At 69.8% G+C, this 219,006-nt stretch carries 229 protein-coding genes, 7 tRNA genes and 1 pseudogene (1 of these 237 cut by a window edge); 111 read left to right on the plus strand and 126 right to left on the minus strand.

From position 1 onward, the window contains the following. The 3 genes from BUE16_RS16545 to BUE16_RS01020 form a co-directional block, all read right to left on the minus strand. On the minus strand, nt 1-2,837 hold a 2,837-nt coding region (locus BUE16_RS16545; protein ID WP_159435690.1), incomplete at its 3' end, for a hypothetical protein. 89 nt (nt 2,838-2,926) lie between these two features. Beyond that, a complete protein-coding gene (gene ncsA, locus BUE16_RS01015; RefSeq protein ID WP_073306561.1) occupies nt 2,927-3,898 on the minus strand; it encodes a tRNA 2-thiolation protein NcsA in 972 nt (323 codons plus the stop codon). Nucleotides 3,899-3,966: 68 nt separating this feature from the next. Beyond that, on the minus strand, nt 3,967-6,102 hold the full coding sequence (locus tag BUE16_RS01020) for a cupredoxin domain-containing protein (protein WP_073306562.1): 2,136 nt from the start codon (nt 6,100-6,102) through the stop codon (nt 3,967-3,969). Nucleotides 6,103-6,402: 300 nt separating this feature from the next. Here BUE16_RS01020 and BUE16_RS01025 point away from each other — a divergent pair, with 300 nt between their 5' ends. After that, the gene (locus BUE16_RS01025) at nt 6,403-7,050 is read left to right on the plus strand and encodes a DUF7095 family protein (RefSeq protein WP_073306563.1); all 648 of its coding nucleotides are present in this window, start codon (nt 6,403-6,405) and stop codon (nt 7,048-7,050) included. 34 nt (nt 7,051-7,084) lie between these two features. On the opposite strand, the gene BUE16_RS01030 is transcribed toward BUE16_RS01025, so the two are convergent. Beyond that, entirely contained in the window at nt 7,085-7,909 is an 825-nt protein-coding gene (locus tag BUE16_RS01030; RefSeq protein ID WP_073306564.1) for a class I SAM-dependent methyltransferase, read from the minus strand. Nucleotides 7,910-8,011: 102 nt separating this feature from the next. Between BUE16_RS01030 and BUE16_RS01035 the strand changes: the two genes are divergently transcribed. Then, nucleotides 8,012-8,908 carry an isocitrate lyase/PEP mutase family protein gene (locus BUE16_RS01035; protein WP_079991436.1) on the plus strand — a complete coding sequence of 299 codons (897 nt, stop codon included), beginning with the start codon at nt 8,012-8,014 and terminating at the stop codon, nt 8,906-8,908. Between the two features lie 70 nt (nt 8,909-8,978). Here BUE16_RS01035 and BUE16_RS01040 read toward each other — a convergent pair whose 3' ends face one another. Continuing rightward, nucleotides 8,979-10,508, minus strand: coding sequence for a carboxypeptidase M32 (locus BUE16_RS01040; RefSeq protein ID WP_073306565.1), 1,530 nt, complete (start codon nt 10,506-10,508; stop codon nt 8,979-8,981). 59 nt (nt 10,509-10,567) lie between these two features. Continuing rightward, the gene (locus BUE16_RS01045; protein ID WP_079991437.1) at nt 10,568-11,725 is read right to left on the minus strand and encodes a M20 family metallopeptidase; all 1,158 of its coding nucleotides are present in this window, start codon (nt 11,723-11,725) and stop codon (nt 10,568-10,570) included. 154 nt (nt 11,726-11,879) lie between these two features. Here BUE16_RS01045 and BUE16_RS01050 point away from each other — a divergent pair, with 154 nt between their 5' ends. Next, complete coding sequence (locus tag BUE16_RS01050; RefSeq protein WP_073306566.1) at nt 11,880-13,763, plus strand: PINc/VapC family ATPase; 1,884 nt, start codon at nt 11,880-11,882, stop codon at nt 13,761-13,763. A 218-nt stretch (nt 13,764-13,981) separates the two neighbouring features. Here the strand turns inward: BUE16_RS01050 and BUE16_RS01055 are convergent, their stop codons facing one another. After that, nucleotides 13,982-14,260 (minus strand): MarR family transcriptional regulator, encoded by a 279-nt coding sequence (locus BUE16_RS01055; RefSeq protein ID WP_073307030.1) that lies wholly within the window; start codon nt 14,258-14,260, stop codon nt 13,982-13,984. 116 nt (nt 14,261-14,376) lie between these two features. Here BUE16_RS01055 and BUE16_RS01060 point away from each other — a divergent pair, with 116 nt between their 5' ends. Both BUE16_RS01060 and BUE16_RS01065 read left to right on the plus strand, forming a co-directional pair. Continuing rightward, nucleotides 14,377-14,688: an EMC6-like membrane protein gene (locus BUE16_RS01060; protein WP_073306567.1), complete on the plus strand. Its 312-nt coding sequence runs from the start codon at nt 14,377-14,379 to the stop codon at nt 14,686-14,688. Beyond that, a complete protein-coding gene (locus BUE16_RS01065) occupies nt 14,689-16,518 on the plus strand; it encodes a ribosome biogenesis/translation initiation ATPase RLI (RefSeq protein WP_073306568.1) in 1,830 nt (609 codons plus the stop codon). A gap of 36 nt (nt 16,519-16,554) precedes the next feature. Here BUE16_RS01065 and BUE16_RS01070 read toward each other — a convergent pair whose 3' ends face one another. Together BUE16_RS01070 and BUE16_RS01075 are read right to left on the minus strand one after the other, a co-directional pair. Next, the gene (locus tag BUE16_RS01070; RefSeq protein ID WP_073306569.1) at nt 16,555-17,007 is read right to left on the minus strand and encodes a ferritin-like domain-containing protein; all 453 of its coding nucleotides are present in this window, start codon (nt 17,005-17,007) and stop codon (nt 16,555-16,557) included. Between the two features lie 142 nt (nt 17,008-17,149). Beyond that, nucleotides 17,150-17,671 carry an archaemetzincin family Zn-dependent metalloprotease gene (locus BUE16_RS01075; protein WP_073306570.1) on the minus strand — a complete coding sequence of 174 codons (522 nt, stop codon included), beginning with the start codon at nt 17,669-17,671 and terminating at the stop codon, nt 17,150-17,152. A 40-nt stretch (nt 17,672-17,711) separates the two neighbouring features. Here BUE16_RS01075 and BUE16_RS01080 point away from each other — a divergent pair, with 40 nt between their 5' ends. From BUE16_RS01080 to npdG, 4 genes are all read left to right on the plus strand, one after another. After that, nucleotides 17,712-18,182 (plus strand): UPF0146 family protein, encoded by a 471-nt coding sequence (locus BUE16_RS01080; RefSeq protein WP_073306571.1) that lies wholly within the window; start codon nt 17,712-17,714, stop codon nt 18,180-18,182. A gap of 106 nt (nt 18,183-18,288) precedes the next feature. Beyond that, nucleotides 18,289-19,155 (plus strand): TIGR01548 family HAD-type hydrolase, encoded by an 867-nt coding sequence (locus BUE16_RS01085; protein ID WP_073306572.1) that lies wholly within the window; start codon nt 18,289-18,291, stop codon nt 19,153-19,155. A 7-nt stretch (nt 19,156-19,162) separates the two neighbouring features. Next, nucleotides 19,163-19,435: a DUF7534 family protein gene (locus tag BUE16_RS01090; RefSeq protein WP_073306573.1), complete on the plus strand. Its 273-nt coding sequence runs from the start codon at nt 19,163-19,165 to the stop codon at nt 19,433-19,435. Nucleotides 19,436-19,513: 78 nt separating this feature from the next. Further along, the gene (gene npdG / locus BUE16_RS01095) at nt 19,514-20,182 is read left to right on the plus strand and encodes an NADPH-dependent F420 reductase (RefSeq protein WP_073306574.1); all 669 of its coding nucleotides are present in this window, start codon (nt 19,514-19,516) and stop codon (nt 20,180-20,182) included. A 51-nt stretch (nt 20,183-20,233) separates the two neighbouring features. Here the strand turns inward: npdG and BUE16_RS01100 are convergent, their stop codons facing one another. Next, entirely contained in the window at nt 20,234-21,247 is a 1,014-nt protein-coding gene (locus BUE16_RS01100; RefSeq protein ID WP_073306575.1) for an NADP-dependent oxidoreductase, read from the minus strand. 78 nt (nt 21,248-21,325) lie between these two features. Continuing rightward, on the minus strand, nt 21,326-21,673 hold the full coding sequence (locus BUE16_RS01105; RefSeq protein ID WP_073306576.1) for a hypothetical protein: 348 nt from the start codon (nt 21,671-21,673) through the stop codon (nt 21,326-21,328). 139 nt (nt 21,674-21,812) lie between these two features. Between BUE16_RS01105 and ubaA the strand changes: the two genes are divergently transcribed. The 4 genes from ubaA to BUE16_RS01125 all read left to right on the plus strand — a co-directional run bounded on the left by ubaA (nt 21,813) and on the right by BUE16_RS01125 (nt 25,059). After that, complete coding sequence (gene ubaA, locus BUE16_RS01110) at nt 21,813-22,628, plus strand: SAMP-activating enzyme E1 (RefSeq protein ID WP_073306577.1); 816 nt, start codon at nt 21,813-21,815, stop codon at nt 22,626-22,628. A gap of 156 nt (nt 22,629-22,784) precedes the next feature. Further along, nucleotides 22,785-23,225 (plus strand): PaaI family thioesterase, encoded by a 441-nt coding sequence (locus BUE16_RS01115; RefSeq protein WP_073306578.1) that lies wholly within the window; start codon nt 22,785-22,787, stop codon nt 23,223-23,225. Between the two features lie 87 nt (nt 23,226-23,312). Beyond that, nucleotides 23,313-24,449 (plus strand): citrate synthase, encoded by a 1,137-nt coding sequence (gene citZ / locus BUE16_RS01120; protein ID WP_073306579.1) that lies wholly within the window; start codon nt 23,313-23,315, stop codon nt 24,447-24,449. A gap of 340 nt (nt 24,450-24,789) precedes the next feature. Further along, entirely contained in the window at nt 24,790-25,059 is a 270-nt protein-coding gene (locus BUE16_RS01125; protein ID WP_073306580.1) for a hypothetical protein, read from the plus strand. A gap of 60 nt (nt 25,060-25,119) precedes the next feature. On the opposite strand, the gene BUE16_RS01130 is transcribed toward BUE16_RS01125, so the two are convergent. Both BUE16_RS01130 and BUE16_RS01135 read right to left on the minus strand, forming a co-directional pair. Then, complete coding sequence (locus tag BUE16_RS01130) at nt 25,120-26,622, minus strand: MATE family efflux transporter (RefSeq protein WP_079991438.1); 1,503 nt, start codon at nt 26,620-26,622, stop codon at nt 25,120-25,122. Nucleotides 26,623-26,738: 116 nt separating this feature from the next. Then, a complete protein-coding gene (locus tag BUE16_RS01135) occupies nt 26,739-28,124 on the minus strand; it encodes an MATE family efflux transporter (RefSeq protein ID WP_073306581.1) in 1,386 nt (461 codons plus the stop codon). 149 nt (nt 28,125-28,273) lie between these two features. Between BUE16_RS01135 and BUE16_RS01140 the strand changes: the two genes are divergently transcribed. Both BUE16_RS01140 and ilvA read left to right on the plus strand, forming a co-directional pair. After that, nucleotides 28,274-28,765: a gamma-glutamylcyclotransferase family protein gene (locus BUE16_RS01140; protein WP_073306582.1), complete on the plus strand. Its 492-nt coding sequence runs from the start codon at nt 28,274-28,276 to the stop codon at nt 28,763-28,765. Nucleotides 28,766-29,035: 270 nt separating this feature from the next. Next, nucleotides 29,036-30,247, plus strand: a complete 1,212-nt coding sequence (ilvA, locus tag BUE16_RS01145; protein WP_073306583.1) for a threonine ammonia-lyase — start codon at nt 29,036-29,038, stop codon at nt 30,245-30,247. A gap of 7 nt (nt 30,248-30,254) precedes the next feature. On the opposite strand, the gene BUE16_RS16180 is transcribed toward ilvA, so the two are convergent. Beyond that, nucleotides 30,255-30,689: a hypothetical protein gene (locus BUE16_RS16180; RefSeq protein ID WP_143165337.1), complete on the minus strand. Its 435-nt coding sequence runs from the start codon at nt 30,687-30,689 to the stop codon at nt 30,255-30,257. A gap of 87 nt (nt 30,690-30,776) precedes the next feature. Between BUE16_RS16180 and BUE16_RS01155 the strand changes: the two genes are divergently transcribed. From BUE16_RS01155 to BUE16_RS01165, 3 genes are all read left to right on the plus strand, one after another. Then, nucleotides 30,777-31,157 (plus strand): Rid family detoxifying hydrolase, encoded by a 381-nt coding sequence (locus BUE16_RS01155; protein WP_073306585.1) that lies wholly within the window; start codon nt 30,777-30,779, stop codon nt 31,155-31,157. A gap of 4 nt (nt 31,158-31,161) precedes the next feature. Beyond that, nucleotides 31,162-31,365: a hypothetical protein gene (locus BUE16_RS01160; RefSeq protein ID WP_073306586.1), complete on the plus strand. Its 204-nt coding sequence runs from the start codon at nt 31,162-31,164 to the stop codon at nt 31,363-31,365. Nucleotides 31,366-31,393: 28 nt separating this feature from the next. Further along, nucleotides 31,394-31,475 (plus strand) — tRNA-Ser (locus tag BUE16_RS01165). 775 nt (nt 31,476-32,250) lie between these two features. Here BUE16_RS01165 and BUE16_RS01170 read toward each other — a convergent pair. After that, nucleotides 32,251-32,943: a riboflavin synthase gene (locus tag BUE16_RS01170; RefSeq protein WP_073306587.1), complete on the minus strand. Its 693-nt coding sequence runs from the start codon at nt 32,941-32,943 to the stop codon at nt 32,251-32,253. A gap of 95 nt (nt 32,944-33,038) precedes the next feature. On the opposite strand from BUE16_RS01170, the gene BUE16_RS01175 reads away from it, so the two are divergent. Beyond that, nucleotides 33,039-33,704, plus strand: a complete 666-nt coding sequence (locus tag BUE16_RS01175; RefSeq protein WP_073306588.1) for a DUF502 domain-containing protein — start codon at nt 33,039-33,041, stop codon at nt 33,702-33,704. A gap of 44 nt (nt 33,705-33,748) precedes the next feature. Continuing rightward, complete coding sequence (locus BUE16_RS01180; protein WP_073306589.1) at nt 33,749-34,015, plus strand: DUF7533 family protein; 267 nt, start codon at nt 33,749-33,751, stop codon at nt 34,013-34,015. A 19-nt stretch (nt 34,016-34,034) separates the two neighbouring features. On the opposite strand, the gene BUE16_RS01185 is transcribed toward BUE16_RS01180, so the two are convergent. From BUE16_RS01185 to BUE16_RS01205, 5 genes are all read right to left on the minus strand, one after another. Beyond that, nucleotides 34,035-35,288: a M24 family metallopeptidase gene (locus BUE16_RS01185; protein WP_073306590.1), complete on the minus strand. Its 1,254-nt coding sequence runs from the start codon at nt 35,286-35,288 to the stop codon at nt 34,035-34,037. Then, complete coding sequence (locus BUE16_RS01190) at nt 35,289-37,148, minus strand: UvrD-helicase domain-containing protein (protein WP_073306591.1); 1,860 nt, start codon at nt 37,146-37,148, stop codon at nt 35,289-35,291. Nucleotides 37,149-37,260: 112 nt separating this feature from the next. Further along, a complete protein-coding gene (locus BUE16_RS01195; protein ID WP_073306592.1) occupies nt 37,261-37,449 on the minus strand; it encodes an HVO_0416 family zinc finger protein in 189 nt (62 codons plus the stop codon). 167 nt (nt 37,450-37,616) lie between these two features. Continuing rightward, a complete protein-coding gene (locus tag BUE16_RS01200; protein WP_073306593.1) occupies nt 37,617-39,152 on the minus strand; it encodes a carboxypeptidase M32 in 1,536 nt (511 codons plus the stop codon). A gap of 81 nt (nt 39,153-39,233) precedes the next feature. Next, nucleotides 39,234-40,082 carry a deoxyribonuclease IV gene (locus BUE16_RS01205; RefSeq protein WP_073306594.1) on the minus strand — a complete coding sequence of 283 codons (849 nt, stop codon included), beginning with the start codon at nt 40,080-40,082 and terminating at the stop codon, nt 39,234-39,236. A 162-nt stretch (nt 40,083-40,244) separates the two neighbouring features. On the opposite strand from BUE16_RS01205, the gene BUE16_RS01210 reads away from it, so the two are divergent. Both BUE16_RS01210 and BUE16_RS01215 read left to right on the plus strand, forming a co-directional pair. Then, nucleotides 40,245-40,946, plus strand: a complete 702-nt coding sequence (locus BUE16_RS01210; protein ID WP_073306595.1) for a DUF4396 domain-containing protein — start codon at nt 40,245-40,247, stop codon at nt 40,944-40,946. Nucleotides 40,947-41,055: 109 nt separating this feature from the next. After that, a complete protein-coding gene (locus BUE16_RS01215) occupies nt 41,056-41,604 on the plus strand; it encodes a peroxiredoxin family protein (protein ID WP_073306596.1) in 549 nt (182 codons plus the stop codon). Nucleotides 41,605-41,635: 31 nt separating this feature from the next. Here the strand turns inward: BUE16_RS01215 and BUE16_RS01220 are convergent, their stop codons facing one another. Further along, entirely contained in the window at nt 41,636-42,514 is an 879-nt protein-coding gene (locus BUE16_RS01220) for a lipoate--protein ligase family protein (RefSeq protein WP_079991439.1), read from the minus strand. Nucleotides 42,515-42,650: 136 nt separating this feature from the next. Here BUE16_RS01220 and BUE16_RS01225 point away from each other — a divergent pair, with 136 nt between their 5' ends. The 4 genes from BUE16_RS01225 (at nt 42,651) to BUE16_RS01240 (ending at nt 45,530) form a co-directional block, all read left to right on the plus strand. Beyond that, entirely contained in the window at nt 42,651-43,568 is a 918-nt protein-coding gene (locus BUE16_RS01225) for a serine/threonine-protein kinase RIO2 (RefSeq protein ID WP_073306597.1), read from the plus strand. A 46-nt stretch (nt 43,569-43,614) separates the two neighbouring features. Further along, nucleotides 43,615-43,944 (plus strand): hypothetical protein, encoded by a 330-nt coding sequence (locus BUE16_RS01230; protein WP_073306598.1) that lies wholly within the window; start codon nt 43,615-43,617, stop codon nt 43,942-43,944. Between the two features lie 133 nt (nt 43,945-44,077). Beyond that, a complete protein-coding gene (locus BUE16_RS01235; protein ID WP_073306599.1) occupies nt 44,078-44,668 on the plus strand; it encodes a 50S ribosomal protein L15e in 591 nt (196 codons plus the stop codon). A 175-nt stretch (nt 44,669-44,843) separates the two neighbouring features. Next, nucleotides 44,844-45,530 (plus strand): rhomboid family intramembrane serine protease, encoded by a 687-nt coding sequence (locus BUE16_RS01240; RefSeq protein WP_073306600.1) that lies wholly within the window; start codon nt 44,844-44,846, stop codon nt 45,528-45,530. Between the two features lie 57 nt (nt 45,531-45,587). Here BUE16_RS01240 and BUE16_RS01245 read toward each other — a convergent pair whose 3' ends face one another. Genes BUE16_RS01245 through BUE16_RS01255 form a run of 3 tightly spaced genes read right to left on the minus strand, consistent with a single transcriptional unit; the run spans nt 45,588 to nt 47,118 of the window. Beyond that, complete coding sequence (locus BUE16_RS01245; RefSeq protein ID WP_073306601.1) at nt 45,588-46,196, minus strand: uracil-DNA glycosylase; 609 nt, start codon at nt 46,194-46,196, stop codon at nt 45,588-45,590. 30 nt (nt 46,197-46,226) lie between these two features. Beyond that, entirely contained in the window at nt 46,227-46,898 is a 672-nt protein-coding gene (locus tag BUE16_RS01250; RefSeq protein ID WP_073306602.1) for an endonuclease dU, read from the minus strand. Nucleotides 46,899-46,947: 49 nt separating this feature from the next. Then, the gene (locus tag BUE16_RS01255) at nt 46,948-47,118 is read right to left on the minus strand and encodes a DUF5786 family protein (protein ID WP_073306603.1); all 171 of its coding nucleotides are present in this window, start codon (nt 47,116-47,118) and stop codon (nt 46,948-46,950) included. Nucleotides 47,119-47,248: 130 nt separating this feature from the next. Between BUE16_RS01255 and BUE16_RS01260 the strand changes: the two genes are divergently transcribed. Beyond that, on the plus strand, nt 47,249-47,875 hold the full coding sequence (locus tag BUE16_RS01260; RefSeq protein ID WP_073306604.1) for an MBL fold metallo-hydrolase: 627 nt from the start codon (nt 47,249-47,251) through the stop codon (nt 47,873-47,875). Between the two features lie 102 nt (nt 47,876-47,977). On the opposite strand, the gene BUE16_RS01265 is transcribed toward BUE16_RS01260, so the two are convergent. Together BUE16_RS01265 and BUE16_RS01270 are read right to left on the minus strand one after the other, a co-directional pair. Beyond that, nucleotides 47,978-48,127 (minus strand): 50S ribosomal protein L40e, encoded by a 150-nt coding sequence (locus BUE16_RS01265; protein ID WP_073306605.1) that lies wholly within the window; start codon nt 48,125-48,127, stop codon nt 47,978-47,980. A gap of 137 nt (nt 48,128-48,264) precedes the next feature. Further along, nucleotides 48,265-48,531: a thioredoxin family protein gene (locus tag BUE16_RS01270; protein WP_073306606.1), complete on the minus strand. Its 267-nt coding sequence runs from the start codon at nt 48,529-48,531 to the stop codon at nt 48,265-48,267. Between the two features lie 132 nt (nt 48,532-48,663). Here BUE16_RS01270 and BUE16_RS01275 point away from each other — a divergent pair, with 132 nt between their 5' ends. From BUE16_RS01275 to pheA, 4 genes are all read left to right on the plus strand, one after another. Beyond that, a complete protein-coding gene (locus BUE16_RS01275; RefSeq protein WP_073306607.1) occupies nt 48,664-48,825 on the plus strand; it encodes a preprotein translocase subunit Sec61beta in 162 nt (53 codons plus the stop codon). A 78-nt stretch (nt 48,826-48,903) separates the two neighbouring features. Further along, nucleotides 48,904-49,521 carry a pyridoxal 5'-phosphate synthase glutaminase subunit PdxT gene (gene pdxT, locus BUE16_RS01280; RefSeq protein WP_073306608.1) on the plus strand — a complete coding sequence of 206 codons (618 nt, stop codon included), beginning with the start codon at nt 48,904-48,906 and terminating at the stop codon, nt 49,519-49,521. After that, nucleotides 49,518-49,841 carry a phosphoribosyl-ATP diphosphatase gene (hisE, locus tag BUE16_RS01285; protein ID WP_073306609.1) on the plus strand — a complete coding sequence of 108 codons (324 nt, stop codon included), beginning with the start codon at nt 49,518-49,520 and terminating at the stop codon, nt 49,839-49,841. The genes pdxT and hisE overlap by 4 nt, the downstream gene beginning before the upstream one ends. A gap of 109 nt (nt 49,842-49,950) precedes the next feature. Then, nucleotides 49,951-50,772, plus strand: a complete 822-nt coding sequence (gene pheA, locus BUE16_RS01290; RefSeq protein ID WP_073306610.1) for a prephenate dehydratase — start codon at nt 49,951-49,953, stop codon at nt 50,770-50,772. 229 nt (nt 50,773-51,001) lie between these two features. On the opposite strand, the gene hisH is transcribed toward pheA, so the two are convergent. Then, nucleotides 51,002-51,646: an imidazole glycerol phosphate synthase subunit HisH gene (hisH, locus tag BUE16_RS01295; protein WP_073306611.1), complete on the minus strand. Its 645-nt coding sequence runs from the start codon at nt 51,644-51,646 to the stop codon at nt 51,002-51,004. A gap of 175 nt (nt 51,647-51,821) precedes the next feature. On the opposite strand from hisH, the gene BUE16_RS01300 reads away from it, so the two are divergent. Further along, the gene (locus BUE16_RS01300; protein WP_073306612.1) at nt 51,822-52,262 is read left to right on the plus strand and encodes an Hsp20/alpha crystallin family protein; all 441 of its coding nucleotides are present in this window, start codon (nt 51,822-51,824) and stop codon (nt 52,260-52,262) included. Nucleotides 52,263-52,325: 63 nt separating this feature from the next. Here BUE16_RS01300 and BUE16_RS01305 read toward each other — a convergent pair whose 3' ends face one another. Next, nucleotides 52,326-52,805: a hypothetical protein gene (locus BUE16_RS01305; RefSeq protein WP_073306613.1), complete on the minus strand. Its 480-nt coding sequence runs from the start codon at nt 52,803-52,805 to the stop codon at nt 52,326-52,328. Between the two features lie 130 nt (nt 52,806-52,935). Between BUE16_RS01305 and BUE16_RS01310 the strand changes: the two genes are divergently transcribed. Beyond that, nucleotides 52,936-53,427: a hypothetical protein gene (locus BUE16_RS01310; RefSeq protein ID WP_073306614.1), complete on the plus strand. Its 492-nt coding sequence runs from the start codon at nt 52,936-52,938 to the stop codon at nt 53,425-53,427. A 25-nt stretch (nt 53,428-53,452) separates the two neighbouring features. On the opposite strand, the gene leuS is transcribed toward BUE16_RS01310, so the two are convergent. After that, the gene (gene leuS, locus BUE16_RS01315) at nt 53,453-56,143 is read right to left on the minus strand and encodes a leucine--tRNA ligase (protein ID WP_073306615.1); all 2,691 of its coding nucleotides are present in this window, start codon (nt 56,141-56,143) and stop codon (nt 53,453-53,455) included. Nucleotides 56,144-56,282: 139 nt separating this feature from the next. On the opposite strand from leuS, the gene BUE16_RS01320 reads away from it, so the two are divergent. Continuing rightward, nucleotides 56,283-56,522 (plus strand): DUF7535 family protein, encoded by a 240-nt coding sequence (locus BUE16_RS01320; protein ID WP_073306616.1) that lies wholly within the window; start codon nt 56,283-56,285, stop codon nt 56,520-56,522. 44 nt (nt 56,523-56,566) lie between these two features. On the opposite strand, the gene BUE16_RS01325 is transcribed toward BUE16_RS01320, so the two are convergent. Beyond that, complete coding sequence (locus BUE16_RS01325; RefSeq protein ID WP_073306617.1) at nt 56,567-57,562, minus strand: ornithine cyclodeaminase family protein; 996 nt, start codon at nt 57,560-57,562, stop codon at nt 56,567-56,569. 237 nt (nt 57,563-57,799) lie between these two features. On the opposite strand from BUE16_RS01325, the gene BUE16_RS01330 reads away from it, so the two are divergent. After that, nucleotides 57,800-58,114 carry a hypothetical protein gene (locus BUE16_RS01330; protein WP_073306618.1) on the plus strand — a complete coding sequence of 105 codons (315 nt, stop codon included), beginning with the start codon at nt 57,800-57,802 and terminating at the stop codon, nt 58,112-58,114. A gap of 208 nt (nt 58,115-58,322) precedes the next feature. On the opposite strand, the gene thsB is transcribed toward BUE16_RS01330, so the two are convergent. The 3 genes from thsB to BUE16_RS01345 all read right to left on the minus strand — a co-directional run bounded on the left by thsB (nt 58,323) and on the right by BUE16_RS01345 (nt 60,843). Further along, nucleotides 58,323-59,957, minus strand: a complete 1,635-nt coding sequence (gene thsB / locus BUE16_RS01335; RefSeq protein WP_073307033.1) for a thermosome subunit beta — start codon at nt 59,955-59,957, stop codon at nt 58,323-58,325. 234 nt (nt 59,958-60,191) lie between these two features. Continuing rightward, nucleotides 60,192-60,611, minus strand: coding sequence for a DUF7383 domain-containing protein (locus tag BUE16_RS01340; protein WP_073306619.1), 420 nt, complete (start codon nt 60,609-60,611; stop codon nt 60,192-60,194). A 55-nt stretch (nt 60,612-60,666) separates the two neighbouring features. Beyond that, nucleotides 60,667-60,843, minus strand: a complete 177-nt coding sequence (locus BUE16_RS01345; protein ID WP_234972305.1) for a hypothetical protein — start codon at nt 60,841-60,843, stop codon at nt 60,667-60,669. A 273-nt stretch (nt 60,844-61,116) separates the two neighbouring features. Between BUE16_RS01345 and uvrA the strand changes: the two genes are divergently transcribed. From uvrA to BUE16_RS01360, 3 genes are all read left to right on the plus strand, one after another. Continuing rightward, nucleotides 61,117-64,155 carry an excinuclease ABC subunit UvrA gene (gene uvrA / locus BUE16_RS01350; protein ID WP_079991440.1) on the plus strand — a complete coding sequence of 1,013 codons (3,039 nt, stop codon included), beginning with the start codon at nt 61,117-61,119 and terminating at the stop codon, nt 64,153-64,155. A gap of 51 nt (nt 64,156-64,206) precedes the next feature. Next, a complete protein-coding gene (locus tag BUE16_RS01355) occupies nt 64,207-65,208 on the plus strand; it encodes a WD40/YVTN/BNR-like repeat-containing protein (RefSeq protein WP_073306621.1) in 1,002 nt (333 codons plus the stop codon). A gap of 197 nt (nt 65,209-65,405) precedes the next feature. Further along, on the plus strand, nt 65,406-66,485 hold the full coding sequence (locus tag BUE16_RS01360; RefSeq protein ID WP_073306622.1) for a geranylgeranyl reductase family protein: 1,080 nt from the start codon (nt 65,406-65,408) through the stop codon (nt 66,483-66,485). An 88-nt stretch (nt 66,486-66,573) separates the two neighbouring features. Here BUE16_RS01360 and ygfZ read toward each other — a convergent pair whose 3' ends face one another. Beyond that, nucleotides 66,574-67,671 (minus strand): CAF17-like 4Fe-4S cluster assembly/insertion protein YgfZ, encoded by a 1,098-nt coding sequence (gene ygfZ, locus BUE16_RS01365; protein ID WP_073306623.1) that lies wholly within the window; start codon nt 67,669-67,671, stop codon nt 66,574-66,576. 93 nt (nt 67,672-67,764) lie between these two features. After that, nucleotides 67,765-68,064: a DUF6432 family protein gene (locus BUE16_RS01370; RefSeq protein WP_073306624.1), complete on the minus strand. Its 300-nt coding sequence runs from the start codon at nt 68,062-68,064 to the stop codon at nt 67,765-67,767. A 147-nt stretch (nt 68,065-68,211) separates the two neighbouring features. On the opposite strand from BUE16_RS01370, the gene BUE16_RS16550 reads away from it, so the two are divergent. The 8 genes from BUE16_RS16550 to BUE16_RS01410 all read left to right on the plus strand — a co-directional run bounded on the left by BUE16_RS16550 (nt 68,212) and on the right by BUE16_RS01410 (nt 75,172). Beyond that, a complete protein-coding gene (locus BUE16_RS16550; protein WP_159435692.1) occupies nt 68,212-69,579 on the plus strand; it encodes a DUF7093 family protein in 1,368 nt (455 codons plus the stop codon). Between the two features lie 267 nt (nt 69,580-69,846). Then, the gene (locus tag BUE16_RS01380; RefSeq protein WP_073306625.1) at nt 69,847-70,230 is read left to right on the plus strand and encodes a DUF5611 family protein; all 384 of its coding nucleotides are present in this window, start codon (nt 69,847-69,849) and stop codon (nt 70,228-70,230) included. 264 nt (nt 70,231-70,494) lie between these two features. After that, nucleotides 70,495-70,938, plus strand: coding sequence for a universal stress protein (locus BUE16_RS01385; RefSeq protein ID WP_073306626.1), 444 nt, complete (start codon nt 70,495-70,497; stop codon nt 70,936-70,938). An 80-nt stretch (nt 70,939-71,018) separates the two neighbouring features. Next, complete coding sequence (locus tag BUE16_RS01390; protein ID WP_073306627.1) at nt 71,019-71,984, plus strand: ROK family protein; 966 nt, start codon at nt 71,019-71,021, stop codon at nt 71,982-71,984. An 88-nt stretch (nt 71,985-72,072) separates the two neighbouring features. After that, the gene (locus BUE16_RS01395) at nt 72,073-73,653 is read left to right on the plus strand and encodes an LVIVD repeat-containing protein (protein ID WP_073306628.1); all 1,581 of its coding nucleotides are present in this window, start codon (nt 72,073-72,075) and stop codon (nt 73,651-73,653) included. A 129-nt stretch (nt 73,654-73,782) separates the two neighbouring features. Continuing rightward, a complete protein-coding gene (locus tag BUE16_RS01400; RefSeq protein WP_073306629.1) occupies nt 73,783-74,103 on the plus strand; it encodes a NifU family protein in 321 nt (106 codons plus the stop codon). 48 nt (nt 74,104-74,151) lie between these two features. Further along, nucleotides 74,152-74,706, plus strand: a complete 555-nt coding sequence (locus BUE16_RS01405) for a sugar O-acetyltransferase (protein ID WP_073306630.1) — start codon at nt 74,152-74,154, stop codon at nt 74,704-74,706. Between the two features lie 73 nt (nt 74,707-74,779). Further along, entirely contained in the window at nt 74,780-75,172 is a 393-nt protein-coding gene (locus BUE16_RS01410; protein WP_073306631.1) for a winged helix-turn-helix domain-containing protein, read from the plus strand. A 16-nt stretch (nt 75,173-75,188) separates the two neighbouring features. Here BUE16_RS01410 and BUE16_RS01415 read toward each other — a convergent pair whose 3' ends face one another. Both BUE16_RS01415 and BUE16_RS01420 read right to left on the minus strand, forming a co-directional pair. After that, the gene (locus tag BUE16_RS01415; protein ID WP_079991441.1) at nt 75,189-76,697 is read right to left on the minus strand and encodes a DUF402 domain-containing protein; all 1,509 of its coding nucleotides are present in this window, start codon (nt 76,695-76,697) and stop codon (nt 75,189-75,191) included. Beyond that, a complete protein-coding gene (locus BUE16_RS01420; RefSeq protein ID WP_073306632.1) occupies nt 76,694-77,068 on the minus strand; it encodes a DUF7532 family protein in 375 nt (124 codons plus the stop codon). The genes BUE16_RS01415 and BUE16_RS01420 overlap by 4 nt, the downstream gene beginning before the upstream one ends. Nucleotides 77,069-77,243: 175 nt before the next feature. Between BUE16_RS01420 and BUE16_RS01425 the strand changes: the two genes are divergently transcribed. Then, entirely contained in the window at nt 77,244-78,260 is a 1,017-nt protein-coding gene (locus BUE16_RS01425) for a PrsW family intramembrane metalloprotease (RefSeq protein ID WP_073306633.1), read from the plus strand. Nucleotides 78,261-78,352: 92 nt separating this feature from the next. Here the strand turns inward: BUE16_RS01425 and BUE16_RS01430 are convergent, their stop codons facing one another. Then, the gene (locus BUE16_RS01430; protein ID WP_073306634.1) at nt 78,353-78,709 is read right to left on the minus strand and encodes a cell division protein SepF; all 357 of its coding nucleotides are present in this window, start codon (nt 78,707-78,709) and stop codon (nt 78,353-78,355) included. A 224-nt stretch (nt 78,710-78,933) separates the two neighbouring features. Here BUE16_RS01430 and BUE16_RS01435 point away from each other — a divergent pair, with 224 nt between their 5' ends. Continuing rightward, complete coding sequence (locus BUE16_RS01435; RefSeq protein ID WP_073306635.1) at nt 78,934-79,692, plus strand: DUF1028 domain-containing protein; 759 nt, start codon at nt 78,934-78,936, stop codon at nt 79,690-79,692. 50 nt (nt 79,693-79,742) lie between these two features. Then, complete coding sequence (locus BUE16_RS01440) at nt 79,743-80,081, plus strand: hypothetical protein (protein WP_073306636.1); 339 nt, start codon at nt 79,743-79,745, stop codon at nt 80,079-80,081. 66 nt (nt 80,082-80,147) lie between these two features. Here BUE16_RS01440 and BUE16_RS01445 read toward each other — a convergent pair whose 3' ends face one another. Continuing rightward, nucleotides 80,148-80,642, minus strand: a complete 495-nt coding sequence (locus BUE16_RS01445) for an RNA-binding protein (RefSeq protein ID WP_073306637.1) — start codon at nt 80,640-80,642, stop codon at nt 80,148-80,150. A 140-nt stretch (nt 80,643-80,782) separates the two neighbouring features. Between BUE16_RS01445 and BUE16_RS01450 the strand changes: the two genes are divergently transcribed. Both BUE16_RS01450 and BUE16_RS01455 read left to right on the plus strand, forming a co-directional pair. Further along, nucleotides 80,783-81,112, plus strand: coding sequence for a DUF7562 family protein (locus tag BUE16_RS01450; protein WP_073306638.1), 330 nt, complete (start codon nt 80,783-80,785; stop codon nt 81,110-81,112). Between the two features lie 263 nt (nt 81,113-81,375). Then, nucleotides 81,376-82,707 (plus strand): RNB domain-containing ribonuclease, encoded by a 1,332-nt coding sequence (locus tag BUE16_RS01455; RefSeq protein WP_073306639.1) that lies wholly within the window; start codon nt 81,376-81,378, stop codon nt 82,705-82,707. 73 nt (nt 82,708-82,780) lie between these two features. Here the strand turns inward: BUE16_RS01455 and BUE16_RS01460 are convergent, their stop codons facing one another. Next, nucleotides 82,781-82,966, minus strand: a complete 186-nt coding sequence (locus BUE16_RS01460) for a hypothetical protein (protein ID WP_073306640.1) — start codon at nt 82,964-82,966, stop codon at nt 82,781-82,783. A 303-nt stretch (nt 82,967-83,269) separates the two neighbouring features. On the opposite strand from BUE16_RS01460, the gene BUE16_RS01465 reads away from it, so the two are divergent. Beyond that, a complete protein-coding gene (locus BUE16_RS01465; RefSeq protein WP_073306641.1) occupies nt 83,270-83,938 on the plus strand; it encodes an HAD family hydrolase in 669 nt (222 codons plus the stop codon). Between the two features lie 66 nt (nt 83,939-84,004). Here BUE16_RS01465 and BUE16_RS01470 read toward each other — a convergent pair. The 6 genes from BUE16_RS01470 to BUE16_RS01495 all read right to left on the minus strand — a co-directional run bounded on the left by BUE16_RS01470 (nt 84,005) and on the right by BUE16_RS01495 (nt 90,525). Beyond that, nucleotides 84,005-84,076 (minus strand) — tRNA-Ala (locus BUE16_RS01470). A gap of 323 nt (nt 84,077-84,399) precedes the next feature. After that, nucleotides 84,400-84,714, minus strand: a complete 315-nt coding sequence (gene rpsJ, locus BUE16_RS01475; protein WP_073306642.1) for a 30S ribosomal protein S10 — start codon at nt 84,712-84,714, stop codon at nt 84,400-84,402. Then, nucleotides 84,715-85,980 (minus strand): translation elongation factor EF-1 subunit alpha, encoded by a 1,266-nt coding sequence (tuf, locus tag BUE16_RS01480; protein ID WP_073306643.1) that lies wholly within the window; start codon nt 85,978-85,980, stop codon nt 84,715-84,717. It lies immediately after the preceding gene. Between the two features lie 334 nt (nt 85,981-86,314). Next, nucleotides 86,315-87,289: a homoserine dehydrogenase gene (locus BUE16_RS01485; protein WP_073306644.1), complete on the minus strand. Its 975-nt coding sequence runs from the start codon at nt 87,287-87,289 to the stop codon at nt 86,315-86,317. After that, nucleotides 87,286-87,906 carry an amino acid-binding protein gene (locus BUE16_RS01490; protein WP_073306645.1) on the minus strand — a complete coding sequence of 207 codons (621 nt, stop codon included), beginning with the start codon at nt 87,904-87,906 and terminating at the stop codon, nt 87,286-87,288. The genes BUE16_RS01485 and BUE16_RS01490 overlap by 4 nt, the downstream gene beginning before the upstream one ends. 426 nt (nt 87,907-88,332) lie before the next feature. Next, nucleotides 88,333-90,525: an elongation factor EF-2 gene (locus BUE16_RS01495; protein WP_073306646.1), complete on the minus strand. Its 2,193-nt coding sequence runs from the start codon at nt 90,523-90,525 to the stop codon at nt 88,333-88,335. A gap of 164 nt (nt 90,526-90,689) precedes the next feature. Between BUE16_RS01495 and BUE16_RS01500 the strand changes: the two genes are divergently transcribed. Continuing rightward, nucleotides 90,690-91,457 carry a DUF5781 family protein gene (locus tag BUE16_RS01500; protein WP_073306647.1) on the plus strand — a complete coding sequence of 256 codons (768 nt, stop codon included), beginning with the start codon at nt 90,690-90,692 and terminating at the stop codon, nt 91,455-91,457. 404 nt (nt 91,458-91,861) lie between these two features. Here BUE16_RS01500 and BUE16_RS01505 read toward each other — a convergent pair whose 3' ends face one another. Together BUE16_RS01505 and BUE16_RS01510 are read right to left on the minus strand one after the other, a co-directional pair. Beyond that, nucleotides 91,862-92,281: a hypothetical protein gene (locus BUE16_RS01505; protein ID WP_073306648.1), complete on the minus strand. Its 420-nt coding sequence runs from the start codon at nt 92,279-92,281 to the stop codon at nt 91,862-91,864. Between the two features lie 129 nt (nt 92,282-92,410). Beyond that, entirely contained in the window at nt 92,411-93,055 is a 645-nt protein-coding gene (locus BUE16_RS01510) for a GNAT family N-acetyltransferase (RefSeq protein WP_073306649.1), read from the minus strand. 115 nt (nt 93,056-93,170) lie between these two features. On the opposite strand from BUE16_RS01510, the gene BUE16_RS01515 reads away from it, so the two are divergent. The 3 genes from BUE16_RS01515 to BUE16_RS16790 are packed head-to-tail and all read left to right on the plus strand — an operon-like array spanning nt 93,171 to nt 94,759. Then, nucleotides 93,171-93,893 (plus strand): HAD family hydrolase, encoded by a 723-nt coding sequence (locus BUE16_RS01515; protein WP_073306650.1) that lies wholly within the window; start codon nt 93,171-93,173, stop codon nt 93,891-93,893. Then, the gene (locus tag BUE16_RS01520; RefSeq protein ID WP_073306651.1) at nt 93,890-94,552 is read left to right on the plus strand and encodes a class II aldolase/adducin family protein; all 663 of its coding nucleotides are present in this window, start codon (nt 93,890-93,892) and stop codon (nt 94,550-94,552) included. Before BUE16_RS01515 ends, BUE16_RS01520 begins: the two co-directional genes overlap by 4 nt. Before the next feature lie 57 nt (nt 94,553-94,609). Continuing rightward, nucleotides 94,610-94,759 (plus strand): hypothetical protein, encoded by a 150-nt coding sequence (locus BUE16_RS16790; RefSeq protein ID WP_200778341.1) that lies wholly within the window; start codon nt 94,610-94,612, stop codon nt 94,757-94,759. Between the two features lie 123 nt (nt 94,760-94,882). Here the strand turns inward: BUE16_RS16790 and BUE16_RS01525 are convergent, their stop codons facing one another. The 8 genes from BUE16_RS01525 to BUE16_RS01560 form a co-directional block, all read right to left on the minus strand. After that, nucleotides 94,883-95,521 (minus strand): 30S ribosomal protein S7, encoded by a 639-nt coding sequence (locus BUE16_RS01525; RefSeq protein WP_073306652.1) that lies wholly within the window; start codon nt 95,519-95,521, stop codon nt 94,883-94,885. After that, entirely contained in the window at nt 95,521-95,949 is a 429-nt protein-coding gene (locus BUE16_RS01530; protein ID WP_073306653.1) for a 30S ribosomal protein S12, read from the minus strand. Before BUE16_RS01530 ends, BUE16_RS01525 begins: the two co-directional genes overlap by 1 nt. A gap of 442 nt (nt 95,950-96,391) precedes the next feature. Further along, entirely contained in the window at nt 96,392-96,817 is a 426-nt protein-coding gene (locus BUE16_RS01535; RefSeq protein WP_073306654.1) for a NusA-like transcription termination signal-binding factor, read from the minus strand. A gap of 2 nt (nt 96,818-96,819) precedes the next feature. Then, on the minus strand, nt 96,820-99,549 hold the full coding sequence (locus BUE16_RS01540; protein ID WP_073306655.1) for a DNA-directed RNA polymerase subunit A'': 2,730 nt from the start codon (nt 99,547-99,549) through the stop codon (nt 96,820-96,822). Beyond that, nucleotides 99,542-102,508, minus strand: coding sequence for a DNA-directed RNA polymerase subunit A' (locus BUE16_RS01545; protein ID WP_073306656.1), 2,967 nt, complete (start codon nt 102,506-102,508; stop codon nt 99,542-99,544). The genes BUE16_RS01540 and BUE16_RS01545 overlap by 8 nt, the downstream gene beginning before the upstream one ends. Nucleotides 102,509-102,510: 2 nt before the next feature. Continuing rightward, the gene (rpoB, locus tag BUE16_RS01550) at nt 102,511-104,340 is read right to left on the minus strand and encodes a DNA-directed RNA polymerase subunit B (RefSeq protein WP_073306657.1); all 1,830 of its coding nucleotides are present in this window, start codon (nt 104,338-104,340) and stop codon (nt 102,511-102,513) included. 7 nt (nt 104,341-104,347) lie between these two features. Beyond that, complete coding sequence (locus BUE16_RS01555; RefSeq protein WP_073306658.1) at nt 104,348-105,913, minus strand: DNA-directed RNA polymerase subunit B''; 1,566 nt, start codon at nt 105,911-105,913, stop codon at nt 104,348-104,350. Continuing rightward, nucleotides 105,910-106,140: a DNA-directed RNA polymerase subunit H gene (locus BUE16_RS01560; protein ID WP_073306659.1), complete on the minus strand. Its 231-nt coding sequence runs from the start codon at nt 106,138-106,140 to the stop codon at nt 105,910-105,912. The genes BUE16_RS01555 and BUE16_RS01560 overlap by 4 nt, the downstream gene beginning before the upstream one ends. A 290-nt stretch (nt 106,141-106,430) precedes the next feature. Between BUE16_RS01560 and BUE16_RS01565 the strand changes: the two genes are divergently transcribed. Together BUE16_RS01565 and BUE16_RS01570 are read left to right on the plus strand one after the other, a co-directional pair. Then, nucleotides 106,431-106,503: transfer RNA gene (locus BUE16_RS01565), tRNA-Asp, on the plus strand. Between the two features lie 252 nt (nt 106,504-106,755). After that, nucleotides 106,756-107,700, plus strand: coding sequence for a GAF domain-containing protein (locus tag BUE16_RS01570; protein ID WP_073306660.1), 945 nt, complete (start codon nt 106,756-106,758; stop codon nt 107,698-107,700). Between the two features lie 85 nt (nt 107,701-107,785). Here BUE16_RS01570 and BUE16_RS16555 read toward each other — a convergent pair whose 3' ends face one another. Together BUE16_RS16555 and BUE16_RS01575 are read right to left on the minus strand one after the other, a co-directional pair. Continuing rightward, on the minus strand, nt 107,786-107,923 hold the full coding sequence (locus BUE16_RS16555; RefSeq protein WP_159435694.1) for a hypothetical protein: 138 nt from the start codon (nt 107,921-107,923) through the stop codon (nt 107,786-107,788). A gap of 49 nt (nt 107,924-107,972) precedes the next feature. Next, the gene (locus tag BUE16_RS01575) at nt 107,973-109,109 is read right to left on the minus strand and encodes an ATP-binding protein (RefSeq protein WP_143165338.1); all 1,137 of its coding nucleotides are present in this window, start codon (nt 109,107-109,109) and stop codon (nt 107,973-107,975) included. Between the two features lie 122 nt (nt 109,110-109,231). Between BUE16_RS01575 and BUE16_RS01580 the strand changes: the two genes are divergently transcribed. Together BUE16_RS01580 and BUE16_RS01585 are read left to right on the plus strand one after the other, a co-directional pair. Continuing rightward, nucleotides 109,232-109,705 carry an Ig-like domain-containing protein gene (locus BUE16_RS01580; protein WP_073307036.1) on the plus strand — a complete coding sequence of 158 codons (474 nt, stop codon included), beginning with the start codon at nt 109,232-109,234 and terminating at the stop codon, nt 109,703-109,705. Nucleotides 109,706-109,983: 278 nt separating this feature from the next. Beyond that, a complete protein-coding gene (locus tag BUE16_RS01585) occupies nt 109,984-110,646 on the plus strand; it encodes a hypothetical protein (protein WP_073306661.1) in 663 nt (220 codons plus the stop codon). A 33-nt stretch (nt 110,647-110,679) separates the two neighbouring features. Here the strand turns inward: BUE16_RS01585 and BUE16_RS01590 are convergent, their stop codons facing one another. Beyond that, nucleotides 110,680-110,955 carry a HalOD1 output domain-containing protein gene (locus tag BUE16_RS01590; RefSeq protein WP_079991442.1) on the minus strand — a complete coding sequence of 92 codons (276 nt, stop codon included), beginning with the start codon at nt 110,953-110,955 and terminating at the stop codon, nt 110,680-110,682. A gap of 333 nt (nt 110,956-111,288) precedes the next feature. Here BUE16_RS01590 and BUE16_RS01595 point away from each other — a divergent pair, with 333 nt between their 5' ends. Both BUE16_RS01595 and BUE16_RS01600 read left to right on the plus strand, forming a co-directional pair. Beyond that, the gene (locus BUE16_RS01595; protein ID WP_073306663.1) at nt 111,289-112,290 is read left to right on the plus strand and encodes a VOC family protein; all 1,002 of its coding nucleotides are present in this window, start codon (nt 111,289-111,291) and stop codon (nt 112,288-112,290) included. Further along, nucleotides 112,290-112,961 carry an alpha/beta hydrolase gene (locus tag BUE16_RS01600; RefSeq protein ID WP_073306664.1) on the plus strand — a complete coding sequence of 224 codons (672 nt, stop codon included), beginning with the start codon at nt 112,290-112,292 and terminating at the stop codon, nt 112,959-112,961. Before BUE16_RS01595 ends, BUE16_RS01600 begins: the two co-directional genes overlap by 1 nt. Before the next feature lie 36 nt (nt 112,962-112,997). On the opposite strand, the gene BUE16_RS16795 is transcribed toward BUE16_RS01600, so the two are convergent. Together BUE16_RS16795 and BUE16_RS01605 are read right to left on the minus strand one after the other, a co-directional pair. Next, a complete protein-coding gene (locus BUE16_RS16795; protein ID WP_200778342.1) occupies nt 112,998-113,174 on the minus strand; it encodes a hypothetical protein in 177 nt (58 codons plus the stop codon). A 145-nt stretch (nt 113,175-113,319) separates the two neighbouring features. Next, entirely contained in the window at nt 113,320-113,961 is a 642-nt protein-coding gene (locus BUE16_RS01605) for a helix-turn-helix domain-containing protein (RefSeq protein WP_073306665.1), read from the minus strand. A 105-nt stretch (nt 113,962-114,066) separates the two neighbouring features. Here BUE16_RS01605 and BUE16_RS01610 point away from each other — a divergent pair, with 105 nt between their 5' ends. Genes BUE16_RS01610 through BUE16_RS01630 form a run of 5 tightly spaced genes read left to right on the plus strand, consistent with a single transcriptional unit; the run spans nt 114,067 to nt 116,856 of the window. Then, nucleotides 114,067-115,005, plus strand: a complete 939-nt coding sequence (locus BUE16_RS01610; RefSeq protein ID WP_073306666.1) for a Phenylacetic acid catabolic protein — start codon at nt 114,067-114,069, stop codon at nt 115,003-115,005. A gap of 2 nt (nt 115,006-115,007) precedes the next feature. Then, the gene (gene paaB, locus BUE16_RS01615) at nt 115,008-115,349 is read left to right on the plus strand and encodes a 1,2-phenylacetyl-CoA epoxidase subunit PaaB (protein WP_073306667.1); all 342 of its coding nucleotides are present in this window, start codon (nt 115,008-115,010) and stop codon (nt 115,347-115,349) included. Further along, nucleotides 115,346-116,188 carry a 1,2-phenylacetyl-CoA epoxidase subunit PaaC gene (gene paaC / locus BUE16_RS01620; protein ID WP_073306668.1) on the plus strand — a complete coding sequence of 281 codons (843 nt, stop codon included), beginning with the start codon at nt 115,346-115,348 and terminating at the stop codon, nt 116,186-116,188. The genes paaB and paaC overlap by 4 nt, the downstream gene beginning before the upstream one ends. After that, nucleotides 116,189-116,665: a 1,2-phenylacetyl-CoA epoxidase subunit PaaD gene (paaD, locus tag BUE16_RS01625; protein ID WP_079991443.1), complete on the plus strand. Its 477-nt coding sequence runs from the start codon at nt 116,189-116,191 to the stop codon at nt 116,663-116,665. 2 nt (nt 116,666-116,667) lie between these two features. Next, entirely contained in the window at nt 116,668-116,856 is a 189-nt protein-coding gene (locus tag BUE16_RS01630) for a PaaD-like zinc ribbon domain-containing protein (RefSeq protein WP_073307038.1), read from the plus strand. Between the two features lie 37 nt (nt 116,857-116,893). Here BUE16_RS01630 and BUE16_RS01635 read toward each other — a convergent pair whose 3' ends face one another. Continuing rightward, nucleotides 116,894-117,376 (minus strand): MaoC family dehydratase, encoded by a 483-nt coding sequence (locus tag BUE16_RS01635; protein ID WP_073306669.1) that lies wholly within the window; start codon nt 117,374-117,376, stop codon nt 116,894-116,896. A 96-nt stretch (nt 117,377-117,472) separates the two neighbouring features. Then, nucleotides 117,473-117,940 carry a VOC family protein gene (locus tag BUE16_RS01640; RefSeq protein ID WP_073306670.1) on the minus strand — a complete coding sequence of 156 codons (468 nt, stop codon included), beginning with the start codon at nt 117,938-117,940 and terminating at the stop codon, nt 117,473-117,475. Between the two features lie 108 nt (nt 117,941-118,048). On the opposite strand from BUE16_RS01640, the gene BUE16_RS01645 reads away from it, so the two are divergent. From BUE16_RS01645 to BUE16_RS01655, 3 genes are all read left to right on the plus strand, one after another. Then, nucleotides 118,049-119,113, plus strand: coding sequence for a Gfo/Idh/MocA family protein (locus BUE16_RS01645; protein ID WP_073306671.1), 1,065 nt, complete (start codon nt 118,049-118,051; stop codon nt 119,111-119,113). A gap of 119 nt (nt 119,114-119,232) precedes the next feature. Then, nucleotides 119,233-120,669 carry an ATPase domain-containing protein gene (locus BUE16_RS01650; RefSeq protein WP_073306672.1) on the plus strand — a complete coding sequence of 479 codons (1,437 nt, stop codon included), beginning with the start codon at nt 119,233-119,235 and terminating at the stop codon, nt 120,667-120,669. Then, nucleotides 120,662-122,704 (plus strand): PAS domain-containing sensor histidine kinase, encoded by a 2,043-nt coding sequence (locus tag BUE16_RS01655; RefSeq protein WP_073306673.1) that lies wholly within the window; start codon nt 120,662-120,664, stop codon nt 122,702-122,704. Before BUE16_RS01650 ends, BUE16_RS01655 begins: the two co-directional genes overlap by 8 nt. On the opposite strand, the gene BUE16_RS01660 is transcribed toward BUE16_RS01655, so the two are convergent. Both BUE16_RS01660 and BUE16_RS01665 read right to left on the minus strand, forming a co-directional pair. Then, nucleotides 122,705-124,438, minus strand: a complete 1,734-nt coding sequence (locus BUE16_RS01660) for an alpha-amylase family glycosyl hydrolase (RefSeq protein ID WP_079991444.1) — start codon at nt 124,436-124,438, stop codon at nt 122,705-122,707. A gap of 149 nt (nt 124,439-124,587) precedes the next feature. Beyond that, the gene (locus tag BUE16_RS01665; protein ID WP_073306674.1) at nt 124,588-125,388 is read right to left on the minus strand and encodes a protein-L-isoaspartate O-methyltransferase family protein; all 801 of its coding nucleotides are present in this window, start codon (nt 125,386-125,388) and stop codon (nt 124,588-124,590) included. A gap of 185 nt (nt 125,389-125,573) precedes the next feature. Between BUE16_RS01665 and BUE16_RS01670 the strand changes: the two genes are divergently transcribed. Continuing rightward, nucleotides 125,574-125,867, plus strand: coding sequence for a MarR family transcriptional regulator (locus BUE16_RS01670; protein WP_073306675.1), 294 nt, complete (start codon nt 125,574-125,576; stop codon nt 125,865-125,867). 131 nt (nt 125,868-125,998) lie between these two features. Here the strand turns inward: BUE16_RS01670 and BUE16_RS01675 are convergent, their stop codons facing one another. From BUE16_RS01675 to BUE16_RS01690, 4 genes are all read right to left on the minus strand, one after another. Continuing rightward, complete coding sequence (locus BUE16_RS01675; protein WP_073306676.1) at nt 125,999-126,922, minus strand: class I SAM-dependent methyltransferase; 924 nt, start codon at nt 126,920-126,922, stop codon at nt 125,999-126,001. A gap of 76 nt (nt 126,923-126,998) precedes the next feature. Beyond that, nucleotides 126,999-127,652, minus strand: coding sequence for a protein-L-isoaspartate O-methyltransferase (pcm, locus tag BUE16_RS01680; RefSeq protein ID WP_073306677.1), 654 nt, complete (start codon nt 127,650-127,652; stop codon nt 126,999-127,001). A 61-nt stretch (nt 127,653-127,713) separates the two neighbouring features. After that, on the minus strand, nt 127,714-128,841 hold the full coding sequence (locus BUE16_RS01685) for a hypothetical protein (RefSeq protein WP_073306678.1): 1,128 nt from the start codon (nt 128,839-128,841) through the stop codon (nt 127,714-127,716). 149 nt (nt 128,842-128,990) lie between these two features. Continuing rightward, a complete protein-coding gene (locus tag BUE16_RS01690) occupies nt 128,991-129,644 on the minus strand; it encodes an HVO_0476 family zinc finger protein (protein ID WP_073306679.1) in 654 nt (217 codons plus the stop codon). Nucleotides 129,645-129,801: 157 nt separating this feature from the next. Here BUE16_RS01690 and BUE16_RS01695 point away from each other — a divergent pair, with 157 nt between their 5' ends. After that, nucleotides 129,802-130,728 (plus strand): ATP-grasp domain-containing protein, encoded by a 927-nt coding sequence (locus BUE16_RS01695; protein ID WP_073306680.1) that lies wholly within the window; start codon nt 129,802-129,804, stop codon nt 130,726-130,728. 44 nt (nt 130,729-130,772) lie between these two features. Here BUE16_RS01695 and BUE16_RS01700 read toward each other — a convergent pair whose 3' ends face one another. Beyond that, entirely contained in the window at nt 130,773-131,156 is a 384-nt protein-coding gene (locus BUE16_RS01700; protein WP_073306681.1) for an Hsp20/alpha crystallin family protein, read from the minus strand. Between the two features lie 196 nt (nt 131,157-131,352). Here BUE16_RS01700 and gap point away from each other — a divergent pair, with 196 nt between their 5' ends. Continuing rightward, nucleotides 131,353-132,411, plus strand: a complete 1,059-nt coding sequence (gap, locus tag BUE16_RS01705) for a type I glyceraldehyde-3-phosphate dehydrogenase (RefSeq protein ID WP_073306682.1) — start codon at nt 131,353-131,355, stop codon at nt 132,409-132,411. A 19-nt stretch (nt 132,412-132,430) separates the two neighbouring features. Here gap and BUE16_RS01710 read toward each other — a convergent pair whose 3' ends face one another. Beyond that, nucleotides 132,431-133,531: a histidine kinase N-terminal 7TM domain-containing protein gene (locus tag BUE16_RS01710; RefSeq protein WP_073306683.1), complete on the minus strand. Its 1,101-nt coding sequence runs from the start codon at nt 133,529-133,531 to the stop codon at nt 132,431-132,433. A 144-nt stretch (nt 133,532-133,675) separates the two neighbouring features. Between BUE16_RS01710 and BUE16_RS01715 the strand changes: the two genes are divergently transcribed. The 4 genes from BUE16_RS01715 to BUE16_RS01730 all read left to right on the plus strand — a co-directional run bounded on the left by BUE16_RS01715 (nt 133,676) and on the right by BUE16_RS01730 (nt 138,785). After that, nucleotides 133,676-134,848 carry a glycine cleavage system aminomethyltransferase GcvT gene (locus tag BUE16_RS01715; protein WP_073306684.1) on the plus strand — a complete coding sequence of 391 codons (1,173 nt, stop codon included), beginning with the start codon at nt 133,676-133,678 and terminating at the stop codon, nt 134,846-134,848. 78 nt (nt 134,849-134,926) lie between these two features. Next, the gene (locus tag BUE16_RS01720; RefSeq protein WP_073306685.1) at nt 134,927-137,185 is read left to right on the plus strand and encodes a beta-glucosidase; all 2,259 of its coding nucleotides are present in this window, start codon (nt 134,927-134,929) and stop codon (nt 137,183-137,185) included. Between the two features lie 77 nt (nt 137,186-137,262). Continuing rightward, complete coding sequence (gene gcvH / locus BUE16_RS01725; protein WP_073306686.1) at nt 137,263-137,637, plus strand: glycine cleavage system protein GcvH; 375 nt, start codon at nt 137,263-137,265, stop codon at nt 137,635-137,637. A 128-nt stretch (nt 137,638-137,765) separates the two neighbouring features. Beyond that, nucleotides 137,766-138,785 carry a hypothetical protein gene (locus BUE16_RS01730; RefSeq protein WP_073306687.1) on the plus strand — a complete coding sequence of 340 codons (1,020 nt, stop codon included), beginning with the start codon at nt 137,766-137,768 and terminating at the stop codon, nt 138,783-138,785. Between the two features lie 95 nt (nt 138,786-138,880). On the opposite strand, the gene BUE16_RS01735 is transcribed toward BUE16_RS01730, so the two are convergent. After that, nucleotides 138,881-139,078 carry a hypothetical protein gene (locus BUE16_RS01735; RefSeq protein WP_073306688.1) on the minus strand — a complete coding sequence of 66 codons (198 nt, stop codon included), beginning with the start codon at nt 139,076-139,078 and terminating at the stop codon, nt 138,881-138,883. Nucleotides 139,079-139,277: 199 nt separating this feature from the next. Here BUE16_RS01735 and gcvPA point away from each other — a divergent pair, with 199 nt between their 5' ends. Further along, nucleotides 139,278-140,618 carry an aminomethyl-transferring glycine dehydrogenase subunit GcvPA gene (gcvPA, locus tag BUE16_RS01740; protein ID WP_073306689.1) on the plus strand — a complete coding sequence of 447 codons (1,341 nt, stop codon included), beginning with the start codon at nt 139,278-139,280 and terminating at the stop codon, nt 140,616-140,618. Beyond that, nucleotides 140,618-142,168, plus strand: a complete 1,551-nt coding sequence (gene gcvPB / locus BUE16_RS01745; RefSeq protein ID WP_073306690.1) for an aminomethyl-transferring glycine dehydrogenase subunit GcvPB — start codon at nt 140,618-140,620, stop codon at nt 142,166-142,168. The genes gcvPA and gcvPB overlap by 1 nt, the downstream gene beginning before the upstream one ends. 193 nt (nt 142,169-142,361) lie before the next feature. Here gcvPB and BUE16_RS01750 read toward each other — a convergent pair whose 3' ends face one another. The 4 genes from BUE16_RS01750 to BUE16_RS01765 all read right to left on the minus strand — a co-directional run bounded on the left by BUE16_RS01750 (nt 142,362) and on the right by BUE16_RS01765 (nt 144,045). Further along, on the minus strand, nt 142,362-142,556 hold the full coding sequence (locus tag BUE16_RS01750; protein ID WP_073306691.1) for a cold-shock protein: 195 nt from the start codon (nt 142,554-142,556) through the stop codon (nt 142,362-142,364). Between the two features lie 98 nt (nt 142,557-142,654). Beyond that, nucleotides 142,655-143,095, minus strand: coding sequence for a universal stress protein (locus tag BUE16_RS01755; protein WP_073306692.1), 441 nt, complete (start codon nt 143,093-143,095; stop codon nt 142,655-142,657). Between the two features lie 120 nt (nt 143,096-143,215). Next, the gene (locus BUE16_RS01760) at nt 143,216-143,653 is read right to left on the minus strand and encodes a fluoride efflux transporter FluC (protein ID WP_073307040.1); all 438 of its coding nucleotides are present in this window, start codon (nt 143,651-143,653) and stop codon (nt 143,216-143,218) included. Beyond that, complete coding sequence (locus BUE16_RS01765; RefSeq protein WP_073306693.1) at nt 143,653-144,045, minus strand: fluoride efflux transporter FluC; 393 nt, start codon at nt 144,043-144,045, stop codon at nt 143,653-143,655. The genes BUE16_RS01760 and BUE16_RS01765 overlap by 1 nt, the downstream gene beginning before the upstream one ends. Nucleotides 144,046-144,405: 360 nt before the next feature. On the opposite strand from BUE16_RS01765, the gene BUE16_RS01770 reads away from it, so the two are divergent. The 3 genes from BUE16_RS01770 to BUE16_RS01780 all read left to right on the plus strand — a co-directional run bounded on the left by BUE16_RS01770 (nt 144,406) and on the right by BUE16_RS01780 (nt 146,406). After that, nucleotides 144,406-144,621 (plus strand): hypothetical protein, encoded by a 216-nt coding sequence (locus BUE16_RS01770; protein WP_073306694.1) that lies wholly within the window; start codon nt 144,406-144,408, stop codon nt 144,619-144,621. Continuing rightward, nucleotides 144,621-145,658, plus strand: coding sequence for an isocitrate lyase (gene aceA / locus BUE16_RS01775; RefSeq protein WP_073306695.1), 1,038 nt, complete (start codon nt 144,621-144,623; stop codon nt 145,656-145,658). The genes BUE16_RS01770 and aceA overlap by 1 nt, the downstream gene beginning before the upstream one ends. A 109-nt stretch (nt 145,659-145,767) precedes the next feature. After that, on the plus strand, nt 145,768-146,406 hold the full coding sequence (locus BUE16_RS01780) for a DUF2391 family protein (protein WP_079991445.1): 639 nt from the start codon (nt 145,768-145,770) through the stop codon (nt 146,404-146,406). Nucleotides 146,407-146,496: 90 nt separating this feature from the next. On the opposite strand, the gene BUE16_RS16800 is transcribed toward BUE16_RS01780, so the two are convergent. Continuing rightward, complete coding sequence (locus tag BUE16_RS16800) at nt 146,497-146,667, minus strand: DUF7838 family putative zinc beta-ribbon protein (protein ID WP_200778343.1); 171 nt, start codon at nt 146,665-146,667, stop codon at nt 146,497-146,499. Between the two features lie 128 nt (nt 146,668-146,795). Between BUE16_RS16800 and BUE16_RS01785 the strand changes: the two genes are divergently transcribed. Genes BUE16_RS01785 through BUE16_RS01795 form a run of 3 tightly spaced genes read left to right on the plus strand, consistent with a single transcriptional unit; the run spans nt 146,796 to nt 148,940 of the window. Beyond that, on the plus strand, nt 146,796-147,314 hold the full coding sequence (locus tag BUE16_RS01785; RefSeq protein ID WP_200778344.1) for an HPP family protein: 519 nt from the start codon (nt 146,796-146,798) through the stop codon (nt 147,312-147,314). A 37-nt stretch (nt 147,315-147,351) separates the two neighbouring features. Then, the gene (locus BUE16_RS01790; RefSeq protein ID WP_073307043.1) at nt 147,352-147,738 is read left to right on the plus strand and encodes an acyl-CoA thioesterase; all 387 of its coding nucleotides are present in this window, start codon (nt 147,352-147,354) and stop codon (nt 147,736-147,738) included. After that, nucleotides 147,735-148,940, plus strand: a complete 1,206-nt coding sequence (locus BUE16_RS01795) for an MFS transporter (protein ID WP_079991448.1) — start codon at nt 147,735-147,737, stop codon at nt 148,938-148,940. Before BUE16_RS01790 ends, BUE16_RS01795 begins: the two co-directional genes overlap by 4 nt. A 60-nt stretch (nt 148,941-149,000) precedes the next feature. Here BUE16_RS01795 and mobA read toward each other — a convergent pair whose 3' ends face one another. From mobA to BUE16_RS01820, 7 genes are all read right to left on the minus strand, one after another. Continuing rightward, the gene (gene mobA, locus BUE16_RS01800; protein WP_159435696.1) at nt 149,001-149,603 is read right to left on the minus strand and encodes a molybdenum cofactor guanylyltransferase; all 603 of its coding nucleotides are present in this window, start codon (nt 149,601-149,603) and stop codon (nt 149,001-149,003) included. After that, nucleotides 149,600-149,728, minus strand: coding sequence for a hypothetical protein (locus BUE16_RS17295; protein WP_268762469.1), 129 nt, complete (start codon nt 149,726-149,728; stop codon nt 149,600-149,602). Before BUE16_RS17295 ends, mobA begins: the two co-directional genes overlap by 4 nt. Beyond that, complete coding sequence (locus BUE16_RS01805; protein WP_073306696.1) at nt 149,728-151,083, minus strand: MFS transporter; 1,356 nt, start codon at nt 151,081-151,083, stop codon at nt 149,728-149,730. The genes BUE16_RS17295 and BUE16_RS01805 overlap by 1 nt, the downstream gene beginning before the upstream one ends. Next, nucleotides 151,076-153,253 carry an assimilatory nitrate reductase NasA gene (gene nasA, locus BUE16_RS01810; protein ID WP_268762470.1) on the minus strand — a complete coding sequence of 726 codons (2,178 nt, stop codon included), beginning with the start codon at nt 153,251-153,253 and terminating at the stop codon, nt 151,076-151,078. The genes BUE16_RS01805 and nasA overlap by 8 nt, the downstream gene beginning before the upstream one ends. Further along, nucleotides 153,250-153,426 (minus strand): hypothetical protein, encoded by a 177-nt coding sequence (locus tag BUE16_RS16560; RefSeq protein ID WP_159435698.1) that lies wholly within the window; start codon nt 153,424-153,426, stop codon nt 153,250-153,252. Before BUE16_RS16560 ends, nasA begins: the two co-directional genes overlap by 4 nt. Further along, nucleotides 153,419-155,242, minus strand: coding sequence for a nitrite/sulfite reductase (locus tag BUE16_RS01815; protein WP_073306698.1), 1,824 nt, complete (start codon nt 155,240-155,242; stop codon nt 153,419-153,421). The genes BUE16_RS16560 and BUE16_RS01815 overlap by 8 nt, the downstream gene beginning before the upstream one ends. 414 nt (nt 155,243-155,656) lie before the next feature. Then, nucleotides 155,657-157,852, minus strand: coding sequence for a S9 family peptidase (locus BUE16_RS01820; RefSeq protein ID WP_073306699.1), 2,196 nt, complete (start codon nt 157,850-157,852; stop codon nt 155,657-155,659). 173 nt (nt 157,853-158,025) lie between these two features. Between BUE16_RS01820 and BUE16_RS01825 the strand changes: the two genes are divergently transcribed. The 4 genes from BUE16_RS01825 to BUE16_RS01840 all read left to right on the plus strand — a co-directional run bounded on the left by BUE16_RS01825 (nt 158,026) and on the right by BUE16_RS01840 (nt 160,109). Then, nucleotides 158,026-158,934, plus strand: a complete 909-nt coding sequence (locus tag BUE16_RS01825; RefSeq protein ID WP_159435699.1) for a substrate-binding domain-containing protein — start codon at nt 158,026-158,028, stop codon at nt 158,932-158,934. 35 nt (nt 158,935-158,969) lie between these two features. After that, complete coding sequence (locus BUE16_RS01830; RefSeq protein WP_073306701.1) at nt 158,970-159,209, plus strand: glutaredoxin family protein; 240 nt, start codon at nt 158,970-158,972, stop codon at nt 159,207-159,209. 6 nt (nt 159,210-159,215) lie between these two features. After that, a complete protein-coding gene (locus BUE16_RS01835) occupies nt 159,216-159,758 on the plus strand; it encodes a cob(I)yrinic acid a,c-diamide adenosyltransferase (protein WP_073306702.1) in 543 nt (180 codons plus the stop codon). Nucleotides 159,759-159,842: 84 nt separating this feature from the next. Continuing rightward, a complete protein-coding gene (locus tag BUE16_RS01840; RefSeq protein ID WP_073306703.1) occupies nt 159,843-160,109 on the plus strand; it encodes a DUF7553 family protein in 267 nt (88 codons plus the stop codon). A 45-nt stretch (nt 160,110-160,154) separates the two neighbouring features. On the opposite strand, the gene BUE16_RS01845 is transcribed toward BUE16_RS01840, so the two are convergent. After that, a complete protein-coding gene (locus tag BUE16_RS01845) occupies nt 160,155-160,406 on the minus strand; it encodes a DUF7120 family protein (protein ID WP_073306704.1) in 252 nt (83 codons plus the stop codon). Nucleotides 160,407-160,509: 103 nt separating this feature from the next. Here BUE16_RS01845 and BUE16_RS01850 point away from each other — a divergent pair. Then, nucleotides 160,510-160,584 (plus strand) — tRNA-Val (locus BUE16_RS01850). Nucleotides 160,585-160,811: 227 nt separating this feature from the next. On the opposite strand, the gene BUE16_RS01855 is transcribed toward BUE16_RS01850, so the two are convergent. The 4 genes from BUE16_RS01855 to BUE16_RS01870 form a co-directional block, all read right to left on the minus strand. After that, nucleotides 160,812-161,336, minus strand: coding sequence for a hypothetical protein (locus tag BUE16_RS01855; protein ID WP_234972308.1), 525 nt, complete (start codon nt 161,334-161,336; stop codon nt 160,812-160,814). Between the two features lie 8 nt (nt 161,337-161,344). Further along, nucleotides 161,345-162,100: a hypothetical protein gene (locus tag BUE16_RS01860; protein ID WP_073306705.1), complete on the minus strand. Its 756-nt coding sequence runs from the start codon at nt 162,098-162,100 to the stop codon at nt 161,345-161,347. Between the two features lie 110 nt (nt 162,101-162,210). After that, the gene (locus BUE16_RS01865; RefSeq protein ID WP_073306706.1) at nt 162,211-164,898 is read right to left on the minus strand and encodes an alkaline phosphatase PhoX; all 2,688 of its coding nucleotides are present in this window, start codon (nt 164,896-164,898) and stop codon (nt 162,211-162,213) included. Nucleotides 164,899-165,068: 170 nt separating this feature from the next. Continuing rightward, nucleotides 165,069-165,431: a response regulator gene (locus BUE16_RS01870; protein WP_073306707.1), complete on the minus strand. Its 363-nt coding sequence runs from the start codon at nt 165,429-165,431 to the stop codon at nt 165,069-165,071. Nucleotides 165,432-165,533: 102 nt separating this feature from the next. On the opposite strand from BUE16_RS01870, the gene BUE16_RS01875 reads away from it, so the two are divergent. The 3 genes from BUE16_RS01875 to BUE16_RS01885 all read left to right on the plus strand — a co-directional run bounded on the left by BUE16_RS01875 (nt 165,534) and on the right by BUE16_RS01885 (nt 169,007). After that, the gene (locus tag BUE16_RS01875; RefSeq protein WP_079991451.1) at nt 165,534-167,144 is read left to right on the plus strand and encodes a globin-coupled sensor protein; all 1,611 of its coding nucleotides are present in this window, start codon (nt 165,534-165,536) and stop codon (nt 167,142-167,144) included. Nucleotides 167,145-167,183: 39 nt separating this feature from the next. After that, nucleotides 167,184-167,603 (plus strand): nickel-responsive transcriptional regulator NikR, encoded by a 420-nt coding sequence (nikR, locus tag BUE16_RS01880; protein WP_073306708.1) that lies wholly within the window; start codon nt 167,184-167,186, stop codon nt 167,601-167,603. Between the two features lie 261 nt (nt 167,604-167,864). Beyond that, complete coding sequence (locus BUE16_RS01885) at nt 167,865-169,007, plus strand: CBS domain-containing protein (RefSeq protein ID WP_073306709.1); 1,143 nt, start codon at nt 167,865-167,867, stop codon at nt 169,005-169,007. Nucleotides 169,008-169,108: 101 nt separating this feature from the next. Here BUE16_RS01885 and BUE16_RS01890 read toward each other — a convergent pair whose 3' ends face one another. From BUE16_RS01890 to BUE16_RS01905, 4 genes are all read right to left on the minus strand, one after another. Next, a complete protein-coding gene (locus BUE16_RS01890; RefSeq protein ID WP_079991452.1) occupies nt 169,109-169,930 on the minus strand; it encodes a hypothetical protein in 822 nt (273 codons plus the stop codon). A gap of 7 nt (nt 169,931-169,937) precedes the next feature. Then, nucleotides 169,938-171,011 carry a rod shape-determining protein gene (locus tag BUE16_RS01895; protein WP_073306710.1) on the minus strand — a complete coding sequence of 358 codons (1,074 nt, stop codon included), beginning with the start codon at nt 171,009-171,011 and terminating at the stop codon, nt 169,938-169,940. Between the two features lie 2 nt (nt 171,012-171,013). After that, nucleotides 171,014-171,472: a FlaD/FlaE family flagellar protein gene (locus tag BUE16_RS01900; protein ID WP_143165339.1), complete on the minus strand. Its 459-nt coding sequence runs from the start codon at nt 171,470-171,472 to the stop codon at nt 171,014-171,016. Between the two features lie 131 nt (nt 171,473-171,603). Continuing rightward, nucleotides 171,604-172,395 (minus strand): alanyl-tRNA editing protein, encoded by a 792-nt coding sequence (locus BUE16_RS01905; RefSeq protein ID WP_073306712.1) that lies wholly within the window; start codon nt 172,393-172,395, stop codon nt 171,604-171,606. 219 nt (nt 172,396-172,614) lie between these two features. On the opposite strand from BUE16_RS01905, the gene BUE16_RS01910 reads away from it, so the two are divergent. Next, a complete protein-coding gene (locus BUE16_RS01910; protein WP_073307049.1) occupies nt 172,615-173,310 on the plus strand; it encodes an HD domain-containing protein in 696 nt (231 codons plus the stop codon). Between the two features lie 118 nt (nt 173,311-173,428). Here the strand turns inward: BUE16_RS01910 and BUE16_RS01915 are convergent, their stop codons facing one another. The 6 genes from BUE16_RS01915 to BUE16_RS01940 form a co-directional block, all read right to left on the minus strand. Further along, a complete protein-coding gene (locus BUE16_RS01915; protein WP_073306713.1) occupies nt 173,429-174,421 on the minus strand; it encodes an NAD-dependent epimerase/dehydratase family protein in 993 nt (330 codons plus the stop codon). A 103-nt stretch (nt 174,422-174,524) separates the two neighbouring features. After that, nucleotides 174,525-175,520 (minus strand): NAD-dependent epimerase/dehydratase family protein, encoded by a 996-nt coding sequence (locus BUE16_RS01920; protein WP_073306714.1) that lies wholly within the window; start codon nt 175,518-175,520, stop codon nt 174,525-174,527. A gap of 240 nt (nt 175,521-175,760) precedes the next feature. Next, entirely contained in the window at nt 175,761-176,210 is a 450-nt protein-coding gene (locus BUE16_RS01925) for a DUF7313 family protein (protein WP_073306715.1), read from the minus strand. A gap of 99 nt (nt 176,211-176,309) precedes the next feature. Then, a complete protein-coding gene (locus BUE16_RS01930) occupies nt 176,310-177,035 on the minus strand; it encodes an NAD(+)/NADH kinase (RefSeq protein ID WP_073306716.1) in 726 nt (241 codons plus the stop codon). 104 nt (nt 177,036-177,139) lie between these two features. Then, a complete protein-coding gene (locus BUE16_RS01935; protein ID WP_073306717.1) occupies nt 177,140-178,486 on the minus strand; it encodes a M28 family peptidase in 1,347 nt (448 codons plus the stop codon). A gap of 113 nt (nt 178,487-178,599) precedes the next feature. Beyond that, complete coding sequence (locus BUE16_RS01940) at nt 178,600-179,241, minus strand: DUF420 domain-containing protein (protein WP_073306718.1); 642 nt, start codon at nt 179,239-179,241, stop codon at nt 178,600-178,602. 104 nt (nt 179,242-179,345) lie between these two features. On the opposite strand from BUE16_RS01940, the gene BUE16_RS01945 reads away from it, so the two are divergent. Further along, nucleotides 179,346-180,125: a M48 family metalloprotease gene (locus tag BUE16_RS01945; protein WP_159435701.1), complete on the plus strand. Its 780-nt coding sequence runs from the start codon at nt 179,346-179,348 to the stop codon at nt 180,123-180,125. A gap of 16 nt (nt 180,126-180,141) precedes the next feature. Here BUE16_RS01945 and BUE16_RS01950 read toward each other — a convergent pair whose 3' ends face one another. From BUE16_RS01950 to BUE16_RS01970, 5 genes are all read right to left on the minus strand, one after another. Then, nucleotides 180,142-181,188, minus strand: a complete 1,047-nt coding sequence (locus BUE16_RS01950; RefSeq protein WP_073306720.1) for an NAD(P)-dependent glycerol-1-phosphate dehydrogenase — start codon at nt 181,186-181,188, stop codon at nt 180,142-180,144. A 226-nt stretch (nt 181,189-181,414) separates the two neighbouring features. After that, a complete protein-coding gene (locus tag BUE16_RS01955) occupies nt 181,415-182,068 on the minus strand; it encodes a LysE family transporter (RefSeq protein WP_073307050.1) in 654 nt (217 codons plus the stop codon). A 105-nt stretch (nt 182,069-182,173) separates the two neighbouring features. Next, a complete protein-coding gene (locus BUE16_RS01960; RefSeq protein ID WP_073306721.1) occupies nt 182,174-182,875 on the minus strand; it encodes a TMEM165/GDT1 family protein in 702 nt (233 codons plus the stop codon). Further along, complete coding sequence (locus BUE16_RS01965; protein WP_073306722.1) at nt 182,872-183,621, minus strand: metal-dependent transcriptional regulator; 750 nt, start codon at nt 183,619-183,621, stop codon at nt 182,872-182,874. The genes BUE16_RS01960 and BUE16_RS01965 overlap by 4 nt, the downstream gene beginning before the upstream one ends. 99 nt (nt 183,622-183,720) lie before the next feature. Then, the gene (locus BUE16_RS01970) at nt 183,721-184,899 is read right to left on the minus strand and encodes a threonine synthase (protein WP_073306723.1); all 1,179 of its coding nucleotides are present in this window, start codon (nt 184,897-184,899) and stop codon (nt 183,721-183,723) included. A gap of 117 nt (nt 184,900-185,016) precedes the next feature. Here BUE16_RS01970 and BUE16_RS01975 point away from each other — a divergent pair, with 117 nt between their 5' ends. Continuing rightward, nucleotides 185,017-186,342 carry an NAD(P)/FAD-dependent oxidoreductase gene (locus BUE16_RS01975; RefSeq protein WP_073306724.1) on the plus strand — a complete coding sequence of 442 codons (1,326 nt, stop codon included), beginning with the start codon at nt 185,017-185,019 and terminating at the stop codon, nt 186,340-186,342. A gap of 22 nt (nt 186,343-186,364) precedes the next feature. On the opposite strand, the gene BUE16_RS01980 is transcribed toward BUE16_RS01975, so the two are convergent. The 3 genes from BUE16_RS01980 to BUE16_RS01990 form a co-directional block, all read right to left on the minus strand. Beyond that, on the minus strand, nt 186,365-188,062 hold the full coding sequence (locus tag BUE16_RS01980) for a potassium channel family protein (RefSeq protein WP_234972310.1): 1,698 nt from the start codon (nt 188,060-188,062) through the stop codon (nt 186,365-186,367). Between the two features lie 131 nt (nt 188,063-188,193). Then, nucleotides 188,194-189,399 (minus strand): thiamine pyrophosphate-dependent enzyme, encoded by a 1,206-nt coding sequence (locus tag BUE16_RS01985; protein WP_073306726.1) that lies wholly within the window; start codon nt 189,397-189,399, stop codon nt 188,194-188,196. A gap of 155 nt (nt 189,400-189,554) precedes the next feature. Continuing rightward, entirely contained in the window at nt 189,555-190,595 is a 1,041-nt protein-coding gene (locus BUE16_RS01990) for an NAD(P)-dependent alcohol dehydrogenase (protein ID WP_073306727.1), read from the minus strand. Between the two features lie 168 nt (nt 190,596-190,763). Here BUE16_RS01990 and BUE16_RS01995 point away from each other — a divergent pair, with 168 nt between their 5' ends. The 3 genes from BUE16_RS01995 to BUE16_RS02005 all read left to right on the plus strand — a co-directional run bounded on the left by BUE16_RS01995 (nt 190,764) and on the right by BUE16_RS02005 (nt 193,734). After that, nucleotides 190,764-191,606, plus strand: a complete 843-nt coding sequence (locus tag BUE16_RS01995; protein WP_073306728.1) for an alpha/beta fold hydrolase — start codon at nt 190,764-190,766, stop codon at nt 191,604-191,606. A gap of 170 nt (nt 191,607-191,776) precedes the next feature. Next, a complete protein-coding gene (locus BUE16_RS02000; RefSeq protein ID WP_073306729.1) occupies nt 191,777-192,853 on the plus strand; it encodes an amidohydrolase family protein in 1,077 nt (358 codons plus the stop codon). Further along, on the plus strand, nt 192,853-193,734 hold the full coding sequence (locus BUE16_RS02005) for an iron-sulfur cluster assembly protein (protein WP_073306730.1): 882 nt from the start codon (nt 192,853-192,855) through the stop codon (nt 193,732-193,734). The genes BUE16_RS02000 and BUE16_RS02005 overlap by 1 nt, the downstream gene beginning before the upstream one ends. 52 nt (nt 193,735-193,786) lie before the next feature. On the opposite strand, the pseudogene BUE16_RS02010 reads toward BUE16_RS02005, so the two are convergent. After that, nucleotides 193,787-195,103: pseudogene (locus BUE16_RS02010) on the minus strand (RNA-guided endonuclease InsQ/TnpB family protein). Nucleotides 195,104-195,141: 38 nt separating this feature from the next. Between BUE16_RS02010 and BUE16_RS16565 the strand changes: the two are divergent. Beyond that, nucleotides 195,142-195,285 (plus strand): hypothetical protein, encoded by a 144-nt coding sequence (locus BUE16_RS16565; protein ID WP_159435703.1) that lies wholly within the window; start codon nt 195,142-195,144, stop codon nt 195,283-195,285. Between the two features lie 70 nt (nt 195,286-195,355). Here BUE16_RS16565 and BUE16_RS02020 read toward each other — a convergent pair whose 3' ends face one another. From BUE16_RS02020 to BUE16_RS02030, 3 genes are all read right to left on the minus strand, one after another. Next, nucleotides 195,356-195,571, minus strand: coding sequence for a hypothetical protein (locus BUE16_RS02020; RefSeq protein ID WP_073306731.1), 216 nt, complete (start codon nt 195,569-195,571; stop codon nt 195,356-195,358). Nucleotides 195,572-195,632: 61 nt separating this feature from the next. Beyond that, the gene (locus BUE16_RS02025; protein ID WP_073306732.1) at nt 195,633-196,358 is read right to left on the minus strand and encodes a metallophosphoesterase; all 726 of its coding nucleotides are present in this window, start codon (nt 196,356-196,358) and stop codon (nt 195,633-195,635) included. Nucleotides 196,359-196,425: 67 nt separating this feature from the next. After that, entirely contained in the window at nt 196,426-196,920 is a 495-nt protein-coding gene (locus tag BUE16_RS02030) for a phosphate-starvation-inducible PsiE family protein (RefSeq protein ID WP_073306733.1), read from the minus strand. 84 nt (nt 196,921-197,004) lie between these two features. Between BUE16_RS02030 and BUE16_RS02035 the strand changes: the two genes are divergently transcribed. Beyond that, nucleotides 197,005-197,907 carry a DUF6663 family protein gene (locus tag BUE16_RS02035; RefSeq protein WP_234972311.1) on the plus strand — a complete coding sequence of 301 codons (903 nt, stop codon included), beginning with the start codon at nt 197,005-197,007 and terminating at the stop codon, nt 197,905-197,907. Between the two features lie 54 nt (nt 197,908-197,961). Here the strand turns inward: BUE16_RS02035 and BUE16_RS02040 are convergent, their stop codons facing one another. The 3 genes from BUE16_RS02040 to BUE16_RS02050 form a co-directional block, all read right to left on the minus strand. After that, nucleotides 197,962-198,933: a C-terminal binding protein gene (locus BUE16_RS02040; protein WP_073306734.1), complete on the minus strand. Its 972-nt coding sequence runs from the start codon at nt 198,931-198,933 to the stop codon at nt 197,962-197,964. A 364-nt stretch (nt 198,934-199,297) separates the two neighbouring features. Then, a tRNA-Ile gene (locus tag BUE16_RS02045) sits at nt 199,298-199,401 on the minus strand. 100 nt (nt 199,402-199,501) lie between these two features. Beyond that, nucleotides 199,502-199,604, minus strand: a tRNA-Asn gene (locus BUE16_RS02050). A gap of 159 nt (nt 199,605-199,763) precedes the next feature. On the opposite strand from BUE16_RS02050, the gene cca reads away from it, so the two are divergent. Further along, a complete protein-coding gene (gene cca / locus BUE16_RS02055) occupies nt 199,764-201,224 on the plus strand; it encodes a CCA tRNA nucleotidyltransferase (RefSeq protein WP_073306735.1) in 1,461 nt (486 codons plus the stop codon). Nucleotides 201,225-201,263: 39 nt separating this feature from the next. Here cca and BUE16_RS02060 read toward each other — a convergent pair whose 3' ends face one another. The 4 genes from BUE16_RS02060 to BUE16_RS02075 all read right to left on the minus strand — a co-directional run bounded on the left by BUE16_RS02060 (nt 201,264) and on the right by BUE16_RS02075 (nt 204,965). After that, on the minus strand, nt 201,264-202,277 hold the full coding sequence (locus BUE16_RS02060; protein ID WP_073306736.1) for a histone deacetylase family protein: 1,014 nt from the start codon (nt 202,275-202,277) through the stop codon (nt 201,264-201,266). Between the two features lie 2 nt (nt 202,278-202,279). Continuing rightward, a complete protein-coding gene (locus tag BUE16_RS02065) occupies nt 202,280-202,714 on the minus strand; it encodes a histone family protein (protein ID WP_073306737.1) in 435 nt (144 codons plus the stop codon). 111 nt (nt 202,715-202,825) lie between these two features. Beyond that, complete coding sequence (locus BUE16_RS02070; protein WP_143165340.1) at nt 202,826-204,280, minus strand: single-stranded DNA binding protein; 1,455 nt, start codon at nt 204,278-204,280, stop codon at nt 202,826-202,828. Nucleotides 204,281-204,467: 187 nt separating this feature from the next. After that, nucleotides 204,468-204,965, minus strand: coding sequence for a hypothetical protein (locus BUE16_RS02075; RefSeq protein WP_143165341.1), 498 nt, complete (start codon nt 204,963-204,965; stop codon nt 204,468-204,470). A gap of 130 nt (nt 204,966-205,095) precedes the next feature. Here BUE16_RS02075 and BUE16_RS02080 point away from each other — a divergent pair. Both BUE16_RS02080 and BUE16_RS02085 read left to right on the plus strand, forming a co-directional pair. After that, nucleotides 205,096-205,168: transfer RNA gene (locus BUE16_RS02080), tRNA-Arg, on the plus strand. 352 nt (nt 205,169-205,520) lie between these two features. Next, the gene (locus tag BUE16_RS02085; protein ID WP_200778345.1) at nt 205,521-206,198 is read left to right on the plus strand and encodes a DUF309 domain-containing protein; all 678 of its coding nucleotides are present in this window, start codon (nt 205,521-205,523) and stop codon (nt 206,196-206,198) included. Nucleotides 206,199-206,232: 34 nt separating this feature from the next. Here the strand turns inward: BUE16_RS02085 and azf are convergent, their stop codons facing one another. Next, a complete protein-coding gene (azf, locus tag BUE16_RS02090; protein WP_073306739.1) occupies nt 206,233-207,036 on the minus strand; it encodes an NAD-dependent glucose-6-phosphate dehydrogenase Azf in 804 nt (267 codons plus the stop codon). A gap of 145 nt (nt 207,037-207,181) precedes the next feature. Here azf and BUE16_RS02095 point away from each other — a divergent pair, with 145 nt between their 5' ends. Both BUE16_RS02095 and BUE16_RS02100 read left to right on the plus strand, forming a co-directional pair. After that, the gene (locus tag BUE16_RS02095) at nt 207,182-207,532 is read left to right on the plus strand and encodes a dihydroneopterin aldolase family protein (protein WP_073306740.1); all 351 of its coding nucleotides are present in this window, start codon (nt 207,182-207,184) and stop codon (nt 207,530-207,532) included. Nucleotides 207,533-207,724: 192 nt separating this feature from the next. Then, entirely contained in the window at nt 207,725-208,141 is a 417-nt protein-coding gene (locus tag BUE16_RS02100; RefSeq protein WP_073306741.1) for a DUF5790 family protein, read from the plus strand. A gap of 41 nt (nt 208,142-208,182) precedes the next feature. Here BUE16_RS02100 and BUE16_RS02105 read toward each other — a convergent pair whose 3' ends face one another. Then, nucleotides 208,183-208,977, minus strand: a complete 795-nt coding sequence (locus tag BUE16_RS02105) for a creatininase family protein (RefSeq protein WP_073307054.1) — start codon at nt 208,975-208,977, stop codon at nt 208,183-208,185. Between the two features lie 138 nt (nt 208,978-209,115). Between BUE16_RS02105 and BUE16_RS02110 the strand changes: the two genes are divergently transcribed. After that, a complete protein-coding gene (locus BUE16_RS02110) occupies nt 209,116-209,805 on the plus strand; it encodes a methyltransferase domain-containing protein (protein ID WP_073306742.1) in 690 nt (229 codons plus the stop codon). A gap of 104 nt (nt 209,806-209,909) precedes the next feature. Here BUE16_RS02110 and BUE16_RS02115 read toward each other — a convergent pair whose 3' ends face one another. Next, entirely contained in the window at nt 209,910-210,485 is a 576-nt protein-coding gene (locus tag BUE16_RS02115) for a type IV pilin (protein ID WP_234972312.1), read from the minus strand. A 65-nt stretch (nt 210,486-210,550) separates the two neighbouring features. Beyond that, complete coding sequence (locus tag BUE16_RS02120; RefSeq protein ID WP_073306743.1) at nt 210,551-211,879, minus strand: DUF7094 domain-containing protein; 1,329 nt, start codon at nt 211,877-211,879, stop codon at nt 210,551-210,553. A gap of 202 nt (nt 211,880-212,081) precedes the next feature. On the opposite strand from BUE16_RS02120, the gene BUE16_RS16805 reads away from it, so the two are divergent. The 3 genes from BUE16_RS16805 to BUE16_RS02135 all read left to right on the plus strand — a co-directional run bounded on the left by BUE16_RS16805 (nt 212,082) and on the right by BUE16_RS02135 (nt 215,277). Further along, nucleotides 212,082-213,449 carry a helix-turn-helix transcriptional regulator gene (locus BUE16_RS16805; protein ID WP_073306744.1) on the plus strand — a complete coding sequence of 456 codons (1,368 nt, stop codon included), beginning with the start codon at nt 212,082-212,084 and terminating at the stop codon, nt 213,447-213,449. 86 nt (nt 213,450-213,535) lie between these two features. Next, nucleotides 213,536-214,327, plus strand: coding sequence for an electron transfer flavoprotein subunit beta/FixA family protein (locus BUE16_RS02130; RefSeq protein ID WP_073306745.1), 792 nt, complete (start codon nt 213,536-213,538; stop codon nt 214,325-214,327). After that, nucleotides 214,324-215,277 (plus strand): electron transfer flavoprotein subunit alpha/FixB family protein, encoded by a 954-nt coding sequence (locus BUE16_RS02135; protein WP_073306746.1) that lies wholly within the window; start codon nt 214,324-214,326, stop codon nt 215,275-215,277. The genes BUE16_RS02130 and BUE16_RS02135 overlap by 4 nt, the downstream gene beginning before the upstream one ends. A gap of 130 nt (nt 215,278-215,407) precedes the next feature. On the opposite strand, the gene BUE16_RS02140 is transcribed toward BUE16_RS02135, so the two are convergent. After that, nucleotides 215,408-215,782: a CBS domain-containing protein gene (locus BUE16_RS02140; protein WP_200778346.1), complete on the minus strand. Its 375-nt coding sequence runs from the start codon at nt 215,780-215,782 to the stop codon at nt 215,408-215,410. Nucleotides 215,783-215,932: 150 nt separating this feature from the next. Between BUE16_RS02140 and BUE16_RS02145 the strand changes: the two genes are divergently transcribed. Then, nucleotides 215,933-216,775 (plus strand): polyprenyl synthetase family protein, encoded by an 843-nt coding sequence (locus tag BUE16_RS02145; RefSeq protein WP_073306748.1) that lies wholly within the window; start codon nt 215,933-215,935, stop codon nt 216,773-216,775. 103 nt (nt 216,776-216,878) lie between these two features. On the opposite strand, the gene BUE16_RS02150 is transcribed toward BUE16_RS02145, so the two are convergent. The 3 genes from BUE16_RS02150 to BUE16_RS02160 form a co-directional block, all read right to left on the minus strand. Then, complete coding sequence (locus tag BUE16_RS02150) at nt 216,879-217,262, minus strand: hypothetical protein (RefSeq protein ID WP_073306749.1); 384 nt, start codon at nt 217,260-217,262, stop codon at nt 216,879-216,881. A gap of 287 nt (nt 217,263-217,549) precedes the next feature. Beyond that, nucleotides 217,550-218,416 (minus strand): 2-oxoacid:ferredoxin oxidoreductase subunit beta, encoded by an 867-nt coding sequence (locus tag BUE16_RS02155; RefSeq protein ID WP_073306750.1) that lies wholly within the window; start codon nt 218,414-218,416, stop codon nt 217,550-217,552. Further along, a protein-coding gene (locus BUE16_RS02160; protein ID WP_073306751.1) for a 2-oxoacid:acceptor oxidoreductase subunit alpha crosses the window boundary here: on the minus strand, nt 218,413-219,006 show its 3' end. The gene runs 1,179 nt beyond the window's last position; the window shows 594 of its 1,773 coding nt (coding positions 1,180-1,773); the start codon falls outside the window, past its right edge — the gene reads right to left on this strand; its stop codon occupies nt 218,413-218,415. The genes BUE16_RS02155 and BUE16_RS02160 overlap by 4 nt, the downstream gene beginning before the upstream one ends.

Here is a 219,006-nt window from a genome sequence, read left to right on the forward strand (position 1 = left end):
TTGTCGACCTCGGCGGGGTCGTAGTCGTCGGCCAAAGAGCGGAGCGCCATGGAGTAGACGTTCTCCACGAACGTCTCGCGGTCGAATTGGCGTGCGTCTTGGGCGACGAGTCGTTGGATGCGGGTGATCCAGTCGTCGACCTCGGCGGGGTCGTAGTCGTCGGCCAAAGAGCGGAGCGCCATGGAGTAGACGTTCTCCACGAACGTCTCGCGGTCGAATTGGCGTGCGTCTTGGGCGACGAGTCGTTGGATGCGGGTGATCCAGTCGTCGACCTCGGCGGGGTCGTAGTCGTCGGCCAGATTAGCGAGCGCCATGGAGTAGACGTTCGCCACGAACTGTTCCTCGTCCGACTCGGTCCGTTGGACCCATACCGAGACGAGGTCGTCCACGTTCGGGTCGGAGCCGTCCCTCTCGACGTGGTTCGAGAGGAGGCGTGCGGCGACGTTCCCCAGTATGGTCTCCGGGTCGTGACCTGTCCGTTCGACGTCCGCCGCGACGCCCGAGGCGAGCGTCTCCGCGTCGATTCTGTCGGGTGGGACGGGAACCCCTGCAAAAAGCAGCGACCGGATCGACTCGAAATAGGTCTTGTCCTCGAACTCTCCACGACCGAGTTTGTTCACGAACGCCTCCGACGTGTTGACGACTTCTGCGCGCAGGTCGGGCTTCTCTGATTCGACTGCGGCCCGAAAGACGGTCCCGGTCCGCCCGGCCAGTCGCGGAAGCAGCGTCGCGGGCGCGTGTTCGGCGGCGGTGACGTATGTCCTAATCGGGTCCTGCGACTCGGTCGGTTTGTCGGGGTTGAACACGAAATTCCGGAACAGTACGTCCGCGTAGAGGTCCGGGAGGACTGTCCACCGCTCTTTCCCCAGTGCGATGTCATCGTCCTCGATCGGGTCGTCCTCCAAGACTGCCCGACCCTCGCCGCCGATGTACTGTACGATTTCGGTCGCGCTCGTCGGGTCGCCACACATCTCCCCGAGCTGGTCGGTGGTCAGGACGCCGAACGCGCTCAGTCTGCGCAGGACGCATCCCGCCGTCGTGTCGTCGTCCAGGTCGAGGCTGTTCTGCACGTCCTGCCAGACCAGTTCGTCGATCGTCTCGACGTCGGACAGTGGCGTCTCGCCCTCGGCGACAAGTCGTGCGGCGATCTTGGCGAACTCCGGGGTTCCCTCGGCCAGGCCGACGACGGCTTCGACGGCTTGTTCGAACGACTCCTCGTCCTCGGAAGCGACCCCGACCGTTCGGAGCGCCCGTTCCGCGATCCGCTCGATCTGTCCGCCGTCGTGCTCGAACCGCCCGAACTCCACGTCGACTCTGTCAGACCAACTCAAGAGGTCCGATCGGGCCTGAAGCGGTTTCTTCGCCGTGTCTTTGAATTGCTTGTATCGCTCTGAGCGCACCTCCACGACGACCGTCGAACACACCCCCTCCGCGAGGAACGCGTACAGGTCCTCGAACGCGTCCCTGTTCCAGACCGTATACTCGCCGTACTCGTACTGGAGGTAAACGATCGGTTGGCCGTCCGTCCGTCGGAGGGCGTCCTCGATGTACGGCGCGTCGCCCGATTTGAAATCCACCGCGCGGATCGGGTGCTTCGTCTCGTACTCGCGGAGCGCGTCGTACGCGGCCGTCGTCTTCCCCGTCCCGTCGGGGCCCTTGAGGACGACGAGATCCGAGTCGTCGAGCGCGTCTTTGATCGCCTCTCGCCTGTCGCCGCGGTCGTCCGACCGCGTCTCGTACTCGATTTCGCCGACCGGAACGTCGCGTCCGAGAAGGTTCGACTCCTCCCGTTCGACGGTGACGGCGAGTTCGGAGAGGTCGACGACCGCACGGGACGTGCGTCGCTCGATCATCGCTTCGATATCGGACACCGTCTCGTCGAAGCGGTCGAGTTCCGTCTCGTACTCCTGAATGACTTCCTCGAACTGGTCGTCCGTGAGCAGGTCCGACTCGACCACGTCGGGGAGTTCGCCGCGCGAGAGGCTTCCGATCCGGTCGAGCGTCGACGGCGGAAGACGGAATGCCTGTTCGACCCGTTCCCTCTCGTGTGGGAGCGCGCGTCGCTCGAACAGTTTGCCGTACGCATCCGATGTCTTCCCGTCTTGCAACCGGAGATAGCTAAAGAAGCCGACCGCCGCCATCACGGGATCAGTTATCTGGACCGCGGTCCCGCTGAGAGCGCTCCTACCGACCCCTTTCACCCCCTCCACGAACCCATCCAGACCGACGTCCGAGCCCACTGACCGTGCGGACTCGACCAACCCTCCGTCGTCCGATACACTCCCCGCCGCGTACTGAACGACGTCCGGGAGGAGCGTCGCCTCGTACTCCCCGACAGCGTCTCTGAGTTCGTCGCTCACCGGATCGTGGCCCGTGTATTTGAACCGGGGCTCCTCGATGAAGTCGGACCGAACGTCGTCCCGCGAGCGTCTCCCGTCGACTTCGAGCGCCCGATTCACAGCGGCTTCGATGTCCTGTTCCGGGTCGTACCGGAGGTGAAGCGCCGAATCGAACCGTTCGAGGAAGTCGGGAGAGAGGTCGCCTTTCACCAGTAGCCAGTCGAGTCGCCACGGACGGGCGACAACCGCGATGGCGGTCTCGTCGGACTCCAGCGCGTCGAGAAACGCCTCTCTGTCGGACTCGGACGCGCGCTGCCATCCGTCGTAGAACTCGGTTACGACAGCGTTCTCGCCACCGGTCGGGAGTCCTTCACCCCCCCACGGGTCGGCGGAGAGTCCGCGCTCCACTTCGAGGCCGGGTGCGGCGATACAGAGGGCGTCAGTCTCGGTTTCCCACTCCTCGCCGAATTCCCTGGGCAGGATGCTGCTCCGGTCCATTTCTTACCGAAGGATTGACACACGAATTATGTAAAACTATTCGAACATTCGGCAGTCTTGATCCCGATTTATCGACTCCGTGTTCGACTTCACGCCGCGTCGACCGCCGCCACGAGTTCGCACTTGCGACAGATGTCGCGCGCGGTCTTTGACCCGCACCGCTCGCACGGCGACAGGTCCGGTCCGTCGCCGTCCTCTTCGCGGTACTCGTCGGCGAGCACGCCCGCCAGCTCCTCGTAGCCGGCCATGATCGAGTGACGGACGCCCGGGTGGCGCTCCTCCATGTCGAGGAGGAGCTCCTGTATCTCTCCGCGGTACGCCTCGCTGGCGTGGGGGCACTCGGCCACGTGCGAGGGGAGGTCCCGGAGGTGGCAGTACAGCGCCACCTCCTTCTCGGGCACGTCCCGCAGCGGCTTCGCGCGCGGGACGAAGTGGTCGCTCTCGCGGCGCTCGGGGAACGGGCCGATGGAGGCGTCGAAGTGTTTGGCCATCTGCTCGGTGTTCCCCTCGAAGAAGTTCATCAGCGCCGTCTGCGCCTCGTCGTCGAGGTTGTGGCCGGTGAGGAGCTTGTCGGCGCCGAGCTCCTCGGCGTACGTCTCCAGCAGATCACGGCGGAACACGCCGCAGTAGGCGCAGGCGGCCATGTTCTCGGGGTCGTCTTCGACCACGCTGTCCATGCGGACGCCCAACTCCTCCTCGTAACTCACCGTCTCGTGGCGCATGTCCAGGTCGGCGGTCAGCTCCTCGCAAGCGTTCAGCGAGGCGTCGCGGTAGCCGTCGATCCCCTCGTGGATCGAGAGCGCGACCAGCTCGATTCGGGGGTCCTCGGTGAACGTCTCGTCGAGCACCGTCGCGAGGACGACGCTGTCTTTCCCGCCGGAGAGGCCGATAACCCAGCGCTCGGGGTCCTCGGGCGTCGCGTCGTCGGGGAGGAGGTCGTCCTCGCGGACGCGCCGGCGGACGCGCCGCTCGACCGACTCCCGGAAGTGCGACTCACACAGATGTGCCCCCGAGTAGGCGGCGTGCATCACCGCCTCTGCGCCGCACCTGTCGCAGTCCATTACCGGCGGTTTGCGCCCCGGCGGGCATACCCGTTTCGCACCGAGGGCTCACCCCGGTGGCGGCCCGCTCACTTCGGGGGCGTGTCGCTCTCCCCGGGGACGCCGCGGCCCTGGAAGAAGTCGCCGCCCCACTGGCTGATCCAGATGTCCTGGTTCGAGGTGTACAGCCCCCAGGCGGTCGTGAACATGTCGTCGACGGTCGACCACTCGCCGGCGGCGGTGTCGTACTCGACGGCGTCGTTGTAGACGGCCGCCTGGCCGAACTCGCCGCCGGCCTTCGGCGGGAGCGGCAGGGTGTACTCGGCGCTTCCGTCGCGGCTGGGGGGCCGTTCGGCCCGCTGGAGGCGCCCGCGGTTGAATGTCTGGTTGAAGAAGCGCGCGTACTGCGCCTTCACGTCGCGGCCGACGACCGCCTCCAGGGCGTTGATCCCGCCGGTGATGTCGCCGGCGTCACGGGAGGTGATCCGGTAGGTCGAATCGCCCGTCCCGCTGGCGTACGTGCCGGCCTCCTCGTCCCACAGGTCCTCGACGAGGTACGTGAGCACGTCCTCGGCGAGTCCCGCGTGGTCGACGCCGTCGATCTGTGAGGCCCACAGCAGTCCCTGTCCGACGGCGCCCTGTGTCGCCGCTTGGTTGCTCGCGCCGCCGCCGACGCGCCCGCCGGACTCGACGTTCGCGTCGACCTCTGCAGCCAGCGCGTTCGCGTACTCCGCCGCCCGCGACCGGAGGGAGTCGGAGCCGGCGTGCGTACCGTACCAGCCGATCGCCCCGAGCATCTGCCCGAGGTCGCGCGTCGACCCCGCGGAGACGACGTCCGACGGGGAGAACAGGGTCATCGTCGTCTTCGCCATCCCGTCGGTCAGCATGCCGATCTTCTTCGCCGGGATGAGCGGCTCGGGGTTGACGTAGCCGAACCATCCGTTCTCGGCGAGGCTGCGGAGGTCGGCGAGGAACCACAGCATCGCGGAGTGGTGGTTCGGTCGCGCCGTCGCGTCGACGACCGTCCCCTTGCCGGGGGCGAACCCCGAGACCAGTTCCATGGAGTCTCCCTTGGTCAACGCGCCGTTCCCCTCCGGACCGCCGGCCACGAGCGTCGCCTTGATCCCGATCTGCGCGAGCGTGGTGAGCATCTGCGCGCGGAACTTCGCGGCGAGGCTCTTCGGCAGGACGTCGAAGTGCGCCTGGAAGTTCTTCGCCCACGTGACGCCCTTGAGGTGGGTCCACGCGACCGACGACGGCGACACCACCTTCGAGGAGGCGCTCATGTCCCACGCGAGCGTGGAGGCGTCGGGCCGGCCGTCGCCGGCGTCGAACACCGGCTTCTGGGTGAAGTGGGGGTCGCCCTTCGTGAACGGCGCCATGTTCAGGTTGGGGTTCACCACGGGCGGCTTGCTCACGTCGGCGTGCTTCAACATCGCCGGGACGCGCTTGTCGAACGCCTTCTGCTGCTGTTCGTTGTGCGGGAACAGGACCCCGTTGCCCGACAGGGAGATGTTGGTGCTCATGTTGTACAGCGAGTACCAGTAGGAGTCCCACGTCGCCGCCTGCCAGCCGTACGCGTTCGCCGACCCCCCGCCGCCGGCGCCCTTGACGCCGGCGAGTTCGAGCAGCCGCGTGAGGTGTTCGGCCGGCGTCCCGCCGACCTCCGAGGGCGCGGTCGTCCCGGGGCCGCCCCGGGGGCCGTCGACGATCACGAGGCCGACCATCCCGAACGACTGGTGGGGCGTGCAGTAGTAGTTGTACACGCCCGGCGTCTCGAAGGTGTGTTCGAACGTCTGCCCGGAGGAGAGCACCCCCGAGTCGAACGCGCTGGCCGCCTCGGGGATCCGGAGGGGGGCGCCGTTGTCGGGGTGGTACGCGGTAACCGAGTGGCTCCCCTGCTCGACGGTCCAGGTGACGGTCGTCCCCGACTCGACCCACACGACCGCCGGCGAGAATACGAACTGCCCGGCACCCTGGTCGGACTCCAGCGTCAGGGCGCTCACGGACGCGCTCGACCGGAGGCTCTCGGGCCCGCCGAGCATGTCGGCACCCGGCGGCGCCGACGCGGGAGTGGCCGTCGACGCCGACGCCTCGGTCGCCGTCGGTTCGTCGGCTCCGGCCGCCGTCGGCGTGTCCTCGGTGTCACTCGGGGCCGAACAGCCCGCGAGGCCGCCGACGAGTGATGCGCCGCCCAGTTTCAGGAACCGTCGTCTGTTTCCCATACCGTATTACTCCTCGGACGCCGGCAAAGCGTCTCGCCGCCAGTGTGTCCCCGACGCATATCCTCAAGTATCACACAACACCGGAGGCGATTTACTATCGAGGCGATTCACCGAGCGTGAACACTGACGGGTAATAACGACGCAGCGGTTTCGTTCCCTGGCCGAACAGCGGGCGAGATCGGGCCCGTCGCTCCGGCGACGGCCTTCCCGACCGCGCTCTGAGTCCGCCGGCCCTCGGAGTGACCTGCCGTCGGTACCCCGACGCGTAAGACGCTTCACCCCCGCCCGCCGATCCGACCCATGGAGCGCGAGGCGGCCCTCGACCGCGTGGAAGCGATCATCGACGCCGTCGACGAAGGGCCGATGCCGGTGCCGGTGCGGGAGGTGTGGGTGTACGGCGACGTAGCCCTGGGCCTCGATCCGATCGACCGCCTGGATGTGTACGTGACGAAGGACCTGCTGCTTCGCGGTGACGACCCCGACGCCGCCGAGGAGTTCGAGCGCTCACACGGCGTGAACGGGATCGGGAAGTCGGTCTCGGCCGAGTGGGCGCGCGAGCATCCCGAGCACCTCCGCGCGAACGATAACGGGTACGCTGCCCCAGAACAGTGCCTCGCGGCCCACCTCCTGCCGGACGGCGAGCCGATCCACCTGGAGGTATGCAACGCCCCCTTCGATCAGAACGTGAAACAGCGACTTCGGGGGGCGCTCGACCGCGGCGCGTACGAGCAGGTGCTCGACCCGCGCGGCGTGCAGTTGTACGGCGAGGGGCAGCGGGCGTCCGAGACGATGACCAAGCTCCGGAACGGTGAACTGCCGTTCCCGACGCTGTCGGGGGCGCTGGAGATGCTCGGCGTCGACGGCGACGAGGCAGCCGAAATTGCCGAGGCGATGACGGATTTCCGCGAGCGTCAGGAGGGCGCGACCGTCCGCGGCGACGTGGTGTGAGTGTGAGACGGGTCCGCGGCCGTCCCGCGGCGACTCAGACCCGGCCGACGGTCACGTCGAACGGCACCCGCTCGACGCGCTCGTACTCGCGCTCTCGCGCCTGTCGCGCCGCCTCGCGGCCCATCTCGCGCCACTCGCGCCGGAGCGCGTCGTAGCGCTCGTCGCCGCCGTCGAGCGCCCGCCGGAGCTCGGTCTCGTGATTGGCGATGCCGTCGCCGCTGGCCTTGCGCGCGATCCCCGTGAGGTCCGCCTCCGAGTACGGCGGCTCGACCCGCTTTTCGTGACAGTAGCGGCCGGAGTCGATGTCGTCGAGGCCGGCGTCGGCGAACAGGTCGCGAACGCGGTCGCCCATCGCCACGTCCGTCTCCACGCCGGCGATGTACGCCTCGCGGACGCGAGCCTCCAGCGACGCCTCGGCGTCGACGGTCGACTCGACCGCCACGTCGGCGTTATCGGGCTCCACGGCCGCGACCAACTCCGAGGAGACGCGCGCGAACTCCCGCACCGCCGCCGCGGGGTCGGGGAGATTGATCAGCAGCGCCTGACAGACCACGAGGTCGAACGCGCCGTCGGGGAACGGCAGGCGCGTCGCGTCGCCGGCGCAGTAGTCGATCGGAGCGCCTTGACCCGCGACGGGGTCGGTGTCGCGCGCTGCCGCCAGCAGATCCGTGTCCGCGTCGACGCCCACCACCGCCGCGTCGGGCGCCTCCTCGGCGAGCACGCGGGTGAGTTCGCCAGTGCCGCAGCCCACGTCGAGGATCCGCCGGCGCCCGCCGAGATCGAGCGGGGAAAGCGCCGCGCGCGACTCCCACATCCCGCGGCGCGTGCGTTCGAGGTAGTCGGCGGTGAAGCGACGCATCGGCTGTTCGTGTGTCCCTGACCGACCGGCAGTGATAAGTCGGGGGATCGGCGCCCGCGGTCGCTGTCTGGATTCATGCCGGCCGCGCGCGTACCGACGCGAATGGATTATAAGACGCAGCGCGACCGCGCCGAGACGTTGCGCGCGCTCCACGCCATCGGCGTCGACAACGCCGCCGCCGACAACGCCGCCGACGATGACGGGCCGCTCGTCCTCCCGAACGCGTGGGACGCGGGGAGCGCGATCGTCTTCGCTGACGCCGGCTTCGACGCGATCGGAACCACGAGCGCCGGCATCGCCGCCTCGCGGGGCGTTCTGGACGGCGAAGTCCTCTCTCGCGCCGAGCTGCTCGGGGCCGTCGAGCGCATCGCCGGTGCGGTCGCGGTCCCCGTCACCGCCGACATCGAAGCCGGGTACGGCGACGCGCCGGAGGAGGTGTACGACACCGTCGCGAGCGCCATCGACGCCGGCGCCGTCGGCGTCAACCTCGAGGACGGCACCGGTGACCCCGCCGACCCGCTGGCCCCCGTCGACGACCACGCCGCCGTGCTCCGGGCCGCACGTGCCGCCGCCGAGGACGCGGGTATCCCGATCGTCGTCAACGGCCGCACCGACGTATTCTGGCTGGGCGTCGGCGACGAGGGCGATCGGCTCGACCGGGCGGTCGCTCGCGCGAACGCCTACGCGGACGCCGGCGCCGACTGTCTGTTCATGCCCGGGGTGTCCGATCCCGACACGGTCCGCGCGCTCGTCGACCGCCTCGACGCCCCGCTGAACGTCCTCGGCGGACCGGGGGCGCCGCCGGTCGAGGCGCTGGCAGAGGCGGGGGCCGCGCGCGTGTCGGTCGGCTCGGGGCCGATGCGGGCGACGCTCGCGCTGGTCCGCGACATCGCCGCCGAACTCCGCGACGACGGGACGTACGACGCGATGGCCGGCGGTATCCCGTACGACGATCTGAAGACGCTGCTGGAGGCGGCCGCGGCCGGCCGGGAGGCGTGACCGCAGAATCGGTCGGGGCGGTCGCGCGTCGCGTGGGCGGTGACGCGTCGGTCAGCGGGCGACCGGCCGCTCAGACCGACGCTTCGAGGTCGTACAGGTCGCCGTACTTCGAGCGCACGTAGTCGACGAAGTAGTCGGCGGTGAAGTCCTCGCCGGTGGCCTCGCGGACCAGGTCGTTCGTCTCGTAGCGGGAGCCGTGTTCGTGGACGTTCTCGCGGAGCCAGGTCTGGAGCGCCTCGAAGTCGCCCTCGCGGACCATCCCGTAGATGTTCCCGATGTCGTCTTCGGCGGCGTTGAACAGCTGGCTCGCCATCACCGACCCCAGCGAGTACGTCGGGAAGTAGCCGAAGTTGCCGTGACTCCAGTGGATATCCTGCAGGCAGCCGTTCGCGTCGGTCTCGGGTCGGATGCCGAGGTACTCCTCGTATTTATCGTTCCAGACCTCGGGCACGTCCTCCACGTCGAGGTCCCCGGAGATGAGGGCCCGCTCGATCTCGAAGCGGATCACGATGTGGAGGTGGTAGGTGAGCTCGTCCGCCTCGACGCGGATGAGGTTGTCCTCATACACCTGGTTCGCGGACTCGTACGCCTCGCGCGCGCTGGCGTCGGTGTCGAAGCGTTCCTCGAACTTCGGCGTCACCAGCTCCCAGAAGGCGGGCGAGCGCCCGACGTGGTTCTCCCAGAGGCGGGACTGGCTCTCGTGGACCGAGAGGTCGCGCGACTCGCCCAGCGGCGTGCCGAAGTCCTCCTCGGGCAGCCCGAGGTTGTAGAACGCGTGGCCGAACTCGTGGACGGTCGCCATCAGCCCGCCCAGCGGGTCGGACTCGTCGTATCGGGTGGTGACGCGGCAGTCGTACACGTTCCCGGAGGTGAACGGGTGCGAGGAGATGTCCAGGCGCCCGCGGTCCCAGTCGTACCCGAGCGTCGAGAGCACGTCCCGCGAGAGGTCCTCCTGGGCGTCGGCGGGGAACTCCCCGTCGAAGGCGTCGGTGGTCACGTCCGCGTCGGACTCGCGGATCTCGTCGATCATCGGGACGAGCGTGTGCTTCAGGGTTTCGAGGATCTCCTCGGCCTGCGAGAGCGGGAGGCACGGCTCGTAGTCCTCGAACAGCACCTCGTAGGGATCGCGGTCGGGGTCGATGTGCTCGGCATACTCGCGCTTCAGCTCCACCAGCTTCTCCAGGTACGGCGCGAACTGCTCGAAGTCGTCCTCCGCCCGCGCGGACTCCCACGCGCCCAGCGCCTCGGTGGAGGTCTCGGAGATCTCCTCGACGAGTTCAGTCGGCACCGCGTCCGCGCGCTCGAACTCGCGGCGGGCCTCGCGAAGCAGAGCCTCCTGCTCGTCGTCCAGATCCATCGACTCGACCTCGTCGAGCAGCTCCGCGGTGCGCTCGTCGGTGAGGAGTTCGTGACTCAGCGACGACAGCACCGACAGCTGCTGCGAGCGGGCGGGCGTGCCGCCCTCGGGCATCATCACCTGCTGGTCCCAGCCGAGGACGCCCGCGGCGCCCTGCACGCCGTTGATGCGCTCGAATCGCTCCTCCAGCTCGGCGTACGCGTTGGCCGGATCGGCCTCGCTGCCGTGTGCGTCGGTAGCCATCGCGCAATCCTTGCCGCCGGCCCGTCTTCAACCAACCGTTACGCGAACGCGCCCGTGGCTCACGCGAACGCTTTCGCGTCCTCGGCGACCCGCCGGTAGATCCGGTAACAGCGGTCGAGCACCGCCCACGAGACGCTCTCGGAATCGGTGTGCGCCTCGCCAGACTCGGCGGCGCCGCATATCACACAGGCGGTCCCCGCGTCGGCGAGCCAGCCGGCGTCGGTCGCGTGCGGCTTCACGACGTGCTCCGGGGTGCCTGACTGCGACTCGCGAGCGGCCGCCAGCGCGGCGTCCGCGAACGCGTCGTCCGAGCAGGCCATCGGCGGGAGGTCCTGGTCGACGCGCCACTCCACGCCCGCGATCGATTCGGCGCGCTCCAGGGGCGCGCGCTCGCCGGGGACGGTCCGCTCGTCGATCGTCACCTCGCACTCGTCGGGGACGACGTTCCACGCCGTTCCGCCGTCGATCTCCGTGACCGCGAGGCTCCCGCGGACCGGCTCGCCCATGACCGTCGTCTGGGGGAACGCCAGCTCGCGGACCACGTCGACGGCGTCGCAGGCGCGGTAGACGGCGTTGACGCCCTCCTCGGGGATGCTCGCGTGCGTGCTCTCGCCCGTGGCGACGAGCGTGCTCGCGCGCCGGCCCTTGTGCGCGACGACCACGTCCGTGACGCCCGCGCCCGAGTAGTTCGTCGAGCCCTCGCCGACGACGGCGTACTCGGGGGCGAACCCGTCCTCGATGGCCGCACGGGCGCCGACGCCGCCGACCTCCTCCCCGACGAACGAGGCGAAACACAGTTTTGCCCCGTCGGGGTCGGCGTCGCGGAGGGCGCACATCGCGGCGGCGACGGCGCCCTTCATGTCGGCGGTGCCGCGGCCGTACAGGCGGCCGTCGCGCTCCTCCAGCACGTACCGCTCCTCGCCGTCGTCGCCGACGGCCGTCTGTGACGCCGCCGGCGGCACCACGTCGTGGTGGCCGACGAGCGCGAGTGTCGGCGCGTCCGGGTCGCCCGTGCGGGCGAAGACGTTGCCCTGCTCGTCGCGCTCGACGGCGGCGTCGGTCTCCGCGTGCAGCCACGACTCGATGGCGTCGCCCGCGGCGGTCGCGTCCTCGTGGCTCGGGATCGACACCAACTCGCGGACCAGCGGGCGGAGGCCGTCCGTGGCCGGAGCATTCGGGCCGCCGTCGCGACCCCTGCTCGCGTCGTGATCGGTCATACCCGACCGAGCGGTCGGCGCGGGCATAACTCCGGCGTCGAGGGTGGCGCCCCGCGTCGGCGGGCCCGACGGTGAGACGGCGCTCGGGTGGGACCCGCCAGGCTTCCCAACCGCGTGCAAGCAGTCTTAAACGGCTCGCGGACGCACCACCGGTATGAACGTGGTGCCGGACACGAGCGCGGTCATCGACGGCCGCGTGTCGGAGCGCGTCGCGGACGGAGACTATCAGGGGGCGACCGTCTACGTCCCGGAGGCCGTCGTCGGCGAACTGGAAGCACAGGCCAACGCCGGCCGCGACACCGGCTGGGATGGGATCGGCGAACTCCAGCGCATCGCCGAACTCGCGAAAGAGGGCGCGATCACCGCCGAGTTCGTCGGCCGGCGTCCGACCGTCGCAGAGCAGGAGGGCGCCGGCGAGGGGGACATCGACGCGCTCATCCGCGAGTTGGCGGTCGAACACGACGCCGTCCTCCTCACCTCCGATTTCGTCCAGGCGGAGGCGGGGAAGGCGACCGGCCTCGACGTGGAGTACGTCGAGCCGGTCGCCCGCGGCGTCACCGAGGACGACGGGCTCGACATCGAGCGCTTCTTCACCGACGATACGATGTCCGTCCACCTCAAGACGGGCACCCACCCGAAGGCCAAGCGCGGCGACATCGCGGACCTCCACTACGTCCGCATCGACGACGCGGGCGGCCCTACCGACGAGGAGCAGATGGGGCAGTGGGCTGACGAGATCGAGGCGACCGCCCGCACGTCGAGACAGGGGTTCATCGAGCTGTCCGAGCCCGGGATGACGATCGTCCAGTACCGTAACTACCGGATCGCGGTCGCCCGCCCACCGTTCTCGGACGCCGTCGAGATCACCGCGGTTCGGCCGATCGCGAAGACGACGCTCGACGACTACGAGTTCGCCGACGAACTGCGCGACCGCTTCACCGAGCGCCAGCGCGGCGTGCTCATCGCGGGCGCGCCCGGCGCCGGGAAGTCCACCTTCGCGCAGGCGGTCGCGGAGTTCCTCAACGACAGCGACTACGCGGTGAAGACGATGGAGAAGCCGCGCGACCTCCAGGTCTCCGAGGAGATCACCCAGTACACCGCCCTCGGCGGCGACATGGCCAACACCGCGGACTCGCTGCTGTTAGTCCGCCCGGACTACACCATCTACGACGAAGTGCGCAAGACCCACGACTTCGAGGTGTTCGCCGACATGCGGCTCGCGGGCGTCGGGATGGTGGGCGTCACCCACGCGACGCGCGCCATCGACGCGCTCCAGCGGCTCGTCGGCCGCGTCGAGTTGGGCATGATCCCGCAGGTCGTCGACACCGTCGTGTTCATCGAGGCCGGCGCCGTCGACACCGTCTACGACGTGACCACGCAGGTGAAGGTGCCCGAGGGGCTCACCGCCGAGGACCTCTCGCGGCCGGTGATCCAGGTCGTCGACTTCGAGACCGGGACGCCGGAGTACGAGATCTACACATTCAACAATCAGGTCGTCACGGTGCCGCTCGACGGCGCCGAGGGCGGCAGCAGTGAGACCGGTGTCGGCAGAATCGCCAAACAGGAGATCGAACGCGAGATCCGCTCGGTCGCCCGCGGCCACGTCGACGTGGAACTGCAGGGACAGAACGACGCCGTGGTCTACGTCGAGGAAGACGACATCAGCTACGTCATCGGGAAGGGCGGCGGCCGCATCACCGACATCGAGAACCGCCTCGGCATCGACATCGACGTGCGCACCCACGCCGACCGTCCGGGCGGCGCCGGGGCTGCGGGTGGCTCCGGAGACGCCGGGGCTGCGGGCTCGCCGAAGCCGCAGGGCGAGGTCGTCCAGCCGGAGATCACCAGCCGCCACGTCGTCATCCGGATGGACGAGCACGTCGGCGAGACCGTCGAGGTGCGCGCGAACGACGAGTACCTGTTCACGGCGACCGTCGGTCGCGGCGGCGACATCCAAGTCTCACGGGGGAGCGCCATCGCCGAGGAACTGGAGGACGCCATCGACCGCAAGCAGACGATCACCGTCGTCCCAGCCTGAACTGAGCTGTTGGCTCGCAAGGGAGGAGGCTATCACCGGAATCGCTTCGATCCGCGCGCCGTCCGATTCCGGAGTTTCGCCCGACGGCGCGCGGCGGCGGTCACCGCACGCGGGGCCGTGGTCCCGGCTTCAGGTATCAACCTTCACAGCGGCCGCTCGGCGGACCAGCGTCGGAATCCGAATGAGTCACAGCTCGCGGTCGGCGTCGAGAATCCGGCTTATTCGGCGCAGCAGGCTTCCTGACCGCCGTCGGCCTCCGCCTTTCTGGGGCCGTCGAGCTGATAGAGGTTCTGTCGGGCGTCGGCGAAGTATACGTCCTCGTCGACGATGCCGATGTTTTCGAGTCGTTCGAGCGCGTAGCGCACCGTTCGCGCGGAGAGCATCGATTCCTCGACGATGCCCTTCTGCGTTAGCGGCCCGTTGTACTCCAGTACCTTGAACACGAGCTTGGCGCTGGGAGGGAGATCATCGAGGGATTCCTCGTCGGTTCCGGCCATCATTACGAATCGAAACTCTACACCCTGATAAAGGTTCACGGAACACTGTTCGGTGTCGACGCCGCTCGCATCGGCCAAGCGAACCCCTTTTGTCGCCGGCTGGCGGACGTACGGTCATGGCTACGGAACAAGCTTCGGGGCTCTCTGACCATCTACGCGGGGTGACGGTCACCACCGTCGCGTGCCTTGCGGGGATCGCCGCGGCGCTCGTCTCCACGGCGGTCGTCGGGATCGAGCCCGCCGACGCGACGAACCGGCTGGCCCTGCTGGTGGTCGCGGCGGCGGTCTTCGTGCAGATCCCGCTGCTGAAGCTCCTCGGGGTAGCGATCGAGGACTTCGGGATCAAGGACAATCTCTACGTGGCGTTTATGACCTTCACGCTGTGGTTCATTTCCTACGGCGTCATTCTCTCGGCGTACCTCCAATAGATGGCCGACGACAGCATCGCAGTCGTCGACCTCGACCGATGTCAGCCCGACCGGTGCAACTACGAGTGCGCGAACTTCTGTCCGCCCAACCGCACCGGGAAAGACTGCATCGTCGAACGCGGCGACCACTACAGCGAGGACGAACCGTACGACGGCGGTTCCGACCAGATCTGGATCTCCGAGGAGATCTGTCTGGGCGAGACGTGCGGGATCTGCGTCGAGAAGTGCCCGTTCGACGCCATCGAGATCATCAACCTCCCCTCGGAGCTGGAAGACGCGCCCGTCCACCGCTACGGCGACAACGCCTTCGGGCTGTACGGCCTGCCGGTCCCCGAGCCCGGCACGGTGACGGGCATCCTCGGTCCCAACGGGATCGGGAAGTCGACCGCGGTGAAGATGCTCTCCGGCGAGCTGATCCCGAACCTCGGGGAGCACGACTCGGAGGCGAACTGGGACGCCGTCCTGGAGCGGTTCAAGGGGACGGCGCTCCAGAACTACATCGAGCGCGTCATCGACGGCGAGGTCACCGTCGCCCGCAAGCCGCAGTACGTCGACCAGATCCCCAAGCAGTTCGACGGGAACACCCGCGAGCTGCTGGAGCGGACCGACGAGCGCGGCGTGCTCGACTCGCTGGTCGAGCGCCTCTCGATCGGCCCGGTGATGGACCAGGACATCAACTCCATCTCCGGCGGCGAGCTCCAGCGCGTCGCGCTGGCGGCGACGCTCGCGCGCGACGCGGACTTCTACTTCCTCGACGAGATCACACCGTACCTCGACATCGGCCAGCGGATGACCGCCGCGAGACTCATCCGCGAGCTCGCCGAGGACGGGGAGCGGTCGATGATGGTCGTGGAGCACGACCTCGCCATCCTCGATCTCCTTGCGGACACGCTGCACGTCACCTACGGTGAGCCCGGGGCCTACGGCGTCGTCACCGACCCCAAGTCCACCCGCAACGGCATCAACGAGTACCTGAAGGGGTACCTCAACAACGAGAACATGCGGATCCGCCCGAACGCGATCACCTTCGACGAGCACGCCCCCCGAGAGATCACTCGGAGTCAGGTGCTGTTCGAGTACCCCGACCTCGCGAAGTCGTACGGCGACGGCGAGTTCTCGCTGGAGGTCGACGGCGGCGCCGTCCACGAGTCGGAGGTGCTGGGCATTGTCGGTCCCAACGGGATCGGGAAGTCGACGATGGCGAAGCTGTTCGCCGGGCAACTGGAGCCCGACGAGGGCGACCTCGACTTCAGGCTCGACATCGCGTACAAGCCGCAGTACATCGAGATCGACCAGCCAATGCGCGTCGACGCGTTCCTCTCGTCGATCGCCGACGACTTCGGATCCTCCTACTGGGACACCGAGATTGCGCGCCCGCTCCAGCTCAACCCGATCATGGAACAGAACCTCACAGACCTCTCTGGCGGCGAGCGCCAGCGCGTCGCCATCGCGGCGTGCCTCTCGGAGGACGCCGACCTCTACCTGCTGGACGAGCCGTCGGCCCACCTCGACGTGGAGCAGCGCGTGCAGGCGACGACCGCCATCCGCCGATACGCCGAGAACCACGACGCGACGGTGATGGTCATCGACCACGACATCTACATGATCGACCTGCTCGCCGACCGCCTGATGGTGTTCGACGGCGAGCCGGCCGTCCACGGGCACGCGACTCAGCCGCAGGAGATGCGCGCAGGCATGAACGAGTTCCTCGGCGACCTGGACATCACGTTCCGCCGCGACGAGCGGACGGGACGCCCCCGAATCAACAAGCCTGGGTCGCAGTTGGACCGCGAGCAGAAGCGCGAGGGCGAGTACTACTACAGCGGGTGACTCGGTCGGTCGCTCCGCTCCGGTTCGCCCGAGTTGCTACTCTCGCTTGTACTCTTTGCGGTACCCCTTGAACTCCGTGCGGTGAGCCTCCTCGTCGGAGAGGATCGTCACCGCGAGGTCCTCGGTCACCGGATCGTTCGCCTCCTCGGCGGCGTCGATGAGATCGCGATACGTCGCGATGGCGTCCTCCTCGGCGTCGATGACGCCGTCGATCACCGACAGCACGTCCGTCGAGTCCTCCGGCGGCTGCAGAGAGTCCTGGTTCGCGGTGAACTCGGCGGAGCCCGGCGGGCGGGCGTCGAGCTGCTTGAGGCGGTTGCCGAGCTGTTCGGCGTGGGTGAGCTCCTCCTGAATGTCGGTCTGGAGGCTCTCTTTGATTTCCTCGGCGCGAACGCCGTCGAGGACGATCGCGTTCGTCTGGTAGTTCATCACCGTCTCGATCTCGTCGCTGTACGCCGTTCGCAGCAGGCCGATGACTTCCTCGGACATGACGACTCGATGTCGTCGCCCCGCGGTGATATAGCTGTCCGCCGGAGCGGGATCGAACCGAGAGATCGAACGAAGCCTGCGGGCCGGATGCGGGGTCCGCGACGGGGCACCGCGGGCGACGGGAACTACAGAGGTTCCGTCCCTACAGGTACTCGCGGGCGCAGGTACCACAGAGGTGTTCTTCCTTCACGTCGACCTCGCGCACAGTCGGCGAAAAGGACATCACGCACTTGCTGTTGTCGCAGTGTTCGAGTCCGAGGGTGTGGCCGATCTCGTGGACGATCTCCTTGCGGACGCGGTCAGCGAACACTTCCGAGGAGGGCTTGGAGGTGACGCCGCCGTCCGAGGAGGTCTGGAGGCGGTACGTGGAGACGACCGAGCCGTTGCCGTTGAGGTAGGCAAGTCCGAAGACGTAGTTGCGTCGGCGGTAGTACAGGTCCTGCGGGGTAATGCCGATGTTCTTCTCGCCGCTGCCGGTCCGCGAGACGAGCTCGATGAACTGCTCGGCGCGGTACTGGTTGCGGCTGCGATCGTACGCGCCCTCGGGGATCGACTGCTCGTCGTGGACCGTCACGTCGCAGTCGTACACCGAGCGGAGACCCGCCGACGCCTCCCGCTTCACCTGCGCGGAGACGTCCCCAATGGGCACGATGTCGACAAGCATGACCGTGTTTATGATGGGTGCGACCATAAGTTACCCGCCCGTGTCAGACGATCGTCGCGCCGCAGTACGCCGGAAACTCGCCGCATTCGGACGGCTCTGTGAGGTCGGAATCGGCCGCCGACACGGGGTGGCGGCGGCCCTCGCGAGCGACGGCCGCGCGGTCGCCGCGACCGACGTGATCGAGCGCGAGACGCCCCCGGGAGTCGCGTTCGTCCGCGACGATATCGTCGCCGCCGCAGACCGCGCGGCCGCCGGCCGAACCGCCCCACGCGATGACCCCGGCGAACCCGGGGCTCCCGGCGACCACTACCGCGTCGACTGCGTGTACGCGCTCAACGCCCCGCCCGAGCTACACCGCCCCCTCCTCCGCGTCGCCGACGCCGTCGACGCGGCCTGCTGTTTCACGACGCTCGGCGGCGACCCGCCTGCGGTCGACGCGACGCCGCTGGCGCTGTCGGGCGGCGATACGCTGTACGTCGCCCGCGACCCCGACGGCGTGCTCGTCGGGTGAGCCGGCTGTCGCCGCGTTCGCCGAGGAAGCCAGCCGTCACCGCGGCGGAGACGCCTCTCCGCCCGGAGTCGCAACGCCCATACGCGGGCCACCCCCTTCCGTCGGTATGCGAGTCGACGCGGTCGTGTTGGACGTGGACGGCGTGCTCGTCGACGTGGCCGACTCCTACCGTCGGGCGGTCGTCGAGAGCGTCGAGCGGCTGTACGGCGACACCCTCCCCCGCGAGGACCTCCAGCCGTTCAAGGACGCCGGCGGCTTCAACAACGACTGGGAGCTGAGCGACGCGGTCGCGCTGTACGTGCTCGCCCGCGATCGCGGGCTCGCCGCCGATATCGAGACGTTCACCGACGCGATCGCCGCGAACGGGACCGGTCTCTCTGGCGCCCGCGCGACGATCCGCGACGCCCTCGGCGACGACGCGGCAGAGACGATCGAGACCGAGTGGGACCCCGACGCGCTGCGCGAGACGTTCCAGGCGCTGTACCTCGGGGGCGAACTGTACCGCGACATCGAGGGCGGAGAGCCGCCGTTCGAGGCGCCCGGGTTCATCCACGACGAGCCGGTGATCCTGACCGAGTCCACCGCTGAGGCGCTGACAGAGCGTTACCCGGTGTGCGTCCTCACGGGCCGGCCCGCCGCGGAGGCGGACATCGCCCTCGACCGCGTCGGCCTCGACGTGGCCGACGACCGCCGGTTCACGATGGACGACTGGGAGGAGGGCAAGCCGCACCCCCGGGCGCTCGTGACGCTCGCCGAACGCACCGACGCCGACGCCGTCGCGTTCGTCGGCGACACCCTCGACGACGTGCGTACCGCCGTCAACGCCGACCGCGAGGACGACGCGACGACCTACTACGGGATCGGCGTTCTCACGGGCGGACTCACCGGCGACGACGGCCGCGCGAAGTACGCCGATGCCGGCGCCAGTGCCGTCGTCGAGAGCGTGAACGACCTGCCGGAGCTGCTGGAGTGACCACCCCGTGAGCGAGCGCGGCAGCGACGACGGACAGGGTGACCGCAGACGGGGTGAGGACGGACAGGGCGACGACTGGCGGACGCGGATCGTGCGGATTGTTCAGTTTCTCACTTTCGTGGCGATGCTCGACCTGTTGGCGCTGGCGCTTTCGACGCAGTTCGTCCCGCCGGACCGCCTGACACTGGCGCTCACGGTCGGGCCGATGCTGGTGGTGTCGCCGGTGCTGGCGTACTGGTTCGTGTACAAACGCGGCGGTGGCGTCCCGGCTCGCCGCTGAGTACCGGCCACCCCGCCGCCTCTGGCAGCCCTGTCCGGTCACGCAACGCTTACCGCGCGCGCGAACCCACGTTCGTCCATGCGAATCGCGCTACTCGGCGGCACCGGCGACATCGGCGAGGGGCTCGCCGTGCGCTGGGGCCGCGACACGGACCACGAACTGCTCGTCGGCTCCCGCGACCCGGAGAAGGCCCGCGCCGCGGCCGACGACTACGCCGAGACAGTCGCCGACGCCGGCGGCGACGCGACGGTCAAGGGCTTCGACAACGCGATGGCGGCCGACCGCGCCGACGTGGTCGTGCTCGCGGTGCCGCCGTACCACGTCTCGGACACGGTCGAGGCGGTCGAGGCGAGCCTCGACGCCGACGACGTGGTCGTCACACCCGCCGCGGGGATGAAACGCGAGGACGACGGCTTCCACTACCACCCGCCGAGCGCGGGCAGCGTGACCGCGCTCGTGCGGGAGGCGGTGCCCGACGAGGTGCCCGTCGTCGGCGCGTTCCACAACCTCGCGGCCGGCCGGCTCTCGGACCTCTCACAGGAACTGGGTATCGACACGCTCGTCCTCGCGGACGACGACGCGGCCGCCGACACCGTCTCGCGACTGGCCGAGGAGATCGCAGGGCTGCGCGCGCTGTCAGCGGGTGGGCTCTCGAACGCCGCCGAGGTGGAGTCGCTGACGCCGCTGCTCATCAACGTCGCGACGAACAACGACGACCTGCACGATCTGGGCGTCCGGTTCGACTGACCGCCGCGCGGATCGGGTCGGCCGTCGCCGCGAACCGGGTCGGCGGTTGAGTTACTCGCCGTCCGCGTCCGCGACCTTCACCACCTGCTTGCCGACGTTCTCGCCCTCGAACAGCCCGAGGAAGGCGTCGGGCGCGTTCTCTAGCCCCTCCGTGACGGTCTCGCGGTACTGGAGGTCGCCGGCGGTGACCAGCGCGGCGAGGTGCTCGGTCGCCTCACGGAAGCGCGGGGCGAAGTCGCGCACGAGCAGCCCCTCGACGCGGGCGCGCGTCTCGATGAGTTTGCCGAGCTTTCGCGGCCCGGTGGGGATCTCCTCGTCGTTGTAGAGGGCGATCTGCCCGCAGACCGCGACCCGCGCGTCGACGTTGAGCCGGCCCCAGACGGCGTCCGTGACGGGGCCGCCGACGTTGTCGTAGTACACGTCGACGCCGTCGGCTACCTCGTCGAGGCGGGCGCCCACGTCCTCCTCCTTGTAGTTGATCGCGGCGGTGAAGCCCAGGTCGTCGGTGAGCCACTCGCACTTCTCGTCGGAGCCGGCGACCCCGACGACGTTCGCGCCCTGGTGTTCGCCGAGCTGGCCGACGACCGAGCCGACCGCGCCGGCGGCGCCGGAGACGACCATCCAGTCGTCGGCCTTCGGCTCGGCGACCTCGCGGGTGCCGAAGTAGGCGGTGCGGCCGGGCATCCCGAGCACGCCGAGGGCGGTGGAGATGGGGAGACCGCCGGTGTCGACGGGGGTGAGGTCGGACCCGTTCGCGGTCGCGTACTCCGCCCACGGGAGCTCGCCGACGACGGTGTCGCCGGGCTCGAACCCGGCGCCGTTGGACTCGATGACCTCGCAGACGGCGCCGCCGCGGAGCGGGTCGCCCACGGCCCACGGCTGGGCGTACGACTCCCCGGCGCGCATCCGGTCGCGCATGTAGGGGTCGACCGAGAGGTACAGCACGCGCACGAGCGCCTCGCCGGGCGCGGGGTCGGGCCGCTCGACCGCCCGGAGGTCGAAGGTGTCCGTGCTCGGTACGCCCTCGGGTCGCGTCGCGAGGTGGAACTGCCGGTTGTCGGCCATGGGCCGTGTGACGGGTCGGTCGCGGGTAACCGTTCGGGAACGGGCGACGACGCGCCGGCGGTTTCCCAGACGGGTCGCCTACAGGTGGAACACGTACTCCACGGCGTCGTCGGCGTCGTGGACCCGCAGCGCCGACCCGTCGGCGGCGATCTCCACCGCGTCGACGCCGTCACGGGCGAACTCGTGGCGGGGCATCGACCCGGAGACCGTTCCCTCACGGGTCACCACGAACCGTGCGGTCCCGTCGTCGACGGCGATCTCGTCGGTGCTGTCGGTCGCCGTCGCGTCGAGATCGCGCACGCGCTCGCGGAGCGCGTCCCACTCCCCGATCGGGAAGCGGTCGAACGCGACCTCGTCGCCGGCGTCCGACGGTCGACCCTGCGCGCTTTGCGTCTTGGACTCGTGGCGTCCGTTCCGGTCGCTCACACCGGACGAGTCGGGCCCGCGGACGGGAAAGCTCGGCGACCGTCGACCGGGGGCTGACCGCGAGTCGACGACTCCCGTCGGTGATCGAGGGGTGCCCGTCGGCAGGGCGCTTATGCCGTCACGGGAGAGACGGACACGTATGACCGGACTCGCGCTCGACTCCACCCAACTGGACCGCTACTCGCGCCACATCATCCTCGACGAGGTCGGCCCAGCGGGCCAGCAGGCGCTGTTGGAGGGCTCGGCGCTCGTCGTCGGCGCCGGCGGGCTCGGCTCGCCCGTCATCCAGTACCTCGCGGCCGCGGGCGTCGGCCGTCTCGGCGTCGCCGACGACGACGAGGTGGAGCGGTCGAACCTCCAGCGGCAGATCGTCCACGCGGACGCCGACGTGGGGCGCCCGAAGGCCGAGTCGGCCGCCGAGTACGTCCGTCGGCTCAATCCCGATGTGGACGTGGAGCCCCACGAGACGTGGCTGGACGCCGGCAACGCCGAGGATCTGATCGGCGGCTACGACATCGTCGTCGACGCGTCGGACAACTTCGGCACCCGCTACCTCGTCAACGACGTGGCGCGCCTCACCGACACGCCGGTGGCGCACGGCTCCATCTACAAGTTCGAGGGGCAGGCGACGACGCTGCGTCCGGACGGTCCCTGCTACCGCTGCCTGTTCCCCGAAGCCCCGGAGCCGGGCGAGATCCCCGACTGCGCGAGCACTGGCGTGCTCGGCGTGCTCCCCGGCACCGTCGGCTGCATCCAGGCGACCGAGGCCGTGAAGCTCCTGTTGGAGGCGGGCGAGGTGCTCGACGGCCGACTCCTCTTTTACGACGCCATGGACATGACCTTCGAGACGGTGCCGTACCGCCGCAACCCCGAGTGCCCGGTGTGCGGCGACGAGGCCATCGACTCGATCGAGGGGATCGACTACGACCACGGCTGCAGCGTGACGGCCGACTGAGCGGGGCGTCACGATCGACTGAGCGGGCGACGGAACCGCACGGGAATCCGGGGCACGCGCCCACGCCCACGTCGCCGGCTTCGGTCCGCTTTTTGTCCCCGCTGTCGACGGCGAGCGTATGCACGATGCCGCAGCACACGCCGGGGCGGGGATGCGATGACCGTCGCCGACCTGCTCAACGGGATGCCGTTCGCCAAGCACCTCGGACTCGACGTGGTGGAGGCCGCCGACGGCCGAGCGGTCGTCGAACTCCCGATGCGCGAGCACCTCTCGTCGGTGCCGGGGCGGCAGATCGCCCACGGCGGCGTCACGTACGCGCTGGCGGACACGGCCGCGGGCGCGGCAGTCATCTCGCTGCACCACAAGCCGACGCCGACCGTCGACATGCGGATGGACTACCTCGCGCCGGCGACGACGGATCTGCGCGCAGAGGCGACTGTCGTGCGCGACGGCGGCAGCGTCGCCACCGCGGAGGTTACCATCGAGGATGTCGACGGCACGCACGTCGCCGACGCGCGGGGGACGTTCAAGACGGGCGGCGGCGGCGACGGCGGCGCCTGGGGTGTCACACCGGGCGACGGCTCGCTGAACGAGTGAGGCGTCTTTGCCGGCGCGTGGCCGGCGGTGCGTGTGGGTTCTTCCCGAAAGATAACGCTTTTCGGCCGTCCCTCGGAATCTCGAGGTATGTCCGACGAACTCAAGCGAGGACTGGAGGGCGTCCTCGTCGCCGAGTCCGACCTCAGCTTCATCGACGGTGACGAGGGTAAACTCGTCTACCGCGGGTACGCCATCGAGGACCTCGCCGAGCACGCCTCCTACGAGGAGACGCTGTATCTCCTGTGGAACGGGGAACTCCCGACCGCATCGGAGCTGTCCGCGTTCGAGGAGGCGATGAGCGCCGAGCGCGGGCTCGACGACGACACGCTTGAGACGGTCACGCGCCTCGCGGAGGCCGACGAGGAGCCGATGGCGGCGATGCGCACCGCGGCCTCGTCGCTGTCGGCGGCCGACCCCGACACAGACGCCGACCCGACCGACTCGGAGGCGAACGTCCGCAAGGCCCGGCGGATCACGGCGAAGCTGCCGACGGCGCTTGCGGCGTTCGCGCGCGTCCGCGACGGCGAGGACCCCGTCGAGCCGCGGGAAGATCTGGGACACGCCGAGAACTTCCTGTACATGCTCAACGGCGAGGTGCCCGACGAGGTCACCGCCGACGTGTTCGACCAGGCGCTCGTGCTCCACGCCGACCACGGGCTCAACGCCTCCACGTTCTCGGCGACGGTGACGGCATCGACGCTCGCGGACATGCACTCGGCGATCACCTCCGCCGTCGGCACCCTCTCGGGGAGCCTCCACGGCGGCGCCAACGCCGACGTGATGCGGATGCTTCAGGAGGTCGACGAGGCCGACGAGGACCCCGTGGAGTGGGTGAAGCGGGCGCTTGAGGAGGACCGCCGCGTCGCCGGCTTCGGCCATCGCGTGTACAACGTGAAGGACCCCCGCGCGAAGATCCTCGGCGACCGTTCGGAGGAACTCGGCGAGGCCGCCGGCGACCGGAAGTGGTACGAGATGAGCGTCGCCATCGAGGAGTACATGGCCGAGGAGAAGGGCCTCGCGCCCAACGTCGACTTCTACTCGGCGACGACGTACTACCAGATGGGGATCCCGATCGACATCTACACGCCCATCTTTGCCGTCTCGCGCGTCGGCGGCTGGGCCGCCCACGTGATGGAGCAGTTCGAGGACAACCGGCTGATCCGCCCGCGGGCCCGCTACGTCGGCGAGACGGACGCCGAGTGGGTGCCGATCGAGCAGCGGTAACGCGAACGGGGGACCGTCGGCCGCGAGCGAAGCGAGCGGGCGGCCGACGACCGAGCGGCGGGCGGCGCGGCCGCCCACAGCGAGGAGTGCTTTCGATCCGCGATTTGCCGAGCGAGTGACCGCAGGGAACGAGCGCAGCGCAAACCGTGGGTGTGTGACCGCCTGATCCGCCCGCGGGCCCGGTACGTCGGCGAGACGGACGCCGAGTGGGTGCCGATCGAGCAGCGGCAGGCCGAACTCGCACTCCACGGTCGATCGGGTTTCCTCGGCCGATCTGCCCGAGACGCGTGCTCGCACGCGTCCGAGCAACGGTTATCTCCTCTGCCGGTGTATCCCGTGTATGGACCTGAAGATCACCACCCCCCGAAGCGACGACTACAGCGAGTACGCCCGGAGGGTCCGCGGCGGGACCGCGGGCGTCCGAAGCCGGGCCGGCGAGCGCGGCGAACTCGTCCGCCACGAGGTCGGCGAGCGCATGTTCGACCTCGTGACGGAGTACTTCCCCGAGGAGTACCGCGAGCGCCGCCGCGCCGAACTGACCCGCGCGTTCGGGACCGGCCTCGCGGTCGGGTTCCTCGGGCGCGAGCTCGTCCGGTACGCGCGCCGGTAACCCCGACCGCAGCCATCGACGCTCCCGGCTCGATCCCGTTTTCCGCTCCGTGTCGACTCGCTACCTGTCCGAGCCGACGCTCCCGCGCTCGTCGAGCATGGCCGTCGCCCGGCCCACCCAGTCGGTCCGGACGAGCCCCCACGCCGTCACCGCGAGCATGAGGACGTAACAGGCGAACTGCCCGGCGTAGGCCGCCTCGATCCCCCAGCCGAGCAGTTCGTACAGCCCCCACGAGACGGCGACGTAGCCGCCGAACATCCCGACCACACGCGAGGCCAGCGGGACGCGCGTCTCGCCGGCGGCGTCGAGCGACGCCGACGCGACGACGTTCGTGATGCCGAGCACGCCCGACAGCCCCAGCACCGTGACGAACGGCGTCGCGGCCGCGGCGACGGCCGGTTCCGCCGCGAGCAGTCGCGCGATCGGCCCGGCGGCGAGGGCCACACCGCCCCCGAGGACGAGCGCGACCCCGCCGCCGAGGACGACCAGCGCGGTCGCGACCCGCGCGACGGGGAGTGCCGACTCCTCGCGTCCCTCGACCGCGGACGCCGGCGTTCCGTCGCCGGTCGCGCCGTCGGCACCGGCGTCGTCGCCGTCGCCCGCGCCCGCCGCGGCGCGCTCGCCGAGTCGCTGGCCGACGACGATGCTCGCGCCGCGGGCGACGCCGCCGCCGACGGGCGCGAGCACCTGCGTGTACACCCGCCACGCGAGCTGATACCCCGCGTTCGCGGCCGTCCCGAACTGGAGCACCAGCGTGTTGAACGGGAACACCGCGACGGCCGTGACGACGCCGGCGGCGCTCTGTGGCACGCCGATGCGGACGATCTGGCGCGCGATCGTCGGGTCGCGCGGTCGGACGAAGGTCACGGGGCCGCGCAGGTGCGTGTACCCGACGAGCACGAGCGAGCGGGCCGTCATCGCGACGAGCGAGGCCGCGCCGATGCCGACGATACCGAGCCGGGGCGCGCCGAGCAGCCCGAGTCCGAACACGAGCGACGCGGCGGCGTTGAACGCGGAGGCGGGGACCGACACGTACGTCGGCGTCCGGGTGTCGCCGGTGGCCTCCAGCGTCGCGCTCGCCACCGCCGCGAGCGCGCCCAGCGGCATCGGCACGGAGACGAGCGCGAGGTAGCGCGCCCCCTTTCGGGCGGACTCGGCGTCAGCGCCGACGAGCCGGAGCACCTCCGCGCCGAGGCCGACCCCGACGAGCGCGAACGGGAGCGTCACCAGCGCCGCGAGCAGGGCCGCCTGCGTGAACGCCTCGTTCCGGTTGGCGTCGGCGCCCGCGCCGGTGTCCTGACTGGTGAGCGTCGCGGCGGCGCCGACGACGCCGCCGCTGGCGCGAAACGGGAGCGACGCGAACAGGTCCGCGATGCCAAGCCCGACGACCGCCGCCGGCGACAGCGCCGCCGAGACGACCACGTCGGTCGTCCGCATGAGCTGGCCGACGCCGTTGCGGGCGGTCACGGGGACGCCGAGCCCGACCGCCCGCCGCCACGTCGGATACCACCCGGCGGGGAGGGCGCCGTCGAGCCGTTCGGCGAGGTGGGCGCGGAGGGACACGCCGAACGGCGGGACCCCGGCGGACTTGTAGCTGTCGGGTCTCCGTCACGTCGGCGCACGGTCGGCCGGAACCGGTTCGGGTGTTCGACCTCCCCGGAGGCCGCGACTCCCGGACGCTACGACCCCCCCACGTCGCCGCCCTCGCCGCTCCCGCGCTCGGCCATCAGCTCGGCCGCCCGCGACGCCCACCCGGTGTAGCGGAACCCCCAGACGACGATCGCGGTCATGCAGACGTACTGGAGGCCGACCCCGAGGTACGCGCCCCACGCGCCGAAGCCGAGCACCTCGCCGACGAGGTACGTCGTCCCGAGCAGGAACCCGAAGGTCCCGACGAGCCGTCCGACCAGCGGGACGCGCGTCTCGCTGGCTCCCTGCAGCGCCCCCGAGAGGACAGTAAAAGCGACGAGGAACGCGGCGGTCGCGCCGTACACGCGCGCGAACGCGACCGCGTGGGGGACGGTACCCGGGTCGTCGGTGAACACCGAGACGAACGCGGGCGCGCCGGCGACGAGCGCGAGGCCGATGACGCCGACGGTCGCCAGTCCCAGCCCGGTGACGGCGTAGCCGTCGTACCGGGCACCCGCGGCGTCGCCGTCGCCCAGCGACTGCCCGACGACGACGCTGGCGGCGACGTTGTAGCCGCGCGAGAGCGGGCCGGTCACCTGCTGGTACATCCGCCGGCCGATCTGGAAGCCGGCGTTGACCTCGGTGCCGAAGCCGAGCAGGAGGGCGTTGAACGGGAACTCCGCGATCGTCGCGGAGAACCCCTCAAGCACCCGCGGGGCGGAGACGCGCACGAGCTGTTTCGCGATGACTTCGTCGCGCGGGCGCACGAGGCTCGCGTCCGCCCACGAGGTCGCCATCGCCGCGAGCAGGAGCGTCGCCGTGAGCACGTTCGCGGCGGCCGTCGCGATCCCGACGCCGACGATGTCGAGCCGCGGCGCCCCCAACAGGCCGAGTCCGAGGACGACCGATCCGACGATGTTGAGCGCGTTCGCGAGCACGTTCACGTACATCGGCGTGCGCGTGTCGCCGGTGCCCTGCAGCGACCGGGCGGCGATGAGCGCGACGTGTCGCGCGGGCGCGGTCGCGAACACGATGGCGAGGTACGTTCCCCCCAGCGCGGCGGTGTTCGCGTTGGCGCCGAGGAGGGCGATGATCGGCTCGCCGAACGACACTCCGATGAACACGAACGGTATCCCCGCGAGGAGGCCCATCAGGACGGCCTGCGTCACCGCCTCGTCGCGGTTGGCGTCGGCGGCCGCGCCGGTGTCCTGACTGGAGAGCGCGATGGCGCCGCCGCCGAGGCCGAGTCCGATACGCAGGGGGAAGCGGGCGTACAGGTCCGCGAGGCCGATGGCGACGACCGCCGCCGGTGAGAACTGCGCGGTGACGATGATGTCGGTCGTCCGCATCGCCGTTCGGAACGTCTGCTCGGCCATCACGGGCCACGCGAGCGAGAACACGCGCCGCCAGACGCCGAGCAGACGCTCGCGGTTCATACCGGCCCCTCGAACGGCCGCAGTTTGGCGGTTCCGGAAGCGGCACGGCGTCGACGCGGGTCGCGACCGTCCCCGTGTATCTGCCGCCCCGAACTCCCCGCGCATCCGCCGCCCCAAACAGCCAAGCCCGCGGACGGGCTGTGGCCCCCATGGACGTGTTCGTGTACGGAACGCTGACGGAACCCGACCGGGTGCGAGAGGTGCTCGACTCGTTCGCGTTCGTCGGCGCTGCGACGCTCGACGGACTGCGCGTCGTCGAGGGGCGCTATCCGACGCTCGCGCCTCCGGTCGACGAGGGCGTCGCCGGCGACGATGCCGACACCGTCGACGCCCCCGGAACCGGCCGCACGGTCGACCTCGCCGCGGGCGTCGACGCGGCGGTCGGCGGCCGGCTCCTCCGGACCGACGAGGTGGCCGCGCTCGACGCCTACGAACGGGTGGACGACGGGCTGTACACGCGTGTCTCCGTTCCCCTGTTCGCCCCTGACGGCGAGCGCCGAGGGGACGCGGCAGTATACGTCGGCGACCCCGAACGGCTCGACGCGCCGGCGACGTGGCCGGGCGACGGTCCGTTCGCGGTCCGGGTCGACCGCGCGGTCGGCGAGCGAGAGATCGTGGTCCGCGAGCAGCCGCAAGGTTGAAGCGCGAGACGGGAAGCCGACAAGCGTCTGACGGCGGCACGAGGTGGCTGCTGTCTTGCGATTTCACTTTCACTCCGCGTGACTTACTTTTATATACTCGGGGGGCCTGTGTCCTGATGCACGTCACACACGTGCATTCCCCCTCTTTCCCCACTTCTGGCCCGCGAGCCGCGCGGATCGCGTCCGCGCCAGTCGGCTCGCGGCCCCGATCTCGGTTCGGTCGGCTGCGGTGACCACAACCGATACACCCGCGACCGGTGAAGCCGTGGTATGCTCACCTACGAGGACGTGCTCGCCGCCCGCGAGCACGTCGAACAGGTCGCCGTGCGGACGCCCGTGAACTACTCGCACAGCTTCTCGGAGCTGACGGGCGCGGAGGTCAACCTGAAGCTGGAGAACACCCAGCGCACCGGCGCGTTCAAGATCCGCGGCGCGATGAACCGCATCGCCGCCCTCTCCGACGAAGAGCACGAGCGGGGGGTCGTCACCGCGAGCGCCGGCAACCACGCGCAGGGGGTCGCGCTCGCGGCGACGCGGGCGGGCGTCGATTCGACCATCGTGATGCCGAAGTACGCGCCGGTCTCGAAGGTGGAGGCGACCAAGCGCTACGGCGGCGACGTCGTCCTGCACGGCATCGACTACGACGAGGCGCAGACGCACGCCCACGAGATCGAACGCGAGCAGGACAAGGTGTACGTCCACGCCTTTGAGGACGAGCGCGTGATGGCCGGCCAGGGGACGATCGGCCTCGAGATCGCAGAGCAGTGTCCCGAGGTGGACACGGTGGTCGTCCCCATCGGGGGCGGGGGGCTCGTCTCCGGGGTCGCGACGGCGCTGAAGGGCGCGCTCGACGACGTGCGCGTCGTCGGCGTGCAGGCCGCCGGCGCCGACTCGGCCGCCCGATCGGTGCGTGAGGGCCGCCGCGTCGAGTTGGGCGGCGTCGACACGGTCGCCGACGGCATCGCGGTGCGGGAGGTCGGCGAGCACACCTTCCCGTACATCCGCGAGCGCGTCGACGAGGTGGTGACCGTCGACGACGAGGCGATCGCCGAGGCGCTGACGCTCCTGCTCGAACGCTCGAAGACCGTCGTCGAGGGAGCGGGCGCGGTCGCGCTCGCGGCGGTGCTGGAGGAGACGTTCGAGTACGAGGAGGGCGAGGTGATCGTGCCCGCGCTGTGCGGCGGGAACATCGACATGAACACGCTGATCACGGTGATCCTCCGCGGGCTCGTCCGGATGGGTCGCTACCTCAAGGTCTCACTGGAGCTGAAAGACCGCCCCGGGGAACTGGAGCGCGTCGCCGGCATCATCGCCCGCGAGGACGCCAACGTGTACGCCTTGAGCCACGACCGCACGTCCCGAGACATCGCCGTCGACGCCGCGGATCTGGAGATCGAGTTGGAGACGCACGGCGACGAACACGCTGCTCGCGTCGTCGCCGCGTTGGAGGAAGCCGGATACGAGGTGGAGGTGCTGGCGTAGGGTCTCGTTACGCCGTCAACGCCGCCTGGAGGAGCGATCCGAGGCCGACGGCCCCTCGACCGACGAGGTAGCCGACGACGCCGACGGGCACGCCGATCAGCAGCGACAGTCCGCCGGCCTCGACGAGGGAGAGACGAACCGGCCCGCTCAGTTCGAACAGCGCGAGCGAGGCGTAGTAGCCCGCCGCCGGCGCTGTTGCCAGCGCGACCGACGCGAGGAGACCATCGTTGCGGACGGCGTTTGCGGCGCTTGCGAGCAGCATCGTGGCGAGCATCGGGAAATAAAACCGAACCGGGAGAGTCACCCACTCGAAGGCTCCAGCGGCCGCAAAGCCGCCGAACGACACCGCCCACAGCACTGCCGCACCAGCCGATGTCCGTCGACTCGCGGCCGCGTCGCGCCCGAGGAAGACACGGCGGGGATCTACCGTCACCTCGACCATAGCGGAGACGTGCGAACGATCGGACCTATGCCTTGTGGCACGGCGAATCCCTGTCGATTTATGAATCAGCCGACCGCACGCTCGCGTATGAAACGGGTCGTCTCCACCGACGAGGCGCCGGCGGCGGTCGGCGCGTACAGCCAGGCGACGACGAACGGCGACGTGCTGTTCACGGCGGGGCAGATCCCGCTCACGCCTGACGGCGAACTAAAGGACGACGCCCCGATCGCCGAGCAGACCGAGCTCGCGCTCGACAACCTCCTCGCGATCGTCGAGGAGGCGGGCGCGGACGCCTCGGACGTGCTGAAGACGACGGTGTTCCTCGCGGACATCGACGACTTCGAGGAGATGAACGAGACGTACGCCGGCTACTTCGAGGAGGAGCCGCCCGCGCGCTCGGCCGTGCAGGCGGGCGCGCTCCCGAAGGGCGTCGGCGTCGAGATCGAGGCGGTCGTCGACGTGTCGTAGGCCGGTGTCGCGCGAGCGGTCTGCGCTGCTGTGGGGCGCGATCGGCCTGTTGGTCGTGCTTGTCGGTGGGCAGGCGCTGGTGCTCGTCGGGCCGGGGCTCCCGTTCGGGTTCGCGGGGCTGTTCGCGCTCGCGGTGCTCGTGGGCGTCGTCGTCGCCGCGGCGTCGTACGGTCTGGAGCATCGACTGACGCGGAAGGGACAGGCTTAAAACTCACAGCGGGGTAGGATCGGTGCGAGCCAGGATGGCCGAGTGGTAAGGCGCACGCCTGGAAAGCGTGTTCCCCTATGGGATCCAGGGTTCAAATCCCTGTCCTGGCGGTTCTGACGCGATGACAACGTGAGGAGCGACGGGTGAGCGACGCGAACCCGGAGTCTCCGAACCGTCATCGCGTGAAGCTCGTACGCAGGGATTTGAACACAGAAGTCGCAGCGCCGAGCGGAGCGAGGCGACCGTCTTCAGGAGTTCAAATCCCTGTCCTGGCGTCGTTTTCGCGCGAGCAACACACGCGAGCACCGTGTAGCGTGTGCGAGCGACACCGCGAGCGCGAACGACTTGTGTGACTGGGATTTGAAGTAGACGAGTCGCAGCCCGCGCAGCGAACGGAGTGAGCGAGCAGGACCGTCTCGGCGTGATTCAAATCCCTGTCCTGGCGTACTTCTGACGGCGCCACACCGCGAGCGACGCGAGCCGTGGCTCCGTGAAGCTCGTACGCAGGGATTTGAACACAGAAGTCGCAGCGCCGAGCGACGGACGGTCGAGCGAAGCGAGACCCACGAGCGAGGCGACCGTCTTCAGGAGTTCAAATCCCTGTCCTGGCGTTTCTGACGGCGCCACACCGCGAGCGACGCGAGCCGCGGCGCCGTGACTCCTCGTCTCGGCTCGAACCCGCGGTCTTCGAGACGGCCGGTGCCGCGGGGGAGACCGCGAACGCCCCTCGCCCTCGTCCAGTCTCACCCGCTGCGACCGCACCGCGCCCACGGCCTCCCCAGCCGACTCGCTCGTCGCTCGCGGCGCTCGCGACTCGTTCGTCCCTCGCGCGCGTCCGGCCGCGACGGAGCGCGGCCGGCACGCGCCATCCGCAGCCCGTCGACCTCAGTCGTCCGCCGAGGGCGCCGAATCGGGCGCGTCTGCCAACAGCGACTCGGCGTACCCCTCAAGCATGGTCTCCACGTACTTCGCGACCACGTCCACCTCGACGTGCACGGGGTCGCCGACCGCCTTCTCCGAGAGCGTCGTCAGCTCGTACGTCGTCGGGATGATCGCCACGTCGAACTCGTCGTCGCGCTTCTCGGCGACGGTCAGGGAGACGCCGTCGAGCGCGACCGACCCCTTGTCGACGACGTAGCGGCCGAACCCCTCGGGAACGGAGAACGTGAAGCGCCAGTCCTCGCCGACCCGCTCGATCCCGGTGATCTCGGCGGTGGTGTCGACGTGCCCCTGCACGACGTGGCCGTCGAAGCGGCCGTCCGCGGCGAGCGCGCGCTCGATGTTGACCGCGTCGCCCTCGCGGAGGTCGCCGAGGTACGTCTTCGCGACCGTCTCGGCTGCGAGGAACACGGAGAACCACGAGCGGTCGTCGCCCGGCGCCGCGTCTTCCGCGTCCTCCGGGTTGCCCGCGTCGCGCTCGCCGAACTCCTCGACGGTGAGGCAGACGCCGCTGACGGCGATCGACTGGCCGTGATGGAGGTCGTCGAGCCCGTCGACGTCGACGCGCAGGCGGAGTCCCTCGGGCGTCTCTTCGCGCCCGATGACCTCGCCGGCGGTCTCCACGATTCCGGTGAACATGCCTCGATCGAGGCTCCCACAACTGGAAAGCGTTCCGAAGGCGTGACGAGCGGGCCGGCGTGTGTACTTATCTCCGACCGCCCGTGCCCGTCGGTATGGACGCCTTCACGCGACTGCGCTCCAGTTTCGTCGCCGGCCTGTTCCTCGTGCTTCCGCTGGCGGTGACGCTGCTCGTGCTCGACTTCGCGGTGCACCGGCTGACGGTCACGCTCGCGACGGTCGTGAGCGGGACGGGGCTCGCCGAGCTGGTGGGCAACGACGCGCTCGCGACAGGGCTGGCGGTCGGCACGCTCGCCGTCACCGTCACCCTGCTCGGGTTCGTCGCGTCCAACGAGGCCGGCCGGCGACTGTTCGGCGGCTTCGAGCGCGGCGTTCGCCTGCTGGCGATCGTCCGCGCCGTCTACTTCGGCGTGCGGCAAGTGAGCGAGTCGCTGTCGACACCCGGCGAGGGCTTCGACCGCGTCGTCGTCGCGGAGTTCCTCCGAGACGGCACGTGGGCGATCGGGTTCGTCACGAACCCCGCGCCGCGTGGGGTCCGCCGCGTCGCCGGCGAGGAACTCATGACGGTGTTCTTCCCGCACAGCCCGAATCCGACGGCCGGGAAACTCGCGATGATGTCGCCCGAAGACTACGAGGAGATCGACATGAGCGTTGCCCGCGGGCTGCGACTCCCCGTCACGACCGGGCTGTCCGTCGAAAACCCCGAGCTGCTTCCGACCGCCGTCGCGGCGGATGGGGAGTGGCCTCACAGCGAGGGGTAGCGAACGGCGACAGCGTTTCAACGACCCCCGGTGTACCCACTCGCGTGGCGCTCGGCATCCTCGAACAGGTCGGTCTCGCGGCGACGCTGATCTTCGCGCTCCCGGTCGCGGTCTACGGGATCCAGACCATCATCGACGGCGGCACGGTGTTCGGTGCGCTGGCGCTCGCAATCGCGGTCCTGATGGTCGTGTTACCTCGCCGCCTCACGAGCCCCGACGACGTGCCGGCGAAGGCGGCCGAAACGGCCGTCGGCGCCGTGGTGAACGGGTCAGACGGCACAGACGGCTCCGACGGCGACGGCGAGACGTAAGGTGAGTGGCGGCGGTCGACTACTCGCGGTCGCGGCGCTTCGGCACCAGCGAGAACGGGTACTCGCCGAGGAGCTCGAAGCTGTCGTCGGTGACGACGACCACGTCCTCCAGTCGGACGCCGCCCTCCTCGGGGTCGTACACCCCCGGCTCGATCGTGACCACGTTCCCGACTTCGAGTTCGTCGTCGCTCCCCAGCGACGGCCCCTCGTGGAGCGAGACGCCGACGCCGTGGCCCGTCGAGTGGGTGAACCCCACCTCGGGGGAGTCGACGCGGAAGCCGTGGGCGGCCAACTCCGCGGCGGCTTCCTCGTGGACGGTCGAGGCCGGGACGCCCGCGGCGACCTCGTCGAGGGCGGCCTTGCGGGCGCGCTCGACGGCGAGGTACGCCCGCCGCTCCCAGCCGCCGTCGGGGTCGACGGCGAACGTCCGCGTCACGTCGCCGTAGTAGCCGTCGGGCCCCCGCGGCGACACGTCGAGCAGCACCGTCTCGCCCGACCGGATCACGTCGGTGCCGGTGTAGTGGAGGTCGGCGGCGGTCGCGCCCGCGCCGATCACGGTGTTGCCGGCGTCGCGGACGCCGTGGGCCGCGAGCACCTCGTTCACCTGCCGGCGGAGCCGATCGGTCGAGAGCACGCCGCCGTTCCAGTGAACCGTCCCGGCGCCGGGGCGCTCGTCGGCCTCCGCCTCGGAGTCGACGGTCGACTCGGCGAGGATCGCCTCGGCACGGGCGACTCCCCGGATCGCCGCGCGCTGGACGCGCCGCAGGCGGTCGATCTCCGCGTCCGTCTTCGTCTCGCGGGCGCGGGCGACCGCGTCTGTCGAGGCGACCTCGTAGCCTGCGCGTTCGAGGAACACCGCCGCGTCGTGCGGGATCGATCGCGAGACGAGCACGGTGCCCGACTCCGCGCTGCGGGCGGCGAGCGCGGTCGCCGCGCGGACGCCCGCCTGGTCGCCCTGGCCGTCCACGCGGACCTCGTCGCCGGGGAACTCCCGGCGCGCCTGCTCGTCGAACAGCGCGGGCGCACACAGCGCGGTGTGGAGCGACCCGGCGTCGGTCTCGGCACCGTCGCCGTCGGCGACCGCCACGAACGCGTACTCGCGGTCCGGGCCGGAGAATCGGGTCAGCCACCGGAGGCCGTCGTCGAAGCGGTCGCCGACGGCGACGAAGCCGACCGCCTCGCGCGCGGCGAGTTCGGCCGCGATCGGCGCGTAGTCGGTGTCGAGCGCGTCGTCGTCCCTCGCTGGCGCGGGGCCGTCTCCCTGCGCGGGCATTTACGCTTCGACTTCGGGGTCGGGAGCCTCGACTTCCTCGACGATCTCGTCGACGATCGCCTGGGGGTCCTCCTCGCGGATCTCGTTGTGGAGCACGACCGAGATCGGCAGCGTCGGCGCGCCAGTGACGAGGTTCTGCATGAGGACGAGGCGCTCGCGGGCACGCGACATGCCGACGTAGAAGACGCGGCGCTCGTTGTCGGTGAGCACCGGCACCGGACTGGTGGACTTGGTGAACTCCTCGCCGTCGACGCCGGTCACGTCGAGGCCCTGCTGGTCGGCCTGGGCGGCCATCTGCTCGACGACCTTCTCGGTGAGGTCCGTGTTGACGAACACGTGGTCGGCCTCGCGGCCCTTCGCCGAGTGGATCGTGCCGAGGCGGACGCGGTCGGGCGCCTCGCCGGCGTAGTTGCCGGCGAAGTACGCCTTCACCGACTTCCGCTGGAAGCTGGTGATCTTGCGCGCCATGTCGGCGGCCGCGGGGCCGTCGGGCATGAACGGGACGTGCTCTTTCACGTCCTCGGGCGACAGCGGAACCTCCGCGAGGTCGTCTTCCTCGGCCGTCTCCTCGACCTCGTTGAGGAAGTCGTACAGTTCGTCGCGGTCGTTGCTGCCGAACGCCGAGTCTTGGAGGATGTCGGCGAGGCGGCGCGCCTGCAGCGCCGTCAGCGCCTCGCCCCTGTCGACGGCCTCGACCGCGCGGACGTAGTCGGTGAGGCGGTCGGTCCACATCCGCTGGTCGGTGAGACACGAGAAGGGGATCCCCTCGGAGATGAACTCGTCGATGAAGTCGAACATCTGATAGCGCGCGCGGAACAGCAGCATCACCGTCTCGTCATCGGTGCTCTGGACGGTGTGGCGGACGTTGCGCACCAGATCGAGCATTGACGGCGAGTCGACCGCCTCGACGACGCCGCCCTCCGTGCGCGGCTTGAGGTCCTTCTCCTGGCGCTTGTCGATGTGGCGGATCTCGGTGTTGACGACGGTGAGGATGTTCGACGGCAGCCGGTAGGAGTTCGGCAGCACCTCGTCGTTGTCGACTTCGGTGTCGAGCAGCAGCGCAGGGTCGGCGCCTTGCCAGGCGTACACGACCTGGTCGTCGTCGCCGGCGATGAGAGCCGTCTCCACGTGCGGCTTCCACTCCTGGTACACGTCGTACTGGAGCGTGGTAATGTCCTGGAACTCGTCGATGACGAGGTGGTCGACGGTGGGGACCAGCGAGCGCTGCTTCACGCGTTCGAGCATGTCGGCGAAGCCGACTAGCCCCTCTTCTCCCTTGTACGCGCGCCACGCGCGGATGGCCTCGGGCACGTCGAGACGGTCGTCGTCTGAGGGCCACGTCGGGGTGTACTTGTTCCCCTCCTGGGCGTTCGGGTCGATCTCGGGGGGCAGGCGGACTTCCTCCACGTCCCACTGGAAGGGTACGTCGTACCAGTCGGCCACGTCGCGCTTGGTGCGCTGGAGCCATTGGGAGGTGGCGATCACCTTGTTCCCGAGCGTCGTCGACCGCGCGGTGCGGCGGCCGCCACCGGAGTACTCGTCCTCGTACTCGACGCCGTAGTCGTCGCAGAACGCCTCCTTGTCATCCTCGCCGACCACGTCACCGCGCGAGAGGTTCAACAGCTCGTACGCCTTCGCGTGCATCGTCGCGACGTTCCCCTGCAGGTGCCGGGGGGTGGTGTCGAGGCGCTCGGCGAGTCGCTCGCGCACCTCCGCCGCCGCCGCGCGCGTGTACGAGACGACGAGGATGTCGCGCATGTCGGCACCCTCGTCGATGAGCCCCTCGACGCGGTCGAGGAGCGCTGTCGTCTTCCCGCTGCCCGGGCCACCGAACAGGCGGGTTACCGTCGGGTCGCTCATTACTGTGCCCTCTCGGCCGCGACTCATAAGCGCCGTGGCTCGCGCTCGCGAAGAGACGTGTCCGGTTGACAGAAGGTTCGTCTCGGCGCCTCTCGTGCCGCCCCCGCGGCGGTCAGCGGGGCGTCTCGGGTCGCCAGCCGCACACCGAGCACTCCACGGCGTCGCCGTCGTGAAGTCCGCCGCAGTCGGGACACTGCTTTTTGTTATAGGACTCCTCCCATTGGGCCGTCTCCACGTCGTGGCCGCGGCTGGTCAGGAACTCGTCGAACAGGTCGCCATCCGGGCTCGGTGCCGACGCCATACATGGTATGATATACCATGGTAGCACATATACCTTCTGGCGACTCTCTCAATCGTGAAATCGGCGGAAGGTGCTTGGATGGTCCCTCGATCCGGCGCGGATCGGTCGGACCACGATTTGGGTTGGCGGACCACGATTCGGGCTGGCGGACCGCATGACCGTCGGCCTCAGCGGTCGTACAGTTCGCCGAACTTCTCTTCTACGTACTCGAGGAAGTACTCGGCCGAAAGCGGTTCGCCGGTCGCCTCCTCGACCAGTTCGTCGGTCGGGTAGCGTCGGCCGTGGCGGTGGACGTGTTCGGTCATCCACTCCCACAGCGGCCCGAGGTCGCCCTCGTGGATCAGCGCGTCCACGCGGTCCTCGCCGAGGGCTTCCCGCATCGCGCGGTCCAACTGCGCCGCCAGCACCGAGCCGATAGTGTACCCCTGGAACGTCGCGAAGCGGCCGCTCCAGTGGATGTCCTGCAGGCAGCCCTCCGCGTCGGTGTCGGGCGTCACCCCGAGGTACTGGTCCATCTTCTCGTTCCAGACCGCGGGAACCTCCTCGACCGAGATATCGCCCTCGACGAGCGCGCGGTCGATCTCACACCGGAGGATGATGTGCAGGTGGTAGGTGAGTTCGTCCGCCTCGACGCGGATCAGGTTGTCCGGGTAGATCTGGTTCACCGCCTCGTACGCCTCGCGGGCGGTCGCGTCGGTGCCGAGGTGGTCGTTCGCCTCGCCGACGAACCCCTCCCAGAACGGCTCGGTGCGGGCGACGTGGTTCTCCCAGAAGCGGCTCTGGCTCTCGTGGACGCCCGACGACAGCGACGCCCCGAGCGGCTCGCCGAAGCGGTCGTCCGGGAGACCCAGCTCGTAGCTGGCGTGGCCGAACTCGTGGACGGTCGCGGTGAACGCGTCCATCGGGTCCTCAGGCTTGAACCGCGTCGTGATCCGCGCGTCGAACTGGTTGCCCGAGGTGAACGGGTGCGCGGACACGTCCAGCCTGCCGCGGTCCTCCGGGTAGTTCAGCAGGTCGAGGACAGCCCCCGAGAGCCCGCGCTGGGTGTCGTCGGCGGAGGGGCCGGCGGCGACGAACGGCGACGCGAGGTCGGCGTCGGACGCCTCGATCTCCTCGATCAGCGGGACGAGCCCCGCCTTCAGCTCCTCGAAGATCTCCTCCAGCCGCTCCAGCGGGAGGTACGGCTCGCCGTCCTCGTACATGACCTCGTAGGCCGGGCGGTCCGGCGCGATCGCCTCCGCGCGCTCGACCTGGAGGTCGCGCAGCGTCTCCAGCGCCGGTGCGAAGTGCGCGAAGTCGTCGTCGGCCTTCGCCTCCTTCCACACCTGCTGGCTGTGCGAGCGGTGCTCGGTGAGCTCCTCGACGAGCGACTCGGGAACCGAGCGGTTGCGCTCGTGGCGCCGTCGGATCTCGCGGACGTTCGCCGCGCGCTCGTCGCCGAGCCCCGCGTCTTCGGCGGCGTCGAGGGCGTCGGCCATCGCGTCGCTCGTCAGCTTCTCGTGGGTCGTCGCCGACAGCGCCGCGAGCTGCTTCCCGCGGGCGGCGGTGCCGCCCTCGGGCATCGTCACCTGCTGGTCCCAGTAGAGGACGCCGCTGCCGCTTTCGAGGTGCGAGATGCGCCGGTACTGCTCCATGAGGCCCCGATACGCCTCGGGGGCGTCGTCGGTGACCGTCGAGTCGAGGTCGGCCGTCGGAACTGCCATACGAGAGCCTGCATGGCTCGGGGTATCAAGCTCCGGATGGTTCGCCCGAATGGCCGCCTTTCGGCCGGCGCGTCGCCGCGGTTACTGGCGGAGCTCCCGAACGCGCTCGATGTTCCACGCGAAGGACTTGCCGTCCTCCGTTGGGGTTTCGAGGACGAGCGGCACGTCGCGAAGGTCCTCGTGGTTGATGAACGCGCGCATGCCGGCCTCGCCGATGCGTCCCTCGCCGACGTGGGCGTGCTCGTCTTTGTTCGTCCCGCACTCGTGTTTGGAGTCGTTGAGGTGGACGCACCGCAGGTGCTCCAGCCCGACGACCTCGTCGAGTTCGGCGACCGTCTCCTCGACGGCCTCGGCCGTCGAGAGGTCGTAGCCCGCGGCGAACGCGTGGGCGGTGTCGAGACAGACGTCCAGGTCCTGCTCGGAGCGCTCCAGCACCGCCGCGAGGTGTTCGAAGTCGCCGCCGAGTTTGGTTCCGGAGCCGGCGTCGGACTCGACGAGCACCGTCACGCCGTCGGGAACGTCGAGTTCGTCGAGCGCCGACGCCGCGTTGTCGAGGCCGCCCTCGACGCCGGCACCGGTGTGGGCGCCGAGGTGGACGTTCACGTACGGGATGTCCAGTTTGTCGGCGGCGTCGACCTCCGTTTGCATGGAGTCGATCGACTTCTCGCGGAGGCCCTCCTTCGGGGTACAGAGGTTCACGAGGTACGACGAGTGGATCACCCACGGGCCGACGCCGTGCTCGTCGCTGAGGTCGCGGAACCGGTCGGCCTCGTCGCCGTCGATGTTCGGGTCCTGCCACACCTGCGGCGAGTGCGTGAAGATCTGGCCGCAGTTACCGCCGTCGTCGACCAGCGCGTCGACGGCGTTGTCCGTGCCGCCGGCGATGGACTCGTGTGCCCCGATCCGGAGAGTGTCGCTGTCTGCGCTCATACCCGCCGGTGGTGAGCCGGGGAGCAAAGCGGCTTCGGAAGCGGCCGAGGCGTCGGCCCGGCGTTCGACCGTCCCCAGCGCCAGTGGCCCCGGACCGGCCGTCGCCGCCACGGGTCGGCCGTCGCTCATTTCAATCCCGACCGTCTACCCGGCGCACAAGCTATGCAGCTGAGCACGGTCGTCAGTCGCCTCGAACGCGCCTTCGGGCCCGTCCGAGAGCTACTCGTTCCGCTGTTGTCCGACCCGCGCGTCATGGGCGCGTGGGTCGTCGTCGTCGCGGTCTCGACGGCGGTGTTGCTGTGGGACGTGCGCGAGCGAAACGAGGCCATCCCGTCGCTGATGAAGGGCGTCTGGACGCTGACGGTGCTGTACTCCGGCCCGTTCGGGCTGGCGGTGTACTGGTACGCCGGCCGCACGCAGATCCCTCGCGACTCGCTCGCGCGGCGCGGCTTCCGGTCGACGGCCCACTGCTACTCCGGCTGCGGCGCCGGCGAGGTGACCGGCGTCCTGCTGGCGCAGGGGCTGCTCGGACTGACGGTCGGCTGGGTCGCGGCGACGACGTTCGGGTTCGCGTACCTGTTCGGCTTCTCCCTGACCGTCGGCCCCCTCATACAGGAGGGCGTCGGCTTCCGCGAGGCCGTCGTCGACGCGTTCTACAGCGAGACGCCGTCGATCACCGTGATGGAGGTGACGGCCATCGGGACGGACCTGCTGCTGGCGGCCGAGGCCACCGTCGACGACCCGCTGTTCTGGGGCGCGCTGGCGTTCTCGCTGTCGGTCGGCTACCTCGCGGCCTTCCCCGTGAACCTCGCGCTCGTTCGCGTCGGCGTCAAGGAGGGGATGGCGAACCCCGCGGAGCTGTGACGGAGCCGGCCGCTTCAACCGACGGGCGCGCTCCCGCGTCGGCTCCCGGTATCATCCCCGACAGCCGGGACCGCACGCTTATTCGACCGACCCGCCTCGACACCGCCACATGTCACTGTCGGACCCGCCAAGCCACCCGGGCGACCCACTCGATGTCGGCGACCCCGCTCCCGAGTTCGCCGAGACGCTCGTCACGCCGGAGGGGGACACGCGCGAGGCGTCGCTCTCGGAGCTGCTCGACAATCCGGTTCTCCTCAGCTTCTACACGGTCGACTTCAGCCCGGACTGCATCGAGGAGTGGTGCGCCTTCCGCGACTTCGACTGGTTCGCCTCCGGAGAGCAGGTGAACGTCGTCGGCGTCTCGAAGTCCGGCCCGCGCCTCCACCGCCGGTTCATCGACCGCCTCGATCTGGGGTTCCCGCTGTACGCCGACACGGACCTCGCGATATCGGAGTCGTTCGGGGTTGCCTACCGGACGTTCGGGCTGTTCCGCCGCTCCCGACGCTCGTGTTTCCTCGTCGACGAGGAGGGCGTGATCCGCTACCGGTGGCTCGGCGAGCACTGGCTCGACCCCACCCGCGACACGCCGCCGGTCGACGAACTCCACGAGGCGGTCCGCGCGGAGATCGGCGACGACCCGGAGACGTTCGGGTTCTAGCACCGGCACCCGACGGCGACCGCCGACTCGGCTACCGCTCCCCCGGCCGCTCGCGCACCCAGTCGTCGCTGCGGTACTTCGCGTCGGCGATCTCCTCGGCGCGCGCGAGTTCCGCGTCGGTCCACTCGCCCTCTTCGGCGTCGGCCCAGGCCGCGAGCGACGCCTCGAACGCGGCGACGGCCTCGGCGCGGGTCGCGTCCGCGTAGTCGGTGACCCCGCCGACGCGCTCGGCGAACCGCGCCTCGCTCACGCCGTGGTCGCGGAAGACCGCGAGGTGCTCGCGAGGCATCGCGTCGAACGTCACGGAGCCGTGCTGGATGACGCTCGCCTCCCGCCTGTACTGGGCGTTGCCCGAGAGTTTCCGGCCGGCGCCGCTGTCGGCGCACACGTCGTGGGCGGGGTGCAGGCCGCGGAGGTAGCAGGCCGGCCGGTAGATTGCCGGGCGCTCCTCGTCGGCGTACTCGGCGTCGACGCCGAGCGCGCGGAAGGCGGACAGCACCGGCTCGCACAGCAGGTGGTAGGCGTCGAGGAGTTCCCCCGGCAGCTCCTCGGCGGGCGCGGCGATCGAGTAGGAGAGGTCGCCGTCGCGGTCGTGGTAGATGCCGCCGCCGCCGGTCTGGCGGCGCGTCACGTCGACGCCGGCGTCCGCACAGCGGTCCCAGTCGACGGTGTCCGGGTCCTGCGCGTACCCCATCGAGAGGCAGGAGGGATCCCAGCGGTACACGCGGACCGTTCGCGGCCCGCCCTCGGCGGCCGTCTCGGCGGCGACCTCGTCGAGCGCCATGTTCAGCGGCCCAGGCCGGGACTCCTCGCGGATCAGCCGCCACTCGCGGCCGGCGAGCGGCCCCGGGGAGCCGCCGCCCGTCCCGCCCGTCCCGCCCGCACCGCCGTCGGCGTCCGTGTCGCTCATACCGGAAATCCGGCGTCGCGGGGCAAAGAGCCCCCGATCGCGGCCGACTGGTCGCAGGGATGTCGACGCTGGCCGCGATGCCGCCGCGCTCGTCGCCACGAACGCCTTTTCACCGCGCGGCGCCGACACACGGGCGATGGTCGGAAACGTCGCCGAGACGATGGCCGAGCTCGAGCCCGAGGACTTCTATCTCCTCTCGGGCGTCGAGCAGGGCATGCGCTTCTCGGAGTGGGTCAACGTCGAGAAGATCCCGGAGTACGCCGGGCTCTCCGAGGAGAACGCCGACTACCGGATCGACCGGTGCGCCGACCGCGACCTCATCCGGCGCAAGACGATCCAGTACGAGGGCTACCAGCTCACCTTCGAGGGGTACGACGCGCTCGCGTTGCACACCTTCGCCGAGCGCGAGACGGTCACCGGGATGGGGTCGTCGCTGGGCGTCGGCAAGGAGAGCGACGTGTACGAGGTGGAGACGTACCGCCCGATGGCGCTGAAGTTCCACCGCGAGGGGTACACCAACTTCCGCGAGGTGAACAAGGAGCGGGACTACACCAGCGACAACAACCACGTCTCCTGGCAGTACACCGCGCGCAAGGCCGCCGAGCGCGAGTACGCCGCGCTGGAGGACCTCTACCCGCAGGTGTCGGTGCCGCGTCCGATCGACCACAACCGCCACGCGATCGTGATGGAGAAGCTCCCCGGCCCGGAGTTGGCGCAGGCGAAGCTCCGCTCGGAGCAGGTCGTCGGCGTGCTCGACCTGGTGCTTCGGGAGATGGACCTGGCGTACCGCGCGGGCTACGTCCACGCCGACATGTCCGAGTACAACGTCGCCGTCAGCGACGACGGGATCGTGATCTTCGACTGGCCCCAGTCGGTCGAGACGGACCACGAGAACGCCGACGAGCTCCTCGCGCGTGACGTGGACAACGTCGTGAGCTACTTCGAACGGAAGTATCCGAGCGAGATGCCCGAGGTCGACGCCGACGCGGTCGCCGACGCGATCGTCGACGGCGAGTTCGAGTCGGTGCGGGGGTTCGCCGAGCCGGAGGCGTAGCCGACGGCCGACGGGATTTAAGCCGGCTCACCGGATCGGTACCGCCGTGAACGAACTCCTCGCGGCGGCGCTGGTCGTCGGCGCCGTCCGGTCCCCGCGCCTCCTCGCCCGCTACCCCGAACCGCTTGCTCGCCCTCTCGTCGCGGCCGTCGGCACGCTCGCGCTCGCGTACGGCGGGCGGGAGTTCCTCCGCGGCTTCGGCGGCGGCTACTACTGTTGTTCGCACCTGTACTACGGGCTCTCCGGGTTCGTGCTCGTGATCGCCGGCTGGGTCGCCATCGTCCCCGCGCTCGGCGTCGGACCGTGGGTTCGCCGAGACGACTTCGACGGCGCCGGCGCGCGCGGCGACGCCGACGACTCGAAACGCAGCCCTTAACAGCGCTTGCGGGGAACAATCGGTAACTCGCTGGTAGGTGGGCCGCCAGCGGGCACCCGGTACGCCGGGACGAAATGTGACCGCTCGGGGCTCCCCGACGCGGTTGAATCGCAAGCGCCCGCGGAGACCACCAATGGCACGAAGCTTCTACTCCCACATCAAGGAAGCCTGGCGGAACCAGGACGAGGGCAAGCTCGCGGAACTGCAGTGGCAGCGCAAACAGGACTGGCGCGACGAGGGCGCCATCGTCCGCATCGACCGACCGACCCGCCTCGACAAGGCGCGCGAACTCGGCTACAAGGCCAAGCAGGGCGTCGTGATGGCGCGCGTCTCCGTCCGCAAGGGCGGCGCGCGCAAGCAGCGCCACAAGGCGGGCCGCCGCTCGAAGCGCCAGGGCGTCAACCGCATCGGTCGCCGGAAGTCCATCCAGCGCATCGGCGAGGAGCGCGTCTCGCGGAAGTACCCGAACCTCCGCGTGCTCGCCTCTTACCCGGTGGGCCAAGACGGCTCCCAGAAATGGACCGAAGTGATCCTCGTCGACCCCGAGCACCCCGCGATCGAGAACGACGACGAGCTCAACTGGATCTGCGACGACTCCCAGAAGGGCCGGGCGTTCCGCGGGCTCACGAACGCGGGCAAGCGCAACCGCGGGCTGAATCAGCGCGGCAAGGGCACCGAGAAGACCCGGCCGTCCGTGTCGAGCGGCGACCGCGGCGGCAAGTAACCGCCGGGGTACAGTCCGCTCGCGACCGCGTTTCACGCGCGACCGCATTCCTGTTTTTCCCGCGTCGACGCCGTCCCGCGACAGCGACGGCTCCGTGGACGACAGCCCGTCCCCGTCTTCCGCTGCCGGGCGTTCCGGCGAAGTGCTAAGGACGCCTGTCCCCGAACACCGCTCGATGCAGCCAGGGGACCGACCGGCGCCGACCGCCGACTGGCGAGCGTTCGTCGCGACGCTCCGTCGGCAGTACCGCACGGCGCGGATCCGGACGACGCTGACGGTCGTCGCGCTCACGTCGGCGGTGTTTCTCCTCCAGCTGCTCGCGACCTGGGCCACGGACGCCCCGTCGGTCCGCGCGCTGACGGCGTTCCTCTTCCTCGAAGGCGGCGACGCCGTCTTCCTGCTGTCGCCGTTTCTCCACCGGGGGACCGCGCACTTCCTTTCGAACGTGCTCGTCCTGCTCGTGCTCGCCCCGCAGGAGCGGCACTTCTCGCCGGGCGGCTACTGGCTGTTTCTGGTCGCGGCCGCGACGCTCGCGCTCGGCGTCGGCTACGCGGTGCTGGCGGCGTACAGCCCCGCGCCGAACGTCGCCGTCTACGGGATCAGCGGGCTCGGCTACGCGCTCGGCGGCTTCGCACTGACGCGCGCGGTCGGGAACCCGGATGACGCCTCGGAGGTGGACCTGATCGCCGCCGTGATCGGCGTCTCGTCGGTCATCACCGTCGTCGTCAACCTCCTCACGAGCCTCCCGGGGTCGCCCGCCGGCGTGAACGGCGGGCACCTCACCGGACTCGCGTTCGGGCTGCTGGTCGGCGCGCTGTGGCGCGCTCGCTCCGCCGTCCCGGGGGCAACCGACGCGCCGTAGCGACCTCCGAACCGGGCGCCGTAGCGACCTCCGAACCGGGCGCCGTCCCCGGTTCGCTCAGTAGTCGCCGAGCGACGACTGCCCGTCCGTCCCGTCGTCGGCGAGCCCCGACAGCTCCGCGGCCTGCCGGATCGTCTCCTCGAACGCGTCGGCCTGGCTCCGGTCGTACAGCGTCGCCGCGGGGTGGAGACACACAAGCAGGCGGACCGCGGCGTCGCCGACGCGGGCGTCGAACACCTCGCCGGTCTCGCTCGTCACGGCGACCGACCGGCCGAGCAGGTGCTGGGAGGGCACCTTCCCGAGCGTGACGACGAGTTCGGGGTCGACGCGCGCGATCTCCTCGGCGAGGTAGCCCCGGCAGTTGTCCAACTCGTCGCTGTGCGGGTCGCGGTTGTCCGGGGGACGGCAGCGCACGCAGTTCGTGATTCGCACGTCGGCGCGCGCGAGGCCAACGTCCCGAAGGGTGTCGTCCAGCACCGTCCCCGAGCGGCCGACGAACGGCTCGCCCTCCTCGTCCTCGTTCGCGCCCGGCGCCTCGCCGACGAACACGAGGTCGGCGTCCCTCGGACCGGTGCCGTTGACGATCCGCGATCGCGACTCCACGAGCGCCGGACAGCGCTCGCAGTCGGACACGCACAGGTCCGCGTCCAGCGACTGCTCGCTCATACGCGAACGCGACCCGCCGCGGAGGTAAACCTACCCGTCCCGGGCGGCGTCCGCGCCCGAGTCCGACCCGGCGCCCGACGACGATCCCGTCCGGTGTTCGGCGTACGACCGGCCGGCGCGCGCCGCGAGCCGCGCCACCCGAAGCGGTTCGGGGCGGCCCTGTCCGTCCGGGGTGTGCGCGGCGAGAATCCGGCGGGCAGCGGCAGCGTCGATGTCGATTCGCCGGACCCACAGGTCGGGGTCGGGGTCGCACTCGCGCCCGTCTCCGGGCTCACCGTCGAGGAACAGCGGGTCCCGGTCGGGAAGCGACTCGTAGACGGCCAGCCGCCGGTCGAGTGCCTCGCCGGAGAAATGCTCGTACAAGTGCGGCTCCAGCCCCGCGCTCGCCTCGAACGAGACCGCGACGACGGGGCGGTCGGCCGCCTCGTGCACGCGGCGGAGGTCAATCAGATTGAACCACGCCGGCGCGACGCCGGCCAGCAGGAGCTGCCGCGCGTCCGGTCGGTCGAGCCGGTCGAGGCAGTCGGCGACCGCCGCGGTCGCGTCGCTGCCCCCGACGGTGCACGTCGAAAACGAGAGTCCGTCGACCACGCGGTCGGCCCGGACGACCGCGGCCGCGACCGTCGCGCGCGCCGGCGGGTCGTCGTCTGATCGGCCCCTCGCCGAGACGGCGACGCCGAGCGCGCGGGTTCCAGAGTTCACGGCGTGGTGCGGTGGTGCGGTCCGCTGTCGTCTGAGTGGCGCGCGGTCCTCAGTCCTTGATTTCCTCGAGCTTGTCGAGGAGTTCGTCGTTCGAGGCTTCGAACTCGAACTCGATGTCGCCGTCGTGATCGGCGTCGCCGCCGTCGACGGTGTCCTGATCGAGATCCGAATCGAGCTGCTGATTCTCCTGTTCGGATTCGTCGTAGCTTCCGAAGCCCATACCGTATGTACGTAGCCGGGACCGACAGAAATATTTGTGGGCCAGCAGGGCTCGGTCGCTGGGACGACCGCGCAACCGCGTCGCTGCCGCGGCAGGTCGGCTTTTACGCACAGCGCTCCAGTGGCCGAACATGGACGCGGTTAACGTCACGGCGGACGCCGAGGAGTTCACCTGCAACGCCTACTTCGTCGACGGCGCGGTGCCGACGCTCGTCGACGCGGGGACGATGCCCGGCGTCGTCGACGTGGTTGCCGAACTCACCGACGGTCTTGATCGGGTCGTCTTCACGCATCAACACCACGACCACGTGGGCGAACTGGACGCGGTGCTCGACGCGTTCGACGCCGAACTGTACGCGTACGGGGATCACCCGCGGCGCGACCACGCGCTCGCCGACGGCGACGAGGTCGCAATCGGAGACGAAACGGCGGAAGTCGTGTACACGCCGGGCCACGCCGCGGACCACGTCTCGCTGGTCGCGGAGACCGCGCTGTTCTCCGGCGACGTGGTGGTGTACAACGACGGCGCCTTCGACGACGGCTCGTTCGGCCGAACCGACATGGCGGGCCAGTCGCGCGAACGACTCATCGAGAGCCTCCGGGGGTTGCTCGACCGGCTCCCAGAGTCCGTCGAATCGCTGTACGCCGGCCACGGCGACGCGTTCCACGCCGACCCCGACGGCGACTCCGTGCGCGACGTGGTCGAGCGGGCGCTCGCGCGCGCCGAGCGCCGCGAGCCGAAGTATCCGGAGGCGTAGGGCGACGGCGGGACCGCCGGGCGCCTGGGAGGGCGGTCGCTGGTGGTAGCGGGATTCGGAACCAACCGCAGTGTCGGCGGGCGAGACGCTCGGTTGTCGACGTTAGGCGGTCCGCGGCTCTTTCGCCTTGGGGCGGAGATTCCCGTAGCCGCACTTGCGACAGTTCTCCGCGCGCTTCGGGTTCCGGGCGTTACACCGCATACAGACGAGCTTATCGAGCGTACGGGCCTCTGCCGCCTCGAACTTAGCCATAGTGTGGGAAGCGGCCGCGCCCGTGTTAACGGTTGCGAGTCGGGTCGAACCCGCAACGGCGCCGGATGGGGGTACCGGGGTCGGACCAGCAGACCGGGTTCGGTCGTCGTCGGGGCGCGCGATTCGGCCTCCGCGCCCTACGCGCCGGCCTGCGCGAGCGCCTCCTCGAGGTCCTCCCGCTGGGTGACGCCGACGAAGCGGTCGACCACGCCGTCGTCGTTCTCGACGATGAGGGTGGGGAGCGAGCGCACCTGGTACTGGTTCGCGGTCTCTTGGTCCTCCTCGACGTCGACCTTCTCGAAGCTCACGTCGGGGTACTCCTCCTCGAGGTCGTCGAGGATCGGATCTTGGGTCTTGCAGGGGCCACACCAGTCCGCATAGAAGTCCTTGAGTCGGACGCTCATGCCGACCGCTCGTTGCGACTGGCCGCGCATAAGGATTACTCACTGGCCGTCACGTCCGTCGGCGAGTCGTCGCCGCGTCCCCCGCGAGCGCCGGTCGAAAGGCTTAGGCGGTGGACTCGCGATCACCGATGTATGAGCAGCGGCCAGAACAGCGGCGGCCTGATGTCCAGCGCGGGGCTCGTCCGCTACTTCGACGCGGAGGACCGCAACGCGATCCGGATCGACCCCAAGACCGTCGTCGCCTTCGGGCTCCTCTTCGGGATCCTCGTGTTGATCCTCGGGTTCGCGTTCTGAGGCTCCGCGGACGATCCGCCACCGATCGGGCCCCGACCGAACGACACCTTTTCACTCGCCGCCCGCCGATTTGACTCCATGAAAGCGGGCGTTATCGCTGTTCAAGGCGACGTCTCAGAGCACGCCGACGCGGTTCGCCGGGCGGCCGCGAGCCACGGCGTCGACGTGGCAGTCGTCGAGGTCCGCGACGCCGGCGTCGTTCCCGGGTGTGACGTGTTGCTGATGCCCGGCGGGGAGTCGACGACAATCTCCCGGCTGTTGCGCGAGGAGGGGATCGACGAGGAGATCCGCAACCACGTCGCCGCCGACAAGCCGCTGCTGGCGACGTGCGCGGGGCTCATCGTTGCCTCTCGGGATGCCAAGGACGACCGCGTCTCGACGCTGGACGTGCTCGACGTGAGCGTCGACCGCAACGCGTTTGGCCGGCAGGCGGACTCCTTCGAGGCGCCGTTGGACGTGACCGGCCTCGACGAGCCGTTCCCCGGGGTGTTCATCCGCTCGCCGGTGATCGACGAGGTGGGCGAGGGCGTCGAGGTGCTCGCACAGTGGGACGGCGATCCAGTCGCCGTCAAGCAGGGCTCGGTGATCGCGACCTCGTTCCACCCCGAGTTGACGCCGGACTCGCGCATCCACGATCTGACCTTCTTTGGACAGGAGCACGCGTCGACCCAAGACGGCGAGGGGGTGGAGGCGTGAGCCGCGAGCGGTCTGGGGAGTCAGGGACGGTCGAGGACGACGAGGTACTCGACGCGCTGTTCGCGACGATCGAGGACCGGAAGGAGCGCCTCCCCGAAGGCTCGTACACGGCCTCACTGTTCACCCACGAAAAGGGCGAGAACGCGGTCTTGGAGAAGATCGGCGAGGAGGCGACCGAGACGATCCTCGCGGCGAAGGACGACGACACCGAGGAGCTGACCGCAGAGGCGGCCGATCTCGTCTACCACCTGCTCGTGCTGTTCGCACAGAACGACCTCGACGTGGCGGACCTGCGGGCGGAACTGCGCGACCGATTCTGATGGGCAGCGCCTCCGGTCGACCGAGAGCGACGACCGGTCGGGGCCGAGATCGTGTGGGAGTTCTGACGAACCCGGTGTCCTTATCGGGATTGCCGGCGCACGGCGGGGTATGCAGGCAGTCACCCTCGGCCCTGCCGGTACGTACTCCCATCGCGCCGCGCGGGCCGTCGCCGACGACGTCGCCTTCCGTGAGTCGGTCACCGCCATCGTCGAGGCGGTCGCCGACGGTGAGTACGACCGCGGGGTCGTCCCCGTCGAGAACAGCATCGAGGGGAGCGTCACCGAGAGCCTCGACGCGCTCACTGAGGCGGACGTAGCGGTCGTCCGCGAGATCGTCACGCCGATCCGCCACGCGCTGTTGGCGCAGGCGGAGACGTTCGACGTGGTCGCCTCCCATTCCCAGGCGCTCGCGCAGTGTCGCGACTACCTGGAACGAGAGTACCCCGACGCCCGACGAGAGGCCGTCGCCTCCACGGCTCGCGGCGTCGAGCGCGCCCGCGAGGACCCGGCGGTCGCCGGGATCGGCCACCCTGCGAACGCCGCGACTGACGACGGCGGCGTCGACCTGCGTGTGCTCGCCGAGGACATCCAAGACCAGTCGTCGAACGCGACTCGCTTTCTCGTCGTCGCCGGCGACGACGAACGGACCGAGGCCGGCGGCAAGACCTCGGTCGTCGTCTACCCCAGCGCCAACTACCCGGGGCTACTGCTGGAGCTGCTTGAGGCGTTCGCCGACCGCGACGTGAACCTCTCGCGCATCGAGTCCCGCCCGAGCGGCGAGCGTCTCGGCGACTACCTGTTCCACATCGACTTCGAGGCCGGCCTGTACGAGGAGCGCGCGCAGGCGGCGCTCGCAGATGTCGAGGATCTGGTCGGCGACGGCTGGATCCGCGTTCTCGGTTCGTACGACACCGAGCACGTCGTGTACTGACCGCTCTCACGAACGGCGGACGTGGCGAACAGGCGACGCCCCGCATTCGCCCCCGACGCCGGCGTCGCGCAGCCGCTTCCCGCCGGGGATCGCTCTCACCGCACGGGGGTACTGGTCCCGGCTTCCGGCTTCAACGTTCGCGAGAAGGGTTCCGTCCGCGGGCGGCAGCCGGGCATCGCTCGGCCGACACCGCCCCCGTGGGCTGCGGGCGAGGGGCCGCGGCCGACCGTCACTCGGCGGCGGCGACCTCGTCGGCGTGGTACGCCTCGGCGTAGTCGACGAAGTTGCTGAGGATCTTCAGGCCGGTCTCGCCGCTCTTCTCGGGGTGGAACTGCGTGCCGATCACGTTGCCCGCCTCGTTTGCGGCGACGGCGGCGAAGCGCCGGCCGTACTCGCAGGAGGCGATGGTGCGCCCGGTCACGTCCGCGCAGTAGGAGTGCACGAAGTACGCGTAGTCGCCCGCCTCGATGCCGTCCGTGATCGGGTGATCGCGCTCGGGGGTGAGCTCGTTCCAGCCCATGTGCGGTACCTTTACCGAGTTCGGGAGGCGCTCGACGCGTCCAGGGATGAGACCGAGCCCCTCGACGGTCTCGCCTGCCGGTGCGCCCTCGGTGCTCTCCTCGTACATGAGCTGGAGCCCGACGCACACGCCGAGGATCGGCGTATTCTCGGCCTTCTCGACCAGCACGTCGTGGAACGGCTCGGAGTTGGCCACGCACTCGCGGAACGCGCCGACGCCCGGGAGCACCAGCGCCGCGGCGTCGCGGATGTCGTCGGGGTCCGACGAGACGGTCACCTCCGCGCCGGCCCGTTCGAGGCCGCGTCGAAGGCTCCGGAGGTTACCGACGCCGTAGTCGATGACGGTGACGTTCATACCGGACGTGCGGGGCGGGCGGTAAAAACGGTTGCCCGTCGCGGCGCCGCTCGTCGCCCCCGGGTCGGATATGACCGAACCCGCGTTCGTCACAGATCCGGGGCGTGAGCTGAGCTACCACGCGTTTAGCGGTGTTTAATACCTAAAACGACGTACTCTGTCTCGGCGATACTCCATGAGTAACATGACTCCCTTCGACGACATGAACCGGATGTTCGACCGTATGTCCCGCAACTTCGGACGGATGGACTGGGGCGACCTCGACGGCATGCGACGCTCGGGCATCGACGTCGACGTGGCCGAGTACGACGACGAGATCGCGGTGATGGCCGACCTCCCCGGTTTCGACAAGGGGGACATCGACCTGACCGTCCGCGACGGCGTCCTCTCGATCTGCGCCGAGCGCGAGATCAGCAGCGACGCCGGCGACGAGGCGGGCGCGTACCTGCGCCGCGAGCGCCGCGCCGAGTCCATGTCCCGCACGATCACGCTGCCCGCCGAGGTCAGCGAGGACGACGCGAGCGCGACCTACGCGAACGGCGTGCTCACCGTCACGCTCCCGAAGGTCCACGCCGACGACGAGGCCGACGAGGCCCACCGTATTGACGTGAACTGATCCGAGGGTGGACGTGACTCCCGGTTTCCGCTGATATCTTCGCCCGTCTTCGGTCCCCGTTAGTTACCGCTCTCTCGTCACCTCCCGATCGATCCGATCGGCTGCGTCCTCGGCCGACTCCCGCCAGCCCTCGGGCAGATCCCCGCCGCGTTTCGGCGGGTCGATCCCGAGCGTGACCGCCGTGAACGTCGCCGCCGGCACCGTCTCGGCGACCCGCCCGCCGACGAAGACGGCGTTGCGTCGCTTCGTGCTCACTCCCCCCGCCGCGAGGTCGTAGTAGCGACTGAACAGTTGGACGACGTGGACGGAGTCGAACGACGACGCCAGGTCCGTCTCCACGAACTCCCGGAACAGCTTCACGGTGTTGTTCGCGGGATCGGCCCGACGCCACTCCAGTTCGACGAGCACGAGCGCGTCGCCTACGCCCGCCACGTCGACCGGGGTGTCGCCGACGACGTGCTCCTCGTGCCACTCGTACCTGGGAAGAACACACGCGAGGCGTTCACGCAGGTGGCGTTGGACCCGTTTCGCCGCCTTGCCCATGGTTCGCCCGCTCTAGGCACGAGCTTGAGTCCGACGATCCGACCGCGACGCGAGTCACTCCGAGTCGATCGTCAACCCCTCACCCACCACAGTCGATGCGTCCTTTGTCCAGCGGCTCGTCCGATCGCCCGTGTCCGATCCCACGCCGTCGACCGAGCAGACCCCCGGAACCCCTCGCGACCGCGCCGTCACCGCGGCCGCATGGGGGCTCGCAGCGGCGCACCTCGGCGTGTCGCTGTCCGGCGTCCTCGCGTTCGTCGACGCCCCGGGCTGGCTCGGCGGGATCGCGGGGCCGTTCGACGGGGCCCTGCTCGCGGCCGTCGTCGCGCTCGCGGTCCTCGCGGGTGCGTGGCGCGGCGGCGGTCCCGCGGACGCGACGACCCGCGCGCGTCGCGTCGAAGTCGCCGGCGGCCTGATCGTCCTTCCGGGCGCGTGGGTCGCCCTGCTGGCGGCGTTCGCCCCCCGGACGGTGTTCGTCGACCTGCCCTTCTCCCTGCTCCCGCTCGTCGGCAATCTCCTCCCGACGCTTGCGGTGTTCGTGGTCGTGTACGGCTTCGGCCCGTTCGCGGCGGCCCCCGACGCCGGACGGAACGTCGATCTCGACTGGAACGAGCGGGACTGAAACGCGTGACTCACCGACGACCGGTTCACTCCGCGATGTCGATCGCGGGGCGCCCGGGTTCAGCCTTGCTTGCCGCGTCGTCGTTCGCCTCCTCGGCAGGCAGGACGCGCACGGGCGCTTCGAACTCGCGCTCGACGAGCCAGGCGGCCGCCTCCAGCGCCTCGCGCTCGGCGTCGGGCGACAGCGTCGGCCGCAGCGCCTCGCGCTCGGCTTGCAGGTCCTTCGCGTAGTCGGCGGCTGCGGAGCCGTGCCGCTGGATGTCGGGGTTCTGCATCAGCTCGCCGACCAGGTTCGGCGCGTCGCTGTCGATGGCGATCGAAAGCGCCCGGTGTTTCCACTCGGGCGCGACGACCACGTCGATGCGCTCGGGCTCGTCGATGCCGGCCACGTCGACGATGGTGCGCACGTCCTCGCGGGTGTTCTCGACCAGTTGGCGGCGCTTCTCGGCCTCGTCGATGTCGACGGCAGCGGTCGGCCACTCGGCGTCGACTAGCAGGCCGGCGTCCTCGCCGGTCAGTTCCGCGTACAGCTCCTCGGTCAGGTGCGGTGCGACCGGCGCAAGCAGCTTGATCGCCGTCTCCAGCCCACGCCGGAACGTGGGCGCGTGCACCGCGTCGACGTACTCGCGGTAGCTCCGGAGCGTGCCGACCAACTGCTGGGCCTCGCGTGTCGCCAGATCGAAGCCAAGGTCGTCGAAGTTCTCCGTTGCGATGGCGACGGCGGCGTCGACCTCGCTGCGGACGTATGCGGCCGTGGCGTCGGCGGCGTCTGCCTCAGCCCCGTCCCCCGGGTCCGTCCCGACCACCGCGTCGCTGCCGGCGAACGACCGCACCGTCTCGGCCAGCCGACCCAGGAAGCGGTGGGTCGACTTGACGCCCTCCTCGGACCAGTCGAAGGCGGTGTCGGGCCGGGCGGCCTGCATCATGAACAGGCGCGCGGTGTCGGCGCCGTAGTCGTCGACGATGCGCTGCGGGGAGACGGTGTTGCCCTTCGACTTGGACATCTTCTCGCCGTCCAGCTGGACCATGCCCTGTCCCAGGAGGTTCGTGAACGGCTCGCGGTGCTCCAGCAGGTCCATGTCCGCGATGGCCTTCGTGACGAACCGGGCGTACAGCAGGTGCATCACCGCGTGCTCTAAGCCGCCGACGTACTGGTCGACCGGCATCCAGTCGTTCGCCCGCTCGACGTCGAACGGGGCGTCCGCCAGGTCCGGCGAGACGTACCGCAGGAAGTACCACGAGGAGTCGACGAACGTGTCCATCGTGTCCGTCTCGCGGACCGCGTCGGCGCCGCACTCCGGGCAGGAGATGTGTTTCCACTCGGTCGCGGCGTCCAGCGGGTTCCCGGTCGTGTTGATGAACTCGGGCAGCTCGACCGGCAGGTCCTCCTCGGGCACCAGCACCGGGCCGCAGTCGTCGCAGTGGATGACGGGAATCGGCGTTCCCCAGTAGCGCTGCCGGGAGATGAGCCAGTCGCGCAGGCGGTACTGCGTGTGGAACTCTGCGGAGTCGATGTCGGCGGTCAGTTCCTCGCGCGCGGCGGCGCTGGAGAGGCCGTCGTACGCGCCGCTGTTGACCAGCACGCCGTCCTCGGTGTAGGCGCCCTCGCTCACGTCCGGCGCTTCTGGGTCCTCGTCCCCCTCGAGTTCGGGCGCGACGACCGGGACGATGTCGACGCCCATGCGCTCGGCGAACGCGTGGTCGCGCTCGTCGTGACCGGGCACGCCCATCAGCGCGCCCGTCCCCACGTCCGAGAGGACGAAGTCGGCGACGAAGACGGGGACCTCCTCGCCGGTCGCGGGGTTCGTCGCGGTCAGGCCCGTCTCGACGCCGTTGGGCTCGTCGCCGTCGGGGTCGGCGACTTCCTCGACGAAGTGCGCCACGTCGTCGTCCTCGGCGGCCAGTTCCTCGGAGATGGGATGGTCCGGGGCCAGCGCGAAGAACGTCGCACCGTGGATGGTGTCCAGGCGGGTCGTGAACGCCTCCACGGGGCCGTGGTCCTCGACGGAAAATTCGACGCGCGAGCCCTCTTGCCGCCCGATCCAGTTGCGCTGCATCTCGCGGACGCTGTCGGGCCAGCCCTCCAGGTCGTCGATGGCCGAAAGCAGTTCGTCGGCGTACTCCGTGATGCCCAGCGTCCACTGGTCCAGTTCGCGCTGTTCGACGATGGTCCCACAGCGCCAGCAGTGTTCGTCCTCGCCTTCGACCTGCTCGTCGGCCAGTACGGTCTCACAGTCGGGACACCAGTTCACTTCCGCGGCGCGGCGCTCGACCAGGTCCTCGTCGTAGAACTGCTCGAACAGCCACTGGTTCCACTGGTAGTACTCGGGTTCGCAGGTGGTGACTTCCCGGTCCCAGTCGTAGCCGAAGCCCATCGACTCCATCTGCCCGCGCATCGTGTCGATGCAGTCCATCGTCCAGTCGCGCGGGTTGGAGTCGCGCTCTTTGGCGGCGTTCTCGGCGGGCAGGCCGAAGGAGTCCCACCCCATCGGGTGGAGCACGTCCTCGCCCTGCATCCGCCGGTACCGGGCGTACGCGTCCGTGATGGTGTAGTTTCGGACGTGGCCCATGTGGAGCTTCCCCGACGGGTACGGGAACATCCCCAGCACGTACGTCGGATCCTCGGCGTCGTCCGGCGTTCGGTAGGCGTCGGCCTCCGCCCACGCCTCCTGCCAGCGTCGTTCGACCGCCGTGTGGTCGTAACCCTCCTCGGACATTTCTTACTACGTCGTTCGACCGCTTTCACCTCTATACCTTTCCATCGAACACGATACTATTTGCCAGCAGGGGACACGGAGCCAGCGAACGAGCCACGACGGCGCAACAGGTATCGTATCAGCGAGCTAACTAGAGCGCATGAGCACCGAAATCGACACGACCGACACGGACGACGACGCTGGGCTGCTGACGACCGCCTACCGGACCGTCACTCCCGGGTATCGGTCGCACTCGGACGACGAGATGAACACCATCGGCTGGGCGATGTTCCTCGGTCTCCTCGCCATCTTGCTCTCACTGCTCCCGTTCATCGCCATCGTCTGGGGCGTGAGCAAGGTGATCGAAGCGATCACCGGGGACGGCGAGGCAGAAGAGTAGCGTAGTCGCGCTGGCGGCGCGGCGCAGAATTCGAGCGTGCTGGCTCAGTCCGCGAGACCGAGCAGGTCGAACGCGTAACCGTTGTCGCGCTCGTTCGCGTGTTCATACACGACGTGCGCGGCGGCGACGTCCTGGATCGCTAGCCCGGTCGAGTCGAAGACGCTGATCCCGTCGTCGGCCGTCCGACCAGCTTTCTCGCCGACGACAATCTCGCCGATCTGCCCGTAGATGTCGTCTTCGCCGAGGACGCCCGCGTTGTACGGGACGTTGATCTCCCCGGAGTGGGTCGTCTGGTCGTAGTCGTCGATGACGAGCTTCGCGTCGAGCAACACCTCGTCGGCGAGTTCGTGTTTCCCCTCGGCGTCGGCACCCATCGCGTTCACGTGGGTGTGCTCGCCGAGCGCCTCGCAGGAGACGATGGGATCTTCGACCGGCGTCACCGTCGACAGCACGTCACAGGCGGCGGCCTCCTCGACGGAGCCGGCGCGCACGTCGAAGCGGTCCTCGAACGCGTCGATGAACCGGGCGACACGTTCCTCCGAGAGGTCCGAGACGACGACCCGCTCGATGTCGCGGACGGTCGAGATCGCCTCGAGCTGGGTGTACGACTGGACGCCCGCACCGACGATGCCCAGGGAGGAGGCGTCCGCGACCGCGAGGTGGTCGGTGGCGACTGCGGCGGCCGCGCCCGTGCGTTTCATCGTCAGCTCCGTCCCGTCGAGGATGGCCAGCGGGAAGGCGTTCCTCGGGTCGGAGTAGATCATCGTCCCCATGACGGTGGGGAGGTCGAAGTCGGCCTCGTTGTCGGTGTGGACGTTGACCCACTTCACGCCCGCCGCGTCCCACTCGCCCGCGTCGAGGTAGGCGGGCATCGACCGGAAGTCGCCGTTGTACTTCGGGAGGTCGATGTAGCTCTTGGGCGGCATCTGCGCGTCGCCGCGCTGGTAGGCGGCGAACGCCTCCTCGATGGCGGGCACGAGCTCGTCCATCTCGGCGTTCTCGTGCACGTCGTCGCTGTTGAGCAGCAGCGTCTTCATGATCGCAAGAATTGCGCGGGCCGATTAGAAGGCTCCGGTACGGCGTCGTGATCGGCGGGACACCGCGCGCGGGACGGACACGTGCGGACGGATCGGTCGGTCCGGTCTCGAACCGCGTCCACGACGAGACGGCCCAGGATTAACCCGGCTTAATCGTGCTTATCGAGAACTGAAGCGCTCGAATTCGGCTTTTCGGTCTGCACCCCTCTTTCCCCCGGAGGCCACACGGACGAGTGCAACATGAGCCGAACCAAACTCGCCGCGATCGCACTCGCGGCTCTGCTCGCAGTGACTGGTGTCGCCGCCGCGGCCCCGGGGAACGCCCCCGCAGACGCCGGCGCGAACGGAACGGACGCGGGCCAGGCCGGCCCGCCGAGCAACCTGCCCGGCCCCGTGCCGGACTTCGTGAGCGACATCCACGACACGATCCGGTCGTTCCTCGACGGGGGCATTGACAACCTCGGCGAGGCCGTCTCGGACATCGCGGGCGGCGAGAACGCGGAGAACGCCGATGAGGAGTCCGCCGACGCGACCAGCACCGCGACGCCCGCATAACGTGACGCGACCGATCCGCTGACCGACGGCCCTCACGCGGTACGACCCGTTTTCTCGCGACAGTACCACCCGCTAGCGATTGGTACACTACGTTCGTCGCGGCTGCCGATCATCGCCACTCGTCGGCTGTAGCGTCGAAAGAAGTCGTGCGTTCGTCGGGAGCGGTGCAGCGGTCGTGGACGCGGAGCTGTTCAGTTCTCGCCGAACTTCACATCGCGCCGCCCATGCCGCCCATGCCACCCATGCCGCCGCCGGGGGCGCCGCCCTCCTCGTCGTCGTTGCCGCCGGTGGACAGGTCGCCCGCGGCGATGATGTCGTCGATCTTGAGGACGAGGTTCGCGGCCTCGGTGGCGCTGGAGAGCGCCTGCTCCTTGGCGTGGGCCGTCTCGACGACGCCGGACTCGAAGGTGTCCTCGATATCGCCCGAGAACACGTTCAGGCCGGCGTGTGCGTCGCCGCTCTCGTGGGCGGAGCGCAGGTCGACCAGCGTGTCGATGGAGTCGAGCCCGGCGTTCTCGGCGAGCACGCGTGGGACGAGTTCCAGCGCGTCGGCGAACGCCTCGACGGCGAGCTGCTCGCGCCCCTCGACGGAGTCGGCGTAGTCGCGGAGGCGCGAGGCAAGCTCGACCTCGATGGCGCCGCCGCCCGCGACGATGCGGCCGTCCGAGACGGCCGTGGAGACGACGTCAAGCGCGTCCTGGACGCCGCGCTCCAGTTCGTCGACGACGTGTTCGGTCGAGCCGCGCAGCAGCAGCGAGACGCCGTGGGCGTCCGCACCGCCCTCGACGTAGAACAGCTCGTCGGCGTCGTCACGCGACACCGAACCGTGACCGAGGTCGGCCGCGGTCGCGGAGTCGAGGTCCGAGACGATTGTGCCGCCGAGGATGTTCTTGAGGAAGCCCAGGTCGGACTTCTTCACGCGGCGGGCCGCGAGGATGCCCTCCTTCGCGAGGTAGTGCTGGGCCATGTCGTCGACGCCTTTCTGACAGAAGACGACATTCGCGCCCGTCTCCTTGATCTGCTGGACCTTCTGTTTGAGCTGGTTTTCCTCCTGGTCGAGGAACTGCTGAAGCTGGTCGGGCGAGTCGATGGACACCTGCGTGTCCACGTCGGCCTCCTCAACCTCGATGGGGTCGTTGAGCAGGAGGACGTTCGCGTCTTCGACCGCCGAGGGCATGTCGTCGTGGAGCGGGTCCTTGTCGACGACGGCACCCTGCAGGAGCTCGGACTCGCCGGCCGACCGGCCGGTCTGCGTCTCCATCGCGACGTTCTCCAGGTCGACGACGTAGGAGCCGTCGTCCGCCTCGACGGTGACCTGCTTGACCGCGCGGTAGATGAGGTCCGCGAGGACTTCCTTCTCCAGCTCCGCTCCCTTACCGGTCATGGAGGTCTCGGCGACCTTCCTGATCAGCTCCTCGTCGTCCGGGTCGACCGCGGTGGCGACCTCGTCGACCTCGGCGCGAGCCTGCTCGCTGGCGAGGTGGAAGCCCTTGATGATCGCCGTCGGGTGGATCTCCTGTTCGAGGAGGTCTTCGGCGTTCTTGAGGAGTTCACCCGCGATGGCGACGGCCGTCGTCGTCCCGTCGCCGGCCTCGTCTTCCTGGGTCTCGGCGACCTCGACGATCATCTCGGCCGTCGGGTTGTCGATGTCCATCGTCTGGAGGATGGTGACGCCGTCGTTCGTGATGGTCACGTCGCCCATCGAGTCGACGAGCATCTTGTCCATCCCCTTGGGGCCGAGCGTGGAGCGTACCGCCTCGGCGACCGCCCGGGCGGCCGAGATGTTGTATTCTTGCGCGTCCTTGTCCTTCACCCGCTGTGAGTCCTCACCCATGATGATCATGGGCTGACCCTGCATTCGTCGTTGGCTCATGTACGGGAGTAAATGAGGTTGTGATTCTACAAAAAACCTTGGGTCTCGTGTGGTTGCGGTTCACCGCTGTCGCGAGGAACGGATTCGACGGGATCGCTGTACTACGGCACTGTTACGGATGTTAACTGGTGACAATATCCCCGAGACTTCTGTCCGACTAACAGCGACACGAAGGGTAATTTATATAGTCTCGGTCTGGCCGCGCTACTCCCCGATCGGGTCCTTCGAACGGAAGCCGTCGACGGACTCCTTCCAGTGCACGCGGACGGTTCCGACGGCGAACGCGTCGTCGCTGTCCGGATCGCGTGCGATCGCCAGCGTGTTGGTGCCCTCACGCAGGTCGACGCCCGAGACGGTGTCCGTCCACAGCTGCCAGCCGTCGTTCGGGGGGATGTCGAACCCCGACAGCGGCTCGCCGTTCACCAGCACCTCGTGGCCGTACTCGCCGACGTCGAACGCCTGTATCTCCAGGTACGCCTCTCGTGGGTCGTCCGTCGAGACCTCGAACTCGTGGTCGTCGGTCCGATCGCCGGCGTCGTCGGCCCAGTCGAGCTCCAGTTGCGTCTCCTCGGGCGCGAGCTGCGCCCCGAGGTAGACGGTGGCGTACGTCGCACGTTCGGTCATCGGCCGCAGTTGGCGACCGCGCGGCAAAAAGACGGCTCTTCGCGCAGTCCCGTCGTCACTCCGCTTCCTGCGGCGGTGCGGACAACAGGTCGGAGTCGACCTCTTCAGGCGGATACTCCGGGAGCGCGTCGTCGTCGCCGAGCGTCTCGACTTCTCGCTCGGTGAGGTGCTGCTCCAGCTGCTCGAGCTTCTTTCGCCCCTGCCGTTCGCGTCCGCGCTTCGTGTCTGGCATTGACAACCGTGTCAACTGCACCCATGGTTATGAATCTTTCCGCGTTCGCCACCTCCGAGGCAACTGAGGACTGCTGCGACGCGGCTCCCGTCCTCGACCGTGACCGACCGTTCGGGCGAACCCATGACGCGAGCGCTGCTCGCGGTATCGCACCCCACAGCGCCGCGCTGCTCGGATGACGCGCCCGTTAAGTGGCTCCGACCCCAGGTCGCTCGTAATGAGTGGCAGAGCCGTGCGTCACCGATTCACCCCCCGATCGCGGGGTGACGCGTAGTGCCCAAGGAGTTCATCGAGGTTCGCGGCGCCGAGGAGAACAACCTGAAGGACCTCAACGTGGAGATCCCCCGCGAGCAGTTCAACGTCGTCACCGGCCTGTCGGGGTCGGGGAAGTCGTCGCTCGCGTTCGACACGGTCTACGCCGAGGGGCAGCGGCGCTACATCGAGTCGCTGTCGGCGTACGCCCGGAACTTCCTCGGGCAGATGGACAAGCCGCAGGTCGAGAGCGTCGAGGGGCTCTCGCCGGCCATCTCCATCGACCAGAAGAACGCCGCCAACAACCCCCGGTCGACCGTCGGGACCGTCACGGAACTCCACGACTACCTCCGCCTCCTGTACGCCCGGGTCGGCCACCCGCACTGCCCCGAGTGCGGCCGCGAGGTGGGCGAGCAGTCGGCCCAGCAGATGGTCCGCCGCGTGTTCGAGCTGCCCGAGGGCACCCGCGCGAAGATCGCCGCACCCGTCGTCCGCGACCAGAAGGGCGCCTTCGAGGACCTGTTCGACGACCTGGCCGCGGAGGGATACGCCCGCGTCGAGGTCGACGGCGAGCAGTACGACCTCTCGATGGACCGCCCGGACCTCGACGAGAACTACGACCACACGATAGACGTGATCGTCGACCGCGTGACGGTCCGCGAGGAGGACCGCTCGCGCATCACCGACTCCGTCGAGACGGCCTTGGAGGAGGCCGACGGCGTCCTGAAGCTGATCCTCCCTGATCCGCCCGAGGGCGACGACCTCGCCGGCGACTTCGGCGGCAACGAGTCCCGCTCGACGGGCGATCTCGCCGGCGACAGCGACGACCGCCTTGTCGTCGAGTTCTCCGAGGACCTGGCGTGCACCCACTGCGGCATCGACTTCTCGGAGATCGAGACGCGCTCCTTTTCGTTCAACTCCCCGCACGGCGCCTGCCCCGAGTGCGAGGGCATCGGCTCGACGAAGGAGGTCGATGAGGACCTCGTCGTCACTGACCCGAGCCAGCCGATCAAGCACGTGTTCGAGCCGTGGAGCTACAACCGCTCGTACTACCGCACCCGCCTCGACAACGTCGCTGACCACTTCGGCGTCAGCGTCGAGACGCCGTTCGAGGAGCTTTCAGAGTCTCAGCAGCGGCAGTTCCTCTACGGCACCGACGAGGAGGTGGAGTTCGAACAGCAGACGAAGAACGGCGTGCGCCGTAAGACCCAGAAGTTCGAGGGCGTCATCCCGAACCTGGAGCGCCGCCACGTCGAGACGGACTCCGACCGGACCCGCGAGCACATCGAGGAGTTCATGGCCGTCACCACCTGCCCCAAGTGCGAGGGGACGCGCCTGAAGCCCCAGAGCCGGTCGGTGTACGTCGACGGTACGTCGATCACCGACGTGAACGAGCTGTCGATCGGCGACGCGCTCGACCACTTCGAGGGGATGGAAGAGACGATGAGTGAGCGCGAGCGGACTATCGCCGAGGAGATCCTCAAGGAGATCCGCGCGCGCTTGGGCTTCATGGAGGAGGTCGGGCTGGAGTACCTCACGCTCGACCGCGAGGCGTCGACCCTCTCTGGCGGCGAGAGCCAGCGCATCCGCCTCGCCACGCAGGTCGGCTCTGGGCTGGTGGGCGTCCTCTATGTCCTCGACGAGCCGAGTATCGGTCTCCACCAGCGCGACAACGACCGCCTGCTCGACACGCTGGAGGGCCTTCGCGATCTCGGCAACACGCTCCTCGTGGTGGAGCACGACGAGGCGACGATGCGCCGGGCGGACAACATCATCGACATCGGTCCCGGGCCGGGCAAGCGCGGCGGCGAGATCGTCGCGCAGGGCGACTTCGACGACATCGTGAACACCGATGAGTCGGTGACGGGCGACTACCTCGCGGGCCGGAAGGTCGTCGGGGTGCCGGAGACGCGCCGCGACAGCGACGCCGCGCTCACCGTCGAGGGCGCGCGTCAGCACAACCTCAAGGACGTGGACGTGGACATCCCGGTCGGGCAGTTCACCGCCATCACGGGCGTCTCCGGCTCCGGGAAGTCGACGCTGATGCACGACGTGCTGTACAAGGGGCTCGCGCGCGAGATGAACGACAACACGGAGGTCGACCCCGGCGAGCACGACCGCATCGCCGGGATGGACACCATCGAGGGCGTGCGCCTCATCGACCAGTCGCCCATCGGCCGGACGCCGCGGTCGAACCCCGCGACGTACACCGACGTGTTCGACTACGTCCGCGAGCTGTTCGCCGAGACCAAACTGGCGAATCAGCGCGGCTACGACAAGGGTCGCTTCTCGTTCAACGTGAAGGGCGGCCGCTGCGAGGAGTGCGGCGGGCAGGGAACCGTCAAGATCGAGATGAACTTCCTGTCTGACGTGCACGTCCCCTGTGAGGAGTGCGGCGGCGCCCGCTACAACGACGAGACGCTCGACGTGACCTACAAGGGCAAGACCATCGCGGACGTGCTCGACATGAGCGTCGAGGAGGCGTACGACTTCTTCGAGTCCCACAGCGGCCTCGAACGCCGGCTCGGTCTGCTGAAGGACGTGGGCCTCGACTACATGCAGTTGGGCCAGCCCTCGACCACCCTCTCGGGCGGGGAAGCCCAGCGCGTCAAGCTCGCCGAGGAGCTCGGCAAAAAGGACGCCGGCGACACCCTCTACTTGCTCGACGAGCCGACCACGGGGCTGCACAAGGCCGACGAGCGCAAGCTCATCAACGTGCTCCACCGGCTCACCGACAAGGGCAACACCGTCGTCGTCATCGAGCACGAGCTCGACCTGGTGAAGAACGCCGACCACATCGTCGATCTGGGCCCCGAGGGCGGCGACGGCGGCGGCGAGGTCGTCGCCGCGGGCACCCCGGAGGCGGTCGCCCGCATCGAGGAGTCCCACACCGGTCGGTACCTCCGCGACTACCTCCCGGCGGTGGACGCCGAGGGCCCCCGAAGCGACCGCCGGATGCCCGCGCTGGCGGCCGAAGCGACCGACGCTGACGGGGGAGAGAGCAGAGACGAGAGCGCAGAGGAGGGCGAGGCGGTCGAAGCACCTGCGACCGACGACTGACGGGGCGCCCTCCGGCCGACCTTTTTCGCTCTCCGCCGCGAACGGACGGCTATGGTAACCGTCTACGCCGCGATGCGTGACTGCTTCCGCGTCGTCGACCCCGACGGGGAGAAGGCGGTCACGGCTCCGGAGTTCGACGGCCGCGCGCTCGAATGCGTCGCGGTCCATCCCGACGCGCCCGACCGCGCGTTCGTCGGCACGTTCGAGTCGGGCCTGTGGCGCTCGACGGACGCCGGCGCGACGTTCGAGCGCGTCGGCGCCGAGACCGTCGACCAGGCAGCGGTGATGGCGGCGGCAGCTTCCCCGCACGACCCCGACGTGATCTGGGCCGGGACCGAGCCGTCGCGGGTCTACCGCTCGACCGACGGCGGCGACGCGTGGGAGCGCCGCGACGGCGTCGTCGACCTCCCCTCCAGCGACGAGTGGGCGTTCCCACCGCGGCCGCACACCCATCACGTCCGGTGGATCGAGCCGGACCCGGACGACCCCGGCCACCTGTACGTCGCCGTCGAGGCCGGCGCGCTCGTGACCACGGGCGACGGCGGCGAGACGTGGCGCGACCGCGCGCCGGGGTCGCGACGCGACACGCATTCGATGGCGACGCACCCCGACGCGCCCGACCGCGCCTGGGCGGCCGCCGGCGACGGCTACGCGGAGACGAGCGACGGCGGCGAGACGTGGGATCACCCGCAGACTGGACTCGACCGGACCTACTGCTGGAGCGTCGCCGTCGACGCCGGCGACCCGGACCGCGCGCTCGTCTCGGCCGCACGCGGCGCCCGCGAGGCGCACACGGCCGAGCGTGCGGAGACGTACGTCTACCGGCGATCCGGCGACTCGGAGTGGGTACGCCTCGACGGTCGGGGGCTCCCGCTCGGCGAGGGCGTCACTCGGCCGGTGCTCGCCGCCGGCGACCCGGGGGAGTTCTACGCGCTATCGAATCGTGGGCTGTACCGGACCACGAACGCGGGAGACTCGTGGGAGGAAGTCGCCGTCGACTGGCCCGATCGGACCGCGGACCAGACCGCTCGCGGGCTGGCGGTCCTCCCGTAGCCCCATCGCGACCGAGGGTTCATACCCGATGGCGAGGCCAGCACCCCCGTGACCTGAACGTCGCCGCGCGGCGGTTCGCGGGTGTGTGGTCACCCGTCGCGCGTCGCGGTCGATCGTCGGTCGGCCGCCGTGATCGACCGCCTGTCAGCCTCACGACGACCCACGAGATATATCTCCGTCCGCACGAAGCGACGAATATGTACGACTTCGTCGTGGTCGGTGTCGGTCCGGCGGGCGCGCGCTTCGCCCGGCGGGCCGCCGAGGCCCACTACGACGTGCTCGCCCTCGAGAAGGGGACGATCGGCGAGCCGTTGGCCTGTTCGGGGCACGTCTCGACCGACATCTGGGAGTACGTCCCGAGCGACGCGAAGGAGCGGCTGCTCCAGAACCGCGTGTACGGCGCAAACTTCCACGTCGGCGGCCCCGACTCGCCGAGCGACCGCTTCTACAAGCGCGAGGAGATCTCGAACGTGATCGACCGCGTCGCACTCGACCGGACGCTCGCCGACGCGGCGCGCGACGCAGGCGCCGACGTGCGCGAGGGCCACACCGTCACGAAGGTGGAGGAAAAGGCCGGCTACGTCGAGGTAACCGCGAGCGTCGGCGGCGAGGAACGGACGTTCGAGGGCCGGATGGTCGCCGGCGCCGACGGTCCGGTCTCCCGAGTTCGCAAGCAGCTCGACCTCCCCGAGCCGACGGAGAAACTCCACGGTGTCCTCGCGTTCACCGACGAGGTCGACGACGGCGACTACGTCGACGTGCACCTCACGGCGCCGCGCTTCTTTGCGTGGCGGATCCCCCGCGGTGACGCGGGCGTCGAGTACGGCCTCGCCGCGCCGCCGGGCCACGAGGTGAACGAGCTGTTCGACCGACTCACTGACGCGTACGGCGTGGAGACCGACCGCTTCTGCTCGGGCGCCATCCCGATCGGCCCGCCCGAGCGGACCACCGCGAAGCGGGGGTTCCTGCTGGGCGATGCGGCCGCCCAGACGAAGCCGTTCACCGGCGGCGGCATCCTCTACGGGATGCGCGCGGCCGACGTGGCCGCCGACGTGATCGACCCGCAGGACCCGAACACGCTCCCCCGATACGAGGAGGGATGGCGCGAGGAGTTGAGCCGGGAGATCCGACTCGGTCACTGGATCCGCCGCGCGTACTCGCTTCCCGCTCCCGTGCAGCGGGTCGGGCTGTGGGCGCTCTCGGGCGAGATCGGCGTTCACATGGACGAACCGAGCTCGTTCTTTTCGCGGGACAACCTGAGGAAGCTGTTCTCGTAGGGGCCGCCGGCTCCGCCGGCTCGCGTGTCGACTCGTCCGGCCGCTTGATCGTCGGGTCGCTTGATCGTCGGGTCGCCCGGCGTCAGGTCTACTCGGTCGCCTCAGGGTACGTCGGGAGCCGCAGCGATCGCGCGCTCCCGTCGACGAACGGGAGGTCGACGCGCTCGGCGGCGACCTCGTCGCCGTCGACGCGGACGGTCAGGTCGGTCACGTCGCCGTCGAACTCGAGGTACGCGAGCGCGATCGGCGCGCCGAGGCTCGGCGACTCGACGCCGCGGGTCACCTCGCCGACCGAGGCGTCGCCGTCGAACACCGCCGCGCCGGCCTCGGGACGCTCGTCGGGCCGGAGGCCGACGAGCCGTTGGCTCGGGCGCCCGCGGTTCTCCACCTTCGAGACGACCTCCTGGCCGACGAAACAGCCTTTCTCGAAGTCGACGGCGGCGCGAGCGCCGGCGACGTTCGGGAGTCGACCCCGCAGTTCGGTCCCGAACAGCGGCGTTCCCGCCTCCGCGGTGAGCGTCTCCCACGTCGCGTAGCCGAACGGCGCGGCGTTGAGGCCGCGGGTCAGGAGGGTGTCGAACACGCGCTCGGCCTCCTCGGCCGCGCAGACGACCTCGTACCCCTCCTCTCCGGTGGGGCCGTCACCGGCGATCACCGTCACGCCCACGTCGTCCATCCGGCCGCGGACGAACGTGAGCTCGGGCTCCGGGGAGCCGGCGCCGTTGAGCACCGAGGCGATCTTCTCGGTCGAGGTCGGGCCGTGGACGCCGAAGACGCCGAAGTCGGCGCTCGCGTCGCGCAGTTGCACGTCGTCGATGAAGATCTTCTCCTCCCAGTCGTCGAGGAGCGGCCCCGCGCGGTCCGGCGGCGTGAACAGCAGGAGCCGCTCGCCGGCGTTGTAGACGAACAGCTCCGTTTCGATCGCGCCCTGCGGGTCCAGTAGCAGGGCGTAGCAGCCCTCGCCATCCTCCTCGGGCACGCGGTTGGTGACGGCGTTGTCGACGAACGCGACGCGGTCGTCGCCCTCGACGACGACGACGCCGTAGCCCATCTCGATCACGCCGACACCGTTTCGCACGGCGCGGGCGGCGCTGTCGGGCCGGCCGTAGTCGGCGACGACCTCGCGGCCGCCGCGATCGGTGAAGGTCGCGCCGTGGTCGGCGTGTACGTCGGCGACGAGACTCATACGCGTACGCAGCCCCGCGGACGGCAAAAGGGGACCGAAAGCGGCGTCGGGCACGGGGCGGCACTGCCGGGGACTGACCGAGCGCCGCGGCGGTCACAGCCCGAGCCGCCGACGGATCGCGTCGATCAGCCCCGGGCCCTCGTCGACGTTGTCGCCGGCGTCGGGCACGACGCGGTCGTCGGGGTAGATCCGGACCCCTCCGTCGGCCTGCTCGACGCCGATGAGCCCGGCCGATTTCAGCGCCGACAGCGCCTCCTCCACCTCGTCGATGGTCGCGTCGACGCCGGAGCGAAGCTCCAACACGGTCATCCCGTCGTCAGCGCGCCCGACGAGCGCGTCGAGAACCGCCACCTGCGTGTCCTCCCTGTCGCGAAACTCGGGCGGCACCCTCATACTCGTGGGATCGCCCGGGGGCGGCTTACGTCTACCGGCGAACGCCCTCCGTCCGTCAGTCCCGCCCGCACGTCGCCCGCACGGCGCGCGTGCCACGCGTCCGACGCGAGCGAACCCTTTTATGGATTAGGGCGATTCGTAGGCACAATGGGACTCAGATGTCTCCTCGGCCACGACTTCTCGGAGCCGAGGATGGAACGGGACCGCGAGGAGCGGGGAGACGAGGTCGTCATCACCATCTCGGAGGTGAAAGAGTGCAGCCGCTGCGGCGAGACGCGAGTCGTCTCCGAGAATAAGGAGGTCACCTCGGTGGATCAACTCCTCGAGGAGTCCGGCTCCGCGGCCGCCCCACCGGTGTCGGCGACGGCGGATGCGACCGGCACCGGGACGGCGGACACGAGCCACGACTCCAGCGAGGGCGACGCGGCCGGCGCGGCGGAAACGGCTACTACGGCCGACACGGCCGATGCGGACGCCGGTGACGCAGAGGGCGAAACCGTACGCGACGCCACGGACGCGGCTGCCGCCGCCGCCGACGACGGGGGCGACCCCGACGCCGCTGCCGTCGACACCGACTTCGATCATCCCGCGGCCGACCCGGCCGAAGACGGGGGCAACCCCGACGTTCAAGAGGACGCCGAGATCCTCGGCGCCGATGACGACACCTCGGCCGGCGGGGGCGTCGCAAGCGGAGCCGGCGATGCGGAGCCGACGGCGAACGCAGCCGACTCGGGCGGTCGAGCCCACGGGGAGTGGCCCGACGCCGACGCGAACCGCCGCGGCGACGACGCCGACGGCGGACCCGCTGAGTGGCCCGACGCCGACCGCAACCTCTCTGACCAACCGACCGACGAGGCGGGGGCCGACGACCAGCACAGGCCGGCTGACGGGGAGTCGGAAGACGTGGAGTTCATCGACAGCGAGGACGATGGCGCCGAGGACGAGGGCAGCGAGGACGCCGCCGCCAACGAGGCTCGAACCGACGTGGTGCCCGACGCGAAGCGCGCCGACGAACCGGGCGCGGCGACGGACCCGAGCGAGGAGGACGTGGAGTTCGTGGATGGAGCCGGTCCGGACGACTGGCCCGAACAGGCCGGCGACGACGAGGGGTACGACGCCGAACTCGGCGACGACGACGGCGGCGACGGCGTCTCCGTGGACGGAAACCTCACGCCCCAGGTCGACCCCGAGGTCGCCAGCCAGGAGGACGTGGAGTTCATCGAGGCGGACGCCGACGCGGCTGCGGGCGGGCCCGCTCCGACGGCCGAGGACGACCGCTCCGACGGCGCCAGCGGGGGCGACCCAGCAGACGCCGGCTGCGGGACCCCCGGCCCGGACGACGCCGAGCGCTCGCGTCCGAACGTCGAACTTCGGACGACCGTCGACCGCGTCGACACCGTCTACGTCTGCCCGGAGTGCGGGAACGGCGAGCCGGTCGGCGCCTCCTCGATGCGCGCCGGCGACATCTGCCCCGAATGCAAGCGGGGCTACATCGAAGAGCGCGAGGTTCAATAACGTTCTCCGCCCCGAACGGCGAGAGGTTCTTTCCGCACCTCCGCAACCTCCTCCGGCCTACGCGACGCGACCGATCGCCTCGTTGACGGCAGTTCGCTTCGACGGCGACGGACCCGCATCGGTTCCCGCCGCCCGTTGCGACCGCGGCGCGTCGATCCGCGCGAGCGGACGGGCCGCCCGTCACGCGATCGGTCGGGTTCGGCGGACAGACACGCCCACGCGCCGTCTGACGAAACGTGTTTACCGCCCCCGGGCAAACGGCCGGGCATGAAGCAGTACAAGATGCGTCGCGGCGAGCATCTCGAAGACCGGATGCCCGACCTGAAAGCCGAGATCGAAGAGCGCTTCGGCCCGGTCACGGGCAGCGAGGAGTACAACGGGCACGAGCTGTACGTCGTCGAGGAGCCCGACAACCCGGTGTTCGATCGGATCGTCGCCGGCGCGGCGTCGTACTCGGGCAAGAAAAACAAGCTCGCGGTCCACTTCGAGGAGCGACCCGCAGAGGAGGTCATCGCCGAGGGTAACGCCGACGCCGCCGCCGACGCGGTCGACGCGAAGAACTCGTTCCTGCTCGACGCCACCGGCCGCGACGCCAAGTCGCGCCGCGACTCCATGAAGCGCGACGTTGAAGACGATGCCCCCGACTACTGAGCGCTCGCGACGCTGGTTCTCGACGCTGCCCGTCGGCGATCGCTGACGGCGCCCGGAGTGTCCCACCCGTCGATCAGCGGCGGCGCAGTACCGCCCGCGCCGTTCTCGCGCCGGATCCCCGCGCACCTCGCGATCCTGTCCGCGCCACTCCGACCGAACGCTCTCGGCTCGGATATCGACGGCTCCGAACCCGAATGATTATTTATTCGACTCTGAGTAAAGTTTTGCAACAGGTTTTTTACACTCGGGCTCGTACCGAGCGGTATGAGCATCGAAACGATTCTGTTGATGGTAAAGCGGGACGACGGTGAGCGACTGGATCGACTGACCGAGGAGGCGATCGAGGTGGCCTCGGCGACGGGAGCGCGGATCGTGGTCGCCCACGCCTTCGAGACCCAGGAGGACGTCGACGAGGCGCTCTCGCAGTTGGAGGGCGTCGACGGCACGCCGTCTGACGTGGCCCGTCGCCTAGAGGGAATCCGTCGAGCGATGAAGGCACTCGAGGCGGCGGGCGTCGAGTACGCCGTTGAGGGCGTCGTCGGCGATCCCGGCGACGCGATCGCGGAGCTGGCCGAGCGCGTCGGCGCCGACCGGGTGTTCGTCGGCGGCCGCAAGCGCTCCCCGACGGGCAAGGCCGTGTTCGGGTCGACGGCCCAGCAGATCATGCTGTCGGCGCCGTGTCCGGTGACGTTCGTCCGGGAGGAGTGACGGCGTTCGTCGTCGGCGACTCACTCGCTCGCGTGTGAGAAAGCGGTATCCGTAAGTGCGGCCGCCCGAACCAACGCGTGATGGCCTACTACGTGGGCGTGGATCTCGGGGCCACGAACCTCCGCGCCGCCGTCGGTGACGACCGCGCGAACATCGTCGCGCGCGCGGAGACCGCCACCCCCCGCACGTCCGGTATCGCGATCACCGAAGCCGTCCTCGGTGTCGCCCGCGAGGCGTGCGCCCGGGCCGGCATCGACCCCGCCGATGTCACGGCCGCGGGCGTCGCCTCCATCGGTCCGCTGGATCTCGCCGAGGGCGCCATCGACAGTCCGGCGAACATCACCGACATCGGTCGCGTCCCGCTCGTGGGGCCCCTCTCGGAGCTGCTCGACACCGATGAGGTGCACCTCCACAACGACACTGTCGCGGGCGTCATCGGCGAGCGGTTTAACAGCGATCGCAACCCCGACGACATGGCGTACGTCACCATCTCTTCGGGACTCGGTGCCGGCGTCTGCGTCGACGGCCACGTCCTCTCCGGGTGGGACGGCAACGCCGGCGAGGTCGGTCACATGGTCGTCGACCCCGACGGCGCGATGTCCTGTGGCTGCGGCCGCGACGGCCACTGGGAGGCGTACTGCTCGGGCAACAACATCCCCGAGTACGCCAAACACCTCGCCCGGACGGAAGCCGCGGACGTGGCGACCGACCTCTCGCTCGACGACCCCGACTTCTCGGCGGTCGACGTGTTCGAGATGCACGGCTCGGACCCGCTGGCCGACTACGTGATCGACCGCGTCGCCGACTGGAACGTGATCGGCTTCACGAACCTCGCGAACGCGTACGCCCCGCTGGTGGTGCGCGTCGGCGGCGCCGTCGCGCTCAATAACCCCGACCTCGTGCTCGACCCCGTCCGCGAGCACCTCGAGGAGACCACCTTCGTCAACGTCCCCGACGTGCGACTCACCGAGATGGGCGACGACGTGGTCCTCAGGGGCGCGCTCGCCTCTGCGATCACCGGCGGCACCGGTGACCGCACGGCGTAGCCTCCGGCGTCGGCATCGCGACCCGTCCACCTCTCACCCGGCCCGCCCTCGCCGCTATTCCTATCCGCCTTCGGAGCCACGACCAGGTATGCGACGACGCCGACTGCTCCGCGCCGCGGGGGCGACCGCCGGGGCCGCCCTCGGCGCGGGCGTCATCGGCGGTCCCGCCGGCCCGCTCTCGGCGGTCGACGCCGCGAACGGGCGGTCCGACGCTACCACCTCCGACGAGAGGCCGTACGGGCCGCTCGGCTCCGTCGAACTCCGGGGCACTCGCGAGGCTGTAGTCTCCGGCGACGGGCGAACCGCGTCCCTCGCGCTCGGCGACGGGTACGCGACCGTCGACGTCTCGGACCCGACCGCCCCGATGGTGCTCGCCGAGCGCCGCGACCTGCTCGCCGAGCGTTCGGACGGGCCGCTGCGCGGCCTCAACGACGCGGCCGTCTCCGGCGACCGCCTGATCGTGGTCGGCCCCGCGCACGCCCGGGACGACGTTCCCTCGGGCGTGCTCGTGGTCGACATCTCCGATCCCACGGCCCCGCAGGAGTCCGGCTACTACGAGACCGACTTCCCGATCCACAACGCCGACTTCGCCGGACGGCACTGCTATCTCACGGGCAACGACGCGGCCGACAACGCTCTCGTCGTCGTCGATGTCGAGGCCCGTGAGGAGGTGGCGCGCTGGTCGCTGCTCGAGGCAGATCCCGCGTGGCGCGACGTGCCCTCAGGGATCTGGCCGATCCACGACGTAACCGTGCGCGACGACGTCGCGGCGCTCGCGTACTGGGACGCCGGCACGTACCTGCTCGACGTGTCCACGCCGTCGAGTCCGACGCTTCTGGGCGCCGTCGACCCCGGCGACCCGGACGCCCTGCGCGACCCGCCGCCGCGATCGGGGGTCGTCCCCCCGGGAAACCACCATGTCGCCGTGCTCGCCCCCGGCGGCGACGTGCTCGCGGTCGGGCGCGAGAGCTGGGCCGTCGAGCACGAGGGCGACCTGCTCGGCGGCCCCAGCGGCGTCGACCTGTACGACGTGTCCGACCCGGCCGCACCCGCCCGGCTGTCGAGCATCGCCCCGCCGCACTCGCCCGATCCGAGGTTCGGGGGGATGTGGACGACCGCCCACAACCTCGACCTGACCGGCGACGCGCTGTACACCTCGTGGTACCAGGGCGGCGTGAAGCGCCACGACATATCCGACCCGGCCGACCCGGTCGAGGAGACGTGGTGGGCCGACCCCGACGCGACCCGCTTTTGGGGCGCCGTGCTCGCGGTCTCCGACGAGTACTTCCTCGCGCCGTCGATGGGCACGCGCGCCGGCGCTCCGGCTGGATTGTGGACGTTCCCCGACCGCGCGGGCGTCGGCGGCGACCGCTCACGGCTGGACGACGAGGCGGCGGGGACAGCAGCCCCGCCGATGACGACCTCGACGCTGACGGAGACGGAGGCGACGAAGCCGACGGTGACGGGAAGCGACACCGCGGGGGGTACCGAGACCCCCTCGGCCGATTCCAGCGCGGCCGCCCCCGGATTCGGCGTCGCGAGCGCGGTCGCGGGCGTGGGGGTCGGCGCGAGCGTCGTCGCCGCACTAATCGGCCGACGACGGGAGACTCACGTCGACGACGGGGTCGCCGGCGACGACGCGAAGCGACCCGCCGACGACGCGGAGTGAGTCGCTGACGACGTGGGAGGCGCTGACGGCACGGAATCCGTCCGCAACGACCGTGAGGATGTTTCTTCCGCCTCAAGTGGGGGCCGGGCAACCGCAAGGTTTCAACCCTTCGGCGACCAACCTAGGGTAATGAGCGACCTCGCGGAGCGCGTCGAGACGTGGATGGTCGGACAGATGCCGATCATCCAGATGCACGGCGGGACGAGCGTCGTGCGCGAGGCCGATGCCGAGGAGGGCGTCGTCGTCGTCGAACTCGGCGGCACGTGTTCGGGCTGTGGCATCTCCGACATCACCGCACAGAACATCAAACGGGACCTGATCATGGACTTCGACGAGGTCGATGAGGTCCACGTGAAGGTGCCCGACACCGGCGAGATGGGCTCCAGCACCGTCGAGGGCGGCCGCGGCGGCGACCTCCAGTACTCGACGGAGTCGTCGGACCACTTCTGAGCGCCCCGGAGACGAGGCTATTTCTCCCTCCGTTCGCCCGATCCGCACGTGCCGAGCGAACGCGAGCGGATGGTGGCCGGCGAGCCGTACGACCCCGACGATCCCGAGTTGGTCGCCGCCCGGCGACGCGCGCGGGAGTTGACCGGCGCGTACAACGCGACAGCGCCCGAGGAGGCCGACCGTCGCCGCGACCTCCTCGCGGAGTTGTTCGGCGCGGTCGGCGACGGCGTCGCCGTCGAGCCGCCGTTTCGCTGCGACTACGGCGACAACATCGCCGTCGGCGACGACTTCTTCGCCAACTTCGACTGCGTGATCCTCGACGTGGCGCCCGTCGAGTTCGGCGACCACTGCCAACTCGGGCCGGGCGTCCACGTCTACACCGCCACGCACCCGATGGACGCCGAGCGGCGGCGGGAGAGGGAGTCCGGCGACCCGGTGACCGTCGGCGACGACGTCTGGATCGGCGGCAGCGCGGTGCTGAATCCGGGCGTGACGGTCGGCGACCGGGCGGTCGTCGCCTCGGGGGCCGTCGTGACCGACGACGTGCCCGCGGACGTCGTGGTCGGCGGGAACCCGGCGCGGGTGATCCGGAAATTGGAATGACGATCTCTTGCCTTCTTCCTCCCTGTCTCGTCCCATCCTTTTTTGTCTCACCTATTCATCCAGAATTCACAGCATGTCTGATGGTAAGACAGATCTTCAACGAGAGATCCTTCTGACGTGGCATGAGAATCCAAATGCAACAAATGCGGAGATCGCTACGGCGTGTGATTGCTCATCGTCCTACGTGAGTCAGGTGAAGAACCGGTTCGACGGATACAACGAGATGGAAGCGATGTTCGATCGGCAGGATCGTGAACTCGAACGGATGTTCGGTAGCGGCCTTTTCGAGGGTTCTTCACAGTCTGTGCAAGAGACGGCTTCGACTCGGAACCTCAACAACGAACCTGGAATCGCCGAAATGTACGACGAACTCCCGAACAATGCCGCCGGGAACATCATTAGAGCAATTATGCTTCTCGTTCTCCTATACGTGCTTTATGAGATCGTGATGGTACTGGTTCTCTGAAGCGACCTACTACCACCTACAACGCCCGCTCCAGCGCCGTCGCCACGCTCCGCGCCTTTTCGGCCAGTTCCTCGGTGAGTTCGCCGCGCTCGACCGCCTCGTCGAGTTCGTCGTCGTCGACGCGCTCGACGCGACCGTCGCCGTGTTTCACCACGTCGACGTGGAGGTCGACGTAGCGCACGCTCTCGGGGAACGCCTCGACGGGCGTGCAGACGTTCACGTAGGTTCCCTTCCTGTCGCCGTCCTCGTCGCGGTAGACCGTCGGGTACCACCACCGCCCCTCGCGGAACGTCGTCGTGGCCACGTCGCCCGTCTCTCGCCGGGCGTCGAGCGCGTCGTAGCTGCCGCCGGCGGTCATCCGGCGCTCGACCGTGAGCGAGCCGTCTGCGGGGTCGAGGTCGGTCACCTCACCGCGCCCGAGGACGATGAGCCGGCCGTCGGGCTTGCCGTGGCCGATGGCCACGCGGTCGCCCACGTGCGGGCCGAACTGCTCTGTGACGACGCCGAACGGGAAGTCCGTGTCGTCGTCGGGGTCGCGCGCGAACTCGCCCGAGGCGACGAGCGCCTCCGCGAGGTCGACGCCGGCGGAGGCGGACCGCGAGGCCGCCTTCGTGCGGTGGTGGCCCGGCATCGTCGTCGTCACCTCGCGGCGGAGGTCGTCGAGCGCGAAGCGGCACTCCCGGCCGAACCACACCCACGCGCCCGCGGTCGGGGCGGCCAGCAGCCCCGGTTCGCCCTGCGGCTCCTCCAGTACGCCGTCGATGGCTCGGGCGTGGTCGCTCGCGCGGGCCAGCGCGTCGCCGAGTGCGTCCATGTCCGCGTCGCGCGCGTCCCGGCTCCACTCGACCCCCCAGCCGTCGGGTACGCCGACCGAGAGGAGGTCGGTCATCCCGGCCAACTCGCGGGCGTCGGCGTCGTCGGCACCGTCGACGCGCACACCCTCGCGGCCGGGGACGAGCGTGGCGAGCCCGGCCATCGCGCGGACGCGGGTGTCGAGGATCGCTCGGTCGTCCTCCCAGGGGGCCGCCGGGTCGAGCACCTGCACGCGGAGGATGTCGTCTTCCCCGACGTAGCCGTCGGCGTTGTCGAACGAGAGATACCCCTCTGCGCCCGACTCGCCCAAGTCGAGGACGGCGCCGCCCCCGTGGGTCTCCGCGACGACGCCGTCGAACACCGCGCCCAGCGGCGCGGGGTCGTCCCACGCGAGTGCGTCGAGCCCCATGTCGAGCAGGTGCTCGCGCAGCGTCGCCACCGCGTTTGGGTCGCCAGCGACGCCGACGCCCTGTCGGTCCTCGGTCGTCTCCACGCTGGCGTCGTGATCTGCGGCGGGGAGGTCGGCGTCGAAGCGCCTGCGGATCGGCGGGCTCGCTTGCACCACGACGTGACCGGCGTCCAGCAGCGACCGCGTCAGCGCGGTCGAGTAGATACCGCGGACGCGGACGCGGTGGCTCGGGCGGCTCCCGCGGTCGTCACCCCGGTCGCCGTCACGGTCGACGCTCCCGCTCTCGCCCCCGTCGCCGCTCATAGCGCCTCGGAATCGCGCGCGAAGCGAACGCGGTCGTTGACGGTGCCCCCGAGGCGCAATTCGACGATATCGTCGTTCAGCACGCGGCCGTCCTCGACGGGGACGCCCCAGCGGTCGAATTTTAGGTAGCCGCGGAGGTCGGCGGCGTGGGTGTACACGTCGAGGTGGTCCACGTCGTGTTCGCGGAACCCGCCGTCGCCGTGGGCGGTGTCCATGTCCGAGTAGTACGTCCCGCCACCCTCGAAGAAGTCAGCCAGATCGCCGGCCGCCTCGTCGACCGCGTCGGCGACGAGGTCGGCGGCGGTTTCGAGGTCGGCGGCGTCGAGCCCGACCTCGCGGAGCGCTGCCTGTTCGCGCGGGTCGAAGTGCATACCGCGGCTTCGACGCGGCACGTGTCAAACGTACCGGTCCCAGGCGGGTCGGACGCGAGCCCACGGCGCAAGCTCGCGGCGTCGGCGCGATCGGCCCCGCGGTCGGACGGGCCCGCGTCGCCCGAGCGGATCTGCAATAAGACACAAGGCGTCGGCGCGTCTCGCCACTCACACGATGGCCAAGAAGGAGCGAACTGACCCGATCGAAGACGCGGCCGACTCCTCGGCGGACCTGTACGACGTGGCGACCTGGGAGGAACGGTCCTCGCTCGACGGGCTCGCGGTTGCGGTCTACCGGCTGCTCTCCGGGTCCGCCCGGTGGGCGACGATCCTCGTCGCGGCGCTGCTGTTGATCGGGATCGGCGGCTTCTCCGCGGTGACGAACCCCGGTATCGGCGCGCTCACGCTCCTGTCGGCGCTCCCGGCGCTCGCGCTCGCCGCCTACGTCTACCGCTCAGACATCACGACGACCGAGCCGCTGGGGCTGCTCGTCGCGACCTTCCTGCTCGGCGTACTCACCGCGAACTTCGCAGCGATCCTCAACTCTGTCGCCCAGCCGTACTTCCGGCCGATCGGCTTCCTCGGGACGGTGGCGTTCTTTTTCCTGATCGTCGGCCCCGTCGAGGAGACGGTGAAACTGCTGGCCGTCAGGCTGTACGCCTACGGTCACGACAGCTTTGATTCGGTCCTCGACGGCGCGGTGTACGGCGCGATGGCCGGCCTCGGCTTCGCGTTCATCGAGAACGCCTTGTACATCTCCCGCGGCATCGAGCAGACCGGCCTCGACCTCGGCTTGGGACTGATCGGCGTCGGCGGCGGGATCACGTTCACCCGCGCGCTCGCGGGGCCGGGGCACGTCATCTACTCGGCGTTCGCGGGCTACTACCTCGGGCTGGCGAAGTTCAACCCCGAGAACCGCGGCCCCATCGTCGTCAAGGGGCTGATCATCGCGGCGCTCATCCACGCGACGTACAACTCCACCGTCGGCATCGGAACGGGTCTGTTACACTCGGTCGTCGGCCTCCCGTCGCTGGCCTCCTCGTTCGTCTACATCGCGCTGTTCGACGGGCTGTTCGCGCTGATCCTCCTCCGGAAGATCAACCGCTACCGCGCCGCCTACCGGGCGGCACACGAACCGGACGAGTCCGCAGAAGCGGCGAAGCGATCGGATCTGACCGAGTTCGACGCCTGAACCGCCCCGTTGAAGCCGATCGGGACTGAGTCGGACCGTCAGCTTGAATCGAGATCGTCCGTGAGAATCACCGGCCGACCGCGGCCCCGACGTTACTCGCCGAGCTTCTCGCGGCTCACCGTCACGCCGGTTGGCGTGATGACGAGTTGATCGTCGCCCTTCTGGACGATGTCGCCGTCGACCTCGCTGACGACCTGCCGGAGTTCGTCGATGATCCGCTCCACCGTCTGGTCCGTCGTCGAGTGACGCGTGATGTCCGCGATGACGAAGTCACCGTCGTAGACGGCGTCTTTGATGTCGATCACGTCCCGCTGGTCTGCGATCTCGGCGATATGGACCTGCATCCCGGCGCCGCCCCGGGCGTTCTCGAAGTCGTCGAGGTCCAGTTCGACGTAGTCCTCGGCGCTGTGGGTCCCCCCGCCCCCGAGGATCTTACTCATGATGCCCATGTACGGCATCAAACTCCCTCAACCCATAAGTCTGTACGTCGGACGCCACGCACACGCGCGTCGCACGCCGGGTGTTCGACCGGCCGCGCTGCTCGCCGATCCCGTCGCCGCGGTGCTCCGGTCGCCCTGCCGGTCGCGTCATCGCGTGGCGTCGTCGTCGCGTCATCGCGTGGCGTTCCGGGAACCCCGCCTTTTTGCGTCGACCGCACCCAGCGACGGACGACATGACCTTCAGCATCTGCGTCCGCGAGGAGTACACCGACGACGAGAGCGAGCGCCAGACCCGCTTCGGCGTCGCCGTCACCACCCGCCTGCCCGGCGTCGGCACGCTGTGCCCGTTCGCCTCCGAGAACGGCGCGGTCGCCACGCAGTCGCTCGTGAACGTGGAGCTGGGGCGCAAGGGGATCGAGTACCTCGACGACGGTCTCGCCGTCGAGGACGCGCTCCAGTCGCTTCTCAACGCCGACGACGGCGCGCCACAGCGCCAACTCCACGGCGTCGACGCCGACGGGACGTTCGTCTTCTCCGGCGAGGAGTGTAACGACTGGTACGGCCACACCAGCGGCGAGAACTACACCGTCGCCGGCAACCTCCTGACGGGCGAGGCGGTGATCGAGTCGGTCGCGAGCGCCTACGAGTCGGACGCCTTCGGCGACGCACCCCTCGCGGAGCGGCTGGTCGACGCGCTGGAGGCCGGCCACGCCGAGGGCGGCGACAAGCGCGAGCACCTGCCCGTCCAGTCGGCCGCGCTGAAGGTGAAGACGACCGAGGAGCGGGAGGTCGGCACCTACTACGACGACCTCCGCGTTGACGCCACGGAGACGCCGATCGCCGACCTGCGGGAGACGTTCGAGGAGGCCCGCCACGGCCAGGAGATCCTGATGGAGGAGTACGGCGACGAACTGGAGGACGACGAGAACGAGGACGAACCCGACGCGGACGACCCCGTCGGGGAGTCGACCGGCGCCGCGAGCGACCAGTAGGCGCTCCGGTTCACCCGAAGCTACTTGTCAATTCGCGGTCGTCCTCGCGTGTGAATTGGCCTCTCCTCCGTCGTGGCCTGTTCTGGTACAGCCTCCTCGGCGGCGGCGCGTCCGTCGCGCTGCTGGTAGCGCTCGCGGGCCCGAGCGGCGCGGTCGGCACCTTCGTCGTCGGCCTCGCAACGCTCGTGTGGGTCGCCGGCGGCGGCGGGGAGGTCCGGCTGTCGACGGCCGCCTCGAATGCCGACTCGATGGGGACCGCAGGAAGCGTCCGCGACCACGACGAGGCGGCCGCGGTGTCGCTCCCGTCGGACGTTCGCGTGTTCTTCTACGGGGTCGGGCTGCTCGTGTGCAGCCCCGTTGCGGTCGCCGTCGACGTGGCCGTGCTGTGAGCGGCGCGGGCGACCGCACCCTTCGGCGGCGCGAGGCGCGCCGCGACTCGCTCGACGGCGCGAGGCTCAGATCGAAAACTCGTAGAGGTCGTCGCCGACGTGGTGGAGCGACTTCACGACCTTGCCGGAATCGCCGGCCATCTCCGCGCCGTCGACGAGCGCGCGGCCGACGCCGAGCACCTTCCTGTGGGTCTCCTCGGCGACGGCGACGAGGTCGCCCTCGGCGATCGAGTCGTCGGCCTCGGTGATCCCCGGGCGCATCACGTCGGCGCCGTCGGAGACGAACGACACCGCGCCGGCGTCGACGGTGACGACGCCGCGCTCGGGCGGATGGTCGTTGGCGCCGCGGACCGTGAGGAACGGCTCGCGGTCACCGCCGTCGCCGTCGTAGTACAGCACGTCCGGGTTCCCGTCGACGAGCACCAGATCGAACGGCGAATCGGTGAGTTCGACCAGCTCGAAGGAATCACCCTCCAGGTCGACGCCGAGGCGCTCGGCGAGCGCCTCACGGATCTCGGAGACGGCGTCGCTCCGGAGGTGGTGGCGTGACTTGACGTTCATACGCGTGTGTCCGCGCGTCGCCGGATAAATCGACCGCTCGGCGTCGGATTCCGCACAGGTCGCAACGCGGAGTGTGATCGCGTGTCGTGGGTTCCGGTCGCACGATAAACGCTAAGTCGGCCGACGCCGCAGTGCTGCCTATGTGGGGATCCCGGCGGGACCGGGACCGGTCCGCCGTCGTCTGTATCGCCTGCGGCGAGTCGCTCCCCCGCGAGGACGCTCGCGAGTACGACAAGCAGGGCGACCGCTGGAATCGACGCGACAAGGAGTTCGAGTACCTCTGTAAAGGGTGCTTCCGCGACCTGTCACACCAGCCACGCGACGAGTTAGAGGCGCTGTTGGTCGACGTGGAGGCGACCGCCGGCGGCGACTCGCAGGAGGCGTACGTCGAAGCGTATCAACGCGAGGTCGCCCGGCGCTACGGCGAAGCCGAGGCCGACGCCGAGGACACCGAGGGCCGCAGGGACTAGTCGGCCCAATCGATCGCTTCCATCGCTCACTCCGTTCGCTTCGTCGACCACGCACTTCTGGTGGGCGGCGCGCCACAGGAGTACGCTGTCCGTCCGTCGGCTCTCTCGTTCGCGTTGCCCACTCTCTCGCCGACGCATTTCCCGTGGGCGGCGCGCCCGCAAGCGTGCCGCCGTCTCAGGCGGTTCTCGTCGCTCACGTTGTTCGCTCCTCGTACCGCCCACTCCCCGAAACCCTCACGTACCGCACCCTCGTACGCCGCGGCATGAGTGACGCAACGCCCGAAGAGGAGCCGGCCCAGGGCACCGCCGAGGACCAGGGACCGGTCACCATCACGCAGGGCCTCGCGGACGCGCTCGCCGACAAACGCGAGTCGCTGTTCGCGGAGTTCGAGATCCGCGACGAGTTCCCGCCGGAGGTGGTACGCGAGGCGAAGGACCGCACCGAGGGCGTCCAACAGGAGATACAAGACGAGATCGACGAGCGACGCGACCTCCGGGAGCTGACCACGTGGACGACCGACCCGGCCGACGCGCAGGACTTCGACGACGCCATCTCCATCGAGGAAGCGGCCGACGAGTACCACCTGTGGGTCCACATCGCCGACGTGAGCCACTACGTCCACCCGGACTCGACGATGTGGGCGGAGGCCGTCGAGCGCGGCAACACCGTCTACCTGCCCGGGTACACCATCCACATGCTCCCGCCGATCCTCGCGGAGACGGTGTGCTCGCTGGTCCCCAACGAGGACCGCCTCGCCCACACCGTCGAGATGCGCCTCGACAAGGAGACGCTCTCCTTCGAGGAGCTGGACATCTACAAGTCGGTCATCAACTCCGACGAGCGTCTCACGTACAAGCAGTGCGAGCGTCGACTGGAGGACGCCGACGCCCCGCTGCACGAGGAGTGCACCCTGGCGTACGACGTGGCCGACCAGCTCCACGAGCAGCGGAAGGCCGACGGCTCGCTCGTCCTCAACCCGAGCCGCGACCGCGCGCACACCATCATCGAGGAGTGCATGCTGAAGGCGAACAAGGCGGTCACCCACGAGCTGATGTGGAACCGCGGGGTCGAGGCGATGTACCGTGTTCACCCGCAGCCCACCCCGGAGCAGTGGAACGAGGCGCTCAAGGAGATCCAGGAACTCGACGGCGTCTCCATCCCCGGCGACGCGTGGGGTGACGACCCGCGCAAGGCCGTCAACGCCGCGCTAGAGGAGGCGCCGGACCGCCAGCTCAACAAGATTCAGCGCGCGGTGCTGAAGGTGATGCCCCGCGCGAAGTACATGAACGACCCCTTCGGCGGCCACCACGCACTCAACTTCGACATCTACGGGCACTTCACGAGCCCCATCCGTCGGCTCTCGGACCTGATCAACCACTGGATCGTCCACGAGAACGACGTGCCAGAGACCCTCGTCGAACTGTGTGACAGCGCCTCCGACAAGCAAAAGGACGCAGAGACCGCCGAGCGGCTCTACAAGCAGTTCATGCAGGAGGTCGGGCTCGACCCGTACGCGGTGAACAACCGCGGGGTCGAGGTGACGGACGACCCCGAAGACGCGCAGTACGACCGCCCGGAGACAGTCCCCGAGTAAGCGCGTTTCACGGCCGCCGAAGGTGGCGTCGGCGTCGAGGCCATCGCGGCCGGTACCTGTCGACGAGTCTGCCTCACCGATCGGCGACGACGACCAAGTCGGTCGTTCCGCCGCGACGCTCGAAGTGCACGCGACAGTCGTTGCGTCGCAGGAACGATTCGACTTCGTGGACGCTCGTCTCGGTTACGTCGATGCGCGCACGCGTGCTTGTCTCCACCTCGACGCGCTCCGGCGGGTCGACGGCCGGGGTCGTGCTCATACAACTTCGTGTGGGCGGAACCCTCTTGTACGCGAGCCATGCGGAGTGAAAGTGAAATCGAGGGATGCCGTCCCGATGGCTGATCGATACTGCCGCGGGCGGTACGGGCCAATCCCGGACTCCGTCCCCCCGTCGCACTTCGGCCCGCCGAGTGATCACTTCCGCCGGCGGCGGGGCGACGGTCGTCGCCACGGCAGCGATCTCCGTGCTCGAGATCCGTAGCGCTCCCGAGGTCAGCGGCGTCGCGCTTCGACGCTGGACGCGAGCCGTCACGCTGATGCGGCCCGACCCGCTGGTGGCGCTATGGACTACGACGCCGTCGTGTTCGACATGGACGGGGTGCTCGTCGAGCGATCGCCACCGTGGGTGTTCACCGACGCTGCCGAACGGACGCTGGAGGAGGCGGGGATCGAGGACCCGACCGGTCGCGAGTTCCGGACCGTACGCGTCCTCGAAGCGGGTATCGACTGGGCAGTCGACCAGTTTGAGTCGACCTACGGGGTCGAATTCGACCGGCTGTGGCGTCGCCGGAACGAACTCGTCGCCGAGAATCAACTGACCGCCATCGCCGACGGCGAGAAGGGGCTGTACGACGACGTGGAGGCCATCCTCGACGTGCCCGCCGCCCGCGGAATCGTGAGCAACAACCAGCACACCGCCGTCGAGACCGTGCTCGATCAGTTCGACCTCCGCGAACACTTCGACACGTGGTACGGCCTCGCGCCCGGCGTCGACGATATCGGCGCCGAGAAGCCCGCGACGGGCTACATGCAGCGGGCGCTGTCGGATCTGGCGACCGACGACGCGGTGTACGTGGGCGACCGCGCCTCCGATGTGGCCGCCGCACGCAACGTCGGCATCGACGCCGCATTCGTCCGCCGGGAGTTCAACGCCGAAGACGAACTGGACTCCGACCCCCGCTACGATGTCGACTCGCTGCACGACCTCGCGGCGGCCCTCAACGCGGCGTAAGCGATCGGGGCACTACGGCGCGACAACGGTGTCACTCCCCGTGATCGATTTGACAAAAAACAGGAGTGGACTCGCTGGGATTTGAACCCAGGGCCTCTTCCTTGCGAAGGAAGCGATCTACCACTGATCTACGAGCCCGCACTCCCTGAGAGTCCGGGATCGCACTTGAGGGTTCCGTTTCGCCATGCCTCCGTGCGTTCTTCACACACGAAGCAGGCATACGTGTCCGGGTCCCACAGCGAGGAACCCGACCAGACAGTACGCGACCGGCGCGACCGTCATCGGTGCGAGCATCCCGGCGAGGGGACGGAGCATGTCGCCGCGGCGGGACGGAAGTGCGAGCGGACGGACACGACCGACCATCGTACGCCGCGGACGCCAAGCGATGCCGTTGCTAGCCGAGGCGAAAAACGTGAGAACGGTTCGGTGAGGTCGGACCGTGTGGTCCGGTGCGCCTCAGTTCAGTCCTCGAGGACGATCTCGATGGAGACGTCGTTCGGGACCTGAATCCGCATGAGCTGACGGAGCGCGCGTTCGTCGGCGTCGATGTCGATCAGCCGCTTGTGGACGCGCATCTCCCAGTGCTCCCACGTCGCTGTCCCCTCGCCGTCCGGGGACTTGCGCGAGGGGACCTCCAGCGTCTTCGTGGGGAGCGGGATGGGACCCGACAGCGCCACGCCGGTCTTGTCCGCGATCTCGCGGACGTCGTCGCAGATGTCGTCCAGGTCGTCGGGGCTCGTGCCCGCGAGTCGGACGCGCGCTTGTTGCCCGGGCATTTACCGCTCGTCGACGGAGAGCACCTTGCCGGCCGCGATGGTCTGACCCATGTCGCGAATGGCGAAGGAGCCCAGTTCCGGGATCTCGCTCGACGGCTCGATGCTGAGCGGCTTCTGCGGACGCACCGTCACGATGGCCGCGTCGCCGGACTTGATGAAGTCCGGGTTCTCCTCAGCGACCTCGCCCGAGGACGGGTCGAGCTTCTGATCGAGCGACTCGATCGTACACGCGACCTGCGCCGTGTGGGCGTGGAAGACAGGGGTGTAGCCGGCCGTGATGACCGACGGGTGCTGCATGACGACGACCTGCGCCTGGAAGGTCTCGGCGACCGTCGGCGGGTCGTCTGCGGGACCGCAGACATCGCCGCGGCGGATGTCGTCCTTGCCGACGCCGCGGACGTTGAAGCCGACGTTGTCGCCGGGGCCCGCGTAGTCGACTTCCTCGTGGTGCATCTCGATCGTCTTCACCTCGCCGCCCACGTCGGACGGCTGGAAGGAGACGTTGTCACCCGAGCGCATCTCGCCGGTCTCGAGGCGTCCGACGGGGACGGTCCCGATGCCCGAGATGGTGTAGACGTCCTGAATGGGCAGACGCAGCGGCGCGTCCGTCGGCGGCTCCGACTCCGGAAGGTCGTTGAGGGCCTCCAGGAGGATCTTGCCGTCGTACCACGACGTGTTGTCCGAGCGGTCGGCGATGTTGTCGCCCTCGAACGCGGAGATCGGGATGAAGCTCGCGTCCTCGGTGCCGAAGCGAACCTGCTTGAGCAGGTCCTCGACCTCGGAGACGACCTCCTTGTAGGAGTCCTCCGAGTAGTCGACGAGGTCCATCTTGTTGATCCCGACGATCAGCTCGTTGATGCCGAGCGTGCGGGCGAGGAAGACGTGCTCGCGGGTCTGGGGCGCGACACCGTCGTCGGCCGCGACGACGAGGACCGCGTTGTCGGCCTGCGAGGCGCCCGTGATCATGTTCTTCACGAAGTCACGGTGGCCCGGGCAGTCGACGATAGTGAAGTAGTACTGGTCGGTGTCGAACTCCTGGTGGGCGATGTCGATCGTGACACCGCGCTCACGCTCCTCGGCCAGGTTGTCCATGACGTAGGCGAACTCGAAGCCGCCCTTGCCCTTCTCCTCGGCCTCCTCTCGGTGCTGCTCGATTACGTGCTCGGGGACGCTCCCTGTCTCGAAGAGGAGCCGCCCGACGAGCGTAGACTTCCCGTGGTCGACGTGGCCGATGATGGCCAGGTTCTGGTGGGGTTTGTCGCTCATAGTGGAATCGCGCGCTGAGGCGCTCTGTAAGGACGTGTAACGTTCGAACGCCCTAAAACCATTTCGATACGCTGAGCAGCTCATCCCTTTGCCTTCTTGCGATTTTGCGTGTGTCGGCGTGCCGTGTGTCGGATTTGCACGGCGGTTCGGCGGGGGTCGCGGAGCGAAGACAGATCAGTCGGAACCGAGGGCAGTTCGATCGCACCGGCAGATCGATGATCGGTCCCAGCGATGCGCGCCCGGATCGAAACCGTGTCATGAACCGCGGACGGCTACCGGCGCTCGTGGATCGGCCTGCCCGGACCAACGCGGACGAAGAAGGCTGCCCGTCGGTCTACTCCAGCCTGGCAACGTCGGCCAGCACCGCGCTGGCCGTCTCCTCGCCGCCGGCGCCGCGGCCGGAGATCGCGAGCTCACCGGCGTACTCGTGGTCGATCTCGACGATGTTGCGGGTTCCTGTCACCGACAGCGTCCCGTTCTCCGGGACCAGCCGCGGGCCGACGTTGACACCGTCGCGGGTCGCCTCGCCGACGAGCCGCACGGTTCGGCCGTCCTCGGCGGCCAACTCCAGCGCGCTGCCCGGGATGTCGCGGATCCCCTCGACCTCGGCGTCCGCGAGCGTCACTTCAACCTCCCGAAGCTCGTCGAGGGAGTCGCAGTCGGCCTCCCGCAGCACGTTCGCGAGGATGACGCACTTCAGCGCGGCGTCGGTCCCCTCCACGTCGAAGGAGGGATCCGCCTCGGCGACGCCCAGGTCCTGGGCCTCCGCCAGCACGTGGTCGTAGTCAAGGCCTTCGGCGGCCATCCGCGAGAGCACGAAGTTCGCCGTTCCGTTGAGCACGCCACGCACCGCCGAGACGTGCTTGGCGCCCAGGTCGTCGACGGTCGCGCACACGGGGATCGCGCCGCCGACCGTCGCCTCGAAGTACACCTCGCCGGCGGAGTCGGCCTCCAGTTCGCGCACCTCGGCGTAGCGCTCGGCGACCGGTCCCTTGTTCGCGAGCACTACGTGCCTGTCGCGCTCCAAGGCGGCGCGCACGTGCGAGAAGCCGGGCTCGGCGTCGCCCAGCGTCGTCGGGGTCGCCTCCACGAGCGCGTCGTACTCGCCCGCGAGCGCGTCGCCCGGCTCGGCGTCGCCCAGCGGGTCGCCAGCGTCCTTCCGAGCGAGCGCGGCGTCCACGTCGACGCCGCCCGCGTCGACGACCGCCGCCGAGGAGTCCGCTAGCGCCGTCACCTCGTGGCCGTACTCGGGGGCCAACGTCGCGACCGAGCGGCCGACCGCGCCGGCGCCGAGGACGCCGAGCTTCATCGGCGGCCCTCCAGCGGCGCGATCACGTCGATGTCCTTCTCGGCGGCGACCGCCCGGATCGTCTCGACCACGCTTGCGGTCTCGCCGGCGCGCGCCCGCAGGCGAAGCCGGGCGCTCGAATGCGCCTCCGATCCCGCGCCCGCGGGCGCCGACAGGTCGATGTCGGCGACGGATGCGCCGGAGCAGTCCTGGATATTCTTGAGCGTGTCCGAGAGATCCGTGTCGACGAGGTGGCCCACGAGGACGACCGTCACCTCGTCGCCGTACTCCTCCGCGTCCGCTTGGATCACGTTGACGCCGCGCGACCGGAGGTCGTCGAGGATCCCCTCGAACCGGTCCGGCGGGCACTCGATGTCGACCTCGACGGGGATTCGCCCCCGCGGGGTGAGGCTCCCGCGCTCGTGGAAGATCGACAGCAGATTCGCACCGTTGTCGGCGATCGGCTTCAGCGCCGCGAGCAGTTGGCCCGGCTCGTCGACCAGTTCGAGCCTGATCGTGTGCGCCTGCAGTTCCGTCTCGTGACCCCCGTCCGTCTCCGCCGCGGCGTCGTCGCCGTCATCGGCCTCGACGGTGTCCACCGGCCGCTCGTCGGGGGCTGTCGTCGGCTCCGAGGGCATCTATCGCGCCCTCCGTTCGTCCGCGCTCGTCCCCGTCAGGTCCGCTCGCTCGTCGGCGCCGCCAACCGGATGCTGGTGCGCCGCCGACCGTGTTCCGTCGGGGGGTGTGGTCGTGGACCCAATAATTGTGATCGGCGTGCGGGGCTGGGTCGCTCGTTCGCAGCCGTCGCGCCGACCGTGGGTCGTGCCACTTGGCATAGTTGCTCTGTGTAGACGGGGAGGTGATAAGCCTTCCACCGTGGCGATGCTTGCCAGTGTGTGAACGATCCTGTGAGATCGCCGACGGTCCGTCGGCGTATCGGTCGTCTGGCCGACAGTCCGTCGACACCGGTGCCGATCGGAGCGCGGCCGCTGACGGGCCGAACAAGAAAGAGAAAGAGAAAGCGGACGGAACCTGAGCCCAACCGCGTCGGTCGGTGCGATACTTCAGATGTAGTCGATCGACTGGGGCAGCTCCAGTTTCATGCCCTTGCGCTCGCGGATCTCCATGATCTTCTCGCGCTGGAGGTTGTCGACGAGCACGCGGAAGCCCGCGTTCTCCGTGTTCCAGGAGGCGCGACCCTCGGTGGCCGAGCGGATGTCGCTGGAGAAGCCGATCATCTCTTCGACGGGCGCGATGCCCTCGATGACCATGAGGTCGCCCTCCTGGTACATGTCGTCGACGCGGCCGCGGCGGCCCTGGATCTCGCCAGAGGCGTTCCCCATGTGCTCGCTGGGCACGTCGATGCGGACGTCCTGAATCGGTTCGAGGAGGCGCACCTCGCCGTCGATGAGCGCGCGGTGGACGGCGTCGCGGACGGCGGGGATGACCTGCGCCGGACCGCGGTGGATGGTGTCTTCGTGTAGCCGCGCGTCGTGCAGGCGAAGCAGCGCGCCCTGCACGGGCTCGGCGGCGAGGGGACCGTCGTCGAGCGCCTCTTCGAGGCCCTCGATGACGAGCTCCATCGTCTCGTTGAGGTGCTGGATCCCCTTCGTGTCGTCGATGAGGATGTTCGTCCCGTGGATGTGCTCCACGTTCTGAGACGTGTCCTTGTCCATGCCGGCGTCCTGCAGCGCCTCGCGGCGCTCCAGTTCGGGCATGCTCATCGACGCCTCGCCACGCTGGATCGTCTCGACGATGTCGTCCGCCATCGGCTCGACGGTGATGTAGAACTTGTTGTGGCGGTTCGGCGAGACGCCCTCGACCTCCCGGGAGGCCTCCTGCGGCTGCTCGCGGTAGACGACGATGGGCTCACCCGTCTGGACGGGGATGCCCTGGTTCTTCTGGATCCGCTGGGTGATGACCTCGAGGTGGAGCTCGCCCTGCCCGGAGATGAGGTGCTCGCCCGTGTCCTCGTTAATCTCCACGCGGATGGTCGGGTCCTCCTTGGCGACCTGCTGGAGCGTCTTGATGAGCTTCGGCAGGTCGTCCATCGACTTCGCCTCCACGCTCTTGGTGATGACCGGCTCGGAGATGTGCTCGATCGACTCGAACGGCGTCATCTCCTTGTCGGAGACGGTGGAGCCGGCGATGGCGTCCTTCAGGCCGGTGACGGCCGCGACGTTGCCCGCGGGGACGCCCCGGTCGAGCTCCTCGCGCTCGCCGCCCATGTAGATCCCGACCGACTGGACGCGGTTCTTGCCCGCGGTGCCGGAGACGTACAGCTCCTGTCCCTTCTCGAGCGTGCCCGAGAAGACGCGGCCCGTCACGATCTCGCCGGCGTGCGGGTCCATTCCGATGTCGGTCGCCATGAAGACGATGTCGCCGTCGCGGTTGACAGTCCGCATGTCCTCGGCGATGTCGGACTCATCGTCGCCGCGCCAGATGCGGGGGACGCGAAACGGCTGCGCCTTCAGCGGATTCGGGAAGTGCTCGGCGACCATGTCGAGCACGACATCCGACAGCGGCGTGCGCTCGTGGAGCTCCTGCCGCTTGTGATCTTGTTCCAGTTCGATGATGTCGCCGAACGACATGCCGGTGCGCTGCATCGACGGGAGCGAGACGCCCCACTTGTACAGCGCGGAGCCGAACCCGACGGTCCCCTCCTCGACGGAGACCGTCCAGTCCTCCTCGATGTCGTCCATCTCCTCGGTCATCCCGCGGATGAGCTCGTTGACGTCGGCGATGACATCCTGGAGGCGCTGTTGCATCTCCTCGGGCCCCTCCTGGAGCTCGGAGATGAGGCGGTCGACCTTGTTGATGAACAGCGCCGGCTTGACGCCCTCGCGGAGCGCCTGCCGAACGACCGTCTCCGTCTGGGGCATCGCGCCCTCGACGGCGTCCACCACGACGAGCGCGCCGTCGACGGCGCGCATCGCGCGGGTCACGTCCCCGCCGAAGTCGACGTGGCCGGGCGTGTCGATGAGGTTGATGAGGTGGTTCTCGTCCTCGTACTCGTGGGTCATCGAGACGTTCGCCGCGTCGATGGTGATTCCGCGCTCCTGCTCGTCCTCCTCGGTGTCCATCACGAGCTGGGTCGCCTCGTCCGCGTCGGCGATCATGCCCGCGCCGGCGAGCAGGTTGTCCGTCAGTGTCGTCTTCCCGTGGTCGACGTGAGCAGCGATGGCGATGTTCCGGATCTGCTCCGGCTCGTCCATCAGTTCCTCACATTCCTGTACGATTTTCTTTCGTCGGCCCATTACCGGCCGCTATTCTCCGACCGGTCAAAAGGGTAGTGCTTTGCCGGCGCCGAAACCCCTGAATCCGCGGAGCACACCCCGTGGTACGCCGTCGCGTGGATCGCTTCGATCGCCGTCCAGTCGGCACAAGAGTCAAATCGATCCCGGCCGTGTCAACTACACACATGGACATTCGAGTCCGGGGCGCCGTCCCGCCCGACCCCTTCCTCGGGGCGGCGGCCCTGTTGGAAACGGAACACGACCTCTCGCTGCCGGTGGACGTTCGGGTCCGCGACAACCCCGAGGAGCGGACGTGGGCGGGCCACTACGACGACCGCCACGTACTCAACATCTCCCGGAAGGCCGCCACCTCGGCGATGGCGCGCGAGCTCGCGCTCCATGAACTGTCCCACATGGCCCGCTACGAGGAGCCGCATCCCTCGCACCACCAGTCGACCGACGAGGCGCTGTTTCTCGCGCTCTCGGGCGCGTCGGTCGAGCGCCGGAAGGTGCACCACTGCTACCAGATCGCAAACCACATGAAGGACGTGTACGCCGACGACATCACGCTCTCGGTCGGCCCGGGCGGGAAGCTGGCGACCTTCTTCGAGTCGCAGTTGGCCGCCGCCGTCGCCGACCGCCCGCGCGATCACCCGCACCCCGACTCGCGACGCATGACGCCCGGCTCGGACCCGGACATCACCGCCGTCAACGCCGCCTTCGCGCTGGCGATGTGCGAGCGCCACGGGCTCGTCGACGACGGCCACCGACTGTACGACCTCGCGCACGCGGCCGCCGACGACGCGCCGGATATCGACCTTCGGGCGTTCACGCGGCTGTTCCGGTCGCTCGCGGCCGATCCCTCGGAGTCGCAGTACCGCAAGGCGCTCGTCGACGCCGCGCGGCTGTACGCCGTCGACGCGAGCGGCGGTGATCCGGCCGCCGCCGACTGACTGCCAACGACGGGTTTCGACGGAATCGGTGACCGCGGCGATAGGGCCGAGCAGCACCGCCAGTAACGACTTCGCGGGCGACCGTGAGCGTTCCACTCATGAAATCCGATCTCTCCGCGAAGATCGTAAACAGCGACCGTCGAGACGATGTCCCGCCTCGCCCGCCAACGCACGCGGCGACTCCGTCCCGTTTCTGCTGGTCACGGGGACGAGCCTCGCGCTCCGCTGGGGCGGTCGTTCGCTCTCGTTCGGGCAACTCGGCCGCCGCCGCGCCTGAGGTCGGGTCGGTGTCCGCAGGGACCGGGTGGCTCGCGAGCCGGACGGGCGCGACCCTTCGCCCGTGGTCACCAGTGGCCCCGCCTTCGTATTTGAACGCTCGCCTGTCGGGACCGCGTCCCGTCGCCTCACCCGACCAGCAGCCAGCCGCCCGCCGCGGTCGCGGTGAGCGTCGCGAGAAACGCCGCGAACGTCAGCGTGGCGTCCGTTCGCGCCTCGCCGGCCGGCCGCCACTCGACGCCGACGGACGGGAGCCACGCGGTCGCCGCGGCGACGCCGAAGCCGAACGGCAACAGCAGCGTCAGGGTGAGCCCGACTGCACCGGCGTCGCCTGCGCTCTCGCCGGCGAGCACGACGATCGCGGCGTACGCGACCGACAGCCCGGCGTACACCGCCGCGGCGGCGAAGGGGTCGTCGCCGTCGGGACCGCTGCTGAACGGCCGCAACACCCGCCGAGCCGCGGTGGTCCGCATGAACGGGACGCCGACGGTCGCGCTCGCCAGCACCGCCGCGACGAGCCCGACGAACTGACCGGGAATCGCGTCCATGGGCTGGCAACCGCGTCGTCAAGTAAATGTCTCCGCCTCCGACTATCACCGACGAGAGTTCCGGAGGTCGGTCCCTCGCCGCTGTGGTCGCGAGCGAGGTCGAGTCAACGCGCTGAAGCGGCTTCGAAGTCACCAGTCCGAAGCGGAGTCGGTATGGTCTTCGGGGAATCGGACGGTCGTCTCCGCCCCGTCGGCCGCGCGCCACTCCTCGCGGCTCACCGAGAACCGATGGTGGTCCGCGGGTTCGTCGTATCGCCCCGCGTGGTTTCGCAACCGTCCCTCGTACCGGCCGCCGTGCCGCTCCACGTACTGCTCGACGGCGCTGTACGACCGGTCGTTCTCGCCGTGGATCGGCACCGCGGCGACGCCAACGTCCAGCCGGTCGAACGCCACCGAGAGCAGCGCGTCGGCGCGCTCGCCGGAGTAGCCTCGCCCCCAGAACGGCTTCCGCAGCCAGATTGCCGGCAGCGCGAGGTCGCGGTCCCACCGACAGATCAGTCCCGCCGTGCCGGCGAACTCGCCGGCGCCCGGTTCCCCGTTCCGGGGACGAACGACCCACTCCGCCCGCTCGCGGTCGTCCCACTGTCGCTCGAACTCGGCGAGGCGCTCTTCTGCGTCGGCGAGCGTGTCGAGGGGAGACCACGGCAGGTACTCCGTCTCGGCGTCGATCGTCGGGCTCGTGCCGGCGGCGGCGTACAGCGCACGTGGGGAGACGCGCTCGCGGCAGCACCGTTCGAGGCGGAGCCGCTTGGTTTCGATGACTTCGGGGAACACGTGAGCGCCGTGATTGACCGCGTGTTTAGCTGTTTCCCCGCTTGTCTCGCCGACGCGGGCCAAGCGCGCGGGCGCCGACCGAACACCTATGCGGCGGGGGAACCGAGCGCGGGGCATGGCTGTCGACGCCGTGTTGTTCGATCTCGACGACACCCTCTACCCGTACGATCCGTGCAACGAGGCGGGCACGCGCGCCGCCTTCGAGACGTACCGTGACTGGGGGGGCGACCTCGACGCCGAGGCGTTTGAGGCGCGTCGCGCCCGCGCCCGCGCAGCGACGAAGCGGGAGGTCGGCGCCACCGCCAGCAGTCACAGCCGCCACATCTACTACAAGCGGCTGGTCGCCGACCTGCCGGGACCGTTCGACGCTGATCTCGCCCGCGCCCTGGGCGACGCCTACTGGGACGCCTACCTCGCGGAGATGGCGGCGTTCGACGACGCGCTGGACACGCTCGCCGCGCTCCGGGAGGCCGGCTGCGACGTGGCGGTCGTGACGAACCTCACGACGCGCGTCCAACTGCGCAAGCTCGCCGAACTCGGCGTCGACGCGCACCTCGACGCGGTCGTCACCAGTGAGGAGGTCGGCCGCGAGAAGCCCGCCGCGCCCGTGTTTACGACCGCGCTGGCGCGGCTCGACCGGTCGCCGTCGACGGCGCTCGTCGTCGGCAACTCCCCGCATCGGGACATCGAGGGCGGCAACGCCCTCGGGATGGAGACGGCGCTGTTCAACGGCCCGGCGGAGGCACGCGCCGACCCGGGCGACGACGGACTACCTGCCGTGCGGCGCCCCGATCACTACCTCGACTCGCTGAGCGCGGTGACGGAGGTGGCGCTGTGAGCGACGACGCGAACCCGGCCGTCCTCCGCGACGCGCGCGAGGCCGTGGTCGAGCACGCCCCAGACCTCGCGCAGCTCACGCCGGGCCGCACCGGAAACCTCAGCGTCCGCGAGGGCGACCGCTTCGCCGTCACGCCGACCGGCGTCGCCTACGACGCCTTCGACGCCGCTGACGTGCCGGTGGTCGACCTCGACGGCGAGCGCGTCGCCGGGCGGATGGCGCCCTCAAGCGAGGTGCCGATGCACCGCCACATCTACCGCGGCTACGGCTCCGAGGCGATCGTTCACACCCACTCGCCGTGGGCGACGACGATGGCGGTGCTCCACCGGGAGCTCCCCCCGATCCACTACATGATCGTCGCCGTCGGCAAGCGCGTTCCCGTCGCCGAGTACGCGCCGTACGGCACCGAGGAGCTCGCGGCGAACGTCGTCGCAGCGATGGAGGAGGCGAACGCCACGGCGTCGTTCATCGAGAACCACGGGCTCGTCGTCACCGCCGCAGACATCGAGACCGCGCTGGAACACACGACCCACGTCGAGGACCTCTCGCGGCTGTACCTGCAGTCGTCGGCCGTCGGCGAGCCGACGGAACTGCCCGAGGCGGAACTCGACACCGCGATCGAGCAGTTCGAAGGATACGGACAGGACGACGATCAGTAGGATCTCTCGGCTGACACGTCGGCAAGGACTATGCGCTCGGACGCCGTATTGTCGGCCATGCCGCCGGCGAGCGTACTCACCTGCGACGGCTGCGGCTTCGAGAAACCGATCGGGAGCGACGCGTGGGAGCGGCTGCGAGACCCGACGCTGGGGACGCTCACACGGTGTCCAGAGTGCGGAAGCACGAACGTCCACAACCGGAAGTGAACGCACACTCAGCAGCGGCGCGCGCCGGGACGCGTCGCTCGCGGAGTCGACGCGGACGGAGAGAAGAACCGAGACCACAGATCGGACCGGGCTGCAGACGGCTGGTGTTCGGCGCCGTCGCGGTCAGCGCGCGGCGGCGGCGACGCGTTCGGTCTCCTCTTTCTGGGAGATGGCGTACGTCTGCACGTCGTAGCGGGCGGCACCGATGAGCTGGTCTGCGAGCGCGTCGGCGGCGCTGGTCGTCGTCTTGTAGCTGGCGCCCTGGACGCCCGCGGCGATGAATTTCAAGGACTGGTCGACGCGGCGCTGGGGCGCGACGTCGACGGCCTTCGGGACGGAGATGCCGCCGTACTTCAGGCGGACGGTCTCCTCGCGCGGGGCGGCGTTCTCGACGGCCTCGACGAGCACCTGCACCGGGTTGTCCTCGGTGCGCGAGTGAATCGTGTCGAAGGCGTCGCTGACGATACGCTGGGCCTGCTGTTTCTTACCCGTGTTCTCCTCTGTCTGCATCAGCCGGTTGATGAGCCGCTCGACCAGCGAGATCTCGGACTTGCGGAACTGCTTGGAGGCGTGACGACCCTGCGTGTGGGCGATGGGAGTCACGTTCATGTACTTCCGCGTGGACGGGTCGGAGTACTCCATCTCCGAGACATCCCACTCGCCGAACAGTAGCGCGTTCTCGACGGCCTGCTCGGAGTCGGCGGGGGCGTCCGGGTCCGGTGCGTCGACGTCGGCCTCGGTGTCTTGCTCTGACTCGCTCATTATCGGACGGGCTTCTCCGCGTTGCCGCGGACGAGTTCGATCATCGACACGCCGTTCACCTTCTCGACCTTGTAGTTGACGCCGGAGAGGTCGCCCATGGCGCGACCCTTCGCGCCGCCGATCCCCGCGATGGTGACCTCGTCGTGCTCGTCGATGAACGAGATGGCGCCGTCGCCGGGACAGAACGCCGTGACCTGCTTCCCGTTCTTGATGAGCTGGACCCGGACGCACTTCCGGATCGCCGAGTTGGGCTGCTTCGCCTCGATGCCCACTTTCTCCAGGACGATCCCGCGGCCCTGGGGGGCGCCTTCGAGGGGGTCGGACTTCTCGGAGAGACCGCGCTCGCGTCGCGCGTACTCGGAGTCGGACCACCGCCGCTTCTGGCGGTCCTTCTTGAGCTTCCGCGCGGCGTATTTGCCGTTAGCCATCGTACACTCTCGTTTTCAGCCGAGCTACGTAAGGGTTCCCTTTCCACGACGCCGAGACGACGCGAGAGGCGGTTAGCGGTGCCTCTCGCGGTGTCTGAGGTCGTCTCGCGGATCGGATCGCGCCCGCAGCGCCCGTTTCGGCGCGGATCCGTCGCTCTGCGGGCGTCGCTGTTCACTCGGGTCGGCCGCTACAGCTCCAGGGAGACGAACTGGGAGACGAAGTCGATGTCGTGCTCGTGTATTCCCTCGGCGAATTCGGAGACGATGGGGGCAACGACCCGAAGACCCCACGCTCGAAGGCCGCGACGAGACCCTCGTCTCCGACGACCCGGTCATCCCGGCGGGGTAGTCGGCGTCGGTCGGACGGAGGTGATCCAACACGCCCGGCGACCCTGCCGGGAGGAGATCGGTCAGACCGGCGGGCCACCCCCGGTCCGCCGGCCTACGCCAGCTGCACGTCGTCGATGTCGAAGTGGCGCTTCGCGAGCGTCCGCGCCACCTCGATGTTGCGCCCGCCGGCGCCGATGGCGACGCCGCGGTCCGCCTCGACGACCTCGGCGTACGCGACCACGTCGTTCTGGTGACTCACCGTCACGCCACGTACCGCCGCCGGTGCGAGCGCGTTCGCGACGAACGCCTCGGGCGTGTCCGCGTTCTCGACCAGTTCGACGCTCGCGCCGAGCTGCTCTTCGACGCGCTCGACGGTCTTTCCGCCAGGACCGACCGCCTCCGCCATCTCACCCGCGGGGATGAGGAAGATGAGGCGGTCGCCGTCGGCTTCCACGAGGCAGTCCAGCGGCGCGACGCCGACGAGGTCGTCGAACGTCCCGATGTACCGGCGCGCCTCGTCCGATATCTCGACGCGCACCGTCAGTCGTCTGCAGACTTCGGTTCGGGCTTCGAGCCCATCCGGAGGTCCACGTCGCCGGTGCCGATCGATACCGGCTTCCCGACGATGACGTTCTCGATGACGCCGTTGAGGTCGTCGGCCTCGCCGTGGATCGCCGCGTCGAGCAGGTGGTTCACCGTGACCTCGAACGCCGCGCGTGCGAGGACGGACTCCTTCGACCCGGAGATCCCGTGGCGACCGATCGACTCGACGGTGCCGCGGTTGGTCATGATGTCGGAGACGAGCATCAGGTGGCGGATATTCACGTCGTCGAGCCCCTGCTCTTCGAGCGTCTCCATCGTCTCGTTGATGATCGTCTCGCGGGCGGCCTCGATGCCGAGCGTGCGATAGATCTCGTGGATGTTGTTACACGTCGTGCGCGAGGCGTCGACGCCCTCGATCTCCAAGGCGTCGGCGAACGCAGACCCCTCGGTGTAGAGGACGTACTCCTCCTCGCCGTCTGCGACTTCCTCCTTGCGGATGACGACGCGGGTGACCTCCTCGATGCCCTTGAACACGATGTCGCGGAGCTGCTCGACCAGCTGGAGCAGCTGGCGGTAGCTCGGCTCGTCGGGACCGAACTCGATCGCCGTCCCCGAGTGGCGCGTGGAGACGCCCAGGGAGTCCTCGATGATGTCGGCGACGATGCCGGCGACCTCGGTCGGTTCCTCGTAGGTGGGCCACCGCTCCAGCAGCGTCTCCTCGTTGAGGTCGACGCGAACGAGCATGTCCGCGACGTTCGTGGACACGTCGCCCAGCGCGAGGATCTTCGTCGCCTCCAGTTGCCAGACGACCTCGTGGGCCTTCTCGCGGTCGGTCGCGTGCTCGTCGTCGAGGTGGACGACCATGATCGGCGTGTCCGGCGTCTTTCGGGCGTCCACCAGCTCGATGAGCCGGGGGAGCCCCTGGGTCACGTCCATCTCCGCGACGCCCGCGTAGTGGAACGTGTTCATCGTGTTGTGAGTGACGACCCCCTCGGCGGTCGTGAACGTCTCCAGTCCCTCGACGGAGAAGTCGTACACGTGCTCGTGATCGCTCCCGACCGTCTCGATCGAGGCGATGCGGTCCCATACCACGTCCCCGTCGACGGCGCGTTCGAGTTCGGCGAGCGCCTCGCCGTCGACACCGGCCTCGTTCGCCTCTTCGAGGAGCCGAGCGAGACGGGTTCGACCGATCCGCTGGCGGTTCGACGCGGCGTTCACCTGTCGGCTCGGGATCCCGGCGTCCGCGGCGACTTCGCTCAGCGAGTCGCCGAAGTTCGGGATCTGATCGGTCGCGTCCGGTCCGTCGGCGTCGACCGTATCCGCGAGGTCGTCGAGCGCGGTGGCGCGCTCGCCCACCATCCCGACGCGATCGCGGAACCGTCCGACGTGTTTCGCGGGGATGCGGAGCGTCCGGGAGTCGTCGGTCCGCCCGAGCGTGGCGTACACCCCGACGCGTGACAGAAGCAGCGCGATACCGGCTGTGAGCCTGTCGCTCGTGGAACTCGACCGGATCGAGTTCGACCCGACGTTCCCGTCGCCGCTGAAGTAGCCGCGAAGGAGCGCACGAACGAACCCGTCGGGGGAACCGACGGCGAATCCGGGGACGACCTTCTCGCCGTCGACCACGCACGTCGCTCGGAGCAGGTCGGCCAGCACCGTCCCGTTGACGCGGATATCGTATCCGTCAGCGAAGCCGCTCGTGTTCTCGTACTCGTTTACCGAGAGGTCGTACCGTTCGGCGAACGCGCGGACGCCCTCCTGGAACGTCTCGTCGACGTTGGACACGGAGGCGTAGTGGTCCGTAACGTTCCCTTCGGCGAGCCACGCGCCGAAGAAGAACCCGGTCGTTTCATCGAGCGGAAGCTCCTCGGGTAGGCCAACGCTCCCGCCGACCGGGTACGCGTAGCCCTCCTCGATGTCGCCGGCGTCGAGCGCCGACCGCTTGTTCGCGACCTGCGCGTCCCCGGCGGGGAACGTCGCGTCCACGGTCGCGCCTCCGTCGGTGAGCGTCGACGTGAACCAGTACTCCTCGCCCGAGAGGTGCTCCCGGAGGTCGACGCTGTCCGGAGCGTCGACTGACCCGTCGAGATCCGCGACGACCGGGATCCAATCCCCCTCGTCGAGGTTCTCTCCCGCCACCGGGACGACCTCGTTGTCGCGGCGGGTGACGAACGAGTGGGCCTTCGTCGCCCGGATCGTCCGTCCGGATTCCAGCTCGAACCGGAGCAGTTCCTCGGGCGTCTCGTGTCGGCTGACCTCCTCGACGGGCTTCCACTCGACTCGCTCGTCCTCGCGGAGGCTCGGCACTTCGAGCCCCTCGGGTGCGAGCGCGACCTCGTGGCCGTCGATCTCGCGGACCTCCCCCGACTCCAGCAGTCGGTCCACGAGCGGTCCGATCTCGGTCACGTCGGTCTCGCCGTTCCGGCGGACCAGTACCCGCTCGTCGGCGGGGACGCTCATCTGCGTTCCGGGCTCACCGATGCTCTGCGCCGACACCGTCCCTACGGGGTCGAGTGGGTCGACGCGCGTGTCGAGGTAGCGCGACTCGGCGGCCTGGGCGATCTCGTTGGCCTGCTCGGCGGTCACGCCGCCACGGGCGTCGACCGTCTCGTAGATCTCGTCTTTCAGCCGCCGCGGCAGCTCAGTGTCCTCGACGACCAGCGCGATGTCCTCGGTCACCTGCTCGTGGGCGTCGACGAAGCGATCGACCGACCCGCCGTCAGTCATCGCCCACCCCCACGCCGCCGGCCTTGTCAAGTCCGGGGCCGGCGTACTCCGAGAGGTTCGTCGGCGCCTCGCGGCGGCCGAGGAACCGCTCTTTTTCCTCCTCGGAGCCGAACTCGGCGTCGACGATGCGGTCGGTGATCTGCTCGATGTCGATGGGGCTGTCCTCGTTAGAGGACACCTTCACCGGCGAGGTGCCGTCCTCGCCGAACTCGAACTGGACGATGGTGCCGGAGGTGTCTCGCACCGTTCCGTCGTACTGCGTCTCAAGCTCGGAGAGGGCGTTAATGAGCCGGCGCTGGAGGTACCCGGACTTGGAGGTCCGGACCGCCGTGTCGACCAGCCCCTCGCGGCCGCCCATCGCGTGGAAGAAGAACTCCTCGGGCGTCAGCCCCGAGCGGTAGGAGTTCTCCACGAACCCGTGGGCCTCCGCCGAGAGGTCGTCGGCCTCGTAGTGGGCGAGCGTGCGGTCCTCGTAGCCGCGGTTGATGCGCTCGCCGCGAACCGCCTGCTGGCCGACGCAGCCGGTCATCTGGGTCAGGTTCAGCATCGACCCGCGGGCCCCGGAGCGGGCCATGATGACGGCGGGGTTGTCGTCGGCGAAGTGGTCCTCGGCGATCTCGCCCGCGGAGTCGCGGGCCTTGCCGAGCGTCTGCATGATCTTCATCTCCAGCGTCTCGTCGATGGTCCGGCCGGGCAGGCTCTCTAAGTCGCCCGCCTCGTACGTCGAGATGAGTTCTTGCACGCGCTCGTAGGCGGAGTCGATCGCCTCGTCGACCTGCTCGGTCGCCTCGGGCGGGATCGACTCGTCGTCGATGCCGAGCGAGAAGCCGAAGTGCATGATCGCGCGCATCGCCAGCGACGCGACCTCGTTGATGAACACGCGGGCGCGGGTCTCAGAGTACACCTTCGTAAGGGTGTCGACGACTTCGCCGCCGAACGCGCCGACGGCGTCCTCGTCGATCGTGCCCTGAACGAGCTGGCCGTCCTCGATGACGACGTCGTCGCCGGTGGAGGACGTGAACTCGAGGTTCAGGTCGTCGGGCAGCAGCTCCGAGAAGACGGTCTGGCCGGTCCAGACCTCCTGGCCGGCGTCGTTCGTGCCGTCGGGTTCGGGTAGCTCGTCGACCGAGGTCGCACGCAGCAGGTCAAGCGCCTGCGTCTCAGTGAACTCGGGATTGTCGTGGGTGAGCAGGTACGTACCAGAGATGTGGTCTTGGATGGCGCCGATAATGTTCTCACCGAAGCGCGGCGAGAGGATCTGCTCTTGGACGCGCATGAGGACGCGCGCCTCCGCGCGGGCCTCCTCGTTCTGGAGCGCGTGCATGTTCATCTCGTCGCCGTCGAAGTCGGCGTTGTACGGCGGGCAGACGACGGTGTTCAGGCGGAACGTCTTGTACGGCATGACCACGACCTCGTGGGCCATGATCGACATCCGGTGCAGCGAGGGCTGCCGGTTGAAGATCACGATGTCGCCGTCGACGAGGTGGCGGTTCACCTCCCAACCGGGCTCGACTTTCTCGGCCAGCTCCTCGCAGTTCTTCTCGGTCACCTTCAGCCGGCGGCCGTCTGGCCGCTTGACGTAGTTCGCGCCGGGGTGGGCCTCGGGGCCGTTGCGGACGTACTGCCGGGCGCGGTCGATGTTGCGCTCGGCGACGTTCATCACCTGCGTCATCTCCTCGGCGACCCGCTCGGGGACGCCGACCTCGTTCAGCGAGAGGGTGGGGTCGGGGCTGATGACCGTCCGCGCGGAGAAGTTCACGCGCTTGCCCGACAGGGACCCGCGGAAGCGACCCTCCTTGCCCTTGAGGCGCTGGGAGAGCGTCTTCAGCGGGCGCCCGGAGCGGTGCCGTGCCGGCGGTGTACCCGAGATCTCGTTGTCCACGAACGTCGTGACGTGGTACTGGAGCAGCTCCCAGAGGTCCTCGATGATGAGCTGGGGGGCGCCGGCCTCGCGGTTCTCCATGAACCGCTGGTTGATGCGGATGATGTCGACCAGCTTGTGGGTCAGGTCGTCCTCGGAGCGCTGGCCGTTGTCCAGCGTGATCGAGGGGCGCGTGGTGACCGGCGGCACCGGCAGCACCGTCAGGATCATCCACTCGGGCCGGGACTTCTGCGGGTGGATACCGAGCGGTTCGAGGTCCTCGTCCGGGATGTCCTCGAACCAGTCGCGGATGTCGCTCGGCATCAGCTTGTTCATGTCCTCGACCGTCAGGTCGATGTCCAGCGCCTTCTCCAGCGCCTTGCGGTCCTCCTTGCGCGGGCGGAACTCGCCCGAGAGGATCTCGTTGATCCGATCGAGCGCGATGCCCGTCTCGTCGGCGAGGTCCATCGGGGACATGGCCTCGGCCTCGTCGACCTCGGCGGCCTCCTCATCGTCCGCTTCATCGTCGGGCTGGTCCGGCTGCATCGCGCGGGTGATGAGCTCGGAGTAGTCGCCCGAGAGCACGTCCTGGACCTCGTAGTACGTGGTCGGCTTCTCGTGTTTGATGTCCGCCTGCGGCTCGCCGCAGTGGGGACAGTTGTTGGCCTTGCGGGCCTGGCGGACCGCCGACTTCAGCACGTCGGTCGGGTCGCCGCCCAGATCCTTCGTGCGGACCAGCTTCTCTTTGAATTCTTCTTTCTCCTCTTCGGTGAGCGCGAGCCGGCCGCAGTTGCGGCACGTCGCGCGCAGGAGCCGACGGATGAGCTTCGTGAACCCGACGTGGATGACGGGCGCCGCCAGCTCGATGTGGCCGAAGTGCCCGTTACACGACCCGGAGTGCTTGCCGCAGGTGCGGCACTCCAGCCCGGGGTCGATGACGCCCAGGCGAGGGTCCATTAGCCCCATGTCGATGGGGTAGCCGTCGTCGTCGTAGGTGTCCGCGGTGATGACCTTCGTCGCGGACATGTCCCGATACGTCTCCGGGTCCATCAGCCCGAAGTTGATGCCGCCGATCTCTTTGGGTGTCTGGCCTGCCATAGTTAGACTGCGTCCTCAAGTTCGAGGGTCGGTCGAATGCCGAGCGCCTTCATCTCGTCGAGCAGCAGCTTGAACGCGTAGCTGATCTCAATCTCGTGGATGTCGTCCTCGTCGCCGGTGATCGGGTCGTAGATACGCCGCTGCTCCACGTCCTCCACGGCGACCATCCCCGTCTCCTCGGAGATGTACACCGACTCCTTGTCCGAGGAGTCGAGCAGCCGCTCCTTCAGCGCCATCGCGGCGCCGTGCCCGATGAGCACCTCGCGCTCCATCTCGCCGACGCGGAGGCCGCCCTCGCGGGCCCGCCCCTCGGTCGGCTGCCGAGTGAGCACCTGCACCGGCCCGCGCGAGCGGGCGTGCAGCTTGTTGCTCACCATGTGGTACAGCTTGTGGTAGAAAATGGTCCCGACGAAAATCTCCGCTTCGATCTTCTCGCCGGTGACCCCGGAGTACATGACTTCCTTCCCGGAGGACTTGTACCCGTGTTCCTCCAGCGATGAGCGTAGCTCCTCCTCGTTCTCGCCCTGGAACGCCGTCCCGTCGACGCGGCGGCCCTCCAGCGAGCCGACCTTGCCGCCGAGCATCTCCAGCACGTGGCCCACCGTCATCCGGGACGGGAGCGCGTGCGGGTTGAGCACCAGGTCGGGAACGAGCCCGTCCTCGGTGAACGGCATGTCTTCTTGCGGGGCGAGGTGACCCACGACGCCCTTCTGGCCGTGCCGGGACGCGAACTTGTCTCCGAGCTCGGGGATCCGCTCGTCGCGGACGGAGACCTTCGAGAGCTTCGAGCCGTCCTCGCCCTCCATCAGGGTGACTGTGTCGACGACGCCCGACTCGCCCGAGCGCATGGTGACGCTCGTCTCGCGGCGCTTCTGCGGCGACAGCCCCCCCATGTCGTCCGGCTCCTCGAGGAACCGGGGCGGGCTGGTCTTCCCGAGCAGGACGGAGTTCTCGTCGACCTTCGTCTCGGGGTTGACGAGGCCGTCCTCGTCGAGGTGGGTGTACGCGTCCTCGCCGCGGGCGCCGCGAACGTCCTGGGAGGGTACCTCGAAGCGGTCCTCCTGGCCACCGGGGTAGCGGCGCTCTTCGCCCTCGTAGGTGCGGAAGAAGTGCGACCGCTGCATCGCGCGGTCGACGCTCCCCTTGTTCATGACGAGCGCGTCCTCGATGTTGAACCCCTCGTAGCTCATGACCGCGACGACGAAGTTCTGCGCGGCCGGGCGCTCGTCGAACCCGATCTGTTCGGTGGTCTGCGTCTTGACCATCGACAGCTGCGGGTAGTGCAGGAGGTGCTGGCGGGTGTCCGGCCGGATGCGGTAGTTCGCCGACGGCAGTCCGAGCGACTGCTTCATCATCCCTGCCCCCATCGTAATCCGGGGCGAGGCGTTGTGCTCGGGGTACGGGATCATGCCCGCGCCGATGCCGAAGATCAGCTGCGGGTCGATCTCCAGGTGGGTCGTCCGCGAGTTCACGTCCTCCTCGTCGGTGGCGACGTAGATGTCCTCCTCCTCCTCGGCGTCGATGAACTCGACGATACCGTGGTCGACGAGGTCCTCGAACTCGATCTCGCCGGCTTCTAGCGCCTCGATCGTCTCGTCGTCCAGCAGCGGCTCCCCGTTCTCGACGACGATGAGCGGCCGCCGCGCGCGGCCGGCGTCGGCGTTGACAATGACCTCGTCGGTCCGGTCCTTCACCGAGACGTTGACCATGTCGGAGACGTCGCCGCGGCGGCGCGCCTCACGGATCTGTGCGGCGAGCTGGTTCGGGTCCGGGTGGGTCCCGACCAGGCTCCCGTTGACGTAGACTTTCGCTTCTCGTTGTTGGCTTGCCATAGTAGTGTCAGTCGTCCGCGGACGCGCGGTCGACGCCCTCGATGCCGGGGATACCCTCGACACCCATGGACGCGAGTTCTCGCTTCAGTCCCTGTTCGTCCTCGACGTTCTGTGAGAGCTCCATCGCCTGCGCGAAGTTCTTCACCAGCCCGCAGTTCGGTCCCTCCGGCGTCTCGGAGGGGCAGATGCGGCCCCACTGGGTCGCGTGCAGGTCGCGCGCCTCGAAGTGCGGCTGCGACCGCGACAGCGGCGAGCGGAGGCGACGCAGGTGCGACAGCACGCCCATGTAATCGGTCCGGTCGACTAGCTGGGAGACGCCCGAGCGGCCGCCCACCCAGTTGCCAGTCGCGATCGGGTGTTCGAGCCGCTCGGTCAGCACGTCCGAGCGGACCACCGTGTTGACGGTGAGCTGCCGGTTGCGCATGTTGGCGCGCTCCAGCTGGTACTTCACGTCGCGCGCCAGCTTGTTGAGCGCCGTCCGGAACAGGTCCGTCATCAGGTCGCCCGAGACCTTGAGGCGCTTGTTGGCGTAGTGGTCCTTGTCGTCGGACTCGCGACGGTCGAGCGCGAGCTCGAAGCACGCCTCGGCCATCCGGCAGAGATAGTACGCCTTGTTGATGCGAACGTCCTCCTCCTCGACGCCCTCCTCGTGGAGGTGCGGCAGGAGGTAGCGGTCGATGACGTAGTTCGCCCGCTTCAGCTGGTAGTTCTTCCCCTGGCCCGAGGCGACGCGCTCGCCGAGGGTCTCGATGGCCTCCTCTTCGGTCTGGACGCTGGCCTCCTCCAGGTTCTCCAGCATGAACTTCACGATCTCCGGGTCGTCAGAGACGCGGTGGACGATCTCCTCGTCGGACTCCAGCCCGAGCGCGCGCACGAGCGTCACGAAGTCGACGGAGCCGGACACGGAGGGGAAGCTCACCTCGAGCAGTCCCTCGCGGTTGCGCTCACAGAGCACGAGCGCGCGGTAGCCGCGCCGTTGGGAGAACGTCTTGGCGACCTGGATCTCGTCGCCGTACTTCGAGTCGTACTCGGCGAGGATCTTGTTCGGCGCGAGGTCCTCGCTGGTCATGAGCACGCGCTCGGAGCCGTTGACGATGAAGTAGCCGCCGGGATCGACGGGGTCCTCGCCGATCTCGACGAGCTCCTCGTCGGAGAACCCGGAGATGTTGCACTTGTTGGAGCCGACCATGATTGGCATCCGGCCGACCTTCGTCTCCGTCTGGTCGACGACCGTCTCGGGCTCCTCCTCGCCGCCGCGGATGATCTTCATTTCCATGAAGACCGGCGCGGCGTAGGTGATGTTGCGGAGGCGCGCCTCCTGCGGATACAGCAGTTCCTCGGAGCCGTCGGCCTCGCGGACGCGCGGAGTCGTCATCCGCACGTCGCCGAGTTCGACGTAGACGGGCTCTTGCCCCTCCTTGTCGCCGATGTCCGTCTCGATCGTCTCCTTCTCGTCGACGACCCGCTGCATGCCGCGGTCGAGGAAGTTGTTGAACGAGCGGAAGTGGTGCTCCGCGAGTCGCTCTTGGGAGAAGTACTCCCGCGAGACGGCGCGTCGTGCCTCTCGGTTCATTCTACCACCAGGCGGTAGACGACCGCCGTGTCGGTGGTTCGCGAGTCCCGTTCGATCCGGATGACATCGCCCGCCTCCGCCTCGTCAGGCACCGCGGGGTCGGTCCGCTTGATCTTGGGGAGATCGGTCCGTTTGACGTTGTACTCGTCGAGCACTTCCTCGATCTCGTCGGCGTCTTCGAGGAGCGTGTGATCGGGTACGAGTTCGTGTTCGCTTACGTTTACCATGGATTGGTGAGATTCGTGGTCGCGCGCGGCCGTGTTTGCTGGGGAGAAGTCTTCACGAGATACTACGGCGGTCTATACGACCCGTCCACATAACGCTTGTCAAACGAGTTGGGGACCGTTAGCTGGTCACCTCAACGCTTGCACAACACGACCATGTGGTTCCCACCGTATGAACGTTGCGGCGCACGGTATCGCGGGACACGGCGGGGTCGGATGAGAAGTCTTAATTGTGTACCCGGAAAACGAAAGGATGCGTAGAGGCGTGGTGGAAACACGCCGACGCGATGCACGCCCGGATGGTGTAGTGGCCCATCATACAACCCTGTCACGGTTGTGACGCGGGTTCAAATCCCGCTCCGGGCGCTTTCTGGTGCCGCCAACTGGCGAGCGATGAGCGAGCCCGGCGGCACCGAACCGGCGACACGAGCAGATTTGAACACCAACAGTCGCACGCTCGGGAGCGCAGCGAACACGAGACGAGCGGGACGGCTGTGCCGGATCCACCGTTCGTTTCGGGGGTGTTCCGGCACTATCGACGGCCCGGACCCTGTGCCGTTCGACTCTGTCCCCCGCCGGCCAACAGCCTCTTGACCCGCGGCCTCCGCCGTGGGACAGATGAACGCGTACCGACTGCTCCACGTCGACGCTGACCGCGACCGCCGGCGGAAGATCGGCGGGCGCGTCGACGCGGACGGTCGGTTCGTCGCGGAACCGGAACCGTGTGGGGAGGCGGCGCTCGACACCCTCGGTCACGAGGCGTACGACGCGGTCGCCGTCGGCCACCCGCTCCCGGACGGCGCCGCCGAGTTCGTCCGCCGCGTTCGCGGCGGCTACCCCGAGATCCCGCTCGTCTCCTACAGCGACGGAGAATCGATAGACGTGGAGCTGATCCGAACGCTCTTTTGCGCCGGCGTCACCGACCACCTAACAGTCCGCGATACGGTCGCCGACGTGGACGGCGACGCCGGCAACGGGGGACCCGCCGCGCTGATCGACCGACTTGACGACGCCGTCGAGGTGTTCCATGAGCGCCAGCGCAGCCGCCGCGGCGCGACCGCGCTCCGTCGCCTCGGCGACGCGATCGCCGGCTCGCCGACGGAATTGAATGCCGTCATCGACGGCGTGCTCGAAACCGTACGCGCGACGTACGGCGTCGACTACGCCGGACTGGCCCAGATCGTCGGCGACGAGTTCCGGTTCGTCGCCGGCGAGGGAACGGAGGAGCTGTGCGTCGCGTTCGACCGGACGCTGCCGCTCGGCGATACGTACTGCGAGACCACGGTCGACGCGGGGCGCACCGTCGCCACCGGTCCCGACGGGGGGGTCGGCGACCGCGGTCGACCGCCGATCGGGCGACAACTGGGGCTAGAATGTTACCTCGGAACGCCGGTGTACGTCGCCGACGACCTGTTCGGCACGCTGTGCGTCGTCGACCGTTCGCGCCGGGACGGGTTCGCGCGATGGGAGCGCACGGGGATCGAACTCGCGGCGCGCTGGGTGGGCCGCGAGCTGGCGCACGACCGCGAGAAGGCGCGGATCCGCGCTCTGGGGGAGCGGTAGGTCGTCGAAGTCGTCGCGCGCTCGAGCCGACGCGCGCTCGAGCCGACGCGCGCCCGAGCCGACGCGGTCGTTCGAGGCGCTGCGATCAGACGACGAACAGCAGGAACGCGATCAGGAAGCCGGCCGCCATCAGCAGCATCACCGCGACGAACGCGCCGAGCACCGGCTTCTCGACGGCGCCGGCGACGAGCTTCTCTCGGGTCGACCCGCCGTCGGCGCTCACGAGCGTCTCACGTCCATGCCGCCGTTTGGGGGGCGCCGGGGATAATGCTTCACTCCTCGCGCCCGCCGCCCTCGCGGTCCACGGTATCCGCCTCGTCCGTTCGGACGCCGCTCGCCCGGGGACCGGCGCCGCGGTCGGGAGTCCGTCGCGCTCGGACGCGCACCGTCGGCGCGGTTTCGCTCACGTCGTCGACGACGAGCGCCTCGCCGACCCCGGCCGGTAACCGGTCCGCGAGCCCGTCTGCGACCGCCAGGGGCCGTGCTGCGGCGAGCGCGTCGATGTCCGCGCGGCTGTGCAGACGATGAGCCACCAGTAAGTCCGCCTGCGACACCGCGACCGCCGGCAGCGCCGCGGGGCGCTGCGTGGCGCACGCGAGCGAGACGCCGGGCGCGCGACCGCGGGTGAGCAGCGTCGCAAGCGCGTCGCCAGCGACGCCATCGAAAAACGCGTGCGCCTCGTCGACGAACAGCCACGGGAGTCGGTCGATCGCCTCGCGAACGCGCGCATCGTACAGCCCGCGGGCGACCGCGGCGCACACCGCCCCCGCGGCGGCCGGGGGAAGCCGAGAGCAGTCGAGCACCGTCGGCGTTCCCGATGCCAGCGCTCGCGGGCCGATTCCGTCGGGATCGAACGCGTCCCACTCGGCCGCGAGTGCGAGGTGCGCGTCGGCCGCTCGGCGGGTCGCGCGAGCGGCGTCGGCGTCGCCGACGTGCTCGCGTGCGGCGGCGACTGACGATCCGGCGGACTCGGCGACCGCGCGCCACACGAGCGAGCCGACCGCGCCCGCCGGGTCCAGATCCAGCAACGCCGGCCACGCCGACGGCGGAACCGCGTCCGGTCGGACCCGCGGTCGACGGTGGACCGTCCCGCCGTCGACCGCGAGGCCGTCGAGCACCCCCATCGGATCGATCACCACGGGCGCGAGGGCGTCGGCCGCGGCGACGCCCTCGGCGAGCACCGCGAGCGTGTGGGTCTTGCCCGCGCCGCGCTTGCCGACGACGAGCGCGGCGTGTGGTCGATCGAGATCGACTCCGACCCGCGCACCGACGCCGTCGTCCGGCGCGCGAAACCGCCCTAACGGCGCGATCGGTCCGCCCGTCGGCCCGCCGGTCGGTTCGGTCTCTTCGTCGTCGACCGAACCACCCGAGGACTCGCCCATCTCCGCCTCGCTGCCGAGCACGTGCACGGCGGGTCTGGCTCCGGAATCGGTGATGAACCCTCGCGCGAGCGTTCAAATACGATGACGAGCCCATCCGGCGTGTGTCCCCCGATACCCCCCGATCGCTCCGAGTCGCCGTTCGCGGACGGATCCGTTCGCTCGCGGCGGACGAGCGCCGCCGATTCGCCGAACTCCGCCGCGACGACCGCGCCATCGAGGGGCTTCCCGTCCGGCTCGTCATCGCGCTCGTCGTCGGCGTCGCCAGCCTGAGCGTGATGCTCAACATGATCAGCGGCGTGCAGGGGCTCGCCGTCACCGAACTCGACGCGCGGCCGACGCCGGAGGTCACGACGCCTGGGGAGCAGGAGCTCTCGGTGACCGTTGTCGACCCGGACGGTCGGCCGGTCGCGGGCGCCACGGTCGTCGTCGCCGGCGACACGGCGCGTCTCGACGGCGTCGCGACCGCGCGAACCGGCGCGAACGGCACCGCGACGGTCGTCGTCGCCCCGGCGCTCGGGCCGAACCGTGAACAGGGGATGCTCAGCATCTCGATCAAGCCGCCGGCCGGCGGACAGTACGCCGACAGGCGCGGAAACACGCGCGTGCTCGTCGTGGCCGAGTGACGGCGGGACGGTCACGGGCGCCGAGCGGGACCGACACGCGACGACGAGGGCGACGGTGCCCCCACAAGGACTATCGCGTCTCCCGGACCACGGCCGTCCGTGCCCTCCATCACAACGCGCCTCTCCGACAGTCTCGACGACGCGTTCGCGCACCCCGCCCTCGCGCTCGTTCCCCTCGGCCTCGCGGTGCTGGACGCTGGCAAGATCCGGTCCGTCGCGGCGTTCGACGGCGTCCACGTCGGCGTCCGAGTCACGCTCCCGGCGTCGGTGCTCTCTGTTTGGAGCTTCGTTTCGGTTCCGACACCGGCGTCGCCGTCTCCGCCGGTGTCCCGCCGAGCGCCCTCCGGAACCCCGTGGTTCTCGCGCTCGCCGCGGGCTACTTCGGCTCGCTCGCGAACGCCCTCGCCGGCGAGCCGTACCGGTTCGCCGAGCACGTCTGCCGATACCTCCCCGCGTTTCTCGTGTTCACCGTCGCGCCGGTGGTGGCGCGCTCGCCGCTCGTCCTCCTCGTGAGCGCGCCGTCCGGAGTCGGCGTCGTCGTCGTGCTCCTCGCGCTGCTCGCGGTCGTGGTCGCGTCGTATCTCCTGTACGCCACGCCGTCTCTCCTCGTCCTCCGGGACACGGACCTGGTTTCGGCTGCGCGCGCGTCCGCCGGGTTCGCGGCCGACGGCGGCGCGTACCGCTCGTACGCCGTCGGCTTCGCGGCGACGGTCGCCGTCGTCTCGGCGGTGCTGTCGGCGATCACGGTCTCGGTTCCGATCGTCGGCCTGGCCCTCGGTCTCCCGGTCGGGGCCGTCCTTGGCCTCGCGGGGAACCTCGCGACGATGCGGTTCGTCGCCGACATCGACCCGCGAACTGGCGCGTTCAGCGACGACGCGGAAACGGGACCGGCGAGTGACGGAAGCGACTCCAACAGGGACGAGCGGCGAGACGACGCGTAGCGACGGAGGCGGTGACCGGGGCTTCGAGCGCGACTACGCCGAGTCCTTCGGGGCCACGGTGATGTGACCGCCGCTGCGGACCCGGATCCGGTGATTGAGGTAGGAGAACTCGACGACGGCGTCGTCGTTCCTGCTGGGTCCGCAGATGCGGTCCAGCGCGTCCGGATCGATCACTTCGAACAGCGGGACGTGGCGCTCGGGCTCTTCGCGTCGGATCGCCGTCGTCGCCTCCACGACGGCGATGGTCGCGTCGAGCGCGTCTGGATCGAACGTGGCGGTGTACTCGCCGGTCTCCGAGTCGTACGTCACCGAAACCGACTCCGTGGGATCAGGATCCACCGGCCACCCCTTCGGCTGATCGGCCGAGTGTCATCACGGGATCGGGCGAGGGCGATAGCACTTCCACAAGGATGAGCGCGTCACCGTCGGTCGTCCGATCGGCGGCGGACGGGCACTCACACCGCCGCGGACGGGAATCGACGCGGTCATCGATGTCGTGCATGCCTCAACGAACGGTGGACTGGTGATTGATTCTTTCGACCGCGGTCGGCGGGTCCCCGGCGACCGTCCGGTCCGGGCCGCACGCGGTGCCGCCGCTGTCGCGAGGGCTAACACCCTGTGGTTCCAACGGTCGGTGTTCGAATGCTCTCCGACACCCCGGGTATCCATCACGTCACGTCGATGGTGGGCGACCCACAGGCGAACCTCGACTTCTACGTCGGAACGCTCGGCCTGCGACTCGTGAAGCGGACAGTCAACCACGAGGACGTGCTCCGCTACCACCTGTACTACGGCAACGGCGCGGGCGACCTCGGCACCGTCTACACCTGCTTTCCGTACCCGAACGAGCCGCCCGGGCGCCGCGGGCGCCCGCAGATCACCGGGGCGTCGTTCGCGGTCCCCGAGGGGTCGCTCGACTTCTGGGCGGACCGACTGGCCGACCGCGGGGTCGACACGGAGCGGATATCGCGATTCGACGAGTCCGCCCTCCGGTTCGCGGACCCCTCGGGGACTCGGCTCGAACTCGTCGCGGCCGACCAGCCGGTCGCGCCGTGGAACGACGGCCCCATCCCGGAATGCACCGCGATCCGGGGCATCCACGGCGTCACGGCGCTGCCGACGAACCCGTTTGCGACCGCGAGCGTGCTCGAAACCCTCGGGTTCGACCTCGTCGACGAGGAGAGCGACCGCGTGCGCTACCGTGCCGGCGGCGACCGCGCGACCGTCGTCGACCTGCTGGACCGCGAGGCTGAGTTCGGCCGGGAGGGAACGGGGAGCTTCCACCACGTGGCGGTTCGCGTCGCCGACGAGGAGCAGTTGCACGAGTGGCACGACCTGTTGCGCGAGCGCGACATCGATGTCTCCCGCGTCCGCGACAGACACTACTACAAGGCGCTGTACGTCCGCGAACCGGGTGGGATCCTGATCGAGCTGTCGACGGAGGCGCCCGAGTTCGGGGTCGACGAGTCGCGGGAGCGGTTCGGCGAGTCGCTGGTCCTCCCGCCGTGGGCGGAGGAGGATCGCGAGATGATCGAGGGACAGCTTCCCCCGGTCGAGGTTCCGACCGCCGCGACCGGCTGGGGGCGCCGCGGGGGCGGCGATCGGAGCGCCGACGGCACCGCGGACGACAGAGCGGGCGACTGATGGTTTGGGACGAAACGCTGCCCGGCGACCTCCCCAGCCCCCATGCGGGGCAGCCGGTCGTCACCGCCGGCGCGCCGCGGGGCGCGGCCGGGGCGGCGGTCGTCTGCCTCCACGGGCGCGGTGCGACCGCGCAGGGCGCGATCAACCTCTACGAGCCGGTGGCGCGCCACGGCGTCGCGTTTGTCGCGCCGCAGGCGGCCAGGAGTCGGTGGTTACCGCACGCCGTCGACGCGCCTCGCGAGCGCAACGAACCCCACCGATCCTCCGCGGTGGCGGTCGTCGACGCCGTCCTCGATCGGACGCGCGAGGCGCTGAACCTCTCCGTCGAGGAAGTCGTCTTGACCGGCTTCTCACAGGGTGCGTCCGTCGCCGCCGAGTACGCCGCCGAGTCCGGCGGTCGACACCCGCTGGCGCTGCTCAGCGGGGGGCTGCTCGGCCCGACGATCGACCAGGGGTCGTCCGAAGGCTGCCTCGACCGCGCGCCAGTGTTGATCGCCGGCGGCGCCGCCGACGAACGCGTGCCGATCGAGCGCCTCGCGGCGACGGCAAGGGTGCTGAAGGCGCTCGGGGCCGACGTGACCCGACGCGCGTACGAGGGCGTCGGCCACGAGGTCACCGACGACGAGTTTGCGTGGCTGGGCGACCTGCTCGCGGAGCGACTGGACGACTGAAGACCGGAGCGTGAGCGAGCGGACGGAGTCGGCGACTCACCGCATCGCGTCGAGCGAACGCACCGTGTCGGACATCAAGTACGCCTCGGGGCGCTGCTCGTCACAGATCTCGAGGGCATCGAACGTCTCTCGCCCGTCGTCGAGGGTGATCCGGTACGCGCGACTGGAGAGGGAGACAGGGCGGTCGGTCGTGTCGACATCGGTTCGCGTCACACTAGCGGTTCCCGACGAACGGGTATAACTGGCGCGATTCGAGCGAATCAGCGCCGAACGCGGCGCTTTACAGCGATTCGAGAATCGGCAGGATTCACTGCGTCGCCGCGGGCGTGCGATCTGCGTCGGGGCCGATCGGCCCCGGTCACCGGTCGGCGAACAGCTCCCGATACAGCGTCGCCTCAGCGCGCCGGAGCCGTTCGAGAAACGCGCTCTTCGACAGCCCCAACTCGGCGGCCACGTCCGCGGAACTGGCCGCCCGCGGCACGGCGAAGTACCCCGCCTCGACGGCCGCCCGCAGCGCCTCGGTCTGCGGGGGCGTCAGCCCGAACCGCCCGGAGACGGGGTCGGTCTCCTCACGCAGCGGATACGTCCGGGTCAACTGCACGCCGACGGTCCCGCCGGCGGTCTCCATCACCCCGCGCAACACCTCGTGGCCGACGACGGCGCCGGTCACCGTCGCGTCGCCGTCGCGGTAGGTCACGTCCTCGACGAGCAGTCCCGCCGAAACGAGTTCGTGGACGACGCACGGGTGTTTTGAGAGGCACCGGTAGGTGTCGCGCTCGCCCGCTCGCGAGCGGTGGAGGTAGCGAATCCGGTCGTCGGCGTCGAGGCAGGCCGCAAACCCGTCGTCGCGGGGCGCGCCGAAGCGAAGGAGGACATTGCCGTCGGCGCGCAGCTGCGGCGGCTCAGCGCGCGCCGGCGTCCGCGTCGCCGCCGTCGCCTCGGCCAGCGGGCAGTCGTCGCCACTCACGCGAACCTCGACGGCGAGACACTCCTCGATCACGGATCGTTCACCCCTCGATCACGTGGAGTGGTAGCGCGTTCAAATATAAAACACGCACATAAACGGGTGAATCGGTAAGCGTCACAACGAGAAGGAACGATCGGTATGGATATCGAGGCGGTCAAAGATCAGGCCGGACCGCGGCAGTTCGGCCCGAACGACGACATGCCCGAGGAGTACCGTCGGGCTGCGACCCGGATGATCCAGTTCCACGCCAACAGCGAGGTGATGGGCGGCTACCTCGACAAGGAGTTCACTCGACACGCGCCGTCACTCGACCGGAAGCTCGCCAACACCGCGAAGGTGCAAGACGAGATCGGCCACGCGCAGTTGCTGTACCGCGCGGCCGAGACGCTCGGCGTGAAGACGCGCGAGGAGATGCTCGATGAACTGAAGAACGGCGAGGGGAAGTTCCTCAACTGCTTCCACTACCCGGTCGACTCGTGGTACGAGGCGCCGATGATCGACTTCTTCGTCGACGGCGGCGCGATGCGCCGACAGGCCACCCTGAAGTCGACCAGTTGGACGCCGTACGCGCACGCGATGGACAAAGTGTGCTTCGAGGAGGGATTCCACGTCAAGCACGGCGAGTCGATCCTGCGCGAACTGATGCGCGGGTCGAAGGCCACACAGGAGCGCACCCAGGAGACGTTCGAGGAGTGGTGGCCGCGCATCCTCCAGTTCTTCGGGCCCACGAACGACGAGTCGACTCACAACGACTTCGCCCAGGAGGTCGGCCTGAAGACCACCTCCAACGACGAGCTTCGCAACTCGTTTCTCAACTTGTACATCCCGAAGGCCGAGAAGTACGGGCTGGAGATCCCCGAGTCCCCGCGGGTCTTCGAGCGCGACGACGGGACGATGGCCGTCCGCGAGGACGACCTCGACTGGGAGGAGTTCTGGACCATCGCCAAGAACGACTACGAGGGGAGCCACGAACAGATCGGCTCGCGTCGCCGCCGGCAGGAGGCGGTCGCGTGGGTCCGCGAGAGCCTCGACGGCTGGGAGGGAAGCGCCGCGGGAACGTCGCAGGCGGCCGATTGACCATGATCTGGGAAGTGTTCCGCCAGGAGAAGCCGGGCGACTACCACCGCCACGTCGGCAACGTCCATGCGCCGGACCGGGAGATGGCGAAACTGTTCGCGCAGATCCAGCACGCCCGCCGGATGCAGACAAACTCGCTGTGGGTCGTCCCGCAGTCGGAGATCGGCGAGGTCGACCCCGAGGACGCCGCCTTCGGCGGTCGAACCGACAAGTCCTACCGCTGGGCGATGACGTACAACGACATCGACGCGTCGTTCGCGAAAGAGGTGGAGGACAGCGAGGCCGAACAGCGCGAGGCGGCCCGGACGCGCCGCGAACAGCTTGAATCGGAGGGGGACGCATGACTGCCCCGGAGGAGCCGCCCGCTGCCTCGCTCGACCGCGACGACCTCACCCCCGAACGGCAGGTCGCGCTGGAGGAGCTCCTGTTCCGGCTCGCGGACGACGAGTTCGTCCACGCCGAGCGCCTCACCGAGTGGCAGATCTTCGCGCCGACCATCGAGTCGGACCTCGCGCTCGCCAACGTCGCGCAAGACGAGTTCGGCCACGCCCGCCTGTGGTACGATCTCCTGCAGGAACTCGGCTACACCGAGGAGGAGTGCATCTGGCGGCGCCCGGCCGACGACTGGACGCACGCGACGCTCGTCGAGCGCCCGTTCGCCGACGACGGCTGGGGCGACGCCGTCGCCCGCACGTACCTGTACGACGTGGCCGAGCGCCTCCGCCTCGAAGCGCTCGTCGACACAAGCTACGCCCCGCTGGCCGACCGCGTGGGCAAGGCGCTCGCCGAGGAGGAGTACCACCGCGAGCACGCCGTCAGTTGGGTCGAACGCCTCGCGAGCGACGGCGACGCCCGCGAGCGCCTGCAGGCCGCCGTCGAGGACCTGTTCCCGCACGCGCTGTCGCTGTGGTATCCCGGCGAGCACGAGGCTGAGATCCGGGCCGCCGGCCTCCGCCGCGAGTCGCTCGCGTCGATGCGCGAGGAGTGGATCGACACCGTCATCCCGACGCTGGAGGGGTACGGCCTCGTCGTCCCCGAACCCGACGAGGTCGACCGTCCGGAGGTCCGCGGCCGCGACGGGAGCCACACCGACAAGTGGTTCGACCTGTACGAGGCGTTCACCGCGACGCACCGCGAAGTCGACTTCGACCGGCCCGCCCGCCTGCGGGGGGAGGAGGCGTAGATGCCGACGAACGTGCCGACGGACGCGCCGGACGGGGCCGCGGACGGCGCACCAGGCAGCACCGCCGCGGACGACGCACCCGCCGTCGCCGAGGCGTGCGCCTACACCGCCTACGAGGACGGCGAGGCGCCCGAGGAGTACCCGAAGACGGGTGCGGGCGCCACCGGAACCGAGGCCGACGTGTGGGACGCGCTCTCCGAGGTCGAGGACCCCGAGATGCCCGTAAGCGTCGTCGACCTGGGGCTCATTTATAACGTGACCGTCGACGAGGACGGGCGCTGCGAGATCGAGATGACGCTCACCTACACGGGCTGCCCCGCCCGAGACATGCTCACGAACGACGTGCGCTGCGCCGCCGAGACGGCGCCCGGCGTCGACGAGGCGGAGGTGCGCCTGCGCTACTCGCCGGAGTGGACCGTCGCGATGGTGACCGACGCGGGGCGGGAGGCCCTCCGCGAGTTCGGCCTGAGCGTGTGACCGTGCGCTGGAACGCACCCGACCCGAGCGTCGCCGCCGGCGGCGACGGGGACGACGCGGACGACGACCCCGCGGAATGCCCCTACTGCGGGTCGACCGACACCGAGCGCGAGCACCCGAAGGGGCCGGGGCTGTGCCGCTCGATGCACTTCTGCACGGAGTGCGGGGAGCCGTTCGAGCGGTTCGGGTAGCCGACGGCTCCGTCGGTCGCGGTCGACGACCGACCACTCACGCGTGCGGGTCGTCCGCCGCTGCGCGCATCTTGATGAGGAACTTCATATCGCCCTGTAGCACGACGGTGTTGTCCTGGTTGGTCACCTCGCAGTCGATGACGACGAAGCCGGCGTCGTCGCGGCTGGACACGTCTTTCGTCTCCGTCACTTCCATCTCCATCGAGATGGTGTCGCCGATGAACACGGGGTTCGGGAGATCCATATAGTTCATTCCGAGGAACGCCAGCGCGGTCCGCTCGACGACACCCGTCCGGTAGACGAACCCCGTCGCCTGCACGAACGTCATCGGGCCGTGAGCGATGCGCTCGCCGAAGGCGTTGTCCTCGGCGTACTCGGCGTTCGTGTGCAGTTCGGTCCAGTCGCCCGTCAGCGCCGAGTGCATCACGAAGTCCGACTCGGTGACGGTGCGCCCGACGCTCACGAACTCCTGCCCGACCTCGAAGTCCTCGAAGTAGTGCGGCTCGTAGCTGTATGCCATGTTGATGTGTCACAGGATCACGTGAAAGTCGTTTCGCGTGACACGGGATCGATCGGACGGGATCCGTCGAACGGACCGCCGACCCCGACGACCCGCCTACTCGGAGTCCATGTCCTTCTCCGCGAGTTCGGCGAGCGCCTCCGCCGTCTTCGCCCGCGCCTCCCCGTCGATCCCCATCCCGTCGAGGACGTACGGAGCCTTCGTGAACTGGACCGCCCGATACTCGACCAACTGGATCCGGTTGCCCCACGGATCGCGAACGTCGAACCCGCCGGTATCGAGGCGCTCGCCGTCGACCTCGTCCAACCGGTCCTCGACGGCGTCTAGGTCGTCGACGACGAGTCCAAAGTGACGGTGGTGGTCGGGGGCCCCGTCACCCTCGGCTGTCTCGCTCAGCGCCACGAACTGGTCGCCCATGTCGAGGAACGCCATCCCGGGGGCGGTCCCGCGCAGCTCGACGGCGAACAGCGACCGCCACCACTCGACGGCCGCGTCGATGTCGCCCACCTCCAGGGCGACGTGATTGATGCCCAGCGCCCGCGCCCGGTCGTCCGGTTCCGTCATACCGGCCCCACGGGCGGCGACGATGTAGCCGTGGCGGCATCGGCGACCCATCCATCGTCTGCAGACCGCGATACGAACGCACAAACCCCTCCAGTCGAACGACGGACTATGTACGACGTGGGGATCGTCGGTTGCGGCGTCATCGGCACCAGACTCGCGGAGTCGTTCGGCGAGCACCCGGACACGACCGTCGCGGCCGCCTGCGACGTGGACGCCGAGCGCGTCGAGTCGTTCGCCGCCGAGCGCGACGCCGCCGCCTACACCGACCACGAACGGATGCTCGCCGAGGAGGACCTCGACGTCCTCTACGTCGGCGTGCCGCCCGTCCACCACCGCGCGATCGCCGGCGACGGCCTCGCGGCCGGCGTCAACGTCATCTGCGAGAAGCCGATCGCCGAGGACGCGGAGACGGGCGCCGAACTGGCCGCACTGGAGGCCGACACCGACCTCGCCACGGCGGTGAACCTCCCGTTCCGCTACACCCCGGGATTCGTCGAGCTGCGCGAGCGCGTCGCCGCCGGGGAGATCGGCGCTCCGCGGCGCGTCTCGCTCGACTTCCGGTTCCCGCAGTGGCCCCGCGAGTGGCAGGATGTCGACTGGCTCCGCTCGCGCGAGCAGGGCGGTCCGGTCCGCGAGGTCGGCACGCACTTCCTGTTCGGCGTGCGGGAGCTCTTCGGGAGCATCGAGCGCGTGAGCGCCGAGGTGCAGTACAGCGGCCCCGATACCTACGAGGAGTCGGTCGTCGGGTGGTTCGAGGCCGGCGGCGGAGGCGCCGGCGGTGGAGACGCCGGTTCCGGACGCGGGGGCGCCGGTGCTGGACGCGGGGACATCGACGGGGGCGCGGTCGGCCTCGGGGACGACACCGTCCACGGCACCATCGACCTGCTCACGGACCACGAGCAACCGGAGAAGAACGCGATCACCGTGACCGGCACCGAGGGAGAACTGACGCTCACCGAGTGGTTCCGCCTCACCGCGGACCCCGGTACGGACGCCGAGGAGGAGCTGTGCGCCGAGCGGGAGTCGACGACGGTAACGCTCGTCGACGAGTTCGTGACTGCGCTGGAGGACGGCGACGCCGACCTCGTCTCGTTCGCGGAGGCGACTGCGGTCCAGCGCGTCGTCGACGCCGTGTTCGACTCCGCGGGCGATCACGTTGACCCGACACCGTAGTCGGCGACCGGGGCCGGCCGCCCGGGGCGGGGGGAGCTACGCGCGGTCGACGCGGCAGTCACTTCTCCGTTCTGACTGGTTACCCCACGATTAAGTACGCAACTGCCCGTGTTGCTTCCATGACTGATCTTCGGCGGCTCGATCCGGGGGTCCCGGGCCTTTCTTCGGTTCTCGACGGGGGATTCGTCCCCGAACGGGCGTACATGCTCCGGGGCGGCGCCGGAACCGGGAAGACGGTGCTGGGGCTGCAGTTCCTCGCGGCCGGCGAGGGGTCGTCGCTGTTCGTCGGGTTCGAGGAGCCGACCGAGAACATCCGCGAGAACGCGGCAACGCTCGGGGTGGACACCGATGATCTCTCCTTCCTGGATCTGAGTCCCGACGGCGACGCGTTCGCGGCGGACGCGAGCTACGACGTGTTCGGCGCCGACGAGGTCGAGGGCGACGATATCACCGCTCGGATCCGCGAGGCGGTCGAGGCGAACGACCCCGACCGGGTGTTCGTCGACCCGATGACCCAGCTCCGTCACTACGTCCGCGACGACTATCAGTTCCGCCGGCAGGTGTCGTCGTTCATGCGCTACCTCACCGGCCGCGGGGCGACGGTCCTCTTCTCGACGCAGCCGACCGGCTCGGTCTCCGACGAAGACTTGGAGTTCATCTGCGACGGCACGATCACCCTCGCGCACGCCGAGAAAGGCCGGACGCTGGAGGTGACCAAGTTCCGGGGGTCGTCGTTCGCCTCGGGCGTCCACACCGCTCGGGTCCGCGATGGCGGCGTGCACGTGTACCCGCGGCTGGTCCCCGGGGATCACGACGCCGAATTCACCGCCGAGGCCGTCTCCTCGGGGGTCGACGCGCTCGACGATCTCCTCCACGGCGGCATCGACCGCGGCACCGTCTCGGTTCTCTCGGGCCCCAGCGGCGTCGGGAAGACCACGACGGCGACGCACTTCCTCGTCGAGGCAGCCGCCCGCGGAGAGCGCTCGGTCGCGTACCTGTTCGAGGAGCGCGCGGCGACGCACGCCCACCGCTCGGAGGTAATCGGCCTCCCAGTGCGGGAGCTACGCGAGCGCGGCACGCTCGACGTGCGCGAGGTCGAACCGCTCGGCGTCTCGCCCGACGAGTTCGCCGCCGACGTGCGCGAGGCCGTCGAGGAGGACGGCGCGCGGACGGTCCTCATCGACGGCGTGTCGGGCTACCGGCTCTCGCTGCGCGGCGACGACGACGACTTGGTCCGCGAGCTGCACGCGCTGTGCCGGTACCTCCGGAACATGGGCGTCGCGGTGATCCTCGTCGACGACGTGGGGTCGGTGACCGGTGACTTCGAGGCGACGAGCGACCGGATCAGCTACCTCGCGGACACCATCGTGTTCCTGCGATACCTCGAGCTCACCGGCGAGCTCCGGAAGGCGGTCGGCGTGCTGAAAAAGCGGACCTCGGATTTCGAGCGCACGCTTCGAGAGTTTCGGATCACCGACGACGGCCTCGTCCTCGGCGAGCCGATGACCCGGCTTCGGGGCGTCCTTTCGGGCTCCCCGGAGTTAGTCGATGACTGACAGTCCGAGGACGGACCCGACGGCGGAATCCGACTCGCCACAGATCCCGGTCTTGGTCGTCGTCGAGGACAGCGCCGACTGCCGTCTGCTTCGCGAGTGGCTCGCGGAGAGCGACGAGTTCACGCCGCGCGTCGTCGGCGCCGACGACCCCGCGCCGTTCGACGCCGCCTTCGACGTGTGCCTGTTCGACGTGGACGGGCTCCGCGGGGTCGCCGGCGCGCTCGCGGCCCACCGGAAGTCAACGAGCACCTACACGCCGACGCTGCTGTTCGTCCCCGAGCGGTACGGCGACGCAGAGACCGTTCTCGGGCGCCTCGGTGACGCGGGCGATCACGTCGACGACGTGATCGACGCGCCGATCCGACGCGCGAACCTCGCCCGCCGGCTTCGAACGCTCGCCCGGGCGCGGCGCTTTTCGACGAGGCTCGAGCAGAGTCGCGATCGCCACCAACGGCTCGTCCGCCGACTGCCGGACGCCGTCTTCGTCTGTGCCGACGGGCGCGTGACGTACGCGAACCCGGCGGCCGCGTCGCTGCTGGGCGTCGATCCCGCGGCGGTTCGAACGGCGGAGTTCGTCGACCTGGTCCCCGAAGTTGACCGCGACAGCGTCGCCCGCGCGCTGGAGACGGCCGCCGCAGGCGGGCGCAGCGAACCCATCGAGACGGCGCTGCACCGGACTGTGATCCGCAACGCCGACGGTGGCACCGAGCGGGCCGGTCCGGCGTCTTCGAGCCCGGAACCCGCGGACGCCGGCACGCCGGAGGGGACCGATGTCGCGACCGATGCCGCCGCCGGTCGCCCGGCGTCGACGGAGGCGGACGCGGTCAACGACTCGGTCCCGGAGCCGTTGATTGACTCGCCGTCTGAGCCGGCCAGCAGGATCCCGGTTGAGCTGACCGCGATCGACGGCGGAAGCGGCGACGTGCAGGTGGTCGTTCACGACCTCCGCCAACGCCGCGAGCGAGAGGAGCGGCTGGCGCTGTACCGCCGCGCGATGGACGAGGCGACCGTCGGCATCACTATCGCCGACCACTCCACTGAGGAGGAGGGACTCATCTACGCGAACGAGGAGTTTAAGCGTCTCACCGGACTCGGCGACGACGACCTCCTGGGGCACAACCCTCGGATCCTCCAGACCGACGCGACCAACCCGGGGACGGTCGCGCAGCTCCGGCGAGCCATCGACCGCGGCGAGGAGGCGTCGGTCGTGCTGTTGAACAGGCGCAGCGACGGACGGCGGTGGTACAGCGCACTCGACATTTCGCCCATCCGCGGAGCCGACGGTGACGTAACGCACTATCTCGGCTTTCAACGCGACGTGACCGAGCGGGTGTCCCACGAGCAGCGCCTCTCCGTGTTGGATCGGGTCCTCAGGCACAACATCCGTAACCGCCTGAACGTCGTCCTCGGCTACGCCGACCGGGCGCAGCGGGTAGCCGAATCGGCTGATTCGACGGACGACTCGCTCGTCGTCGACCTCGACGACCTTCGGGGTGCCCTCGACCGCATCAGGGAGGCGGCGACAGACATCCTCGACCTGTCCGACAGCGCGCGGCGCTTCCGCGAGGACGTTGGCGCCGACGGCGACGACGACCCCGTCGACGCCGGGACCGTGGTCGTCGACGTGGCCAGCGCGCTCGCGGCGGCGGCACCGGACGCGACGGTGTTGGTGTCGACCCCGGACGGGCCCGCGACCGTCGCCGGCGCGGGCGCGCTGTCGCTGGTGGTCGACGAACTGGTCTCGAACGCGCTCGAACACGTCGAGGACCCCACGGTCCACGTTTCGCTGTCGGTCGCGGCCGACGAGGCCGTCCTCCGCGTCGCCGACGACGGCTCCGGGATCACACCCGACAGCCGCGCGCCCCTCGACTCCGGCGCCGAAACGCCGACCGAACACGGGCAGGGCGTCGGGCTGTGGCTCGTCCGGTGGACGGTCGACGCCGTCGGCGGGACGGTGGGCTACGAGGAGGGGTCGGACGGCGGCGCGGTCGTCATCGCTCGGATTCCGATCGTCAACGGCGACGCGGCGGCGTGATCAGCGGCCGCCGTCGCCTCGCCGCTCGCCGCGGAGCCAGAGGTACGCACAGCCGTCGAGTGTCACGGTGACGCCGCCGTCCGCGACGCGGTAGTCGGCGTCGCCGAGGACGCGCTCGGCGTCCGCGGGGTCGACATCGAAGCCGGCGACGACCTCGCGAGGACCGCTCGCGAGGTTGTGAACCGCCAGGAGAACGCGGCCGTCGTGGTCGAACCGGTGGGCCCACATGTCCCCGGAATCGACGTGAACGATCGAGCAGTCGCCGCGGGCAATCTCCGGACACCGTTTCCGGGCGTCGATCGCGCTCGCGACGCGCTCGAACAGCGAGCCCGGGTCGCCCCGCTGGCTCGCTGCGTCCGCCTGGAACACGCCCGGCCAGCCCGTGCCGTCGACCGGGATCACGAGCTCCTCCGGGTCGGCCGTCGAGAAGCCGGCGTTCGGCTCGGCGCCGTCCCACCGCATCGGCGTGCGGACGGCCTGCCGTTCGGGTCGATCCAGGTCTGCGTGCATCCCGATCTCGTCGCCGGAGTTGACGATCGGGGTGCCCGGCAGCGACAACAGGAGGCTGTGGGCCATCGCGATCCGGTCGTGGTCGCCGTCGTAGAGGTCCGCCAGCCGGAGGCGGTGGCCGCGGCCGAAGACCCACGAGTCGCGGCCGTCGCCGCCCTTCCTGAACTCCTCGCGGGCGTGTTCGAGCGCGTCGTGTGGGAGCTTCAGGAGGTTCCACTCGTCGTGGTTGCGAAGGAAGTTGGCCCACCAGACGTGGCCGTCGGGCTGTGCGTCGGGGATCTGCTCGAACATCCGGTACAGCGGCCAGCTGTCGCCCACGCCGACCCCGTAGGTGACGTGAGAGTTGCCGACGAAGTTGAACAGCGCGTCGAACCCCTCCCCGTCGCCGAAGTAGAAGTCCAGCCGGTCGGGCTCGTCGTCCGCCTCGGCCAGGAGCACCGCCTCGTCGTTCACCTCGCGGGCACGGCGCTTCAGTTCGCGAAAGAGCCACTGTGGGTCCTCCAGCCGGTGGGCGTTGTGGCCCTTCGGGAGGATCATCGGGTGGGCCGCGTCGATGCGGAAGCCGTCGACGCCGCGCTCCAGCCAGAACTCCGCGATGGAGAACAGCTCTTCTTGGACGTCGGAGTTGGCGACGTTGAGATCCGGCTGGTGGCCGTAGAACTGGTGGAAGTAGTGCTTGCCGGCGACCTCGTCGTACGACCAGACGCCGTCTTCGAACTCGGGGAAGATGTTCTCGGTGTGGTACGCCTCGTCGACGTGGCTCGTCCACAGATAGTAGTCGTGGTACTTGGAATCGGGGTCCTCGCGGGCGCGCTGGAACCACTCATGCTCCGTCGAGGTGTGATTGAGCACGAGGTCGGTGATCAGTCGCATCCCGCGTGCGTCGAGTTCGGCCACCAGATCGTCGAACGCGTTGAGCGAGCCCAGGCGCTCGTCCACGTCGCGGTAGTCGGCCACGTCGTAGCCGTTGTCCCGGAGCGGGCTGGGGTAGAACGGCCGGATCCACAGGCAGTCGACGCCCAGGTTCTCGAGGTAGTCGAGTCGGTCGATCAGTCCCCGGAAGTCGCCCCAGCCGTCGCCGTCGCTGTCCTGGAACGTCTTCACGTCGAGGCTGTACACGACCGCATCACGGTACCACCCCGGCTGTCCCCCATCGGCGAGCGGCGCGAACGCGTCGGCCGCGGCGCTCACTCGCTCTCCGTCCCCGGCGGCGTCGGCATCCATATCGCTCGCTCGTCGTCACGGCAGGCGGTAAAACCCCTCGGAGCGACGTGGCGTCGACGCGGCTCCAACGCGCCGGCGGTTCGGGGTGGACGCGACCCTGACAGCCGACGGTTCGGCGGCGCGAACGACGCGAGCGCGGGCCGTCCGACTCAGCGGTCGGTGCCTGTCAGCCGGTCGTCCCAGTCGATCCACTCGTGCTCCCAGCCGGTCTTCGCGAAGTAGCCCTGCTCGGAGAACTCGGCTTCCTCACGCCGGGTGCGGTTTCGGACGCCGGCGCCGGCCTGCTCGCCTTCGACGAGCAGCGGCGACAGCGACACCGGGCCGGCGGTGTCGACTTCGGCCACCGTTCCGTCGCCGGCGCCGTCGTTGCCAGCGTTCCCGCCACCGGGTTCGTACGCGACGACGGTCTGGTCAGCGCCGCGGCCGCGCGGGAGCACCAGCCGGCCGCCGGGCGCGAGCTGGTCGACGAGGTCACGCGGCGGCTCAACGGCGGCCGCCTCGACGAGGATCCGGTCGAACGGCGCGTACGCCGGCAGGCCGCGCGCGCCGTCGGCGCGGTCGACGAGGACGGCGCCGTACCCCGCCGCCGAGAGGTTCTGTCTCGCGTCGTACACCATCCGTCGGGAGATGTCGACAGCGTGGACGCGACGCGCGCCGGCGATCTCCGCGAGCACCGCGGCGGTGTAGCCGACGCCGCCGCCCACGACGAGCGTCTCGTCGCCCGCGTCGGGGGCAAGCGCCGACAGTAGCCGCGCGACCGTCGCCGGCGAGAGCACGCGCGTGCCGCCCTGTTCGCCCGCCCGGTTCGCGTACGGCGCCTCCGCGACGAACTCCTCGCGAGGGACCGTCGCCATCGCCTCGCGAACCGTCGGCGGGACCGCACGGCCGAGGCTGTGCTCGACGGAATCGAGCATGTCCTCGCGCAGCAGTGCCGGGTCGGGTCCGTCCATTATCAGGCGATGGCGCTCGCCGAATATGAACCGCACGCTCGGCGTCGCCGACGGCGTCGTCGGTGTCGCCGTCGCCCCGTCACTCCACCCGTCCCCGCGATCGGAGGTCAGCCGGCCGATCGGTCGTGCGCGCGGAACGCACAGTACGGCGAGCGTCTTTATGATGCCGAGTGTGGACCGAACCGATGGTTACGGATCCCCGCGAGGCGGTCGCCGATCTCCCGCCCAGCGCGAAGCTCGTCTTCGTCGTCTTAGAGAACCACGAGCGGCTGACTCAGGCGGCGATCGCCGAGGAGACGCTGCTCCCACAGCGGACGGTTCGCTACGCGCTCGAAGAGCTCCGCGAGGCCGACGTGTTGCACGAGGAGTTGAACATCATGGACGCTCGCCAGCGCTTCTACTCGCTGTCCGCGGACGAGCCCGACGACGACGACCCGCCCGTCGGGCTGGCGTCGGAGTCGCCGGCGTCGGCGCGGTAGCGCATCACCGGTCGCCGGGTCGCTCCTCGAAGACGCGCTCACCGCGGCGCTTGGTCACCCTGTTGCCTCGGCGTGAGCGGCCGCACTCCGCTGCGTTCTGGTGCGTTGTGGTACCGCGCTCGCGCGGGCCGTCACTCGTCGCCGACGCCGATCGCGGCCCGTCTGTCGGTCTCCGGGATCGACCGGATCCGAACGTCGGCGAGTCCCGCCTCGATGAACCACTCGCGGACGGCCTCGGGCCCGTGCGCACCGCCGTGGCCGCTCGCGAGCCCGCGGACCTCCGCCGCGACCGACGCCTCGCCGGCGCCGGCGAAGACGCCCGCGGCGACGACGACGCCGTCGCCGCCGAGCAGGTCCGCGGCGGTGACGCAGGTCGCGCGCGCCTCCGCGGGGTCCATCGACGAGAGCGCGTCCCCGAGGAACGCCAGGTCGAACGACCGGTCGAGCGCCGCGGGGGTGCCGGTGTGAACCCGCACCCGATCGCCGTGGACCCGACCGAGCCGCTCGGCCGCCGTCGGCGAGGTGACCAGCGTCGCGTCGACGCCGCGGGCGGCGAACTCGCGGGCGTACACGCCCGAGCCGCCGCACACGTCCACGACGGAGCGGGCGTCCGGATCCGCTCGGATCGCAGCGGTGACGCACGCGCGGACGACGGCGTCGTCGGTGGCGTAGTGGGCGCCGAGGGCGTTCGCCTCCCAGTCGTCCCGTCGCTCGGGCGGGACGCCAGTCTCCAGCGTCTCGGGCAGCCCGACCAGTTCGTCGAGGCGGTCGAGGGCGTGCGGGACTGTCCCGATCGAGCGCACGTCCCGCTTGGCGAGCAGCCCGAGCGCGCGGTTCGTCGGCTCGTACTCGTCGCCGACGGCCTCGAAGAAGCCCAGATCCGCGAGCGCCGCAACCAGTCGCCGCGCCTGCGGCTCGGCGAGGTCGGTTTCGGCCGCCACCTCCGCGGGGGTCCCGGCGCTCGACAGCAACGCCTCCAGCGTCCCCGTCCGGCGCGCCGCCCACAGGAGGTGCAGCGCCTCGGTCCCCAGCTCCGTCCGCTCGTCCGTCGGCATGGCTCGTTCCCGACGCTTCGAGAGCGAACATAAAAGGGCATCTCTCCGGTCGCCGCGGGCGCCGGGGGCAGCCGGCTCACGCGTCGCCGCCGCCCCCGCGCATCGACACGAACCGGACACCTCCGTGGTCCTCGCGCTCAACGCCGTCGCTCCCGACCCGCAGGGACACGAGCCGCTGGCCCCCGATCCGCCGTCCGCCGGCCTCGACGGGGGCGACGACCCGGCCGCCGTCGCGGACCTGGTCGACCACGGGATCGGGGATCTCCGGGGCCGCGCAGGTGAGGTACGCCGCGTCGTAGGGCGCGTGCTCGGACCACCCCTTCCGGCCGTCGCCGACGCGGACGCGGACCGCGTCGTACCCGAGCCGCGAGAGCCGTTCGCGCGCGTCGGCCGCCAGGTCCGGGGCGTACTCGACGGAGTAGACCCCACCGGGGTCGACGAGTTCGGCCGTCACGGCGGCGTGGTAGCCGCAGCCGGTTCCGACCTCGAGCACGTCGTCGCCCGCGCCGACGCCGAGCAGCGAGCACATCAGCCCCACCACCGAGGGCGCGCTCGCTGTCTGCCCGTCACCGATGGGCACCGGCCGATCCGCGTACGCCGCCTCGACGCCGGCGTCGGGGACGAACTCGTGGCGGGGGACGGCTTGCAGGGCCTCGAGAGCCGGGTCGTCGATGTCCGAGCGCCGACGCAGCCGGTTGATCAGTTGCTCGCGGGCCGCCTCGGAGTCCATGTCGGCACTTCGGGCGCCGTCCGCAAAACTGCTCGTCCGAGCGCCGGGGCGCTCGCGCGGGCTACGGTTCCCCGAGCCCGTCGATCACGTCGCGAAACGCCTCGCCGTCGAGGGCCGCGGATGGCCCCGCCCACGCGGCGTACCGGACGCCCTCCTCTGCCCACAGCGCCTCCCATGCGCCGTGTTCTTCCGTGAGCGCGGCGTGGTACGCGTCGGTCCCGCGGAGGGAGACCCGCTCGCGCGTCTCGGCGGACTGGTCGGCGGGCTCCGGGGGGAAGTCGGGTGCGAGCGGGCTGTCGGGCCCGGCCGCGGTGATCCAGAGGTGGTCGCTCGCGTTCGCGCGGTTGCGGAACACCAGCTCGACGGCGTCCGCCTCGGGGAACGCCAGCGCCGAGTCGAGCACGAAGCGGTCGTGGGTGTCGTCGCGGTCGCCGTCGTCGCGGTTGTAGCTACCGCCGCCCGCGCCAACGGGAACCAACGGGCGCACCGGCGGATCGTACGCGAGCGACGCCAGCGAGACGGGATGGCTCTCGTCGTAGGGCCGCGGCTCGGAGTGGTCCCACAGGCCGTGGGGAACGCCCGGCGGCCGACAGCCGAAGCGGACCCAGTAGTTCAGCGCGTGAAACGGCGCCTGTCGGACGCCGCGACTGGCGGCCGCGTCGGCGGGGGCGAACCCGCTGACGACCGCCGAGAGGTCGCCGGCGTCGAACTCGCCGTCCGTGACCGACACCTCGATCTGGGCGCGCTCGCGCTGGAGGCACGCGCCGCGGCGGCCCTCGTAGTCGGTGCCGAGCCACCCCATGGCGTCGCCGCAGTCGACCGGCTCCGGGTCGGGCGTGCGCCACAGCGGCGCCACGCCGGCAGCCGGCGGCGCCCAGTCGTAGAGGAACTGCTTGATCCGGAGCGCGCGGCCGTCGCCGCGGACGACCGCCCGGACGCTGCAGGGGTTGCCGTCGCTCCAGGGCGTCTGGCCCAACTCCTCGGCGCTCACGCCCTCCGGCCGGCCGGGCGGCTGCTCGTGGCGGTAGGTGACCGCCTCGACGGCGCAGTCGTCGGGGAGCGTCGTCGGCGCGTGGACGACGAAGTTCGCGCGCGCGGCGGCGTCGGCGAACGTCGTCTCGCGGGGCGGATCGGCCGCCTCGGGATCGGTTAGGCGGGCGGTCGGATCGGCGACGCGCCACTCGCTCATCGTCGACCTCCGCGGGCTGCGGGTCGGTCGCGTCGGGAACTGGATCGCACGCTCGGTGCGTGTCGGAGGAGGGAGAAAAGCGCTCGCTGAAACGCGTTTCAGCCGGTCGCGCGCCGTGGTCGACGGCGCCGGCGGTCGGGGTTGAGGGCCTACCAGGCCGACCAGGCGGCGGTCTTCGTGTCGCGGGCGTACACACGCTTCACATCCTTCGCGTACACCATGTCGCCCTCATGGTCGAACTTCTCGTGGCGGTAGGCGTCGGCGGACTCGTCGCGGACTTGCACGCCCTCGATCTCGATCTCGTCGTCGCCGAACGATGCCGTCTCGCCGACGACGAACTCGTAGTCGCCAGGGACGTACACCTTCAGGCTCCGCGTCTCGTCGCGGCGGCCGTCCTTTGGGTGGATGGTGATGTTGACGGCGACGTTGTCGACGACGCGCGTCCAGACGGTCGCGGCGTGGTCGAGGTCGGACTGGTCGACGCGGCGGTCGCCCGACAGCTCGATCGAGGTGACGCGCACCTGCTGGATCGCCGCATCGGTCTCGACGATGAACTCGTCACCGGTCGCGACCTCTTGGTCGGGCTCGCCGTCGAGCGTCGCGGTGTACGACTCGCCGTCCTGGGAGACGACCACGTCCACGTCGACGGTCGTCGGCTCCGGCACCTCGACCTTGTGGGTGTGGCCGCAGACCGTACACTGCACCGTGGCGTGACCGCCGGGCTTCAGCACCTCGTGGGGTGTCTCCTCGCCGCAGCCCGGGCACTCCACGGGCACCTGCGAGGGAACGTCGGAATCGCTCATACCCTCGCTACCGCATCGCGCCGTAAGAAGCCTCGTTTCTCCGGATGCGCGTGTGGGATCGTGTCGGGGTCGCGGGTCGCCCACTCCGTCGGATCGCCGGTATCGCGCCCGGAGCCGAACCGCTATACGCGGGGCGCTCGTCGGCTCCGACAGAGCGATGACAACGGCGCTGCCCGACCCCGACCTCCGGCTCGCGGTCACGACGCGGGCGGAGACGTTCGAGCGCCTGCGCGACCGGCTCGCCCCGCACGGCATCGCCGTCGAGCACGTCCGACCGGACGAGCGCGTGCTTCGAGTGGCGGCCGGAGGCGCCGATGAGTCCGTCGCCGACGGCGCGGAGGCCGACGAGTTCGCCGGCTTCGACGCCGGCTGGGTGTACCCGTCGCGGCTGATGGAGGGCGCCGTGATCGACGCGCGCCTCGACGTACCGTGGGTAAACGGCCGCGAGGCGGTGCTCGCCTCGCGCAACAAAGCCGGGACGCTCGCGACGCTGGCCGACGCCGGGCTCCCGGTGCCCGAGACGCGGCTCGTGTCCAATCCCGTCGACGATGAGGCGGTGCTGGCGGCGGCCGACGAGATCGGGTACCCGGTGGTCGTCAAGCCCAACTCGGCGACGCGCGGCGTCGGCGTCGCGAAGGCGACGGACCCGGACTCGCTGCTCGGCGTGACCGACTACCTCGACCTCGTCCACGACTACCGCGCGACCGGCGACAAGTCGTATCTGCTCCAAGCGTTCCTCCCCGACGCGACTGACTACCGGGCGATGGTGCTCGACGGGACGTACGCTGGCGCGGTGGAGCGCCGCCTCCCTGAGGCGGCACTGGCCGAGGGGAAGTGGAAGCACAACGTCCACCGCGGCGCGGTCGCCGAGGGCGTCGACCTGCCCGCGGAAGCGCGTGGGCTCGCCGAGCGCGCGGCCGCGGCGCTCGACGCTCCGCTGCTCGGGGTCGACCTGCTGGAATCCGACGGGCGGATCGTCGTCTCGGAGACGAACGCGCGCCCGACGATCGACGCCGCGAAAAAGTACCGCGAGGGGTTCGACGCGGATCTCGCGGCGCTGGTCCGGCGGACCGCGGATCGATGAGGGCGGAACTGAACGGGACGGAGCGGCGAGACGGACCCGACGCGCTACTCGACGTCGATGTCGGCCGAGGGCTCCAGCGCGTCGAAGGTGACCTCGAGAACGCCGTTGTTGAACGACGCGGACGCGGAGTGCTCGTCGACCCGGACCGGAAGCCGAACGCGCTCGTCGAACCGCCGGCTCGCGCCCGCCGCGGAGACGGTGAGCGTCCGGCCGTCGCACTGGAGGTCGATCGACTCCTTCTCGACGCCCGGCAGGTCGGCGACGAGGCGAAGCGTTTCTCCCTCCTCGTACACCGCCACGTGGGTCTCGTCCCCGAAACCGGCGTCGCCGGCGCCTGCTTCGCCGGCAGCGGCGCCGGTCATCTCGCTCATCATCCGCTCGATCTCATCGAAGATATCGCCGAACGGATCGTCGCGGTCGTCGCGCATGCTGCCGATCGTAGTTCGCTCCGCCGAATAAGCTTTCTCCCCCCGGCAGCGTCCGGCGGCGCCGGCGATCGCGATGGGGGACCCACCGCCGTGATGATCCACCGCCGTGATCTCCCACGAGCGCGGGGACGCCGCACTGCCGGACCAGGCTGCGTCACCCGCAAGCGATAAGACCCTGGATAGCAGTTATTCGGATATGAGTAAATCGCACCTCGACGCGGGCGACGATGTCGACGACCCCGTGCGCGTTGGCCTGAACGGCTTCGGTCGGATCGGGCGGAACGTCTTCCGCGCGGTGCTGGAGGACCCCCGGATCGAACTCGCCGGGATCAACGACGTGATGGACGGCGAGGAGATGCGGTACCTCGCCTCCTACGACACCGTGATGGGTCGCCTCGACGGCGTCAGCTACGACGCCGAGTCCCGCGAACTGAGCATCGGCGACACGGCGGTGCCGCTGCTCGACGAGCAGGACCCGGCGGACCTCCCGTGGGGAGAGTTCGATGTCGACGTGGCACTGGAGTGCACCGGCGTCTTTCGGACGAAGGGCGACGCCCAACGGCACGTCGAGGCGGGCGCGGACGTGGCCGTCATCTCCGCGCCGCCGAAGGGCGAGGAGCCAGTCAAGCAGCTCGTGTACGGCGTCAACCACGCCGAAGAGTACGACGGCGAGTCGGTCGTCTCGAACGCGTCCTGTACGACCAACTCCGTGACGCCGGTCGCGATGGTGCTCGACAAGGAGTTCGGTATCGAGTCGGGAACGCTGACGACCGTCCACGCGTATACGGGGAGCCAGAACCTCGTCGACGGGCCGAAGGCGAAGACCCGCCGCGGCCGCGCGGCCGCCGAGAACATCGTCCCCACGTCGACGGGCGCCGCGCAGGCGGCCACCGAGATTCTGCCCCAGCTGAAGGGGAAGCTCGACGGCATGGCGATGCGCGTGCCCGTCCCGAACGGCTCGCTCACCGAGCTCGTCGTCGACCTGGAGGCGTCTCCGTCGGCCGAGGCGATCAACGATGCGTTCCGCGACGCGGCCGACTCGGGCCCGCTGGCCGGCGTGCTCGGCTACACCGACGACGAGGTCGTCAGCCGCGACATCCTCGGGCTCCCGTTCTCCTCGTACGTCGACCTGCGCTCGACGAACGTCGTCGGCGACGACGACGACGGGATCGCGAAGATCCTGACGTGGTACGACAACGAGTACGGCTTCTCGAACCGTCTGCTCGACGTGGCCGCCTACGTGGACGGCTACTGACGGTCGGTCGGGCTCCCGACTACCGCGCCCGCGAGGCGGCCGCCCCGCCGGGCGCGGAGTCGCCTCCCTTCGGCGCGGGATCCGGCTCCGCACACGCGTCCTCGATCACCAGCTTGACGCCGCCCTCGTAGTCGCCGTCGACGGTGGCGCTCCAGCCGTGGACGCGCGCGAGTGTCCGGACGTTCGGCAGCGCGATCCCCGCCTCGGCGTCCGGAACCGCGCCGCCGTACTCAAAGAACGACTCCGGGTCCAGCGCCGAGTGCTCGCGCCCGTCGTCGGCTACCGTCAGCCCGTCGTCGGTGAGCCGCACCGTCACCCGCGTCGCCTCGTTGTGGACGGCGAACCGGAACGCGCTCAACAGTAGCGAGCGGAGCCGGTCGTCCTCGTCGAGATAGACCAGTCCGTCGTCGACGCCGTCGGACAGCTGGACCGAGAGGAAGCGGTCGTCGAAGGCGTACAGCGTGCCGACGGCGAACGCCGCGACGCCGACCGGCTCGAGGCTGAGGTCCAGCAGCGACGCGCTGGCGATCTCGACCACGTCGAACGCGACCGGGAGCGCCGTGACGCCGACCAGCGCCGCCAGCGGTCGCGTGTCGAAGTCGGCCTCCAGGAACTGTTCGAACAGCATGAAGAAGCCGACGGTGACGAGCGCGTACGACAGGCCGGTGACGACCCAGTGGGCCATCCCCTGCTGGATCGCGAGGTGGACGAACGGCGTCGCGACGCGTTCGGCCGTGAAGTACAGCTCGTGGACGGGGTTGGTGAGCTTGACCGCGACGATCGCGAGGTAGGTGCCGACCGCCGCGCGGCGGTACGCCGGAGTCCGGTGGAACGCCCGGCCAGTGTACGCCGAGGCGAAGTACAGCCACGCCCCGACCGTCGTGAGCCCGACGATCAGCCCAGCGAGATACAGCGCGTACTGGTACGCCGGCGGCGCGAGGAGGTACGCGAGCTGCGCGGCGGCCCACCCGCCGCTTGAGACCAACAGTCCGACGAGGCCGCGCCGGGTCTCGTCGTCGTCGATCACCACCGCCCGCCGAAGCGCCGCGCTGCAGCCGACGATCGCGACCGCGTACACGAGCACGTACGCGAGGAGTTCAGTTGTGCCTGTCCCGAGCATCACCGTCTTTACTCGGTGTGGATTCTAAACGCATCCGTTCCAGCTATCCAGATTGATACTGGCGTGGGGCCGCCCGCTCGCGGGGCCGTCGGGGTCCGCCGTCGAATACCAAAGGATTACTCGGGAGCGACCGACGGGTCGGATATGACGCTCCGGAAGCCGCCGTTGCGCGCGGGTCACGCCGAGCGCGACGCGAAGTTCACCGAGTTCGGCGGCTGGGACATGCCCGTCGAGTTCGAGTCGATCCAGGCCGAGCACGCGGCGGTGCGCGAGGCCGCCGGCGTCTTCGACGTCTCCCACATGGGCGAGATCGAGGTCGCCGGCCCCGACGCGACTGCCCTCCTGAACCGGCTCACGACCAACGACGTGGCCGCGCTCTCGCCCGGAGACGCGCAGTACGCCGCGATTACCCGCGACGACGGCGTGATGCTCGACGACACCGTCGTCTACCGTCTCCCCGACGAGCAGCGATCGGTCGAAGCAGGGTCCAGCGAGGCGAGGTCCGAGGAGGCAGGGTCCGACGGCGGGCGATCGGAGACGGTGCCGGCGTACCTGTTCGTCCCGAACGCGGGCCACGACGCCGAGATGCACGAGCGGTGGGTCGACCACCGCGACGAGTGGGACCTAGACTGCGAGGTCCGCAACGTCACCGAGGACTGGGCGATGTTCGCGGTGCAGGGGCCCGAGGCGCCCGACCTCGTCGCCAGCGCTGTCGACGACGGCGGCCCCGACGTACGCGATCTCTCACGGTTCTCTGCGACGTTCGCACCGTTCGCCGGCGCGGACTGTTGGGTCGCCCGAACCGGCTACACCGGGGAAGACGGCTTCGAACTGCTGTGTCCGTGGGACGACGCGGAGGCGGTGTGGGCGCTGTTCGCCGACGATGCGACGCCGTGCGGCCTCGGCGCGCGCGACACGCTGCGCATCGAGGAGGGCTTTCTCCTCTCGGGGCAGGACTTCCACCCCGAAGACGAGCCGCGGACGCCGTACGAGGCCGACATCGGCTTCGCGGTCGATATCCACACTGAGTTCGTCGGCCGCGATGCGCTCGCCGCGCAGGCAGAGTCGGGGATCGAGGAGACGTTCGTCGGCATCGAACTGCTCGACCGGGGGGTGCCGCGCCACGGCTACGACGTGACCGACGAGGACGGCCACGTCGTCGGGACGGTCACCTCGGGGACGATGAGCCCCTCGCTGGGCAAGCCGATCGCGCTCGGGTACCTCCCCGTCGACTTGACCGACCCGGGAACCGAGGTCAACGTGGTCGTCCGCGGGCGCGAGAAGCGCGGGAAGGTCGTCTCGGTCCCGTTCGAGTGAGCGCATGCCCGCCTCTCGCGGCAGCCCGGACCGGCTCGCTTGGGCGGGGTATTTTGCGCCGCTGAGAGACGTGGGTGTATGAACGAACGCGCGCGGTCGGTCCTCAAGGAAGCGACGCTCGACGAGGCGGTCTCGCTGTGTCACGGCGCCGTCGACCCCGAGGGTGACGCCACCGGTTACATTTCCGGTATCGAGCGCCTCGGTGTCTCTCCGACCCGTTTTGTCGACGGGTCGCTCGGCGTTCGCGTCCCCGGCCAGGCGGCAACAGCGTTCCCCGCGCCGCTGGCGGTCGCGGCGACGTTCGACACCGAGATCGCGGCCGACGTGGGCGCGGCGATGGGCCGGGAGGCGGCCGCGCTCGGACAGGACGTGCTGCTCGCGCCGGGGACGAACATCGTCCGGGTGCCCCACGGCGGTCGCAACTTCGAGTACTACTCCGAGGACCCGGTCCACGCCGGCGCGTTCGCCGCCGCGACGGTCGAGGGCATCCAGTCGGCAGGCGTCCTCGCGTGCGTGAAACACTACGTCGCCAACAACCAGGAGACCGAGCGGGCGGCCGTCAACGTCGATGTCGACGAACGAACGCTCCGGGAGGTGTATCTCCCGCCGTTTCGCGCGGCCGTCGACGCCGATGTCGCGGCCGTGATGTCGGCGTACAACGCGGTGGGCGGCACGCCGATGAGCGAACACCGGCGGCTCCTTCGCGAGGTGCTGAAGGGGGAGTGGGGGTTCGAGGGGTTCGTCGTCTCCGACTGGTTCGGCACCGGCGACGCCGTCCGGACCGCCAACGGCGGCCTGGACATGGAGATGCCGGGCGTCCCGCTCTCGACGTTCGCGACGGAGATGGGGGCGCCCGAGGGGGGTGACGAGGAGGAGGCGTTCGGGGACGAGGCGGACGCCGGCGCGGATGACCACGGGGTGTCCGAGGAGTCCGCGGGGGGCGAGGGCGCGCCGCCCCACGGCGGCCTGCCGGACCCGCGGACCGTCGCGCGCTTCGCCGAGACGCTCGCGCCCGCCGTCCGCTCGGGCGAGGTGTCCCGCGACCGCGTCGACGACATGGCGGGGCGGGTCGTCTCGCGGCTGGCGGCGTTCGACCGCCTCGACGGCGACCGCCCGGCGGGCGCCGTCGACACCCCCGACCACCGCGCGCTCGCCGAGCGGGTCGCCGTCCGCGGCACGGTGCTTTTGGAGAACGACGGCGTCCTCCCGCTCGCTGACGCCGCCGCCGTCGCGCTCGTCGGCCCGAACGTGGACCGCGCGCTCGCAGGGGGCGGCGGCTCGTCCTCGGTTGAGGCGGCGGCCGAATCGACGCCCGTCGAGGGGCTGCGCGACCGCGCCGCGGGCGAGGTGACGGTCGCCCCGGGCCACCCGCTGATAGCCGATCCCTCGATGATGGACGCTCCCGACGACGGAGACGGGTCGGTGACGGCGACCGGAGGCCCGCCCGGCGCGGTCGATCGCGCCGACGGGTCCCCCGACTCGACCCGCACGCTCGCGGCCGCGGTCGACGCGGCCGCGTCCGCGGACGTCGCGGTCGTGTTCGTCCGCGACCGTGCGACGGAGGCGTGGGACCGCCCGGACCTCTCGCTGCCGGGAGCGCAAGACGACCTCGTCACCGCCGTCGCCGACGCCGCCGAGCGGACGGTCGTCGTGATCAACTCCGCGGGGGCCGTGGAGACGCCGTGGCGCGAGGCGGTCGACGCGGTCGTCGAGAACTGGTACCCCGGACAGGCGCACGGCGCGGCGACCGCGGCGGTCCTGTACGGCGACTGCGACCCGGGCGGACGGCTCCCGGTGACAGTCGCGCCCGAGGAGGCGTACCCGAAGGCGGACCCGACGCGGTTCCCCGGCGAGGACGGCGTCGTCGAGTACGGCGAGGGCCGACTGGTGGGGTACCGCCACTTCGACGCGACCGACGCGGAGGCGACGTACCCGTTCGGTCACGGCCACTCGTACGCCGCCTTCGAGTACCGCGGCGCGACGCGGGTCGACGAGCGGACGGTCCGCGTGCGCGTCGCCAACACTGCCGACCGGGACGGCCGAGAGGTGGTGCAGGCGTACGTCCGGTACGCGCGCGACGCCGATGCGGACGGCGCGGATGCGAGCGCCGACGATGCCGACGCCGCCCGGTTCGCGGACGAGCCCCGCCGCGTGCTCGCGGGGTTCGCCTCGGTCCGCGTCCCGGCCGGGCAGACGGTCGCCGTCACCGTCGACCTGGCGGACCTGCCGTTCCACCGCTACGACGACGGGTGGACGGAGCGCTCGGGCCCGTTCGTCGTCGAGGTCGGCCGGTCGGCGACCGATATCCGGACCGCGGTCCGGTTCGAGCGAGAGTAGTCCACCCAGTCCCACCGGCGATCCCGCGGAGGTTCGGATACACCCAAGTACCCCCGCCCCGGCATCTCCGATAGACGATGAGCTTCGACGTTCCCGACGACCTTCGCTACCGCGAGTCACACGAGTGGATCGACCCGGAGACCGGCCGCGTCGGCATCTCCGAGTTCGCCCAAGACGAACTCGGCGACGTGGTGTTCGTGGAGCTTCCGGGCGAGGGCGACGCCGTCGACGCCGGCGGCGAGTTCGGCGTCATCGAGTCGATAAAGGCTGTCTCGGACCTGTACGCGCCGGTCTCCGGCGAGGTGGTCGCCGTCAACGAGGCGCTGTTCGACGCGCCCGAACTCGTCAACGACGCCCCCTTCGGCGACGGCTGGATGCTCGAACTCGACTTCGAGGAGGGCGACCTCGACGACCTCCTCTCGGCCGACGAGTACGCCGACCAGATCGCGTAACGGTCGGCCCCTGCGATCGTCCAGATCCCACGCCGGGACGCCCGTCGGGCCTCGGTCGACCGCCGGTCGCTACAATCGCCGTTTTCGCCTCCGGACGCTTCTTGCCGTTCCTCCCCGTACCGGCGGTCATGTCACTCGACCGCCGCTCGTTCCTCGCGACGACGGCAACGCTCGCTGCGACGGCCGCCGGCGGGTGTACTGGCTGTGCGGCCTCCCCGACCGCCTCCCTCCGACTGACCGCCGAGGACGATGCCGGCCTCGCGCGGGAAGCCCTCACGGTCTTCGGCGACGGCGGCGACGGCGGCGACGGCGGCGAGGCCGACCCGAACCCCCGCGGCGGCCTCGCGGTCCGGGTCGTCGAGGCGGGGCCCGTGACGACTGAGGACACCGACGTGCCCCTCCCGACCGGTCGGCCGGTCGTCGTGAACGACGGCGTCTACCGCTTCGCCGCGGAGCCGGTCGACTCCCGAGAGCTGCGGTCGTTCTCCGTGACGATCAATCCGCTCCGCGTCGACGAGGGCGCGGAAACCCCCGGTCCGGGCGACCGGATCCGGTTCGAGGAGCTCCCGGCGGTGGACAGGAGGAAGTTCCGCGAGCTGGGGTTCGTCGACGAGCGCCCGTTCGGGATCGGCACGAGCCTCTCGTACCGACCGGAGGCCGTCGAGGAGTCGGTGCTCGTTCCGGAGCCGGAGTACTCGGTGATCGTCTGGCCGGACGGCCCGGCCCGGTTCGAGGTCGACGGCGGCGGCTCGTACACGGTCTACACCTACGAGCTGACGGCCGATCGCGTCACCTCAGCGACGGCGTTCGGCGCGGACGTGCGCGAGCGGTTCGGCTTCTCGCTGGCGGTGCTGCCGCGCGAGGAGCGGGAGATCCTCGACGCCGCGATCGATCCCGAGACCCCCGCACCCGACGGCGACGACTACTCGGGGTACCACGTCGCGAGCGACCAGGAACCCAGCGACGCGCTCCGGTCGCTCGTGAACCGGTTCCGCGAGCGCGAGCCCGTCGTCTTCGAGTGGGAGCGCCGGCCCGAGCCGTGGCGCGCCAGCGGCGAGTACGTCGTCCGCTACGACGGCGCGGTGTACTGGGCGTCGCTGTGGGTCGAAGAGTCGGCGTTCACGGAGACGCCGACGCCGGGCGCGTAGCCGTCCCGTCGGAGCGGCCGACGGCGGAGCGGACGACCGCGGAGTGATTTGAGGCGCGAGAGGAGGTCAAGCGATGGCGCCGCGGCGACGCGCCGTCAGCTCCACCGCGCGAGCAGGAACCGCTCGGCCGCCTCGCGGCCGTGCTCGTCCACCCAGTCTTCGGCGTCGGCCTCCGGACAGTCTCGGGCCTCCATGAGGCCGTGCACGAGGTCGGCGTACGGTCGCGGCGACACCGACGCCTCGTCGTCCACGTCGAGCGGGTCCGTCTTCGGGGGATCGACCGGATCGGTCACGCCACCGCTTGGCGGCGCCGACGGATAGCGCTCTCGACCGGGGCGTCCGCCGCTCGCGCCCGGCCCGCGCGCAGCCGGCTTCCGGCCGCACCGCCCGGGAACGAACGACTCTTGGTGGGCGCGCCGTAGGCACATCTATGGACAGAGGTGGACACGCGGCGGCGGCGAACCCACACGGACGTGTCGGGGTGGCGGCCCGATGAGCGGACGGTCCGCGGGCGCGAGCGGGTCGCCGTTCGCCCCCCACACCGCCGACGAGACGGCGGCGATGCTCGACGCGCTCGGGGTCGACGACGAGGCCGACCTGTTCGACATTCCCGACGAGGTCGCCTTCGACGGCGCGTTCGGCATCCCGCAGCGCGACGAGCGAACGGTCCGGGCTGATCTCCGGGAGACGTTCGCGCGCAACGACGACCTCACCGAGTTCCTCGGGCGGGGGCACTACTCCCACTACGTCCCCGCGGTCGTCGACGACCTCTCGGCGCGCTCGGAGTTCCTCACCAGCTACACGCAGTACCAGCCGGAGATCACCCAGGGATTCCTCCAGGCGCTGTTCGAGTACCAGTCGATCCTCGTCGAGCTGACGGGCCTGCCGATCGCCAACTGCTCGATGTACGACGCCGCGACGGCGCTGGCGGAGGCGGCACTGCTTTCGGACCGACTCCGCTCGACCTCCGGGTCGACCGTCCTCGTCCCCGAGGGCCTGCGCGACGGCAAGCGCGGCACCCTCGACAGCTACGTCGACGGATCGGACCTGACCGTCGAGACGTACCCCTACGTCGACAACACGGCCGACCTCGACGCGATCGCGGACGCGGTCGGCGAGGACACCGCGTTCGTGTACGCCGAGACGCCGACCGTGACGGGGGCCATCGAGCCGGCGCTTGCGGCGATCGGCGACCTCGCCGAGGACGACGACGCGCTGTTTTGCGTCGGCTCCGACCCGGTCGCGCTGTCGCTGCTCGAGGAGCCGGCGTCGGTCGGCGCCGACGTGGTCGTCGGCGAGGCGGGGGCGCTGGGGCTGCCCGCCAGCTACGGGATGGGGCTCGGCCTGTTCGCCTGCACGGAGGAGCACCTCCGGCAGGTGCCCGGACGCCTCGTCGGGAAAAGCGAGGACGCCGACGACCGGCGGGCGTTCACGCTGACGCTGCAGACGCGCGAGCAGCACATCCGCAAGGAGCGCGCCACCTCGAACATCTGCACGAACCAGGCGTGGGTGGCGCTGCGGGCGGCGATGCACGCGGCGTACCTCGGTCCCGAGGGACTGGTCGATCTGGCCGAGGACTGCGTCCGCGACGCCGCCTCAGTGGCCGCCTCCCTCGACGCGCTCGACGGCGTGACCGCGCCGCTGGACGACCGCCACCACTTCCGGGAGTTCACCGTCGGCGTCGACGACGCCCCCGGCGTCGCCGAGGGACTGGCCGAGCGCGGCTTCGCCGTCCACACGCTCGACGACGAGACGCTGCAGGTGTGCGTGACCGACCTGAACGTCGAGGCGGCCGACGACCTGGTCGCCGCGTTCGCGGAGGTGACAAACTGATGAACTACGACCAGGCCCGCTACGGCGACGACACGCGAAACGAGCCGCTGCTGTCGGAGAAGGACTCCACGACCGTCGACCCCGGCGCGGGCTCGGCGCTCCCCGACGACCTGACGCGCGACTCGCTGGAGTTGCCGGGGCTGTCCGAGCCCGAACTGGCGCGCCACTACACCCGCCTGTCGCAGATGAACTGGAGCGTCGAGGCGGGGCCGTACCCGCTGGGGTCGTGCACGATGAAGTACAATCCTTCGTTCGCGGACGCGGTCGCCGCCGACCCCAACGCGGCGGTTCACCCCGACCGCGACCCCGAGACCGTACAGGGGAACCTCGAACTCCTCCACGGGCTCCAGGAGTACCTCGCGACAATCGGCGGGATGGACGCCGTCACGCTCCAGCCGCCCGCGGGCGCTGCCGGCGAGTTCACCGGCATCGCCGTCGCGAAGGCGTACCACGAGCACCACGGCACCGACAAGTCCGAGGTGATCATCCCGGCGTCGGCCCACGGCACCAACTTCGCCACCGCGGCGATGGCCGGCTACGACGTGGTCGAACTCCCCTCCGGCGAGGACGGCCGCGTCGACGTGGCGGCCCTGGAGGCGGCCGTTTCCGAGGACACCGCCGCGCTGATGCTCACCAACCCCAACACGGTGGGGCTGTTCGAGCGCAACATCACCGAGATCGCCGAGGTCGTCCACGACGCCGGCGGCCTGCTGTACTACGACGGCGCGAACCTCAACGCCCTGCTGGGCCGCGCCCGTCCCGGCGACATGGGGTTCGACATCATGCACTACAACGTCCACAAGACGTTCGCCACGCCCCACGGCGGCGGCGGTCCCGGCGCGGGACCGGTCGGCGTCGTCGAGGAGCTGGCGCCGTTCCTTCCCCGGCCAAGGGTGCGCGAGGTCAACGCGGCGTCCGGCGGCGACGCCGACGGGGCCGACGCGTCCACCGCCGCCGACGGCGGCGCGCTGGCGGGCCACGACCACGGCACCGCGGACGAGGCGGGCGGCGCCGCGTACGAGCTGTTCGATCCCGAGCAGTCCATCGGCAAGGTGCACGGCTTCTCGGGCAACTGGCTCGTGTTGATCCGGGCGTACGCGTACATCCGTCGGCTGGGCGACGAGGGGCTGCTCGACGCCTCCGCGAAGGCGACGCTGAACGCGAACTATCTCGCGAGCCTGCTCGACCTGGAGGTGCCGTACGGCCCGTTCCACCACGAGTTCGCCGCGACCGCGGGCGAGCGCGACGCCGCCGACGTGGCGAAGGGGATGCTCGACTACGGCGTCCACCCGCCGACGACGAAGTGGCCCGAGATGGTGCCCGAGGCGATGCTGACCGAGCCGACGGAGGTGGAAAACAAGCGCTCGCTGGAGGATCTGGCGAACGCGTTCAACGAGGCGTTCGCCGACACCGATGAGGAGCTGCACGCGGCGCCGTCGAAGACCGCCTCACGCCGGGTCGATCAGACCTCCGCCGCACGGAACCCCCGGCTGTCGTGGCACGCGCTGGAGGCGGCGCGCGGCGCCTCGGAGAACGCAAGCGGGGAGTGAGACGACCCGCGGACGAGAGCGAGGACGGGTACCGACCGCATCGCTCCCTCCCTCGGGTCCCGGACTCGGACGCGCCGCTCGACGTGGCGGGCCGTCCGCGACCACCGGTCGCGACGCTCGGAAGCGAAGCGGTGTGTCGCGTCAAAATCGAAGTGACCGGTCGTCGTCGCCGCCGCGGCGACGCGGAATCGGCTTAGTTGCGGACGACGTTCGTCGCGCGCGGGCCCTTCGGGGCCTGTTCGATGTCGAATTCGATCTCCTCACCCTCCGTCAGATCCGGACCGCCAACGTCCTCCATGTGGAAGAACACGTCGTCGTCCTCGTCCTCAGTCGAAATGAAACCGTAGCCGCCAGTGTCGTTGAAGAAATCAACCTTTCCGTTTGCCATTGCAAACAAACGTATGGGTGGACCCGGCATAACCCTTCCGAGGGTCGTGGTACCACGAGGGTTCGGTTCGATCCGATCGCTGCCTGGGCTGTCGCCGCTTATCGAACGACGGTCACCGGAACCGACGACCGCCGCGTCACCTTCTCGGCGACGCTGCCCATGAGCACGCGGCTGAGTCCCCTGCGCCCGTGGCTCCCCATCACCACCTGGTCGATGTCGTCGCCCTCGTCGTCGAGATACTCCAAGATGGACTGCGCGGGCCCGCCGACGAGCCGGACCGTCTCCGCGTCGACGCCGCGCTCGCGGGCGCGCTCGGCGGCCGACTCCAGCAGCTCGTCGCTCGCCTCCTTTGCGGACTCCTCCAGCTCTTTCGAGTAGTACGAGTCCATCCCCTCGGCGTCGCCGGCGGACACCCACCGCGTGGGGTCGACGACGTTGACGAGCACCAGCGTCGCGCCCTCGTGCACGTCGAGCGCGTGATCGAGCGCCTTCGTTGAGTGATCGGATCGATCGAGCGCGACGAGTACGCGTCGTGACATACCCGCGACGACGCGGGGCGGGGACTCGGGCGTTTCGGTCCTCACGGACGCCGCGAGCGACGTGGTCCCCGCGAGCGGCTCGGTCGGCGCGGACGGCGCAGGGGAACGCGCCCGGATCGATCACGCCGCGCCGGGGGGTCCGGCGGCAGCCGCGACGACGGCCGCGAGCCCGACCGCGGCGCCCGCGAGGAGGGTGTTGCCCGCGACGAACAGCGCGGCGCGGCCGCGGTCACCCCGCTCCCACAGCCGCACCGTCGACACCGAGAACGACGAGAACGTGGTGAAGGCGCCGCAGGCGCCCGTCCCCGCCAGCAGGAGGGCGTCGCCGCCGACGGGCCAGAACACGAGCAGTCCGAGCAGGAAGCTCCCGAGGACGTTCACCGTCAGCGTCCCCAGCGGGAACGCATCGCGGTCGACCGCCGACCCGAGCAGGTGGCGCGCGACGGCCCCGACGGCGCCGCCGAGGGCGACGAGCGCGGGATCGGGAACCGTCGCGAGCGTCGCGACGGACGCAAGTGCGACGACGGCGCCCCCGAGCGCAACGGCGGCGGTCGCGATCACGCCCGCACCTCCCGACCCTCCCGCGGGTCGACGCGGGCGGCGAAGTCGCGGCCGACGAGCGCGGCCCCGAAGCCGAGGGCGTAGCTGCCGAAGAGGTACGCGGCACCGACGAGTGGCTCCGCTCGCGTCGTCTCGACGATGAAGGTACTGTACGTCGTGTACGAGGAGAGGACTCCCGTCGCCAACAGCGTCCGCGTGCGGTCGCCCAGCCGGTCGGTCCGAAGCGCCTCGTACAGCAGGAAGCCGAGCAGCAGGCTGCCGGAGCCGTTCGCTGCGAGCGTGCCCCACAGGCCCGGCAGCGCCCCGCCGACGGCGTGGCGGGCCGACGCGCCTGCGGCGCCGCCGAGCGCGACGAGCCCGAGCGTGAGCGTCTGCGAGTCCCGCGACATGGGAGGGGCGTCTCGCGTGGGTCGTATCCGAGTGTCGATCGCCGCGCGGCGACTATGTCAACTAATACCAAATAAGGGATTCTCATGGGGTAAAACCAGTTATAGAATATTATCATTATAGTTCGTTACATTTATTATATCTCCTCGGCTCGACACGGGTGAGGCGACACAGCATGGGTGTACATCACCGGAAATCCGCCGCAGGACACGCACAGGCTACGACGACCGACCGCGACCCGCCGACGCCACCCACACCACCCGAACGACCCACACCATGACGTTCAACCCGAACCCGAAGACCGACCTCGACGAGATCGACAACCGCGAACTGAGCCTGTTCTCGACGGAGGGCGACGACCGATGAGCCGTCGCACCACCCGCGCCACTTCCGGCAGCAGTCCGCCGGAGGAGACGGACGCGCCACTGGTCCCCGACCTGGGGACGCGAACGGGCCGCACCGCCACGACGACCGACACCGCAGACATCGCTGACACCGCAGACACCCGACGCGACCGCGCCGAGCGCCGCCGTCGCCGCGACCCGTTCGAGATCGCGCTCATGGAGGATTCCGAATAATGCACCCCTCAGAACTCGACCAGGACGTCTTCACGAAGGATATTGATAACCCGCAGGGCGCGAAGCTGCGCCAGATGCTCGACGAGCAGGACTACGTCTTCGCCCCCGGGATGTACCACGCGCTCGACGCCCGGCTGGCGGAGATGGCCGGTCTCGACGCCGCGTACATGTCGGGCTACTCCACCGTCCTCGGCCAGTTCGGCTTCCCAGACCTGGAGATGGTGACCATGACCGAGATGGTCGAGAACGCCAAGCGCATGGTCGAGGCGACGAACCTCCCGGTCATCGCCGACTGCGACACCGGCTACGGCGGCACCCACAACGTCCGCCGCGCCGTCCGCGAGTACGAGAAGGCCGGCGTCGCCGCCGTCCACATCGAGGACCAGACTACCCCGAAGCGCTGCGGTCACATCGCGGGCAAGCAGATCGTCTCCCGCGAGCAGGCGCGCTCGCGCTTCGAGGCCGCCGTCGACGCGAAGCAAAGCGAGGACACGGTCGTCATCGCCCGTACCGACGCGTACGGCTCGGCCAACGGCGACTGGGAGGAACATCTCGAGCGCGGTCGCATCTACGCCGACGCCGGGGTCGACCTCGTCTGGCCCGAGATGCCCGACCCCTCGCGCGAGGACGCCGTCGAGTACGCCGAGACGATCCACGAGACGCACCCCGACCTGGATCTGGCGTTCAACTACTCCTCGTCGTTCGAGTGGGGCGCCGAGGAGGACCCGCTCACCTTCGAGGAGCTGGGCGACCTGGGCTACACGTACCAGTTCATCACGCTGTACGCCCTGCACTCGGGCGCGCACGCCGTCTACGAGGACATGCAGAACATCGCCGAGAACGGCGCCGAGGCGCAGTGGGACCTCGAAGAGCGGTACATCGGCCACGAGACCGAGAGCCACCACGCGCTGTCGTTCGTCGACCGCTACCAAGAGATCGAGACGCGGTTCGACCCCGAGGCCGAGGAGCGCATCGAGGACTCGGCCGGCTTCGCGGAGGACCGCTCGGAGCCGATCACCTCGAACGACGACGACTGATCGCCGACGCGCCGTCCGCTCGTCACCGACCTGATTTTTCCGGCTCGTCGTCACTCCAGCGGCCCCGCTAACCGCCGGAACTACGTCCCCTCGCGCTCAGACCCGACTGATGACCGACGCCGACGCGCCGGCTCGCCCGAACGGCGGGGAGAGCGCTCCGGACGAGACCGGTCCGCGGGAACCGGCAGAGCCGGCAGACCCGCTCGACCCGACCGTCGAGGACCTGATCGAGGACCTGGAGACGCTGGAGGCGGCCGTCGACGACACCGACGAGCGGCGGAAAGTCCGCGCGGCGATGCGGACCGCCCGCGACCTGTCGACCTCGCGGCCGACGGTGTTCGGGCGGGTCGTCCGCGGATTCGACCGCGGCGACATCGCTGAGGCGCTGCTCGGGAGCGTCCTGTTCGGTATCCCGATGCTGGTCGAGGGCGGCACGACTGAGGTGGGCACGTACCTGGCCGCCCACCCCGCGTCTCTGCTCGTGACGGCGGCGGTGACGGTGCTGCTGGTCGTCGGTATCATCTACGTCGCGGATTTCCAGGACGTGCGCGTCCACCGGCCGATTCTCGGGGTTGTCCCGAGGCGACTGGTCGGCGTCCTCGGCGTCGCCGCGCTCACGGCGGTCGTCGGGCTGACCGCGTGGGGCCGCATCGACTGGGGCGACCCGGCGGTCGCGCTCGGGAGCATCGTCGTGGCGGCAGTCCCGATGGCGGTGGGAGCGGCGCTGGGGGACCTGCTGCCGGGATAGCTGTGCGTCGGGCGGGCGGAGCGGTCGACGCCGTCTCCGGCGGACCGCCGACCGCAGAGCCGGTCGTCGAACCCAGAGGAACCGCTTCCGTTACGCCTCTACCGGGTCGGCGCGGTCGCCGTTGATCCGCGTGAGGCCGTAGTCGCACTCATTGCAGCGCCACTTCGTCTTCTCGCCCAGGTGGAGCGTCATCGCGGCGACGCGCCAGAAGTCCCGGTCCTCGCCGCAGCGCGGGCAGGAGAATTCCATTTCGAGGCTCATACCCGTGGATGGGTGGCCGGAGACTTTCAAAACACCGGTCCCCGCCGCGGCCGGGGCGGGCGTCGAACCGGCGGGGGTCTCATCGCGAATCGCCGAGTTCATTCGCGTCGCGGCCGGCAGTCGCGACCGTGCGACCGATCCCCGACGCCGTCGCCGGCGCGCTCTACGCCGCGGGCCTGCTCGCCGTCGCCGGCGCGCTCGCGTGGGCGACGGGCCGTGCGCTCGTGTTCCCGAGCCTCGGTCCGTCGGCGTACCTGCTCGCCGCCGGCTCGGATCGCCCGAGCGCGCGGGCACTCCTCGGCGGACACGCCGTCGGGATCTTCGCCGGCCTGCTCGCGTACCACGGGCTCGCCGACGGCGCGGCGATCACCGGCGCGCTGGCTGCCGGGGGGTCCGCCGGCGCGCGTCTCGCGGCCAGCGCCGTCGCCTCGGTCGGCCTCACGACGCTCGGGATGGCGCTGACGGACACGCGCCACGCTCCCGCGTGCGCGACGACGCTCATCGTCTCACTGGGGCTGCTTCCCTCGCCGGCGGACGCCGCGGTCATCGCCGTCGGCGTGTTCGCGCTGTGGCTCGCCTCGCGAGCGACCGCGCTGGCGTCGCGCGCGGGTCTGACGGTCGCGGCCGTCGGACGCGTGGACCGGTAAACGATAGCCCGAAACCCCCGGCGGTCCACCCATGCGTATGACCTTCGAGACGACGGTTCCGGTCCGCTACCGCGACCTCGATCCGATGAGCCACGTGAACAACGCCGTCTACGCCACCTACTTCGAGGAGGTGCGCACCGCCTTCTTCCGCGAAGAAGTCGGCATCGAACTCGCCGACTCGCGGGCCGCGCTGGCGTCGCTGGATATCGACTTCCGCGCCCCGATCGAGGGCACCGGCGCCGTCCGCGCGGCGCTGGAGGTGATCGAGGTGGGGACGACCAGCCTCACTTTCGGCTACCGGTTGCACCACGACGGGCGGCTCGTCGCCGAGGGGGAGACCGTCCAGGTCGCGCTCGGCGAGGACGGCCCCGAGCCGCTCCCCGACGCGGTCCGCGAGGCGGCCGACCGGCACGCGACCGAATGACCGGGCGGGACGCCGCCGGCGCGTCCTCGGTCGACAGCGGTCGGCGCCGCCTCGCGCTCGCGGCCATCAGCGGCGGCAACTTCAGTCAGTTCGGCGCCCGGATCCTGCTGGGCGCCGTGGTTCCGTTCATTCTCCTCGAGTTCGACACGACGGAGGCGACGCTGGGGCTTGCGCTCACGGGGATGTGGGCGACGTACGCGCTCGCGCAGTTCCCCAGCGGCGTCCTCGCGGACAGACTGGGCGAGCGACCGCTCGTCCTCGCCGGCATCGTCGGCGCGGCCGTCGGGACGGCGCTAGTCGCGGTGTCGCCGACAGTGCTCGTGTTCGGCGCGGCGACGGTCGTCCTCGGCGCCGGGGCCGGCCTCTTTTTCGCGCCGGCGACCGCGCTGCTGTCTCGCCTCTACGACGAACGCGGCGGCGCGCTGAGCGTCCTCACGGGTGCCGGCGCCGTCGCGGGTGCGGCGTTCCCGGCGGCGGGCGGCGTCATCGCCGAGCGGTTCGGCTGGGAGGTCGCCGTCGGTGCCGGCGTCGCCGTCGCGGTTCCCGCGGTCGCGGCGACCCTGCTGTTCGTCCCCGCCGTGCCGCCGGCGAACCCCGAGCGCGACCTCTCGGCGCTGGTCGACCCGGCGCGTATTCGCGGGATCCTCGCTCGGCCGCCGCTGGCGTACACGACGGCGCTCGCGGTGCTGTGCGGGTTCACGTTCCAGGCTGTCTCCTCGTTCCTGGCGGCGTTCCTCGTCGCCCACCGTGGCCTCGCGCCGTCGACGGCCGCGACCGCCTTCGGCGCGGTGTTCGGCATCAGCGCCGTCGCGCAGCCGGCGAACGGCCGGGTGTCGGACGCGCTTTCTCGGGACGCCGCCGTCGCCAGCAGCGTCACCCTCGCGGGCGTCGGCATCGCGACGCTGGTGCTCATGCCGGGGCTCGCCGGGACCGTCGTCGGCGTGGCGGTGCTCGGCGCCGGCATCTCGTGGCCCGGGCCGATACAGGCGCGGTTCATGGACCGGCTGACCGACGCCGAGCGCGGCTACGGGTTCGGCCTGCTGCGCACGGTGTACATGTTCCTCGCCGCGTCGGGCTCGGTCGTCACGGGTGTCGTCGCGAGCGCGGCGGGGTGGCCCGCCGCGTACGGACTCGTGATCGCGCTGCTTGCGACGTGTCTCGGGCTGTTGGGCGCGAATCGCGTGCTGGGACTCGGGCTGTAGCGCGGCTCCTCGCGCCGCCGCGCTTCTCGCGTCGGTCGTCTCTCGGCGCTCGCCACTGGCCTACTGCCAGGTGCGCTCGGCCAGCGCTTTCGAGGCGTCCGTCACGGCCGCGGGCGTGTCCACGCTCGCGAACGGCGCCGGCGGCACCGACGCCTCGACGGCGTCCAGCCGGTCGAGCACGGCCAGCATGCGGCCATCAGCGCCGACGGACTCGCAGGCGGCCAGCGTCGGCGAGACACGATAGACGGCGCCGAACGGCTGTCGCCGTTCCTCGGCGACCGGGACCACGACGTCGGCGTCGCCGAGACGAGTCGCGAGCGCGCAGACGGTCGCGGCGTCCAGCCAGGGCATGTCACAGCCGACGACGACGGCGCGGTCGGCGCCCGCGTCTGCGGCCGCCGACAGTCCGGTCGACAGTCCGGCCACCGGACCGGCGTCCGGCGTCGGATCGATCGCGAACCGCACCGCTCGCTCCGGCAGGACGTCCGCGATCGCTGGGCGTTGGTCCGCACGGCAGTTGATCACCGTTCGTTCGACCGCCGACGCGAGTCGCTCGACGACCAACGCGACCATCGGTCGCCCGGCCACGTGAACGAGTGCCTTCTCGCGGTCGCCGAAGCGGCGCGACCGCCCGCCCGCGACGACGACGAGCGCGCCGATCACGTGAGGAACCCCGCCTGCCCCGTGAACGCGAGGTACAGCGAGAAGCCGGTGACGAGGATCGCGATCACCATCTCCGCGTACAGTACCACGCGTCCCCACGTGTACCAGTCGTCGTAGTCGGCCATCAGTCATCACCTCCTGCGACCGCGGCGTCGCCCCCGCCGTCGCCGAGCCACCGTTCGGCCGAGCCGATGCCGTACTCGCGCGGGTCGTCCTCGTGGCGCATCGCCCACGCGAAAAACAGCATGATCGGCACGAAGATGCCGAGCGCGACCGCGGCGTACCCAAGGTGAATGTTCGGCAGGTAGCCGTACACCAGCGGGTAGACGATGCCGCCGCTGGTTGAGACGCCGCCGATGAATCCGGAGGCGGTTCCCGGGCGGTCCTCGAACAGCACCGGGACGATGGCGAACACGCCGCCGGTGCCAAAGCTGACCGTGACGCCGAACACTGCGAGCACGACGACCGAAATGGGAAGCAGACCCGCGAGTCCCGCAATGGTCAGTGCGACCATCGTGACGGTGATGCACACGAGCGCGGTCATCAGCCAGTGAACGCGCGGGGAGTACTCCTGCATCGTCGACAGGAACGGGTACGGCGTCCAGTCCTTGCGCTGCCAGAGGTCGGACATGTACCCCGAGAACGGCCGGAACAGCGACGCGTTGAACGACTGCACCGCCGCGAACGTCCCGGCAGCGGTCTGGACGGCCGCGACGCCCTCGAAGCCCAGATCTGCGATGGGATCGGCAAAGCCCGCCGCGTAGTAGCTCGGGAGCCAGGAGTTCATCGCGATCTCCAGGCCGAACGACATCGCGTACGCCAGCATCAGCCCGATGGCGGCGTAGCGCGTCCACACGTACAGCGTATCGCCGAGCGACGTGTTCGACTTCGCCGTCTCGGCGGTCGCGCGGTCGCGAGCGGCCTGCCCGCGCCACTTGTACACCGCCGCGATGGCGACCGCGACCAGCCCGAGGTGGAGGAACGCCTCCGAGAAGTCCGTCCCGTAGATCCGCGGGAGCAGGAGGGCGCCGACGCCGGCGCCGACGTTACCGGTGCCCGCGTACAGCCCCTCGGCGGTTCCGATCTCGTGTTCGTCGAACCACTGGGCGACGTGCTGGATGCCGACGACGAAGGTGGCGCCAGCGCTGGCGACGACCATCCGCTCGACGAACAGCACCTCGAACGCCGAGAGGAACGCCACCTCAGAGGCGTACGCCGACAGCACCGAGACGCCGCCGGTGACCGCCAGCACGAACGCGAACACGTTGTGCGCGCCGAACCGGTCGGCGGCCCACCCGGCGGCGACGCGGCCGGGCGGCGCGAGCCAGATGGCCGAACTCGCGAGCAGCGCGAGTTGGCCCGTCGAGAGCCCGTAGAACTGGCCGATGCTCGGCGAGAACGCCGCCGTCGAGAACCACAGCAGGAACGCCCAAAAGAACGCGACGGTCGCGAGGACCAGCTGTTCGATCTTGTTAGTCATCGCTCATCACCTCCGAGCCGACCGCGACCGCGTCGGGATCGTCGGCGCTCACTGTCGTCAGCCGCACCGCACACTGCTTCAGGTTCGGCTCGTCGGACTTCGGGTCGGTGTCGGGCAGCGTCACCTCGTTCACGGCCGGGTGGTGGATCGGGAGCCACACGAGGCCGGTCGGAACCGCCCCGTCGGCCCGCGGGCGGACGCGTATCTCCCCGCGCCGAGAGCCGAGCGTCGCCGTGTCGACAGGGTCAACCGGGGCGGCCCCGTCGGCTGCGTCGTCGTCCGCCTCCTCGTCCGCGTCGCCGGCAGGTTCGACAGCGGCGGCGTCCGCGAGCAGTCCCAGCTCGGCCAGCGTTTCGGGGTGCACCCGTGCCACGGGTGGGGAGTCGTTCACGCCGCCGCGCGAGCGGACGCCGGTGTTGTAGCCGTCCGCCTCGCGGGCGGTCGTCAGCGTGAGCGGGTACGCCTCGTCGGTCGGCTCCGCGAGCCCGCCGTCGACAGCCGACGAGAAGCGCGCCTTCCCCGAGGGGGTCTCGAACGCCCATCCGCCGAGATCCGTGCGGTAGCGGTACCCGCCCTCCGAGAGTGCGTCGGGCGCGGGCCACCGAACCGCGCCGGCGTCGTCGAGGCGGTCGTAGCTGATCCCCGAGCAGTCGGCGGGGGTGCCCGCCGTGAGCGCGGCGAACTCCTCAAAGACGGACTCGGGGTCGGTCGCCGGGAACAGCCCCGGACAGAGTCGCTCACCGATGGTCGTGATCGCGTCGAGGTCGGTGCGGATGTCGGGAGGGAGCTCCGTGACCGGGCGCACCCGCGAGACGCGCCGCTCCATGTTCGTCGTCGTCCCCTCGGACTCCCCCCACGTCGCCGCCGGCAACACTACGTCCGCGCGTTCGACCGTCTCCGTGCGGAAGGCATCCTGCACGACCAGGAAGGCGTCGTCGAGACGCTCGCGCACGGCACCCGCGTCGGGCATCCCGGCGGCGGGATTGGTCGCGACGGCGTACACCGCCTCGACCGGGCCGTCGGCGATAGCCTCGATGGTGCCGACCGGGCCGGGACCGGTTTCGTCCGGAAGCCGGCCGGAGGGAACGCCCCACGCCTCGGCGATCACCCGGCGCTCCGCGGGGTCGTCGAACGGGCGCTGGCCGGGCCACGATCCTTTCGAGGAACAGATCCGGGTCCCCATCGAGTTCGCCTGCCCGGTGAGCGAGAACGGCCCGGTGCCCGGTCCCATGTTCCCCGTGGCGAGACAGAGATCGATGAGCGCGGCGGCGGTGTCGGTGCCCTGCACGCTCTGGTTCACGCCCATCCCCCAGTAGACGAGCGTCGGGTCGGCGAACGCGGCCGCGAGCGCGTCGACTGTCTCGGGGTCGACACCGGCCTCCGCGGCCGCCGCGCCACTGTCCGGGAGTGCCGCTTCCAGGTCGTCGAACCCGACCGTCGCCTCGTCGACGAACTCTCGGTCGACCCCGTCGCGGTCGAGCACGCGGGCCAACACCGCCCGCGCGAGCGCGAGGTCGGTTCCGGGGTCGGGCGCGACGTGGGCGTCTGCGACGCCGGCGGTCTTCGTCTCGACGGGGTCGACGACGATCAGCCGGGAGCCGTCGTCGCGGGCGCTCGCTTCGATCCACCGGAACATGACCGGGTGCGCGACTGCGGGGTTCGCGCCCCACACGACGTGCGTGTCGGCGTCGTCGATGTCGTCGTAGGTGCACGGCGGCGCGTCGCTGCCGAAGGCGTCGTCGTACGCCGTCACCGCGCTCGCCATACACAGCGTCGTGTTGGCGTCGTAGTAGCGCGTCCCGAGGCCGCCCCGGGCGAGTTTCCCGAGCGCGTACGCCGCCTCGTTCGTCTGCTGACCGCTGCCGAGCACGGCGACGCCGTCGGGATCGCCGGCGGCCGCGGCGCCCAGCCCCGTCACGGCGCGGTCGAGCGCCACGTCCCACGTCGTCGGGTGGAGGTCGCCGTCCTCGCGCACGAGCGGTCGGGTGAGCCATTCGCCGTCGGGGTTCGCGGTCTCGTCGATGCCGCGCTGACACGCGAGGCCGCGGTTGGCCGGGTGCGACACGTCGCCGCGGACGGAGGCGATGCCGTAGCCGGCGTCGACGCCGATCTGGAGGTGTCCACAGCCCACCGCACACCGCATGCACGTGGTCGGAACCGGGTCGCTCACGGGTGAATCACCCCGGTTGGTGCGGCGTCAGTAGTCGGATCGCGGTCGCGGTCGGACGCGGCCGGATCGAACGGAGCGACCAGTTCTGGCGCCGCGTCGGCGGGCGCGTTCGTCGGGGCGGTCTCGACGGGCGGTGCCGCCGTCGTCGCCGGCGTGGGTTCGTTCTCAGTCATCGCTGGGGAGTGGGTCACCGGTCGCGTCCGTCGGGGCGGGGCTGTCGCCGTCGGCGAAGGGGTACCACGACTGCTTGGCGTCGTGGAGGCAGGGGTCGTCGTAGGAGGTCTCCTCCGGTTCGGCGAGTTCCACGAGCGTCTCGTGGCCCGTCGCGTCGACCCACTCGCGGAACGACTGTCCCTCGGAGCGAAGCGCCGCGAACGCCTCGACGAGGTTCCGAATCAACCCCGGAACCTCGTCGGCGGGCACGCGCTGGCGCGTCCACTCGATGAACGACGGCTCGGTCCCGATTCCACCCCCGACGCCGACGTCCATCGCCTCGACCATCTCACCGCCTTTGCGGGCGCGCATCCCCTGGAGACCGATATCGGCAGTCATCGCCTGCCCGCAGTCCGCCGTACATCCGGAGAAGTGGATCTTCAGTTCGGACACGTCGTCGGGCGTCTCGACGGTGCGCCGCAGCCACCGCAGCATGACCGCCATGCGCGCTTTCGTCTCCGTCAGCGCCAGCGAGCAGAACTCCGTGCCCGTGCACGCGATGGCGCCCCGGTCGAACAGCGTCGGCTTCGGCGTGTGGGTCTCCAACAGCGGCTCGTCGAGGAGGTCGCCGACGGCGCCGTCGGGCACGTCCATGATCAGGGGGTTCTGTCGACGGGTGAGCCGGATCTCGCCGGAGCCGTACTCGTCGGCGAGGTCAGCCAGGTCGATCGCCTCCTCGGCGCCCATCCGTCCCACGGGAACCGAGAGGCCGACGTAGTTGCGGCCGTCGGCCTGCGGGTGAACGCCGACGTGGTCGTGTTTGCCCGCGTCCGACCCGCGCCCGGCGTTGTACGTGTACTCGTCGCGGAGGTTCGTCCCCGCGTGGGCGGGCTCGAAGTCGAGGCGCTCGACGAGGTCAGCGCGGATCGCGTCGGTGCCGCGCTCGTCGACGAAGAAGCGCGCGCGGTTCTCGTTGCGGTTCTCGCGGTTTCCCTCCTCGTGGTAGTACTCTACGAACTCGCGGACCACCTCGTAGGCGTGTTCGGGGCGGACGAACAGATCCAGCGAGCGCGCCCGGCGCGGCTCGCGCCCGCCGAGGCCGCCGCCGACGCGGACGTTGAAGCCGCGGACGCACCCGGCGTTCCCGGTCGCGTTCGAGGGCTCGCCGCTCGTGTCGCCTCCGGCGTCTCCGTCGGCGTCGACCAACTTGCGCGCGGGTTCGAGCGCGACGTCGTTGATCGAATCTTGCGCGCAGCCCTCGCGACACCCCGTCACGGAGATGTTGAACTTGCGGGGCATGTTCGACAGCGCGTCGTCGCCGCGCAGGTCCGACTGGATCCGGTCCAGCAGCGGCCGCGTCTCCACGAACTCGCCGGCGTCCGTCCCCGCGACCGGACAGCCGGAGACGTTGCGCATCGTGTCGCCGCCGGCGGAGCGCGAGGAGACGCCGACCGCCTCCAGCTTCTCCCAGACCGCCGGAATGTCCTCCAGTTTCAACCAGTGCAACTGGATCGACTGCCGGGTCGTGAAGTCGACCCAGGCGTCGCCGAACTCGGGGTTGTCGACCGGGCCGGAGGCGTACTCGCGGGCCACCTCACCGATCGCCCGGAGCTGCCCCGGCTCCAACACCCCGCCGCAGTTCGTCAACCGCAGCATGAAGTAGCTCTCCTGGCCGCTCCGTTGGTGGAACACGCCCCAGAATTTGAACCGCGAGAACCACTCCTCGCGTTCGTCCTCCGGGATCGACTCCCACCCCTCCTCGGCGAACTCCTCGATCCGTTCTCTGACCGCGTCTCCGTACAACTCGTCTTTCCAGCGTTCTTTCTTATGTGGCATCGATATGGATGAATGAACTGAATCTCGCTGTATACCGGTCCAATTGTCCAGCCTATTTCGGATAGACTGACGAATATGCTCAGTGAAAAGCGCTATCCTGGATCGGCCTTAGTATGATTGAAGGTATTATCATTCTGCATTGATCGGCCGATCAGCAAGACGTATTACTACCATTGGTCACATCTAGTGTTTGAATGTCCAATTACGACCGACCTGGCTGGTAGCCTCCGACCGCGCGTGTGATCGGGTCCGATAGCGAGCGTCAACTCCGAGGACGTGTTCGTCTCTGAGGAGGAACTCGCGGACGACGATCTGCAGGACAGTAGTTTGGTGGCCGTTCTCCGTCGCCTCTCGTGGGCGGCTCGGCACGAAGACCTCGCCGCCGTGGTCCGTGGCCTCAGTCGTTCGCTTCGCTCACGGCTCGCCCTGCTCGCCGTTCGCACTCGAGGCCTCACGTTCGTTCGGCCTCGCACCGCTCACTCCTTCGGCCACGCTCGGTTCGTGCGTCTCGAACCACTCCGTCAACTCCTCGATCCGATGGGTCGCCCGCTTGGGGGTCCCGATGTTGTGGTGCTCGTCCGGGTAGATGACGAGCTTCGCGTCGACGCCCCGCTTGCGGACGCTGACGTACAGCTGCTCGGCCTGCGTCGGCGGACACCGCCAGTCCTCCTCGCCCGCCGTGATCAGGAGGGGAGTGTCGATCTGGTCGACGCGGGTGATCGACGAGATGTCGCGGTACAGATCCGGGTTCTCCCACGGCATCCCGAACTCCCACTGGTGCCAGTTGTGGTTGTCGTCGGTGCCGAAGTTGCTGTAGAAGTCGTAGATGCCGTGCTCGGGCGCGGCGGCGGCGAAGGTGTCCGTCCGGGCGACGGCGTGCGCCGTCGTGATCCCGCCGTAACTGAAGCCCGTGCAGAACAGCCGGTCGGGGTCGGCGACGCCCTCGTCGACGAGGTGCTCCATCGCGGAGATCACGTCGTCGGACTCCAGCTCCCCGCGGCTCCCCTTCAGCACCTCCGAGAACGCCCGGCCGTAGGAGGTCGACCCGCGGTAGTTCGGCTTCGCGACGACGTACCCCCTGCTCGTCCAGTAGTCGATCGCGAAGCGGTAGGCGGGCGCGTCGTAGCTCATCGGCCCGCCGTGGATCGAACAGATCGTCGGAGCGGGATCGTCCGCATCGGCGTCGAAGTCGTTCGGGTAGTACACGACCGCCTCGACCTCCTCGCCGTCGCCGTTCTCGTAAGCGACGACCTCGCAGTCGGGCAGCGGGTCCTCACGCTCGTCGAGCCACCCGTCGTTGAGCGCGGAGACGCGCCTCGTCGGACCGCCGGCGTCGTCCTCGCGCAGCTCGGCGCCGGGGACGGCGTACACGTCCGGCGGCTGGTCGGCGGCGGTCAGCCCGAGCGCGACCGTGTCGCCCGCGAGGTCGAACGCGGCGACGGTGCGGTCGCGGCCCTGCCGGGTGAAGGCCCGTCGAGGTTCGCCGTCGACGGGACACACCGCCAGGCGCGTCCACGCCTCGTCGGCGATCGGGACGACGACCATCTCGCCGTCGAGCCACCGCGGCGCGCCCGAGCGCGCGAGCGTCCGGTCCAACTCGCCGGAGACGGACGCAACGTCGGCGTCGGCCTCGTCGGGCGCGACGTACGCCTCGTTCGGCTCGTACCAGTTGTCGTAGTTGCTGCCGTCGAACGCGATGCGGTCGCCGTCGGGCGACCACGTCGGCGAGGCGCACCGGAGGCTCCCGTCGGTGACGACCCGGCGCTCGGACCCGTCGGGCGCGATCGTGCACACGTCGTAGGCGCCGGAGTCGTCGGGGTCGTCGTCGACGCAGGTGGTGAACGCGATCCGGTCGGTCGGCCCCCACGCGGGCTGGAGCCCCGCGAGCGGTTCGGCCGAGCCGGCCCCGGAGGCGTCGTCGAGGCGGTCGAAGCCGTCGGCGTCGGCTTCATCGGCGCCGATCTCGCCGACGAACAGGTAGGCGGTCACGTCGTCGAGCCAGCCGGCGCCGTCGCGCTTGTGCTGGAGCCGCGTCACCTCGATCGGGCCGCCGTCCTCGCGCTGATCGAGGTACTCCGCTTGCTCGTCGGTGGGGTCGCGCGCGGCGACGACGAGGCGCTCGCCGTCCGGCGCGAGGTCGAACTCCGTGACTCCCCGATCGAAGGCGGTCAGCTGGCGCGCGTCGCCGCCGCGGGCGAGGTCGAACGCCCACACCTGCTGTGTCGGCGTCTCGTCGCCGTCGGTCCCGCTGCCGCCGTCGCCGTCGTTCCAGTCGGCTCCCTCGGCATTCGACTCGGCCGCCTCCTCGCCGTCGCCCTCGTCGTCGATGCGGCCGCGCTCGCGGTCGAGGTCGGTGTCGCGAGCGGCGAGAAAGGCGAGGGTGTCCCCGTCGGGCCCCCACGTCGGCGACGACGCCGTCGACGCGCGAGTGAGACGGTGCGGTTCGCGGCTCCCGTCGGTCGGCGCGACGTACAGCCCCGTCCGGTGTTCGTCGGCCGCGGGATCGGACTCCTGTGCGGTGAACGCGACGCGGTCGCCGTCGGGCGACACCGACACCGCCGCGAGCAGGCGCAGGTCGTAGTACGACTCCAGGTCGATACCGTGCTGCATACGCGGCGGTGTGGGGAGCATTACTTCACCGTTCGGGAACCGGCCGGCGGGGCCCCGAGTACGCCACGCCGCCCTCGGCTCGCTGTCCCCGACCCCACGTCACGGCACGAAACTGATATTGGCTAGCTGAATACTATACCGTAGCCGGTTGTACTCACGAACCGACGATGCCGGTGACGCGACGAACGGCGCTGTCGGCGCTGGCCGCCGGACTCGGCGTCGGCGGCCTCGCCGCCTCGACCGGCTGTGTCGGGTCCTCGAACGCGAGTCGTGCGTCCCCGGGCGGCGACTCCGTGTCCGTGCTCGCGGCCGGGAGCCTCGCCCGCGTTTTCGACGAGCGTCTGCGGCCGCTCGCCGGCGACGGCGTCGACCTCGACTTAGAGTTTCACGGGTCGGCCGCCTGTGCGCGGCTGGTCCGCGAGGGCCTGCGAGACCCCGACGTGCTCGTGCTCGCGGACCCGGCGCTGTTCGAGGGGATCGCCGAGCGGTACACCGCGGTCGCGACGAACGAGCTCGTGGTCGCGCACGCGGGCGACACCGTCGGCGGACGAGCCGTCGCGCGCGCCGAGTTCCCATTGGACCCGGTGCTCGAACGGGAACTTCGCTGGGGTCGGACCGATCCCGACGCGGACCCGCTCGGCTATCGGACGCTGTTCGCGTTGCGGCTCGCGGAGCGCGCACGCGGGCGACCGTACCCCGAGGCGCTCGCGTCGAGCCGGCTGTTCCCCGAGGCGGAGCTGCTCGCCGTGTTCGAGGCGGGAGCGCTGGACGCCGCGGTCGTCTACCGGAACATGGCCCTGGACCACGGCGTCTCTCATCGGGTGCTTCCGGCCTCGGTGAACCTCGGGTCGCCGGCCCGCGCCGAGGCGTACGCGCGGGAGACGTACGAGCTCCCCGACGGCACCGTGGTTCGCGGCTCGCCGATCCGCTACGGCGCCGTCGCCCGTCGCGAGTCGGCCGCAGTCGCGGCGGTCTTCGACGCCGTCGTCGCCGGCGCGTGGACGGGCGACGCGTTCGGCACGCCGCCGTCGTACCCGCGAGTGGAGTCGGTCGGGTCGCCCGGGTCGGACACACCGGCGTGACAAGCTACTTGCCGACAGCGACCCACAATCGCGATATGTCCATCACGCTGTACGCGCTGGACGGCTGCCCGTGGTGCGAGAAGGTCCACGACGCGCTGGAGGATGCCGATATCGAGTACGAGACGGTCTGGACCGAGGCCCTGCACTCGAAGCGCGACGAGGTCGCGCGCGTCAGCGGCCAGCGCGGCGTCCCCGTGCTCGTCGACGACGAGCGCGGCGTGACGATGAACGAGTCGGCGAACATCCTCGAGTACGTCGAGCGAACACTCGCCTGAGACCCGATGACGATCTACACCGGCCGCGGCGACGAGGGGAAGACGGATCTCCGCGACATGTCGCGGGTGTCGAAGACCTCCCGTCGCATCGAGGCGTACGGGACTGTCGACGAAGCGAACGCGCTCATTGGGACGATCCGGCCCACCGGGCACGACGACGTGGACGAGCTGCTGCGCGCGGTGCAGGACCACCTCCACGTCCTCCAGGCGGACTTCGCTAACCCCGACCCCGACCCCGACGAGGGCGACCCGGTCGTCCGCCCACGGCACACCGAACAGCTGGAGGACTGGATCGACGAGCTCGACGAGGAACTGGAGCCGCTGACCCACTTCGTCCTCCCCTCGGGGAGCGAGGCGGGCGCGAAGCTCCACCACGCCCGGACGGTCGTCCGCCGGGCCGAACGCCGTGCGGTCGACCTGGCGGACGACGAACCGGTCAACGCCGAGGCCGTGGCCTACCTCAATCGCCTGTCGGACGCGCTGTTCACGTTCGCGCGGATCGTGAACGCCCGCGACGGCGTCCCCGAGGACGCTCCGGACTACGAGTAGCCGGACGCGGTCGCGGCGTCACGCGGGTTGCGCGGGTCGCCGGCCCCCACAAACGATTTATTCGTTCTTCCACAACCAACAGATATGTCCAAGCACTTCGAGGACGCGCGCTACTACCTCGGTCGTGCGGCGGATCACGCGAAGGAGGGTGTCAAAGAGGAGCTCGAACCGGTCGAGGACCGGGTTCGCGAGATCGTGGGCCGCGAGAAGGAGCCCGAGCCCTCGCGGCTCGACCGGCTCGAGGCGGACCTGACGGAGCTGTCGAAGAAGGCGGAGGGGGAGGCGAAAGCGGCCGTCCAGCAGGCCCGCGAACGCCTCGACGAGTACCGCTCCGAGCGAAACGCGGAGTAACGGGGTCGATGAGAACGCGGTCGGATTCAGCCCGACCCGTTCGCTTCAGAACGTCGGCTCGTCGCCCATGTCGTCGTCGAGTGCGGCGGGGTCCTGCTGTTCGTCGATGGCGTCGGTGAAGAGGTCGCCGTCGGCCTCCCCCTCGGTCGTGCCGTCTTCCTCCACGTCGTACGCCTGCAGGCCGCGCGTGAGGAAGTCCTCGATCGCTTCGTTGCGGTTGAGGAACTCCCCCTGCTCGGCGAGACGCGAGATCTCGCTGTCGATTCGGTCGGGCAGGTCGACTTCGATCTTCGTCACGTCCGCCCGTCGGTCGGCGGGCGGGATTAATCCTCGGGTCGGTCTCGGCGCCCCCGTCACGGACGGTAAGTCTTAAGAGTTCGACCGGGGTACGTCGTGATGCGGGTTGGTGGTCTAGTCCGGTTATGACGGCTCCTTCACACGGAGCAGGTCGGCGGTTCGAATCCGCCCCAACCCATTGTTTCGCGGCGCATCGACGACGAGCGGAGCGAGGAGTCCACGTCGTGGCTGGTGGTGTCCGGCAGACTCGAAGCAGGGAGAGAAGCGAGCAGACGCGAGCGGAACGACCGCGGTTCGAATCCGCCCCAACCCATTGTTTCGCGGCGCATCGACGACGAGCGGTGTGAACGACGCGCCGACTGGACCGTGTGTCGGGACGGTGACCACGACGAACGCGACCGCGATTCAGTCGTCGCGAGGGAGGTCGTCGTTCTGCCTCCCGGCGACACGGTCACGGATCTCCGCGGCGCGGCCGCGGACAGCCTCGACTCGACGTTGGATCTGGCCGGGGCGCTTGCCACAGAAGGACGCGACGTAGTGGAGGTCGGTCCCCGACATCGTCAGCAGGTACGCGGCGACGGTGTCGCCGCCGGCCTGAACGACCTCCGGCGGGATGCCGCGGTCGCCGGTGCCGACCTCCTCGAACCCGTTCACGTCGAAGAACACGTCGACGAAGACCTCGGCGTCTTCGGCGTCCTCGAAGTCGACCACCTCGCCGTCGGGGATCTCGACACGGTACTCGGCGCCGTCGGGCGACCGCCGTTCGACGATCCGCACGTCGAGGACGTACTCCCGGTACGTCGATTCCTCGACCGTCGGGGATCTGTGTTCGCGGCCGACGCCGTTCCCGCAGTGGCCGTACGCGTCCGTGGCGTCGCTGCGCCGGTCGGTTCCGGTTCCGTCGTGGTAGTGCTGGTCGTTGGGTTGCATCGTCGGTGTCACGTTCGTCGCCGCCCGCGAGCGAGCGCGAGCAGCGTCGCGGCCGCAAGCCCCGCGAGCACGACGGTGACCGGGAGCGCTCCGGTTGTCTCCGTCGTCGCGCCGGCGTCGACTGCGGTCGCGGCGGTCGTCGATTCGGCGGTCGCGGCGGTCGTCGATTCGGCGGTCGCGATCCCGACGGCGACCGTCGCGTTCGTCGCGGCAGGGGCGATTCGGGTACCGGAGTCGGCGTCGAACTGCACGGGATCGAGCACGAGTCGAGTCGTCCCCGAACCGTTGCCGACGATCGTCACCGTCGCGACCGTCACGTCGGTCGCACCGGCGTCGACAGCACCGTCGAGGTCCGCCGCCTCCAGCGCGAGGCCACCGTCCGTCGTGCGCTCCGGTGGCGTCGTGAGCCCGAAGGCGTCCGGGTAGCTCGCGTTCGCGATCCGGGCGACTCCGGACCCTGAGAGCGACACCTCGAAGTAGTACCCCGAGAGCCCCTCCGGAACGCTAGTCAGGACGATCTCGACGGTCGTTCGACCGTCAGTGTCGATGCGGATCGGATCTGTCGCGGGCCGAAGCGACGGGTTCGGTCGGATCGCGTCGGCCCCGGGCCCGGCATCGTCGACCGCGAGTCCGACGGCCTCGGTGCCGCTGTCGACGTGCGCGTCCACCGCGACGACGCCGTGGCCCGCTGCGGTCAGACACGCTGCCACCAGCGCGACCGCGAGGACGACGCGACCGGTTCGTTCTGTGAGTCGGTAGGTCATGAAATGAGAGTGGTTGTGGTGGTAACGGCAGTTGTCGTGACGGACGGCGTCGGGGTCTGCGGGAGCAGTTCGTCGCCGCCCGCCGACGGCGGCCCGCCCGGGCCGGTCGCTCAGTTGACCTCCTCGTACAGGTCGACCACGTCGTCGAAGTCGAGCTGGCCGTTGTCGTTGAAGTCGTACGCCCACTTGTTGAGGCGGACGCTGTCGCCGTCGAAGTTGCGGAACAGCGCCGTCACGTCGGCGTAGTCGAGGCGACCGTTGCCGTTCACGTCGGCGTAGTCGCCGTCGCCGTCGAGGTCGCGGGGGGCGTTCCCGCCGGCGACCGCCGGCGGACCGGTGACGACGAGCCCGGCTCGGCCCTCCGCGTCGATGGCGTCGCCGTCCTCGTCGTCCATCGCCTGCACCGTCACATCGATGTCCGCGGTGCCCGAGCCGGTCCCGCGCACCGTCAGCGTCGCGAGCGTCACGTCGCGGCCGCCCTGCCCGACGGTCTCGGTCGCATCCGTCACCTGCAGGGTCGCCGTCGAGCCGTCGTCGCTGATCGCGCGCTTCGTCAGCGCGATCTCCTCGGGGAAGGAGACGCTCTCGATCGACGCTACCTCGGGATCGGAGACGACGAGCTTCACCCGCGCGCCCGAGAATCCCGCCGGGAGCGACGACGCCGTCACGTCGAGCGTGCCGGTCGTCCCGTTGCGGACGGCGACCGCGCCGGCGTCGACCATGACGTTGGGCTGGTACACCCACATGCAGTCGTTCTTGAACGAGCGGGCGAGCTGGTCGGCGTCCTCACAGCAGAGGACGCGCCCGTCGTTCATCACGTACACGTTGTCGATGTTGAGCGGGGCCTGGTCGGCGACCTCGGTGGAGTCACTGCCGTCGAAACCGACGACGACCGGTTCGAGGCGCGTGATGTCGTAGTCGCGCTTCAACTGGCCCCGGTAGACGACGCCCCCGTCGACGCGGTCCATTCGGAGGTCACCCTCGTCGTCGGACAGGGCGTCGTTGTACTCGGCGAGCCCGAAGTAGACGAAGTCGCCCGGCCCGGCCCCCGCGACGCTGTCGACGCCCTCCGCCTTGTTGAACTCGATCGAGGCGCCGATCTCCTTGGCGGCCGCCCGCGTCTCCAGGAACGGCACCTTCCGCAGCTCCTCGTCGACGTCCTCCGGGCCGCGTTCCTCGTACTGCTCGGCCCACTCGACGATCTCCTCGTCGGTGATGTAGTTCCGGTTGCCGTTCTCGATGACTTCGCGGTCGGCCTCCTCGATGGCCGCGTCGAGGTCATCCCGCCAGTCGGTCTCCGCGTGGGTCTCCAGGTAGTCGACCTGCGTGATCCCGTCGTACTCGGCGATCCACGACTCGACCTCGCGGTTCGTGGCGTGGCCGAGCTCGATCCACTCGATGTCCAGCGGGACGTTCGCCGGCGACCGATCCTTCGCGGCCGACGCGTTCGTGATCTTCGGGGCGTACAGCGTCCCCGACAGGTCCATCGGGTCGTCGTAGCCGTCGATGAGCTCGTCGGCGACGAACTTGTAGATCCCCTTGGCGTCGCCGTCGCTGGTCTCGTACACCGTCCGTCGGTCGCCGACGATGTCGGCCATCTCCCAGGCTCCCCGGCCCATCACGTAGTACTTCACCGGCGTCGGCGGGTCGGCCGCCGGGTCGCGGAAGTCGACGTGGTACCCCTGCCTGTAGGGGTTGGGGTAGCCCTCGCCGATCGGCTCGGTCGTGTTTGTCCCCTCCGCCTCGGCGCCCGTGCCGTTCGCGTCGGGCTCTGCGGTCGCCTCGTCGAAGTTCCGCTGGTCGACCGGCTCCGCGCCGTTGTAATACGCCAGCAGTTCGACGCCCGAGAGCGCCCAGTAGCCCTGGACGTACCAGCTCTGGAAGTCCTCGTCCGCCTCAGCGTAGCTGGCGACTGCGCTCTGTATCTCCGTGGGGTTGGGCCGGTTCCAGAACGGTCGAGCCCCCCGGAGCCCCTGCCCGGTGCCCTTCTCGAGGATGTCGCTCACGGTCGCGGTGAGCGAGACCGTCGGGTGGGCGTACTCCTCCTCCGAGGAGATCATCGTCCCCCACGGGGTGAGCTCGCCGGCGCAGTTGATCCGCGTCCCCTGGAGCGCGCGAAGCGGCTCCGTGTTCGCGAGGTTGATGGCGTTCTCGAGGTCGGCCTCCCACTCGCCGTCCTCGGTCCGGCTGATGGGGATCCGCGTGACGTTCCCCGGGCTCGTCTCGAAGTTCGTGTACAGCAGCCCTTCGGTCCCATCTTCGTTCGTCGGGATAAACTGGTTGCAGTCAGGCGTGTACCCCGGCTCGGAGTACCGCGATCCGGCGAACCGATCGATCGGAACGCCGTCGGGCGTCTCCGGCACGCCGAGCTGTTCGGCGCCGCCGTTGATCTCGTCTTCCTGCTGGGCGAGGAAGACGTACTCACCGTCGCTGACGCGGACCCGGGACTGTTGCTCGTTCGTCGTCGGGATCGGCAGCTCCGCGAAGTCGTCGTTGCTCCCGTCGAACCGGAAGTCGAACCCGCTAACGTACCCGATGCCGCCCCGGGAGAACTCCCCAGGATTGTCGCGGCTCGGGTGCTGGTGGCTGAACAGCAGCGTGCCGTCGTCGAAGACGAACGGACCCGTCACCTCCGCCCCCAGCGATGTCGTCGCGAATCGCTTGATGCTCCCTCTCGCGCTCGGTGCGCCGACGGTGTCGGCGTCGGCTGCGGCAGCCACGCCCGAGCTCGCCGCTCCCGCTCCCACTGCTGCGGCGACTGATGTCTTCATCAATCGCCGTCTGGATAGGTCGACCATGCAAGTTCGCGATCGATGACATGCCTGAAAGCGTTTTATATGACTGCTATTGATGCGTATCTATCTTCACCAGGTGCCGAATATATCTTCTCGGCCGGGTACCGCTCGTGAGGGCTATTGTCCCATGCCTGTCGTGGGATACCGACGACGGCGCGTTTGCGACAGCGGGTTCACGACGCGAGCGCGCTCTCGACCTCCGAGCGCAGGGCGTCTTCCTCGACCGGCTTCGTGACGTAGCCGTCGGCGCCGGCCTTCACGGCCTGCTTCATCTTGTCGCGCTGCTCGACGCTGGTGCACATCACGACGCGCGCGCCGGGGTCGCGCTCCTTGATGTCGCCGGTCGCCTCGATGCCGTTCACCTCGGGCATCATGATGTCCATCGTGACCAGGTCCGGGCGGGTCTCCTCGAACAGGGTCACCGCCTCCGAGCCGTTCTCGGCCTCGCCGACGACCTCGAAGTCGTCCTCGAGGATCCCTCGGATGAGCGTGCGCTGGAAGCCGGAGTCGTCTACGATGAGGATCCGTCGGGTCATGGCTGACACTCCCCGGTGCCGCAGATAAGCGTTCACCCGACAGATCCGGTCGTGATATTTTGAGCGGCACAGTTAACGCGGTCTGGCGAGGGTAGCCGAACAATGGGACCACGAGAACCACGGACGGACGACGGCGTGAACGAGACCGGACGCTCGAGAACACGGGCGGACGGAGGGATCGCGGACACCGGTGGATCCGTCGGGGCAGGACCGCCGACCGCCGACTCATCGGGGCTCGCGGTGACCGACGCCACCCGGCGCGGCGTCGACGGCGCCGACCTGGCAGAGCGGCTCGGCCTCGACGCCGCCGACATCGAGAAGCGCAAGCGATTCAGTAGACTCACGCCGAGCGACGAGGAGACGCTCTCGTCGCTCGAACCGCTCCTCGAGGAACTCGCGCCGGCGTTGGTCGACGAGTTCTACGACCACTTCACCGACCACGAGGAGACGAACGCCATCTTCGGGCGGTCGAGTAAGGGGATCGAGGCGCTCAAGCGAACCCAGCGCCAGTATCTGACCGATCTCGGCGGCGGCGACTACGGACGGGATTACTTCCAACGACGCGCCCGGATCGGGAAGATCCACGACATGCTGGACCTCGGGCCGCGGGTGTACTTCTCGGGGTACAGCGTCTACTACGAGGGGCTGTTGAACGCGCTCGCCGACGAGGCGCGGGAGACGGCCGGAGTCGAACCCGGGTCCCCGGGCGAGGAGGCACTCTCGCGGTTCACCGACCGCCTGCTCCCGCTGTTGAAGCTGCTGTTGTTGGACCAACAAGTCGCGATGGACACGTACATCGACTCGTACGCAGAGCAGATGGAAACGGAGATCGAGCGCCGTCGCGAGCTGACCACGGAGGTCTCCGAGGAGGTCGAGGCCCCCCTCGAGGAGATCGGTGCCGGCGCCGTCAACGTCGCCGAGAACGCCGACGAGCTGGCGGCGTTGGCGGAGACGCAGGCGGATCGGATGGGCGACGTGGAGGCGGAGGTGGGGACGCTCTCCGCGAACGTCGAGGAGGTCGCCGCCAGCGCCGAGCAGGTCGCACACGTCTCCGCCGACGCCGAGCGGCTCGCCGAGGAGGGCGTCGACGCCGCCGGCGAGGCCCGCGACACGATGGAGGACATCGAGAACGCGACCGACGAGGTGACCGACGACCTCGACGAGCTCCGCGACCGCGTGGGCGAGATCGACGAGGTCGTCTCGGTCATCGACGGGATCGCCGACCAGACGAACCTGCTGGCGCTCAACGCGAACATCGAGGCCGCACGCGCCGGGGAGGCGGGCGACGGCTTCGCGGTCGTCGCGGACGAGGTGAAGAGCCTCGCCGAGGAGTCCCAACAGCGGGCCGGAGAGATCGAAGCGCTCGTCGAGAACATTCAGACGGGCGCCGAGGACACCGTCGAGAGCCTCGAACGGACCGAAGAGCGGATCCAAGGCGGCGTCGCCCGCGTCGACGAGGCGATGGAGCGACTCGATAGCATCGCCGAGGCGATCCGGGAGGCGGCCTCCGGCGTCGAGGAGGTCGCACGAGCGGCCGACTCCCAGGCGTCGACGACCGAGGAGGTCGCGTCGCTGGTCGAGGAGGCCAGCGGCGAGGCGGCCGCGGTTCGCCGCACCGTCGAGGAGATCGCGGAGGCGGCCGACGCCCAGCGCGCTCGCCTCGACCGCGTTACCGACTCCGTCGGCCGACTCACCGACGGGTCCGACCGCTGATACGGAAGGCTTAGTAATTCGATCGCCGCATGTTAATACATGGGCGTCGTCAGCGTCTCGATGCCGGACAGCCTCGTCGACCGGATCGACGAGTTCACCGAGGAGCACGGCTACACCGGCCGCAGCGAGTTGCTCCGGGAGGCCGCCAGGAACCTCCTCGGGGAGTTCGAGGACAAGAAGCTGGAGGACCGCGAGCTGATGGGGATCATCACGGTCGTGTTCGACTACGAGGGCACCACCGTGGAGGAGCGTATGATGCAGTTGCGCCACGAACACGAGGACATCGTCGCCTCGAACTTCCACAGCCACGTCGGCGATCACAACTGCATGGAGCTGTTCATCCTCGAAGGGAACCTGGAGCAGATCTCCACGTTCGTCGGGAAGATCCGCGCGACGACCGACACCAAGACGGTCGACTACTCGGTCACGCCCATCGGCGACGCCGAGGGGATCGTCTGATCGCGAGGGTACCGCCGCGAGCGTGATTGTGAACACAGCGAACAACTGTGGTCGCGAGCGGCGCGATCGGGCGGTCGGCGATGCACGGTTCCGGACCCGGTGCCGGTTCCGACCCGGCTGATCGCCGCCGGAGGATCCGCCGCGATCGGCCCGCAGTCGGTCGATCCGTTCGACTGCCTTGGTATGCGGTTGCACACCTCCAGCCGTTGGGATCCGAACCAAGCTTCAATACACGTGGGATCGTACCCCCGTAATGGAGTTATGGACATATCAGACATCGCCGTGCCGGAGTTCGTAGAGGTGGAAGCGGACGAACGTCTCGGGAAGATCCGCGCCATCTTCGATCGCGAGAATCCGAAGGGCATCATCGTGATGGACGACGGCGAGTACGCGGGCGTCATCGGCGAGCGCGAGCTGATCAACTCGCGGGTCGAAGACGACACCAAGGCGGCGGCGCTGCTGAAGCCGGCGCCGGAGGTCGCCCGCACCGAGGACGTGCGCGAGGTCGCGCGCGTCCTGGTCGAGGGGAACGTCAAGGTCGCGCCCGTTTACGAGGGCGAGCGGCTGTACGGCATCGTGACCGTCGACGACATCCTCGCGGCCGTCCTCGACAACCTGGACGCGCTGACCGTCGAGGACATCTACACGGAAGACGTGGTCACGGTACCCGAGGACGCCCACGTCGGGCAGGCGATCAACCGCCTGCGCGAGAACGGTATCTCGCGGCTCCCGGTGGTCAACGAGGGAGGCCGCCTCGAGGGTATCATCACGACCCACGACATCGTCGACTTCGTCGTCCGCGACGGCGAGCGACAGGGACGCGGCGACCGGCGCGGCGACCTCGACCGCATGCTCGATTTGCCGGTGTATGACATGATGTCGTCGCCGGTGCTCACCGTCACCGCCGAGGAATCGGTGCGCGACGCGGTCGAGCTGATGATGGACAACGACGTGAGCGGGCTCGTCGTCACGCCAGAGGATCACGACGACCTCGTCGCCGGCGTGCTCACGAAGACCGACGTGCTGCGCGCGCTCACGTTCACCGAGGAAGACGCGATGGACGTGCAGGTGACGAACGTCAGCCTGCTCGACACCCTTTCGCGTGAGGACATCCGCGAGGCAATCGGCCAGGTCTCGGACAAGTATCAGGAGATGCGCGTCCTCCACGCGCACGTCCGCTTCCACGAGCACAAAGAGAAGCTCCGGGGCACGCCGCTCATCCAGTGTCAGATCCGGCTGCGGACGACCCACGGCCAGGTCGCCGGGTCGGGCGAGGGGTACGGCGCGGAACACGCGTTCCACGTCGCACTCGACAAGCTGGAGCGCAACGTCCTCGAAGTGAAGGGCGTCACCGCCGACGAGCGCTACCGCGGCCAGCTCCTCCGGAAGCTGGGCGAGCTGTAGGTCGACCGTCGCCTCGCCGCCCGGAGCCCACACGGCGACCGGCGGCGACCGCGCCGCCGACCCGCGTCTCTCGAACCCGAACGGCTCGACTGTCCCGTCCGCTACCGACCGAACAGCCGTGCCAGCCGCCCGCTCGACCGCTCGCCGCCGATTTCTGCGTCCGCGCGGAACCGATCGACGGCGTCGTCGTCGACGCCGGCGGCGTCGAGCCGAAGCGTGTCCGCCTCGCCCTCGGTCTCGACGACGACCTCGCGCCCGCGAGTGGCCGCGTACACGCCCATGAGCGCCGCGCCGAGCAGCAGGGAGAGCGCACCGAGAACGCGGAGCACGTCGTCGACGAGCGAGAGCACCGAGAGCACGCTCCCGACCATCGAGAGGAGCCCGCCCAGCCCGGCGGCGCCGGCGCCCTCCGGCGTCGTCGCGCGCATCGAGTCGAGCGAGACCATCGAGCCGCCGAGCACCATCGCCAGGCCGCCGCCGACCGCGTACGCGATGGGGCGGACGAGCCAGTCGGTCGCCGTCGACGACGGCGACACGTCCGTGACGTTGACGCGGTGGACCGCCCGGAGGGTCGCGCGCTCGTCCGGGTCCGCGTCGGGCGCGAACGCGAGCACGCGGTGGCTCGTCGCCACGAGCCGCCCGTCGGCGACCGGGAGGCTCGCGCGGACCTCCTCGCCGGCGTACAGCAGCGACTCGACGGAGTCCGTCCCCGAGGTCGCTCTCGCGTCGCCGCCGCGTCCGGCGGCGCCGCTGGCGTCGTCGGTCGAGCCGAGAGAACCGGGGTCCGTGAGCGGCGACGGCTCGGCCGGCGAGACGACCGTGTCGGCGTCGTCGGCGCCGTCGGCGCCGAACGCGACGCCCCCATCGCCGGTCGTCGGGTCGCGGTCATCGTCCGCGTCGCCTCCGAAGTCGAAGCCGCCCATCGGTCCCTTACTGGCCGGCGAGCTTCTCGGCGATGCGCCGGGCGCCCTCGGCGGCCGCGAGGTCGGGCTCGTCGGGGACGACCACGTTCACGTCGCGGTCGAGTTCCGCACAGAGCCGCCGTTCGAACTCCTCGGCGAGGCCGGGGATGCACGCCATGCCGCCGGTGACGGCGATGTCGTTGTTCAGCGAGAGCTGGTACACCTTCATGTAGTCGTTGGCGAGTTCGGGGAGGAACTCGTTGGCGACCTCGTCGACGGCGGCGTCGAGATACCAGTCGAGCGCGTCGACGACGCTGTCCTTGATGGTGAACTCGTGGGAGCCGCCGCCGGGCTGCTGGATCACGTCCGAGAACGGCTCGAAGCCGCCGACGTTGCCGTGCTCCTCCTTGTACTCGCGCGCGGTCGTCAGGTCGACGTGGACGCGCCCCTGCGTCTCCTCCTCGACGTTGGCGACGATGCGGCGGTCCACGTCGTTGCCCGTCACCGAGCCGGTGGAGAACGGTACGAGCTGGTCGCCGCGGCGGTACGCGCAGGCCTCCAGGTTGGTGGAGCCCATGTTCACGGAGATGAACACGTCGTCGACGGCCTCGACGCCGTCGCCCATCGCGGGGATGGCGCCGCACAGCGACTCGGGGTACGCGCGCATGGTGTGGGCGCCGATGTCCGAGGACTCGATGACCTCGGTGAGGTTCTCTAACCCGGCGTCGTTCTCCATCGTCGGGATGGCGTACACGACCGCCGAGTCGGACGGGACGCCGTTGGCCGAGAGCAGCTCACGGAAGAATCGGCCGGCGAGCTCCGCGCGCTCGTCGTCCTCCGGGAGCCCTGAGCGGAGCATGTACTCCACGCGGTCCGGGTACTCGGCGGCGGCCTGCTCCCCGAACAGGGCCTTCTCCTCCCCCGTGATCGCGTCCTCGTACAGCGCGAGGCAGGTGAGCGTTCGCACCGTCGTGAACTCGCCGCTGTCAGCGTCCTCGGGATACCGAAGCACGGTCCGAGTGGAGCCGAGCTTCACGCCGATGGGGGCCGGGTTGCTGGACTCGAAACTGTCGTCGTCTGCGGATTCGGATTCTGCTGCCATGGTTATCGGAGCGCGGCGAGGCGGGCGACGAACAGCAGGCTCGTGCGGTGGTGGCCGACGGAGAGCCGCGAGCCGTCGGTGTCGTCGAAGGCTTCGAGGTACGCCGTGAGGGCGTCCTCGACGGACTCGTCGAGCCACTCCACGTCCCGATAGAAGGCGAGCGCCTCGCGGGCGCGTTCGCGCCCGCCGACGCCGACGAGGTAGCGTAACCAGTCGAGCGCAAGCTGGGTCCCGACCACCGAGTCCGGAAGACTCGGCAGGTAGGGCCTGCTCGCGCCGCCGGCCGCCGCCTGAAGGAGGAAAGCGTCTTCCACCTGCGCCGCCCGCACGCGCGCGTCCGCTCGACTGAGGAAATCGTCCGGCTGCGTCCACCGGTCCGGTCCCTCGTCGGCGTGCGTCGGCGCCGCCGCTCCCGTCAACGCTCGCAACTCCTTCGGGTCGTAATCGCTCGGTCTGAGCATGTCCTGGTTCGTCCGCACTCCCTGTGCCGCTACGCTTGCCTACCCGGAACCGTCGTAAATATGTACGCTCCCGAATATCACGGCTGAAATCGGACGCGTGGGAACGGTCGCAGCGACGCTTCGACTGGCCCTCAGGTGCCCGCGAGGGTGAACTCGACCCGCTCCTTGTCGCCGCCCTGGGTCGTCCGCCCCTCGACGGTCACCTCGCCCAGTTCCTCGGTGTTGCCGACGTGGGTGCCGGCGCAGGCGGTGCGGTCGAATGGCTCCTCGTCGTCCCCGCCGCCGATTTCCACGATCCGCAGCTCCGTGATCGAACTCGGGAGCAGGTCGATCCGCGTGCGCTCGGCGTCGAGTTCCGCCTCGGCGACCTCGCGGTCCATCGTGTAGTGCTCCACCGAGAGCGCGTCGTCGACGAGGTCGTTCATCCGGGTCTCGATGTCGGCCAGATCGGTCTCGGAGAACTTCGGGTGCTCGGCGTCGAGGCGCGCGCGGTCGGCGTACAGTTGGTTGCCGACAGTCCGCGCGTCGAACTCGTCCAGCAGGACGGCCGAGAGGAGGTGCTGTGCGGTGTGATAGCGCATGTGAGCGCGGCGGCGATCCCAATCGAGGATGCCGCGGACGCGCGCGCCCTCGGGCGGCGCCGCGCCGTCGAGGTGGTGGTAGACGGTGTCGGTCTTCTCCACGTCCGCGACGGCGAACTCGTCGCCGGCCGCGTCGTCACCGGCGTCGCGGTCCCCGTCCGCGCCGGCAGCACCGTTGCCGCTGGCGTCGAGCACACGGATCGTCCCCGTGTCGGCGGGCTGGCCGCCGCCGGTCGGGTAGAAGTGCGTCCGGTCGAGCACGACGCGCTCGTCGAGCGACCGCTCGACGGTCGCCTCGAACTCGCTGACGGTGCTGTCGGCGAGATACAGCTGTTCGGTCACACCGGACGTGGGCAACGGGCGCACTTAGCGGTTCGCGACGCGGCGGTCCGGACCGGCCCCGACTGCCCACCCCCGACCACCCATCCCCTCGCGGCGACGGCGATCGCTCGTCGCCGGTCCGACTTGTCGTAACGACTAAGGACGAAACAGGCCGTATCGTTCCGTAATGAGAACGACATTCGTCTCTTCGCAACGCAATCTACACAGGGGGTGGCCGCAGTGGGCGTCGAAATAAAGGGCTCGCGCGTCACCGCCGAGGAGTTGGCCGAGATGGAGCACTTCGTCCGCGAGTACCTCGCGGCGTCCGTCGAGAGCGAGGACGACGGCGGTCGGATGCGGTGGTATCCGTGGCACTCCGCGGAGTACCGCTTCAACCACATCCTGAACGTCGTCGACATCGCCGAGCGGATCGCGGCCAAGGAGGGCGCCGACACCGACGTGGTGCGCGTGGCCGCGCTGTTTCACGACGTCTCGAAGCTGGAGGCCGACCAGGACGTCCACGCCGAGGAGGGCGCCCGCGTCGCTCGGCAGTACCTCGAGACGCACGGCGACTACCCGGAGTCGTTCGTCGCCGAGGTGTGTTCGTCCGTCGAGGACCACTCCTACCAGGGGCCGGTGACGGACCTCTCGCTGGAGACGCAGTGTCTCATCGAGGCGGACCTGCTCGACAAGGTCGGCGCCAACGGTACCACCCTCATGATCCTTCGGATGGGCTACGAGGCGCGCACGCACATGGACGCCGCGGAGATGGTTCAGCGCGTGTTGGAGCGCGGGCGCGAGCACGCCTCGCGCGTCGAGAGCGACGCCGCCGAGTCGATCGCCCACGAGCGCATCAAGCGCGTGAAGTGGTTCCGCGAGTGGCTGGAGGACGAGGTCGCCGAGATGAGCCACGACCGCGAGTTCGACAGGGAGTAACACACCGGACTGGCGGTAGCCGGACCGATCTCCCGAAAGCGGGAGCGGCGGGCGCGGCGTCCCGATCCAGCGATACGGAGGCGATATCGGCCCACAACACACCGGAGACGACGCCGGCTTACAGGGTGTCGAGCACGCCGAGCACGCGCTCTTCGGTCTGGCGGCCGGGGTCGTGCTCGCTCCCGTCGCGGTCGCTCTCGCGGTGCTCGGCGACGGTCCGCTCCATCGCCTCCGCGAGCGGCGTCGACTCCCACCCGAGCGCGGACAGCTTGTTCGTGTCGAGGACGTGCGGGTACTCGCGGTAGAGGACGAAGTCGTCGGCCGAGAGGTCGGCCGCCGCGAGTTCGCGCTCGCCCGCGTGGACGATCTCGACCTCGGTGTCGGCGGCCTCCGCGATCAGATCGACCATCTCCTCCATCGTCACGAGCCGGCGGTCGCCGACGTTGTACGCCTCGCCGGGCTCGCCCTCCTCGGCGACGACCCGCAGGGCGCTGGCCACGTCCTCGACGTACCCGCGGTGCCAGAGGTTCTGGCCGTCGCCGGGGACGACCACGCGGTCGTGGTTCAGCACGCGGTCGATCCAGTAGTCGAGCCGCTCGGTGTAGTCGTGCGGGCCGTAGACGATGCACGGCCGGACGCTCATCGCGTTGACGCCCGCCTCGGCGGCCGCGGCTATCTCGCGGTCGCCCTCGGCCTTGCGGGGGCCGTACGACTCGTGGGAGTCGTCGGTCGCCTGCTCGTCGGTGCACTCGCACAGCTCGGTCTCGCCCTCGCGCTTGGGGATCTCCTCGACGCCGTAGGCCGACCCCGAGGAGATGTACACGTAGCCGTCCGCATCGGCGAAGATATCCGTGGCAACGTGCACATCCTCGGGGTAGTAGGCGACGCAGTCGACGACGATGTCGGGGTCGACCGACAGCGCGGCCGCCTGCAGGTCGGTGTCGTCGCGGCGGTCGCCCTCGACGTGGCGCACGCCCTCGTCGTCGGCGAAGGGGTTCTCGTGAGTGCCGCGGTTGACGATCGTGACATCGTAGCCGGTGTCGAGCAGGTCGTCGACGACGTGTCGCCCGATGAAGCGGGTGCCGCCGATGACGAGCGCGGTGTCTGCCATACGCGGGGCCTCGCGCGCGGCGGCCGAAAACCTCGCGGTCCCCTGCGGAATCGCCGGTTCGTGGCGGGCGCGTCGCCCGTCGGTTCGCGGTCTGCCGCCGTCGCTACTCGTCGCCCAGCGCTGCGAGCACCGCCTCCTCCGTCACCCTGTCCAGCGACTCGTCGGGGCCGGTGACGCCCGCGTCGACGTGCGCCCGCGCCGTCTCCGCGACGGACGCCGGCGGCGGCGTCGGCTCCCACCCCAGCGCCGCGAGCTTCCCGGTCGACACGAGCATCGGATCGGGCGTGTAGAGGGAGATGTCGGTCGGCTCCACGCCGTGGGCGGCCAGCTCCCGTTCGCTCGCGTGCACCGGGGTCACGTCCGTGTCGAGGGCGTCGGCGATCAGCTCCAGCGAGCGGTCGAGGGAGTACGCCGACCGGTCGGCGGCGTTGTACGCCTCACCGGGCTCGCCCTCCTCGGCGACGAGCAGGAGCGCGCGGGCGAGGTCCGCGACGTACACGCGGTGCAGCAGCGACCCCCCGTCGCCGGGGACGAGCACCTCGCCGTGCTCGGCGACGCGGTTCACCCAGTAGCCGAACCGCTCGGTGTAGTCGTGGGGGCCCTGTACGAGCATGGGACGGACCGCCATCGCCTCGACGCCCTCGGCGGCCGCCGCGAAGACCGCGCGGTCGCACTCGGCCTTGCGGGGGCCGTACGTCTCGGCGGTGTCGTCGCCCTCCTGTTCCGGCTCGCACGGGTGGAGGGGCGTCTCGTCCTCGTACATCGGCACGTCGCCGGGGGCGTACGCCGACCCGGAGGAGACGTACACGTAGCGCGCGTCGGCGAACACGTCGGTCGCCGCGCGGACCTCGCCGGGGTGGAGGCCGACGAAGTCGACGACGACATCCGGTTCGACGGCGTCGCGCGCGGCCGCCAGGTCCGCCCGCTCGGTTCGGTCGCCGGTGCGGTTCTCCACGCCGTCGCGGTCGGCGAACGGGTCGTCGTGCTCGCCGCGGGTGACGGTCGTGACCGCATAGCCGGCGTCGAGGAACGCCTCGACGGTGTGTCGGCCGATGAACCGCGTGCCGCCGACGAACAGCGCGGTGTCGTACTTGGGCATGGAAACCGATGCGCGAGGACGCACAAAGCCGTTCGTCTCCCGGCTGTCCGGACCGGCCGCTCGTGCCACTCGGTCGATGGGGAACGGAACGGCGGAACCCGACGACGGAGGGCGGTCAGAGCGGGCCGAAATAGAGTGGATCGCAACGAGAACCCGGTCAGAGCGGAACAGAGTGGGTCATACCGGAACGGGCGGGAGCAGAGCGAACGCGCGCGGGACGCGGGTTACGGCGTCCGGACCTCAGACGATCGCGCTCCAGATCGGCTCGATGACGAAGAACAGCGCCTGATAGCCGGCGTAGGCGACGACCAGCACGGAGGCGACGAGCGCGCTGTTCGGCCGGTCCAGTTCCATGTCGTTGCGCGCCTCGACGGTGCGGGCCTCGTACTCGAAGAAGTCGGAGATCACCATCCCGAGCACGAGGATGGACAGCACCATCCCGCCGTGCGGGTGGACGACCATGTATCCGAACGACAACACGATGAGCAGGACGTTCACGATCTCGTGCGGAAGGTACCGACCCATCGCCTCGTCGTCGCCCTCGGCGGCGGCCTGCTCGTAGCTCCGTTGCGCGAGCACGCGCGTGAGGAGATTGACGAGCACGACCGCGAGGATGGCGAACGGCAGCACATCCGCCACGGACTCCAGCGCCCCGAGCGGGACGAGGAACTCCAGCGGTGACGGTAACATGGTCACAACTCGGTCCACGACTCATTAGAAGCTTTCCAATCCCGGGCGGGGCGGCGTCGGAGCGGCGACTCGCACGCCTCGGACGGCCGCGCGCGACGGTCAGCGCCGCGGGCGAGCCGACTGCTCTGCGTGCGGCACTCGCATGAACGGAACGCGGCCGTCGACGGCGACGCGGATGTCGACGTTCGGCGGAACGGTGCCCGCGACCTCGCCGTCGGCGATCAGCCGCACGTCGCAGTCGTCGCGCTCGACGCGCAAGCGGGCCTCGTCGTCGAGGACCCACGTGTCGGCCGTCGTCGCGAACGGTGAGACGGGAACCACGGACAGTCCGGTCCCTGCCGCGAGCACGGAGCCGCCAGCGGCGCGCGCGTACCCGCTGGACCCCGCGGGCGTCGCGACCACGATTCCGTCCGACCGGACGCGACCGATCGCCTCGGGATCCCCGGCCTCGGCGACGGCGTACTCGGAGATGCGCGCCGGCTCGACGGTCATCAGCGTCGCATCGAGTACGGCTCGCGCGCGCGACTCGCCCCCGACGGTCACCGAGAGCGTCGATCGCAGCTCCGTCCACCCTTCCCCGTCCGCGACGGCCGCGATCGCGGCCCCGGCGTCGGCCCGGGGGACGGCGTGGCGACCGTCGCCGGCGTCGACCGGGAGGATCGGCGCCGACGGGTCGCCGAGGGCGGTCTCGACGAGCGCGCGCTCGCCCAGCGTGACGACCGCGTCCGGGTCGGCCTCGGCGTCGACGACCGCTCCGCCGGCGACCCTGATGGCCTCGCGGAGAGTGTCGTCGTCGCCGGCCAGCGCCGCGCGGAAGTCGGTCATGCTGTCGGGGTAGTCCGGGTGTTGACTTAATCGACGGGGTCTCCCCGTGACCTCGCGGGCTGGCTGGTGGAGGACCGCTCCTCGTTCTCGTTTTCGTTCTCGTTCTACTCGGTTACGGCGCCGTCGTCGTCGTACGGCCAGTCGCCGATGACCTTCATGCCGGTCGCCTTGTCCTCCGCCTCGAGCGCGGCGGCGATCTCGCTCGGGTCGCGGTGCGCGACGGCGGTGTCGGCGTCGGCGAGGTCGGCGACGAGCGCGGTCAGCAGGATCGCCTGCTCGCGGAGGTTCCGCACCGCCAGTTTCTCCAGCGTGTCGGCCTCGGTGTGGCCCCAGCCGCGGCCGCGGCCCTCGGTCTCGCCCGCGACCATGTACCCCGGGACGCCGTGGATCACGAACGGCCAGTGGTCGCTGTGGGGGACCTGCTCCTCGCTGGTCGAGATCGGGTGATCGAAGCGGTCCGCGAGGCGGTCGGCCGCCGCGGTGAGGTCGTCGAAGCCGTGCGTCGACAGCGACAGCGTCCGGCCGAAGACGTTCGAGTCGACGTTGACGACCGCCTCGATTGCGTCGCGGTCGGCGCGCTCGGCCTCGATCCCGGAGCCGACGAGGCCCACCTCCTCGGCGCCGTAGGCGACGAAGCGGACCCGGGTGTCGAGCAGGTCCTCCACTGCGGCCAGCGCGTTCGCCACCTCGACGATCGTGGCGGTCCCGGCGCCGTTGTCCATCGCCCCCTCCGCGATATCGTGGGCGTCGACGTGCGAGGAGACCAGGACCTCCTCTTCGGTGTCGGGACCCAGCTCGGCCATCGCGTTGCCGCTCGTGGCCTCGGGCGTCTCGCAGTCGACGTCGACGGTGACGGAGTCGCCCGCCGCTCGACGGGCGAGGCGCGCGCCGACCTCCGCGCTGACGCCGACGGCGGGGATGTCGCCGATGGGGGCGTCGTCGGTGCCGACGGAGCCAGTCGGCGGGAGACAGCCCTCCACGTGGTTGCGGAAGACGAACGCCGCGGCGCCGTGTTCGACCGCATAGTAGTACTTCTCCGTCCGGTGGATGAAGCGGTCGACGTCGTCGGGCGTGTCCGAGGACATCATGACGACGTTCCCCTCGATATCGCCCTCTTCGAAGTCGGCGGGGACGCCGTGCCCGAGGTCGACGAACTCGGCGGTCACCTCGCCGGCGGGCGAGCGCGGGAGCGCGATGCACCGCTCGTCGCGGCCCGCGGCCCGGACGCCGGCGTCGCCGCGCTCCCACCCCTGCAGGTCGAACTCGTCGATGTGTGTGTTGCGACAGCCCGCCGCCGCGAGCGCGTCTCGAACGCGTTCGAGGCCCTCGCGTTCCCCGCGCTGGCCCGCCATACGGTTGCCCACGTCGACGAGGTCCTCCAGTAGGGCCCACCCGGCGTCGCTCGTGAACACGTCGCCGATCCAGTCGGTTCGTTCGGAGAGATCTGTCACACTCGCCCGGTCCGCGGGTTCGGGTAAAGAGGTTCGGGAGCCGGCCGCGGGGGCCGGAAGTCGACGGGAGGACGGGGAGTCCCCGGAAACGGGGCCTCCGTCGATCGCCCCTGCTATCGGGCGACACGGACGAACTCGTAGGCGTACACCCAGTTGAGCAGCACGTACGTCACGACGCCCAGCGCCAGCGAGACGATCCACGTGCCGGCGGCGATCCGGCCGATCTTCCTGTGGGGAGTCTCGGTGCGCAGTTCCTCGGGCGTGTGGGTCCACCCGAGCACGACCGCATACAGCACGACCGGCACCGTCAGCACCGACAGCACGATATGGACCGCGAGCATCACGAGGTAGGCGACCTCGACGGCGCCGGCGTACGCGCCGAGGAACGCGGTCTCGCGGATGATGATGTGCTTCTCGCCCGGGCCGCCGCCGACCTTCGCGAGGTACATGACGAGAAACACCATGATGAGGCCGAACGAGGCGCTCATCGCGGCGGCGTGCTTTCGCACCTCGCCCGCACGTATCCAGCGCCACCCGAGCACGAGCAGCGCCGTCGTCACCGTGTTGACCGCGGCGATGGCGTGGCTCAGGAGGTTCACCTCGTCCTGCGTGAGCGTCGGGAACACCGACTCGGGGACGACGCCCGCGAACGTCCCGATGACGAGCGCGTAGCCGACGACCGAGACGACCGCGACCGTCGCGCGCGGGTACCGTTTCACCGTACCGAGCGGGCCGCTCGCGTCCGCTGTTGCCATTGCTCGCGATTGGGGTGGGGCCGACTTGCGTCTTCGGGTTCAGGTCTCGGCGTCGACTTAACTCCGGGGAAAAGCCTACACGCGCGGACGCGGACTCGGCGGCTGTGTCTCCTCTCCCTCTGGTCTCATCGCCGGTGTTCCCCTCTTCGCTGTCGACCGCGTTGTCGTGGGCGGCCGACTGGTGGGAGCTGTGGGCGCTCATCGCCGTCGGCCTCGTCGGCGTCCGTCTCACTCCCGTGGTCGTCGCCCGGTCGGAACGGCCGGCCGGCCTCCCGGAGGATGCCGCCCGCGCGGTCGAACGCGCCGGCGTCCCCGCCGACCGGGTCGGCGTGCTCCGCCGCGACGGGCGGGTGCTCGCGTACGCTGCGGGGCTGACCGCGGGCCACGGCCGAGTGTTCGTCTCGACGGGCCTCCTGCGCGAACTCGACGCCGAGGGCGTTGCGGCGGTCGTTAGCCACGAGTACGCTCACCTCGCCAGGTCGCACGTCCCACTGCGGCTCGGCGTTCCCTGCGCGTACGCGGTCGCGTGGGCCGTCGACGCGACGCTGTTCGGACGGGCCGGGCTCGTCGCCGGTGCGGCGCTGGCGGTGCCGCTGGCGTACCTCTCGGTGCGCGTCGCACGCTGGACCGAACACGACGCCGACGCCGCGGCCGCACGGGGCGCCGGCGACGACTTCCGCGACGCGCTCGCCCGGCTCGCCGCCGGCGGTCACCTCGGGCGGACGGCACCGGCAGGGGGTCGACTCCGCGGGCTACTCGCCGCGCTGTCGATGCATCCGCCGCTCGCGGAGCGGCTCCGACGGCTCGACGAGGACACGGGCCGCAGCGGCGACACCCGGGTCGCCGACGGGCCGGCCGGATCGGCCGCCCGCGGCGACGATTGAGGGAGAGTGGCGCGGATCAGATGACGCCGGTGAACGTGGCGACCTCGACCGCCGCGTCCTCGTTGACGCCGTCGCCGAGGATGGTGTAGCGGTCGCGAATGGTGTGGGCGGTCGTCAGCGCCTCGATCACGGTCTCGTCGTCGATCCCCAGCTCCTCGGCGGTCGTCGGGGCACCGATCGCCTCCAGCGCGTCGCGGATGGCGCGCCACTGGCCGTTCTCGCCGGTGTGGAGGAACTCCGTGAGGACGGAGCCGACGCCGACCTGGTGGCCGTGCAGCGCCGGCGACTCGGCGACCCGGTCAAGCTGGTGGGAGAAGAGGTGCTCGGCGCCCGACGCCGGCCGCGAGGAACCGGCGATCGACATCGCGACGCCCGAGGAGACGAGCGCCTTCGAGACGATCCACGACGACTCCTCCAGCCCCTGCTTGATCGAGTCGGCGCTGTCGACGAGCATCTCGGCGGTCATCTCCGAGAGCGCGCCCGCGTACTCGCTGTACTCGACGTTCTTCAGCCGACGGGCGAGCCGCCAGTCCTTGACGGCGGTGTAGTTCGAGATGATGTCTGCACAGCCAGCGGTCGTGAGGGCCCACGGCGCGTTCGCCATGATCTCGGTGTCGGCGATGACCGCGAGTGGCGGGTCGGCGGCCACCGAGTGGCGCGTGTCCCCCTCCGGGATCGACGAGCGACCGGAGACGATGCCGTCGTGGCTCGCGGCCGTCGGCACCGAGACGAAGCCGACCCCGAGCTCGTCGGCGGCCATCTTCGCGAGGTCGATCGGCTTGCCGCCCCCGAGCGCGACGAGGAACGTCGCCCCGGCGGCCTCGGCGGCCTCGACAATCTCCGCGACCGCGCCGAAGCTCGCCGAGTCGACCGTGACGGTCTCGGCGCCGTCGAACTGCGCCCGCAGGCGGTCGCCGGCGAGCTCGTTCGGCGTCGGCGAGGTGACGAGCAGCGGCGTGCCGGAAAGCGACAGCTCCGCGACGGCCGTCCCGGCGTCATCGAGCACGCCGTGTCCGACGAGGACGTTCCGCGGGAGCTTGATCCACGTCGACTTCGCGAACATGGACGGTGGTTCCGTGCGGGGGTGTAAAGGGGTTGCCGTGTCGCCGGGGCGGGCGGTCGCGGCCGGAATGACCGGACCAAGGCGAGCGTTCATATCCGATGACGGGGCCACGGTCGCCGATGCGGTGACGAGCGACCCGGCGCGCCAGCGGGTGTGCGACCACGCGCGTCGGGAGGGAATCCGGTCGCCTGTTCGCCATCCTCCGTTCAGCGACGGCCGCGGCGGATCACACGAGCGGCCTGAGCGTCCGCGCCGCGTCGAACAGGAACGCGACGCCGAAGCCGCCGAGCAGCAGCGCCGACAGTGCGGCGACCGCGGGCGCCAGCGCCTCCACTCGGCGCTTGGCCGCAACGAGCGCGCCCGGGAAGCCGGTTACCCACAGGCCGATGCCGCCGAAGAAGCCGACGATCAGCGCGGGGCTCCCGGTCTCGACGACGAGCGTGCCGGCCAACTCGCTCACCTCGGCGGCGTCGAACACGTCGATCTGCCCCGGTTCGAGCAGGCCGACGCCCACCGTGAGCCAGAACAGCACCTGATAGGGGTTCGCCAGCGCCAGCGCCAGCGCCTTCCGGAACCCCGCGGATTCCTCGTCGATCACGTCCGCGTCGATGTCGAGGAACGATCCGTGGATCTCGCGGACCGAACCGTACGCGTAGTACAGCATGAGGACGCCGCCGACGCCGACCATGAGCCCCTTGACGAGCGGCGCGTCGTTGAGGAATCCGACCACGCCGATTAGCGAGAGCACAAAGAAGATTGCATCCGCAGTGGCCGCGCCGAGCCCGGCGCGCACGCCGGCGGTCCAGCCGCGGAGCACGCTCTCCTCGGCGATGACGGCGTTCATCGGCCCCGGCGGCGCGGCCAGCGCGAGGCCGAACACGACGCCGGCGATCAGCGAGGCGACGACTGTCACGTCCGGTGTCGAGGCGTGCTGCCGTGAACAATGCGCCGGTTTCCGCTCGGAACCGCCCGTCACCGCGCGCCGCTACACCAGCGCCAGCACCGCCGCCGACACGGTACCGATGACCGTCTCCCAGACCGAGAACCCGGTCAACAGCGCCAACACGGTGTCGAGCCCGAAGAACGCGAACAGCGCCGCGCCGGCGAGGTGCGCCTTGCGAACGTCAAAGCGGTGGCTGAACCGGTGGAAGAAGAACGCGTTCGCCAGGCTGACCGGGATGATGACCGCCATCTCTCCCACCCAGATGGCCGGTGCCGCCCCGTACTGTGCGGCGAGGCTGATCGTCACCAGCTGCGTCTTGTCGCCGAACTCGCCGGCGGCCATCATCGCGAAGATGGAGAGGAAGCTGCCGAGTCGGCCGGTGATCTCGCGGCCGAACAGGGTCACTGAGCCGTCGATCCCGGGCATCACCTGCCCGCCGTCCGGCTCCGCGGAGGGGAGACCCTCGCCGCCGTCGGGCGCCGACCGGAGCAGCAGCACGGCGAACACGAGGAACATCGCGGCCGTGAACGCGTCCAGCATCGCTCCCGACAGCACCGACTGGAGCGCGGCGCCGAACCAGATCTCTAGCGCCGTCCACCCGGCGAACGCCGTCCCCGCGGCGGCGACGACGACCGCCGGGCGGTACCGCGTCGACAGCCCGGCGATAATGAACTGCACCTTCTCGCCGGGGAGCACCGCCAACTGGGCGATGGCGGCGACGACGACGATCTCCCAGAAGCTCACGCGCCGCCCACCCCCGCGTCGGTCGCGGCGGCGCCGTTCACCTCTTCGACCGGGCGGACGCGGACCGCGCCGGCGATCGCCTCGGGAAGGCTCTGCTCGCGCTCGCCGCCGTCACCGTCCGCATCGCTGCCGTGCGGCTCCCTGTCGGGGCCGCCGACGACCGTCACCATCCCGAACGGTGCGATGTCGACCACCTCGACGGTCGTCCCGGGCGTGATCCCCGCGCGATCGAGGTACTCCAACTCCTCGTCGTCGCGGTCGCTGACGCGCGCGATGACGACCCGGTCACCGACAGCCACCTCGGTGAGGGGTCGGGTGTCGTCGTCCGCCGGCGGCTCGAGATCCGCCCCGGGAATGGGGTCGCCGTGGGGGTCGACCGCGGGATCGCCCAGCGCCGAGGCGACGCGGCGCTCGAACTCCTCGCTGATATGGTGTTCGAGCGCGTCGGCCTCCTCGTGAACCTCGCTCCATGAGTAGTCGAGTCGCTCGGCGAGGTACGCCTCCAGGAGCCGATGGTGTCTGAGCACCTCCAGCGCGACGGTTCGGCCCTCCTCGGTGAGCTCCGCTCCCTTGTACTTCTCGCGCTCGACGAGACCGCGCTCTTCCAGCGTCTCCAGCATGCTCGTTACCGTCGGCGGCGTCTTGCCGACGCGCTCGGCGATCGCCGAGGTCGACACCGGTGGTCCCGATTCGGTCTGGAGAACGTAGATCGCCTTCAGGTAGTCCTCCATCACGTCGCTCAACATGTCGTTGTGAAGGATTAGACGAGTCTAACTGAAATATGCTGCGGCTCGAACACGGGCGGAGAGGTCGTCGGATCCGTCGGAATCGTCGCGTCGGGGCGGTCAGATCCCCTTGCCCATCAGGTGGCTCCGGAGCACGTCGGGCGCCTTCACGCCCGCGTCCGGGTTCACGATCACGACCTCGTCGCTGTCGACGAGTGCTCCAGACTCCGCGAGGCGCCACGCGCCCGCGAGCGCGACCCCGCCGGCGCCGCCGACTTCGATGACCTCCGTCTGTGCAACCGTGACGGCGCTCTCCAGCGCGTCGTCGTCCTCGACGGTCAGGGCGTCGCCGTCGACACGGTCGAGCGCCGCGAGCGCGAGGTCGCCCCCGGCGGGGGCTTCGATCTCCACCTCGCCGACGATCGTGTCGGGACCGGTCCACACCTCGATGGCGTCGGCGTCGGACTCGACAGCGGCCGCGATGGGGGCGCAGCCGGCCGCTTGCACGGCGTACACGTCCGGGATATCCTCAGCGAGTCCGAGGTCGACGAGGTCTTCCAGTCCCCGCACGACGCCGACGACGAGTTCGCCGGTGCTCGCCGGCAGGACGACCGCGTCGGGAAGCGTCGATCCGCCGGCGTCGAACAGCTCGTACGCGAGCGTCTTCGCGCCGTCGTGACGGTACGGCGTCGTGAACTCCTGGAGCGAGTGGTGCTTCGCGGCGAGCTGCTCGTCGACCGCCGCGGCGGCGTCGCCGTAGCGTCCGCCGACCACGCGCATCTCGCCGCCGTGGACATTCACCATCGCCTTGTTCGAGAACGCCGTGCGCGAGGGGACGAACGCGTACGACCGGAGATCCGTCCGTCCGGCGTACGCGGCCGCCGACTGTCCGGCGTTGCCGGCGGCGGCGAGCGCAAGGGGTTCGAGCCCCCGGTCGGCGGCGGCCGTCACCGCGAGGCTCATCCCGCGGTCGACGTAGCTGCCGGTTGGGTTGCGTCCCTCGTCTTTCACGGACGCGGCGGCGACGCCGAGTTCGTCCGCGAGGCGGTCGGTCCGGACGAGCGGCGTCGCGCCCTCGCCGGCGGTGACCGCAGTCTCGGCGGGGAACGGGAGCAACGCGTCGAAGCGGTACTGCCCGGCTCCGGCGCCGCTGCTGAAGGCCTCTGCGTCGACCGCGTCGAGGTCGTACGTCGGCGACAGCGGCGCCCCGCAGTCGGGGCAGCGACCGTGTTCGTCGACGCCGAACGACTCCCCGCAACCGGTGCACGACAGGCCGTCGAACGCGTCCGTCGTCTGCATTTGGACGCGGTTGGGGCCGCCGCCGCATGGATGTGCTGGTTCGGCTCCAGCGGAGACCCGCGCCGATCCGGCGACGCGACCGGGTACGCCTTTGTGTCGCCCGGCCCAAGTGCGGGTATGTCGGACTCCCCGAACGTCGTCGTCGCGGGCGCGGGGCTCGCGGGACTGGTCGCCGCGCGGTACCTCGCCGAGGCGGGAGCCGAGGTCACCGTGTACGAGCGCCGCCCCGAGGTCGGCGGGCGCGTTCGAACGCGCCGCCAGGACGGCTTCACGCTCGACCGCGGCTTCCAAGTGCTTTTCACGGGCTACCCAGCGGTTCGGCGCGAGCTCGATCTGGGCGCGCTCGACCTCCGAGAGTTCCGCCCCGGCGCGGTCATCTGCTCGACCGAGGCGGGCACCCGAAGCGTGCTCTCGGACCCGCTTCGCGACCCCCGGTCGCTGGTAGAGTCCGTCTTCAACCGCCGGGTGACGACGACCGATAAGCTCCGGACGCTCGCGCTCCGGCAGGACCTCTCACAGCGCGCGGAGTCGTGGTTCTTCTCCGGGCCAGACGCGAGCATCCGCGAGTACCTCCGCGACTGGGGCTTCTCCGAGCGGTACGTCGAGAACTTCGTCGCCCCGTTCTACGGCGGGATCACGCTCGATCGGTCGCTGTCGACCTCGAAGCACGTCTTCGCGTACACGTTCCGTGCGCTCTCGGACGGCCGGATCGGCGTCCCCGCGGCGGGGATGGGCGCGATCCCAGAACAGCTTCGGGCGTCGGCGGAGGCGGCCGGGGCGACCGTCGTCACCGGGGAGGGCGTCGAGGGGATCGAGCGTGACGGAACGGCCCGATCTGACGCCGGCGACGGGATCAGCGCGACCGGCGGCGTCACCGTCGAGACGACCGACCGCGCCGTCGACGCCGACGCGGTCGTCGTCGCCACCGATCCGCGGACGGCCCGCGAGCTGACGGCCGTCGACACGATCCCGACGGAGGGGATCCCGTCTACGACGCAGTACTACCGGCTGTCGGATTCGACGCCGATCTCGACCGGCAAGAAGATCCTCCTCAACAGCGACGACCCCTCGCCGAACGTCGTCGTCCCACTCACCGACGTGGCTCCGGAGTACGCCCCCGACGGCGAGCAGTTGCTGTGCGCGACGTTCCTCGGCGACGACGCGCGCGTCCGGGACGCCGCCGACCTCGCGGCCGACACGCGCGCGGCGATGGACGCGTGGTTCCCCGAGCGCAGCGTCGACGGGCTGGAGCCGATCCACACCGATCGGATCGAGTTCGCGCAGTTCGCCCAGCCGCCGGGCGTTCACGAAGCGCTTCCAGACGCGACGGACCCGGAGGGGCCGGTGTACCTCGCCGGCGACTACACCGAGTGGTCGTCGATTCAGGGGGCGATGGAGAGCGGACGGGTCGCCGCCGACGCCGTCTCCGACGACCTGTCGTAACCGAGACCGACGGTTGACGGGACTACCCCGCGAGCGGCCTCGGCGACACGTCAAACGTCGCGAGGAAGCGCTGCACCGCCTCGTCGGTTCCGACAATCACCAGTCGGTCCTCGGCTGCGATCGTCCGATCCGGATCGAGACTCGTGGTGAGTTCGCCCCCGTGCTCGACTGCGATGACGCGACAGCCCGTCTTCTCGTAGATCCCGCTGTCCGCCAGTGTCTTCCCCGCGAACGGCTCGGCCGGAACCCGGTCGATCCGGATCTGACTGCCGGCGCCGAGCACCTCCTCGCCGCGAAGCTCCCTAGCGACCATCCGCGCGCTGATGCGCGGGACCGAGAGCACGTAGTCGGCGCCGGCGCGAAGCGCCTTGGTCGTCGCTCTCGCGTCGCTCATCCGCACGAGGATCTCGATGTCGGGGTTCAGCGACCGCGCCAGCACGGTCGTCAACAGCGCCGTCGAGTCGTTCGGGACGCACACGAGGATAACCCCGGCGTCCTCGACGCCCACCTCCCGGAGCGTGTCGCGGGAACTCGCGTCGCCGACGACGTCCGTGTTCGGGCCCTCGACGATGTCGACGGTAGTCGCCGACACGTCGCTCTCCCCTTCGACGACCGACAGCGCCGCCCGCCCGACCTCGCCGAGTCCCGCGATGACCACGCCCTCGTCGCGGCCGCGCGAACGGACTGGGCGAGCGGTCTCCCCGAGCTCCTCTAAGGCGTCGTGGTCACCGGATACGAGCAGCACCGTGTTCGGTCCGATGACCGCGTCGGGGTCCGGCGGGAGCTGGAGCTCGCCGTCGATCCACGCGCCGACGACGTTCGCGCCCGTCCGCTCGCGGATGCGCGAGTTCCGGATGCTCGTCCCGTCGAGGGGGCTGTCGCGACTGACGGAGATCTCCGTCACCTCCAGTCCCTCGGCGACGCCGACCGTGTCGTGGAGTTCCGAGGTGTACAGCGACATTGCCTTGCGCGCGAGTCGTTGGCCGAGGACGGCACGCGGTGACAGCACGCTGTCGGCGCCGGTAGCGAGGAGTACGTCCCGCAGGGAGCCGTCGTCGGTCAGCGTGATGACCTCCACGTCGGGCCGGACCGACCGGACGGTGAGGATCGTGTCGACGGTGGCCTCGTCGGCGTCGGTGATGACCGCCCGGGCCCCGCCGATGCTCGCGCGTTCGAACGTCGCCGCGTCCTGCGGCGAGCCGTGGATCGCCGAGTAGCCCTCGTCCGAGAGATCGATCGCCTCCTCTTCGTCCGAGGAGATGAGCACGTAGTCGATGCCGAGCTGTTCGAGCTCGTCGAGCAACACCGCGGAGTCGCGGTCGTACTCGCAGATGATGACGTGGTCGTTCTTCGGCGAGAGCCGGCTGTCGAGGTCGACCTCTGCGCCGGTGAACAGCGGAATGACGATCACCCGGAGCGTGAAGAAGCCGACGCCGATGCCGCTGAGCTGCATGAACACCATAAAGAGATTCATCCACGGCGACTCCCACGGGGAGTCGGCGCCGTAGCCGGTCGTCGTCATCGTCTCGGTGACTGTCTGGAACGACCGGAAGATCGACTGCTCGCGGCCCTCCAGAACGCTCATTCCAGTGTTGTAGATAACCGTGTACGTCAACACGAGCGCGGTCAGTCCGAACAGGTAGTAGACGATGAGCCGGCTCCGGCGCGAGAGGTCGTCGAATCTCGACGACCACGAGATCCCGGGCATGAGACTGCTCACGGCTTTCGGGGCCTCCTACGAATCAGTTTCCGTCGGTCCCCCCCGGGACACATCCAGCGGCTGCGACGTGTGAACGCGCTCGACGTGCCCGCGGTACGCCGGACGGATCCGACATCTATCTGGCAGCCACCTTACTCCTCGCGCAAGAATGCCTCGGCGCCGTGGCGATCGACCGCCGCGAGCAGTCCCTCGCGCTGACGCTCCAACTCCGGCGTCGTCTCGGCGTACACGTCCGCGAACATGTCGGCGGGGTCGGCGTCGAAGCGTTCGGCGGCGTCGATGACCTCGGCGACCCGTTCGTCGGCCTCCTCGCGGACCGACTCGATCACGTCGTCGTCGGCGATGCCCTCGCGCCGGAGGAACGCCTCCATGCGGGGGATCGGGTCCCACGGACGCCAGGCGTCGCCCTCGTCGTCGTCGCGGTAGACGCTCGGGTCATCGGCGGTCGTGTGGGCGCCGAAGCGGTACTCGACGGTCTCGATGAGCGTCGGCCGGTGGTCGTAGCCGCTGGCGTCGTCCGCGCCAGCGCCGTCGTCCGCCCGGGTGCCGTCCGCCCCGTCGCGGGTGTCGTCGCCCCTCGCTTTTCCGGCCGCTTCCGCGACGACGGCGTATACGGCGAGGGGGTCCATCCCGTCGACGCGAACGCCCTCGAAGCCGTACGCCTCGGCTTTCGCCGCCAGCGTCGGGCTCGCCGTCTGATCCTCCCGCGGGATCGAGATGGCCCACTGGTTGTTGTGACAGACGAACACGCCCGGCACGTCGAACACGCCAGCGAAGTTCATCGCCTCGTGGAAGTCGCCCTCCGAGGTCGCGCCGTCGCCGAAGTGGGCGCACGCGACGCGGTCGTTCTCGCGGTAGTCGAACGCCATCGCCGCGCCGACGGCGTGCGGGAGGTGCGCGCCGATCCCGATGTTCAGCGGGAACACGTCGATATCGGCCAGCCCGGCGGTGCCGGACTCGTGGCCCATCCAGTACGCGAGGTACTCCGCGGGGAAGCCGCGGACGATCACGGCGCCGTGCTCGCGGTACTGGTAGAAGACCGGATCGTCGTCGCGGAGCGCGTGGGTCGCGGCGACCGAACTCGCCTCCTGCCCCTCGATGGCCGCGTAGGTGCCGATCCGGCCCTGTCGCTGGAGGCTGATCGCGCGTTCGTCGAACCGTCGCGCGGTCACCATGTCGCGGTAGATGTCCACCAGGGTCTCATCCGCGAGGTCCGGCACCTGCCCGACGACCTCGCCGTCGGGACCCAGGACGCGGTACACGTCGCCCATCGGGTCGGGCGGACCGCCGGCGTCCGTCTCCCCATCCGCTCCGGGTTCCGCGTCGGCGTCGCTCATACCGGCGTGTCAGGATGCAACATGGTAGCCGTTTCGGCAGCGGCAGCGACATGGGGCGTTTCGGCACGGCGATGGCCCGGGGATCACGAGTGGTCCGGTGGCCGCACTGTGGTCCGGTGACCCCGCGGTACCGCTGCGGAGGCGACCCCGTCCGTTCAGGGAGTGATGACCGCCCGCCCCTCGATCTCGCCGTGTTCGAGTTGCTCGGCGACGGTGTTGATTTCCCCGAGCGGGTAGCGGCTGGTGCGCAACTCGACCTCCCCGCGGTCGACGAGCGCGACGAGCTCTTGGAGTTCGGTGTAGCGCCCGACGAGCGTCCCCTTGTAGCTGAACTCGCCGTCGACGAGCGACTGGGCCGGCTCGTGGATGTGACCTCCGTAGCCGATCACGTGGTGGTCGCCGCCGGCGGCGACGATGTCGGGCGCCAGCGCCGTGGTCTGGTCGGCGCCGACGAAATCGAGCACTTGGCGTGCGCCCACGTCGTCGGTGAGGTCGGCGATCACGCTCGCCACGTCCTCCGTCGAGGGGTCAACCGTGTGGCGAGCGCCGAGATCTGCGGCCAGGTCGCGTGCCGACTCCTTCAGGTCGAGCGCGACGATGTCGGCCGCGCTCATCGCGTCGAGACACTGGAGGCCGATGTGTCCGAGCCCGCCGACGCCGATGACGACCGCGGTGTCGCCCGGATTCAGCTCGCGAACCGCCTTCTTCGTCGCGTGGTACGCCGTGATCCCGGCGTCCGCGTGGGGCGCGATATCCGTGGTGTCTACGTCCCCCGGAAGCGGGATCACCGCGCGCTCGTTCGTGTGGAGGAACTCCGCGAAGCCGCCGTCGTGGGTGAGCCCGGGGAAGCGGACGTTCTCGCAGTACATGTCCTCTCCCTGCCGACACGGCCGACAGGTGCCGCACGTCATCACCGGGTGGCAGATGACGCTGTCGCCCACGTCGACCGTGTTCACCTCCGCGCCGACCTCGACGACGGTCCCCGCGTTCTCGTGGCCCAGCGTCAGCGGAAGCTCCTGTGGCACGTACTCCTGCCACATCCCCTCGATCACGTGGTTGTCCGTCTGACACCAGCCGGCGCCCTCGATCTCGACGATCACGTCGTCGGACGCCTCGGCGGTCGGTCTGTCCACGTCGTCGATGCTGAGGGCGTTCGCCATGTCGTCGGTGTACTCGTGGAGTCTGGCTGCTTGCATTCTGTTAGCACCTGCCACTGATTCGATAGCTGAGAATAAAAAGCCACACGGTCGTACGAACGGCCTCCGGGTCGACCGTCGCGACCCTGGGGATGACGGCGAGTTGGCCGTCCGCGGCGCACAGGCCGAACAGACTGATACGGATGCTCGCCGACGTACTACGTTGCGATGACGAGCTACGACGAGTGGACGGCGGCGCAGGACAGCACGACGGTACCCGTGGACGACCACGACCTCGAGATCGCCTACCGTGACGAGGGCGAGGGCGACCCGGTGGTGTTCCTCCACGGCATCCCGACGAACTCCTATCTGTTTAGACGCCAGTTCGAGGCCGTTGCGGCCGATCGACGGGCGATCGCGCCCGACATGGTGGGGTACGGCACCTCCGCGATGCACGACGGCTTCGATCGGTCGATCCGCGCCCAGGAGGCGGCGGTCCGCGGCCTGATCGACGACCTTGATCTGGGGACGGTCGATTTCGTCGGCCACGACCTCGGGGGCGGTGTCGGCCTCCGCCTCGCGGCGCGCACGCCCGACGCGGTTGACCGGTTGGTGCTGTCGAACTCGGTCGCATACGACTCGTGGCCGATCCAGATCATCACCGACCTGGGACTGCCGGAGTCGGCCCGCGAGAACAGCGTCGAGGACGTCCAGGGGATGCTCGACGGCCTCTTCCGGGACACGCTGTACGGCGGCGTCGACGACGCGTTCGTGGAGGCGATGAAGGCGCCGTGGGCCTCCGAGGAGGGCGTCACCTCGCTCGTGCGCAACGCGAGCGGGACGAACACCAGCCACACTACCGAGGTCGACCCCGGGGACGTGACGGCGGACACGCTGCTGCTGTGGGGGATCGAAGACGAGTTCCAGCCCGTTCGGTGGGCCGAGCGGCTGGAGCGTGACATCGACTCGTGTGAACTCGTGCGTCTCGAAGAGGCGAATCACTGGGTGCCCGAGGACCGCGGCGGGACGTTCCGCAAGCACCTGACGGAGTTCCTGCTCGGGGGCGACTGACGCGGCAGCGGCCTCGTCGCAATCCGTCTCCGGGGCGGAGGGTCCTCGGAGTGGGCGATCCCGCTAGCCCGGACCGAGTGGGCCGGTCCGGGCTCGTTCGGAGACGGTTGTGCGAGGCCCGGCAGAACCATGCAAACAATCATGTGGGATGGCAACAATCGACACTACACATGTACGTCACTGACGACGGCGAGGAGATTTTTGTGATCGACTCGCACCTGCACCTGTGGGACGCGAGCGAGGAGAACATCACCCACGAGGGAGGCGAGCAGTTCATCCAGTGCTTCTACGACTACCACACCGGATTCACGCCCGAGGAGAAACAGTGGAGCCTCGACGAGTACCGGCAGTACGGCGCCGACCGGATGGCTGACGACCTGTTCGGTAACGCGGCCGTCGACATGGGGATCTTCCAGCCGACGTACCTGAACGACTTCTACGCGGAGGGCTTCAACACCATCGGTGACAACGCCGAGTTGGCCGAGCGGTACCCCGAGCGGTTCGTGCTCAACGGCCGGTTCGACCCGCGCGACGGCGAGGCGGGGATGCGGGAGCTGGAGCGACAAAAAGAGGAGTACGACATTCAGGGCGTGAAGCTGTACACCGCGGAGTGGAACGGCGACTCGAAGGGGTGGCGGCTGGACAGCGAGGAGTCGTTCGAGTTCCTAGAGAAGTGCTCGGAGCTGGGTATCGAGAACATCCACCCGCACAAGGGGCCCACGATTCGGCCACTGAACCGCGACGCGTTCGACGTGGCCGACGTGGACGACGCGGCCACCTCCTTCCCGGAGCTGAACTTCGTCGTCGAGCACGTCGGGCTCCCCCGGCTCGACGACTTCTGTTGGATCGCCGCCCAGGAGCCGAACGTCTACGGCGGGCTCGCGGTCGCCGCGCCGCTGGCGGTCCACCGGCCGCGCAAGTTCGGCGAGATCATGGGCGAACTCCTGTTCTGGCTGGGCGAGGACCGCCTGCTGTTCGGCTCTGACTACGCCCTGTGGAACCCCGACTGGCTCGTCGAGACGTTCATGGAGGCGGAACTCACCGACGAGCAACAGGAGGAGTACGGCGTCGACTTCGGACTCGAAACGAAGCGGAAGATCCTCGGCGAGAACGCCGCCGAACTGTACGATATCGATATCGAGGCGAAGAAAGAACAGTTCAGGTCGGACGACGTGACGGAGGACTTCGGCCTGGCAGACCACTACGCGGACGCCGCCGGAACGGGCCCCGCGCCCGCGGACGACTGATGTCCTCGGAGCCGACACCGGCCGACGCGGCGTCGACCGACGCCGTGACGACGCCCGGCGCGGTCCGGGAGCGCCTCGACCGCGTCACCGATCCGGAGCTGGACACGTCGATCGTCGAACTGGACTACGTCGAGGAGATCGAGATCGAGGCCGCCGCCGCCGCCGACGCGGGCGACGACGCCGGCGACGAGGTGTTCGTCGCGTTCACGCTCCCGACCGCCTGGTGCTCGCCGGCGTTCGCGTGGATGATGGCCGTCGACGCCCGTGAGGCCGTCGAGTCGCTGCCGACGGTCGCTCGCGCGGAGATCGAACTTCGCGACCACATGCACGAACGGGAGATCACCCGCGGCGTCAACGAGCGGCTTCCCTTCGAGGAGGCGTTCTCCGACGCCGACGGCGGGGTCGAATCGGTCAGGCTGGAACTCGACCGCAAGGCCCGCACCGCCCGCCAGCACGACGCCACCGGCGCCCTGCTGGACGCGGGGCTGACCCGCGAACAGGTCGCCGAGGTGTCCCGGTCCGATCTGGAGTTCGCGGACGCGCCCGAGGGCCGGGTCCGCGTGTGGGTCCGCGACGGCGCGGTCGCGGTCGAGGCGGACGCCGAGCCCGTCGAGCGCTACCTGGAGAAGGCCGACGCGACCGGCGTGCTCGACGACGAGCAGTCCGAGCTGTTCCGGACGCCCGAAGAAGAGCCGTTCGACGGCGACGAGGTGGAGCTCGTCCGCCGGCGGACCCGGCTCGCGGGGGTGAACATGGGCGGGCAGGGCACCGTCTGCGACGCGCTCAACGAGTCGCGCCACGCCGAGGACCGCCCGCCGCTGTCGACGCGCGAGGGCGCCCCGGTCGCCCCCGACAAGGAGGACCGCGCGGACGCCGACTGATTGACATCCTCCCACCCCTGAAGGAGTGGGATTCCTCCGGTGGGGATGTTGGCTATGCCGTACCCACGGAGGCAAGTTTCCCGTCGCCGGTACTCTGGTTTGTGCGCTCCTCGTTGGGACTTGCCCTCTCGGGAGAGTGTGGTATCTCCGACCAGTTGTGGTTGTCCCACGTGAGGCGCACGGGCCGTGCCATCGACCCGGCTTCCAGATTCGTGCCAGCCTGTCGTTCGAGGAACACCCGCGACGCGTCGAGATCGGCGTGGCCCTCGTAGCCACACGAACACCGAAACACGTCGCCGTCCCGGTCTGTCTCGTCGCGCTCGCCACACACAGGGCACTCCGCCGTCGTGTACGCTTCCGACTCGACTTCGACCGCGATGCCGTACTCCTCGGCGGTCGTCGCAAGCCGGTCGATGAACGAGCGATACGCCCAGAACTGGTGCGTCTTCTCGTTCACCTCTGCCGACCAGTGTGCCGACAAGACATCGGTGAGGTTGCCCACATACACGGTGGAAACGCCCTCGTCGTACAGCCGTTCTATCAGGTCGCGCACGAGTGCGTCCTGTGCGTGGTCGCGTCGTCGCGTCCGCTTGCGGTACAGGCGTCGAATCCGGCGACTGCTGTACCGGCCCTCGCGGAGTTTGGACTGCAGGCGGGAAATCTCCTCGGTGGTTTCGCGGAAGCGGGCGAACAGGTCGCGGCCCTCGTAGAGGTACTGCTGGCCGGTCGTGGTGGTACAGGCGACGAGGTTGTTTGCGCCGACATCCAAGGCAGCCGATTCCTCGGCTAGTGGTGAATCCCGTCGAGAATCAAGCACGGTGACGGGTTGAATGGCCCTGAACGTGTCGCTCACCTCGTCGTAGTACAGTTCCAACCGGCCCTGTTCGCCCTTCCATTTGGGGTCGCCAGCGACTTCGAGGCGCAGGCGGTCGTGGTAGCCAAGCCCGTACTCGTCTTTGAGGTCTTGGCCGACCGGGATTTCGAGACGACTCCGCTCGCCGGTTTCGAGGGTGTACTGGTCGTTGCGGATGTACGTCCGCAACTCCCGACCCTCGTCTTCGTTGCCCCAGTAGTCGGGCGGGGCGGTGTCCTCGCCATCCTCGCGGGCGGCGAAAAACGACCGCCACGCCTCGCTGTTCTTGCGGATGACTTGTTGGGCGGTGGCGGAGCCGAGGACGCCAACGTACTGCTTGCGGTAGTCGGCGGTATCCCACACGGATTCGCCGTCGAAGAAGTTCTGGCGACGTTCGTAGGTGAGTTCGTTTCAGAGGCTGGCGGAGGCGTCCAACAGGTCGCGGAGCAGTTGCTCGTCCTGCGTGGAGAGCGGGCGCACCGCGAACGCATTGGTTCGCATCACGACAACAGACATTTGTAGTCCTACGTCTAAATGTCTTTTGGACACAGGCGATGAGACCGAACATCGACATCTCGCACACCCTGAACGGGCGCGTGAAGGACTACGCCGAACAACAGGATGTGAGCCTCGAAGAAGCGTATCGGGAGATTATCGAAGCGGGGTTGGAGGCGGTGGAACATCCAGACGAGCCGTAGCGCGTGGACTGCCGGGCTATGCTGTCGCTTACACCCACCCCTGAAGGGGTGGGCTTCCGCTCGCTACGTATCAGAATCCGATCAGTCCCCTCGGCCCCGGCGGCGGGCCGCGCGATCCGTCGCGGTCGCCCTCGCCCCCGTCGTCCGGCTCGCCGTGCCCCTCCTTCGCCAGCCCGTACCGACCGCGCTCGCTGAACTCAGCCGGGCCCCACCCGCACTCGGGGCACTCGCCGTCGCTGTGGTCGAAGTCGACACCGCACCCCAGACACTCGTTGATCGCGGCCATCAATAGCACGTGACGCACAGCGGGACAAAAAACGTTGCTCGACCGACGATGAGCCGCCGATTCACAGCAGCCGCCGGAACGCTCCCAGCGGTGGGAACGCCATCGCGTCGGCGTCCTCGCGGGCGACGATCGGGCGAAGCGCGTCGGCGTCGGTGACGAACGGCGACTGGAACTCCCGGGCGGTCATGCCGTTCACCGCGACGCCGGCGGCGAGCCGGGTGAACGCCGGTGTCATCAACACGTCGGCGTCGCGGAAGCCGCGCTCGGCGTACAGCCAACAGGGTCGACGCGCCCCCTCGATCTCGACGGTCGGGTGGTCGTGGCCGACGACGTATAGCCCCGCGGACTCGTCAGCCGGTGGCGGCTCGTGGCCGTGGCGGACGACGACCGGGGCGCCACGCACCCGTGCGTCGAACTCGTAGGCGTCGCAGACAGGACCGTCCCACGCGTCCGACGCCGTCGCGTCGCCGAGGGCGGTGTCGTGGTTGCCTCGGACGAGCACGGGGCGCGCACCGGCGTCGCGGCAGGCGTCGGCGAGCGCCGTGAGCGACCGCTCGGCCGCGAGCGAGACGCGGTCGAACCGGTGGAGCGCGTCGCCGGCGATCACCGCCTCGGCGGGCTCGAAGCGATCGAGCAGCGACCGGAGACGCTGGGAGAGGTCCGACGCCTCGCCCAGCGGGTACGACACGTCGGACGCTTCCGCCCGGCCGACGTGGAGGTCAGCGACGACGAGCGCGTCCGCGTCCCGGAGATAGACGCCGCGATCTCGGAAGTCGGCGTTCAACACGGGGGACGATCCGGCGCGCTCGGAGGTAGCGTTGACGGCCCCCGGTTACGTCCGTCCTCGCGCCGGCTCATTCTCCGCGCGGTTGGTCGGTCTGGTCTTGCCCGCCGTCCTCACCGGCGAACGAGTCGGGCGTCACCGCGTCGGTGTCCACGCGTCGGACGACGAAGAACGCGGCGACGAGCACCCCAAGCAGGAGGGCGAACGCCGCGGCGGCGACGAACGCATCCTCGATCGTGGCGTACTCGCCGGGCCGGAAGGAGACCACCTTCCGGGTGATCGCGATCAGCGCCGCGCTGATGACGATCCGGACGACCGGCTCGTTGCGCGAGAACGCCACCACCGTCTGGTGGATCTCGACGATGATCAGCAACACGAGCACGGTGTCGATGATGTCGATCACCTGGTTGGGATCGGTGAACTTGCCGCTCAACAGGAGACCGACCAACACCAACAGGAGATCGAGGAACCCGATCGCGAACAGCACCAGCAGGAAGTACGCCGTCCCCACTTCGAGCAGCTTCATCCCGCGTTCGGACGGCTCGACGGCGTCTTCGATTCGCACATGCGTCCATCGAACGCCTCGTGAGTAAACCCTGCGGGCCCGCGAAGCGACACGCGCTTGCCGCTCGGGCAAGAGGGATCCACCATGGACGAGCGCGACGATCCCGGCGCCGTCGACCCGTGGGCCGGTGACGGAGACGGAGACTGGGTCGAGTCGGCCGACGACGTGGTGACGGACGACGATGAAACCGCGGGCGACTCCGACGGCCAGGACGTTGGGAACGCCGCCGACCGCGCGAACGCTGCCGCCGCCACGGCCGGCGGTCCCGCCGCTGACTCCGCCGCTTCGGCGGACTCCGGCGGCATCGGCCCGCGACGCTACCGCGTGCTCGACCGCGCCGAGGGGACGCTTGTGTTCGTCGACCTCGACGCGCCGGACCCGGGGCCCGGACCGGCCCCCGACGAGGGGTTCGAACCGGTCAGGGTCGCGGCCGATGTCGGCGGCGACGAGTCCGTCGCCGAGGCGCTCGCGGATCTGGAGCCGGGATACGTCGTCACTGCGACGCTGCGGTGGCCCGACTCGACGGCCGGCCCGGAGGCGGTCGACGACGCCGTGACCGGTGCTGCGGAGACCGACGCCGGGAGTAGTCCGCTCGCGCGCGTCGAGTCGCTCACCGTCGACCGTGAGAGCCGCTACCGGTTCGTCGACGACGCCGAGCCGATGTTCGAGGCCGCCCGCGACGCCTGGCGCGACGCCAGCACCGCCGGCGACGGGATGGGGTCGCGCGTCACGCGCGACACCGACGGCGAGCCAAACGGCGCGCTGTACGTGTTCAGCGAGGTCGGCGCGCGCGACCTGCTCGGGGAGTTCCGCTCGGGGACGACGCCGCTGGAGCCGCTGGTCGACCGCGTGAACGAGGACCTCGCGGACGGCGAGCCCCGCGAGGTGTTCGTCCTCCGCCCGCCGGACGGGGCGTTCGTCGCCATCTACATCGCCTTCGAGAAGGACGGCCTGCTCGCGCGGACCGTCCGCGACACCTATCTGTGAACCGGCGGTCCGACGCCGGACCCAGCCCCTGCCCGGATCCGGGCCAGCCCGACGCTACAGCCAGTCGGCGTCGGGATCGACCAGACCGCGGGGCTCCTCGCCGCGAAACGCCCGCGCGAGATCGCCGGCGATCGCGTCGTTGAGGTCGCGCTCGGCGGCCGCCGAGTACCACCCGGCGTGGGGAGTCACCAGCACGTCGTCGCGGCCGAACAGGGAATGGTCCGCCGCCGGCGGCTCCGCCGCGAGCACGTCCAGTCCGGCCGCCGCGACCGATCCATCCGCCAGCGCCGTCGCCAGCGCCTCCTCGTCGACGACGCCTCCGCGGCCGGTGTTGACGACGACCGCGTGCGGCGGGAGGGCGTCGAAGGCGTCCTCGTCCACCATCCCCCGCGTCTCCTCGGTCAACGGCGCGTGCACGGAGAGGTGATCCGCGCGCCGACACAGGGCGTCGAACCCGACGGGCTCGGCGTCGTGTTCCCGGATCACGGCGTCGTCGACGTACGGGTCGGCGACGAGCACGTCGTCGACCAGCGGCAAGACCCGGTCGGCGAACCGTCGTGCGATCGGACCGAAGGAGACGACGCCGACGGTGCAGTCCGCCAGCCGCCCGATCGGGTACGGCGGCTGCCAGTCCCAGTCGCCCGCCGCCGCCCGGTCCGCGTACGCCGGGATCCCCCGCGCGAGTGCGGTGAACAGCCCCACCGCGTGGTCTGCGACCTCCTCCAGACAGTAGTCGGGGACGTGGATCACCTGCACGCCGTGCTCGGCGGCCGCGGACACGTTGATGCCGTCGAGTCCGACGGCGCCGCGCGCGACGACGGTGAGATCCAGCTCCTCGATCACGGATCTCGGCACCGTCGATCCGACGTTTACGACGACCGCGTCGGCGTCGGCGGCGTTCGTCCGGAGCGCCTCCGGTGTCGAGAGGTCGGCCGGCTCGACGCGGCACCCCAGCGACTCGCGCAGCCGCTCGGGGTCGTACCTGGGGTCGTCACTGACGACGACGAGTCGGTCCGCGTCGCTCACGGGTATCCCTCCATGGGTCCGGCGTACGGCGGCTGGCCGCAAAAACGGGGCGCCCGCTGTCCAGCGACAGGGAGCCGCTCCGGGGTACTTACTACTTCGAGTCGACCGTCGCGTCGACGCGCTTGGCGACGAGTCCGTCGGCGACGCACCGCCGACCGATCACTCCGTCCTGTGCCGCTGCGGCGCCGGAACCGGGCCCAGAGGGATCCGAACCACGGTCGTTCCGCGTTGCTCCACTCCCCGCTTCGAATCCCTCCCATGCCACGAACGCAGCACGGACTGGTCGCTTCGCTCACGGCCCGTTCCACTCACCGTTCGCATCGCGGCCTCGCGGCCGCGCGCTCCTCGTTGTCGTGCCGCAATATGGGCCCAGAGGGATTCGAACCCTCGACCGCCCGGTGACCCATCCGGCGGCCGAAACCGGCCGGAGTATGAGCCGGGTGCTATACCAGACTAAGCTATGGGCCCTCGTCGCCGTCATTGTCGGGCCGCAGTCAAGTAGTTTCCTTTCCAACGATTTGAACGGGCGACCGAAGCGAAGCTCACGGGTCGAGCCGACCCCAAGAAGCGCCGAAGCCAGGACTCGAACCTGGGACCACCTCGTCTCTGCGGGAGACAGGGAACCTGAATCCCGTAACAGCGAGGCGCTCTACCAGCTGAGCTACTTCGGCTCGCAGTTGCATATACTGGGGTGAATTTGAAAGTGCTTTCGTTTCGCCCCGACGCGAGCGGGTGATTCGCACACCGACCCGCCACCCTGATTCTCCCGCCGCGGTGCCCCTCGTCCCGCGACCGACACGCTCGTTACCCGCCCGGCGGAACTGCGGCGTATGACCGACCCGAACGCCGACAGCGACGGGGACGCGAACGCCGACGAGCTCGGCGAGGCGACCGTCGCCGGCGACGACCTCGACGCGGTGCTCGCGGCGGTTCGCGAGCGGGTCACGCCCGACGCTGCCGAGCGTGAACGGTTGGAGGCGGCCGCCGCCGATCTCGCCGAGCGCGTCCGCGCGGCCGTCACGGACCTTCCGTCGCCCGCCGACGATGCCGACGTGCTCACCGTCGGCTCGACCGCCCGCGGGACGTGGCTGGCGGGCGACCGCGACATCGACCTGTTCGTGCGATTTCCGACGGATCTGTCCCGCGAAGAGTTGGAGCAGCTCGGCCTCCGCGTCGGCCACGCCGTGCTCCCCGACGGCGAGGAGGAGTACGCCGAGCACCCGTACGTCGTCGGCACCGCCGACGGCTTCGACGTGGATCTGGTGCCCTGCTACGATGTCGACGCCGCGACCGAGATCCGCTCGGCCGTCGACCGGACGCCGTTCCACAACGAGTACCTCCTCGATCGGCTCACCGACGACCTCGCGGGAGATGTTCGGGTGCTCAAGTCGTTCCTGAAGGGGATCGGGGTCTACGGGAGCAACCTCCGCACGCGGGGGTTCTCGGGGTACCTCACCGAGCTGCTCGTGGCCGAACACGGCGGCGCCCGCGAGACGCTGGAGGCGGTCGCCGACTGGCATCCGCCGGTCCGGATCGACCCCGAGGACCACGGAACCGCAGAGTTCGACGACCCGCTCGTTGTCGTCGACCCGACCGACCCCGAGCGCAACGTCGCGGCCGTGCTCTCGGGAGACAACCTCGCGCGCTTCCAGCACCACGCGCGCGACCTGCTCGCGGATCCCCGGACGGACCCGTTCTTCCCGGCTGAACCGCGTCCGCTCGACGCCGCCGGCGTCCGCGAGCACGTCCGCCGCCGCGTCACCGCGCCGGTCGCGGTCGCGTTCGACGCGCCGGACCTCGTCGACGACCAACTGTACCCCCAACTGCGCCGGTCGCTCGCGGGCGTCGAGCGCGAACTCGACGGGATGGGATTCGACGCGATCCGCGCGGCGACGTTCGCGGCCGAGCGCGGCGACGACGGAGGCGATCGGCGCGCGGTGCTGCTCGTCGAACTCGCCGCCCGGCGGCTCCCCGCCGTCGAGCGCCACGAGGGGCCGCCGGTCCACGTCCGCGACCACGCCGCCGGCTTCTACGACAAGTACGCGGACGACCCAAACGCCTACGGCCCGTTCGTCGCGGACGGCCGCTATGTCGTCGAACGCGAGCGCGACCCCGACGAGCGCGATGGGGTCGCCGTCCTCGAGTCCGAACGGATCTTCGACGCCGCCCTCGGCGCGCGCGTCGAGTCGGCGCTGGAGTGCGGGTACGACGTGCTCGCCGGCGAGGAGCTCGCGACACTGGCCGACGAGTTCGGTGTCGACCTCCGAGAGTACTTCGAACCCACCGTGTAACGCCGCCGGGTGCCGGGCGCTGCCGGCCGTCGGCCGTCGCTACTCCAGGTCGAACCGCTCGCGCAGTTCCTCGATCACCGGAACGCTCTTCGACTCCGGCTTTTTGTCCGGTTCGATCGGCGGACGACCGTCGAACGTCTCGTGGACCATCGCGACGCCCTCTGAGAGCGTATCGAGCCCGTAGCCGCCCTCCAACACGAAGCCGAGTCCGGCGTCGACGGTCTCCGCGAGCGTGCGGACGCGGTCGGCCAACAGCGCGTACCCCTCCGAGGAGACCCGCATCCGTGAGATCGGGTCGTGGCGGTGGGCGTCGAAGCCGGCCGAGACGAGCAAGAGGTCCGGATCGTAGCGATCGATCACCGGCGCAATCACGTCGTCGATGGCGAGCAGGAAGTCGGCGTCGCCGGCCCCAGCGGGTAGCGGGACGTTCACCGTCGTGCCCTCGCTGTCGCCCTCGCCGGTCTCTGTTTCCTCGCCCGTGCCGGGGTAGAGGCCGTCCTCGTGGATCGACGCGTACAGCACGTTGTCGCGGTCGTAGAAGATATCCTGCGTCCCGTTTCCGTGGTGGACGTCCCAGTCGAAGATCGCGACGCGGTCGGCGCCGTCGTCGTCGAGCGCCGACTGGGCCGCGACCGCGACGTTGTTGACGAAACAGAAGCCCATCGCGTCGTCGTAGACGGCGTGGTGGCCCGGCGGGCGGCCGAGCGCGAACGGGGTGTCTCGACCGGCGTCCTCAGCGTTCGCGAGCGCCTCCGCGGCGGCCCACTGCGCCTGGCCGGCTGCCGCGCGCGCGGCCGTCCAGGTCTCGGCGGAGGCGACGGTGTCGGGGTCCCAGTTGCCGCCGCCCGACTCACAGAACTCGACCACCTCGTCGACGTACCCGGACTCGTGGACCGCGTCGATGGCACCGCGGGAGGCGGGGTCGGCCTCGACGTACTCGACGCCGTGCTTGCGCTTGAGTCCCTCCTTGATCGCCCGCAAGCGGTCGGGATTTTCGGGGTGGCGGTCGCCGGTGTCGTGGTCGAGGCAGGCCTCGCTGTAGCCGAACCGCATCGCTACCCCTCGAAGAGCGCGAAGTACGTCTCGATGTCGTCGGCCTGGACGGTTCGGCGGTCGGCGTGACGCGCAAGCAGCGCGGACGCGCGGGCGACGTTGTCAGCGTAGTCCTCGAGGATGTCCGCGAGCGCGACGCGGGCGTCCATCGAGACGCGGTAGGAATCGTCGATATCGAGGCGCGCGATCCGGTCGACAGGTGCGATCGGGAGCGTCAGCGTCGAGCGCTCGACCACCTGTTCGACGCCGAAGTCGGCCGGCATCAGCGTCTTTCGCCCGTCGGCGGCAGCTCGTTCTGCGGCGTCGGCCGCGAGCGACGCCCCGTGCCGTTGCACGCGCCCGGCCAACTCCTCGGCCGCGCCGGCGCTGACCCGGAGGTCACCCGCGTTGCGTCGGATGACATCGTCCACGGGCGCGAACGGCAACTCGACAGTCATACACATACGCCGGTGTGTGGCGTGTATAACGCTTTCCGTTGCCGTGGGTATCGACCACGTCCGCCGCGTGCGCCGCGGGCGACACGCTCGCTCGACGCGACGGTCGATCTCTCAGAACACGTCGTCGGCGTCGATGGTGCCGTCCCGCTCGACGCCGCGGACGGTGACCTCCTCCCCGAGCCGGAGCTTCGCGGCGGTCTCCACCGATCGGGTCTGCGTGCCGTCGTCGAGGACGATCGGATCGCCGGCCTGGACGACCGTCCCCGTGAACTCCACGACGCCGCCGTCGTCGGCGTCGGCGTCTGCGCCGGTAGTGTCCGCGCCTCCGTCGTCGGCGACCGCAGTGCCCGAGCCGTCGGCGTCGCTCGGTGTTCCGCTCTCACTCGACCCGAACGAGTCGAGTCCCCCTTGGCCGGCGTCGCGACTCTCCGATCCCCCGGATCCGCCGCCGGACCCGTTGTCGGCGTGGTCGAGCACGGAGACGGAGGAGCGCCAGCCGGCGGAGGCTTCGAGGTCGTCCTGCCAGCCGTCTTGGATCTCCACGTCGGTGAAGGCGACGCGGTCGGCGAGGTCGATGTCGCGGTCGGCCTTGTCGCCCCACAACGCGACGCGGATCTCTCCGGTCTCGTCTTTGATGCGGACGTTGCGAACCTGCCCCTGCGAGCCGTCGTCGCGGTCGAACGTACGCTTCTCGCTCGTCTCGATGACGCCGCCGGCGATGTCGGCCACGTCGTCCAGTTCCAGGTCCGCGATGTCGGTGGTGTCGGGCACGTACTCCACGTCGTCGTCGACCGTCTCGATGGCGCCCCGTGAACCGACGTGCAGTTCGAGGGTGCCGTCGCGCTCGCGGACGTATCCGTCGACGACCTCGACGGTCTCCCCCGGGTTCAGTTCCTCGACGCGCTCGGCCATGTCGTCCCACATGGTGACGCGGGTCCGGCCGGTCTCGTCGCCGACGGTCATGTTCGACACCTTCCCTTCCGAGCCGTCGTCGCGATCGAAGGTGCGGACCGTGTCAGTGTCGAGGATCACGCCGAGCAGGTCCACGTCGGAGGCGCCCATCGTGAGGTCCTCGACCCGGTACTGTTCGACCGCGTCGACATCGACCTCGGCGTCCGGGTCGGGTTCGACCTTGTCGACGGCGACCTCCAGACCGCTGTACCCCTCCTTCGGGCGACCCATGATGCGGAGCACGTCGCCCGTCTGGAGGTTCTCCTTCGCGTCGACGGCGACCTGGTCCCACAGCGAGATCGTGACACGTCCGGACTCGTCGGCGACCTCGACGTTGAGGACGTGGCCGTCCTCGTCCTCGCCGTCGCGCTCGAAGGTGCGCACCTCGCCGACGGTCATCACCTTCGCGAGGAACTTCACGTCGTCCATCCCCGGCTCGATGTCGGCGACGCTGTTGACCTCCTCGTCGCGCAGTTCGTGGGCGATGAGCATCGCCGCGGTCTCCTCGTCGGCCAGCCCGCCCATGTCTTCGACCTTCTGCTCGACGGCGGCCTCGAACTCCTCGAAGGGGACGTCGGCGTCCAAGTCGTCGTAGACGTCCTCGATAGCGCCCATAGTCGTATTCTGTCCCAGGAAAGTCTCGCGCATAAGGGTTCCCGTTCGTCCGGTGTCGCCGCGCCCGGTGCCGGTTTCGGTCACGGTGTCTTCGGTCGCGGCCCGCGGCTCGTCGGTCATGGGGCGGCTGGGGCGGGATCGTATTTGAGGGTTCGCCGCGCGGCCCGTCGGGTCGCCGGTCGTCCGATCAGCGAGTCACAGCCGTGACGGTCCGAACGTCTCCCATCGACTCGTATTCGACGACGACCGCGGTCGGGAGGCCGCCCGCGAACTCGGCGACCGCTTCGTACCCCCGATAGACGATCTGCTGGGTGCACACGCCTCCCCCCTCGCGGATCGTCTCGACGCGGACGCGGAGTTCGTCGGTGTCGGGGGCGTACTCGATCGCCCCCAACGACGCCTGCATGCAGCTGTTCCTCCCCGAGATGATGCCCCAGACGGTCACCGCCTCGTCGTCGAACGCAACGCTCGCGGCTTCGCCAGGCTCGCCCGCGTCACCGGTGCGGGTGAACGAGCGGGCCGTGATCCGCGGCCGGTCGCCCCCCTCGTCCGGAGCCGGCGTCGAGCTCTCGGTGGGCACTTCGTCGGTTCCCGACTCTCCGGCAGTCCCTCGGTCACCCGTGCAACCCGCGAGCAGGGTGACACCGGCGGGGACCATACCCTCCAGGACGCGTCGCCTGTGCATAGGTCACACGATGCGGGGAGCAAGCTAAAGTGCGACGTAGGCGCAAGCCGGCGTTTGTGTCACGGTGGTCGCTCGCACGGGCCGACCGGATCGGAATCCATTTACGTGGTCCCGGCGTCAGTTGAAATGAGTCCGGGTAGGGTAGTGGACTATCCTCTTGGCTTGCGGAGCCAGGGACCGGAGTTCAAATCTCCGTCCGGACGTTCTTACCGCGCCACCACACTGCGAGCGACTCCTGTCGCTCGCACGACGCGGCGCGGGTCTCGCTTCATATGCGAATATTTGAGCAGCGAACGAGCGAGCGCACGCGAGCGAAGTGAGTGAGTTCAAATCTCCGTCCGGACGTTCCTTCACTCACTTCGTTCGTTCAGTCACGACCGGCGGGTTCACGTTAGCTTGTTCACGGGTCGCTCCGCTCCCCGTTCACCGTCGCGGGCTCACTGCGTTTGCCCACGCACCGCTCATGTGAACTCCGTCTGGACGTTTCTCCCGCGCCGCCACACCGCGATCGACCGTCACGGACAGACTGAAACGCGTCCCCGCCCGAGTTCCGGTGTGACCACGAGCGACGCCCCGGACGAAGCCGCGCGCGTCGCGGCGCTGCGCGCCGGTCTCGCGCTGTACACGGCCGGCGAGTTCCACGCTGCCCACGACCCGTGGGAAGGGGTGTGGCTCGGACTGACGGAGGCGACCGCCGCCGGCGACGCTCCCGACTCCGCCGTCCGCGACGAGGCGCTGTTCCACGGGCTGATCCAGTTCGCCGCCGCCCAGCACCACGCCCGCACCCGCAACTGGCCGGGCGCGGTCGGCCTCGCCGAGAGCGGCCGCGGGTACCTCGCGGACGTGCCGGACGACTACCGCGGCATCGACGTGGCCGGCGCGCGCGAGGCGCTCGCTCGGCTGCAGGCGGACCCCGAGCGCGTCGAGCGAGAGCCCGCACCCTCGCTTCGCCACGGTGGCGAGCGCGTCGCGCCCGAGTCGCTGTCGCTGGACGCTGCGGGCCAAGCTGCCGAGGCACTCGCCGAGGAACACGACCTCGACGCCGACGCGGTCGCGGACGCGGCGCGGTTCGCCCGTGAGGAGGAGGCGGTGGGACGCTCGCGGTTTGCGGCGCTGCTGTTCGACTTCGTGCGCGCGGAGGACGCGGGACCCCGCGGGATCGTCTACGATCGACTCACGGGACTGGTCGAGCGGGAGCGACGCAAAGAGCGGGACGTAGAGGGGCTATTTTAACCGCCGTCGCGGTCGTACTGGGCACCGGAGCCGGCTACGCGGAGTCGGGTTCGAGTTCTTCCTTCGGCTCCCCGGCGAAGGTGTACTCCGCGGAGTTGTCCTGCGGGTCGTAGCCGAGCACCTCGCGGGCGCGCTCGATGGAGTAGTACTTACGGTCGTTGTCGGAGATGCCGTAGACGATCTCGTAGTCGTAGTCGGCGCGGAGGCACCGGTCGAACAGGTGCGCGCAGTCGCGGTGCGAGAGCCACATCGCCTGGCCGCGCTCGTACTCCTTGGGCGGGTGGCCCTTCGTGAGGTTCCCGATGCGGACGCACGCGACCGTCAGGTCGTGGTGGTCGTGGTAGAAGCGTCCGAGCGTCTCGCCGGTCGCCTTCGAGACGCCGTAGAGGTTTGACGGACGCGGGAGCTCCGAGCCGTCCAGCCGGAACTCGTCGTCCGTGCGGTACATGTCGGGCGTGCGCTCGTCGGTCTCGTAGGCGCCGGCCGCGTGGTTCGAGGAGGCGAAGACGAACCGGTCGACGCCGGCGTCGACCGCGGCCGACAGCACCGTTTGAGTGCCGTCGATGTTGTTCGCGAGCACCGAGTCCCACGGCGCGTTCGGGCGGGGGTCGCCCGCCAGGTGAACGACGGCGCCGGCACCGTCGACTGCCTCGCGGACGCTCGCCTCGTCGGTCACGTCGGCGACGATCACGTCGTCGTCCGTGACCCTGTCGGGGAGGAATTCGGCGGCGACGGGCTCGCGGTCGAGGAGCCGCCAGTCGTACGCTTCCCCGATGCCAGTGAGGATCGCGCGCCCGACGCGCCCGCCGGCGCCGGTGAGTAAGACCGGTTCGTCCATTCGGGCCGATATCTGACGAGCGCGGGTAAGTAAGGTGCGGTTCGCGAGGCCGAGTACGGGGCGCTGACAGGTCGCACGGTGTCGGACGGGGCGGCTCCGATCGCCACTCGGTACGCCTTTGGCCGTTCCCCGCCCACCGTCGGCCATGGCCACCGACGCCCAGCAGGCGTGTTTCGAGGCCGGCATCAAGTTCGGCTCGCTGTACCACCAGTTCGCGGGGACGCCGGTGTCGCCCCGCAGCACGCGCTCGCTGGAGACCGCGATCGCCGAGTCGATCGAGAACCAGCCCTTCTGTGAGTCGGTGACGGTCGCGATCGACGACGATGCCGTCGCGGCTGACATCGACCATGAGAACGGCTACACCGAGCTGTCCGGCCACCTGCTGGAGGTCGACATGCGGATCGCGTACGACGGCGTCACCGTCAGCACGCGCATGGAGATGGAGGACGGCTACCCGCTCATGAAGCTCGTCGAAGTCGTCGAGACCGACGACTGAGCCGACACTCGCCACGACAGTCGCCCGGCGGCTGATCGGACAACCGTTCCGACGACGGGATCGGACCGCCCCTTCTCGATCCCGACTCGCCGGCACGGACGGCCGAATTCCGCCCGCTCGGCCCGCGCCGATGCCGATTTCACTTTCACTTTTGGGCGACCGCTTAAGAAGGATGGCGGCGAATTGTGAGCCATGTCCCAGTCCACTTTCGACGACGACGACCTGTTCGGCGAGGCAGCCGACGAGATGCGCGCGGACGTGGAGGAACACCTCAGTGCGGCGAAAGCGACGCTGCCGACCGCGGACGCGATCTGGGGGACGGACGCGGACAACGTGCTCGGCGCCCTCAACGGGCTTCGATCGGCGCTCGACACCGGCGACGCCGTCGAGGAGCTGCGACAGGCGAAAAAGCAGTACGTGATGGGTGAGCGCGCCGGCGCTTTCGAGGACGACGAAGAGCTCGCCGCGGAGATCGAGGAGCTTCAAGCGCTCGTCGAGACGTTGGCGGAGGCACACGATCAGGTCGGCGATCTCACGGGCGTCGTCCCGCAGATCAAAAGCGACCTCGAGGACGCTCACGCCGACGACGTGGAGGAGGCAGAGGCGTAGACACCGACCCCGACGGGTTTCGACCCAGCCCTCCGCCTACGCTATCGCCCTCCCCGATGTCGCTCGAAGCCCCGCTCGGCGACCGCGCCGGCGACATCGCACAGCGCCTCACTCGCGCGCTCCAGCAGCTCCGCCCCAAGCGCGGCGGTCCCCTCGTTCGGGTCGCCGACGACGCCGTTCTCGGTGAACTCGTCGCTGTCGTGTGCGAGGTTCACCCCGCGGACCCACTCCCCCCAGCGGTCTGTTCCGCCGTCGCGGGCCTCCGCGACTCGGTCCGCTCGAACGAGCTCAGGCGCGACGTGGCGCAGCATCGCCGTCTCCAGCGGGCCGCCGTGACCCATCCGACTCGCGTGCTCGCCGACCGCCTCGAACCACGTGAACGAGACGGCGTAGGCGTTGGTCGATCCGTCTCGCGAGACGCGCCGCGCGACCTCCGCGAGCGCCTCGACGTTCCCGCCGTGGCCGTTGACGAGGACGACGCGGTCGAGGCCGTGGTGCGCGAGGCTCTCGACGGTCTCGCGGACATACGCGCGGAAGGTGTCCGGCGACACCCACAGCGTGCCGTCGAACGCGCGGTGCTCCTCGGCGACGCCGACGTGGACCGGCGGGGCGACGAGCAGATCGCCGCCGTCGGGATCGGTCGCGGCGTCGCCCCCGCGGTCGGTCTCTCTGCCCGCCCACCGCTCGGCGGCGGCGTCAGCGACTGCCTCGGCGGTCAGCGCATCCGTTCCCAGCGGCGCGTGCGGACCGTGCTGTTCGGTGCTCCCGACGGGGAGCAGCGCGGCGTCGACCTCGGCGTCACGGATCTCCGTCCACGTCGCCTCCGAGAGCTTCATGCGGACTGATCCGTCCCCGATGGACTTGTAGTCGGCCATGCCGACGCCCCCCGACCGCCTGATAAGCCCCGGAGCTGTGTGGGTAGTGAGCCCCGGGTTCCGTGGGGGTTATGACCGCCCCGACCCAACGCGAGCGCAATGGGAATCCTCGAGGACAAGGCGAACGCGCGGCTGTTCTATCGGTACTTCTCGCGCGTGTACGACACGATCAATCCGTACATCTGGGACGATCGGATGCGCAACCAGGCGCTTGAGTGGTTCGACGCAGACCGCGACGACCGCGTGCTCGACGTCGGCGCAGGCACGGGGTTCGCCACCGAGGGGCTGCTCAACCACGTCGACGAGGTGTACGCCCTCGACCAGTCGCGCGGCCAGTTCGAGCAGGCGTTCACGAAGTTCGGGAAGCGCGGCAAGGTCCGCTTCCACATGGGCGACGCCGAGCGCCTCCCGTTCAAAGACGACAGCTTCGACAAGCTCTGGTCGTCGGGCTCGATCGAGTACTGGCCAAACCCCGTCGCCGCCCTCCGGGAGTTCCGCCGCGTCGTCAAACCCGGCGGCACCGTCCTCGTCGTCGGCCCCGACTACCCGAAACTGCGTGTCTTCCAGACGCTCGCTGACGCGATCATGCTCTTCTACGACGCCGAGGAGGCCGAGGAGATGTTCACCGAGGCCGGCTTCGAGGAGACCCGCCACTTCATCCAGCAGCGCCACCGCGGCGCCCCGCGGGCCATCACGACGGTCGCGACCGTTCCCGAGGAGGCTGAGAGCTCCGACACTGACGCGGGATCGGCCGTCGAGAGCGGGAGCGCCGAGCCGGTCGACCGCTGACCGGATCACGGCGTAGTTCCGCCCGTCCTGCCGTGTTGCCGGTCCGCCGGACCGGCCAGATCGGCCGGATCGGCCGGATCGGCCGGATCGGACCGTTCCGGCTCTCACGCCGTGACCGCGGTCAGCGCCACCAGCCGGTGTGAGCCGACGAACAGCGTGACCTCGACGACCGCGCCGGAACCGATCTGCGGCCGATTCGTCCCGGCGGGCGTCAGCGTCGCCGCCTCGCCCGCCGACCACGCGTGGTCGCTCGCGACGTTGAACGGCCCGGTCGGTCCGCTCTCGAACCCCCGCGCGGCGAAGAACGGCACCGGCGGCTGGTGCCGAAGGCGGGCGCCGTCGACACGGATCACGACGTGCAGGCGCCGAACGTCGATCGCGTCGCCGCCGCGGTGCCGCAGAGTGATCGCCCCGTCCGTGACCGCGAGGTCGATCACGGCGGTGGTCGGGGTCGACCGCGCCGCGCCGGCGCCCCACTGGAACGCACCGGGTGCCGACTGCGACGCTCCGGCGCTCGACGGAGCCGCTCCGGTCGCGGACAACGTCGCCGCGCCGACGGTCGCCGACAGCGCGACCGCCGCGAGCACCAACAGCGCGACGCCGACGGCCGGGGCTGCTGCTCTCTCCCGTGCCGGCGTCTCACGCAGCGGTTCGGCCCCCGGTGGCGGCTCTCGGCCCATCGACGGGGAACAGTGCCCTCGTCTTCGGTGATAAGCTCTCGCCGCTCGTCATTCGCCGGCGCTCGTCATTCGCCGGATTCCGTCGAGTTCGACCCCGAGGAGTCGAGCGCCTCCGCGACCGTGACGGGGTCGCTCGACGTGGTGGTCACCGTGGACACGTCAGTCGCGCCGACCTCCACGACCGTGACCACGAACTCCCCGCGCGGCGAGACCGTCCACAGGACGCCGTCGTCACCGGTCGTCCCGATATCCGCGCTCTCCCCCCCTTCGCGACCGATCTTCACGACTGCATCGACCGGTTCCCCCGTTCGGGGCTCGGTGACGGCGATGCGCAGCGGGCCGCCCGGGAACGTCCTGTTCACCGTCAGCGTGAGATCCAGCGTTCGCGTGACTGCCTCGCGCGACCGGATTCCGGACAGGTCGATACGCTGGTGTTCCATGAACACACGTTCGGTCCCGCCGCCGACGAAGGCCGTCAGCGTTCCGTTGGGATACGTGAGGTCGAACACGAACGTCCCTCCCGATCCCTGCCCGGACACCGACCCGCCGGTCGCGGCCCACACCTCCGGATAGCTCCGGGCGGTGACGTTTTGGGCGGTCTCCTCGTCGATCCCGGTGTTGTCGCGGTCACGGAGGTCGCCGCGGAACGCTTCGCGAACGTACCGCCCGTCGGCGATCGTCGAGAGGACGATGCTCTCGTCGGTCGTCGCGACGTACACGCGGGTCGTGCCCGCGGGCTCGCCGGCGATCGCGGCCGCGGCACGCGCTCGAACCGGGCCGTCGAACGTTCGGAGGTCGTACACGATCGAGAACACGCGGCTGTCGTCGAGGGCGAAGTTCTCCGTCTCCTCGGCGAGCCTGTTGAGCATGAGGGTCCGCTCTTCCAGCGCCGCGGCCTCAGCGCGGATCCGCGCCAGCTCGATCAGGAACGCCTTCGCCGAGAGATCGCCGGCGTGGTAGGACGCGATGGCCTCGCGGTACCGACTGTGGAGCGTGATGACGTCCTTGTCGACCTCGTTGAGTCCGTCGAGGATCCGGATCTGACGCTGGTCGCTGGTGTTCGCGTTCGTGATCCGTTCGCGAAGCGCGATCGTCTCGATCCGCTCGGCGGAGGCGTTCGCGCTGAACGCTGTCGCGGTTCCTGCATCGAGCGTGACCACGTCGACGTTCGACGCGACGCTCCCGTTCTCTTCCAGCGAGAGAACGCGGATGGGCGCGGTGCCGTTGATCGTCGCTGTGGTCTCTGCGGCGGCCGAGCCGTTCGCCACAGACGGGGCGGTCGGGGGGCTCGTATCGGTGTCGACGATCGCCGGCGGCTGGCTGCCGGAGACCGCGAGCGCGCCGCCGCCGGCGGCCACGAGGAGGAGCGCGAGGAAGACGGGGATGGCTCGCATGGGAGGTGGATACCCCGTCATCGGATAAAAAACCGGGCCACACGGGGGGACCGTTGCCACGACTCGGCCCCCGACAGATGACTCCCGACAGACGACTAGCATCGTGCACACACGGTCCGTCGGGCGAACTGGATGCTGGCCTCGGGATCGCGATCACCGATGGAAAGGGTTTTGCCAAAACGCCAATACCCGAATACACAGCATGCGGCACGTCGCCCTCCTCGCCGCGTTCGTCGTTCTCGTCTCGGTCGCCGCAGGCGCGACCGTCGCGGCGGCCGACCAGCAGGCGGAACCTGACTCACCCGAAGCCCTCGCTTCGCCCGCGCACCCCGGCGCACCCTCGGCGTTCGGGTTCTCCTCCGACTCGATCGCGCGCACGCAACTCGCGTCGGCCGTCGGCGCGCCTCGAACTAACTTCACCGTCTCGCTTCACGAGGACGGCTCAGCCCGGTGGACCGTCGCGACGACGATCCCGCTGGACACCGAGGCGGAACGGGCCGCGTTCCACGAGTACGCGGCGGCGTACGAATCCGGCGACGCCGTCGGTGGACCGACCGTGGAACCTTTCCGCAACGCCGCTGCGGCAGCGAGCGAGGCCACCGGCCGGGAGATGTCGATCGATCGAGTGAATCGGACGACGACGCTGCGGAACGAGACCGGCGTCCTCCGGCTTCGGTTCACTTGGATCGGGTTCCTCCAACCCAGTCCCGACGGCGTGCTCGCGCTCGGCGACGCGTTCGAAACCCCGAACAACGGCACGTGGTTCGGCTCGCTGTCGGCGTCTCAGCGGCTCGTCATCGAACCGCCCCCGGGCTACGAGGTGAGCGACGTGTCGCAGGGGTTCAGCTACTCGATCAGCGATCGCCGGATCGTCGTCGAGGGACCGCAGACGTTCGAGGCGGGCGACATCACGGTCCAGTACGAACCCGGCAAAACGTCGCCTCCGCCGCCGTATCGACTGATCGCCGGTGTGACCGTCGCACTGCTGTTCGTCGTCGCCTTGTTCGCGTATCGCCGCGGTGGCGTCTCGGCCGGTGCCGGCGGTGACAGCGCGACAGCGGATACGGCGGACGGTGCCCACGCGGCGGCCGATGCCGACCGCGAGGGGGCGGTGTCGGATCGCGATCCCGACTCGACCGGATCGGCGGCGGATTCGGAGCCAGAGCCGACGGTCGGATCGCCGCACGGATCGACGGTTGACGGGGCCAGTGACGGGTCGACGGCCCCGGCTGCCGACGCAACCGGCGCAGAGGTGAACGGGGGCGAGCCGGAGACGGAGGAGGATCTGGAGCTCCTCTCGGACGAGGAGCGCGTCGAGCGGATCCTCGAAACGCATGGCGGTCGGATGCGTCAGGGCAACATCGTCAGCCAGACCGGGTGGTCCGATGCGAAGGTGTCACAGTTGCTGTCGGCGATGGCCGACGAGGGCCGCGTCGAGAAGCTCCGACTCGGCCGCGAGAACCTCATCTCGCTGGCCGACGATGCAGACGACGAGCCGAACGGTGCCGACAGCGCCGACGACGCTGACAGCGCCGCTGACGCCGACAGCGACGACGACGCCGAGTTGTAAGCGCCGGGGCCGAACGTGGACCCGCGCGCCGCCCGTTGCCGGCGGTTCCGAAACTGTTTACCCCCGACCACGGCAACGCTTGCGCGATGAAGATCCTCGTCACGGTCAAGGAGGTCGCAGAGGCGGCCGACGACTTCGAGATCGAGGGGACGGACATCGGGGAGCAGTACCTCGAGTACGACCTCAACGAGTGGGACGACTACGCCATCGAGGCGGCCGTCCAGCTCTCGGAGACGTACGGCGACATAGAGGTCGTCTCGGCCACAATCGGCCCGGAGCGCTCCGAGGAGACGATCCGAATGGCGCTCGCGAAGGGCGTCGACCGCGCGATCCGCGTGTGGGACGACGATATCGCGGCGGCGGATCTGGACGTGGCGGCGAAGACGCGGCTGTTCGCGGCCGTCGTCGACGAGGAGGAGCCCGACCTCGTGCTCTCGGGCGTGCAGGCGGCCGACGACGGGTTCGGTGCCACCGGCGTCTCGGTGGCCGACGAGATCGGCTTCGACTGGGCGGCCGTCGTCAACCACCTCGACACCGAGGACGACCTGTCGACGGCGCACGTCCACCGCGAACTGGAGGGCGGCATCGAGGAACTCACTGACGTGGATCTCCCGGCGGTGCTCACGATCCAGACCGGCCTGAACGAGCCGCGGTACGCCAGCCTGCGCGGCATCCGCCAGGCACAGAGCAAGGAGATCGCGGCGTTCGGGCTGGCCGACCTCGGTCTCGACGCCGACGCGGTTGACTCGCCCATCTCGCGCACCGGGATGTACGAACCCGAGACGGAGTCGGACGCGACGTACTTCGACGGAGCGGCCGACGAGCAGGCGGCGCAGTTGGCCGACGTGCTTCGCGAGAAGGGGGTGGTTTCGGAATGAGTGACGTGCTCGCGGTCGTCGACCACCGGCGCGGCGAGCTCCGGGACGTGAGCTTCGAGCTCGTTCGCGCCGGCCGCGACCTCGCGGACGACCTCGGCGGCGACCTCCACCTCGCGGTGATCGCCGGCGACGTGGACGCCTTCGCCGTCGACCTGTCGCTTGCGGGCGTCGATGCGATCCACACCGTGGAGGACGGCGAGGAGTTTAACCACGACCTGTACGCCGGCGCGACCGCCGCGCTGTTCGAGTCGCTCGCGCCGACGGCCGTCCTCATGCCGAACTCGGTGAACGGGCTCGACTACGCGCCGGCGGTGGCGAACCGCCTCGATGTGCCGCTGGTCGCAGACGCGGTCGAGTTCGCGTACGACGGCGGGCTAGAGGCGACCCGCGAGATGTACGGCTCGAAGGTCGAGACGACCATCGAGGTGAGCGAGGAGCCGTTCGCCGTCACCGTCCGCGGCGGCGAGTGGCCCGCCGTCGAGGAGACCGCCGAGGTGCCAATCGAGGCGTTCGACTACGAGTTCGACGAGTCGGCCTCCGGCGCGCGCGTGCAGGGCTTCGAGGAGGTCGGCGCCGGCGACGTGGACATCGCGGACGCGGAGTTCCTCGTCTCGATCGGCCGCGGCATCGAGGAGGAGGAGAACCTCGAGCTCATCGAGGACCTCGTCGAGGTCACCGGCGCGACGCTGTCGTCGTCGCGTCCGATCGTCGACAACGGCTGGCTCCCGAAGAACCGGCAGGTCGGTCAGTCCGGCAAGCAGGTGACCCCGGACGTGTACCTCGCGATCGGCATCTCCGGGGCGGTCCAGCACGTCGCCGGAATGAAGAGTGCCGAGACGATCATTGCGATCAACACCGACCCGAACGCGCCGATCTTCGACATCGCCGACTACGGGATCGTCGGCGACCTGTTCGACGTGGTTCCCGCGCTGATCGAACAGTTCGAGTAGCTCACCGAGCCCCTTTCTCGTTCCGCTCGCGGCGGTCCAGTTGCTCGCACTCGCCGTGCGCGCTATCGCCGACCCCTCCCGTTCGGGGCGCGAAATCCCTCTCGTTCGCGGTCTTCCGCTCGCACTACGATCACGAGAGAAAGGCGGTGACGTCGGTCGAGGAGACCATCCCGACGTAGTCGTCGTCGACGACGGGGAGGTGTTTGATGCCGTACGTCGTCATCATCTCGGCGACTTCCTCCATGTAGAGGTCCGGGGTGACGGTCTCGACATCGGTCGTCATCACGTCCATCACCCGCAGCTCGGAAACGCTCCGGCCGTCAGCGACGGCCTCGATCACGTCGGTGCTGCTGATGATTGCCCGCGGGGAGGTCAGAACGACCAGCGCGCTGATCTCCTTCTCCCGCATCTTCCGGGCGGCCTCCTGTACCGTCGCGTCGCTCTCGATCGTCTCCAGCGGCGACGACATGACGTCCCTGACGGTCTTCCTCTGGTTGGAACTCATGGCGACACAAACGGAAACGGGGAGTATGGATGTTTCCCTCCCTCGACGGCCGGGGACCCACCGGCACGGCCGGACGGAACGGGCAGCGGGTTCCGGTCGCGGCTCCCGCATCCGGTACCCTCTTTTCCGCCCGGACCCGAACACGCACCAATGGAGTATCTGGAGCGTCGGGTCGCGATGGCGAACGAGCGCCTCGCCGAGGTGACCGAGGCGGTCGACCCGCCGCAGCTCTCCGAGGAGATCGAACACGTCGTGCTGGCGGGCGGCAAGCGGGTCCGCCCCACCGTGACGCTCCTCGCGTGCGAGGCCGCCGGCGGCGACCCAGAGGACGCCGTCGACTTCGCGGTCGGCGTCGAGCTGGTCCACAATGCCTCGCTGGTCGTCGACGACATCATCGACCGCTCGGACGTGCGCCGCGGGACGCCGAGCGCGTGGGCGCAGTTCGGCTACGGGCCGGCGATCGTCGGCTCCGACGGGATGCTCGGCGAGGCGTTCGCGCTGTTCTCAGCCGACGAGCAGGCGATGCAGGTCGTCGCCGAGGCGATGGTCGAGTTGGGCGAAGGAGAGGCCACGGAGCTGGTCGCGAAGCCGACAAACGAGGAGGAGTACATGACGCTCGCGCGCCGCAAGACTGGGGCGCTGTTCCGCGCGGCCGCCGAACTCGGCGCCGTCGCCGCCGGCGCCGACGGCTTCACGATCGAGGCGTTCGGCGAGTACGCCGAGCGTGTCGGCGTCGCCTTCCAGATCCGCGACGACGTGCTCGATGCGACCGCCGACGCCGACGATCTGGGCAAGCCAACGGGGGTCGACGAGGCCGTCGACCGCCCCTCACTGCTACAGGTCACGGATCTCACCCCCGAGGAGGCGGACCAGCGCGCCCGCGATCAGTCGGAGCAGGCGCTGGAAGCGCTGGAGACCGCCGGAATCGGCGAGTCAGACGCGAGGGGATATCTGCGGGATCTGGCGGAGTTCGTGGTCGTCCGCGAGCGGTAGGCCCGCCTGCACCGCCTCGGCAGGCTCCGGCCGCCGCGTTCCTGTCGTCTACGGGCTGAGCAGGCCGAGTGCCTCGGGGCTTGACCCCGAGGCGGTTCACGAGTCAGAACTGTTCGGCGGTGTCCACGCGGATAACCACGCCCTCGTCGTCGCCGAAGCGCTCGTCGCCCTCGACGCTGTGCTCGAACGCCAGCCGCGCCCGTTCGGTGTGTGTCGCGCGGACGGCGTCCGCGAGGCCCTCCTCCACGTCGAACGCCGCGAGCGTGTCGTCCCACCACGACGCGTCGACGCGGTACGCGCGCCGTTCGTCGACGGTGACGTACTCCCCCTCTCGCTCCAGTTCCGAGTGCCGTCCGATCAGCGAGGCGTTCAGTTCCGTCAGCGCCGCCCCGAGGTCGTCTGTGGATACTCCCGTTCGCTCGGCGATCCGCTCGATCACGTCCGCCGAGAACGGCGCCTCCGTCTCTGGGCCGTCGTTGTCTGTCATCGTGCGGACGGGTTCGGCGTCGCGAGGTATTTGATTTGGGGCTGCGTCACCTCGGGGGGTCCCCGTCGATGGCCGCGAGCGTGCCCCCGGCTCCCACGCGCCGTTCCGCGATCGAGCCGGCCTTCGGCTGGCGAGCGAGCGGCCTTTTGGCATCATCAGACGCCTTCGGCGTCTGATTAGCAGTCGGATTCTTCGAATCCGACAGCATGAACGGGTTTTCGCCTCGGGTTCCCGCAGTGCTCGCCTCCGGCGAGCGCGAGGAAACCCAAGGCGAAAAGAGGTTCGTTCTAGTAGAACTCGCGGACCAGATCCATCGCGTCCTCGGGAGCGCCGTCGTGGTCGATCTGGCTCATGTTGGCGTCGAGGCCGTGGGTCTGCTCGTACGACACCGAGTCCTCCTCCTGGTAGAGCACGCCCATGTACTCCTTGTCGGCGTCGAGGACCTTCTCCTTGGCCGCGTCGCGGTCGCTCGGGTCGTAGTCGGTCTCCTTCAGGTCAACCAGCGAGTCGCGGAAGTAGTCGTACGTGTCCACGTCGTTGAACGTGACGCACGGCGAGAACACGTTCACGAAGCCGAAGCCGTCGTGCTCGATGGCCTGCTGGACGATCTCCTGGTGACGCAGGGCGTCCGAGGAGAATGACTGCGCGATGAACGTCGCGCCGGAGGCGAGCGCGAGCGCGAGGGGGTTGACGGGCGGCTGCTGGGGCCCCTCCGGCGTCGTCGAGGTCTCGAAGTCCTCGCGCGAGGTGGGCGAGGCCTGGCCCTTCGTCAGCCCGTAGATGCGGTTGTCCATCACAACGTAGCTCATGTCGACGTTACGGCGGACGGCGTGGACGAAGTGGCCCGCGCCGATGGAGTACCCGTCGCCGTCGCCGCCCGCGACCATCACTTCCAGATCGGGATTGGCCATCTTCACGCCCGCGCCGACCGGGAGCGCGCGACCGTGGACGCCGTGGATCGCGTAGCTGTGCATGTACGTGCCGATCTTACCTGAACAGCCGATGCCGGCGACCACGAAGGTGTTGTCGGGATCGTTGCCCGTCTCCGCGAGCGCCTTCATCATGCCGTTCATCGTCCCGAAGTCGCCGCATCCGGGACACCACGTGGGCTGCTTGTCGGATTTGAAATCGGTGAACCTGACCTGGGAACTCATGCTTCCACCTCCTGGCCCTCGTCGGTGGCCAGGGTCTCCTTGATGTCGTCGGCGAGCTCGTCCGCCTTGAACTGCACGCCGTTGTACTTGTTGACCCGCTTCACGCGCTGTAGCGTGTCGTGTTCGACCACGTCGGCGAACTGCCCCGTCGCGTTACACTCGACGACGACGACCTCGTCGGCCGCCTCGAACTCCTCCGTGAGGTCGGGCCGCGGGAAGAGGTACGGCACCGAGAGGATCCGCACGTCGATGTCCTCGTCCTCGAGGAACTCCAGCGCCTCGACGAGTGTCCCCTCGTTGGACCCCCACGTGACGACGAGATTGTCCGAGTCGGGGTCGCCGAACTCCCGCGGCGAGAAGTCCTCGCGCTCGCGGGCGGTCTCGACCTTCCGGGTGCGCTTGTCGACCTGCTTGACGCGCATCTCCGTGTCCTCGGTCCGGCGGCCCTGCTCGTCGTGCTCTAAGCCGGTGGACATGTGCGCGCCGCCGGCGGTGCCGGGGAACGCGCGCGGGCTGACGCCGTCGTCGGTGATCTCGTGGGGCTTGAACCCGCCCGTGTCGGTCTGGTGGTCCTCGATGGTGTCCTCGTC

The organism is Halobaculum gomorrense, from assembly GCF_900129775.1.
GTDB classification, from domain to species: domain Archaea; phylum Halobacteriota; class Halobacteria; order Halobacteriales; family Haloferacaceae; genus Halobaculum; species Halobaculum gomorrense.

What these genes read in the sequence shown, in the direction of transcription:
- cca (WP_073306735.1), top strand. Translation starts at nt 199,764, where the DNA reads ATGACCGACCCGAACGCCGACAGCGACGGGGACGCGAACGCCGACGAG.
- BUE16_RS01840 (WP_073306703.1), top strand. Translation starts at nt 159,843, where the DNA reads ATGTCCAAGCACTTCGAGGACGCGCGCTACTACCTCGGTCGTGCGGCG.
- BUE16_RS01870 (WP_073306707.1), bottom strand. Translation starts at nt 165,431, where the DNA reads ATGACCCGACGGATCCTCATCGTAGACGACTCCGGCTTCCAGCGCACG.
- BUE16_RS16550 (WP_159435692.1), top strand. Translation starts at nt 68,212, where the DNA reads ATGGGACTCAGATGTCTCCTCGGCCACGACTTCTCGGAGCCGAGGATG.
- BUE16_RS01925 (WP_073306715.1), bottom strand. Translation starts at nt 176,210, where the DNA reads ATGTTACCGTCACCGCTGGAGTTCCTCGTCCCGCTCGGGGCGCTGGAG.
- BUE16_RS01655 (WP_073306673.1), top strand. Translation starts at nt 120,662, where the DNA reads ATGACTGACAGTCCGAGGACGGACCCGACGGCGGAATCCGACTCGCCA.
- BUE16_RS16565 (WP_159435703.1), top strand. Translation starts at nt 195,142, where the DNA reads ATGAGACCGAACATCGACATCTCGCACACCCTGAACGGGCGCGTGAAG.
- BUE16_RS01025 (WP_073306563.1), top strand. Translation starts at nt 6,403, where the DNA reads ATGGAGCGCGAGGCGGCCCTCGACCGCGTGGAAGCGATCATCGACGCC.
- BUE16_RS01495 (WP_073306646.1), bottom strand. Translation starts at nt 90,525, where the DNA reads ATGGGCCGACGAAAGAAAATCGTACAGGAATGTGAGGAACTGATGGAC.
- BUE16_RS01915 (WP_073306713.1), bottom strand. Translation starts at nt 174,421, where the DNA reads ATGGCAGACACCGCGCTCGTCATCGGCGGCACCCGCTTCATCGGGCGA.
- BUE16_RS01920 (WP_073306714.1), bottom strand. Translation starts at nt 175,520, where the DNA reads ATGCCCAAGTACGACACCGCGCTGTTCGTCGGCGGCACGCGGTTCATC.
- BUE16_RS01235 (WP_073306599.1), top strand. Translation starts at nt 44,078, where the DNA reads ATGGCACGAAGCTTCTACTCCCACATCAAGGAAGCCTGGCGGAACCAG.
- BUE16_RS01770 (WP_073306694.1), top strand. Translation starts at nt 144,406, where the DNA reads ATGAGCCGTCGCACCACCCGCGCCACTTCCGGCAGCAGTCCGCCGGAG.
- BUE16_RS17295 (WP_268762469.1), bottom strand. Translation starts at nt 149,728, where the DNA reads ATGGCCGACTACGACGACTGGTACACGTGGGGACGCGTGGTACTGTAC.
- gcvPA (WP_073306689.1), top strand. Translation starts at nt 139,278, where the DNA reads ATGAGCGGACGGTCCGCGGGCGCGAGCGGGTCGCCGTTCGCCCCCCAC.
- BUE16_RS01100 (WP_073306575.1), bottom strand. Translation starts at nt 21,247, where the DNA reads ATGGCCGACAACCGGCAGTTCCACCTCGCGACGCGACCCGAGGGCGTA.
- ygfZ (WP_073306623.1), bottom strand. Translation starts at nt 67,671, where the DNA reads ATGAGTCTCGTCGCCGACGTACACGCCGACCACGGCGCGACCTTCACC.
- BUE16_RS01175 (WP_073306588.1), top strand. Translation starts at nt 33,039, where the DNA reads ATGGACGCCTTCACGCGACTGCGCTCCAGTTTCGTCGCCGGCCTGTTC.
- BUE16_RS01075 (WP_073306570.1), bottom strand. Translation starts at nt 17,671, where the DNA reads ATGCTTGTCGACATCGTGCCCATTGGGGACGTCTCCGCGCAGGTGAAG.
- leuS (WP_073306615.1), bottom strand. Translation starts at nt 56,143, where the DNA reads ATGTCCGAGGAGGGTTACGACCACACGGCGGTCGAACGACGCTGGCAG.
- BUE16_RS01085 (WP_073306572.1), top strand. Translation starts at nt 18,289, where the DNA reads ATGCGAGTCGACGCGGTCGTGTTGGACGTGGACGGCGTGCTCGTCGAC.
- BUE16_RS01465 (WP_073306641.1), top strand. Translation starts at nt 83,270, where the DNA reads ATGGACTACGACGCCGTCGTGTTCGACATGGACGGGGTGCTCGTCGAG.
- BUE16_RS01600 (WP_073306664.1), top strand. Translation starts at nt 112,290, where the DNA reads ATGGTTTGGGACGAAACGCTGCCCGGCGACCTCCCCAGCCCCCATGCG.
- BUE16_RS01865 (WP_073306706.1), bottom strand. Translation starts at nt 164,898, where the DNA reads ATGGTCGACCTATCCAGACGGCGATTGATGAAGACATCAGTCGCCGCA.
- BUE16_RS01030 (WP_073306564.1), bottom strand. Translation starts at nt 7,909, where the DNA reads ATGCGTCGCTTCACCGCCGACTACCTCGAACGCACGCGCCGCGGGATG.
- BUE16_RS01410 (WP_073306631.1), top strand. Translation starts at nt 74,780, where the DNA reads ATGTCTGATGGTAAGACAGATCTTCAACGAGAGATCCTTCTGACGTGG.
- BUE16_RS02135 (WP_073306746.1), top strand. Translation starts at nt 214,324, where the DNA reads ATGAGTGACGTGCTCGCGGTCGTCGACCACCGGCGCGGCGAGCTCCGG.
- BUE16_RS01425 (WP_073306633.1), top strand. Translation starts at nt 77,244, where the DNA reads ATGGCCAAGAAGGAGCGAACTGACCCGATCGAAGACGCGGCCGACTCC.
- BUE16_RS02005 (WP_073306730.1), top strand. Translation starts at nt 192,853, where the DNA reads ATGTCCTCGGAGCCGACACCGGCCGACGCGGCGTCGACCGACGCCGTG.
- BUE16_RS01675 (WP_073306676.1), bottom strand. Translation starts at nt 126,922, where the DNA reads ATGCCGACGGACGAGCGGACGGAGCTGGGGACCGAGGCGCTGCACCTC.
- BUE16_RS01225 (WP_073306597.1), top strand. Translation starts at nt 42,651, where the DNA reads ATGGTCGGAAACGTCGCCGAGACGATGGCCGAGCTCGAGCCCGAGGAC.
- BUE16_RS01135 (WP_073306581.1), bottom strand. Translation starts at nt 28,124, where the DNA reads ATGAACCGCGAGCGTCTGCTCGGCGTCTGGCGGCGCGTGTTCTCGCTC.
- BUE16_RS01860 (WP_073306705.1), bottom strand. Translation starts at nt 162,100, where the DNA reads ATGACCTACCGACTCACAGAACGAACCGGTCGCGTCGTCCTCGCGGTC.
- ilvA (WP_073306583.1), top strand. Translation starts at nt 29,036, where the DNA reads ATGCTCACCTACGAGGACGTGCTCGCCGCCCGCGAGCACGTCGAACAG.
- BUE16_RS01485 (WP_073306644.1), bottom strand. Translation starts at nt 87,289, where the DNA reads ATGAAGCTCGGCGTCCTCGGCGCCGGCGCGGTCGGCCGCTCGGTCGCG.
- BUE16_RS01140 (WP_073306582.1), top strand. Translation starts at nt 28,274, where the DNA reads ATGGACGTGTTCGTGTACGGAACGCTGACGGAACCCGACCGGGTGCGA.
- citZ (WP_073306579.1), top strand. Translation starts at nt 23,313, where the DNA reads ATGTCCGACGAACTCAAGCGAGGACTGGAGGGCGTCCTCGTCGCCGAG.
- BUE16_RS01240 (WP_073306600.1), top strand. Translation starts at nt 44,844, where the DNA reads ATGCAGCCAGGGGACCGACCGGCGCCGACCGCCGACTGGCGAGCGTTC.
- BUE16_RS01530 (WP_073306653.1), bottom strand. Translation starts at nt 95,949, where the DNA reads ATGGCTAACGGCAAATACGCCGCGCGGAAGCTCAAGAAGGACCGCCAG.
- BUE16_RS02035 (WP_234972311.1), top strand. Translation starts at nt 197,005, where the DNA reads ATGGACGAGCGCGACGATCCCGGCGCCGTCGACCCGTGGGCCGGTGAC.
- BUE16_RS01300 (WP_073306612.1), top strand. Translation starts at nt 51,822, where the DNA reads ATGAGTAACATGACTCCCTTCGACGACATGAACCGGATGTTCGACCGT.
- BUE16_RS01640 (WP_073306670.1), bottom strand. Translation starts at nt 117,940, where the DNA reads ATGACGGAACCGGACGACCGGGCGCGGGCGCTGGGCATCAATCACGTC.
- BUE16_RS01400 (WP_073306629.1), top strand. Translation starts at nt 73,783, where the DNA reads ATGAGCGACCTCGCGGAGCGCGTCGAGACGTGGATGGTCGGACAGATG.
- BUE16_RS01730 (WP_073306687.1), top strand. Translation starts at nt 137,766, where the DNA reads ATGTCACTCGACCGCCGCTCGTTCCTCGCGACGACGGCAACGCTCGCT.
- BUE16_RS16790 (WP_200778341.1), top strand. Translation starts at nt 94,610, where the DNA reads ATGCCGCCGGCGAGCGTACTCACCTGCGACGGCTGCGGCTTCGAGAAA.
- BUE16_RS02105 (WP_073307054.1), bottom strand. Translation starts at nt 208,977, where the DNA reads ATGAAGCTCTCGGAGGCGACGTGGACGGAGATCCGTGACGCCGAGGTC.
- BUE16_RS01340 (WP_073306619.1), bottom strand. Translation starts at nt 60,611, where the DNA reads ATGACCGAACGTGCGACGTACGCCACCGTCTACCTCGGGGCGCAGCTC.
- BUE16_RS01460 (WP_073306640.1), bottom strand. Translation starts at nt 82,966, where the DNA reads ATGAGCACGACCCCGGCCGTCGACCCGCCGGAGCGCGTCGAGGTGGAG.
- BUE16_RS01040 (WP_073306565.1), bottom strand. Translation starts at nt 10,508, where the DNA reads ATGGCTACCGACGCACACGGCAGCGAGGCCGATCCGGCCAACGCGTAC.
- BUE16_RS01885 (WP_073306709.1), top strand. Translation starts at nt 167,865, where the DNA reads ATGGACATATCAGACATCGCCGTGCCGGAGTTCGTAGAGGTGGAAGCG.
- BUE16_RS01660 (WP_079991444.1), bottom strand. Translation starts at nt 124,438, where the DNA reads ATGGATGCCGACGCCGCCGGGGACGGAGAGCGAGTGAGCGCCGCGGCC.
- gcvPB (WP_073306690.1), top strand. Translation starts at nt 140,618, where the DNA reads ATGAACTACGACCAGGCCCGCTACGGCGACGACACGCGAAACGAGCCG.
- BUE16_RS01930 (WP_073306716.1), bottom strand. Translation starts at nt 177,035, where the DNA reads ATGACCGACTTCCGCGCGGCGCTGGCCGGCGACGACGACACTCTCCGC.
- BUE16_RS01435 (WP_073306635.1), top strand. Translation starts at nt 78,934, where the DNA reads ATGACCTTCAGCATCTGCGTCCGCGAGGAGTACACCGACGACGAGAGC.
- BUE16_RS01555 (WP_073306658.1), bottom strand. Translation starts at nt 105,913, where the DNA reads ATGAACCGAGAGGCACGACGCGCCGTCTCGCGGGAGTACTTCTCCCAA.
- BUE16_RS01855 (WP_234972308.1), bottom strand. Translation starts at nt 161,336, where the DNA reads ATGCAACCCAACGACCAGCACTACCACGACGGAACCGGAACCGACCGG.
- BUE16_RS01545 (WP_073306656.1), bottom strand. Translation starts at nt 102,508, where the DNA reads ATGGCAGGCCAGACACCCAAAGAGATCGGCGGCATCAACTTCGGGCTG.
- BUE16_RS01890 (WP_079991452.1), bottom strand. Translation starts at nt 169,930, where the DNA reads ATGGGCGGCTTCGACTTCGGAGGCGACGCGGACGATGACCGCGACCCG.
- BUE16_RS01715 (WP_073306684.1), top strand. Translation starts at nt 133,676, where the DNA reads ATGACGCTCCGGAAGCCGCCGTTGCGCGCGGGTCACGCCGAGCGCGAC.
- BUE16_RS01830 (WP_073306701.1), top strand. Translation starts at nt 158,970, where the DNA reads ATGTCCATCACGCTGTACGCGCTGGACGGCTGCCCGTGGTGCGAGAAG.
- BUE16_RS02130 (WP_073306745.1), top strand. Translation starts at nt 213,536, where the DNA reads ATGAAGATCCTCGTCACGGTCAAGGAGGTCGCAGAGGCGGCCGACGAC.
- paaB (WP_073306667.1), top strand. Translation starts at nt 115,008, where the DNA reads ATGATCTGGGAAGTGTTCCGCCAGGAGAAGCCGGGCGACTACCACCGC.
- aceA (WP_073306695.1), top strand. Translation starts at nt 144,621, where the DNA reads ATGCACCCCTCAGAACTCGACCAGGACGTCTTCACGAAGGATATTGAT.
- BUE16_RS02000 (WP_073306729.1), top strand. Translation starts at nt 191,777, where the DNA reads ATGTACGTCACTGACGACGGCGAGGAGATTTTTGTGATCGACTCGCAC.
- BUE16_RS02155 (WP_073306750.1), bottom strand. Translation starts at nt 218,416, where the DNA reads ATGAGTTCCCAGGTCAGGTTCACCGATTTCAAATCCGACAAGCAGCCC.
- BUE16_RS01065 (WP_073306568.1), top strand. Translation starts at nt 14,689, where the DNA reads ATGGCCGACGACAGCATCGCAGTCGTCGACCTCGACCGATGTCAGCCC.
- BUE16_RS01210 (WP_073306595.1), top strand. Translation starts at nt 40,245, where the DNA reads ATGCAGCTGAGCACGGTCGTCAGTCGCCTCGAACGCGCCTTCGGGCCC.
- BUE16_RS01450 (WP_073306638.1), top strand. Translation starts at nt 80,783, where the DNA reads ATGTGGGGATCCCGGCGGGACCGGGACCGGTCCGCCGTCGTCTGTATC.
- BUE16_RS01430 (WP_073306634.1), bottom strand. Translation starts at nt 78,709, where the DNA reads ATGGGCATCATGAGTAAGATCCTCGGGGGCGGGGGGACCCACAGCGCC.
- pcm (WP_073306677.1), bottom strand. Translation starts at nt 127,652, where the DNA reads ATGGACTCCGAGGCGGCCCGCGAGCAACTGATCAACCGGCTGCGTCGG.
- pheA (WP_073306610.1), top strand. Translation starts at nt 49,951, where the DNA reads ATGCAGGCAGTCACCCTCGGCCCTGCCGGTACGTACTCCCATCGCGCC.
- BUE16_RS01780 (WP_079991445.1), top strand. Translation starts at nt 145,768, where the DNA reads ATGACCGACGCCGACGCGCCGGCTCGCCCGAACGGCGGGGAGAGCGCT.
- BUE16_RS01420 (WP_073306632.1), bottom strand. Translation starts at nt 77,068, where the DNA reads ATGCACTTCGACCCGCGCGAACAGGCAGCGCTCCGCGAGGTCGGGCTC.
- BUE16_RS01990 (WP_073306727.1), bottom strand. Translation starts at nt 190,595, where the DNA reads ATGCAAGCAGCCAGACTCCACGAGTACACCGACGACATGGCGAACGCC.
- BUE16_RS01985 (WP_073306726.1), bottom strand. Translation starts at nt 189,399, where the DNA reads ATGAGCGACGCCGACGCGGAACCCGGAGCGGATGGGGAGACGGACGCC.
- BUE16_RS01700 (WP_073306681.1), bottom strand. Translation starts at nt 131,156, where the DNA reads ATGCGCGACGACCGCGACGATCCGTTCGGCGATATCTTCGATGAGATC.
- BUE16_RS01415 (WP_079991441.1), bottom strand. Translation starts at nt 76,697, where the DNA reads ATGAGCGGCGACGGGGGCGAGAGCGGGAGCGTCGACCGTGACGGCGAC.
- BUE16_RS01190 (WP_073306591.1), bottom strand. Translation starts at nt 37,148, where the DNA reads ATGAGCGACCCGACGGTAACCCGCCTGTTCGGTGGCCCGGGCAGCGGG.
- BUE16_RS01755 (WP_073306692.1), bottom strand. Translation starts at nt 143,095, where the DNA reads ATGTCACGACGCGTACTCGTCGCGCTCGATCGATCCGATCACTCAACG.
- BUE16_RS01975 (WP_073306724.1), top strand. Translation starts at nt 185,017, where the DNA reads ATGTCGGACTCCCCGAACGTCGTCGTCGCGGGCGCGGGGCTCGCGGGA.
- BUE16_RS01305 (WP_073306613.1), bottom strand. Translation starts at nt 52,805, where the DNA reads ATGGGCAAGGCGGCGAAACGGGTCCAACGCCACCTGCGTGAACGCCTC.
- BUE16_RS01275 (WP_073306607.1), top strand. Translation starts at nt 48,664, where the DNA reads ATGAGCAGCGGCCAGAACAGCGGCGGCCTGATGTCCAGCGCGGGGCTC.
- BUE16_RS01205 (WP_073306594.1), bottom strand. Translation starts at nt 40,082, where the DNA reads ATGAGCGCAGACAGCGACACTCTCCGGATCGGGGCACACGAGTCCATC.
- nikR (WP_073306708.1), top strand. Translation starts at nt 167,184, where the DNA reads ATGGGCGTCGTCAGCGTCTCGATGCCGGACAGCCTCGTCGACCGGATC.
- BUE16_RS01965 (WP_073306722.1), bottom strand. Translation starts at nt 183,621, where the DNA reads ATGTTGAGCGACGTGATGGAGGACTACCTGAAGGCGATCTACGTTCTC.
- BUE16_RS01525 (WP_073306652.1), bottom strand. Translation starts at nt 95,521, where the DNA reads ATGAGCGAGTCAGAGCAAGACACCGAGGCCGACGTCGACGCACCGGAC.
- BUE16_RS16800 (WP_200778343.1), bottom strand. Translation starts at nt 146,667, where the DNA reads ATGAGCCTCGAAATGGAATTCTCCTGCCCGCGCTGCGGCGAGGACCGG.
- BUE16_RS02115 (WP_234972312.1), bottom strand. Translation starts at nt 210,485, where the DNA reads ATGGGCCGAGAGCCGCCACCGGGGGCCGAACCGCTGCGTGAGACGCCG.
- BUE16_RS01265 (WP_073306605.1), bottom strand. Translation starts at nt 48,127, where the DNA reads ATGGCTAAGTTCGAGGCGGCAGAGGCCCGTACGCTCGATAAGCTCGTC.
- BUE16_RS01380 (WP_073306625.1), top strand. Translation starts at nt 69,847, where the DNA reads ATGAAGCAGTACAAGATGCGTCGCGGCGAGCATCTCGAAGACCGGATG.
- BUE16_RS01330 (WP_073306618.1), top strand. Translation starts at nt 57,800, where the DNA reads ATGAGCCGAACCAAACTCGCCGCGATCGCACTCGCGGCTCTGCTCGCA.
- BUE16_RS01900 (WP_143165339.1), bottom strand. Translation starts at nt 171,472, where the DNA reads ATGCTCAGACCGAGCGATTACGACCCGAAGGAGTTGCGAGCGTTGACG.
- BUE16_RS01815 (WP_073306698.1), bottom strand. Translation starts at nt 155,242, where the DNA reads ATGCCACATAAGAAAGAACGCTGGAAAGACGAGTTGTACGGAGACGCG.
- BUE16_RS01395 (WP_073306628.1), top strand. Translation starts at nt 72,073, where the DNA reads ATGCGACGACGCCGACTGCTCCGCGCCGCGGGGGCGACCGCCGGGGCC.
- gcvH (WP_073306686.1), top strand. Translation starts at nt 137,263, where the DNA reads ATGAGCTTCGACGTTCCCGACGACCTTCGCTACCGCGAGTCACACGAG.
- BUE16_RS01260 (WP_073306604.1), top strand. Translation starts at nt 47,249, where the DNA reads ATGGACGCGGTTAACGTCACGGCGGACGCCGAGGAGTTCACCTGCAAC.
- BUE16_RS01455 (WP_073306639.1), top strand. Translation starts at nt 81,376, where the DNA reads ATGAGTGACGCAACGCCCGAAGAGGAGCCGGCCCAGGGCACCGCCGAG.
- BUE16_RS01385 (WP_073306626.1), top strand. Translation starts at nt 70,495, where the DNA reads ATGAGCATCGAAACGATTCTGTTGATGGTAAAGCGGGACGACGGTGAG.
- BUE16_RS02070 (WP_143165340.1), bottom strand. Translation starts at nt 204,280, where the DNA reads ATGGGCGCTATCGAGGACGTCTACGACGACTTGGACGCCGACGTCCCC.
- BUE16_RS01345 (WP_234972305.1), bottom strand. Translation starts at nt 60,843, where the DNA reads ATGCCAGACACGAAGCGCGGACGCGAACGGCAGGGGCGAAAGAAGCTC.
- BUE16_RS01370 (WP_073306624.1), bottom strand. Translation starts at nt 68,064, where the DNA reads ATGAGGGTGCCGCCCGAGTTTCGCGACAGGGAGGACACGCAGGTGGCG.
- BUE16_RS01185 (WP_073306590.1), bottom strand. Translation starts at nt 35,288, where the DNA reads ATGCCCGCGCAGGGAGACGGCCCCGCGCCAGCGAGGGACGACGACGCG.
- npdG (WP_073306574.1), top strand. Translation starts at nt 19,514, where the DNA reads ATGCGAATCGCGCTACTCGGCGGCACCGGCGACATCGGCGAGGGGCTC.
- BUE16_RS01515 (WP_073306650.1), top strand. Translation starts at nt 93,171, where the DNA reads ATGGCTGTCGACGCCGTGTTGTTCGATCTCGACGACACCCTCTACCCG.
- BUE16_RS01215 (WP_073306596.1), top strand. Translation starts at nt 41,056, where the DNA reads ATGTCACTGTCGGACCCGCCAAGCCACCCGGGCGACCCACTCGATGTC.
- BUE16_RS01445 (WP_073306637.1), bottom strand. Translation starts at nt 80,642, where the DNA reads ATGAACGTCAAGTCACGCCACCACCTCCGGAGCGACGCCGTCTCCGAG.
- gap (WP_073306682.1), top strand. Translation starts at nt 131,353, where the DNA reads ATGAGTAAATCGCACCTCGACGCGGGCGACGATGTCGACGACCCCGTG.
- BUE16_RS01505 (WP_073306648.1), bottom strand. Translation starts at nt 92,281, where the DNA reads ATGGACGCGATTCCCGGTCAGTTCGTCGGGCTCGTCGCGGCGGTGCTG.
- ncsA (WP_073306561.1), bottom strand. Translation starts at nt 3,898, where the DNA reads ATGGACTGCGACAGGTGCGGCGCAGAGGCGGTGATGCACGCCGCCTAC.
- BUE16_RS01795 (WP_079991448.1), top strand. Translation starts at nt 147,735, where the DNA reads ATGACCGGGCGGGACGCCGCCGGCGCGTCCTCGGTCGACAGCGGTCGG.
- BUE16_RS01820 (WP_073306699.1), bottom strand. Translation starts at nt 157,852, where the DNA reads ATGCAGCACGGTATCGACCTGGAGTCGTACTACGACCTGCGCCTGCTC.
- BUE16_RS01355 (WP_073306621.1), top strand. Translation starts at nt 64,207, where the DNA reads ATGGTAACCGTCTACGCCGCGATGCGTGACTGCTTCCGCGTCGTCGAC.
- BUE16_RS01695 (WP_073306680.1), top strand. Translation starts at nt 129,802, where the DNA reads ATGACAACGGCGCTGCCCGACCCCGACCTCCGGCTCGCGGTCACGACG.
- BUE16_RS16560 (WP_159435698.1), bottom strand. Translation starts at nt 153,426, where the DNA reads ATGACTGAGAACGAACCCACGCCGGCGACGACGGCGGCACCGCCCGTC.
- BUE16_RS01970 (WP_073306723.1), bottom strand. Translation starts at nt 184,899, where the DNA reads ATGCAGACGACGGACGCGTTCGACGGCCTGTCGTGCACCGGTTGCGGG.
- BUE16_RS01540 (WP_073306655.1), bottom strand. Translation starts at nt 99,549, where the DNA reads ATGACTGACGGCGGGTCGGTCGATCGCTTCGTCGACGCCCACGAGCAG.
- BUE16_RS01200 (WP_073306593.1), bottom strand. Translation starts at nt 39,152, where the DNA reads ATGGCAGTTCCGACGGCCGACCTCGACTCGACGGTCACCGACGACGCC.
- BUE16_RS01560 (WP_073306659.1), bottom strand. Translation starts at nt 106,140, where the DNA reads ATGGTAAACGTAAGCGAACACGAACTCGTACCCGATCACACGCTCCTC.
- BUE16_RS01390 (WP_073306627.1), top strand. Translation starts at nt 71,019, where the DNA reads ATGGCCTACTACGTGGGCGTGGATCTCGGGGCCACGAACCTCCGCGCC.
- BUE16_RS02110 (WP_073306742.1), top strand. Translation starts at nt 209,116, where the DNA reads ATGGGAATCCTCGAGGACAAGGCGAACGCGCGGCTGTTCTATCGGTAC.
- BUE16_RS01750 (WP_073306691.1), bottom strand. Translation starts at nt 142,556, where the DNA reads ATGGCAAACGGAAAGGTTGATTTCTTCAACGACACTGGCGGCTACGGT.
- BUE16_RS01220 (WP_079991439.1), bottom strand. Translation starts at nt 42,514, where the DNA reads ATGAGCGACACGGACGCCGACGGCGGTGCGGGCGGGACGGGCGGGACG.
- BUE16_RS01050 (WP_073306566.1), top strand. Translation starts at nt 11,880, where the DNA reads ATGAACGTGGTGCCGGACACGAGCGCGGTCATCGACGGCCGCGTGTCG.
- BUE16_RS01670 (WP_073306675.1), top strand. Translation starts at nt 125,574, where the DNA reads ATGGTTACGGATCCCCGCGAGGCGGTCGCCGATCTCCCGCCCAGCGCG.
- BUE16_RS02065 (WP_073306737.1), bottom strand. Translation starts at nt 202,714, where the DNA reads ATGACTGTCGAGTTGCCGTTCGCGCCCGTGGACGATGTCATCCGACGC.
- BUE16_RS01020 (WP_073306562.1), bottom strand. Translation starts at nt 6,102, where the DNA reads ATGGGAAACAGACGACGGTTCCTGAAACTGGGCGGCGCATCACTCGTC.
- BUE16_RS01805 (WP_073306696.1), bottom strand. Translation starts at nt 151,083, where the DNA reads ATGACTAACAAGATCGAACAGCTGGTCCTCGCGACCGTCGCGTTCTTT.
- thsB (WP_073307033.1), bottom strand. Translation starts at nt 59,957, where the DNA reads ATGATCATCATGGGTGAGGACTCACAGCGGGTGAAGGACAAGGACGCG.
- BUE16_RS01500 (WP_073306647.1), top strand. Translation starts at nt 90,690, where the DNA reads ATGGACATTCGAGTCCGGGGCGCCGTCCCGCCCGACCCCTTCCTCGGG.
- BUE16_RS02095 (WP_073306740.1), top strand. Translation starts at nt 207,182, where the DNA reads ATGGCCACCGACGCCCAGCAGGCGTGTTTCGAGGCCGGCATCAAGTTC.
- paaC (WP_073306668.1), top strand. Translation starts at nt 115,346, where the DNA reads ATGACTGCCCCGGAGGAGCCGCCCGCTGCCTCGCTCGACCGCGACGAC.
- BUE16_RS01610 (WP_073306666.1), top strand. Translation starts at nt 114,067, where the DNA reads ATGGATATCGAGGCGGTCAAAGATCAGGCCGGACCGCGGCAGTTCGGC.
- BUE16_RS01720 (WP_073306685.1), top strand. Translation starts at nt 134,927, where the DNA reads ATGAACGAACGCGCGCGGTCGGTCCTCAAGGAAGCGACGCTCGACGAG.
- BUE16_RS01645 (WP_073306671.1), top strand. Translation starts at nt 118,049, where the DNA reads ATGTACGACGTGGGGATCGTCGGTTGCGGCGTCATCGGCACCAGACTC.
- BUE16_RS01635 (WP_073306669.1), bottom strand. Translation starts at nt 117,376, where the DNA reads ATGGCATACAGCTACGAGCCGCACTACTTCGAGGACTTCGAGGTCGGG.
- BUE16_RS01360 (WP_073306622.1), top strand. Translation starts at nt 65,406, where the DNA reads ATGTACGACTTCGTCGTGGTCGGTGTCGGTCCGGCGGGCGCGCGCTTC.
- BUE16_RS01875 (WP_079991451.1), top strand. Translation starts at nt 165,534, where the DNA reads ATGGGACCACGAGAACCACGGACGGACGACGGCGTGAACGAGACCGGA.
- pdxT (WP_073306608.1), top strand. Translation starts at nt 48,904, where the DNA reads ATGAAAGCGGGCGTTATCGCTGTTCAAGGCGACGTCTCAGAGCACGCC.
- BUE16_RS01895 (WP_073306710.1), bottom strand. Translation starts at nt 171,011, where the DNA reads ATGGCAGCAGAATCCGAATCCGCAGACGACGACAGTTTCGAGTCCAGC.
- BUE16_RS01765 (WP_073306693.1), bottom strand. Translation starts at nt 144,045, where the DNA reads ATGTCGCGGGACTCGCAGACGCTCACGCTCGGGCTCGTCGCGCTCGGC.
- BUE16_RS16180 (WP_143165337.1), bottom strand. Translation starts at nt 30,689, where the DNA reads ATGGTCGAGGTGACGGTAGATCCCCGCCGTGTCTTCCTCGGGCGCGAC.
- BUE16_RS01995 (WP_073306728.1), top strand. Translation starts at nt 190,764, where the DNA reads ATGACGAGCTACGACGAGTGGACGGCGGCGCAGGACAGCACGACGGTA.
- BUE16_RS01320 (WP_073306616.1), top strand. Translation starts at nt 56,283, where the DNA reads ATGAGCACCGAAATCGACACGACCGACACGGACGACGACGCTGGGCTG.
- BUE16_RS02075 (WP_143165341.1), bottom strand. Translation starts at nt 204,965, where the DNA reads ATGCACAGGCGACGCGTCCTGGAGGGTATGGTCCCCGCCGGTGTCACC.
- BUE16_RS01045 (WP_079991437.1), bottom strand. Translation starts at nt 11,725, where the DNA reads ATGACCGATCACGACGCGAGCAGGGGTCGCGACGGCGGCCCGAATGCT.
- BUE16_RS01155 (WP_073306585.1), top strand. Translation starts at nt 30,777, where the DNA reads ATGAAACGGGTCGTCTCCACCGACGAGGCGCCGGCGGCGGTCGGCGCG.
- BUE16_RS02140 (WP_200778346.1), bottom strand. Translation starts at nt 215,782, where the DNA reads ATGAGTTCCAACCAGAGGAAGACCGTCAGGGACGTCATGTCGTCGCCG.
- BUE16_RS01125 (WP_073306580.1), top strand. Translation starts at nt 24,790, where the DNA reads ATGGACCTGAAGATCACCACCCCCCGAAGCGACGACTACAGCGAGTAC.
- BUE16_RS01490 (WP_073306645.1), bottom strand. Translation starts at nt 87,906, where the DNA reads ATGCCCTCGGAGCCGACGACAGCCCCCGACGAGCGGCCGGTGGACACC.
- azf (WP_073306739.1), bottom strand. Translation starts at nt 207,036, where the DNA reads ATGGACGAACCGGTCTTACTCACCGGCGCCGGCGGGCGCGTCGGGCGC.
- BUE16_RS01690 (WP_073306679.1), bottom strand. Translation starts at nt 129,644, where the DNA reads ATGAGCGATTCCGACGTTCCCTCGCAGGTGCCCGTGGAGTGCCCGGGC.
- BUE16_RS01940 (WP_073306718.1), bottom strand. Translation starts at nt 179,241, where the DNA reads ATGGCAACAGCGGACGCGAGCGGCCCGCTCGGTACGGTGAAACGGTAC.
- BUE16_RS01035 (WP_079991436.1), top strand. Translation starts at nt 8,012, where the DNA reads ATGGATTATAAGACGCAGCGCGACCGCGCCGAGACGTTGCGCGCGCTC.
- BUE16_RS01070 (WP_073306569.1), bottom strand. Translation starts at nt 17,007, where the DNA reads ATGTCCGAGGAAGTCATCGGCCTGCTGCGAACGGCGTACAGCGACGAG.
- rpoB (WP_073306657.1), bottom strand. Translation starts at nt 104,340, where the DNA reads ATGGCAAGCCAACAACGAGAAGCGAAAGTCTACGTCAACGGGAGCCTG.
- BUE16_RS02020 (WP_073306731.1), bottom strand. Translation starts at nt 195,571, where the DNA reads ATGGCCGCGATCAACGAGTGTCTGGGGTGCGGTGTCGACTTCGACCAC.
- BUE16_RS01835 (WP_073306702.1), top strand. Translation starts at nt 159,216, where the DNA reads ATGACGATCTACACCGGCCGCGGCGACGAGGGGAAGACGGATCTCCGC.
- BUE16_RS01950 (WP_073306720.1), bottom strand. Translation starts at nt 181,188, where the DNA reads ATGTTCGCGAAGTCGACGTGGATCAAGCTCCCGCGGAACGTCCTCGTC.
- BUE16_RS01255 (WP_073306603.1), bottom strand. Translation starts at nt 47,118, where the DNA reads ATGGGCTTCGGAAGCTACGACGAATCCGAACAGGAGAATCAGCAGCTC.
- BUE16_RS01685 (WP_073306678.1), bottom strand. Translation starts at nt 128,841, where the DNA reads ATGAGCGAGTGGCGCGTCGCCGATCCGACCGCCCGCCTAACCGATCCC.
- BUE16_RS02150 (WP_073306749.1), bottom strand. Translation starts at nt 217,262, where the DNA reads ATGACAGACAACGACGGCCCAGAGACGGAGGCGCCGTTCTCGGCGGAC.
- BUE16_RS01595 (WP_073306663.1), top strand. Translation starts at nt 111,289, where the DNA reads ATGCTCTCCGACACCCCGGGTATCCATCACGTCACGTCGATGGTGGGC.
- BUE16_RS01115 (WP_073306578.1), top strand. Translation starts at nt 22,785, where the DNA reads ATGACCGTCGCCGACCTGCTCAACGGGATGCCGTTCGCCAAGCACCTC.
- BUE16_RS01170 (WP_073306587.1), bottom strand. Translation starts at nt 32,943, where the DNA reads ATGTTCACCGGAATCGTGGAGACCGCCGGCGAGGTCATCGGGCGCGAA.
- BUE16_RS02145 (WP_073306748.1), top strand. Translation starts at nt 215,933, where the DNA reads ATGGAGTATCTGGAGCGTCGGGTCGCGATGGCGAACGAGCGCCTCGCC.
- BUE16_RS02100 (WP_073306741.1), top strand. Translation starts at nt 207,725, where the DNA reads ATGTCCCAGTCCACTTTCGACGACGACGACCTGTTCGGCGAGGCAGCC.
- BUE16_RS02120 (WP_073306743.1), bottom strand. Translation starts at nt 211,879, where the DNA reads ATGCGAGCCATCCCCGTCTTCCTCGCGCTCCTCCTCGTGGCCGCCGGC.
- BUE16_RS01055 (WP_073307030.1), bottom strand. Translation starts at nt 14,260, where the DNA reads ATGGCCGGAACCGACGAGGAATCCCTCGATGATCTCCCTCCCAGCGCC.
- BUE16_RS01195 (WP_073306592.1), bottom strand. Translation starts at nt 37,449, where the DNA reads ATGGCGTCGGCACCGAGCCCGGATGGCGACCTGTTCGACGAGTTCCTG.
- BUE16_RS01665 (WP_073306674.1), bottom strand. Translation starts at nt 125,388, where the DNA reads ATGGACGGACCCGACCCGGCACTGCTGCGCGAGGACATGCTCGATTCC.
- rpsJ (WP_073306642.1), bottom strand. Translation starts at nt 84,714, where the DNA reads ATGCCCGGGCAACAAGCGCGCGTCCGACTCGCGGGCACGAGCCCCGAC.
- BUE16_RS01790 (WP_073307043.1), top strand. Translation starts at nt 147,352, where the DNA reads ATGACCTTCGAGACGACGGTTCCGGTCCGCTACCGCGACCTCGATCCG.
- BUE16_RS01270 (WP_073306606.1), bottom strand. Translation starts at nt 48,531, where the DNA reads ATGAGCGTCCGACTCAAGGACTTCTATGCGGACTGGTGTGGCCCCTGC.
- BUE16_RS01245 (WP_073306601.1), bottom strand. Translation starts at nt 46,196, where the DNA reads ATGAGCGAGCAGTCGCTGGACGCGGACCTGTGCGTGTCCGACTGCGAG.
- tuf (WP_073306643.1), bottom strand. Translation starts at nt 85,980, where the DNA reads ATGAGCGACAAACCCCACCAGAACCTGGCCATCATCGGCCACGTCGAC.
- BUE16_RS01650 (WP_073306672.1), top strand. Translation starts at nt 119,233, where the DNA reads ATGACTGATCTTCGGCGGCTCGATCCGGGGGTCCCGGGCCTTTCTTCG.
- paaD (WP_079991443.1), top strand. Translation starts at nt 116,189, where the DNA reads ATGCCGACGAACGTGCCGACGGACGCGCCGGACGGGGCCGCGGACGGC.
- hisH (WP_073306611.1), bottom strand. Translation starts at nt 51,646, where the DNA reads ATGAACGTCACCGTCATCGACTACGGCGTCGGTAACCTCCGGAGCCTT.
- BUE16_RS16805 (WP_073306744.1), top strand. Translation starts at nt 212,082, where the DNA reads ATGCGGCACGTCGCCCTCCTCGCCGCGTTCGTCGTTCTCGTCTCGGTC.
- BUE16_RS01060 (WP_073306567.1), top strand. Translation starts at nt 14,377, where the DNA reads ATGGCTACGGAACAAGCTTCGGGGCTCTCTGACCATCTACGCGGGGTG.
- ubaA (WP_073306577.1), top strand. Translation starts at nt 21,813, where the DNA reads ATGACCGGACTCGCGCTCGACTCCACCCAACTGGACCGCTACTCGCGC.
- BUE16_RS01710 (WP_073306683.1), bottom strand. Translation starts at nt 133,531, where the DNA reads ATGCTCGGGACAGGCACAACTGAACTCCTCGCGTACGTGCTCGTGTAC.
- BUE16_RS01570 (WP_073306660.1), top strand. Translation starts at nt 106,756, where the DNA reads ATGAACGCGTACCGACTGCTCCACGTCGACGCTGACCGCGACCGCCGG.
- BUE16_RS02060 (WP_073306736.1), bottom strand. Translation starts at nt 202,277, where the DNA reads ATGCGGTTCGGCTACAGCGAGGCCTGCCTCGACCACGACACCGGCGAC.